Genomic DNA, 230686 nt, shown 5'->3' on the forward strand with positions numbered 1-230686 from the left:
TATTTGAAATCTTGTTTCTCAAATCCGTTAAGCGTTCACGAGCTTCAACTAATTTTCTCAATGGTTCTACTTGTTGTACCACTTGTTCTGGTCTGAAATCTTCCATCGATTTAAAGGTTAAGTCGACCGACATACGCCCACCCTCTTCAGTCAGCGTATTTTCAACTTGATATGCGGCACGTGGAGACAACGACTCCATCACTTCATCAATGTTTTCTAAGTCGACATTAATAAATTTTTTATCTTTTAATTTGGTTTTTTCTAACTCAGAAGCAGCAGAAAAGTCACCTAAAACACCTACAACAAAAGGTAACTCTTTAATTTCTTTACCATCACCAACTTCAACATCATAAGTCAGTTGAACACGTGGTGGTCGGATTCGCTGTAATTTCTTCTGTACACTTTCACGTTTTGACATTTTTGTTATCCATTAATTTGGGCAATAAATTATGTTGGGAAGTTCGGTCTTGGTGCTGATGACGTAGACTTCGGTTTCGCTGGCGTCGCAGTAGGCTTTGTAGCTGGTTTTGCAGCAGGCGTTGAGCGTGTTGGTGTAGTACGACTCTTTTGAGGGCGACTTACCTTCTGAGGGCGAGTACGCTCTACAACTGGGGCACTTTCCTGATTTTTTTCAACCAAAACTGCTGCTGGCATTGCTTGTCTAACTGCGTCAGTAAAACTTTTCGCAACAGGATAGGTTTTATCCTCAGTCAAATATCTCATTTCACGCGTGCGCATTTTATTCAATGCATCAGAAGCTAAGCCAATTCCTGCAAGGAATTTAACATCCGTTAATTCATTGCTTTGGATGTTTTGCATTTCTAAATAATTGACAATTTGGATGGCTTTATCATTTTTTCCAATTTGCTGAAACTTCTCTGCCGCTGAAACCAACAGTTTGTTTTTATTGTCTTTATTTTTCTTATCACACAATTGTGAATAGACCGCCAACAACTCAGGATTGGTTTCTCCCTCGACCATTGGGTAATCTTTTATACAGGATCTTTTTAGTTTGATTTCATCATCCGCGTAGACAAATGTAGTCGCCAATGATGCGCCAAGAACTAAAATATATGGAATAAAATTCTTCAAAATCCAACCTCAATATTTACTTGATTCAGTTATTCAATAGATTTACTTTTGATGTTTTATAAATATGTATAATTAAGCAATTTCGTTAAAGACTTAAAAATAAGACTAAAAAAACGTACCCTCGTCAAGTTAAATTTCGTATCAATATTTTAACCGTTTGATAAAAATGACTTTTTTAATTGGTTGCATAATATACATAATATCCTGTCTTCACAAAAGTTTTTTTTTATGTAAAATATTTCCAGTGATTTTTAAAAAATTATTAAATATTTGATTTCAATATACTAATTTTAATGCCAAATTTATAGGCTAGAAAATTTAGAATTTAATTGCCTAGAAATAAAGTTTTTTGAGAGAGACAGAAAATGACAGATCTAAAAGTTTTGATTAAAAAGTTATCAGCATCTTCACGTACATCTTTAGAACAATCCGCCAACTTATGTGTAAACCATCAAAATTTTGAAATCGAAATCGAACATTTTTTTGTCAAATTATTAGAACAACAATCCAATGATCTTGAACTTCTACTTAATAAATACAAAATTTCAAAAGATGCACTTTTAACGGATTTATTAGAGTGTATTTCTCAACTTCCTAAAGGCAATACCCGTACACCTATTTTTTCCAAATCAATTGTTAGACTTCTTGAACAAGCCTGGTTACTTGCTTCGGCTGAACCAGACCCAGTGATCCGGAGCGGTCATTTATTGATTGCACTTTTAACAGCATCTGATCTTTACCAAATTGCAATTCGAGCATCGAGTTTATTTGATCTGTTTCCAATTGATACGATGAAGCATAAATTCTTGGAAATTTGTGTAAACAGCGCCGAAAATATTCCAACAAACGCTCAAGAACAAGAAGCTGAACTTAAGAATCAGCCAACAGACAATTCTGCTTCAAGCAAAAAGACACCTGCATTAGATCAGTTCACCATTAATTTGACTGAAAAAGCCCAAAAAGGTGGGATTGATCCAGTCATTGGTCGTGAATATGAAATCCGTTTAATGCTTGATATCTTAATGCGTCGTCGTCAAAACAACCCTATTTTAACGGGTGAACCAGGTGTGGGTAAAACCGCAGTTGTAGAAGGTCTAGCATTAAAAATTTCACAGAACCAAGTGCCCGATGCGTTAAAAAATGTCCAATTACATTCTTTGGATATGGGTCTGTTACAAGCGGGTGCAAGTGTTAAAGGTGAGTTTGAAAACCGCTTAAAACAAGTGATTCAAGAAGTACAGCAATCTTCACATCCGATTATTCTGTTTATTGATGAAGCCCACACCATGATTGGTGCGGGCGGTCAAGCTGGGCAAAATGATGCCGCGAACTTATTAAAACCTGCACTTGCTCGCGGTGAATTACGCACAATTGCAGCAACAACTTGGGCTGAATACAAACAATATTTTGAAAAAGATGCTGCTTTAAGTCGTCGTTTCCAAGTGGTCAAAGTAGAAGAACCGACTGAAGAAGTCGCGATCGATATGCTACGCGCCATGATTCCAGTGATGGCCAATCACTTTAATTTACGCATTGATGATGAAGCGATTATCACCGCTGTTCATTCTTCACATCGTTATATTAGTGGCCGCCAACTCCCGGATAAAGCCATTAGTGTGCTTGACACCGCTGCGGCTCGTGTTGCGCTAACCCAAAATGCACAACCGGTCAAACTCGATCAACTCAAAGCACAACAACATAATTTAAATCTTGAATTCAATATTATTGAAAATGAACACCGTCATCAGCCAATTCATGAAGAACGTTTAGCTCAGTTAATATCATCATTGGAATTGCTTGATCAAGAAATTCAGCAAACAGAACAACAATGGCAAGCTGAATTGGCACTGATTCAAAAAATCCAAGCATTAGAAACTGCTGAACAGGCTGATTCGAACAAAGATGAGATTCTCAGTACACGTACGCAGCTATCTGAGCTACAAGGTCAGCAACCACTGGTCTTTGAACGTGTAAATGCCCAAATTATTAATGAAATTATTTCAGACTGGACGGGTATTCCTGTTGGCAAAATGGTCAATGATGAAATTAAGCAAATTCTCAGTCTGGAAGAAAAACTTGAAAAACGTGTGATGGGACAAGATTATGCCCTACATCAGTTGGTTCAAGGTATTAAAACATCAAAAGCACGTTTAGAAGACCCAAATAAACCACAGGGTGTTTTCATGCTTGTCGGTCCAAGTGGTGTGGGTAAAACAGAAACTGCCTTAGCACTTGCCAATGAACTTTATGGTGGTGAGTCACATTTAATCACCATCAATATGTCTGAATACCAAGAGGCGCATACGGTTTCTTCACTTAAAGGCGCGCCTCCAGGATATGTCGGGTATGGTCAAGGCGGTGTTTTGACTGAAGCCGTTCGACGTAATCCGTATAGCGTTGTGTTATTAGACGAGATTGAAAAAGCACACAGCGATGTCCAAGAACTGTTCTACCAAGTTTTTGACAAAGGTATGCTCGAAGATGGTGAAGGTCGTGTGATTGATTTTAAAAACACCACGATATTACTGACGTCAAACACGGGCTCAAATGCCATCATGCAGGCATGCTTAAATCAACCTGTCGAAGAATGGCCAAGTGCTGAAGAGCTGACTGAACAACTCAAACCAAGCTTATACAAACAATTTAAGCCAGCATTCTTAGGCCGTATGCGAATTGTCCCTTACTTCCCATTACATGATGATCTATTAGTCAGAATTATTGAGCATAAACTAGGAAAAATTACAGCACGACTCGAAAAGCAGTATGAAACCAAAGTGACATATAGCGATGATTTAATCGAATTAATTCTAAGTCGTTGTACTGAAGTTGATAGTGGCGCACGTAATGTTGATAACATTTTAAATGCCTCAGTGTTACCTGCTTTGGCCACTGAAATATTGGTGGCTTTGGCTGAACAAAAAATACCAAAAGTCATTCATATTGATACTAAAGATGATGAAATCATTTACCTCTTAGATCCACAAGCGAAGCCAGCAAAGAAAAAATCGAGCAAAAAGTCAAAAGTTGTGGAAGCTTAAATATATACGAGTATAGAAAATGGATATAAATTTAGACGTCTTATTAGAGCCTATTTCTGATGCTCATCCGTGTGGAGAAGATTTATCTTTTTCCAATGAGTTTCACGAAATCAAAAAAGCACGTACCCATGATGATCCTTTATTAGACCAAGGTGATTGGATTTCTGAGCCAAAGCAAGCCGACTGGTCATTTGTTGCAGAAAAATCAATCCAATTACTCACGCAAAAAACCAAAGATATTCGTTTATTAACCTGGCTTACAGAAGCTTGGACAAACCTCTATGGCTTTGAAGGCTTAATCAAAGGACTGGAACTGAGTCACCGTGTTTTAGAACAGTTCTGGTTAAAGATTCATCCTGAAATTGAAGATGACGACTTAGATCAACGCTTAGGCTTACTGCAAGGTTTTACCACCCAATTACCGAGCTTGGTAAAGAATGTTCCGCTCATCAACATTCAACCATTTTATTCACTTGCCCAATACGAAAAATTCTTACATTTACAGAATAATCGTCGTAAGCAAGCCGAAGATTCTGACAGTGTAGAAGCGTCCTTAGAATTAGATCAATTCAATCAAGCGCTATTCAATACCTCACGGACTTTTCAGTATCAAAATTATCAGCAATTTCAAGAAATTTTGCAGCATTGGAATATTATCAAACAAACATTAGATGCACTGATGGAGCTGGAAGCACCAAGCTTTGCAAGTATCGATTCACAGTTTGAAAATATTCAAATGAATCTGAAAAAAATCTATAAAGCAGACTCATTTGGAAACAACACCAATACAGCTGCAATTGAAGATACCCCAGCTCAAATGACAATGCCAGTAACAGAAACAACGCATTCAGCTCCAATTCCACAAGCGCAAACATTTCAACCTCAACCACAAAGCCATTTACAAAACCGTGAACAGGCAATGCGGGTTTTACAAGAGATTGCCGATTACTTTCAAACCAATGAGCCGCATAGTCCTGTGAGTTATATGCTGCAAAAAACAATTAAATGGAGCCAAATGCCTTTACATGAATGGTTAACTCAAGTCATTAAAAATGATAATCCCCTTGATTCTATTCAAGAATTATTGGGCGTAAACCAAAATAATGAATCTTCTGAATGGTAATCATCTATGTTTAAAGCAGAAAAAGTTCTTTGGGGTGAAGGTTTATTTTTAAGACCCCAACACTTCCAATTACAAGATACGTATCAAGAACAACGACTTAACCACACCATTCGTTCAACGATTCCTTATCCTTATGGAATTAAAAATCTTCGATTTGACGAAACACAGCTGGGCACACATGTGCTTGCTTTAGAGCAAATTGATATGATTTGGCAGGATGGTGAAATTTACCAAGCGCCGGCCAAAGATCTGTTACCACAACCGATTTTATTGGATGAACTGAACTTGCGTGGGGAAATGCTAATTTACTTAGCATTGCCTATTTTACAACCGAATAAGAAGAACATCTCTGATGAACAGGATAAACAACCTGCTCGCTACCATTCATATCTGAATGAAACTCACGATCTTTTTACAGACGCATCCCCTGCTGAAATTACATTTCTTCGACGCCGAACTGAATTTAAACTTTTTGATGTTCAAGCAGATCCAAATCAAGATTTAGATGGTTTTTTATATCTCGCCATCGGAAAAATTCGACGTCATAGTTCAGGGAATTTTGAGATTGATTCAAAATATATTCCACCAATTTTACATATTCAGTCAAATGAAACCTTATTGGCAAATTTGAAGCGAACATTGAACGTTGTTCGTGCCAAAATTAAAATGATTCAAACCAATAACCGTGAAAATGAACAAAAGCTCATTGAATTTAGATCAGGTGATATTGTTTCATTCTGGTTGGTCAATGCACTAAATACTGCTCATGCGACCTTGAATCATCTGTTACAAAATCCGCAGATTCACCCTGAAAAACTATTTTTTGAACTTCTGCGTTTAACGGGCTCATTGCTTACATTCTCTACCGCATATGAAGTTGAACATTTGCCACAATATCAACATCATAACTTGCAAGATAGCTTTAGTCAGCTTGATAAAATTTTACGCGAATTGCTCGATACGATTATTTCAAGTCGTTATATCAGTATTGCGCTAAAAGAAATTCGCCCATCTTATTGGGTCGGAAGCTTAGAAACAGATAAAATCACTAAAGAATCAAGACTTTATATCGCTGTTTCTAGTAGCATGATGCAAACCCATGAACTGATTCAAATTGTCCCACTGCGTTTCAAAGTCGGGAATACTGTCGATGTTGAACAACGTGTTGTTGCAGCACTTCCTGCAATCCCAATTCATCATTTAGTCCAAATTCCAACTGCTATCCCAGTACGTTCTGGTGTGAATTATTTTGAAATTGAACCACATCATGAAATGTATCAACGTATGCTTGATTCTGAGACCATCTGTATTTATGTCCCTGCAGGTTTCCAAGATATCAGTATTGAATTAATTGCAGTGATGAATGGTTAAGCGAGGAGTATGTCATGAGCCAGAATAATATTGCCCCCTCACTGTTTGATGATGGACAAATCGGTGGAGGTTCTTTACCTCAACAATCCAAAATCACACAAGCAACCAATTTAGTCGACCTTCTACATGACGGATTTTATATTGTTTTCTTATTGAAAAATCAGTATGTGCCAGAAAATGCAAACGGCTTTAAAGACAAAATTTTAGACTTGTTGAATCGTTTTGAACATCAAGCAAAAAAACTGCAGTTTTCTCCTGAAGATATTCATGATGCAAAATATGCATATTGTGCCTTAATTGATGAAACCATTGTTACTCAACAAGATCCATCATTCTTTAACCTGCAAAATCATTGGTTAATCAGTCCACTTCAATTAACTTTATTTGGTTCACAACTTGCAGGTTATCGATTCTTTGAATTTCTCGAACTGATTCGCGCTCGTGGTAAAGAAAGATTGGCTTCACTCGAAGTTTTTCATTATTGCTTATTGCTTGGTTTCCAAGGTAAGTATCGTATTGAATCGATTGAAAGTTTAAATCATCTTGTGGCACGAGTCGGTGATGAAATCGATTATTTGAAAGGCAAAAAGACTGCCTTTTCTCCTTTTGCGGCTTTACCAGATCAAATCAAAAATATTATTCATAAAGAATTACCCTTTGTTTGGATTTTAATTTTCCTGTTGTTATTTGCTGTACTGGCTTTCGCTGGCCTAAAATTCATGTTGAATAAGACGGAAAATGCTTCTATTGCGAAATTTAATAATGTGATTTCTGCACCTGCTGAACAAGCACATATCACTATTCAATTGCCTTGACAGGTTGAATTATGACACAAGAAAAACAAACATCTATTCGTATATTACAAAGTAAACCCGCTAAAAAAACATTGGGGAAATCATTTGTTTTTCTACTTGGTTTAATTGCTGGGATGGTTATTTCTGCTATTTTCTTTTTTGTTTTTATCAATATGAACCCAACAGAAAGTGCCAGTACCAATACAGATTCGGTTGCAACACAAGAACCTGAGCTACGTGACGTGCATGCTGAAGAAGCGGCAACCAATCATCATGATGAAAATGCTGGTGCATATAAGCAGCATATCAATGAAAAAGATTTCAATCAGATTTTTAAACATGAAAATAAGGTTGCTGCTCAGAAAAACCCAAATCCGAATGCCTCACCGTTTGAACAAATGCTAAAACCGGAGGCGAAACCAGCAGTGCCACCGCCAGCTGCAACCAGACCACAAGCTGCAATAACCGCAAAACCAATACCAAAAGCGAAAGTAGAAGCAAAGCCAGAAGCTGCTGCTAAACCTACTGAAAAAGAAGCCGCACCTAAAAAAGAGGAAGCGCAAGAAGCTTCCCCTGAAGGTACAGTGAAAATGACGATAGACCGTAAAGTCATAGAAAACAAACCATGATTTTGTTTGTTGTCATTTGCTTTATCTTTTTGGTGCTTGGTCTAACTTTTCTGATGTCTTATGAAATTAGACATAAAACCTTAGACTACCTTAAAGCACTTTTACCGCAAGGTAAGAGAAAGTTGGCTTCTGCAAAGCACTTTGCAGAACAAATGAATCAAGCAGCCTCAGCCAATCAGACCCAAACCCATTGGCATTTACAGCAATGGTGGATTTTGATTGCTGGTTTCTTTTTACTTTCCAGCATTCTTGTTTTTGCATTTACACGACCAATTGATCCGACAAAGGTTGAAGCAGAATATTTAAGAAAAACTGACCCACAAATTTATGCACTATTAAATGGTGAAGTTTTAACCCCTCCTCCTGCAGTGGATGAAAGCTTAATTGATGCTGCGATTGTTCAAGCACAAATATTAGAAAGAGACAACCCTGTTCCAAATCATCAATTCCCGAGTGTAAATCCATCAGCTATTGATAATGAAGGGGTTGGAGATCAACGTAGTAGCTTCGATACAGCAATGGTTGACCGTAAATGGGACAAAATGCATCCAAGTTATAAGCAGCGTTTACTGATGGTCTTTAAAATCATGAAAGAGCGCCATGGTTATGAAATGGTGCTTTTAGAAGGTTATCGTAGTCCAGAGCGTCAAACTCGTTTATCTGGCAATACAGCCACGACTTTAGCCAAAGCCTATCAAAGCTATCATCAGTTTGGTTTAGCTGCCGATGTTGCCTTTAAACGAGATGGTAAAGTTGTCATTTCTGAACGAGATCCTTGGGCATGGAAAGGCTATCAATTATATGGGGTTGTTGCTGAATCTGTAGGTTTAACGTGGGGTGGACGTTGGACACGAATCCACGACTATGGTCATACTGAGTTCCGTATGCCAGGACTGCGTAAAAACCGTGAATCTGCTGAACGGTTGATTGCTGAAGCACAAGGTAAAGGACTTATGGCAAATAATATTGATGTAAATTAATTGCCATGTTGTCTTTGTAGGAAAATGCTTACAGCAATCACAGCGATTGTCATCTATACGATCAAAGCCTAGTCTTATATTCTATAGTTATAGGGAACAGGAAGTTTCCCAGACATAAAACAACTATAAAGCGTCTGAGCATCAGGAACGTGAGATTCGACAGGAGTCAGATCTAACACACCAATACGAAGAAAACCCCATCAGGATGATGGGGTTTTCTTTTTATATCTATAGAATATCTGATTCACATCACATTGTTTGAGAATCTATAAACCATTTAAATACGCAATAATCTGTTGATTTTCAGCCATTTCTGCAAGCTCTAATGCGGTAAATTGGCTTTTATAGTCTTTGTTTGCGCCTTTAGAAATCAATAATTTAACGATATCTAAATGATCATTTTCCGCCGCAGCTTGTAGCGCACTATAGCCTTCATCATCAGTTTGATTAACGTCAATACCTTGTGATAACAGTTGTTCGACCTGTTCAAACTCTCCTAAAGATGCAGCATACACCAGTTCAGGAAGATGTAGTTCTTCATCATGATCAGGAAGTGGTGAGAAAGAGTTAAGTTTCATAAGAAATACCCAATTTTTGTTCAATTATTATTTAGCTAAAAATTTTAAAGGTCAACAGTTCATTATTCAATGAAGTCAGTGATCAATTAGCTTAATATAACGAGATCTGTTTCCTTTCGCTAATAAACACCACGCATAAAAAAACACCCCGCTCTCGTTAGAGACCGGGGTGTTTTAGATTTAAAAGCTGGCGATGACTTACTCTCACATGGGTAACCCCACACTACCATCAGCGCTAAGAGGTTTCACTTCTGAGTTCGGGAAGGGATCAGGTGGTTCACTCTTGCTATTGTCGCCAGCAAACTGTTATGGACTTGTTCGGGTCTTATTTAAATGCCTTACTTCGTACCAAATGAGTTTAACAGAACATTTGAGTTGGGTATTGTAACTAGCTTTACAACTAAATCAAGTATGTTTGATCTTTTATGAATCAAATGATGCTTCGTATACAACTGCTTGGGTGTTGTATAGTCAAGCCTCACGAGCAATTAGTATTGGTCAGCTTCATGCGTCACCGCACTTCCACATCCAACCTATCAACGTCGTAGTCTTCAACGGCTCTTTAGAGGACATAAAGTCCTAGGGAAATCTTATCTTGAGGTAGGCTTCCCGCTTAGATGCTTTCAGCGGTTATCCCTTCCGAACATAGCTACCCGGCGATGCGACTGGCGTCACAACCGGTACACCAGAGGTTCGTCCACTCTGGTCCTCTCGTACTAGGAGCAGATCCTCTCAAATTTCCAACGCCCACGGTAGATAGGGACCGAACTGTCTCACGACGTTCTAAACCCAGCTCGCGTACCTCTTTAAATGGCGAACAGCCATACCCTTGGGACCTGCTTCAGCCCCAGGATGAGATGAGCCGACATCGAGGTGCCAAACACCGCCGTCGATATGAACTCTTGGGCGGTATCAGCCTGTTATCCCCAGAGTACCTTTTATCCGTTGAGCGATGGCCCTTCCATACAGAACCACCGGATCACTAAGACCTACTTTCGTACCTGCTCGACTTGTGGGTCTCGCAGTTAAGCGCGCTTTTGCCTTTATACTCTACGCGTGATTTCCGACCACGCTGAGCGCACCTTCGTACTCCTCCGTTACTCTTTAGGAGGAGACCGCCCCAGTCAAACTACCCACCAGACATGGTCCTCGTCCCGGATAACGGGACAGAGTTAGAACCTCAATATTACCAGGGTGGTATTTCAAGGATGGCTCCATAGCAACTGGCGTCACTACTTCAAAGCCTCCCACCTATCCTACACAAGTAAGATCAAAGTTCAATGTCAAGCTGCAGTAAAGGTTCACGGGGTCTTTCCGTCTAGCCGCGGGTACACCGCATCTTCACGGCGATTTCGATTTCACTGAGCCTCTGCTGGAGACAGCGCCCCCATCATTATGCCATTCGTGCAGGTCGGAACTTACCCGACAAGGAATTTCGCTACCTTAGGACCGTTATAGTTACGGCCGCCGTTTACTGGGGCTTCGATCAAGAGCTTCGCTTACGCTAACCCCATCAATTAACCTTCCAGCACCGGGCAGGCATCACACCCTATACGTCCACTTTCGTGTTTGCAGAGTGCTATGTTTTTAATAAACAGTTGCAGGGGCCTGGTTTCTGTGGCTGCCAATAGCTCAAGGAGCAAGTCCTATCACCGTCAGCAGCGTACCTTCTCCCGAAGTTACGGTACCATTTTGCCTAGTTCCTTCAGCAGAGTTCTCTCAAGCGCTTTGGTCTACTCGACCTGACCACCTGTGTCGGTTTAGGGTACGATTCCTGTGTAACTGAAGCTTAGAGACTTTTCCTGGAAGCATAGTATCAGCCACTTCGCTAGTAAACTAGCTTGCTATCAGCTCTCAGCATAGAGCACCCCGGATTTGCCTAAGATGCATGCCTACTGCCTTTCACCTGGACAACCAACGCCAGGCTGACTTAACTTTCTCCGTCCTCTCATCGCATTACACAGAAGTATTGGAATATTAACCAATTTCCCATCGACTACGCCTCTCGGCCTCGCCTTAGGGGTCGACTCACCCAGCCCCGATTAACGTTGGACTGGAACCCTTGGTCTTTCAGCGAACGGGTTTTTCACCCGTTTTGTCGTTACTCACGTCAGCATTCGCACTTCTGATACCTCCAGCATACTTCTCAATACACCTTCATCGGCTTACAGAACGCTCCCCTACCACGTATACATAGTATACATCCGCAGCTTCGGCATATAGTTTTAGCCCCGTTACATCTTCCGCGCAGGCCGACTCGACTAGTGAGCTATTACGCTTTCTTTAAAGGGTGGCTGCTTCTAAGCCAACCTCCTAGCTGTCTATGCCTTCCCACATCGTTTCCCACTTAACTATAATTTGGGGGCCTTAGCTGGCGGTCTGGATTGTTTTCCTCTTGACTACGGACGTTAGCACCCGCAGTCTGTCTCCCGGATAGTACTCATAGGTATTCGGAGTTTGCATCGGTTTGGTAAGTCGGGATGACCCCCTAGCCGAAACAGTGCTCTACCCCCTATGGTATTCGTCCGAGGCGCTACCTAAATAGCTTTCGGGGAGAACCAGCTATCACCGAGTTTGATTAGCCTTTCACCCCTATCCACAAGTCATCCCCTGGCTTTTCAACGACAGTGGGTTCGGTCCTCCAGTTAGTGTTACCCAACCTTCAACCTGCTCATGGATAGATCACCCGGTTTCGGGTCTATACCCAGCAACTAAACGCCCTATTAAGACTCGATTTCTCTACGGCTCCCCTATACGGTTAACCTTGCTACTGAATATAAGTCGCTGACCCATTATACAAAAGGTACGCAGTCACCAAACAAGTTGGCTCCCACTGCTTGTATGCATGCGGTTTCAGGATCTATTTCACTCCCCTCACAGGGGTTCTTTTCGCCTTTCCCTCACGGTACTGGTTCACTATCGGTCAGTCAGGAGTATTTAGCCTTGGAGGATGGTCCCCCCATATTCAGACAAGGTTTCACGTGCCTCGCCCTACTCGTCATCATTATATGTGCCCTTTCGTGTACGGGACTATCACCCTCTACGGTAGCACTTCCCAGAGCTTTCCGCTAAAACACATATAACTTAATGGGCTGATCCCCGTTCGCTCGCCGCTACTGAGGGAATCTCAATTGATTTCTTTTCCTAAGGGTACTGAGATGTTTCACTTCCCCTCGTTCGCCTCGCATGACTATGTATTCATCATGCGATACCTACCTTATGGTAAGTGGGTTTCCCCATTCAGAAATCTCCGGATCACAGGATATTTGCCGCCTCCCCGAAGCTTATCGCAGGCTATTACGTCTTTCATCGCCTCTGACTGCCAAGGCATCCACCACATGCACTTAATTACTTGACTATACAACCCCAAACAGTCGTTAATCCCTACAAGGAGGATCAACAATGTGAACTTAATCACTTCTATTTGTTGCCTGTGAATTTAATCACTATACAGCTTCAATTTAATTCATATACCAAAACGCTTGATTCAGTTTTATCGCTAGTGCTCATTTCATTCAACATTAACAATTGCTTGCTAACATCAACTAAAACGAGTTTAAACAATTATTTCAACTCAAATATATTCTGTTAATGATTCACTACCGCCTCGTCAGCGAGTAGTTAACTGTGATAAATCACAGAACTTAATAAGCTATCTGCTTACTAAGTTCTGTAATCACTTAGTCTTTAATTAGTGGTGGAGACTAACGGAGTCGAACCGTTGACCTCCTGCGTGCAAAGCAGGCGCTCTACCAACTAAGCTAAGTCCCCAGCTTAAGATCTTAATATATCTGCTCTTCTGTGTTCAGTAGACTTGGTGGGTCTGACAAGACTTGAACTTGTGACCCCACGCTTATCAAGCGTGTGCTCTAACCAACTGAGCTACAGACCCTCAGATACATCAATGAAGAACAACTTGTTGTGGATTCTTACCAATCGTCAATCTTTCGTTAAGGAGGTGATCCAGCCGCAGGTTCCCCTACGGCTACCTTGTTACGACTTCACCCCAGTCATCGGCCACACCGTGGTAAGCGTCCTCCTTACGGTTAGACTACCTACTTCTGGTGCAACAAACTCCCATGGTGTGACGGGCGGTGTGTACAAGGCCCGGGAACGTATTCACCGCGGCATTCTGATCCGCGATTACTAGCGATTCCGACTTCATGGAGTCGAGTTGCAGACTCCAATCCGGACTACGATCGGCTTTTTGAGATTAGCATCCTATCGCTAGGTAGCAACCCTTTGTACCGACCATTGTAGCACGTGTGTAGCCCTGGTCGTAAGGGCCATGATGACTTGACGTCGTCCCCGCCTTCCTCCAGTTTGTCACTGGCAGTATCCTTAAAGTTCCCACCCGAAGTGCTGGCAAATAAGGAAAAGGGTTGCGCTCGTTGCGGGACTTAACCCAACATCTCACGACACGAGCTGACGACAGCCATGCAGCACCTGTATGTAAGTTCCCGAAGGCACCAATCCATCTCTGGAAAGTTCTTACTATGTCAAGACCAGGTAAGGTTCTTCGCGTTGCATCGAATTAAACCACATGCTCCACCGCTTGTGCGGGCCCCCGTCAATTCATTTGAGTTTTAGTCTTGCGACCGTACTCCCCAGGCGGTCTACTTATCGCGTTAGCTGCGCCACTAAAGCCTCAAAGGCCCCAACGGCTAGTAGACATCGTTTACGGCATGGACTACCAGGGTATCTAATCCTGTTTGCTCCCCATGCTTTCGTACCTCAGCGTCAGTATTAGGCCAGATGGCTGCCTTCGCCATCGGTATTCCTCCAGATCTCTACGCATTTCACCGCTACACCTGGAATTCTACCATCCTCTCCCATACTCTAGCTTCCCAGTATCGAATGCAATTCCCAAGTTAAGCTCGGGGATTTCACATCCGACTTAAAAAGCCGCCTACGCACGCTTTACGCCCAGTAAATCCGATTAACGCTCGCACCCTCTGTATTACCGCGGCTGCTGGCACAGAGTTAGCCGGTGCTTATTCTGCGAGTAACGTCCACTCATCTTGGGTATTAACCAAGAGAGCCTCCTCCTCGCTTAAAGTGCTTTACAACCATAAGGCCTTCTTCACACACGCGGCATGGCTGGATCAGGGTTCCCCCCATTGTCCAATATTCCCCACTGCTGCCTCCCGTAGGAGTCTGGGCCGTGTCTCAGTCCCAGTGTGGCGGATCATCCTCTCAGACCCGCTACAGATCGTCGCCTTGGTAGGCCTTTACCCCACCAACTAGCTAATCCGACTTAGGCTCATCTATTAACGCAAGGTCACAAGTGATCCCCTGCTTTCCCCCGTAGGGCGTATGCGGTATTAGCATCCCTTTCGAGATGTTGTCCCCCATTAATAGGCAGATTCCTAAGTATTACTCACCCGTCCGCCGCTAGGTCAGTTACCGAAGCAACCTCCCCCGCTCGACTTGCATGTGTTAAGCCTGCCGCCAGCGTTCAATCTGAGCCATGATCAAACTCTTCAGTTAAAAATCATTAGTGACTTAAGGTCACAATTCTGGCTCATCAATGTACTGACAAATTCTCTCAAATAAACTTCGAGTAATTTAAACCAATCAATCAATGATAATATTTCGATCAATCAATCAGTAAAAATCCACACAAGTTGTTCTTCATATTCTCTTAATGATTAATTTATCACTTCGTCAGTGATAAATAAGACGCAATAAACATTTAACAACTTAACCCTCTAAGCTAAGTTCGTTTGCTGTATCGCGTCGGGATGAGCTCATTATAGGGCAATTTCTTACACACGCAAGTGCTTTTAACTGATTGTTTTATTGAGTGTTGTATTTTTATGCACTGTTTTGGTTCATTTTTAGGCTTTTTGTCGCGTAAGCTTTTAATATTAAAGCAGAAATATGAACAAAATATTTCTGCTTTATTTTTTAACTATTTTTTCACATTTGTTTTTATTGTTTGAATACTGATGATTTTTACAGCTTGTTTAGGTACATCTTGGTGCATACCCACTGTTTGTGTTGGTGTCTGTACGATTTTATCGACGATATCCAGTCCTTGTGTCACCTTACCAAATACGGCGTACCCAGGGTTTCCAGCAGACTTATTTAAAAAGTCGTTATTTGCAACATTAATAAAGAATTGACTGGTTGCAGAGTTTGGCGCATTAGTCCGTGCCATAGCCAAAGTCCCACGAACGTTCTTTAAGCCATTGCTAGATTCATTCTGGATCGCTGGTTGAGTAGCCTTCTCTTTCATGTTGCTATCAAAGCCACCGCCTTGAATCATAAAACCAGGGATAACTCGATGGAAAATGGTGCCGTTGTAAAATTGACTATTTACATAGCTCTTAAAATTTTTTACTGATATCGGTGCTTGATCATCATAAAGCTCTATATTGATGTTGCCTAAATTGGTTTTAATTTGCATATCTGTATTGGCGAACGCTTGATTCACCAAAACCACTAAAGCAAGACCGATGCCTATTTTTTTGATCATTCTCTTTTCCTTAAACATTTTAAATTAATAAGCCTCTCATAGTAGTCTGCTTTTATTCTGTTGAAAAATGACATTTAAACACGTTTACCAATACTCAACAGTATTCACGACTATATCTATATAGCTGTCATAAGCCTTACTGGTTGTTGAATATGTTGATGATGCTTTATCAACAAAAGAGCTGTATGGATAAATCCGTGTGCTTAGCCCTTATAGAACAATTATTCTTATTTGATTATTTTTTAATCAATCACTTTTGTTCCACGTGAAACAAAAGTGACTTGTAAAAGATGATATTGTGTTATTGCTTATCCCAGAATTTACGGAACTCTTTACTCATCTCTATAACGTATTTTTTAGCTTTACGTGAAACAGGGGTTAAATTAATAAATCCGTGGGTTTGATCTTCATAATCCTGATAATGAACCTTTACGCCATTTTGACGTAACTTATAAGCATAAATTTTACCTTCATCGTGCAAAAGATCATGTCCAGCCGTTACTACAAATGCAGGGGCAAGTTTCTTTAGCTGGCCATTGGTCGGTGAAATGATTGGATCATCCAATGCCATATTAAAACGTGTCGCATAATAGTCGGTCACATAATCAATATCTGAGCCTGTCAACACCAAGCCATCTTTATAAGCAAAGAAAGATGGATGTCGACTCTTAAAATCAACGGCAGGATAAATCAAGAACTGGGCTTGAGGCGCAAACACTGTATTGACTGTGCGTTGTGCAACAACAGCGCTAATATTTCCGCCCGCACTATCTCCTGCAACCGCAATCCGGTTTTTGAGAATTTTAAATTGACGGCGATTTTGATACACCCAAGCCAAAGCATCTTCACAAGACTGAATTAGGTCACGTGGGCCAACTTCAGGTGCGAGTGGATATTCAATACTTAAAACCTGAACTTTTGCATGAGCAGCAATTAAGCGACACACTTCATCATGGGTGTCTACACTACCCACCACAAAACCACCACCATGATAAAATACAATCATTGGCAATTTTTTATTTGGTGCAGGATGGTAATGGCGTGCATAGACGCTGCCACTTTGTAGCGGAAGACGAATATCTTCAACAAATTGGATATGGGTCGGTTTGTTTATAATAGATTGCATTTGTGATTCAAATTGCTTTCTAGAGCGCTCTACATCTGCACCAATAAAACCCACTTTGCCCTGTTTAAGTTGAGCTGCCATCAAACATTTGGTGAAACTATCCAATTGAGGAAACTGGTACGGGTAACCCAATAACTTGGTTAATGACTCTTGAGCGAATGTAGGCAAACGATCTAAAGCCCTACCTGCCGAACCCTGCCCTTTTTCGACTAAATCATGAATACTACGTTGAAAAGCAACCATTACGATTCTTCCTTAAATGTTCAAATTCTTCATATTGTCTACATGATCAGGCATCGACTGACTATAATCTTATACAAGTCTCATCATCGATATACAAATATAATTTTTAAATACGCTAATCTGAGTTAAATGACTTGTCATTGACTATTTTGCTATATCTGAATTTTTTTTTGCTATTTTGCTTGTTAAATGGAGACAACTTATGGCTATAAAAGCATTAATTGTTTCATTCATAACATCTATTATTGCTGTTGGTTGTGTTGCATTTCCTGAAGATGGTTATGACTCTCGCGGCTATGGGCAACCCGTATATCGAGATTATGGCTATGGACAACGTTATGATCCAAGATATGACAGAAACAATGATCGCCAACGTTGGGAACGAGAACGAGCTTATCGTTTACAACAAATGCGCATTGAACAAGAACGGCGCCAAAAGAACTGGGATAAACAACGTTGGCAATATGAACAAGCCAAACGTGATCAAATGAAAAAACAGCAATGGGAACAACATAGAAAAGATTGGAACAATAAATCAAATCGTGACCACCGCTGGGACAACCGACCTGATCAAAAACAGTGGCAACAGCATGATCGTCAAAATCAACAACAGCAACGTGATAAAAGACGTGATGAGCGTAAAAACAGAGATCACAACAAAGATTAATCTTCAAGAATTTGGGGCGAACCCAGATTCTTTTGTCTTTTTAGCAAACAATTTATTCATTTATAAAAGCAAACGTAATGATTTTCCTCAGTAATTAATAGCTTCTAACATTTCTTCTTTGCTGAGGAAATTTTGTCATTTGGGTCATTGCGAACTGACTCATTTCAAGTAATGATTTCAATAACATCAATTCATCATTGAACTCGAACAATTGATTTGGAAAATCGATTGTTCAGAATAGATCATGTTGGGTTTAGCAATAAACGATTTTCTAAACTAAATACATTTTTGATGTCACAAAGTTCTATTGGTCGAGGCTCTTCGATTCAATTGAACATGAATAATATTGATCATGGAAAGGAAAAAAATAATGAAATGGTCTAACGCTCTCATTGCTGCTGCGGGTCTTTTGCTTGCAACATCTGCCACTCAAGCAAAACAAGTCATGTGTGTATTTGATTTAGTAGGCAAAAATGGTGATGTGTTTACCTTAATGAAAGATTATCAACTTGCAGCGAAAAACTGGGGTGCGGATCTGGAATTAAAAGTGAATTCAAATGAATCTGTTATTGCAGAAGATTTTAAAGCGGGTAAATGTGATGCTGTCAGTATCACAGGTATGCGTGGTCGCCAATTTAATAGTTTCACCGGTTCTTTAGATGCAATTGGTGCGATTCCAGATCTCAATCTCGCGGTAAAAGTCATGCAAGGCTTAGCAAATCCAAACTTTGCAAAATACATGACCAGCGGAAAATATGAAGTTGTTGGTGTTATTCCAGTAGGTGATGCTTTCCTGATGGTCAATGACCGCAATATCAATACCGTTGCAAAAGCAGCGGGTAAAAAAATTGCGGTACTCGACTATGATCAAGCACAAAAAATTATGGTTCAACAAATTGGTGCTCAAGCAGTTGCCGCGGATGTTACAAATTTTGGCAGTAAATTCAATAATGGTCAGGTTGATATTATTGGTGCACCTGCAGCGGTATTTAAACCTTTAGAGCTGCATAAGGGTTTAGGGACTAAAGGCGCTATTGTGAATTACCCACTGCTACAAGTCACAGGTAATATCATCATTCGTCCAGATAAATTCCCTGCTGGCTATGGTCAAAAATCTCGTGATTGGATTAAAACGCAATTGCCTCGTGCAAACACCATCATTGGAAAAATGAAAGCAGATATTCCAGCGAAATACTGGATGCAAGTTCCAGATGGTGATAAACCTGGTTATCAAAAACTCATGCGTGAATCTCGTATCAGCTTGACCAAACAAGGCGTTTATAACAAACAAATGATGAAAATCCTTTGGCAATTCCGTTGTAAAAACGATCCGAAAAACTTTGAATGTGCGCTACAAGATGAGAACTACAAATAATTCTAGATTAAATCCGATAAATTTAGTCTGAATTTACTTTAAAGTTCACTCACTGACCATATATTGAGTATGTTATACTGAATATATGGTCTTTTCATTTAAGCCATTTGAAATCTGAGGAACAATATCATGACCGCCCAAGCACTTGAGCTGACTGACAATGCTGCAAATAAAGTTCGCCAACTTCGTGATAGCGAAGGTAATCAAGATCTGATGTTACGTGTCTATGTAACGGGTGGCGGCTGTTCAGGATTTTCTTATGGTTTTAACTTTGCCGAAAGTATGAATGAAGATGATGCTGAATTCATAAATGGTGATGTAAAAATGTTGGTTGACTCGTTGAGTTATCAATATCTCGTCGGTTCTAAAGTTGACTATATTGAAGGCTTAGAAGGTTCACGTTTTATTGTAGAAAACCCGAATGCAACAACAACTTGTGGTTGTGGTTCATCATTCTCCATTTAATTCAAAGCATATTTTGAATCAAATCATGCCCTCTTCTTATGAGGGCATTTTTATGGTTAGGACATCAAGGTTAAATCGTTTCTAAAATATATTGGCTCAATTGTTTTGCATTCTGCACTGGTATCCAATGCGTCGCATCCATCACAATTTCTTTATAAGCTGCTTTTACATAATGATGATTTAAGGCGACGCTTTTAGAACCGATCGCTGAGTCATGTTTGCCCCAAATAAATAAAGTCGGCACACAAACTGGTTGGGTTAAATTTTTATTTGAACTAAATGGAAGTCCCCGATACCAATTTAATGCAGAACTTAGACGCTTTTCCACCACGATGTCTTGTTGGAAATCTTCGAGTTGTTTTGCGGTCATTCCTGAATCTTTTAATAAGCCCAGACCCAACTTTGGTAATTTCTCAAATAATAATTCTGGAATTTTGGGTAATTGGAATAAACCAATATAGTAAGATTTTAACAATTGATTACTGCTGAACATCGAACGCATAAATGCTGCTTTATGCGGTACAGAAATCGTAATCAAATGTTTTATTTTTTCAGGATAACGTTGTGCAACATCCCAAGCAACCACTGCCCCCCAATCATGTCCAACTAAATAAACCTGTTGTTGGATCATATCGATTAAAGCATTTACATCTTCAACCAAAGCAGAACTTCTATAATCACGGCGGTTTTGCGGTTGTGCACCTAAACTATAACCACGTTGATTGACAGCAAAAGTACGATAACCGTTTTGATTCAGAATCTCTGCAGTTTCTTGCCAGCTTTTATTGGTTTCAGGAAAACCATGTAACAAGACAAAAGGCTGCCCATCCAAAGGACCCGAATCTATCACATCAAAGCTAAAACCCTCTCTTTGAAATGATTCTATGCGCTGTTTCTGTATCGCTAAGTTCATTGTGATCTCAGTTTTAATTTTTATTGATAGTGGAAGCTTATGCGCTATTTTTTAACAGCAGTAAAGGACAATCTCAGCGCTAAACAGGTCGATCATTGTTCTACAAAATATCTCACACTGCTATACCGCACTTGTTCTTGTGTAAATATTGATTACTAAGGTGTATCACTCACCTTAGCAATCATTTTATTTTTAAACTGCTGTAATCGTGCCTAAGATACGATAGCCTTTTGCCCCCGTAACAGCAGGTAGGTTGCCACTTAACTGTTGGTCAAAGCGCATGGCGAGCCATGCAAATGCAGTTGCCTCTACCCATGTCGGTGCTAAGCCCAGTGCGGAAGTCGATTGTACAGACCAATTGTGCTTACGTAGACGCCAACGGAGTTGTTCAAGTAGATGTGAGTTATAAGCACCTCCACCGCAAACATAGACCTCACCCGTATCTAGAGGTGAACGATAAATAGCTTTCTTGATGGCACGTGTCGTGAGTTTCATCAACGTTGCCTGAATATTTTCAGGGGTATCTTCTAATTCATCATATTCTAAATCATTGCGCCAATCTAAAATCTGCTCATCTAACCATTCCAAGTTAAAGTCTTCACGCCCTGTACTTTTTGGCGGTTCTTTAGAGAAGTATTCATTTGCTTGAAGGCGATCTAACAATGAACGTATCGGTTGACCATAAGCTGCCCAATTGCCATTTTCGTCATAAGGTTGCCCAGTATAACGATGACACCACGCATCCATAAGAATATTGGCAGGACCTGTATCAAAACCATAAACATTCTGCTCATCACCAGCAGGCAGCATGCTGACATTGGCAATCCCCCCTAAATTGAGAATCACTCGATGAATGGTTGAATGTTGGAATAAAGCTTGATGAAACGCTGGAACTAGAGGAGCACCCTGCCCACCTGCCGCCATATCACGACGACGAAAATCTGAAATCACAGGAATTTGAGTAATTTCCGTAATAATATTTGGATCACCAATTTGTAAAGTAAACCCGTGTTCTGGGCGATGACGAATAGTTTGTCCATGACAACCAATCGCTTTAATTTGGCTTTTATCTAAATTATTTTCTTGTATGAGTTGGTTAATGCCATTGCCAATCATGGTTGCAAGAGCGACATCAGCCTTACCCATTCGATCGATTTCATTATCATCAGGTAAGGTCAATGCCATCAATTCATCGCGTAAATGAGGATCAAAAGCGACTGTAAGCGTGGCATGGATATGTAAAGGATCAAATGAAGCAGCAACAAAATCGACGCCATCCATGCTGGTTCCAGTCATTACGCCAATATAGATTGTTGTCATGAGATATTCTTCGCCTGCATTATGCTGAAAAAATGTTAGTATATCGCACAAATAGTCTAACTGAAGTATTTGGGTTTTTGTAATGTCAAATTTCCTGCCGGCTGAAGAACAACTTGCCCTCATTCGCCGAGGCACTCACGAAATTATTTCTGAAGAAGATCTTCTGAAGAAACTAAAAGAAAATCGTCCTTTAAAAATTAAAGCTGGATTTGATCCAACTGCCCCAGATTTACATTTGGGTCATACTGTTTTAATTAACAAATTAAAAGCGTTTCAAGATCTTGGTCATGATGTCACATTCTTGATTGGTGATTATACCGCCATGATTGGTGACCCAACAGGTAAGAGTGCGACTCGTCCACCACTATCGCGTGAACAAGTTTTAGAAAATGCCAAAACATATCAAGAACAAGTGTTTAAAATTCTTGATCCAAATAAAACCAAAGTTCGTTTTAACTCTGAGTGGTTTGCAACAAAAACCGCTGCGGATTTGATTCAATTGGCTTCGCAGCAAACTGTTGCGCGTATGCTAGAACGTGATGACTTCACTAAACGTTATAATAGCCATCAACCGATTGCAATCCATGAGTTTTTATATCCTTTGGTTCAAGGTTACGACTCTATCGCGCTTGAAGCCGATGTTGAGCTTGGCGGTACAGACCAGACCTTTAACTTACTCATGGGACGTACTCTTCAAGGTCGTTATGACCAAGAAGCTCAAGTATGTATTACCGTACCGATCCTAGAAGGATTGGATGGCGTTAATAAAATGTCGAAGTCTTTAGGCAACTATATTGGTGTATTTGATGCCCCTGGCGCAATGTACCAAAAAGTATTGTCTATGCCTGACAGCTTGATTGAGCGCTATTTTGAATTACTCAGCTTTAAATCTATGGACGAAATTGACATTCTTCTCAAAGAAATGGCTGAAGGTCGTAATCCGCAAGACATTAAGAAAATTCTTGCACTTGAGTTGGTTGAACGCTTCCATGGCGCAGAAGCTGCTGAACATGCACATAAAGGTGCGGGTAACTTAATCACAGAAGGCGAGCTACCTGAAGGTACGCCTGAAGTGACTATTTCTCGTGGTGAATACAATGGAGAAATCTCGATTGTATCTATTTTACGTGCCGCAGGCTTAACCAAGAATTCAGCACAATCTAAAGATGCTGTTTCACGTGGAGCCGTAAAAGTAGATTGGGAAGTTGTGGATGCAAACTTCACTGTGAAAGAAAATGTTACTTTGGTTATTCAGGCAAGTAAAAAAGCCATTGCAAAAGTGACCTTTACCGATTAATCCCGTCTAAGCCAATAAAACCAGAAAAGCCATCAACATTGATGGCTTTTTTATTGAATAAATTTATTCACCTGCAAGTGAACATTCAAAGTTGGTGCGATCTACTGTGCAGCGTGCTTTTTTCAGTACCGACATCATCACAGGATCGTACACCCCTCTTTTTGTTAACTCAATCCGCCCTTCTCGCAATAATTTTTGATAACGGAGTGCATCGTCCTTGGACACATTTAATTTATATTTTGCTGGGATCTCAGCTTCCATTTTTTCTATTTTCTTAAATGAACTTGGTAACTGCTTCACAGCCCACTCACGTGACTTAATACCAAAACCTTCTGGAAACTGCTCAGGTTTAATAATTAAATCGGCAGTCACATTCACTACGGGATAAGTAAACATTGCACCATTGCTACCTAAACCTTTATAAATTTCCAATGGTTTATAGGCATAGGCTGGCGAAGCAATCGCATCCACCTCACCATCATTAAATTTTTTCACAAAATTAAAAATATCAGAAGGAACCCCGATTGCCCCTACACGCTCAACGGCAACCTTTTGTGCAAGATCGTAATGCAGATAGGCAAACTTTTTACCTTTGCCCTTTTCCAAAGTATTCATTGCGCGATCTTTAACAAAGATATAAGCAATACCAATCGGGGTAATCATTGCCAATTCATATTTGACCCCATTTTTTTCAGAAACCAATCTTTTTGCATTGCGTTTATCCAAGGCATAATTGATCGCTCTTCTGGCAATTTCATTGTTGGGAATTCCTCCCAAAGCATCAATAGATCCACCAAATTTATTGTATTCACGTGAACGCATCGTGGTCATTGCAGCGGCATCACATTTATTGGTCTTAAAATTTTTATCCACGGCTTCTTCTGACTGATACACGGTTAAATTAATATCAGCGCCCCATGCTTTGGCTGCTAAAGCCCATTCTTCCATGAGTTTATAAGATTCACCCGCTTTACCCAGTAAATCAAACACACACACATTTTGTTTTGCCTGTAGCAGAGGTGAAAAAAAAACTGAAAAAACAATCGGTAAATATCCTATTTTATTCATCATCTGACGTCCATATTTTTATAAATAGATTTATCCTTGTAGATGTAAAAGCAATCCAAGTCTTTTACTTTAACTACACATTTTTAGGTGATACTGTGATTAATTCTACATAAATTGGATATTTTTTGTTAGTTTTTTAACCAACTTTTAGATAAGATAAAAAATTCAGGACAAATTTCTGATAAAAATAAGCGGCTGAGCTGATTTCATTGAGCGGTTTTTTATTGAGTGGTTTTAAAATTAAAATATTCTAATGATTGCTGTTGGTTTGGGAGATATACGCATTTTTTTATTGAAGCATTCACAATAAAGCATTGTTTGTTTTTTTGAATTGATCCTATTTACCCAATTTATTGTGCATTTCACTCAAGAAAAGACATTTTGTCACTTCTTTTATCAAATACATTTTTTGAACTCTACCATTTATCCTTTACTATACCGCATCCGATATTCAATAGTCAGTTTCCTATGATTCAGTTAGACCAACTTTCAATTCGCCGTGGTGGACGCATTTTATTCCAAAAAGCGTCTATGCAACTTCATCCTGGTTGGAAAATTGGTTTAACAGGTGTAAATGGTGCGGGTAAATCCACATTGTTCTCAGCACTTTTGGGTGGAATGGAGTCAGACAGCGGTAGCTTAACCCGTCCAAATATATGGACCGTTGCCCATATGGCTCAGGAAATCAAAGCCTTAGATATGAAAGCTATTGATTTTGTGTTATCTGGTGATGAAGAATATTGGCTCATCCAAGACAAACTAAACCATTCTGAAGATTTGAGTAATGATGAGTTAGCACATTTATATAGCCGTTTTGAAGAAATTCATGGCTATACAGCTGCATCTAAAGCATCTCAACTGATGGCCGGTTTAGGTTTTTTTGAGCATCAATCAGAACTCTTGGTTTCAAGTTTCTCTGGTGGGTGGCGGATGCGTTTAAATCTTGCTCGCACCCTGATGAGTCGCTCAGACTTACTATTACTCGATGAACCGACCAACCATTTAGATTTAGATGCAATTTTATGGTTAGAAGATTGGCTCAAGGCATATGAAGGCACGCTCATTTTAATTTCACATGACCGCGATTTCTTAGATGCAATCACAGATCATATTTTACATATCGAAAATCAAGTACTGACTTTATATACCGGCAACTACTCTACTTTTGAAACCACACGTGCTGAGCGATTAGCACAACAACAACAAGCGTTTGAAAAGCAACAAGAAGCTAAAGCACACTTACAAAAATTTATTGACCGTTTTAAAGCCAAAGCGACTAAAGCACGACAAGCGCAAAGCCGTATTAAACAACTTGAACGTATGCAAGAGCTTGCCCCTGCGCATGTCGATAATCCATTTACCTTTAGTTTCCGTGAACCAAGCAAAATGAGTTCACCGCTGCTCACACTCGAACATGCAGATATTGGCTATGGCGATAAATTAATTGTCACCAATGTAAATTTACAGATTACGCCAAGCAGTCGTATCGGCTTACTGGGAATGAATGGTGCAGGTAAATCGACTCTAATTAAATCTTTAGTCGGTGATTTACCGCTGATTCAAGGTTTACGTAAAGATTCTGAGTTACTCAATATTGGTTATTTTGCCCAGCACCAAATGGATGCTTTAGATGGCAATGCCAGCCCGATGTTACAACTTTCTCGCATTGCTGACCCAAAGATCAGTGAAGCAGCATTACGCTCCTTTTTAGGAAGTTTTGGCTTTAGTGGTGAACGTATGGACACTCCAAGCGAAAGCTTCTCTGGCGGTGAACGTGCGCGTTTGGCTTTGGCTTTAATCGTCTGGCTGCGTCCAAATGTTTTAATTCTCGACGAACCGACTAACCATTTAGATTTAGATATGCGCCATGCACTTACGATGGCTTTACAGGATTTTGAAGGTGCTGTGGTTTTAGTTTCCCATGAACGTCAGCTGATCGCTTCAGTCTGTGATGAACTTATTTTGGTTCATGCAGGTCAAAGCAAGGAATTTGACGGAGATTTACAAGATTATGCAACGTGGTTACGTCAAGCACGTATCGATATGATCAAGAATGGACAACAGCCTAGCGCACCTGTTCAATCTCAGGTGGTTGAAAAGCCGAGTATTTCAAAACTCGATAAAGAAGCACAACGTAAAGAAGCGGCTCGTCAACGTGAACTGAGCCGCCCTATTCGTAAAAATATCGAGAAAATTGAAAGTCAAATTGGAAAAATTCAACCTAGACTCGTAGAAATTGAAGCATTACTTGCAGACTCAGCCCTTTATGAGGCAAACCGTAAAGATGATTTACTCAAACTCATGAATGAACAGACAGAGTTAAAAGTAAAATTAGAACAAGCTGAAGAAAAAATGCTTGAACTGATGATGGAACTAGAAACATTAGAAAGCTCTTTCGATTAAAAGGCGCTTTTAATTAAAAAGTGCTTTTAAATACAGTAAGCCCCTCAAATTAGCTAGAAATAGGCAAATGCCTTTTCTAGTTTTTTAATAAAATATAATTAAAAATCAATAAGTTAATTTATAAAAATTATTTTATTTAAAGTTCTAAACGCAACTTCATTGCCTTAACAAAATTTAAAGCTCTATACCTCTTCTCATAAATCATCAGTAATTCAATACATAGCCACGCTATGCAAACACACTCAGGTGTTGTTTCTCATTACTCTAGATTCCCTCAGATCAAAAAGAAGGCTTTTTAGCACAATAATCCAATAAAAATCATAAGCTTATTTTATTTAACATCCAAACCACATCCAACCCCAAAAGCATCTTCAAATCGACAAAATACAATCATAACTTTTATTTATAATAGGTAATTTCCAGCGTGGAACATATTAGCTCAACTAAATAATAACCAAAAAGGCTTTAAAAAGACAATTCATTTGAATTTAAAAATGTTTTTTATCAATTACATGTGGATAAGTTAAAATTTTAAAACAGTTCTTTTGACTCATTCTTTGACAGCATTTTTTAACGATTTTGAAGTTTTATATGCAAATAAATCAGTCTGTATTGATCGAATTTAGTCTTGATTGAAAAGTTACCCACATACTTATCAACATTATTTTGGTTAATAATAGAACAAAATTCAAGTGCAAAATTTAACCGTTCGTCGCTTTTTATAATGAATATTCATCTAATTTTTTTTGATTTCAGCAAAATTATTTAAAATTACATAGATCATGAATTTCGAACAATTTGTAATGAAAAAGCATAACTCGGGCTTAAAAAACTGATTTATTTATAAAAAGATTGCCGATGAAATGAGAGTTAAGTCGCTAATTCACAATAATTGTCAAAAAAAAAATAATAAATGGAGTAAATGCTCTATTTTTTTCAAACAAAGCTGATTAATATTGCGCTTATGGAAAAGTTCCTAAAGATGGATAAATAGATAAGGACGAAAATATGAAAAAAATTGCATTCGCTATTGCTGCAACTTCAATCGTTGGATTTAGTTCAGCATCTCAAGCTGCGACAGATGTCTGCGTATTTGACTTATTAGGTAAGTCAGGTGAGTCATTTCAAATGGCGCAAGAATGGGCATTATCAGCAAAAAGTTGGGGCGCTGATATCAATCTCATTCCAAAACAAGATGAGGCTGTAGCAGATAACGACTTTAAAGCAGGCAAATGCGATGGCGTATTTATGACTGCAATGCGCGCGCGTCAATACAATAAATTTGTGGGTTCAATCGACTCTATTGGTGGTGTGCCAAGTAATGCGATTGCACAAAAAGCCATTACTTTTGCCTTAGATGCGCGTAATGCTGCAAAAATGACCACAACCTTGGGTGGTAAAAAATACGAAGTTGCTGGTATTGCACCACTTGGTTCAGCATTTATTTTTGTACGTGATAAAAATATCAACTCGATTGAAAAAGCCGCTGGTAAAAAGTTTGCTGTATTAAGCTATGACAGCGCTCAAAAAATTCTAGTACAACGTGTTGGTGCACAAGCAGTTCCTTCAGATATCACCAACTTTGTTGCAAAATTCAACAATGGTCAAGTTGATATGGTCGGTGCGCCTGCTTATGCCTACAAACCGCTTGAAATTCAAAAAGGTTTAGGTGCAAATGGGGCAATGTTTAACTTCCCTGTATTACAAGTAACTGCTGACTTTGTCATCCGTCCTGAAAAATTCCCTGCAGGTTTTGGTCAAAAATCTCGTGATTATTTTGTGAAAAACTTGCCAAAAAGCTTTGCTATGATTAATCGCCTAGAAGCGACTATTCCAGCAAAATACAAAATGAATTTAACCGCTGAAGATAAGCTGAAATATCAAAAGTTAATGCGTGATGGCCGTTTAGAACTGACTAAACAAGGTATTTATGATGCAGGCATGATGTCTGTGTTGAAAAAAGCACGTTGTTCAGTAGATAAAGCCAACTTTGAATGTACGCTAGGTGGTGAATAATACTTTAGATGAAATAAGCTAAAGTCTACAAAAAAACCAGCTTTGAGAAGCTGGTTTTTTTGTTTTAAATAGAAGCAGTAGCACTATCAAAATTAAAATAAGGGCTATAAAAAAGGGAATAAACCGAGGTTTATTCCCTTTTATTGATTAAAATAAGTTTAATTAAGCATCAATATCTGCATTTAATGCATTTTCTTCAATGAAAGCACGACGTGGTTCTACATCATCGCCCATTAAACATGCAAACATACGATCGGCTTCAATCGCATCATCAATGGTCACTTGCAGCATATTACGGTTTTCAGGATCCATTGTGGTTTCCCAAAGCTGTTCAGCATTCATCTCACCCAAACCTTTATAGCGTTGGATCATCATGCCGCGACGTGAATCTGTCAAAATGTGTTGCCAAACCTGATGGAAAGTCGAAACGTTGATTTTACGTTCGCCTTTTTGCAGATAAGCACCTTCTTCTAACAAGGTGAACCAGCTCTTCGAGTTTTGCAATAAACGTTTATATTCGCCCGATGCCAATAAACCCGCGTCTAATAAATAGCTATGCGGTAAATTGTGCACATAAATCGTTATACGCGGGAAATAAATCGTCGTTTTAAGCCCATCAGCAGTTTCTTTATCAAAGGGTTCCAAGCTCAACACTGGACGTAAACTCGGTTGCGTTGTTTCAATCGCAGTACGAAGTTTTTCACCCCATTGTTGTACATAATCTTGGTCATGATTTTGATCAAGTTTAAAATGCTCAAGACTCAATAAACCATCCAGCAAGGTCGCAGGATAACGCACAGTTAAACGCTGCAAACTCTTTTGAGAGGTTTGATAATCAGCAATCACTTTCTCTAATGCTACGCCACGAATTGCAGGCGCTTCAGCATTGACACGTAATTCAAGTTCATCAATCGCATTTGAAATCAAATAAGTTTCTAAAGCATCATTGTCTTTAATGTACTGCTCTTGCTTACCTTTTTTCAGTTTATACAGTGGTGGTTGTGCAATATAAATATAACCACGTTCCACAAGTTCTGGCATTTGACGGAAGAAGAAAGTCAAAAGCAGGGTACGAATGTGTGAACCATCCACGTCAGCATCGGTCATGATAATGATTTTATGATAACGCAACTTGTCTGGGTTATATTCTTCACGGCCAATACCACATCCTAATGCAGTAATCAGCGTACCCACTTCCTGTGATGAAATCATTTTATCGAAACGTGCACGTTCCACATTCAGGATTTTACCTTTGAGCGGAAGAATGGCTTGCATTTTACGGTTACGGCCTTGTTTTGCAGAACCGCCCGCAGAGTCACCCTCGACCAAGTATAATTCTGAAAGTGCTGGATCTTTTTCCTGACAGTCTGCCAACTTACCTGGAAGACCGGCAATATCAAGCGCACTCTTACGACGTGTCATTTCACGTGCTTTACGCGCAGCATCACGCGCACGTGCAGCATCAATGATTTTGCCTGCAATAGATTTTGCAGCCTGAGGATTTTCTAATAAATACTCAGAAAAGGCTTTGTTCATTGCCTGCTCGACAGCAGGTTTAACTTCACTCGACACCAATTTTTCTTTGGTTTGAGATGAGAATTTAGGATCAGGTACTTTAACTGAAACAATTGCTGTTAAGCCTTCACGCGCATCATCACCAGTAACTGCAACTTTCTCTTTTTTGAGTAAGTTTTCATTTTCCATGTAGCTGTTTAAGCCACGTGTCAACGCTGCACGGAAACCAGCTAAATGCGTTCCACCATCTTTTTGTGGAATATTGTTGGTAAAGCAACGAACATTCTCTTGATAGGTATCATTCCATTGCAAAGCAACTTCAACACCTATGCCATTTTCAGCTTGAGTGGTGAAATGGAAGATTTCATTGAGATGGGTTTTACCTTGGTTAATATATTTTACAAACTCAGATAAACCACCTTCGTAATCGAAGACATGTTCTAAGGCAACACGTTCATCACGTAGGACAATACGAACACCCGCATTCAAGAATGAAAGTTCACGTAAGCGACGTGCCAAAATATCGACATTAAAAATCGTTTGGCTAAACGTTTCAGTACTTGGCCAGAAACGAACAATGGTCCCTGTGGTTTCGACATCACCCACAATTTTTAACGGATAAACCGGATCACCATGTTTATATTCTTGTTGATGAATATGACCAGCACGATGAATCGTAAGTTCAAGTTTGCTTGAAAGTGCATTAACTACAGATACACCTACGCCGTGCAAACCGCCTGAAACTTTATAGCTATTATCATCAAACTTACCACCTGCGTGCAGAATAGTAAGAATTACTTCTGCAGCAGAGACACCTTCTTCTGGGTGAATATCAGTTGGAATACCACGTCCATTATCTGCAACGCTGACTGACTCATCTTCATGAATAGTCACTAAAATTTCATCACAATGACCAGCTAAAGCTTCATCAATCGCGTTATCCACGACCTCAAATACCATATGGTGTAAGCCTGAACCATCATCAGTATCACCAATATACATACCTGGGCGTTTACGAACTGCATCTAGACCACGTAATACTTTGATACTAGAGGAATCATAAGCCTTTTCAATGGTTGGTTCTGTTTGAGAAGCTATTTGATCTTCTGAACTCATGGTTTCTCCCTAGTGAAAAATAGGTCTTTCCAAAATTGGCTAAAATCTAAAATCATGTTGCAACAACACTTACCTGACCTTGGTCAACATTGAATAACTGGTAGGAAATAGACAAATCATGTAAATGTTTTTTTACTGATTCATGGTCTAGTGTGGTAATAAAAACTTGACTACCAAGTTGGCTCAATCGCTCAATTAAACGTTGTTGTGCGCTTAAATCTAATTCTGCTGTCACATCATCTAATAATACCACAGTTTCTTTATTACAGGCATGTAACATGGCAATTTGTGATAGTTTTAAAGCCATTATCAACAACTTTTTCTGCCCTCTAGACAGTACCACATCCGCTTCGCCTAAAGGGGTTTTTAATCGGATATCTGCACGATGCGGTCCATACTCGGTATAACGTCGATCAACATCTTTTTGGTGATATTGAATCAGGTCATTGGCCAAACCATGTTCCACATGGAACCCTGCACTGTATTCCATTTCAATCTTTAAATCGGGTAGCAACTGCGCCAAATCTTCTTGCAAATATAACTTCCATTGCTCAACAATCTCGACCCGTTGAGAATGTAACATTTCACCATAATCACTGAGCATTTTGTTCCACGGCTCTAAATCGAGCAAAGTCAGATTACGTTTGGTTTTAAGTAAGCTATTTCTTTGCTTTAAAGCGCGTGAATAATATTGCCATGCATGATAGAAATCTGGTTCCACGTGAAACATGAGCCAATCCAACAATTGGCGACGTGGTTTTGCCCCATGATCGATAATATCGGTACTTAATGGGTCAATCAGTTGCAATGGCAAGATTTTGGCAAGCTGCCCTTGGGTTGCAACAGTATCACCATTGACTTTAATTAACTGCTCACCACTTTGCAGCTTTTGCATACCAATCTTTTCAGTCAAAGATTGGGCAAAAACAATGGCGTCTGATTGATTATTTTGAATGTAATTTTTCGGGATATGTGTTCGAAAAGATCGACCTGTTGCCAATAAATGAATAGCTTCTAAAATCGATGTTTTACCTGAACCATTTTGTCCATAAAAAACATTAAACGGTTGCAACTCATGCAGAGCAACCGTCTTGAGGTTTCGAACACGTTGTATATTTAAACGCGTAATATGCATGGCTATGATTTAAAAATAAATCAATTAAACACGCATCGGCATCACAACATAAGTTTGATTAGATTGGGTTGGATCTTGTACCAATACCGACTGATTCGCTTCAGACATGGTCATTGCGACATCATCACCATCTAAAACGCTTAATACATCTAAAATATATTGCGCATTAAACGACATTTCCATCGGCGCATTGGCATATTGAATAGCTAAATCTTCAATCGCTTCATCTTGCTCAGGGTTATTGGCACGTAATTGCAAAGAATCAGCATTAAAGTTTAAGAATACACCACGTAATTTTTCATTACTTAAAATCGCAACACGTTGTAAGGATTGCTTAAATACATCATGTGGAATATTTACAACTTTATCACCGCCACGTGGAATCACACGACGATAATCAGGGAATTTCCCATCAATTAATTTTGTTGTGAAACGTACCGTAATATCGCCTTGTTCTTTGTCGCGGCTAGAGGTTTGAATGGTAACATTTAACAATTCACGACCAATTAACAAGGTCAGTTGCTCATCTTCAATACTTAAAAGACGTTGTAACTCACCGACTGCTTTACGTGGAACAATGGCTTGAACCAATTGTGCAGCGGTTGAAGACGCTAATGTTTCACACAATGCTAAACGGTGCCCATCGGTAGTGACTGCGCGTAATTGATTTTCATCAATTTCCAATAATGTACCTGTCAGGTAAAAACGTACATCTTGCACAGCCATGGCAAATGAAGTTTTTTCAAATAAACGTTTTAATTCACGCTCAGTGACTTGAACTTGAGTGCCTTGGCTATTTTCATTGGTTAACAATGGATAATCTTCAGCAGGTAAGGTTCCTAAAACAAAGCGACTGTTTCCAGATTTTAAAATACAGCGTTGATCTTCAGTGATCTGCAAATCAATCAAAGCTGCTGCTGGTAAAGATTTACAAATATCGACCAACTTACGTGCAGGAACTGTGGTTTCCCCTGCTTGTAAACATGCACCTTCAGCTAGAGTTGTACTTGCCACAAGCTCCACTTCCAAATCTGATCCTGTAATCGTAAGGGCTTGATTTGTAGCTTGAATTTTCACGTTTGAAAGAATGTTTAAAGTATGGCGACGTTCAACTGCTCCAACCACATGGGACAAAACATTAAGTAAGCTCTCTTTCGCGATTTTCAAACGCACGGTGGAATTCCTCTAACTAAATATGACAAAAATGTGGGTAATAAATTTTTTTTAATGACGTACTATGCGGCAGTTTATGCCGCATTGCAAGCGCATAATTTGTACAAATTTTAACTTTGTAACAGGCGCATGAGGTTTTTATAATCCTCATTAAAAATTGGATCTTCATCGCGTAAACTTTGCACTTTTTCACAGGCATGCATGACCGTACTGTGGTCACGACCGCCAAAAGCCATCCCAATTTCAGGGAAACTGTCTCCAGTAAGCTCACGCGCAAGACCCATCGCCAACTGACGTGGTCGTGCGTAAATACGTGTGCGTTTTGGTCCCACCAATTCTTTCAATGGAATACGGAAGTATTCACTCACTACGCGTTGAATGTTTTCAGTACTGATGGTACGGGCACGAATCGCCAAAACATCTTTCAATGATTCACGAACCACTTCTAGATCAATTGCAGACCCCTTAAAGCGTGAGATTGCCACAACTTTGTTTAAAGCGCCTTCAAGCTCTCGCACATTGGCAACAACCTGTTGTGCAATAAATAAAGCGCAATTTCGAGGCAGATCGATGCCACTGCTTTCGGCTTTTTTCAGCAAAATTTCGATACGTGTTTCAATATCTGGTGGTTCAACCCCAACCGATAATCCCCATGAAAAGCGCGAGACTAAACGCGGATCCAATTCGGTTAATTCTTTTGGATAACGGTCAGAGGTTAAAATAATTTGTTTAGATTCATCCAATAAAGCATTGAATGTATAGAAAAATTCAACAAGACTGGCTTCTTTACCCGCCAACAAATGAATATCATCAACCAACAATAAATCTAAAGAACGGCAATTCTTTTTAAATTCTTCAACCTTGCCTTTTTGCAGAGAGCTGACAAAGTCTTGGACAAAGCTTTCCGCAGTCATATACATCACACGCGCATTTGGCTTTGCTTGTAATAATGCATTACCAACGGCTTGCATTAAATGCGTTTTACCTAAGCCTGTAGGGCCGTATAAAAAGAGTGGATTATGTTGAGATTCACCCAGTTGTGTTAAAACTTTGCGGCAAGTTTCAGCCGCCATTTGGTTTGAACGACCTTCAACAAATAAAGCAAAGTTAAATAATGGGTTAAGTTGTCGTTTCTTCACATTTTTTGCAGAAACAACTTCATATTCTTTGTCTTTTTTGGCTTTGACATGCTGTGTAGGCATTGGAGAACTTTCAAGCGCTGCCGTTGTGGTAGCTGGCTGTTCAGCAGCAGAAAGAATTGCACCAGGACGCGAGTCGACTAAAATTTCGACTTTACGAATACGACCTTCAGATAATTGTTCTGCCAAAATAGAAATCAGTTCTAAATGATGTTCTTGAATGTAGCGAGTCCAATATGGATTGGGTGCATACAGTTTTAAAGTATCTTCGACTTCTTCTGCAACCAAAGGACGAATCCACATGGCAAAGACATTATCAGAGAGCTCTTGTCGCAAGCGAGTTAAGCAGTCCGTCCAAAGCATGTGAAACCCCTTCATTCAATTTTAAATTCAAAAAAGACTATTTACCCCTACCCTGTAGGTGAAGGGGTCGCCATTCTAACCAAGTTATCCACATCTGTCATGGTTAATTCAATCTAATTCGCTCAAAAAAGCAACCTTCTGTAAATAAATTCAAATTCAAAGCAGTTGTGGATAAGGTTTTCCACAAGCTGTGGATAAATTATCACAGAAAGTTATCCACAATCCATCAAATTAATAGAAACATGGATACTCACAGGGTAAGTTATTATTATTTATCTTAAAAAAGCGGTTTTCCACAGAAAAAATGCTCCCTAATAATAATAAATATAAATTTTAAATTTGAATTTATTTATAAGGATCAGGATTTCTGTGGATAAAGCTTCAGTTATGAATTTAAATTCAAAACAACACGATTTTTAAATTTAAAATTGAGAAATTAAATTTAAATTGTGAATCAGCCTATGGATAACTTTGAGGATATATCTGTGCGTAACTCTTATTTGCATTATAAAAGAATAAGTTATGCTGTGAATATATATTTTTGATAATTTATTCAATTTAATCTATATAAAGTTGTTGTCTGGGTAAAAATAAAGCGTCTATATAAAAGAAATGTGTATATTTATTGACAGAATAAAGAATGCACAATACAATCGCGAACCTTTAGAAAAGATCAATTTTGGAGTTTCGATATGAAACGTACATTCCAACCATCTGAATTAAAGCGCAAGCGTGTTCATGGTTTCCGTGCTCGTATGGCTACTAAGGCTGGTCGTCAAGTATTAGCTCGCCGTCGTGCAAAAGGCCGTCATAGTTTAACTGTTTAATTTTTTAGACAGTTGATAGACGACTTGGGTGTTATGTCTCTTTATAGTTTCAGTCCAGAGGTGAGAATCCACTGCGCTGCTGATTACAAAGATGTATTTGATGGTGCGCTTTTTAAAGTGCATCAACCCCATTTTATATTCTTAGCAAAAGTTACCGAACAGCCTAAAAGCCGTTTGGGTATTGTTGTTGCAAAGAAGAAAGTGCGCCGTGCGCATGAAAGAAATCGAATAAAACGTTTAACGCGTGAAAGTTTTCGCTTAAACCAGCAAAATATAGATTTATTGGATATTGTGGTGATGCCTAAAGTTGGTATAGAAGCAGTTCCAAATGCTGAGCTTTTTCAGCAATTACAATTTGCTTGGTTGAAATTGCAGCGCATCGTTAAAAAGCACCATAAAATAGCTCAATCTTCCCCTCAAAAATAGAGGATACCAATGATTCGTTTATTGCATTGGTTGATTCGTTTCTATCAAATTGCGATTAGTCCTCTCATTGGACCTCGTTGTCGTTATATTCCGACTTGTTCTCAATATTCGTTAGAAGCGATCCATACGCACGGCGCATTAAAAGGTAGCTGGTTAGCGACCAAACGCGTGTGTCGTTGTCATCCTTGGGGTGGGTATGGTTATGATCCTGTGCCAAAAAAAACAATTCGTTTTATTTCATTTCAGCAAATAGATTCTCAAACGCTTCATGTTCCTGTACCCTTGCGTGAACGTTTATTGAACCAAAATCACTCTAACCACTTGGGGTAATAGATATGCAACAATGGGCCAGGTTTGCAATCCTTGGGGCCATGTTAGTCACCGCATATTTGCTCATTTTGGCTTGGCAAAAAGACTATGGTCATGACAATACATCGAAGGCTGCGACACCGCAGGCTGTTGTAGCGCATGATGTGTCTGCCGATCTGCCAAAAGGTCAAGCAACTGCGGCCACTAGCGATGTTCCACAAGCAAATATAGCTGCTGCACAACAGAATACAGCTGCACCAGCCACAGCAAATCAACAATTGATTTCAGTACAAACTGACCTTTATCATCTTTGGATTAGTCCTAAAGGTGGTGATATTGTTCGTATTGAATTACTGAATCATGACAAGAGCAAAGACAGTGATCAGCCTTTTGTTATGCTTGAAAGTGATGCAAAACGTACCTATGTTGCGCAATCTGGGTTAATTGGATTGAATGGTCCGGACAGTAAGCCAGATCGTCCAAACTATGCGTTTGAAAAAACTGCTTATACCATTGCAGATGCCAAAGCAGCCAAAGACAAAGATGGAAAAACATCGCAAGTTTTAGCTGTACCAATGGTATTTAAAACAGCAGATGGCGTTGAAATCATCAAAACATTTACCTTTAAACAAGGTCAATATCCAATCGATGTGAGCTATCAGGTTGTCAACCGTAGTGCGCAAAATTGGCAAGGACAAATGTTTGGTCAAATTAAGCGTGATAACTCAGATGATCCAGGAAAAACCTCTCAAGGGATTTTTACACTTGGAACATATTTGGGTGGCGCTTGGGGTACACCTGATGAGCATTATAACAAGCTAAAATTTGCAAATTTTACTGATGAAAAACTCAACACTGAAGCAAAAGGCGGATGGGTTGCGATTGTTCAGCATTATTTTGTAAGTGCTTGGATGCCTGGTCATTTTGGCGGTCAAGAATACACAGCAAAATTGGAATCTCGTAAATCTGCAGATGGTATGAATATCATCGGATTTACTTCTCCAACCATCAATGTTCCAGCTGGAAAAGCAATGAGCATTGATGCAACGTTCTACTCAGGTCCAAAAATTCAATCTGAATTAAAAGACTTGGCTGTTGGTTTAAACCAAACTGTAGACTATGGTTGGTTATGGCCAATTGCAAAATTATTATTTGCTGGTTTACAGTTCTTCCATAATCTTGTAGGTAACTGGGGCTGGTCAATTATCTTATTGACTGTATTGGTTAAGCTTATTCTTTGGCCTTTGTCGTCTAAGAGCTATCGCTCTATGGCGAAAATGCGTGTGATTGCACCTGAAATGCAACGCATGAAAGAAGAGTTTGGTGAAGACCGCATGCGTTTCTCACAAGAAATGATGGCGCTTTACAAACGTGAGCAAGTCAATCCACTTGCGGGTTGTTTACCATTGTTGTTGCAAATGCCAATCTTCTTAGCATTGTATTGGGTATTGATGGAATCTGTAGAGCTTCGTCATGCACCATGGATGCTTTGGATTCAAGATTTATCTGCAATGGATCCTTGGTTTATACTGCCGTTGATCATGGGTGTAACGATGTTTGTTCAACAAATGTTGAACCCACAACCTACTGATCCAATGCAAGCTAAAGTCTTCAAAATCATGCCGATCATGTTTACAGTATTTATGCTGTTCTTCCCTTCTGGCTTGGTTTTATACTGGATTGTGAACAACTCGATCACGATTCTGCAACAATGGTTTATCAACAAAAATGTTGCTAAAGCCAAAGTCGCAAGCGAAGTGGTTTAATCTTCATAGATTAAGCAATAGCTGAAAAAATCCGCTTAAGATGGTAATCTTAGGCGGATTTTTTTATTGTCAAAGTTTGAGTAATTTAGATGAGTAACCCTGTAAGCCAAACCACAATTGCAGCAATTGCGACTCCACCTGGACGTGGTGGTGTAGGTGTGATTCGTCTATCTGGTCCTAAGGCTTATGCGATTGCACAAGCTTTAACTCAAAAAGCGCTTCCCCAAGCGCGCTTTGCTGGCTTTCGTCAGTTTTTTGATGAAAAAGGTGAAGTGATGGATGAGGGGCTAGCAATTTGCTTTCCAAATCCAAACTCGTTTACGGGTGAAGATGTGGTGGAATTGCAGGGACATGGTGGTCCTGTAATTCAAAATGCACTTCTTGCACGATTGTTCGAGCTGGGTGCTATTGCCGCCAAAGCAGGCGAGTTTTCCATGCGAGCCTTTGAAAATGGCAAAATGGACTTGGTTCAAGCTGAAGCGATTGCAGATTTAATTGATGCAACTTCACAAGCCGCTGCGCGTTCTGCAGTACGTTCTTTGCAAGGTGCATTTTCCAATAAAGTGAATACTGTATTGGAAAAACTGATTCATTTACGTTTGCATGTTGAAGCGGCGATTGATTTTCCTGAAGAGGAAATCGACTTTTTGGCAGATGGAAAAATTCTTCATCTACTTGAAGATGTGCAGGCTTCAGTCTCTGCTGTACAACACTCTGCGCGTCAGGGGCAGTTATTACGTGAAGGTCTGCAAGTGGTGATTGCAGGTAAGCCCAATGCGGGTAAATCTTCGTTATTGAATGCCTTGGCGGGAAATGACCGTGCCATTGTTACGGATATTGCAGGAACGACGCGTGATGTACTGCATGAGAAAATTACTTTAAATGGCTTGCCTATCACACTGACCGATACTGCGGGCTTACGTGAAACAGGTGATGTGGTCGAAAAAGAAGGCATTCGCCGAGCAATCAAAGAAATTGAGCAAGCGGATTTATTACTTTTGGTTTATGACCTGAGCCAAGGTGAAAATCCTTTAGCACTTGCTCAGCGCTATTTTGAAGATCATTTAGAAACTAAACGCTTGATGTTGATTGGTAATAAGTGTGATTTAACTGCGCAATCACCTGAATTAAGTGATTTTCAAGGTTTTCGCCATATTAGCGTGTCGGCCAAACAGGAAATGGGCGTACAAGCGCTTATAGATGCGATTACAGCACATGCTGGCTTCCATCCTGAAGAAGATACCTTTATTGCACGGACACGCCATTTAGACGCAATGAAGCGTACTCAGCACTATCTTGCAGAAGCACATGAGCAACTTGAGGTCTATCATGCGGGTGAACTGGTCGCTGAATCGTTACGTTTAGCACAGAATGCCTTAGCTGAGATCACAGGCGATTTTAGTGCAGATGATCTATTAGGGGTAATTTTTGGCTCGTTCTGTATTGGAAAGTAATTTGTATTGGAAAGTAATCCTTTACTCTAAAAGCTTAAAAGCGGACATAAGTCCGCTTTTTTTGATGAAAAGTTGTGCTTTTGTAAGCTGAATTTACATCAATCTTAGAATTGTTTACTGTAAGATCAATTACATATTCAACAAAGGCTTCTTTTCATGAAAAAAACTCCTTTATTGCTTGCGATTGCTGTTTTAGTGATGACGTCAAATGTTTGGGCGGGTAAAGATGATCATGTGATTATTCAAGAAGCTGCCAAAAACAAGATCACCATTGGACAAGCAATACGTGCCAATGATGAAACAGCTGTCACCTTGACGGGGACAATTGTTCGTCAAATAAAACATGAACATTATGAGCTAAAAGACAGCACGGGCACCATTGGGATCGAAGTGGATGATGATCTTATCGATTTAAAAAAATTAAAACCGGGTACCAAAGTTAAAGTTGTGGGGGAAGTCGATACTCACCGCTATAAACCCACTGATATAGAAGTGGTTAAAATTGAGATTATTCAATAATTGCTTTTAACCAATATCTAGGCGCTGTGCGCCTAGATATTTGATCAAGCTTTAATTTTTAAATGACTGATCAATAAATAAATACATAAGATACCGATTCCTGCACAAAAGCCTAAAACACCAACCATTAAACCAAAATGATCAGATAAAAAGCCTGCGCTAATGATCGGCACAATGGTGCCAAAATAGGCAATAAACAAATAAGTAGAAACCACAGCTGCCCGATTTTCAACATTGGTCATGTGGTGAATCAATGCAAAAGCACTCAGTAACGTTAAACCATGCCCCATTCCGACCAAAACCACACTCAAAAAGAATAAGAAACTCCAATGCATGGTCATACAGATCGATAAAATAATATAGCTGGAAATCAATAAGACTAAGCCTGTATTCAATGCTTTATGCATATCAAAAGACTTTGCTATAAATTGGACGATCGCAGAAACCATTAAGATACTGGCAATGGTTGCACCACTGACCAATGGTCCATGCCAAGGAATCACATCTCGAATAAAGGAAGGTGCTAATGAAGCAAATAAACTAAATGAGCCAAAAGCACAGAATGCGGTAAAACTGGCGATATAAAACAGTTTTTTAAATTGAGCTTCTGGCAGTTGTAAGTGGGGTGCAATAGAAAATGGCTGCCTTTCAAACCTCATGGTTTTAATCGTAAATAAACTCATCAAACTGATGATTGCTGCAACAATTACGGGTAAATAAGGTGTGACAAGTGGGCGATCAGAAAATTGTGCGATTGCGCCACCAATAAACGGGCCCAGTCCAAAGCCAATCACGGTAATAATTGAACTTAACTGTGCGGCATTCTGCTTATGTGAGTCAGGAATGGTATAAATCAAACCTAACATTGCAGAGGTGCTGATCAACCCAGAGGCAATGCCAATGATAAAGCGGCCAAATCCAAGCAAATAGGTGGTTGATGCAAACACCGACAGTGTTAGGCCAATCACAGCAAACAATAGCCCGATTTGTAAGGTACGAATAAAACCAAAACTATTACTGCTACGTCCTAAAAATAATAATGTGGTTAAACAACCAAACATATAGGCCACGAAAATATAGGTGATCTGGCTTGGGAGTAATTGCCAAAGTTGTTGATAAATTGGATATAAGGGACTAGCGAGCGCCGTACCAATCGTACCAATACATAAGGCTAGGCTGATCATTAAAAATGAACGCCATGATTGTTGATTCATAAATATAAGACTTCAAATGCAAATGTTTTGCAGATAAAAATGCCAAACCTGTTCAATACAAAGTTCGGCATGGAAGGAATTGAGTATGGAAAGATTAAAACTTAATCAGTAAAGGGTCAATGGAAACTTAAACATTCAAGCACAGATGACTGTGAATTGAGTTATGAATAGCGTTTGAGCAGCTTTAAAAATTCTTGTAATTCAGCTTCATCCACGGCTTGAGTGTCTTTAATCACATGCTCGGTTAAATGCTGCTCAATCAATTCATTCATTAAGCCATTCACGGCACCTTTAATTGCTGCAACTTGCTGTAAAACGCTGATACATGAGCTGCTCTGATCAACCAAAGCTTCTTCAATCGCATGAATTTGCCCTTTTAGTCGTTTCACTCGATTGAGGACTTTTTTATCTTGATGTAAATGACTCATAAATTAATCCGCTATTTAACATACTCCCTTATAGTATATTTTAAATTGAAATTATATACTCATGGGGAGTATATAGGATCACGCCTCATGCAATTCAAGACCATTCAGCGAAAGCATAGCCATCAATTTGATCAAGGTAATCCTTTAGCACAAAAGAAAATCTTATGGGCGACCATTTTGACTGGATTGATGATGATTTTTGAGATTGCGGGAGGCTGGATTTTTAATTCCATGGCCTTACTCGCAGATGGTTGGCATATGAGTTCGCATATGCTGGCATTAGGTTTGGCTTATGCTGCTTATCGAGCTGCTCGTTATTATGCGCAGGATTCTCGTTTTAGTTTTGGTACATGGAAAATTGAAATTCTTGCTGGCTATAGCAGTGCAATTCTATTGATGGTGGTGGCCTTATTTATGGCCTTCCAGTCGCTAGTGCGTTTATTCCATCCTGTGCAGATTCATTATAATGAAGCGATTTTGATTGCTATTTTAGGTTTATTGGTCAATTTGGTTTGTGCATGGCTATTACACGATCATGCTGACCATCACCATCACCATCACCATCACCATCATTCACATAGACATAATGACCATCATGGACATGATTTAAATCAAAAAGCTGCGTTTTTACATGTGGTTGCAGATGCACTGACCTCTGTCTTGGCGATTATTGCTCTTTTTGCTGCAAAGTATTTGGGTTGGGACTTTTTGGATGCTGTATTGGGTATTGTTGGGGCAATTTTAGTCGGACGTTGGTCATATGGTTTAATCAAAGAAACGGCGCAAACATTATTAGATGCGGAAATGGATCATCCTGTAGTCGATGAAGTACGTGAAGTGATTGAGCATCTAAATGCTGAAGCAAAAATAACCGATATTCATGTATGGAAAGTCGCTAAAGCCAAATTTTCAGTGATTTTAGCGCTTGAATCCAATGATAAAAATTTAAATGCTGATCAGGTACGCCACGCTTTATCTATTCATAAACAATTGGTGCATATTTCTGTTGAAATCAACAAAACCGCGATGTTTAGTTGGGTTTCACGTGAAACCTGAGCAAGAATAAAGTACAGTTTTTTTAACAGTTCAAGGTACTGTGATCGGTAGAGAACAATTGCGAACAGAGATAAGGATCAATCACAGTTTTTAAACAAGTCAGCTGATGAATTATGCTTTAATGCATCTCAATATTTATTTTGATTTTATCGATTTATGTTAAAGCAATTTATCGCATTGAGCTTAAGTCTGGCTTTTTGTACAGCTGGTTTTGCCAGTGTTGAGACTGTGAAAGCAAAATTAGCACAGCAGTATCCCAATGTAAAAATTAATAACCTGCAAACAACAGAAATGCAGGGTTTATATAGTGGGACCTTGGATAGTCAAATCGTTTATGTCAATGAGGATGCCCAGCATTTATTTATTGGTTCAATGATTCGTTTGAAAGATCAGCATAATTTAACCAAAGATTTAGCAGTTAAAGAAAATACGATAGATTTTAAAGCATTACCTTTGAATGATGCTGTAAAAACAGTTAGGGGGAATGGTAAGCGTCAGCTTGCAATCTTTTCTGACCCAAATTGCCCATATTGCAAGACGCTTGAAGGGAATTTAGCCAAGCTCAATGATGTGACAATTTATACATTTATCTATTCCATCAAAGCGCAATCAATTTTGCCATCTAAGCAAGTATGGTGTTCTGCAAATAAAGAATATGCATGGAAAAATTTGATTCAAAATGGGATTAAACCGACAGCACCAGCAAATTGTGCAACGCCAATCGAGCGTAATTTGGAATTGGGTAAAAAATTAGGTTTGCATGGAACACCAGCAATTATTTTCTCAAATGGTTATAAGGTGATGGGTGCCTACCCTGCCGAAGAAATTGAGAAAATATGGAAAAATTTTGGATTATAAACAGCGCTTAGAAGCTGATAGCGTAAAAAAGCACCCATCGAGGGTGCTTTTTATATTGAGGAGAAAATTTAAGTACGTTTGGCAATCATGTTATAGATAAAGAGTACCACTATTGCACCAATGACTGAGGCAATAAATCCAGCTGATGCACCTTTTGGATATAGGCCGAGTAATTGACCACCATAGGTTGCAACCAATGAACCTACAATACCGAGTGCTGTTGTTACAATGAAGCCAGCTTTATCATCACCTGGGTGAATTGCACGTGCAATCAAACCTGCAATAAAACCAATCACAATTGCACTAATCAGTGACATCATAATCTTTCTCCTTTTTCTTTATTTTGTCGTGAGTTACTGCATCGAATTAGTTTAATAATCAAATATTCTCTAGGGAAGTAAAAGCGCTTATTTGCTACAAGTTGTTGCATTTTTGTTCACTACAACAGCTAAAAAAATAAAAAAAGCGACCGAAGTCGCTTAACTCATTTTAGTTAAAATGATGTGATGAGGTCTCAATTAAAGACCAATTTCTCCAATAAATGGAATATGACGATATTTTTGATCATAGTCTAAGCCATAGCCCACAATGAATTTATCTTCAACTTCAAAGCCAAGAAATTTCACATCTAAATCGATTTCACGGCGAGACGGTTTGCTGACTAAAGTACACAGCTCGATCGAGTTGGGATGACGTGTACTTAAAATTTCCAATACTTTGCTTAAGGTATTGCCAGAGTCAATAATATCTTCCACGACTAAGATATCCTTACCGCGAATTTCGCCGTCTAAATCTTTGAGGATTCTGACATCACGAGAAGATGTTGTACTGCCACCATAGCTTGAAACGGTCATAAAATCGAGTTCATGAGTCTTACTGATTGCACGACATAAATCAGCCATAAAAATCACTGAACCACGCAATAAACCAATTAAGACAAGCTCTTTATCGCTATTGGCATAATGCGCATCAATTTTTTTACCAAGTTCCTGAACTTTTGCATGAATTTCTTCAGCAGAAATCATCACTTTCATTTCAATAGTCATGGGAAATACCTAAAAACCTAAACATCAAATTCTAAAATTAAAAAAGGTGTTGACTAGCAACACCCTAAAAGATGACATAATTTTAAAACATATCAGATCAAGATGCATCTTTTTTGACATTTGAAAATGTAAATGTCCTAATTTAAACCGAAATGATCAATGTGCATCACGTTTTAAAACGAATGCACAGATTACAAAAACTGTACCAATCAAAATCAGTTTTTTCTTTGATTTACGCGGTTTTTGTTGGGTTTTGCTCATAGGCTTTTTGTCCATAAATATAGGTGGCTTGAATATTGCGATCATCCCCCATGGTAAATAAGGCAAATAATGCATCGTCTATGTTTTTAGCACGTTCCTGACGCAGTTGTTGTAGCGCCGTTGCTTTTAAATCTAGAACAACAAAATCGGCTTCTTTACCGATATTGAAATTGCCCAATTGCGCATCCAAATGTAACGCTTTCGCTCCACCAAGCGTTGCATGATAAAGTGATTCCATCGCCGAAAGTTTATCACCTTGGAGTTGTTGCACTTTGTAGGCTTCATTGAGGGTTTGTAATTGGCAAAAGGCTGTTCCTGCACCAATATCTGTTCCTAAGCCGACTTTGACCTGTTTTTCCCAGGATTTTTTTAATGGGAATAAACCACTTCCCAAAAATAAGTTTGATGTCGGGCAAAATGCAATTGCTGAATCAGTTGCATGCATGCAATCCCATTCATGCTCTTCTAAATGAACACAATGTGCAAAAACAGAACGCTCTCCTGTTAAACCATAGTGGTGATAGACATCCAGATAACCTTTCTGCTCTGGGAATAAGTCTTTGACCCATGCAATTTCATTTTTATTTTCACTGAGATGGGTATGCACATATACCGTTGGATACTCTGCTTTTAACTGCCCTGCTTTTGCCAATTGCTCAGGTGTAGAGGTTGGAGCAAAACGCGGAGTAATGGCATATAGGTTACGACCTTTACCATGCCATTTTTCAATCAGTGCTTTAGAGTCAAGATATGCGCTTTCAGCAGTGTCTGTCAGTGCTTCAGGTGCATGACGATCCATCATGACTTTACCTGCAATTAAACGCATCTGATGCTGTTCTGCCACTTCAAATAAGGCATCGACTGATTGGGGATGTACCGTACAAAAAACCAGTGCTGTTGTGGTGCCATTTTTAAGTAATTCTTGGACAAAAAACTGTGCGATTTTGTCGGCATAGTTTTTATCTGCAAACTGAATTTCTGTTGGAAAAGTATAGGTATTTAACCATTCTAAAAGTTGTTCACCATATGCACCCACCATTTCTGTTTGTGGAAAATGAATATGGGTGTCAATAAAACCAGGCACAATCAGTTGTTCTGGGTAGTGATCAATTTGAATATCATCTGTCAGGTGAGACTGTGCATCTTCCCAAGGGCCAAACCATGTGATTTTGCCTTGCTCTGTGATCAGTAAACCATCTTCGATATAACGAACTTGATCTAATATTTGAGTTGCTTGAGAAACGGTATTTTTAATATCAAGAAAACGCCCACGAACCGCTGTTTTCTGTACAACACAAGACATGTAGAACCTGCAATTTATCCTTTTTTCGATTGATTGTACCTGAAATTTGTATCAGGTGCTGTATGCAGTTTTGCGCGAAAGCATTCTAAAAAATTGAATAACGTTATTTTTTATTGTTTTAGCGCAGGGAAATTTTTATCGAAATATAACTAAAATTAGTGGCTAAAGGCATATTCTATATTGTGAGTTTATCTTTATAGCAACAATCGCTACAGTCTTGGAAAATGGTGAAATAAGACAACAATGGACAATACTAAACAGTTAAAACAGATCATCTATTCATATCCTGAATTGATGCTTCGGTTACAGTATTTGCGAGATATTCATGCACATGCATACTTGAGTGCAGGTGTAATTCGTAACTTGGTATGGTCTATTTTACATCATCAGAGTTATGGATTTGATCAGATTGAAATCGATGTCATTTTCTATGATTTAAATGATCAACAAGGCCTTAAAGAACAACATTTGACTGAATTGTTAAAGCAAAAATTTCCTAATAATGAATGGGATGTGGTCAATCAAGCCTATGTGCATTTGTGGTATAAAACAGATGATGCAAACTCTATCCCTCAATACCAATCCTTATTCGATGCTTTATCCGTATGGGTTGAAACGGCAACCGCAATTGCAGTACGTTTACTTGAAAATGATGATATCGAAATTATTGCGCCGTTTGGGCTAAATGATTTGTTTGAATTAAAATTGAGATGGAATAAACGTTTGGTCAGTTATCCAGTTTTTTTAGCACGGATTCAGGCTAAAAAGTTTTTGACCAGATGGAAAAAGCTGGTTGTTGTGGATGATTAGGGGATCAGATTTAAATAAATCAAACCATAGTGAAGATCATACTCCAAGACAACAGATGGCTATTACAACAGATGACTAGGCTGATGGATAAAGATTTCATTTCAATACTGTCCATATAATTTAAATCGTTGAGTATTATTGAGCATAAAAAAGCCTTCCAATTGGAAGGCTTGATCTAGTGTTTATAAGGTTGTTTCATGGTGCTTTTTGCTATGGCGAATAGAGAGCCAAGCGGTAATTGCCAAGACAATCACAATGAAACCTAACGAAATCCAAATCGGCATATGGAAGACATCCAGCATTAACATTTTAAAGCCAATGAAGACTAAGATGATGCCTAGGCCATAAGGCAAGTAATGCATTTTAGACGCGGCACCCGACAATAAGAAAAACATTGCACGTAGACCTAAGATCGCCATTAAATTCGCAGTTAATACAATAAATGGATCACTGGTCACCGCAAAAATCGCTGGAATAGAATCGACCGCGAAAATTACATCTGAAGCTTCGACTAAAATTAAGACTAGGAATAACGGGGTTGCCCACAACACACCATTTTGACGAACAAAGAATTGAGCACCTTCTAATTTTGGGGTGATTCGCATATGTTTACGTAGCCACTTTAGAATAGCCATATCTTCGATATTGGTTTCTTCTTCATCCTGTCCTTTAAGGAATTTATAGCCTGTATAAACCAAGAAAGCACCAAAGAGATAAAGCACCCAAGAGAATTCTTGAACGAACCATGCGCCAATAAAAATAAAGATGGTACGTAAAATAATTGCACCTAATACACCATAGAGCAGAATTTTACGTTGTAAGCCTTGTGGAATCGCAAATGCAGCAAAGATCATCAACCAGACAAAGACATTGTCGATCGCTAATGATTTTTCAAGTAGATAACCTGCAAAGTATTCCATGACTTTGCTATTGGCAATTGAAACACCCGCGGTTTGTTGTAGATATAGCCATAAACCACCACCAAATAACGCTGCAACACTGACCCATGCAATGCTCCAGTAGGCAGCAGTTTTAATTTTGACTTCTTGCCCTTCTTTTTGTTTAAAGCCTAAAAAGTCGATCAGTAGCATGACAATAACAATAGCGAAGAACGCTAGATACAGCCATGGATTGCCAATAGTTTCCATAAAACTCTCCGAATCTGGCAATCAGGCATAAAAAAACCTTGACCTGTTGCCAGATGATTAAACATCTGTGTCAACATGATCAAGGTCTTGCCTACATTTGAGTTATGTACATCAATCTCAAATGCTCAGATACCGGCTTTTTTCAAAGCGTAATGACGATATTCTGATAAAGGAGGCTACTCCCCTTGTTCAATATACTGTGTAAGAAATCTTTCATTTCTTAATATCTAGTGAGAATCGCATATTTATTAAAAATGTGCAAATTTTGAATGTATTTTTATGTAGTTTATTTTATGTACAAAATTCAGCGCTGGTTTTTAGTGCAACAAAAGCTTGATTGAGCGTTGAATTATGATGCTGAATAATACGGTCAGCATTGAGAACCTTTGAATCTATTGTGCTGTGCGCATCTGAAATTAATGTCACTTTATAATTTAAGTCTTTTGCTGCACGGCTTGTGCTATCGATACAAAATTCAGTTTTTAAACCACAGATGATCACTTCTTCAACATTTAAAGATTCTAGTTGTTGTGATAAATCTGTTTGGAAAAAGCAATTTGGCCGTGTTTTTTCTAAGATGTAATCTGTATTGGGATCAATATTTAATTCAGCAATGAGTTGAGTCATTGGACTATTTGGTGCGAGTCCTGTGCCAGCTAAACCAACATGACGTATCGCAAAAATCGGAATGTGTTTAACACGCGCATATTCAATGAGCTGATTGACGTTTTTCAACAATTGATTAGCTTGAAATGGAGGATGCTGTGCATGAAATAGGCCATTTTGTAGATCAATAACGAGTAAGGCTTGTTTATTGTGATACTCAGACATGAGTTTCTCCGTAAATATTGACCAAATCGCGGAGCAAAAAATAACCCCGCTCATTGGCAGGGTTGGTTTCTACATTTTATTTTAATGTATACGTCCACACTGCCGATGCAGTGTGGTGGTTAATAATTTAAATAAAATGATTGGTTGCATTGATGATCATTGTTTTATCAAAGTAATTTAATTAAGTTAAAGTTTTTAACTCAGCATGTCACTTTAAAACTTGTAAAAAGATATTTAGGGTCTGTTGGCATTTCATAAATGGCTTGCGTTGTAGGTTAAAATTGAGCAGGCAAGGCATTAAACGAAGAGAATAGTGGGTCTATTTTCGAGTTTCATAACGAAGGCTGAGATAATTTTAACCACAACCCTGAGCAAGAACAAAGCACTGCTTTGTTTGCAGCGCAAGGCGCAGCGGGGGACTAGTGTGTTTTTTGCCGCTACGTGTTACCTTGCGAAACGATGTTTCTCATTATTTAGAATGACTAAATTTCGTATTTCGCGCCTAGTATCGCCTAAAAAACACACGTAGTCGCAAACGTAGACGAATTGTCAACAGACCCTATTTTTTTGAATAAAATCTTTACGTTGTACAAGCACTAAAGCTAACAGGGTCCCAAGAACAGCGATTATACCGCCAACGATGCCGATATGATTGAGCCCATAACTGGTGGTCACTAGGCCACCAAGCAAAGCGCCGCCACCAATACCCACATTATAGAGCCCTGAATAAATCGCCATTGCGACATCAGTGGCATCAGAAGCTAAAGCTAAGGTTTTGGCTTGTTGAGCTAAGCTAAAGCAAATAATCGCCATGCCCCAAAATAAACTCAGTAGACTAAAACTGGTAAAATCAGTACTCAGTGAAGTCAACAATAACATCGAAACAGCCAATATCGCACTACTTAACGGTATCGGAAGTTTTGGATATTTTTTGGCAAATTTACCGAATAAATAAGAGCCAAAGAAACCCGCTGCGCCATAGATTAATAATAAGGTTGTGGTCTGTGTCGAGCTAAAATGCGCAACATTCAAAGCAAAAGGTTCGATATAACTGTATGCGGTAAATTGCGCGGTAATCACAATAATGGTTAGAGCAAAAACAATCATCAGGCTTGGGCGTTTTAAAAATACCTTTAAACTACTCAGAGAGCCTGAATTGACGCTCGGTAAGCGTGGCAATGTATTGGCTAAGATGACGCAAACTATAGCCGCACCAATTGCAATTAAAGCGAAAGTATTACGCCAACCATAAGATTCACCAATCATTCGTCCAAATGGAATACCTAAAACCATCGCCAATGCTGTACCTGTGGCCAATAGCCCCAAAGCTTGAAACTCCTTACCTTTGGGTGCGACTCGTACTGCCAGTGATGCAGTGATTGACCAAAATAAAGCATGAGAAAATGCGATACCAATTCGACTGATCAGGAGTACATCGAAACTCCATGCAAAATAAGATAATGCATGACTGGCCACAAAAACCATAAATAGAATGATCAGTAAAAAGCGCCGTTCAATATTTTTGGTTAGTAACATGATCGGCAATGAAATGGGTGCAACAACCCATGCATATAGAGTAATCATGATACCAACATCAGTTGCAGGCATCGCAAAGCTTTTTCCAATGTCACTCAGTAAAGCCACAGGAACGAATTCTGTGGTATTGAAAATAAATGCTGCGAAAGCAAGGCTAATCACACTGATCCATTGCTGGGATTCGCTGGGGGCAGATTGTGGTGCTGGAGTTTGGGGAGATAAGGCAGACATGGTCAATATTAAAAGAGGTTAGCGCTAAATTTTAGGCTGAATTGTGGATAAAGTTAAGCTAAGTTTGTTGTATAAAAAATAGAACTGTCAGACAAAATTTAACAATAATTCAAATATAGTTATGGCATTTTGAATAGGCCTATAAATTTAAACGTATATAAGAGTAAATAAAATGTTAGAAATCAGACATAAAGATGATGGTAAAAAAGGTGAATTTTATATTGGTGAAGAAGGTCACCATTTGGCTGAAATGGCATACACATGGGCGGGTGAAAATATGTTGATTATTGACCATACAGTTGTAGAAGATGAATTGCGTGGTCAAAGTGTAGGTCGGAAATTATTAGATCAAGTTGTAGAGATGGCTCGCTCAAAGAATGTGAAAATTATTCCACTCTGCCCTTTTTCAAAATCAGTGTTTGATAAAGATCAATCGATTCATGATGTTTTGAAATCTTAAGTTTGCTTTGCTACAGTGGAATTGTGTTATAGAACATCCATGAGAAAGAATATATGCAATTCCAACATGTAGATAATCAACAAAAAGGTGAATTTTACTTCGATAATGAGCAAGGTAAGCGAATTGCTGAGATCAGTTATTTATGGCATGGTGAGCATCAGATCATTGCGAACCATACTTGGGTAGATGACTCCTTGCGTGGTCAAGGAATTGCGCGTCAGTTGTTAGATACTTTGGTTGAATTTGCACGTAAAAAACAGCTTAAAATTGTACCAACTTGTTCCTATGTCGAAGTCATGTTTAGACGGGATAAAAGTTTTGTTGATGTGAAAGCTTAGCTTTATTGTGTACCCAATGCTCATTGGGTCATTCAGATTCGGTTAGAAGATTAAATATGTTTAAAAAAATGATAATCACTGTATTGTTATTGAGCAGTTCATCGTTCAGTTTAGCAATGAGTTGTTTTGAATTAAATTTGCAAAGCTATAAAAAAGAGCAAGAAATACAGCCACGTTGGGAGTTGTTAGGCAAATCTAAACATCGTATTTATTTTTATTCAGCACCCAAAAACATCTGTAAGATGAATGATACTTTTGTGCTTCAAAATGATAATGTCACGGCTTATTCAATCTATAAAGACAGAAAAAAACAAGACTGGGTTTATGTGATATTTAATGATCCAAATCAAAATATAGAAGATGATCTAGTCGAAGGCTGGGTCAAGCTTAAGGATTTTAAATTTATTGAAAAGACACCCTCAGTAAATCAATAAAGAAAACCCACAAAATTTTGTGGGTTTTCTACACTTTATTTCGACTTATTTTGCTTTTAATGCTGCAATCAATTTTTGATGTAATCCACCAAAACCACCATTTGACATAATCACCACAGCATCTCCCTCACCTGCTTGTGTAACAACGGTACTGATAATGTCATCCAGTGTACGAGCCACAACGGCTTTATTGGTTGCAGCGTCAATGACAGGCTGTAAATCCCAGTCCAAACCTTCAGGTTGATACCACATCACTTCATCTGCAAGACGTGCAGAATGTGCCAAGCCATCTTTATGACTGCCCATACGCATGGTGTTTGAACGAGGTTCAATAATCGCCCAAAGCTTACGTTCACCTAAACGTTTACGTGCACCTTCAAGTGTTGTATCAATCGCAGTTGGGTGGTGGGCAAAGTCATCATATACTTCAATACCATTTACCGTATCAAGTAATTCCATTCGACGTTTCACCCCACCAAAATTCGATAAGGCTTCACATGCTATTTCAATTGAAACACCGACATGTTCAGCAGCTGCAATGGTTGCTAAAGCATTGGCAACACTGTGTTGCCCTGTCATATTCCACTTCACTTCACCTTTTATTATGCCGTGTTGAAGCACTTTAAAATGTGAACCATCCGTAGAAAGCTGTTCAGCATAAACTTCAGCGCTGTTATTGGCGTCAAGTGAAGTGCGTACGACAGGTGTCCAACAACCCATTTGCAACACTTCATCGATATTGGTTTCAGTGATTGGGGCAATAATACGACCTTCACTTGGAATAGTACGGACCAAATGATGGAATTGTTTTTGAATCGCTGCTAGATCATCAAAAATATCGGCATGGTCAAATTCAAGATTATTTAAAATCGCAGTTTTTGGATGATAATGTACGAACTTAGAACGTTTATCAAAAAAAGCAGAGTCATATTCATCTGCTTCTACACAGAAATATTTTCCACCACCTAAACGTGCGCTTTCACTAAAGCCTAAAGGTACACCACCAATTAAAAAGCCAGGATTTAAACCTGCTTGATCCAGTACCCAAGCCAGCATTGTTGTTGTGGTGGTTTTACCATGGGTACCTGCAACACCAAGCACATGTTTGCCTTGTAATACATGGTCAGCAAGGAATTGTGGTCCTGAAATATATGCTAAACCTTCATTGAGCATATATTCCACTGCATCTATACCTCGCTTCATTGCATTGCCTACAATGACAAGATCTGGATGTGGCTGTAAATGACTACGGTCATAGCCTTGCATTAAGGTAATGCCAGCATTTTCGAGTTGGGTCGACATCGGTGGATAAACGTTCGCATCTGAACCGGTGACCTTATGTCCTAAATCACGCGCCAATAGCGCCAATGAACCCATAAAGGTGCCGCAAATACCCAAAATATGCAGATGCATTCGTGTTAACTCCAGTGCTTTTATAGACACATCACTTTGTTGTTGTGGTGTAGCCGTTTCATTTGATTTGAAAGCAACGATAGCAAGGGTTAAGGCGAAAAGATAGTTTTTCTTGTTACGATTTTAAAGGTGGGTTTTTATTGAAAATAATGAACTCTCACTTGGTATTTTTATTCTTCTATCAATGCTAATATCGATTGAACACTCTGAATTATCTATTAAAAATGGATATACATGATTTTATCTTTCTGCTGATTAAAAATATCACTTATTTTATTTTTTTGATTATTGTTTCTGCTTTGATAGCAGGCATTGCAAAAATAATATCCATACCTTTAATGGTCGCAGCTGTAATTTTAATCTTCTTCCAATATTTTGCGTTCATTTGGATGGGATACCTCAATACAAAAGACTCAAAAGATCACAAATTAAAAAATGGATTAATTTTTCATCTCATTTGGGTTGCTTTAATTGGTATATTGAGTTCATTTTATGATGATCAATCGCTATTGAAACAAGTATTCGATACTGTATTGTTGTTTGGTACTTTGGAAATAGGCTCGCTCATTTATTATTTCAAAAAACGTAAAAAAATTGCCTTAGCGCTTTAATGTTCAGACATTGAATGTTCAAAAATATATCTTGATAATTTAATTGGTATCAATATGGCTTTATCTCTCCCCCTTTTATTACTAATTATCTCCAACTGTTTTATGACCTTGGCTTGGTATGGGCATTTAAAATTCTTACATGATGCACCACTGTGGCAAGCGATCTTGTTTGGTTGGATCATTGCCTTACTTGAATATAGCTTTATGATTCCCGCAACACGTTTATTGGCGCAACATGGTTGGTCGTTGGGGCAAATGAAAATCACCCAAGAAGTGGTGACACTGTTGGTGTTTGTTCCATTTATGATTTTCTTGTTTAAACAACCATTTAAATTAGATTATTTATGGGCGGGTTTATGTTTAATGGGCTGCGTGTTTTTTGTGTTTAGAAGCCAGTAAATGAGTTGCCATGGTGTGAATTAACAAGGATTTTACTCAGACAGCATATTCATCTCATGTCCCTATCTTCAGCAATTTTCCTGCTGTTTATGAGTTCGAGATCATAATTATTCTCAAGTTAAACGGCTTTTAGGCTGCTCCTTTAAAAAAAATTGACTTCCTACGTCTGTTAAATTTTCGTGAGATGAAAAATCAGTCTATAATAGCGAGCTTCTTGATATTCATTTAAACACTGATCACCAGTATTTAAACTTCCTTACATTCGTTTATGGAATATATGCAATGAATGCGGCCGCTGTACAAGACGCTCCTCTCGTTGGAATTATTATGGGTTCTCAATCAGACTGGGCAACTCTCGAAAACACTGCCAATATGCTGAAACAGCTTGGTGTTCCTTTTGAAGCCGAAGTAGTTTCTGCGCATCGTACGCCAGACCGCTTATTTGAATATGCTGAAACAGCACGTGAACGTGGTATTCAGGTGATTATTGCTGGTGCTGGTGGTGCAGCACATTTACCAGGAATGTGCGCAGCAAAAACAGATTTGCCTGTGCTGGGTGTTCCTGTGAAATCTTCAATTTTAAATGGCGTTGATTCTTTGTTGTCTATTGTACAAATGCCTGCAGGTATTGCAGTTGGCACTTTGGCAATTGGCCCTGCGGGTGCAACCAATGCTGCAATCATGGCTGCTCAAATTTTAGGTTTAACTCGCCCTGAAATTGCAAAAAATGTTGCAGATTTCCGTGCCGCTCAAACCGATAAAGTGGCAAGTAAAAATATTCCGGGTCAAGCTTAAAAACGGGACACAGGTTATGAATAAAACCATCGGTATCTTTGGTGGTGGTCAACTCGGCCGTATGATGGCGCAAGCTGCGCTCCCATTAAATATCCAATGCACATTTTTTGAAGCTGATGCTGATTGTCCATCTGCAATATTGGGACAAGTTTTTAGCACCAAAGCTGAAAATGGGTTACAAGATTTTATTGCCAGTGCAGATGTTTTTAGTCTGGAATTTGAAAATACGCCATTGATTGATGTTGATGTATTAACCAAGCAAAAAGATCTGTATCCGCCACGCCAAGCTTTAGCAATCGCACAACATCGCCTTTCTGAAAAAGCTTTATTTGATGAGCTGGAAATTCCTGTTGCGCCGTATAAAGCAGTCGATTCATTGGAGACGCTTAAGCTTGCAGTAAGCGAATTAGGCTTACCAATCGTACTTAAAACTGCGACAGGTGGTTATGATGGTAAAGGTCAATTTGTACTACGTTCAGTGGATCAAATTGATCAGGCATGGGCTGAGTTGGGGCCAGCAGGATCATTAATCGCTGAAAGTTTTGTGATTTTTTCTCGTGAAGTGTCAATTATTGCAGTGCGTGGTATTGATGGTGATGTAAAAACTTGGCCTTTGGCTGAAAATCATCATCACAATGGTATTCTCTCGCATTCAATAGTTCCTGCTCCAAACAGTGCTGATTTACAGCCCGTTGCGCAGGAATACATCACACGTTTGTTAAACCATTTGAACTATGTTGGTGTGTTAACACTTGAATTGTTTGTGACTGAAAAAGGCTTATATGCCAATGAGATGGCACCACGTGTGCATAACTCTGGGCATTGGTCAATTGAAGGCGCAGTATGTTCGCAATTTGAAAATCACATTCGCGCAGTGGCAGGTTTACCACTCGGTTCAACCGAAGTGGTTCGACCAACAGTGATGGTAAATATCATTGGGCAACACCCTAAATCCGAAGATGTTTTAGCGTTAAAAGGTGCACATTTACACCTTTACAATAAAACAGAACGTGAAGGTCGTAAAATTGGTCATATCACCCTGATGCCAAATGATGCTGCTGAATTAACGACTTTATGTCGTCAATTGGCGAAGATTTTACCGAATCCATTGTCATTAAGCGAAGATATGAACATTTAAGCTCGATTTTGTATGTAAAAAAAGCGGTCAAACTATTGCCCGCTTTTTTCTACTCTGCTGTTCTGTATCATGATGCTCCCCCTATTTTATCGCTAAGCAATGACCCAAAAATGGATCATTTTCTGGGGCTATAAAAACAAGAATGATGAAAAAACAGCTTCAATAAACAGAAAAACAAGCATCTATTTTTAAATTCAAAGTTCAAATTTAAAGGGTTTAGAACATTTGAATTCAAAAGTATTAACAGCAAAACCCAAAAAGTTATCCACTTTGAATTTAAATTAACTTGAGGGTGTTTTTTGAATTTAAAACTTTAAATTTAAACTTTTGATTGCTCGAAGTGAAAATAACGACTGTGGATAAGTTTTGACTCACCAATCCAAAATCCAAATTGTGGATAAAAATAAACACTTAAGCGAGTTTTGATGGGATTGAGTGGAATTTTAAATTTAAATCTAAGGTTGCTAAAATAATGATGTTTTTGAATTCAAATTTGTGTGAAAGTTTTGAATTTAAAAAATGATAAGTTTACTGGGGTGTGGATAACTATATTTAAATTCAAAACAGTGAACTGGGAATTATGAATTTAAAATCAAACAATGAATTCAAAATTTACGTTTTTACATCTGTCATTTTATTCACAGACTGCTATGGTATTCACATAATTTAAATTTAAAACCATTTTGTGGATATTATGCGTCATTTAACTTTGATTTGTGGATCTGTTTTGTTGGCAGCATCGCATGCCAATGCTGAATTAATCATTAACGGTCAGGCTGTATCTAGCTCACCAATCACAACAACACCGAATACAAGCTATACACCCAATTCTAATTTTCAAAGCTGTATTGCAAATTTACGTTCGCAAGCGATCAGTTCAGGTGTTAGTGGCACAACCTTTGATCGTTATACGCAAAATCTAACGCCTGATTATTCGGTCATCAGCAAACTGGATTATCAACCTGAGTTTTCAACACCGATTTGGGATTATCTTTCAGGTTTGGTCGATGAAGAGCGGGTAGAGAAAGGCCGTCAAATGCTGGCTCAGCATCGTGAAGTTTTAAACCGTGTCTCAGCAGCTTACGGCGTTCCAGCAGAAACGGTTGTTGCTGTTTGGGGCGTGGAAAGTAATTTTGGTGACATTTCAGGAAAATATCCTTTATTACAAGCGTTGGGAACTTTAAGTTGTGAAGGGCGTCGACAAGGTTATTTTCGAGGTGAATTCTTTGCCACAATGCGTATTTTACAACGAGGTGATTTACGCGAAGAACAGTTAAAAGGTTCATGGGCAGGGGCATTTGGTCATACTCAATTTATGCCTTCAACGTATGAAGAGTTGGCCGTAGATTTTGATGGTGATGGTCGACGTGACTTGGTTTCAAGTACTTCGGATGCTTTGGCATCAACAGCAAACTTTTTGAAAAAACGTGGCTGGCAAACGGGAATGCCGTGGGGCTTTGAAGTAAAAATCCCAACTGGTGCCTCTGTAGGTGGTGAAAGTCGTCGTAATAAAAAATCGTTGAGCACTTGGGTAAATCGTGGTTTTACTCGTGTTGACGGTACTCCAATCATTCAAGGCAATTTATCGGAAGGCGCTCAGGCTGGTTTAATGATGCCTGCGGGTGCAAATGGTCCAGTATTCTTGGTGTTTAAAAACTTTGATGCAATTTATTCGTACAATGCTGCGGAAAGTTATGCACTGGCAATTGCACATTTGTCTGATCGTTTACAAGGCAAGGGCGGTTTTCAAACCGCATGGCCAACTGACGATGCAGGAACATCTCGTACAGAACGCCGAGAAATTCAAAATTATTTATTGAAAAAAGGCTATGCGATTGGCGATGCAGATGGTTTGATTGGCGATAAAACGCGTCAGGCTATTCAGCAAGAGCAAGTGAAGTTAGGATTGAGTCCAACAGGGCGAGCAGGGCAACAGATTTTAAAAGCTTTTAGAAATGAAGCGGCAAAGAATATGATGCAATAAACGTTTGATCTCATTTAAAAGGTCTGCATAAGCAGACCTTTTTTATGTGGATTATTCAATTGCGAAAGGATCAATTTTGACCGCTTCTAGGACATCTAAAATGACTGCAGTAACATCCTGCGTATGATCACGATCATTAAAGATTTCATAGGCTGTAATGGTTACATCGGTATCGCTAGGTAACTGTTTTTGTTCTTCTTCAATTAAATGCTGAATCGGCAATAAGGTCTGTTTAATTTCAAGGTGTAGAACATCTTTAAACTCGACATTGTCGTCTTCTAGTTCAATGATTTGTTCGTTGAAATAAGGCAGCAGAATTGAATGGAGATAAGGTTGAAGTTCAGTAATATCAAAAATTTCAATATCACGAGTTTGCTCAATCGTGCTGATATGATCATTTACTTCTAAAATAATATGATAATAGCTCACAGTCATCTCCTCAATTTATTGCTTCAGGGATTCACAATAACATGATTTTGCATAAAACTGATTTAAATACATAAATAAATTATGGATTTAAAATTGATAATCATCGCTAAATTTTGCTTATCGTTGTCTTGAGTTTAGCATGGCTAAATCCGCTGTGGTTAATCTAAAATTTTTCAAATCTTGTTCTTTCATCATTGGGTACATGAGTGCTTTAGGATCATTATTGTGTGCTAAACCCAAAGCATGCCCAAGTTCATGTGCAATCGTGACACGCAAGTCTGCATCCGAAGCAAATTCATAGATATTAATGGTTTTACCATCGAATACGCCTTTATCAAATTGGCGTGGTTGGAAACGGCTATTAAAGTGATCCACAGATTGATTGTATTGTTGATTGACAGCGTTGAGCTGTCCAACTTGACGGTTTAATTCATAGACTTTTTGATTATAAATATCTAACTGTTGTTTGAGTTGGTTCTGCTCGATGATCAGTTGATTTTTCTGCTGATCTAACTGCAATCTCGCTGAGGCATCTAAATTTTGATGGGATTGATTAAGGGTGTTGATCAACTGATTATACTGGTCAACTTTACTTTGATAATTGGTTTTTTGCAGATCCAATTCATCATTGGTACGATCTAATTCAGCGTGAAGTTGCTGAATTTTTTGTTTTTCACTTTGTGTATATTGTTGAGTATTTTGCAAAATACGCAACTCTTGGTTTCTGGCGCTAGATTCCGCTTGGCGTTCATCATAAATTAAGTTAATCGTCAGTTTGGCATGATCATCATAAACAAAGAGACTTTTCATGGTTCCTAAATGCCAAATATCGGTAGCTTGTTGTGCCAAATTTTGTACTTGCTGTTTACTGACATGAAAACGCGGATCTATTTCGCCAATACGATAACGTAAACGGGTATCTAAAGGATGCGTGATACGATCAATGGCAGAATTATGATTCAATTGCGGATACATCATGCGTTGTATCGCAAAATAAGCAGTAAAGGCAATTACACAGAGTAGAATCCAAAAACGCATGATTGATTTAAAAATAATTGTTGTAGTGGATAATTTATCTGAAAATATAAGAATCGCAAATGCTTAAGCAAGTAAAGCTTGCGTGATCAATACAAATATTGATTTCAATTGATGATGTTTTTAGCAGTCAGCTTTAGGTGGAAAGCAGTAATATGAATGGAACGCTGATTTTAGGCTGGATTTCTCTAATCCTTGGTATCGCTTTTTTGATAAGGGCTTTCTACAGTCTATTTCTTATATTTCGATCACGTTTAGTGCTGGACTTAGCCTTAAATCAAAAAATTAAAAATTTTAAAATCAGCAAAAAGGGTGGCTATGCAATTTGGCAAGAGGGTCCATTATTTAAACTTGCACCTATGCTATTGATTCATCCACAAATCACCAACACAGATCTTCAGCAGATTGTGAAGCTATCACCAAGTATTGCAAGAGCAAGTAAAAATGGTTTTTCTCGTGCTTCAATGCTAATGTTTTATTGTGAGTTGGATGTTGGACACTATTATTTAGAGGTACTCGACGGTTCGTCATTAAATCCTATCGAAGATAAAATTTCTCAGGCGATCACCGATCATTTATCCATTCAAAAACAACCTGACAGTCTATACAATTTACAGATACGTGAAAGCCTGAGCAAAAAGCAAAGAATCATCATGATCATTTGCATATTTGCAGGATTATTTTTGTTGATGAAAGGATTATTTACCATCATAACGCTGAGTTTGGGCATCGCGATGGAAGGTTCATTCACATAATCAGTTGATTTAAACGTTAAACAGGACTTGGATATCAATAAATAAGAGAATAAAAGCAAAAACACTGAGTAATCGATTCATCCAAACAGATCTTTTTAAATATTCAGGGCTGATATATAAAGCTTTGAATTGTAAAGGATGCAACATGATATAGCTGATTTTCTGTTTAAATACCGGAGTGACAGATTGTTGTTGTTGCTTTAAAACCACTTGGCGCAGAATAAAAGCATTTAGCCACCAGAGTATAAACAGAATGAGTAAAATAATGCTGATACTCAATGTCAAACGAATCCAAACATTCTGTTCAAAATAGGCAATTTCAGTATAGAAATGGCTCATCAATACAATGCTGACCAGTAACATGGTGCGATAAAAAGTTTGCCGTGTAAATTCAAGGTGCAGAGGATGATTGAGCTTTTGTTTATCCGCTTTACTCACGATTTTCCCTGCAAAAAATGCAAAACCATGACATAGAATCTCTAAAAAGAGATATAAGCCAATGCTGATGGCAAGCGTTTTATACATGATTAATCATGTTCAAAAATAGGTCGATATAGTGATGGAGTCACTAAAATCATCAATAGAATTCCAGAACAAACAAAGGCCAGATCGTTAAAAATAGCTGCATAACTGGTCATGTAAATCCAGTGCATAAAGGGCATAAAATAAATCAGAAATATTGGGAAAAATGTATAGAGATAAGCTTTTCTTGCCCATTCTTTTTTTAAACATAAACCAAAAGTGATGATGAGGATGATTAAACCTGCAATCGACATCACTCCCAATTCCCAAGCTTGCGGGTCTTGGTAAAGTGTTTTATCCAGAAGTTCTAACTCGGGTTCAGTACTGTATATATCGATGACTGCTGCAATGATAGGCAATATAAATTGCGCTATGATCAAGCTGTAATACACAGTATTGGATACAGCAGGAGAGTTTTTCATCATTTGACTCATTATTATTGTGATAATTAAGATAAAAGATTTAGTGAAGATTGGCAATTGATCAATAAGAAAAACCACTCAATGACTTGAGTGATTTTTCGAGCTTTTTTATAGCACAATATCACTGACGAAATGTTGCACCACTTCGGTTAAATCTTTGGAAAGGTAGTGTTGTGTATAGGGCTGTTTAAAATGGGCATGGTAAGCCTGTTCCGAGTCGAAGCGTTCCCAAAGTAGTAAACGAGTTGGCTCTTGTTGGCATTGATGCATTTGAAATAAGCTACATCCCGGTTCTTGTTGAAGAGTGAGCTTACATAATGCTTGTAGGGCTTCACGGGTTTCTAAGATTCTGTCTTTATCTTTAATTTTTAATTCTGCGGTGATGTAAAAACCTGAACTTAACATTGCCTACTCCTAACTCAAATTGTGAGTCAAAAATATTAACTGCTCGAGTTCACTCTAGCTCAAGCATTTTTTGTGCATATACTTCAATTTTATAGTCCACAATACTTTGTTCTTGCTTGAGTCTTTGAATTTCTTGTTTTAATTGAACGGAATGGGCTATAAGAAGAGCTTGTCTTTGTTTTAAGGTTTGCTCTCCTTGTAGTCGAAATTGGGCAAAATCTTGCATTTTTTCTAGAGGCATGCCTGTTGATTTTAAGCGTTTTACCCATTCAAGCCATTCCAGATCAAGTTTGGTATATACACGTCGCCCAGATTGATTACGATGGATATTTTTCAGCAAGCCTATTTGTTCATAATAACGCAAGGTATGGATAGAGAGTCCAGTTTTTTTAGAGATATCAGAGATAAACAAAAGTGACTCCATAGCTTTACGGATAAAAATAGATCATATAAAAAAACCGCTCAATCTCTTGAGCGGTTTTTTAAGATTAAAGTGACAAATTATTTTTTGTCATCTTTAACTTCAGTGAATTCAGCATCTACAACGCCATCATCAGCTTTTTGCTGTTGTTGGCCTGCATCACCACCGAATTGGTTAGGATCGAAGCCTTCAGCGCCGCCTTGAGCTGCTTCATAAGCACGTTGAGTGATCGGCATAATGATGTTTTGTAAAGCTTCAGTTTTAGCTTTAATTGCATCAACATCATTTTCTTTTGCAGTCACTTCTAACTCAGAAACTGCTGCTTCAATTGCAGTTTTTTCATCAGCAGTGACTTGTTCGCCAAGATCTTTCACAGCTTTGTTTGCAGAAGCAACTAAAGCATCAGCTTCGTTACGTGCTTTTGCAAGCTCTTCAAACTTACGATCTTCTTCAGCATTTGCTTCAGCATCTTTGATCATTGCTTCGATTTCAGCATCAGACAAACCAGAGTTTGCTTTGATCTGGATCGATTGTTCTTTACCAGTGCTCTTGTCTTTTGCTGATACTTTTAAAATACCATCAGCATTGATGTCGAACGATACTTCAATTTGTGGCACACCACGTGGCGCAGGTGGAATGTCGCCTAATTGGAAGTTACCCAACAATTTGTTTTGTTGAGCCATTTTACGCTCACCTTGGTAAACTGAAATATCTACCGCTGGTTGGTTATCTGCTGCTGTAGAAAACACTTGAGATTTCTTCGCAGGAATCGTGGTGTTTTTCTCAATAATTGCAGTTAATACGCCACCCATGGTTTCGATACCAAGTGTTAATGGTGTTACGTCAAGTAAAAGTACGTCAGTTTTGTCACCAGACAATACCGCACCTTGAATTGCAGCACCAATTGCAACAGCTTCATCCGGGTTCACATCTTTACGAGGTTCTTTACCAAAGAACTCTTGTACTTTCTGTTGAACCATTGGCATACGTGATTGACCACCAACCAAGATCACGTCAGAGATGTCAGAAGTCGAAAGACCTGCATCTTTAAGTGCGATACGGCAAGGCTCAATTGTACGCGCAACTAAATCAGCAACTAAACCTTCTAGTTTGGCACGTGTTACATTCATCACTAAGTGTTTAGGACCAGTTGCATCCGCAGTGATGTATGGCAAGTTAATTTCAGTCGAATTAGATGAAGAAAGCTCAATTTTAGCTTTTTCAGCTGCTTCTTTTAAACGTTGTAATGCAAGTGGATCTTGTTTCAAGTTGAAGTTTTGCTCTTTCTTGAACTCTTCAACCAAATAGTCGATCAATGCATTATCAAAGTCTTCACCACCAAGGAATGTATCACCATTGGTTGACAATACTTCGATTTGTTGGTCGCCATCTAAGTCAGCGATTTCAATGATTGATACGTCAAATGTACCACCACCTAAGTCATATACAGCAACTTTACGGTCGCCTTCTTTTTTGTCCATACCGAACGCAAGTGCAGCAGCAGTTGGTTCGTTAATGATACGTTTAACTTCTAGACCAGCAATTCGACCAGCATCTTTTGTTGCTTGACGTTGTGCATCATTGAAGTAAGCAGGAACTGTAATAACAGCTTCTGTTACTGTTTCACCTAAATAATCTTCCGCAGTTTTTTTCATTTTTTTCAAAATTTCTGCAGAGATCTGTTGCGGCGCAAGTTTTTTGTCGTTTACTTCAACCCAAGCATCACCATTATCAGCTTTGATGATTTTGAATGGTGCAATACCGATATCTTTTTGTACTGCTTGGTCTTGATACTTACGACCAATTAAACGCTTGATTGCGAATAATGTATTCTTAGGGTTGGTCACTGCTTGACGTTTAGCAGATTGACCCACAAGAATTTCGCCATCTTTATATGCAACGATAGAAGGTGTTGTACGGGTACCTTCAGCATTTTCAATCACTTTAACTTTATCGCCTTCAAGTACAGCAACACATGAATTCGTTGTACCTAAGTCAATACCAATAATTTTAGCCATAAATCAAATTCCTCTAAATTCTTTTGAATCCCTGGTTTCCTCTTTTTGCAAAGGGGAGTTAAAAGGGATTTTCTTGTTATCCGATATGAGAGCCATTCAAAAATTTTCAAGTCATGATTTGTGAAAATTCATGAAAATATTTTTAAAAAGCTCCTATTTATTACGCTTATTGACCAACCATCACCATTGCAGGGCGAAGTAGTCGACCATTTAAGGTGTAGCCTTTTTGCAAAACTGTGCCAATTTGGTTGGCTTGTGCATTTGGGTCGATCCCTACAGCTTGATGTAAGTCAGCGTTAAAACCATTGGTTGTGTCTGCTTCAACAACACCGAATTTTTCTAAAGTGGTGAGAAGTGATTTCAAAGTCAGTTTTACGCCTTCGAGTACAGGTGTTTCTTCATCACCACCTGCAAGAATTGCACGTTCAAGGTTGTCGACAGAATTTAATAATTCTTTGGCAAACTTTTCTAACACAATGTCTTTATGCTTTTCAGCATCACGTTGAATACGTTCTACACTTTTTTGTGCTTCATAAACTGCATTTGCAGTACGTGCTTTTTCGAGTTTTAAGCTCTCTTCAAGATGACTGATTTGAGCCTGTAAAGCTTCAACGGTAACTTCAACCTGTTCATTTTCAGCCTGAGTTTGCTGTTCGGCTTGCTCGTTTTGAATATCTTGGGCTTCTTGATTCTGCTCAGTTGCCATTGATTTACTCCGTTTAAATGGGTTCTTAAACATGTACAGTCCTTATCGGCAGCAGTTTTGCACTGTGTTCATTTTTGAACTGCCATGATCGTTTAATTCATTAATGAATAAGAAATGTGGGCGAGCCGCTAAAATTCAAGCAGTTTTAGACATTATTTAATGAAATTCAGTGAAAAAAGCGGATCTAAGAGAGAAATCTTAAAATTTAAAGATATTTTTGTTGGAATAATCATCAAATCAATGATTATTTTTTTAGATTAAAAATTTAAATTTATGAGGAATTGATGCGGTTATTGGTTAAAAATGATGAGTAAATTCAAAAATTAAAATTGAATGAATAGATCAAAATACTTAACTCACATGTAAAACCGATTAAACTTATTGAAAATAAGGCTTTGCGAAAAAGCAATAATTTAATTATCATGCTTCATAGATTCTATGGCTGTAGTTTCTTTTTTTAGTTTGAACAATGTTTTCATCGCTTATCCAATCTTCTTGGGTAAGCTTTTTTTTGTCTTGTAAAAACCATTAACAATGTAAGTAATGCGAAACTTTTATGGTAAAAGTATATCTTTTATTAGATAGACTTTTGCCTAATCGCATTCAATCCCATCAAAAAATCCAGCGAAATGAAACAAGTATAATGAAAAATAAAATAGGTCAATCTAAATCATTGATTTAATAAACTTTGCATAACTTATACGGCAATACCTTAAAAGTCTAACCAAGCTTCAACGAAGTTTGCAGAAAAAATAGCAATCATAGTCAGCACGACAACGCAGTCCTGTGTTGCCGTTTTTTGATAGAGTGATAAAGGAATTTATGATGAAAAAATCAGGTCTTATTTTTATGCTATTGGCTGGTGTTGCGGTCATGAGTACGGCGTGTACATCAAGTGAAACAACACAAGCACCTGAAACGACCCAATCAGCACCAATGAGTTCTGCAGATCAACAACAATCGGCACAAACTTCGACGGTAGATCCGACTCAACAAGGTACTGCTGTTGAGGGCGATGCGACGATTCAGCAATCACAACCTGCTCAAGCAACCAATGACCCAAGTTTAGTTGAACAACCTTCAGCTCAATAAGTTTTAAAATAAAAAATCAGGCAATTTATGGATGCCTCCATTGCCTGATTTTTTATCAATAACTTTTGAAGAGATGTTATTCACCCGCCAAAGAACATTCAAAATTGGTTCGATCTACAGTACAACGTGCCCGTTTAAGCACTGACATCATGGTCGGATCGTAAATACCTTGTCGGGTTAAATCCATACGTCCATCTCGTAACAGCTTTTGATATTTTTCAGTATCTACTTTACTTAAATTCAAACGATATTTAGCAGGAATGCCTTCTTCTAAACGTTTGACCATACTGAATTGACGCGGAAGTTGCTTGATAAACCAGGTTCTAGAATCATTGCCAAAAGTAGCTGGGAATTTTTGAGATCTAAACACCAGATCAGCAGTAACATTAAGCACTGGAAAATTGATCAATGCACCTTTAGAGCCAAGCCCTTTTTCCATTTCTAAAGGTTTAAATGCATAGGCTGGTGCCCCCACCATTGGTACTTCACCTGTATTAAACTTCTTAATAAAATTGGAAATATCGGATGGAACAGGAATTGCTCCAACACGTTCAACCATTGCAATCTGTGCTTTGTCATACGCCAATACCGCAAATTTTTTACCTTTACCTTTTTCAATGGTATTGATGGCTCGATCATTCACAAAGATATAGGCAGGGCCAATTTGACCGATTCCACCAATTTCTATTTCTTCATTGTCTATCTTGGTTTTTAAGCGTTTTACATTACGTTTATCCAAGACAAAGGTAATCGCTTTGAGCGCAATGGCATTGGTTGGAACACCACCCAACGCATCAATAGATCCTGCGAATTTATTGTATTGGCGTGCACGCATTGTGGTGATATAGGCAGCATCACATTTGCCATTTTTAAAATCTTTATCAGCAAGCTCTTCATTTTGGTAAGCAATGAGCTGGACATCGGTATTCCATGTTTTTGCAGCGAGTGCCCACTCTTCCATCATTTTATAGGATTCACCAGCTTTCCCTAATAAATCAAAAACACAGATTTCTTGTTTTGCTTGAGAGGTACTTGATATTCCTAATAATACGATTGTAGTAAGGGCAAGAAATTCCTTTTTCATGTTATATCCTTATACTTAAAACGCGTTTTATTTATACTAAATATAGTAATTTTATTTGAATAAAAATAGAGTTTTTACTCTATTTCCGATGAATAAACCATTGAATAGCTTACTTAATGTGATTTATTTATCTTAATAAAATATTATTGTGATGTTGTTATGGTTGTTGGTGTGGGTTTAGTGGCTTAATTAAAATCTTGTTAATTTTGATCGATCTAGAAAAATAAAATAGATTTCAAGTTTTGTTAATCAATAAAACATATAAGTAAATCTAAAAAACGTATTTTTAATAATATACAAAAAAACCGTACCATGAGGCTGATTCCCATCTCTTTTTATTTATTCTAGTCCATACATTGATCATGAAATTTCAGCAACTGATTTTGCTTTGCTCAGCTATAAGCTTATATAGCTATAGTGGTTTGGCAAATGCTCGCCCTATCGTCATTGGTTATCAAACCAACATAGAACCTGCCAAAGTTGCACAGGCTGATGGTGTGTATGACAAAGTGATTGGGGAAAAACTGGATTGGCGCTTATTTAATAGTGGTGCAGAGGTTTTAACTGCATTGGCTTCTGGTTCTGTAGATATCGCACTGATTGGCTCAAGTCCGTTAGGGGCAGCTGTTGCCAATAATTTGCCCATAGAGGTGTTTTTAATTTCTACCGATCTGAAAAGTGCGGAAGCCTTAGTGGTGAGAAATGGCTCAGGAATTAATAGTCCTCAGGACTTGATTGGGAAAAAGGTGGCCACGCCATTTGCTTCGACTTCCCATTACAGTTTATTGGGGGCTTTGCAGCATTGGAATATTAAAACCAATCAAATACGGTTGTTGAACCTAAAACCAGCTGAAATTAATGCAGCATGGCGCAGAGGCGATATAGATGCAGCTTTTGTCTGGTCACCTGCACTTGCCAATATTAAGAAAACCGGCAAGGTCATCACAGATGCAGGGCAGGTTGGGCAATGGGGTTCGCCTACATTTGAAGTTTGGGTAGCACGTAAAGATTTTGTACAGAAGCATCCTGATGTCTTAGCAAAGTTTTCAACAGTAACACTGAACTATTACCAATCTTATAACCAGAATAAAAGTCGTTGGACTGCCAACTCGGCTGAAGTGCAAAAAATTGCCAAAATTACCGGCGTAGATGCTCAAGATGTGCCAGCGCTTCTTGCTGGCGCCGCCTATCCAGATCGTCAGGCGCAATTAAGCACTCAATACCTTGGTGGGCGGACCACACAAAATATTGTCAACTCAGTGAACTTTTTAAAAGCACAAGGTCTGGTGAGAAAGGTTTCTCCAAATTATCAACAGTTTATTAACACGCGTTTTATTCAAACATCGAAATAGAGATCGGAAGTATTCATCATGGCTGTATTGACTGTAGAACATGTACAAGCACAGTATCCGGGTGCTGAACAACCGGTACTGAAAGATGTTTCATTTCAGCTGGGCTCTGAGCAACTGATGGTTGCATTAGGTGCTTCAGGCAGTGGTAAAACAACCTTATTAAATCTGATTGCTGGATTTACTCAGCCACAAGCTGGCACTTTAAAACTGGATGGTGAAGCAATCGTTGCACCTAGCCGAGACCGTGGTGTGGTGTTCCAAGATGATGTTTTATTGCCTTGGCAAAATGTAGAAGACAATATTGCTTTTGGTTTAGAGCTTGCAGGGGTTGATAAAAAAACACGTCAAACCCGTGCACAAGCATTACTTAAATTGGTGAATTTAGAAGGCTTTGGTCAACGCCATATCTGGGAACTTTCAGGCGGGCAGCGTCAACGGGTCGGTTTAGCACGTGCTTTGGCTTCTGACCCTAAAATATTATTGATGGATGAGCCTTTTGGTGCTTTGGATGCGTTTATTCGTGAACAAATGCAGTGCTTATTATTAGATGTTTGGAAGAGTACGTCCAAACCTACTTTCTTAATTACCCATGACATTGAAGAAGCTGTTTTTCTGGCAACAGATCTGATTATTCTTGCACCAAATCCTGGGCGAATTGTGGAAAAGCTGGAGTTGGATTTTGCTAAACGCTATGCCAATGGCGAGCCAGCACGAAGTATTAAATCAGATCCCAAGTTTATTGAAATGCGAGAGCATGTGTTGAGTTGTGTATTCATTCAAAATAATCAGGATCAATACCATGTTGCTCAGAGCGACCAAGCTCAAGTGGAAAAGGTGGAGTAATGACAGCACAATTAGACCCTAAATTGATCCCTCGTACAGTTGAATCTCAGACTGTGGAGGTGAAGGTTCCACGTGAAGTCAATATTACTTTGATCAGTAGTATCACGATCATTACTTTGATTGCAATTTGGTGGCTGGTCACCACTTTAGGCTGGATTGATGCTTTATTCTTACCATCACCAACCGCCGTGTTGCAGCGTTTCAATGATTTGTTCAGCAATGGCTATATGAGTATTAGCTTGTGGAGTCATATTGGTGCAAGTTTGGGGCGTATTGGTACAGCGTTGATTGCTGCGGTTATCACTGCGATTCCAGTGGGGATAGCGATTGGTCGCAATAAAATTGTGCGGGGTATTTTAGATCCCATCATTGAGTTTTATCGTCCGATTCCGCCGTTGGCGTATTTACCCTTGATTGTAATTTGGTGTGGTATTGGTGAATTGTCCAAGGTGCTACTGATTTATCTGGCAATTTTTGCACCGATTGTTATCGCAACAGCAACTGGTGTCCGTTCAGTCGACCAAGCCAAAATTCGTGCTGCACAGTCTTTGGGTGCAAGCCCAATGCAAATTATTAAACATGTGGTTTTACCAAGTTCTTTACCGAGCATTTTAACCGGTATCCGTATTGGTCTTGGGGTGGGATGGTCGACTTTGGTGGCAGCAGAGTTGGTTGGCGCCTCAGAAGGTTTAGGCTTTATGGTGCAATCATCTTCACAGCTTTTGGCTACGGATGTTGTGATTGTCGGGATTTTAATTATCGCTGTGATTGCCTTTATTCTGGAAATTGGTTTACGTCGTTTGCAAAAGAAATTAGTCCCTTGGGATAAGCAATCTCAGTAAGTTATTTTTCGCTACATTTTTCGATAGCATATCGCCATATTTAGTTTTAACGTTTTAATGATGCATTGCCTTTAATACATCGTGAGATGATCGAGGAAGAAATGAACGCTGTTGTTTCAAATATTTTTAAAGTTACCCCATTAAATCCAACGATTGGTGCGCTGATTGAAGGTGTGAATTTCAATCAGCCTTTAACACCTGAACAAAAGGCTTTGATTGAAGCAGCTTTATTGAAACATCAGGTGATCTTTTTCAGAAATCAGCCGATGACTGCACAGCAACATGCAGCTTTGGCGCGTCAATTTGGTCAGTTACACATCCACCCAATTTACCCCAATATTCCAGAACAACCAGAAATCATGGTTTTAGATACGGAATTAAATGATTTACGGGATAATGCACTGTGGCATACCGATGTGACTTTTCTTGAAACACCAGCAATGGGCGCAATTTTAAGTGCAAAAAAAGTCCCTGCATGGGGTGGAGATACGCTTTGGTCAAGTGGAACAGCGGCGTTTGAAGCATTATCCAAACCGATGCAAGCGATGTTGTCTGGTTTAACTGCAACACATGATATTGCGCGTTCATTTCCAGTAGATCGTTTTGGTGGTGATCCTGCTGAATTAGAAAAGCTAGAACAGGCTAAGAAAAAACATCCTCCGATTAGCCATCCTGTGATTCGTACTCATCCTGTCACAGGTCGTAAAGCTTTATTTGTGAGTGAGGGTTTTACCACACGAATTAATGAACTCGAAGCCAAAGAAAGCGATGCTGTCTTGAAAATGTTGTTTGAACATATTCAGAAACCAGAGTTTGTAGTGCGTTGGTCATGGCAGGCCAATGATGTGGCATTTTGGGATAATCGTTGTACCTTCCACTATGCTGTTGATGATTACCGTCCTCAGCACCGTGTTATGAATCGAGCCACTTTGATGGGTGATAAACCTTTTTATCAAGCAGATTAAGGTTTAACTTGTTATAAAAACCAATCAAATTTGATTGGTTTTTTATTTTTTAAACAACTGAATTTGAATACAACTTTTTGAAACTTCAATATTTAAAAAATACATTAAAGAAAAAATCATAAAATGAGCTGTTGGTAAAAGTATCGGTATGCTGTGTTTGTCGGTGTTCACAAAACAATTTGAATATTCAAGCTCTGATGAAACCTTGTTGCTGAGCAATAATGTTTAATTATTCATCAAAATTAAACAAATGATCAACATACTAGGCCATAAATATTTATTGCTTGTTGGAAATATCATGTTGATTAATAATAAAAAGCAAATCATTTTGCTGAGTGTACTGTCTACGCTGTTGGTTGCTTGTAATGATGATAATGATCATTCAAATACTGAAAAACCAGTAGAGGCAAAAGCTTTAGAACTTAATATCTTGCATATTAATGACCATCATTCACATTTAGATGAAGAAAGCATTAAATTTAAAAGCAATGTGGGGACAGGAGATGAAGAGTTTAGTGTTGCAAGTGGTGGATTTGCACGTGTTGCAAGCTTAATTAACCAACTTGCAGTAGAAAAGAAAAATGCTTTAAAAATACATGCTGGTGATGCGATCACTGGCGATTTGTACTATAACTTAACGGATGGTAAAGCAGACGCAGATGCAATGAACACCGTTTGTTTTGATACATTTACGCCTGGTAACCATGAGTTTGATTCTAAAGATGATGGATTAAAGAAATTTATTGGTTTCTTGGATCAAAGTTCTTGTAAAGACAAAACCCAAATTTTAACGGCCAATGTCAGTTTTGGTGCATCTTCACCGTTGTATAAAACCAATCGCATTTTGAAGTCACAAGTGTTTGAAAAAGAGGGGGTTAAATTTGCAATCATTGGTTTAACGGTTGCTAAGAAAACCAAAAACTCTTCTCAACCAAATGCTGATACATTGTTTGCAGATGAAATTGAAACAGCACAAAAAGAAATAAATCAATATAAAGCACAAGGTATTAAAAATATTATTCTTCAAACCCATGTGGGATATGACTTAGACCAACAGCTGGCAAAATCACTTACCGATGTTGATGTGATTATTGGGGGTGATTCACATACCTTGTTGGGCCCTGACAGTCTTAAAAAATATGGCATGACACCTGAAGGTGCTTATCCAACACAGCTGAGAAACAAAGATGGTCAATTGGTCTGCGTCGCGCAAGCTTGGCAGTACAGTTATATCGTGGGCGATTTAAATGTGAAGTTTGACAAAAACGGGAATGTCGAAAGCTGTAGTGGAACACCACATGTACTCATTGGGAATAACTTTACCCGTACCGCCAAAGACGCAAAAGCAGTCACCGAAACTGAAAAACAAGCAATTCTGACGCAATTTAAAACAGATCAGGCCCCATTTACTGTTGTAATGCCACTACAAAAGACTTTGGATGTTTTAAAACCGTATCAGGAACAAAAGAAAAAATTTGCTCAGGAAATCGTAGGTCAAGCCACAGATAATCTCTGTTCACGTCGAGTCCCTGGTACACAACGGGATGTAAATCGTTCAACACTCGGCGATATCTGTAATAAGAATACCCATGTCGATCAACATGGTGGAGATATTCAACAAATTATTGCTGAAGCGTTTTTACAACAAGGAAAGACCTTCTTTGGCGCTGATATCTCATTCCAAAATGGTGGTGGTGTCCGTGAAGATGTTGCTTTAGGGGATGTGACGGTTGGTAAAATTTATAATGTCTTACCGTTCAAGAATACATTGTTGCGTTTAGACCTGACGGGTGCTGAAGTTAAAGCCACCTTAGAGGATGCAATAGATGGTGTGATTGCCCAGAATAATACGGGTAGCTATCCATATACTGGTGGTATGCGTTGGAATGTTGACTTTACCAAAGACAAAGGCCAGCGTCTTAACCAAATACAAGTACGTAATGCATCTGGGCAATATGAAAATCTAGATCTCAATAAGACTTACAAAGCGATCACGATTGATTTTCTTGCCAATGGTGGTGACTACTATACTACCCTGAAAACCATTACTGGTGAGCGCCGTGTGAATGTTGGCTTAGACTATGCGGAGGCTTTCCTCAAATATGCCCAAGGTTTGGCTGGTCAGACAGGTCAAAAGAAAATTAATAAATTAGCAACGGCTGAATACAGTACCCAGCTATTTATCGATAAAGCAAAATAAACTGAAACAGACAATCAAAATCCCGCTTCGGCGGGATTTTTTTCGTTGGGTCGTTGATGAAAACTGACAAAATCCTATGTTGGTGGTGAATAAATAATTGCAAAAATCCCTGCTTAACTTTAAAATGAGCCAAAATTTAGCCACGATGGCTTAAATAATCACAATGACAAACCCAATTTTCTTTTCACTTGCCTCAATTTGATCTTGTAACGTTGCCTTTTGACAAGATTGTTTACAACCACTGACTGGTTGCAGGATAACCATAATATCTTGATTGAACCCATCATTTTAAGCAGGGTGCTTAAAATGTGATTTGAATCAGCTGTTAAATTCAATATTCGGGAGAAAAATCATGTTGTTTAACGTATTTCTCATTTTGGGCTTTAAATAGACCCTATACATTTTTAATCGTTTAAATTAAACGAAAATAAACCTTATTTTAAAGAATATAGATGTTCTGAGGGATGACTTTGCTTGCAGAAAATGCAAATTGGAAAAAGTTTAGCCTTCGGCATGAAAAGAAAAAAGTGAATATATGAACGAATATATTAATCAACCTTTTGCACAAAATATGCATCAGGTTGACGTAGAGGATTTTGCTGAAATTTCTCCGATTGTAAAACTTTGGGCTTTTCGATTTTTGGTCGAGTTAGGTGGTGCAAAAGAATTTATTTCTGATCATTGCTTTAGTCATCAATGGATTGCAAAAAAGTTAGGTTTTTCTGAAGCATTACTTGCAGATAAGTTCGATGAGCAAGCTGCTTATCAGGAACTCAACCATTTGCATAAAAATAGCCAACAGCAAAATTTATTAGATAATTTTCAGTTCAATGCTGAGTTGCAATATAACCTAAAGTTAATACAGCAATTACTGGATTTAAATGCTGTTGAAAGCACGATTTTAGGCTTTATCGTGATGTTAAACAGTGAACAACTTTTAGATGATATTGCGGATACCATCGGTGAATTGACTGCGTCTAAAACCATACGTGCTTTGGCTGTAGTTTTAGATTTGCCTTATGAAGCAATTCGTCAGGCTTTGTCTGTACAAGGGCGTTTACATCGCAGTGGTTTAATCAGTGTTCAACAACACTATCGTAATTATTTACGTGGGAAATTGAATCTGGTGTCAAACCAATTGGCCGATAAGTTATTGGTGAAAACCAATGATGTGATGGATCTGTTTGTTGGAACCATTAATAAAAGTCAGCCTGCTGAATTAACCTTAGAGGATTATCCTCATTTACACACTGAATTGACTTTACTCCTAGCTTATTTAAAGCAAGTCAAAATGAGTAAGCAACAGGGTGTAAATATCTTCCTTTATGGCAGTTCAGGCACAGGAAAGACACAACTGTGTAAGAGCCTTGCAGATGAAATGGCGGTGCAACTTTTTGAAATCTCCTGTGAAGATGAAGATGGTGATGCAATTTCAGCCACAGGGCGTTTATGTGCGTATCGTGCAGCACAATGCATTTTCGACAGTCAATCTGCTTTATTGATGTTTGATGAAGTTGAGGATGTGTTTAATGACACCGAAAATGGCGTGGGGATGAAAAGCACTGCGCAAAGTCGTAAGGCTTGGGTCAATCGTATTTTAGAGCAAAATCGTACACCAACGATTTGGGTGTCTAATTCCGATCAGCTTGATCCTGCGTTTATACGCCGTTTTGATATGGTGCTTGAAATTAAAGTGCCACCTAAAAAGCAACGCAGAAGTTTTATCGAGCAACATTGTGGTCAAGAACTTAATCCTTTGTATCAGGAAGCCTTGGCCAATGTTGAACAATTATCTCCAGCAATTTTACGCCGTAGTTATCGTGTTGCCAAAGCGGCTCAAATGCACAATGAGCATTTAGTGATACAGGAAAGCATGACCAAATTGGTTTCCAATACATTAAAAGCACAGGGTCACCAAGGTATTAAATTGCAAGATAGTAATGCTTTGCCCAAGTTCTATGATTTGAACTATATCAACTGTAAGGTGAATCTTGCGGAGATCGCATCAGGTATCCAGCAACATGGTTTTGGCCGGTTATGTCTATACGGAGCATCAGGAACAGGTAAAACTGCATTTGCACGATGGTTATCTGAAACCATCAATCGACCTTTACTGATTAAGCGTGGTTCAGACTTAATTTCTGCTTGGGTCGGTGAAACAGAACAGAACCTTGCTAAAGCGTTTCATGAAGCCGAAGACTTACAGGCAATTTTATTGCTGGATGAAGTAGATGGTTTATTACAAGATCGCCGCCAAGCAACCCGCTCTTGGGAAGTTTCTCAGGTAAATGAGTTTTTGGTTCAAATGGAAAGCTTTAATGGCATCGTGGTGGCGACAACCAATCGCTTTGATGAACTTGATCAAGCTGCATTACGCCGTTTCGATTTTAAAATGCATTTTGATTTTCTAAATTATGCACAGCGTTTGGCTTTACTGGAAAATGTCTGCACACAACTCAAACTTGTTGTTCATGAAGCCGATATAAAAGTAAAACTGCAATCTTTAGATCGTTTAAGTGCTGGAGACTTTGCGGTGATTGTACGACAGTCCTGTTTTCATCCTTTTGAAAATGTGGATTCTATTCTGCAGCATTTAACAGATGAAATGACTGCAAAATATAAAAGTGCACAAAGTATAGGATTTACCGCATCAAATTGATGCGGTTTTTCTTTTTGAATCCTGATTCAGTTGAATAATGCTTAGATTTTGTGATTCGAGAGTGGAAAACAAAGCATAAAAATAACTTTAATATGAAAAAAATAATGAAAAATGCTTAAAAAATAGATAAAAAGCATAAAAAAACACTGATTTTGAGGAAAAAACGCACATCCGATAAGAAAGTTTAAAAAAAGGGGTTGTGTTGGATTGGGAATGCTGTAGAATGCACATCCATCGGCGGTGATGTTAAATAAAACTTCTGATAAATCAGGCACTTGATTAAGTTGTTAAGATTTCGAATTGAGATTTTAAGATGAGATTGGAGTTGGGTTTGTTAGAAAAAATAATTAACATTATTGATTGACTTTTTAGAGATAGAGAGTAGTATAGCCGACCTAGCTTGATGCTGACGAAGCATTGAGAAGATCATTAAGAGAATATGAAGAACAACTTGTGTGGATTTTTACTGATTGATTGATCGAAATATTATCATTGATTGATTGGTTTAAATTACTCGAAGTTTATTTGAGAGAATTTGTCAGTACATTGATGAGCCAGAATTGTGACCTTAAGTCACTAATGATTTTTAACTGAAGAGTTTGATCATGGCTCAGATTGAACGCTGGCGGCAGGCTTAACACATGCAAGTCGAGCGGGGGAGGTTGCTTCGGTAACTGACCTAGCGGCGGACGGGTGAGTAATACTTAGGAATCTGCCTATTAATGGGGGACAACATCTCGAAAGGGATGCTAATACCGCATACGCCCTACGGGGGAAAGCAGGGGATCACTTGTGACCTTGCGTTAATAGATGAGCCTAAGTCGGATTAGCTAGTTGGTGGGGTAAAGGCCTACCAAGGCGACGATCTGTAGCGGGTCTGAGAGGATGATCCGCCACACTGGGACTGAGACACGGCCCAGACTCCTACGGGAGGCAGCAGTGGGGAATATTGGACAATGGGGGGAACCCTGATCCAGCCATGCCGCGTGTGTGAAGAAGGCCTTATGGTTGTAAAGCACTTTAAGCGAGGAGGAGGCTCTCTTGGTTAATACCCAAGATGAGTGGACGTTACTCGCAGAATAAGCACCGGCTAACTCTGTGCCAGCAGCCGCGGTAATACAGAGGGTGCGAGCGTTAATCGGATTTACTGGGCGTAAAGCGTGCGTAGGCGGCTTTTTAAGTCGGATGTGAAATCCCCGAGCTTAACTTGGGAATTGCATTCGATACTGGGAAGCTAGAGTATGGGAGAGGATGGTAGAATTCCAGGTGTAGCGGTGAAATGCGTAGAGATCTGGAGGAATACCGATGGCGAAGGCAGCCATCTGGCCTAATACTGACGCTGAGGTACGAAAGCATGGGGAGCAAACAGGATTAGATACCCTGGTAGTCCATGCCGTAAACGATGTCTACTAGCCGTTGGGGCCTTTGAGGCTTTAGTGGCGCAGCTAACGCGATAAGTAGACCGCCTGGGGAGTACGGTCGCAAGACTAAAACTCAAATGAATTGACGGGGGCCCGCACAAGCGGTGGAGCATGTGGTTTAATTCGATGCAACGCGAAGAACCTTACCTGGTCTTGACATAGTAAGAACTTTCCAGAGATGGATTGGTGCCTTCGGGAACTTACATACAGGTGCTGCATGGCTGTCGTCAGCTCGTGTCGTGAGATGTTGGGTTAAGTCCCGCAACGAGCGCAACCCTTTTCCTTATTTGCCAGCACTTCGGGTGGGAACTTTAAGGATACTGCCAGTGACAAACTGGAGGAAGGCGGGGACGACGTCAAGTCATCATGGCCCTTACGACCAGGGCTACACACGTGCTACAATGGTCGGTACAAAGGGTTGCTACCTAGCGATAGGATGCTAATCTCAAAAAGCCGATCGTAGTCCGGATTGGAGTCTGCAACTCGACTCCATGAAGTCGGAATCGCTAGTAATCGCGGATCAGAATGCCGCGGTGAATACGTTCCCGGGCCTTGTACACACCGCCCGTCACACCATGGGAGTTTGTTGCACCAGAAGTAGGTAGTCTAACCGTAAGGAGGACGCTTACCACGGTGTGGCCGATGACTGGGGTGAAGTCGTAACAAGGTAGCCGTAGGGGAACCTGCGGCTGGATCACCTCCTTAACGAAAGATTGACGATTGGTAAGAATCCACAACAAGTTGTTCTTCATTGATGTATCTGAGGGTCTGTAGCTCAGTTGGTTAGAGCACACGCTTGATAAGCGTGGGGTCACAAGTTCAAGTCTTGTCAGACCCACCAAGTCTACTGAACACAGAAGAGCAGATATATTAAGATCTTAAGCTGGGGACTTAGCTTAGTTGGTAGAGCGCCTGCTTTGCACGCAGGAGGTCAACGGTTCGACTCCGTTAGTCTCCACCACTAATTAAAGACTAAGTGATTACAGAACTTAGTAAGCAGATAGCTTATTAAGTTCTGTGATTTATCACAGTTAACTACTCGCTGACGAGGCGGTAGTGAATCATTAACAGAATATATTTGAGTTGAAATAATTGTTTAAACTCGTTTTAGTTGATGTTAGCAAGCAATTGTTAATGTTGAATGAAATGAGCACTAGCGATAAAACTGAATCAAGCGTTTTGGTATATGAATTAAATTGAAGCTGTATAGTGATTAAATTCACAGGCAACAAATAGAAGTGATTAAGTTCACATTGTTGATCCTCCTTGTAGGGATTAACGACTGTTTGGGGTTGTATAGTCAAGTAATTAAGTGCATGTGGTGGATGCCTTGGCAGTCAGAGGCGATGAAAGACGTAATAGCCTGCGATAAGCTTCGGGGAGGCGGCAAATATCCTGTGATCCGGAGATTTCTGAATGGGGAAACCCACTTACCATAAGGTAGGTATCGCATGATGAATACATAGTCATGCGAGGCGAACGAGGGGAAGTGAAACATCTCAGTACCCTTAGGAAAAGAAATCAATTGAGATTCCCTCAGTAGCGGCGAGCGAACGGGGATCAGCCCATTAAGTTATATGTGTTTTAGCGGAAAGCTCTGGGAAGTGCTACCGTAGAGGGTGATAGTCCCGTACACGAAAGGGCACATATAATGATGACGAGTAGGGCGAGGCACGTGAAACCTTGTCTGAATATGGGGGGACCATCCTCCAAGGCTAAATACTCCTGACTGACCGATAGTGAACCAGTACCGTGAGGGAAAGGCGAAAAGAACCCCTGTGAGGGGAGTGAAATAGATCCTGAAACCGCATGCATACAAGCAGTGGGAGCCAACTTGTTTGGTGACTGCGTACCTTTTGTATAATGGGTCAGCGACTTATATTCAGTAGCAAGGTTAACCGTATAGGGGAGCCGTAGAGAAATCGAGTCTTAATAGGGCGTTTAGTTGCTGGGTATAGACCCGAAACCGGGTGATCTATCCATGAGCAGGTTGAAGGTTGGGTAACACTAACTGGAGGACCGAACCCACTGTCGTTGAAAAGCCAGGGGATGACTTGTGGATAGGGGTGAAAGGCTAATCAAACTCGGTGATAGCTGGTTCTCCCCGAAAGCTATTTAGGTAGCGCCTCGGACGAATACCATAGGGGGTAGAGCACTGTTTCGGCTAGGGGGTCATCCCGACTTACCAAACCGATGCAAACTCCGAATACCTATGAGTACTATCCGGGAGACAGACTGCGGGTGCTAACGTCCGTAGTCAAGAGGAAAACAATCCAGACCGCCAGCTAAGGCCCCCAAATTATAGTTAAGTGGGAAACGATGTGGGAAGGCATAGACAGCTAGGAGGTTGGCTTAGAAGCAGCCACCCTTTAAAGAAAGCGTAATAGCTCACTAGTCGAGTCGGCCTGCGCGGAAGATGTAACGGGGCTAAAACTATATGCCGAAGCTGCGGATGTATACTATGTATACGTGGTAGGGGAGCGTTCTGTAAGCCGATGAAGGTGTATTGAGAAGTATGCTGGAGGTATCAGAAGTGCGAATGCTGACGTGAGTAACGACAAAACGGGTGAAAAACCCGTTCGCTGAAAGACCAAGGGTTCCAGTCCAACGTTAATCGGGGCTGGGTGAGTCGACCCCTAAGGCGAGGCCGAGAGGCGTAGTCGATGGGAAATTGGTTAATATTCCAATACTTCTGTGTAATGCGATGAGAGGACGGAGAAAGTTAAGTCAGCCTGGCGTTGGTTGTCCAGGTGAAAGGCAGTAGGCATGCATCTTAGGCAAATCCGGGGTGCTCTATGCTGAGAGCTGATAGCAAGCTAGTTTACTAGCGAAGTGGCTGATACTATGCTTCCAGGAAAAGTCTCTAAGCTTCAGTTACACAGGAATCGTACCCTAAACCGACACAGGTGGTCAGGTCGAGTAGACCAAAGCGCTTGAGAGAACTCTGCTGAAGGAACTAGGCAAAATGGTACCGTAACTTCGGGAGAAGGTACGCTGCTGACGGTGATAGGACTTGCTCCTTGAGCTATTGGCAGCCACAGAAACCAGGCCCCTGCAACTGTTTATTAAAAACATAGCACTCTGCAAACACGAAAGTGGACGTATAGGGTGTGATGCCTGCCCGGTGCTGGAAGGTTAATTGATGGGGTTAGCGTAAGCGAAGCTCTTGATCGAAGCCCCAGTAAACGGCGGCCGTAACTATAACGGTCCTAAGGTAGCGAAATTCCTTGTCGGGTAAGTTCCGACCTGCACGAATGGCATAATGATGGGGGCGCTGTCTCCAGCAGAGGCTCAGTGAAATCGAAATCGCCGTGAAGATGCGGTGTACCCGCGGCTAGACGGAAAGACCCCGTGAACCTTTACTGCAGCTTGACATTGAACTTTGATCTTACTTGTGTAGGATAGGTGGGAGGCTTTGAAGTAGTGACGCCAGTTGCTATGGAGCCATCCTTGAAATACCACCCTGGTAATATTGAGGTTCTAACTCTGTCCCGTTATCCGGGACGAGGACCATGTCTGGTGGGTAGTTTGACTGGGGCGGTCTCCTCCTAAAGAGTAACGGAGGAGTACGAAGGTGCGCTCAGCGTGGTCGGAAATCACGCGTAGAGTATAAAGGCAAAAGCGCGCTTAACTGCGAGACCCACAAGTCGAGCAGGTACGAAAGTAGGTCTTAGTGATCCGGTGGTTCTGTATGGAAGGGCCATCGCTCAACGGATAAAAGGTACTCTGGGGATAACAGGCTGATACCGCCCAAGAGTTCATATCGACGGCGGTGTTTGGCACCTCGATGTCGGCTCATCTCATCCTGGGGCTGAAGCAGGTCCCAAGGGTATGGCTGTTCGCCATTTAAAGAGGTACGCGAGCTGGGTTTAGAACGTCGTGAGACAGTTCGGTCCCTATCTACCGTGGGCGTTGGAAATTTGAGAGGATCTGCTCCTAGTACGAGAGGACCAGAGTGGACGAACCTCTGGTGTACCGGTTGTGACGCCAGTCGCATCGCCGGGTAGCTATGTTCGGAAGGGATAACCGCTGAAAGCATCTAAGCGGGAAGCCTACCTCAAGATAAGATTTCCCTAGGACTTTATGTCCTCTAAAGAGCCGTTGAAGACTACGACGTTGATAGGTTGGATGTGGAAGTGCGGTGACGCATGAAGCTGACCAATACTAATTGCTCGTGAGGCTTGACTATACAACACCCAAGCAGTTGTATACGAAGCATCATTTGATTCATAAAAGATCAAACATACTTGATTTAGTTGTAAAGCTAGTTACAATACCCAACTCAAATGTTCTGTTAAACTCATTTGGTACGAAGTAAGGCATTTAAATAAGACCCGAACAAGTCCATAACAGTTTGCTGGCGACAATAGCAAGAGTGAACCACCTGATCCCTTCCCGAACTCAGAAGTGAAACCTCTTAGCGCTGATGGTAGTGTGGGGTTACCCATGTGAGAGTAAGTCATCGCCAGCTTTTAAATCTAAAACACCCCGGTCTCTAACGAGAGCGGGGTGTTTTTTTATGCGTGGTGTTTATTAGCGAAATGAAACAGATCTAGTTATATTAAGTTAATTGATCACTGATTAAGCTTATGCATTGATGAAACTGAACTTATTTTCTTTATTTCTCATCATGATCATCATTGAAGTGAAGATATAGAAAGAGTTGAGCTATTGAACCAGTCGTTTCTTTATGCTAAAAATTAAAGTATTACGATAAAAACAGTTAATAATATGTTGATTTTCCAATTTTTCTTTACAGATTATGATGGTGAAGAGGTTTTACCCACTCAAAATCAGTATGCATCTATCGATGAAATCATAGAAATAATGCAATCTGTGTTAATCAGACCAGAAAACTTTTTAGGGATCGTTGATAAAAATGATCGTACTTTACAGTTTATCGTCAATGATGATTATTCATTAGATGCAGATATTCCTGTTCCTGATCAAAAAGGCTCTTATACAAAAACAATAAGTTTGCATGAAGCGGTTAAACTAGTTCAAAAACAAACTGAACTGATTCAAATTGATGCTATTGAAGGAATGGCTTTTATGAAGTGGTAAGTTTTTTACTTTAATTGTTTTAGTCTATTCAAAATAAAAAAACCTCAGACATCCATGCCTGAGGTTTTTTGTATTGGTTCTGAGGTATAACTCCTGTCGTACCTTTCGCTATCCTGCGTTATCGTCCTATCTTATTCTTGTTTTTAATGGAAACTTCCTGTTTCCTAATGTGTTTATAATATTAAAATTTAGCTGTTCTGCCTATACGCATAAATCGGCAGACCATGTAAGAAAAAGCTTACATGATCATAAACGGATATTTTCTATTAAAAATGGGCATTTAAACCAATATAAGGCCCTTTAAAATCTAATTTATATTTGATGTCATCTTTATCAGCATCAATACTCATATAGCGATATCCTACTTTAGCACCAAGGTCTAAAAGTAAACTTTGCACAAAATTATATTGAAGTTCTGCTTGTACATCTGTCAGTGTTGCATCTCCATCACTACCAACGATAATTTCTCCTTTGGTACTTAAACCTGTAAATGGGAGCTTCCCACCGATAGAGGCATAAGCAATAGGTAAATTACCAGACATCGTATAATCCATAGATTGAATTGCATCATATTGTTTAAAATCACCATTAATATTTGCTAAGCCTAAACCAATGTCTGCACTAACAATATTATCGAGTATTTCATAGTATAAAATATAATCAGTATTAGTAAGGTCAATTGTATTTGAGCTAAATGCACCATCATTATTGTTAGTTGAGCTATCTAAATTGGTGTATTTAATTTTTACATTCGGTAAAAGAGGAACAGGATGTTCAAAAGCAATCGAAGCTTGAATGCCATTATCACGATCAATATCATTATTACCATTTAGTGGCTTAGTATTTTCAATTTTTCCATTGTAAGACCAGTAATTCACATCACCTTTTAAACCAATAAAATCAGCTTGAGCAAATGAACTTAGACCTAATGCAGCGATAAATAAGGGTAATTGAATAGATTTCATATGTCCTTCTTGATGAAATAATTTTTCATCCTATATTTTTGTTACTTAAATACATTTCAATACTGTATTAACAGAAGGCATGATATAGGGGTTTATCAAATTTTGCATTATTAAAAAGATTAAATCGAGGGTGTAGGATGAGTGATTCTATTGATCAAGCAGTGATTGAATTCCCACTTTATGTCGCCAATAAAGCGGTTAAATCAGTACAATGGCTTGAAGTTCATGATAAATTTTCGGGGAAAATTTATGCAAAAGTGGCTTTAGCGGATGCAAAAATTTTAGAAAAAGCCATCAGCGCAGCCGTGAAAGCTGAGAAAGAAATGGCTGCTTTAAAGCCATTTCAGAAGCAAAAAATACTGTTACATTGTGTTCAGCGCTTTAAAGAGCTTCGTGAAGAATTAACCCAAATTTTAATTATCGAAGGTGGAAAGCCTAAACTTGCAGCAGCAGCTGAGGTTGAAAGGCTGATTAATACTTTCCAGCTAGCGGCAGATGCAGTCTCCACAATCAATGATGGTCATTTAATACCCTTGGCTGTAACCGCTGCGGCTGCTGCATATCGGGGAATGGTACAACATGTACCGATTGGTGCAGTGTCTCTGATCAGTCCGTTTAATTTTCCTTTGAATTTAACAGCGCATAAAATTGCACCAGCAATAGCAGCGGGTTGTCCATTTGTATTGAAACCGGCAAGTTTGACGCCAATTTCCGCATTAAAAATCGCAGAAATTTTGGCTGAAACAGATTTACCAAAAGGCGCATTTTCAATTTTGCCTTGTCCACGAGAACATGCTGATGTGTTAGTGACGGATGATCGCTTTAAGCTGCTCAGCTTTACCGGTTCTGATCAAGTGGGTTGGGATATGAAAGCACGTGCTGGTCGTAAAAAAGTAACCCTCGAATTGGGTGGTAATGCAGCTGTTTTAATTGAACCTGATACAGAAATAAGTAATGCATTGATTGATCGAGTGATTGGTGGTGCATATGGGCATGCGGGGCAGGTGTGTATTAGTGTGCAACGAATTTTAGTCCATGCTGATATTTATATAGAATTTAGAAAAAAAATCTTAGCAAAATTGAAAAAAGTATCTGCTGCAGATCCACATGTAGAAACCACGATTGTGGGCCCAATGATTAAGGAGGCAGAAGCGATTCGTTTAAAAAAATGGGTAGATAAAGCGGAGAAAAAGGGTGCGAAAATCTTAATTGGTGGCACTTTAAAAGGCGTTTTATTCGAGCCAACTTTGCTTGAAAATGTCGATGAATCTCTTGAAATTTATCAAAATGAAGCATTTGGCCCTGTGGCAATTTTAGAAAAATATAAAACATTTGAGAAAGGTATCGAACTGATTAACCAAGGTCGCTTTGGTTTACAAGCTGGTGTATATACTCAAAATCTCAATAAGATGCTTTATGCATGGGATCATCTACATGTGGGAGGGGTAATTATCAATGATATACCCACCTTCAGAGTTGATAATATGCCATATGGTGGCGTGAAAGATTCGGGTTTAGGTCGTGAGGGGATCCAGTCTGCAATTGGTGATATGCAGGAAGAGCGCTTACTTGTGATCAAACAATAAGTTAATATTCTAAGGGGCTACGGCTCCTTATTTCTTTGAATTTTATATATAGAGTTAAAAAATGATAATAAAATTTTTCAATTCATTATTTTTAATAGTTTTGCTTTGCTTACAGAGTGTGCAAATTTGGGCATTTCAATCTGAAAAATTGGTAAATGATGCACGTTCTCAGATCTGGAAAACTCTTTATTATGATCCTGCTTATACTCAATTGTCCTATCCAATGGGTGATGTTCCATTGATCAAAGGCGTATGCACAGACGTGGTTATTCGCGCCTTACGCCATCAAGGTATAGATCTGCAACAACGTATTCATGAAGATATGAAAGCCAATTTTAAAAAATATCCACAAAAATGGGGTTTAAAAGCAACCGATCGAAATATTGATCATCGACGGGTTCCAAATATCATGACCTATTTTCAGCGTCAAGGTTATCAAGTGAATGATCAAAAGTATCAAGCAGGTGATATCGTGGCATGGGATTTAGGTAAAGGTTTAACCCACATTGGTATCATTTCAAATAAAACCACAATGTTATCAAAAACACCTTTGGTTATTCATAACATTGGTTCTGGAACACGTGAAAATGATATTTTGCATGAATATAAAATCATTGGGCATTATCGACTACCCAAGAGGGTCAATTAGAAATAGGCAATTCCAAGCAAAATAGCTAAAAATTAACCATGTGTGACGAAAAGTAAAAAAAACATGGGAAAATGGACACAAATTACAGAAAAAGCGCTGCAAAACGAGTATTGTTACAACATTAAACAGTAATTTTGTTGATGCACTTTAACCGAGAAGTTTGCAAAGTTACTGGTTTGGAATAATAACAAAGGACCCAAAAGGTGCTGTTTTATTCAAACAACAAAATTTAAAATTGGTACTTCTTTTGCTCGCAGATCACAATGAAAAAAAGCAGCATTTGAGGACATCTACAGAATTAGGTGTTTTATGACAGAATCTCGTGAAAACTGGACATCACGATCAGGTTTTATTATCGCAGCTGTTGGATCGGCTGTCGGTTTAGGTAATATTTGGCGCTTCCCTTACATTGCTTATGAAAACGGTGGTGGCGCTTTTTTAATTCCATATTTAATTGCACTTATCACTGCAGGTTTGCCACTGTTATTTTTAGACTATGCGACAGGGCATAAAAGTAATTCTTCACCTCCTAAAGCCTATCGTGCTTTATTTAAAGGGGGTGAAACTTTAGGTTGGTGGCAAGTCTGTGTCTGTATCATTATTGGTTTGTATTATGCCAGCGTACTGACATGGGCTGGCAGTTATGTTTATTTTTCTGTAGGTCAATTGTGGGGAAGTGATCCTGAAAACTTCTTCTTCAATACCTATTTACAAACTTCAAAATCAACAAGTTTTGATTTTCAGTTTGTTGGTCATTTATTTTGGCCAATTGTGGGAATTTGGGCATTAACACTGATCATCTTATTTGGTGGTGTGAAAAAAGGGGTTGAATTATCCAATAAAATTTTCATGCCTCTACTGTTTATTCTGTTTACTATTCTTGTTATTCAAGCTTTGCGTTTACCAGGAGCGGTCCAAGGTTTAAATGCTTTCTTTACACCGAACTGGGCAGCAATGTGGGATTATAAAGTATGGCTTGCAGCATTTGGTCATACGTTCTTTTCACTCTCTGTTGGCTTTGGGATCATGGTGACTTATGCCTCGTATCTTAAACCAAAAACCAATTTAACAGGCTCGGGCCTCATTGTTGGTTTTGCCAATGCGTCTACTGAAATCCTTGCGGGTATTGGTATCTTCGCGGCACTGGGCTTTATGGCATTTTCAGCAGGCAAGCCTGTAGATCAAGTGGTCAGTGGTGGTATCGGCTTGGCATTTATTGCTTTCCCTAAAATCATTTCAAGTTTAGGGACTGGTGCGGATTTATTCGGTTTACTGTTCTTCTCTTCTTTATTTGTTGCAGGGATTTCTTCAATGGTGAGTATCCTTGAAGTGCCGATTGCAGCGATGCAAGACAAGTTAAAATGGGGACGTAAAAAAGCCGTAAGCATCATTGGTGGTGGTAGTGCACTGGTTTCAATTTTCTTATTCTCTAGTGTGAACTCGATTAAACTGGTGGATATCGTCGATCACTTTATCAATAACATTGGGATTATTGGTGGTGCGTTATTGTCAATTATTTCGATAGCATGGTTTAAACGTTCGGCATTGATGGAGTTACGAGATCATGTGAATCGTATTTCAACTGTGCAACTTGGTAAAGGTTGGGATTTCACTTTAACTGTAATCACATCTTTAATTTTGCTGGTCACTTTAACTATGACAGTTTTTAGCTTGATTAAAAATGGATACGATACCTATAGTTCAAGTATGTTGATGTTCTTTGGTTGGGGCAGTGTGATTTTCTGTGCTGTTATTGCTTTAGTCCTTAGCAAAATGAAAGATCGATAGGAGCGTCAAAATGAATACTTCTGCAATCGTGATGATGATTATTTCAATGGTTTTTTTATGGGGTGGGTTGATTTTATCGATCCTACATTTGATGAAAAATCCTGAAGAACTGGATGAAGTTCTGGAAGAGGTCAAAGATCACCATACGCTTTAAACTTGAGTCAAAAAAAAGCAGGCGAATTAGCCTGCTTTTTTAATGCGTTTTTTAAGCTGCTTTCTGAATTCGGCAATAATAGAAACCATCACCATGATGCGCTTCAGGCAACAATTGACGACCGTGAATTTGTTCTATTCCCCAGTTTGCATCAATCTTGATTTCTTCCGCATCTGCATGCTCAGCAAAAAACTCGACCATCTGCTGTTCATTTTCAATTTTCAGAATTGAGCAGGTAATATAAAGTAGTGTTCCACCGACTTTAAGCTGCTGCCACATATGCTTTAAAATTTGCTTTTGCAGATCGACCACTTGTTGAATATCTGTAGATTGACGCAATAAGCGGATATCAGGATGACGACGCATAACACCAATAGCAGAACAAGGTGCATCTAATACGATGCAATCGACCAACTCTTTAGGCACCCATGTTGTAGCATCTGCTGTGATGATTTCAACTGTTGCATCAACATTTAATTCAAGGCGTTCCAAGTTTTCTGAAACACGCAATAATCGTTTAGCATCATGATCAAGCGCAATTAATTTTTTAGGATTGAAGCGCTCTAAGATATGAGCTGCTTTACCACCCGGTGCTGCACAAGCATCGATAATGACTTTGTCATCTAAGTTGGGTAACAGTGTTGCACACAATTGAGCATGTTCATCTTGAACAGAAAACCCGCCTTCTTCAAAGCCTGGTAAATGAGTAATATTACCTGTTTGTTCCAGAACAATACCAACATCTGAAAGTGTACAAGGACGAGCATCAATCTGTTCTTCATCTAAAATATCAAGATATTCATCACGACTAATTTGACGTTCATTGACACGCAGCGTTAGTGGAGCGACTTGTTTTAAGTTTTGACAGATTTCAGGGAGTCGATCAGCCCAATCTTTTTTAAGTCGTTTGAACAGCCAGCTTGGTAAACCATGGGTATTATTCAAAGCCGTTTGAAACTCAGTTGTTTCACGTGAAACACGACGAAGGATGGCATTGACCAAACCACTCATCGGTTCAAAACCTAATTGTTTCGCTGCATTGACAGTTTCTGAAATCGCCGCATGTGCAGGAATACGGGTGCATAAAATCTGGTATAAACCCAAATATAAGCAACTTTCTAATGCTTCATTGTCTAACGGTTTTGTGAGCAAGGGTAAGGTAATTGCTTTTAAAGAATACCACTGACGTAAACAGCCCAAAGTAAGCTCATGGTATAAACCACGATCACGTTCAGAAACAATATTGATATGTTGGTTTAAAACGGAAGCCAAAGACTGTCCATTTTGAACAGCTAAAAGTGTTTTAACCACTTGTGCACGCAAATTCAAATTTTTTGCAGATGATTGAATTTGGCTCATGCGAATATATTTCCTACTGAAAGTTTATGGCTTTGTATAATTTGTACAGGGTTAATGGCTTTACCACCTGGCCATTGTAGGCTAGTCAGACAAATCACACCATCTCCACACAGCACATGTACACCTTGTTTGTTCATTTCGATAATGGTTCCGGGTGCTTCGCCATTGGCTGTAAGGTCTGAAATTTGAGAATTCCATACACGTAAATTATTGCTTTCATCTATCGGTGTAAATGCGACTGGCCAAGGATTGAATGCCCGAATATTGCGATCAAGTTCAACTGCTGATTTAGTCCAATCAATTTGTGCTTCAGCTTTTGTGAGTTTATGTGCATATACCGTAAATTGTTCATCTTGCACTTCACGTGCATCTAAATATTGTTGTAATTTTTGTTCTGATTCTAATACCACGCAAATTGCTTCAGCGCCTTGAATCGCAAGTTTGTCATATAAAGTCGCTGAGGTTTCTTCTACTGTGATTGGGCACACTGTTTTAAAGATCATATCACCTGTATCTAGTCCAGCCGCCATTTTCATGATTGTTACTCCGGTTTCAGTGTCACCTGTTGCAATGGCACGCTGAATCGGAGCGGCACCACGCCAACGTGGTAGCAAAGAACCATGAATATTTAAACAACCATAGCGCGGTGTATCTAATACGGCTTGAGGCAAAATTAAACCATAAGCCGCAACCACCATTACATCTGCGCCCAAAGCTGCTAATTCTTGTTGAGCCGCTAAGCCTTCGTCTGTCGATGCTTTGAAATGAAGGGGTTGATAGACGGGTAAGTTGTTTGCGAGCGCAAGTTGTTTCACGGCTGAAGCTGTCATTTTTTGTCCTCGACCTGATTTGCGGTCGGGTTGAGTATACACAGCGACGATTTCGTGATCAGTTTCAATGAGTGCTGCTAAAGCAGAAGCTGCAAATTCGGGTGTACCTGCAAAAATGATCTTCAAAGGTTATGCTCAGATTAAATTTTAAATTGAATTATAGCAAACCTGATTATGCGGTGGCGTTTTCAAATGAAAATACGGGTTTTTCTATGTAAAAAATAAAATACGATCAATTGTATATTTTGTTCAGATCATCTATCTGCTTTGAAAACAGTCAGCAGATGCCTTTTACAGTACCCTTAAAATTCGCGTAAGTCTAAATTAACCAATATCCATTTTTAAAATAAATATCACTTTTTAAAATAAAATTTTTCACTTTAAATTGATAGAAATAGATCTTATTTTTAACTTAATCTAAATAAACAGATGGTTTAGAAATTGAAATTGGAGTTATTGTGACCTATTTCGCAATAAAAAATTGTTAACTGAATAAGCATAGGCAGTTAATCGAAATTTAACAATATGTCAAATGTAAACCAAGTCTCACATTATTTTGATAAATGTGACAAATTTTGTCACATGCTCAATTTAAGAACAATATGTATTTAATAAATCTTAATTTTTTTTTGTAATAAAATAAACTATTGATTTGTATAGTTAAAAATAAATAAATGTATAGATTTTTTTGTTTTTTTGTAAAAGTTTAGACTGGTTGTTTAAAAAAATAAAAAAAGTGAAATATATCTCATTTTTTCTATTGATTTAAATGTATGTAAATTGTTAAATAAAAAAAATTGTACATTTTATATGCATTGTCGGGGCGGGACCAGCTGCTGTAATGCATCCCCAAAAGGAAAAGTAATATGAATAAGATCTACAAAGTGATTTGGAATGCGACATTGTCTGCGTGGGTTGCAGTTTCTGAATTGGCAAAAGGGAAAACCAAGTCTTCAAAAGTAACTGGGATTATTGGTGCAGCAACAGTTAGTTTGATGATCACTTTTTCATCCGACGCATCTGCGAATTTTATAAATACGGATGGGAATTGTGTAACGGGTTCTAATAATACGGTCGGGACTATAAATCCAGGAACGACCGGTGGGCAGGCAACGGATGGCTCTGGTACGTACTCAACTGTTGCGGGTTGTAATGCTAAAGGTAATAATCTCATGGCTGTAACCGCATATGGTGCGTTTGCAGAAGTTACGGGTGTTGCTGGTACAGCTGTGGGTCATAATAGTCAAGCCAATGCTTTTGGTACGGCTTTAGGGGTTGAGAGTCGAGCGACTGGTGTTGGTAGTACTGCACTTGGTGAAGGCAGTCAGTCAACAGGACAAAATGCTGTAGCATTAGGTGGAACAGCTACTGGGTCTGCTTCTGGAAATGTTTTACCAATTGCAAATGCAGTTACGGCTTCTGGCAGTGGTTCGGTTGCTATTGGTGGTAATACGATTAGAGGCGCACAGTCGACCGGTACGGATAGTATTGCGATTGGTGGCCAATCTAGGGCAACTAATACTGGGACAATTGCGATTGGTAAAAATGCTTTTACAGGCGCTGTTGGTACTGAATCTCTGAATAATATTGCGATTGGTACAAATGCGAGTAATAGTAATATTGCTAGTAGCAATCCAGCAGGAACTGGAGGGCAGATTGCTTTAGGTAATGGTGCAAAAACAACTACATTCGCACAAATCGCAATTGGTGATAATTCTAATGCGGGTGGTAATAATTATGCAATTGCGATCGGTGGAGGAGCAACAGTAACTGCAAATAGTGGTGTTGCAGTTGGTGGTGTGGCTATGGGAAGAAATACCCAAGCAGGTTCTTTTGCTGTAGGTGTGGGTCCAGGTGCTCAAGCCACAGGAGCTAATTCGACCGCACTTGGTAATGCTGCAACTGCAAATAACACAAATAGTACAGCATTGGGGAATGGTGCTCAAGCCACAGGAGCTAACTCGACTGCACTCGGTACTTCTGCTATAGCTAGTATTGATAATAGTGTTGCTTTGGGTAATGGCTCTACAACGACAGCTATTACTGGAACAGGATTTTTAACATCACAAGCTGCTCCTACTGTTGGAGCGGTATCTGTTGGTAATGGAACTGTAACAGGCAACCGTCGTATTCAGAATGTGGCTGATGGTTCTGCTGCATCTGATGCAGTTACAGTCGCACAATTAGATAAAGCATATGATGATACACATACAAATCTGAAAAATGTTCTAGGTGGAAATGCTGCTTATGATCCTGTAACGAATACGTACACAGCACCTACTAATATTGGTGGAACGGGTAAAACGACTATTGATGATGCGATTAAAGCATCAAAAAGAACAGTAATAAGTGGTAGCAATATAGTCGTTACTCCTACAACAGCAGCGGATGGTTCAATAACTTATTCAGTTGCTACAAGTGCAACACCTACGTTTACAAGTGTTACAGTTAACAATGCACCAACAGTTGGCACAGATGCGACCAATAAAACCTATGTTGACTCTAAAGCTGCGGCATCAAAAACTGAAGTTGCTGGTGGAACCAATATAGCAGGTGTCGCAAAAACTACAGGTGCAAATGGCCAAGATGTTTATACCGTTAATGCTAATGGTACTACCGCATCAGCAGGCTCATCGGCAGTCACAGTAACTGCGGGAACTAAAGATGCAAATAATGTTACTGACTATAAAGTAGATCTTGCAGCAAGCACCAAAACCGATATTCAAAAAGGTGTAGATGCTAAAACGGCCGTTGATAATACTGGCTTAACCTTTAAAGGTGATACCGCAGCGACAAGTGCTACAAAGAAATTAGGTGATACGGTTTCCATCACTGGTGACACTAATATTAGTACAGTCGCGACAGCGAATGGCGTACAAGTTAAGTTAAATCCAAACTTAGACTTAGGTACAACAGGTAGCGTTAAAACGGGTAATACCACTATTAATAATGCAGGTGTAACAGCTGACCAAGTTACGGTTGGCGGCGTTGTTATCAATAAAACAACAGGTATTAATGCAGGTGGGTTAGCGATTACAAATGTTGCTGCGCCAACAAATAATACAGATGCAGCCAATAAAAAGTATGTAGATGATGCTGGTTCAACATTGACGAACTTGGGCTTTGGTTTAAAAGCGCAGGACGGCACTACTGTTAACAAGAAGTTAGGTGAAGCGGTTGAAGTTGTAGGTTCAAACAGCAATATCACGACTAAAGTAAATGCAGGTAAAGTGGAAGTTGCGTTATCGAATGCATTGGACTTAGGTACAACAGGCAGTGTTACTACAGGTGCAACTGTTATTAACAATGCAGGAATTACTGCAGCTCAAGTCACAGCAGATAAAGTAACAGTCAACAATGCACCAACAGCTGGTACAGATGCGACCAATAAAACCTATGTTGATTCTAAAGCTGCGGCATCAAAAACTGAAGTTGCAGGTGGAACCAATATAGCGGGAGTAGCAAAAACTACTGGTGCAAATGGTCAAGATGTTTATACTGTTAATGCCAATGGTACCACCGCATCAGCAGGTTCATCAGCTGTAACAGTAACTGCTGGAACTAAAGATGCGAACAATGTTACTGACTATAAAGTTGACCTTGCAGCAAGCACCAAAACAGATATTCAGAAAGGTGTAGATGCGAAGACAGCGGTTGATAATACCGGTTTAACCTTTAAAGGTGATACTGCAGCGACCAGCGCTACGAAGAAATTAGGTGATACGGTTTCTATCACTGGCGACACCAATATTAGTACAGTTGCGACTACAGATGGCGTCCAGGTTAAGTTAAATCCAAACCTAGACTTAGGTGCAGCTGGTAGTGTCACGACAGGCAATACAAAGTTAGATAATAGTGGATTGACGATTACAGGTGGTCCAAGCGTTACAAGCACTGGTATTAATGCAGCTAACACGAATATCAGTAATGTTGCTGATGCAACTACTGATGATCAAGCAGTGAACAAAGGTCAGTTAGATGCAGCGACGACAGCATCAAGCACAAAGACAGATACTTTGGGTACGAGCACAGCGACGAACTTGGGTGGTGGGTCAACTTATGACAACACAACAGGTGCGATCAGTGCGCCAAGCTATGTGACTACAAAAACAGATGGTACGACCACCACAGCGAACAATGTGGGTGATGCATTAACTAACCTCAATACTGAAGTGATCAAACCGGTAACGTTTACGGGTAACAGCGGTACAGTTGATCGTAAACTGGGTGAAACGCTGAACATTACTGGTGGCTTAACAGGCGCGGGTTCGAACAGCAACATCAAGACAGTGATCACTGGCAATACGCTAGATATCCAATTGGCAGATGCACCAGTATTTGCAGGCAAAGTGACTGCGAATGGTCTAGATGCCAATGGCAACAAAGTTGAAAACGTAGCAGATGCAACGACAGCAACAGATGCAGTGAACAAAGGTCAGTTAGATGCAGCGACGACAGCGTCAAGCACAAAGACAGATACTTTGGGTACGAGCACAGCGACGAACCTGGGTGGTGGGTCAACTTATGACAACACGACAGGTGCGATCAGTGCGCCAAGCTATGTGACTACAAAAACAGATGGTACGACCACCACAGCGAACAATGTGGGTGATGCATTAACTAACCTCAACACTGAAGTGATCAAACCGGTAACGTTTACGGGTAACAGCGGTACAGTTGATCGTAAACTGGGTGAAACGCTGAACATTACTGGTGGCTTAACAGGCGCGGGTTCGAACAGCAACATCAAGACAGTGATCACTGGCAATACGCTAGATATCCAATTGGCAGATGCACCAGTATTTGCAGGCAAAGTGACTGCGAATGGTTTAGATGCCAATGGCAATAAAGTTGAAAACGTAGCAGATGCAACGACAGCAACAGATGCAGTGAACAAAGGTCAGTTAGATGCAGCGACGACAGCATCAAGCACAAAGACAGATACTTTGGGTACGAGCACAGCGACGAACTTGGGTGGTGGGTCAACTTATGACAACACGACAGGTGCGATCAGTGCGCCAAGCTATGTGACTACAAAAACAGATGGTACGACCACCACAGCGAACAATGTGGGTGATGCATTAACTAACCTCAATACTGAAGTGATCAAACCGGTAACGTTTACGGGTAACAGCGGTACAGTTGATCGTAAACTGGGTGAAACGCTGAATATTACTGGTGGCTTAACAGGCGCGGGTTCGAACAGCAACATCAAGACAGTGATCACTGGCAATACGCTAGATATCCAATTGGCAGATGCACCAGTATTTGCAGGCAAAGTGACTGCGAATGGTTTAGATGCCAATGGCAATAAAGTTGAAAACGTAGCAGATGCAACGACAGCAACAGATGCAGTGAACAAAGGTCAGTTAGATGCAGCGACGACAGCGTCAAGCACAAAGACAGATACTTTGGGTACGAGCACAGCGACGAACTTGGGTGGTGGGTCAACTTATGACAACACAACAGGTGCGATCAGTGCGCCAAGCTATGTGACTACAAAAACAGATGGTACGACCACCACAGCGAACAATGTGGGTGATGCATTAACTAACCTCAATACTGAAGTGATCAAACCGGTAACGTTTACGGGTAACAGCGGTACAGTTGATCGTAAACTGGGTGAAACGCTGAACATTACTGGTGGCTTAACAGGCGCGGGTTCGAACAGCAACATCAAGACAGTGATCACTGGCAATACGCTAGATATCCAATTGGCAGATGCACCAGTATTTGCAGGCAAAGTGACTGCGAATGGTCTAGATGCCAATGGCAACAAAGTTGAAAACGTAGCAGATGCAACGACAGCAACAGATGCAGTGAACAAAGGTCAGTTAGATGCAGCGACGACAGCGTCAAGCACAAAGACAGATACTTTGGGTACGAGCACAGCGACGAACTTGGGTGGTGGGTCAACTTATGACAACACGACAGGTGCGATCAGTGCGCCAAGCTATGTGACTACAAAAACAGATGGTACGACCACCACAGCGAACAATGTGGGTGATGCATTAACTAACCTCAATACTGAAGTGATCAAACCGGTAACGTTTACGGGTAACAGCGGTACAGTTGATCGTAAACTGGGTGAAACGCTGAACATTACTGGTGGCTTAACAGGCGCGGGTTCGAACAGCAACATCAAGACAGTGATCACTGGCAATACGCTAGATATCCAATTGGCAGATGCACCAGTATTTGCAGGCAAAGTGACTGCGAATGGTCTAGATGCCAATGGCAACAAAGTTGAAAACGTAGCAGATGCAACGACAGCAACAGATGCAGTGAACAAAGGTCAGTTAGATGCAGCGACGACAGCGTCAAGCACAAAGACAGATACTTTGGGTACGAGCACAGCGACGAACTTGGGTGGTGGGTCAACTTATGACAACACGACAGGTGCGATCAGTGCGCCAAGCTATGTGACTACAAAAACAGATGGTACGACCACCACAGCGAACAATGTGGGTGATGCATTAACTAACCTCAATACTGAAGTGATCAAACCGGTAACGTTTACGGGTAACAGCGGTACAGTTGATCGTAAACTGGGTGAAACGCTGAACATTACTGGTGGCTTAACAGGCGCGGGTTCGAACAGCAACATCAAGACAGTGATCACTGGCAATACGCTAGATATCCAATTGGCAGATGCACCAGTATTTGCAGGCAAAGTGACTGCGAATGGTTTAGATGCCAATGGCAACAAAGTTGAAAACGTAGCAGATGCAACGACAGCAACAGATGCAGTGAACAAAGGTCAGTTAGATGCAGCGACGACAGCGTCAAGCACAAAGACAGATACTTTGGGTACGAGCACAGCGACGAACCTGGGTGGTGGGTCAACTTATGACAACACGACAGGTGCGATCAGTGCGCCAAGCTATGTGACTACAAAAACAGATGGTACGACCACCACAGCGAACAATGTGGGTGATGCATTAACTAACCTCAATACTGAAGTGATCAAACCGGTAACGTTTACGGGTAACAGCGGTACAGTTGATCGTAAACTGGGTGAAACGCTGAACATTACTGGTGGCTTAACAGGCGCGGGTTCGAACAGCAACATCAAGACAGTGATCACTGGCAATACGCTAGATATCCAATTGGCAGATGCACCAGTATTTGCAGGCAAAGTGACTGCGAATGGTTTAGATGCCAATGGCAATAAAGTTGAAAACGTAGCAGATGCAACGACAGCAACAGATGCAGTGAACAAAGGTCAGTTAGATGCAGCGACGACAGCATCAAGCACAAAGACAGATACTTTGGGTACGAGCACAGCGACGAACTTGGGTGGTGGGTCAACTTATGACAACACGACAGGTGCGATCAGTGCGCCAAGCTATGTGACTACAAAAACAGATGGTACGACCACCACAGCGAACAATGTGGGTGATGCATTAACTAACCTCAATACTGAAGTGATCAAACCGGTAACGTTTACGGGTAACAGCGGTACAGTTGATCGTAAACTGGGTGAAACGCTGAACATTACTGGTGGCTTAACAGGCGCGGGTTCGAACAGCAACATCAAGACAGTGATCACTGGCAATACGCTAGATATCCAATTGGCAGATGCACCAGTATTTGCAGGCAAAGTGACTGCGAATGGTTTAGATGCCAATGGCAATAAAGTTGAAAACGTAGCAGATGCAACGACAGCAACAGATGCAGTGAACAAAGGTCAGTTAGATGCAGCGACGACAGCGTCAAGCACAAAGACAGATACTTTGGGTACGAGCACAGCGACGAACTTGGGTGGTGGGTCAACTTATGACAACACGACAGGTGCGATCAGTGCGCCAAGCTATGTGACTACAAAAACAGATGGTACGACCACCACAGCGAACAATGTGGGTGATGCATTAACTAACCTCAATACTGAAGTGATCAAACCGGTAACGTTTACGGGTAACAGCGGTACAGTTGATCGTAAACTGGGTGAAACGCTGAACATTACTGGTGGCTTAACAGGCGCGGGTTCGAACAGCAACATCAAGACAGTGATCACTGGCAATACGCTAGATATCCAATTGGCAGATGCACCAGTATTTGCAGGCAAAGTGACTGCGAATGGTTTAGATGCCAATGGCAATAAAGTTGAAAACGTAGCAGATGCAACGACAGCAACAGATGCAGTGAACAAAGGTCAGTTAGATGCAGCGACGACAGCGTCAAGCACAAAGACAGATACTTTGGGTACGAGCACAGCGACGAACTTGGGTGGTGGGTCAACTTATGACAACACGACAGGTGCGATCAGTGCGCCAAGCTATGTGACTACAAAAACAGATGGTACGACCACCACAGCGAACAATGTGGGTGATGCATTAACTAACCTCAATACTGAAGTGATCAAACCGGTAACGTTTACGGGTAACAGCGGTACAGTTGATCGTAAACTGGGTGAAACGCTGAATATTACTGGTGGCTTAACAGGCGCGGGTTCGAACAGCAACATCAAGACAGTGATCACTGGCAATACGCTAGATATCCAATTGGCAGATGCACCAGTATTTGCAGGCAAAGTGACTGCGAATGGTCTAGATGCCAATGGCAACAAAGTTGAAAACGTAGCAGATGCAACGACAGCAACAGATGCAGTGAACAAAGGTCAGTTAGATGCAGCGACGACAGCGTCAAGCACAAAGACAGATACTTTGGGTACGAGCACAGCGACGAACCTGGGTGGTGGGTCAACTTATGACAACACGACAGGTGCGATCAGTGCGCCAAGCTATGTGACTACAAAAACAGATGGTACGACCACCACAGCGAACAATGTGGGTGATGCATTAACTAACCTCAACACTGAAGTGATCAAACCGGTAACGTTTACGGGTAACAGCGGTACAGTTGATCGTAAACTGGGTGAAACGCTGAACATTACTGGTGGCTTAACAGGCGCGGGTTCGAACAGCAACATCAAGACAGTGATCACTGGCAATACGCTAGATATCCAATTGGCAGATGCACCAGTATTTGCAGGCAAAGTGACTGTGAATGGTTTAGATGCCAATGGTAACAAAGTTGAAAACGTAGCAGATGCAACGACAGCAACAGATGCAGTGAACAAAGGTCAGTTGGATAGCTTAAGTACAGGTCTTACCAATACTGGCTTTGGCTTAAAAGCAGCAGATGGCAATACGATTAACAAAAAGTTAGGCGAAGCAGTTGAAGTAGTGGGTGCAGATAGCAACATCACTACGAAGGTTGCAAATGGTCAAGTTGCGATTGAGTTAAATAAAAACCTCAACAACTTAACTGGTATTACAGTGCACGATGGAACCGATGGTACAAATGGTTCTACAGTGATCGGTAAAGATGGCATCTCAGTTAAAGATGGTTCAGGCAATACTATTGCAGGTGTAGATAACACAGCATTAACCGTTAAAGATGGTAGTGGCAACACAGAAACCAGCATTAACAAAGCGATCAATAGTCTCAATGCATCGCAAGGTGAAACTGACAAGTTTGCAGTGAAGTACGACAAGAATGCTGATGGTAGTGCAAACTATGACAGCGTGACCCTTGCAGGTAGTGCTTCAAGTAGTACTAAAGATGCAACGACAGGCAAGATCACCACAATAGGTGGTACAAGCTTAAACAATGTTGCGAGTGCTGGTGATTACACTAAAGAGGCTAATGCGAGCAAAGCTGTTAACGCAGGTGATCTGAACAATGCAGTTGTTGATGCAACCAATGCAGCGACGAGCAAAGGCTTTGCATTACAAGCAGCAGATGGCGGTAAAGTACAGAAGAACTTAGGCGAAGCAGTTGAAGTAGTGGGTGCAGATAGCAACATCACTACGAAGGTTGCAAATGGTCAAGTTGCGATTGAGTTAAATAAAAACCTCAACAACTTAACTGGTATTACAGTGAACGATGGAATCAATGGTACAAATGGTTCTACTGTGATCGGTAAAGATGGCATCTCAGTTAAAGATGGTTCAGGCAATACCATTGCAGGTGTAGATAACACAGCATTAACCGTTAAAGATGGTAGTGGTAACACAGAAACCAGCATTAACAAAGCGATTAATAGTCTCAATGCATCACAAGGTGCTACAGACAATGCTGCAGTGAAATATGATGATTCATCGATTAAAGATCGTGTTACTTTAGCTGGAACAAATGGGACAGTTCTAACTAATTTAAAAGGTGGAGAAGTCAATGCAACATCGAAAGACGCTGTAAATGGAAGTCAGTTGTATGGGACTTATGCTGCAATGTTGAGTGCTCTAGGTGGAGGTTCAACTTTTAATTCTAATGGAACAGTAACAGGCCCTCTATATAATATAAACGGCCAAGACTATACAAATGTTGGTACAGCTTTAAGTGCATTAGATGCGGGTTGGATTTTAAATAGTAATGGTGCAGCTGGTGCTGCAATTAAAGCAGGTGATACTGTAGATATTGGTACTGCTAATACAGAAGCGAATCTAGCAGTTGTGAAAAATGGTAATACCATTGACTTTAGCTTAAACAAAGACCTTAAAGGTTTAACTTCAGTCCAAACTACAGATGGTGCAGGTAATACGTCATTAATGACATCTACTGGAACTAAAGTTGAAAATGCAGCAGGTGATACGAGCATTTATGGCGCAAATGGCACAGCAATTACGGGTTCAAATGGTAAAACAGTAACAGTCACATCAGATAAAGTCGATGTGGGCGGTAATACGATTAATAACGTCGGAAATGCAGTTACAAAGACAGACGCGACAAATCTTGGGCAAGTTGAGCAATTGATTGGTAATGCAACTGGAAGTGTGACTAACAAAGGTTTTGCATTAACTGCCCAAGATGGACAAACTGTTCAGAAAAAACTTGGAGAGTCTATTGATGTTGTCGGTGATGATAAAAATATTTCTACTGAAGTGAAAAATGGAAAAGTTGCAATCAAACTTGCTGATAACTTGAATGTCAATTCTCTTACTACTGGTGATACTGTTATTAATAATAGTGGTGTAGCAGTCGGATCAAATGTAGCTTTAGGCAATACTGGGCTTATTATTGCAGGTGGGCCAAGTGTAACGGTGGCAGGTATTAACGCGGGTAATAAAACAATTACCAACGTGGCAAATGCTGTAAATGCTACAGATGCAGTTAATAAAGGGCAGTTAGATAGCGCAATTGGCACTGTGAATAACAATGTCAATGAGCTAGCCAATAATGCTGTTAAATATGACGATGCATCAAAAGATAAGATCACACTTGGTGGTGGTGCAAATGGCACAACCATTAGCAATGTAAAAGATGGTGCAGTTAGCCAAGGTTCTAAAGATGCTGTAAATGGCGGTCAATTGTGGAATGTTCAGCAACAAGTTGATCAAAACTCAACGGATATCAGCAATATCAAAAATGATATTAACAATGGTAGTGTCGGCTTAGTTCAACAAGCAGGTAAGGATGCAACAGTTACAGTTGCGAAAGATACTGGTGGTACCAGTGTGAGTGTGGCGGGTAAAGATGGTAACCGTGTTGTGACAGGTGTTAAAGATGGTGCAGTGAATGCGACATCAAAAGATGCAGTCAACGGTAGCCAATTGAATACCACCAACCAAGCAGTTGTGAATTATCTTGGTGGCGGTGCAGGCTATGACAATATTACGGGTAGCTTCACTGCACCTACTTACAATGTAGGTGACTCTAAGTATAACAATGTCGGTGGTGCAATCGATGCATTGAACCAAGCGGATCAAGCATTGAATAGTAAAATTGACAATGTCAGCAACAAGTTAGACAACGCTTTCCGTATTACCAATAACCGGATTGATGATGTTGAGAAAAAAGCCAATGCGGGTATTGCAGCAGCAATGGCACTTGAATCAGCACCATATATTCCAGGTAAGTATACCTATGCTGCAGGTGCGGCATACCATGGTGGTGAGAATGCGGTAGGTGTGACCTTACGTAAAACTGCAGACAATGGACGTTGGTCGATTACAGGTGGTGTTGCGGCAGCATCTCAAGGCGACCCAAGTGTTCGTATTGGTATCAGTGGTGTAATTGACTAAATCACGAGACGAGGAAGATCGAACGGTCTTCCTTTTTCTTCGCAAATTTTTAAGAGAGAAAAAATGAAAGCATTTAACAAAAAAATTATGTTCAGTGTATTCAGTGGTCTTGTGATGTCATTGAGTCATGCTGCTGAAGTTGAAACATCAAATACCCAAGAAATTCATTTTCCTGAAGTGAAAGACAGTTATTTAAAGCAAGTGAATCGTTATGAATATGATGACGTGGCACGTTTAGATAAAGGTTTAAGCAAAGATCAGATTCGCCATGTTTTGGGGAATCCACAATTTTCTGAAGGCCTTTTTGCTGTTAAAACTTGGAACTACGTATTGGATGTTCGAGAGCCGAGCTCAAATCAATATAAACGTTGCCAGTTGCGCATAGACTTTGATAAGCACTACCGTTCAGAAAATCTATATTGGAAAGGTGAACAGTGCCAAGGTCTGATGGCTTGGGGCATCAATAACCAATCCGCGACAGAACAAACGGCTCTATCCTCTACAGGTCAATCAGCCAGTGTTTTATTCTATTTTGATCATTCAGATAAAAGTGGGGTAAAAAATCCTGAAGTGATTAGCAAAATTGCCGATCAGATTAAGCAAACTGATGGGAACAGTAAAATTTTTGTTGCAGGTTATACTGACCGTTTAGGTTCATTTCCGTATAACCAACGTTTATCAGCAGCGAGAGCCAATACCGTTGTAAATTTGTTGAAACAACAGGGAATTCCTGCTGATCAAATTCAATTTTCAGCAGAAAATAAAACTGACGTGTATCAGAAATGCAATGGAATGAACAAAAAAATTCAATTGGTCGAGTGTTTAGCGCCTAATCGCCGAGTAAACATCACTTGGTAAAACTGAATGCATAATTAAATACATTCAGCTTAAAAGAAGCTGCTTATACCTCAAATAGGTTGAGCCTTATTTGCAGGCAAAGGCCCGATGAACTTCATCGGGCCTTTTAAATTATTCATAGTTATTGCTTCTACAATGATGATTTGTTTTGAAATAAATCATAAACGATCAGGTGAGATCGATTGCCAAGTTGACTAATCAGGAGCATCAATAACACACTTTTTAAAGAAAGCCTTTAATCAAATTTTTTAATGAGATGCTTTAAAAAGAATTAAACTATTCACTTAACTTGGCTCTAAAATCTAATTTGAATGTATTGAGTATAAAAATGATGAAGAAGATAGTATTAGCGTTGCTTAGTTTTGGGTTTGCTATGCAAACACAGGCCTTTGATAAAACTCAGGTGAATTTGGTCAATGATTTTTGGGGAACTTGGACTGTGTACAATGCGAAGGCCCAATGTACCGAAAGCTATCAATTTACTCAACCAGACCAATTTACTTACACCACAAAGCAAAAACGGATGACAGGTGATTTTGCAATATTAAGAAATGAGAATGCTCAGGCTTTAGATGTTTTAGCCATGAAAGTTAAGCTAGACAACAAAAAAGCCGGTTGTGGTGGTGCGCCTGTGGATTATAGTAATACTGATATACGGTTAAGTTTAAAATGGATATCTGCCAAAACAGCGGAGCTTTGTACAGACCGTGAAGGCAAACAATGTACAGGCTTATATTTGATTAAACAGAAATAATCTGTGCAAAAATGAATGAACGGGCTTCTTTTTGAAGCCTTTTATAAAATAAAATTTAGTGAATTTTGTTAAATGATAAATATTTTTTATTAAAAAATAAAAAATTATTCATAGAAGTTTTGTATTTTATCCAACACGATAGCGTTATATTAAATTCTAATGTTTTATTTATCTACAAAGCTTGTTGGAATATCAATAGACACGTCTTGTTTAAAAAAAGATCATGCTCAAGATCATTGGTTATATGCTAAGTTATAGTATGATGTGTTCATATTTCGACTGATTTATTGCTATATCATCAGTTTTATTTAGCCAGAGTGAATTGATATTCATTTCAAGCTCAAACAATGTTGGAAATACAAATGCCTGACTATCGTTCAAAAACATCGACACATGGAAGAAATATGGCTGGCGCACGTGGCTTATGGCGTGCAACAGGAATGAAAGATGAAGATTTTGGTAAACCGATTATTGCGGTAGTCAACTCATTTACTCAATTTGTACCTGGTCATGTACATCTGAAAGACTTAGGTCAGCTGGTTGCTGAACAAATTCAAGCAGCGGGTGGCGTGGCAAAAGAATTCAATACGATTGCGGTCGATGATGGTATTGCAATGGGGCATGATGGCATGCTGTATTCATTGCCTTCGCGTGATTTGATTGCAGATTCTGTTGAATACATGGTCAATGCGCATTGTGCAGATGCCATGGTGTGTATTTCTAACTGTGACAAAATCACACCAGGAATGTTAATGGCGGCAATGCGTCTGAACATTCCTGTGGTATTTGTGTCTGGCGGCCCAATGGAAGCGGGTAAAGTTAAAATCCGTGGTACAGAACATGCGATTGATCTCGTTGATGCAATGGTGGTTGCTGCTGATGATAGTTTTACCGATGAAGAAGTAAAACAATACGAGCGTTCAGCTTGTCCAACTTGTGGTTCATGTTCAGGTATGTTTACAGCCAACTCAATGAACTGTTTGACAGAAGCCCTTGGTTTATCTTTACCAGGTAATGGTTCAACTTTAGCAACCCATGCAAATCGTCAAAAATTATTTGAAAAAGCCGGTCAATTGATTGTTAAGTTGGCAAAGCGCCATTATGAACAAGATGACTACACCATATTACCGCGTTCAATTGCGACCAAAGCATCTTATGAAAATGCGATGACGCTAGATATTGCAATGGGTGGTTCAACCAATACCGTATTGCATTTATTGGCTGCGGCACATGAAGCAGGTGTTGATTTTACCATGGACGATATTGATCGTTTATCGCGTAAAGTGCCTGTGTTGTGTAAAGTTGCGCCTGCAAAACAAGATGTCCATATGGAAGATGTCCATCGTGCAGGCGGTATCATGTCAATTCTAGGTGAATTGGATCGTGCTGGCCTATTGGATACAACAGTCTATACCGTACATGAAAATACGTTGAAAGATGCCTTAGATAAATGGGATATTATTCGTACCGAAGATCCAGAGGTTTACGAGTTTTTCCGTTCAGCACCAGGTGGTGTTCCAACTCAAACAGCATTTTCGCAAAACCGTTATTATCAAACTTTAGATGGTAACCGTGAAAAAGGTGTGATCCGTAATGCTGAACACGCATTCTCTAAAGACGGTGGTTTGGCTGTACTGTACGGAAACATCGCTGTGGACGGTTGTATTGTAAAAACTGCGGGTGTAGATGATTCGATCCTGAAATTTAATGGTACGGCTCGTGTCTTTGAAAGCCAAGATGCTGCTGTAGATTCAATTCTTGGTCATGAAATCAAAGCTGGTGATGTGGTTGTCATCCGTTATGAAGGTCCACGTGGTGGTCCGGGTATGCAAGAAATGCTTTACCCAACCAGCTATCTAAAATCGAAAGGTTTAGGTAAAGAATGTGCTTTACTTACAGATGGTCGTTTCTCTGGTGGTTCTTCAGGTCTTTCCATTGGTCACGTATCGCCAGAAGCTGCAGAGGGTGGTGTTATTGGATTGGTTGAAGATGGTGATTTGATTGAAATCGATATTCCAAATCGTACAATTCATCTCGCTGTTGATGATGCAACCTTGGCTGCACGCCGTAAAGTTCAAGACGAAAAAGGTTGGCAGCCAGCTGAAGAACGTCCACGTAAGGTTTCAAAAGCATTAAAAGCTTATGCTATGCATACCACCAGTGCGTCGAAAGGTGCGGTGCGTGAAATATAAGCGTTAAAATAAGATTCCCAAACAAAACAAAAGCACTCATGAATTGGGTGCTTTTTATTGCATTGACCTAACGATTTAAATTTTATCGAGTTTTGGGATATTGATCATTCAGATTCAAATTGTTATAAGTTTTGTTATGACTGGTTAGAATTAATTTTCTCAGCATCACCCGTGAATGAATGGTATGCTTGAGCGAGTTTCAATCAGATTTTCTTTTATTTTTCAGTGCTTATTTCGAGGCTCTACGCATGTCACTGTTACGCCGTTGGTTTGATCCAATCCGATCGAGTTGGTTTTACCAAAAGCCGATTCGTCAAGAGGTGTTATCTACGGAACAGGGACTGAGTATTTATCTGCGTTTAGATGATGTTTATAGTTATCTTGCTGTACAGCAACTGACCCAATTGGAAGATCTTTTAAGTGATGATTTAAAGCCACTTAAGGTGATTATTTCCAATACCGCAGCAGAACCCCCCAATGGCATGACTATAGAGGAATGGCGCAATTATAGTTTAGAAGACGCCAAAATCTTAGCCAATCAACATCGCTTTAGTTATGATGATGAAAAACCAGAACAACCAACTCAAGAAGCATTACAACAAGCGGAAACAATCCTTAGAAATACACCGCTGACCGGTCAAAATTTTCTTTATTTACTCGAAGATGTATTCCATATGCTGTGGCAACAGCAGTATGGCAAATTGCGCACTTTATTCGTGATGGCTAGTCAGCATCAAAAACCACAAAATTTTCCAGAACGTGTTTTTGGTCAAAGCCCAATTTTAGAAAGCTATTTTGAATTTGGTGGACGTAAATATCATGCAGTGGATGATTTATTACGGTTGACTCGTCGTTTAAAACAACAAAAATTATTGATTGATAACCCTATTTTTCTGATCAATCACATTGAATGGCGTGAGCATTTGATGAGTGATGCGGAAGAGCTGGCGGAAATTCAGGCCATGCATCCTGAACTTGATTTATATATTGCCTTAGAAGACCCAATCAGTTGGTTATTATTGGCATATATCAAAGAAGAACTCGCAAATTATTATAATATTCAATTGAACCTATTCCCACTGAGTTATCACGGTCGGGACTTTTTTGATTGGAGTTTGGCGACCCGTCTTTCCAAGCGTTCAGAAGTGAAATTTACCCCGTTCTGTCGTCCGACTGCTGAAAGTACCTTAAATATGGCAAAGCTTTATTACAGCGTACCAGAAGAGCAACGTGTAGATGTGATGTATGACATTTTACAAGCGGTTTGGACCAAAGGGCGTGATTTATCATTCAAGCCGCATTTACAGCAAATGCAACATGATTTAGGGATTGAAAATCTAACCGATACTGATGTTGAAGCTTTATTAGCAGCCAATGATCAGCAATGTGCAGAGAAGCATCAGCCTGATTTTCCTGTTTTAGAATTGCGTATTGAAGGAAAGCGTTACGTTTTTAATAGCCTATATCGGGTTTGGATGATTGAAAGTATTTTTAGTAATGTGTTAGAACAGAAGTATAAAGCCGAGAATGAGTTGGAACGCGCTCAACATCATATAGAAGCACAGGATGCAGAAAAAACAGATGATTAAAAAAGAGAAATGTGAATCATTAGAACAAGTACGTGATCGAATCGATCAGTTGGATCAGGAACTGATTGAGCTGATTGCAACCCGCCAATTTTATGTTGATCAAGCTGTCCGATTTAAACGTAATGTAGACGACGTACAATCTCCAGAGCGTGTACAACAAGTAATTAATAAAGTACGTCAGAAAGCCATAGATGTTGGTACCAACCCTGATTTGGTGGAAATGCTTTATCGGGAAATGATTCAGCACTTTATCCAAAGAGAATTAAAAGAAATCCGTCCATAACGGTGATGTGATTTCAATTTCACCCATAAAAATATTTATTTTAGAGAACGGTATGAAAAAAATTATTTTAATCTGCATTACAACAATGTTGAGTCAGTATGCACTTGCAGAAAATTGGAAATTTATTGTCAAAGATGAGGATGGTAGTTTTTATCTAGACACCGATCGTATTGTGAAAAAAGACAAAACGGTAAATTATTGGGCTAAGTTTGTTGCTGATGCAGACAGTGAAGAACTGGATATGAAAAAAGGTGACTATACACTTTCTCATAATTTAGACCAATGTGCTGATCGTACGACAAATATCACTTTGGTTGAAGATTATAAAAAAAATGGTCAATTGATCAATAGCGATCCGCAAGATTCAGATCCAAGTGATATTGATGATGATGAAATTAATCTGGCATTTTTTAAAGTCGTGTGTAAATAGTTTCTAAATTGTTATTTATTTCAATGCTTAAAGCATAATTAGCTTTAAGGCAATTCAGTCTAAGCTGCTTAAAATCCCTTTTATATAAAAGGGATTTTTTTATTGATCACTGTTAATTTATGGCCATCATACTATTTTGATTTAAGGCATTAGAATTTTTAAATCAGCCCTTTATATGCCCCATTCCAATTCTGCATTTGTGATTTTATTGATGACAGATTGATATTCAAATTTTTTACATGCACACCATAATTGGATAAAATCTGAACCAAAATATTGTTTAAAGACTGTATGTTTTTCAAATAATTGCAGTGCTTCAAGCTGATGAGAGGGTAAGAAATGCTGTGAGTTGATCACTTTTACTTGTTGGATTGATTGAGGTAAATCCAGTGCTGCATGTAAGCCATGCAGTACACCTGTCAGAATGGTTGCAACACACAAATAAGGGTTGACGTCTGCACCCGCAACACGATATTCCAAGCGTTGATTGTCCTGATCTGAACAAGGGATGCGAATCGCAACATTACGATTATTGAAGCCCCAATTGGCTTCTAGTGGAACATGATTGCCAAGTTGGAATCTGCGAAATGCGTTAATATTGGGTGCTAAAATAGCCATGGATGCGGGCATTAAGTCAAGTAAACCTGCAATCACTTTGTGCATGATGGGGTTTGGATTTTTTAACTGATCTATTTTAAAAAGATTGTCTTGCCATTGGTTGCGTATGCTCATATGAAAGTGCATGCCACTGCCTGCTTTCGCCATATTTGGTTTCGCCATAAAACTGGCTTTTAAACCATGTTGCATCGCAATTTGACGAATCATTCGTTTAATACACATGATGTCATCACACAGTTTTAAAATGTTGTCACTGTGCTGAATATTCAATTCAAATTGTCCAGAAGCACTTTCAGCTACAACACCTGTTAAATCAATATCTTGTCGCTTTGCTTCTAATTCAATTTGTTGAATAACGGTTTGAAAATTATGTGGGGTATCAACATCGAAACATTGGGTTGAAAGCGGATCAGATTGGGGAGAAAACGAGGCATCTTGGATATTTTTAGACAAATAAAACTCGATTTCACTGGCCATCATTGGAAAATAATGCATCTGATGCAGTGTCAATAAAATTCTTTTTAATATATTGCGAGGCTCAATCACACAATCTGAACCATCATCGGATTTCATGGTTAATAGCAGCTGGGCATGCTGATGGGGTTGATCTGCACAAGGCTTTAGACTGCCCAAGACGGGCATACATAAGCGATCGGGTTCCCCAATATATTTTCCCAGCCCACTTTCTTCAACCACTTGACCATCCAAGCTCATCGCATAAATAGACAACGGAAAATAACAGCCTTTCTGCAATTGATGGAGGGCATTTACTTCAATACGCTTACCGCGAAGATGACCATTGAGATCATGTAAGCAGATATCAATAAACTGGGTCTCTGGATAATCTTCTAAATATTGTTGAATTTCTTTGTTGAAATCATGCATGTCCTGATTTTCTAAGATCAGTGCTGTGGGGAATATTTTTGTAGAATTGGCAAGTGACATATTCATTGTGAATAAATCCAAATGGGGTAAAAAAATTATAGAAAGCTTGTTTGCTCTAGTAACGTAAAATGATCGTAAATTCTTTTCTTAGATACTTAGCCAAAACACTCAACATCAAGCCTCAATCATTGCTTGAGGCTCTATCCTAAAAACAGTGATATTTCAAAACAAAGCTTTGGCGTAGCATTGCCTCAGAATATTGAGGTAAAACGACATGATGGGATTTGTAATTGGTGTATTTGCAATTGCAGGCATGATTAAAGGCACAATTGGTCTCGGCTTACCTGCCGTTTCAATGGGACTTTTAAGCCTTGTGATTAGCCCATTCCAAGCCGCAACTTTATTGATCATTCCATCTATGGTGACCAACTTTTGGCAATTGTTTGCTGAAGGTCATGTATGGCGGTTAGTTCGCCGTTTTTATCCCTTACTGTTGGGGATTATGATCGGTTCAATTTGGAGTGTTTTCCCAACTTTAGGGCACTCTAGTGGTGGTTTTCATAGTGAAGCATTACTGGGTGGAATGCTGGCATTGTATGGACTCTATGGTTTATTTTCCAAACGTATGCCAAATCTTGCACCGCATGAAAAATGGCTTTCCCCAATCATTGGATATTTAGGCGGTGCTTTAACTGTTGCCACGGGAGTGGTGGTGATTCCTGTGGTCCCTTATTTACAATCTTTGCAGTTAAAGCGTGATGATTTGGTTCAATCTCTAGGTTTAGCTTTTACCGTTTCAACATTGTGTCTTGCTGTTTTCTTACATCAAAATCCTGTTGAAGATACGCCAATTGATTATCAGTTATCTCTTATTGCCTTAGTACCTGCGTTAATAGGAATGTGGGTGGGAACAAAAATTCGTTACCGTATTCCAGAGCAAAAATTTCGTAAAGTTTTCTTCTGTGGCTTGGTGATTTTTGGCTTATATTCGGTATTGCATCAATTTGGTGTGATCTAGTCTGAGGACAAATGGTCGTGTAATGGCTCTGTCCGCACATGTGAAGCTATGACCATATTGGGTAAACTGAAAAAATCAAAGCAGATAATAGCGATTTAGTTAGTTTTAAAAATGAATATCAGCGTGGTGCTTAAGTCTTTAAGCTAAAATCAGTTTCGATTTTTGTGAAATTAAGAATTGGGCAAAGTGTTGATACGCTGTTGGAAGTTCATCAAAATTTTGAGCAGCCAATTGTAGTTGGCGTTTTGCCCATTCTCCAACCAGCTCAATCTGATCAAATGCATAGAGTTGATTGAGTCGCATTGCTGCCCGTTTGGGCATAATGGCAATGCCGACACCACTTGCAACCACTTGAGCGATCGCAGCAAAATTTGGCAATCTTAAACGATACTGAATTGCACAATTGAGCAATTTGGCTTGGTTTTCAATCGACTGCTGTAGAGAGTGATATTGCATTAAACCCACAAAGGCATAGTTCAGAGTATCGACCAGTCTGAGCTCTGTTCGCTCGCTTAATTCATGATTTGATGGACAAATCAGCACTAACGGATCATCTGAAAAGGCTAAAGTTTGTAATTGATGTGCATTAAAAAAGCTCGAAATTAAGCCGATTTTTGCATTGCCTTTTTCAAGGGTCTGAATAATTTCATTACTTTCAGCTTCCTGTAGATCAATCTGAATATGGGGGTTTTCAACTAAATACTGAGGAAGTAATAAGGGCAGATATTCACTTTGTGCAGATGAATTACACCACAAAGTCATCTGTGTGCTTAGACCTTTAGCGAAGGGTGACATCGCTTGTTCAAGCTGTTTACTTTGTTGTATTAGACGTAAAGCCTGTTCTGCAAAAGTTTGACCTGCAATTGTGAGTTTGACCCCAGAGGCATGCCGGGTAAAAAGGCTTGTGGCATATTGTTGTTCGAGTTTTTTAATACGTTCACTGGCTGCCTGTAGTGAAATCGACGAGCGTTCTGCGCCTTTGGTGAGGCTTCCTGTGTCCACGATATTGATAAACAGTTGCAAATCGAAGAAGTCTAGGCGCATACGAATCATAAAGAGCTGAAATGAGATCAAAGTATAGCTGAATAATCATACAAATATGCGATATCGTGTAGATTGTTTCAACGATGAGTAAGACGAGATTTAAATTGAAACAATGAAGGCTTGATCACGACGATATCGTACGATAGTCACTGGATATTTAAAGTGCTTGTATTGGAAAATATATAGGTTTGAAACAAAAGTAACTTGATTGATATTGATCATATGCCTGACTTGCTCAATTTGAGTCTACAACGCAAACCATTTATGAAATATCAAAATACCCTAGAAAAGATGAAAATTCTAAGCGAGCAAAAAAGTGAAAACGATTGGTTTATTAGGTGGAATGAGTTGGGAGTCTACAGACTTGTACTATCAACAGCTGAATAAAAGCGTTCAACAAAAATTAGGAAAATTACACTCTGCAAAAATTGTTTTAATCAGTGTTGATTTCGCTGAGATAGAAATATTACAGCGTCAAGGCTTATGGGACGATGCAGCACTGTATTTAACAGAGAAGGCAATTCAGTTGGAGAAAGCAGGGGCAGAAGGGATCTTACTGTGTACCAATACCATGCATAAAGTTGCTTCTGCTATTGAAAGCTCGGTCTCAGTTCCATTTATTCATATCGCTGATGCAACAGCAAAAGAAGTTTTAAATCAGAATATTGGCAAAGTCGGTTTGTTAGGTACTCAATTTACCATGGAACAAGGCTTCTATAAGCATCGGTTAGAAGAACAAGGCATCAATGTACTGGTGCCTAACCAAGATCATCGACAGATGGTTCACAATATTATTTATGATGAATTGTGTTTAGGTGTGATCAAGGAAGAGTCTCTTCAGAAATACATCCATATTGTTGAGCAGCTAATATTAGAGGGTGCTGAAGGCATTATTTTGGGATGTACAGAAATTTGTATGCTCATTGGAGATACTCAGTTTTCTATTCCACTGTTTGATACAACGTCGATCCATGTGCAAGCTGCTGTGGATTTTGCTTTGTCTTGACCTTTTTGAAGCGGGTATTTGTATCAACAAAAAAAGCTCCCGAAGGAGCTTTAAATATTATATAAGCAAAGGCTTACATAATTTTCACACCTTGTTGACCCGCAGGGGTAACTTTGAAGATTTCTACTTCAAAAGTGATATTTTTACCTGCGAGAGGATGGTTGAAATCCACTTCAGTGATGTCTTCACCTACAGTTTTAACCACGCCAAATAGACTTTGTTTGGCTTTGTCTTCAAACTCAATCATGTGGCCTTCAACAGGACGTTGTTCGAATTTTACTGTATCGAATTTTTGCACATTTTCAGAATTCCACGGACCGAAAGCATCTTCTGGTGGAAGGCTAACAGTACGACGGTCACCTGCACGAAGACCAAATAAGGCTTTTTCAAAACCTGGCAATAAACTGCCATCCCCGATCACTAAGCTTACAGGCTCTTCACGGCTACGTGTGTTATCAATTTCAACACCACTTTCGATAGCAACAGAAAAATGCAGTTCTACTTTTGAGCCATCCGCAACACGCGTTTCGTCATTGGGGTTAATCATTTGTTCAGTCATTTTGCGCTTCCGCACGTTGAATACGATGCTTTTCTAAAAAGAAGGTATCAATTAACAATAAAATCGTACCGAGAGTGATCGCACTATCGGCAATGTTGAATGCAGGGAAACTACTGCCTTGGTAATGCAAATGAATAAAATCGACCACATAACCTAATGTCACACGATCAATTAAATTCCCCAATGCGCCGCCAAGAATCAATGCGATTGCAGCAGGTAAGATCAGCGTGGTTTTTGGCATACGCATAAGCCAAAAAATAAAGATGATCGATACAACGCCTGCAAGGCCTGTGAATAAATAATGCTGCCAACCACCCGCATCAGACAAGAAGCTAAATGCTGCGCCGTAATTATGCAGTAATGTCCAATTTAAGAAGGGCAGTACAGGTACAGGTTGAGCATAAGTCAGCTCTGCACTTGCAATATTTTTTGTCCATTGGTCAATGATAATGGCAAGGACAGAAAGTCCAAGCCACATCAAATTATGCGGATAAAACTGTAATAAGCCCTTTTTATTTTGCGGATTAGGCATATTTTCTCTCTTCACCTTGACCTGTAGGAAGGTTAATAATACAACGAGAACAAAGCCCTGGATGTGCATGATGTGTATTCACATCTGGAAGGACATGCCAGCAACGTGCACATTTTTCGCCTTCAGCAGCAGAAACTTTAACACGTAGGCCTTCAAGCTCTGTTGCTTCACCTTGCTCAGCGTAGTCATAAACAATTGCTTGAGAGGTGATCAAGACAAAACGAAGCTCATCGCCCAATTGCTTCAAGACGTTTTGTAGGTCTGTATTTGCCCAAAGTTCAACTTTAGCAGACAGGTTACTACCGACCAATTTCGCATTACGCGCTGTCTCAATCTGTTTATTAACCGCAGATTTGACTTCAATTAAGGTTTGCCAATCTGCTTCAGAGATCAAGTTGGTGCTTGATGCCACTGGAATATCGTACCAATGCGCAGTAAATACATATTTTTCAGTTTGTTCTGGAATCAATGGCCACGCTTCTTGTGCTGTAAAGCTTAAGATAGGGCTCATCCAACGAACAAAGGCTTGAACCAAATGATACAACGCAGTTTGAGCAGAATGACGTGCTGTTGAATCTGCTTTAGTGGTGTATTGGCGGTCTTTGATGATGTCTAAATAGAAACCACCCAAATCATTGATACAGAAACTGGTCAAAGCATTGGTGACGACATGGAAGTTCATATCTTCATAAGCTTGTTGAATGGTTTTCTGTACGTCTGCTGCACGTTGTAAGATGTATTGATCCAATGCAATCAATTGGTCTACAGGTAACGCATCTGTTGATGGTTTAAAGCCGTTCAAGTTTGCCAATAAGAAACGTAAAGTATTACGAATACGACGATAGCTGTCACTTACACGGCTAAAGATTTCGTTACTTGCGGCAATTTCATAACGATAATCGCTTGATGCAACATATAAACGTAAACCATCAGCACCTAACTGCTTGATGATGTCTTCAAGTGGGATAAAGTTACCCAATGATTTTGATAATTTACGACCTTTTTCATCCACGGTAAAACCATGCGTAAGCAGGGCTTTATAAGGTGCGCGTTTATGGATCGCAATCGACGTGAGCAATGAAGACTGGAACCAACCACGATGTTGGTCAGAACCTTCAAGATATAAATCAGCAGGATCTTGCAGTTCTGCACGTTCACGCAATACTGCATAGTGCGTTGTACCTGAGTCAAACCATACATCGAGTGTGTCACGAACAGCATTGTACTGTTCAGCATCATCACCGATAAATGCTTTGGCTTCACGGTTATACCAACCATCAATGCCTTCTTTTTCGATGAGCTTCGCCACATCTTCAATGAGCTCTGCGGTACGAGGATGCAATTCATTGGTGTCTTTATGTACAAAGAATGGAATCGGCACACCCCAAGTCCGTTGACGAGAGATACACCAGTCTGGGCGGCCTTCAATCATTGACTTGATACGGTTTTTACCCCAATCAGGGACAAAGTCGATGTCATTTTCAATCGCATTTAAAGCATCTTGGCGTAACCCATTCGCATCCATGCTGATAAACCACTGTGGGGTTGCGCGGAAGATGATTGGTGTTTTATGACGCCAGCAATGTGGGTAACTGTGCTTAATTGGCAGATGCGCCCAGAGTTTGCCAGCATCTGTTAATGCTTCAATAATTTTTGGATTGGCTTTATAAATGTGCTCGCCTGCAAAAAGAGGCGCAGTCGGTAAATATACACCATTACCACTTACAGGGTTTTCTACTTTTAAGTTATAGATTAAGCCAACTTTATAATCGTCCACACCATGTCCAGGTGCAGTATGCACAGCACCTGTACCACTGGTTGCGATGACATGTTCACCTAAAATTACAGGTACTTGACGATCTACAATCAATGGATGTTGTAATTGTAAGTTTTCGAGCGTCGCACCAACAAAGTCAGCCAATACTTTTGGTTGTTCAAGTTTGTAACGTTCACATGCAGATTCAACTAAATCTTTGGCTAAGATTAAGTTTTGTGTGCCACGCTCAGACTGAACTTCCACCAATTGATAGGCAATATCTGCATGTAAGGCAACTGCTTGGTTCGCGGGTAATGTCCACGGTGTCGTTGTCCAAATCACGATATCTGTTGGATTACTAACGCTGACACCAACTTTTGCAGACAAATCAGCAAGATCTACAACACCGAAACCCACATCAATTGCATCAGATTTTTTATCTTCATATTCCACTTCTGCTTCAGCAAGTGATGATCCACAATCCATACACCAGTTCACTGGTTTTAGACCAGGTTCGATATGGCCTGCTTTGGCAATTTCACCGAGCGCGCGAACAATATCTGCTTCTTGTTTGAAGTTCATGGTGAGATATGGATTATCCCAATCTCCAAACACGCCCATACGAACAAAGTCTTTTTTCTGTAATTCGACTTGGGTATATGCATATTCACGGCAGGCTTTACGGAAAGTCGATGCGTCAACTTTTACGCCAACTTTACCGATTTTTTCTTCGACTTTGAGCTCGATTGGTAGACCATGACAGTCCCAACCAGGAACATAAGGTGCGTCAAAATCATCTAAAGTGCGACTTTTAACAATAATGTCTTTTAAAACTTTATTGACGACATGACCTAAATGCAATGAACCATTTGCATATGGAGGACCGTCATGCAGAATATATTTTTTCTTGCCAATACGCGAAGCACGAATCTGCTGATAAATGTTGTCGGCATACCACTCTTCTAACCATTTTGCTTCACGTACTGCGAGATTTGCTTTCATTGCAAATTCAGTACCTGGTAGGTTTAGCGTGGCTTTATAATCCACTGCATTTTCAGAAGTTTGCTTATCGCTCATGCAAGTTGTCATCCAATATTATCAGCACCATTGCTGACGCGTTTTACAATAAAAGTTTAAGTTAAAAAGGAAATTTGGGGGTGTTTTTGCGAAACTCAAGCAAACGCTCGACATCATCATCAATTCCCGCCTGAAGCGCTTCAAGTGATGGGTAATTTAATTCACCATGTAAATAGTCGAGGAAAGTGACCCGCATTAACAGACCATACAGATTAGCAGAAACATTTGGAAAATGTACTTCTAATCGCCATTCTGGATGTTCTTGTTTGATTGCAGGGCGTGTTCCCACATGGCCCGCACCAAATAACGCATCTGTTTGATAACCAGCAACACCGATTTTATCGGGGTTCTCAGCTTTGACTTTCTGTGTCAATGAGGTGCTTTCGCAAATAACATCGACGGCATAAATACCACTTAAACAGGGTTTATGACGGCCAAGTCGAACATTGATGGTTGGAAAATTCAAAGTACGACCAATTTGATCACCATATTGCACACGACCAATCATGCTGTATGGACGACCCAATAATTTTGCTGCAAGTGATAAGTCACCCGCTTGGAGAACTTGGCGAATACGGGTTGAACTGACACGTTCGCCATTAAATTCAATGGTATTGAGATTGGTGACATCAAAACCATATTGTTTTAAAAATTCACTATTGCCTTGACGGTCTTTGCCGAAGTGAAAATCATCACCTAAGATCAAACTTTGCGCTTTGAGTTTGTTTTTTAACAGGCTTGCAAAGTTTTCTGCACTTAAGCTACGGAATTGATTATCAAATTTAGCGATAGCAATATAATCGACACCCAATTCAGATAAATATTCTACTTTTTCTCTGAGTGATGAAATCCGTGGTGGTGCTTCATAACCTTTGAAAAACTCTAAAGGTTGCGGCTCAAAAATCATCACCAAGGTTTTTAAATTTTGGGCTTTAGCCACTTCTTTGAGTTGAGAAACCATCGCCTGATGTCCCAAATGGACACCATCAAAATTGCCAATCGTCACAGCGGTTTGGGGCAATTGAAAATTTGGTGCTAAGGCATTTAGACGTAACAGCTGCATGGTTTCAAAATAAGCTTAAAATTTGAAAGGACTATATATTGCCATAATCTCACAGTTTCGTCTTTGTTGTTGTGTTTTTATCCAGAAAAAAATGACTGAGAATACTTTTATATCATTAAAATTGATTCATTTTATGAAATTAAATCAATTTTATTTATTAAAAGATGCTTTTATAATCAATTTATCTGCTGAAATGAGGATGAAGCGATGAAAAAGCCATTTTACCAACTTGAACAAACAGGTGATGTGATTCGACAGTTTACGCCAAACTGGTTCACCATGACCATGGGAACAGGGGTTGTTGCACTGATCTTGTCTGAGTTTCCGTTTGCATCTGATTTTTTATGGCAGCTGGCAACTATTTTATGGCAGTTCAACACACTACTGTTTACTGTATTTATCATACTGTATGTTCTACGCTGGCTCATCTATCCTCAAGAAGCGAAGCAGATTTTTTCCCATCCAGCAATGGCACTCTTTTTAGGTGCAATTCCAATGGGGTTGGCAACGGTATTAAATGGCTTTTTAAAATATGGCATAGCCATTTATGGTGATGTTGCGTTCCAAATTGCGCAGTTGTTGTGGTATGTCGATGTGGTTTTAGCAGTGGGTATCGGGGTGCTGGTACCGTTTTGTATGTTCCATAAACAAGATCATCAATTGCATACAATGACTGCAATGTGGTTATTGCCAATTGTGGCCTGTGAAGTTGCAGCAACATCAGGCGGCTTACTTTTAGCGCATATGCATGCTAGTCAACAGGCAGTGGCTATTTTATTCGCCAGTTATATGCTGTGGGGGATGTCTGTATTGCCTGCTTTTGGGATTCTCACCATTCTGATGTTACGTTTGGCTGTACATCAATTGCCGAGCAAAGAGTTGGCAATTACGAGTTGGTTAGCTTTAGGGCCAATTGGTACAGGTGCATTGGCACTCTTGGTTCTAGGTGCTCAGGCTCCTCAAGTTTTGGCATTGATTCAGTTAGAAAATTTGGGTATGTTCTTTCAAAATGCGGGGATTGTGGCAAGTTTTATTTTGCTTGGCTTTGGTGTGTGGTGGGTTGCAATCGCAGTTCTAACCACACTCAAACATGCGGCAACCGAGCTACCATTTAATCTCGGTTGGTGGGGGCTAACTTTCCCACTGGGTGTATTTACCTTGGCAATATTGAGTTTAGGTCACCAATTACATCTCAGTTTTATTGTAGATACAGGCTTAGCATTTGCTACAATTTTAATGATGTTATGGGTGATGGTGATGAGCAAAACTTTGCGGGGAATGTATCAAGGGAATCTGTTTTTTTCTCCTTGTTTAAAGACTTTTTTAGAACGTGAATAAACAGAAAACCTTGTTGGTCAGTCTATAAAATAATCATTAAGAACCAATGATAAAATCGCCCAAGCCCAATTGTCTATTGATTACAGTTGGGCTTTTTTAATATTGAAATACAAAATAAATGCTATATAAGCAGTATGATGTTGGTTTGAGAAAATTTAAAAATGGATGAATGTTGCAATCAATGAGGATTCAAAAAGCATTTCAGCCCGTGCTAGAAGAGGTGATTAACGCTTTTAGTCGCAGCTTTGCCGAAGATTTACATAGTATCTATGTTTATGGCAGTGTCGCTCAAGGCATTGCAATTATCGGTCAGTCAGATTTAGACCTTTGTGTTATTTTTAAAAATAAACCTAAAAATTTAAATGAAAAGATTGCTGAAATAAGCACAAATCTTAAGGTTTTACACCCATTTCTACCTAAAGTTGATGTCGATATTGGTTTTCTAGACGAGGTTTTAAATAAGCATTCCCTACAAAGTTGGGGAGCATGGATCAAATTCTTTTGTCAGCATATTTATGGAGAAGATTTATCTGCGCTCTTTAACGATGTTCAGATTGATCGAGATGTAATTAAGGCGATAAATAGTGGTTATGATGCAGATATACAAGGGTATTTACGCATATTAGAGGCATCTGATCAAACAGCAAAAGAATTAATCAACCTTAAAAAATCTTTAATTAAACGGATAATACGACTGCTCCCTTTGACATTGAACAATATAGAAGGATGGCCAGGCAATTTAAACGATACTGTGGCACAAGCGATAGATGTATATCCTGAACAAAAAGCAGCGTTTCAATACTTGTTAAAAGAACTTGATCATCCAAATGTAGCGAGTAAGACCTCGCTCCAAGAAATAAAAAACGTTTATTTGTGGGTAGATGCTCACATTATATAAAATAAAAAAAAGCAGCCTTTTGGCTGCTTAAAATAGGTTCAATTTATAATTATGATTTATCTTTTAAGCTAAAGAACCAGTTGAGAATCAATGCTGCAAACGTTGCAGTACCAATACCACCCAAGTTGAAATCACCAAATTGAAGGGCAAAGTCACCTGTTCCTAAAATGATTGTTACTGCGGCAACCATCAAGTTTTTATTTTGAGAAAAATCGACTTTATTTTCAATCCAAATCTTCGCACCTGCAATGGTAATTAAACCAAAGACCACGATTGAAGCACCTGTTAAAATCGCCGTTGGAATGGTATGAATAACTGCGCCAAATTTAGGTGAAAACCCTAAGAAAATTGCAAAAATACCCGCAATAACAAAAACAATCGTAGAATAAACACGGGTAACGGCCATTACACCAATATTTTCACCATAGGTGGTCATACCAGGTGCGCCGACACCACCAGAAAGCGTGGTTGCAATACCATCTGCAACAAAAGCTTTACCAATTTGTGGATCTAGGTTTTCGCCAGTCATGGCACTGACTGCTTTGATATGACCCAAGTTTTCTGCCACTAAAATTAAAGCAATCGGGGCAATAATTAAAATTGCATTGAGATCAAAAACAGGTGAATGGAAAGTGGGTGTACCAAACCATGCGGCTTGTTGAATAGGCGTGAAATTAATCGGTGTTCCATTTCCCATTACATTTGCAACAATGAAATAGATCAAATAAGCCAATAACAACCCAACCAAGAGCAATAAGCGTTGTAATAGCCCTTTTGTGAATACAGCAATTGAACCCATACACAGTACAGTGACCAAGGCCATCCACATATTAAAGTCATTGCCAGCGACACCTTTCACCGTAACAGGCGCAAGGTTTAAACCAATGATCATGACCACTGCACCAGTCACCACTGGTGGCATGAGTTTTTCAATCCATTTGGTCCCCGTTGCCATGACGAGCAAGCCGAACATTGCATACAACACACCACATGCCATGATCCCGCCAGCTGCAACAGCTAAATTTGCATTTGGTGTACCTGTACCTGATGCAGCATAGCCAGTAGCGGCAATTACGACCCCAATAAAGGCAAAGCTTGAACCTAGGTAACTTGGAACACGACCACCCGTAACAATAAAGAATAATATGGTACAAATCCCTGACATTAAAATGGCAAGGTTTGGGTCAAAGCCCATTAAAAAGGGTGCGAGTACAGTTGCACCAAACATGGCAAATGCGTGTTGAATCCCTAAAACGACACTTTGCGCAGGAGGTAAATACTCATTGGTACCGACAGGTCTTGCATCAATGCTGCCAGAATAAGGACGCCATTTGGGAAACCAGTTGGACATAAATTGAGCACTCAAAAAACAAATTGGACACATCATACGCTTTCTTTTCGAGAGTTTTAATCATTTTAGTCAAACTAAGCACTTGCATTTATTAGGGAAAATTGATGTTTTGTACCATTTGGTCAAATAATTAAATAATGTTAGTGCGTAAAATCAAAGTATTAAAAAAAATAGATATAAAAAAGAAGAATAATTCAGGATTTTGTAACTGCTTAAATTTTTTCCATTCAAATTGAGATTTTTTTGCAATTGTCGATGAATTAGGCATTTTATTTGTGTGAAGTTGCTTCTAAATTAACATTAGTCAGTGTCAGCATAATTAAATAATATTATTAATAGTTTGATCTTAATCATCCTTAACATTGATTTAATGTGTTTTTATTCATTTTTTTCCGATATAAAATGAAATCTTCTTTTAGGCCTTGTTGTACCTCTTTACCATTTAAATAATCGCTATATTCGATTTTTTTAGATTTTATCTTTGCATCATCATCTAAAAAAATGGAAAAAAAACTTTGTTTTGAACTACGCAACATTATTCTTTTTTTAAAATATATTACATCCTCGTACCCACCAAAGTTAGATTCATTATCTAATCTAGAAACAATAATACATTCTCCACCATCTGCTTTATAAAAATTAGCATATTTAGTAAGTACCACTCCATTTTCATATATAGCGGGTATTGTGATTGACTGTAATAATTTATAAGTTTTTGCTATTTCTTCACCAGTATAGAGTTTTTGTTTTGCCTCAACATTTGTGCTTATAAGAAAGAAAACTATAGTTAAAAGTCTAAAAAATATATGCAAGAGTGTCTCCTTTTAAAAAATTAATTTCTTATAATTATTCACACCCAGTTTTAACAGCTGTGGTTTCAAGTTACGCCATGTTTTTCCATTGGGATGTAATTCAAAATGTGGGTAATCTGGCCCGTTTTTTGTTTTAAATCGACCTCCCCATACTAGAGCAACAAGCAGATGGGTTTAATTATTATCTTCATCCTATTGCAGAAATTTTCTATAAACAAAGTCAAGTCGATACTTGGATGAGTAGCAGTTTTAATATTTGCTTCCAAACAAGAAACCAATGCTTTTCTGCCTATATCCATAATCAAAGAAATGACTTTATCGAGGGTCACTAAGTTGAAGGGGTACCTATGTACCCCCTGCAAAGAAACTTGAACTTAACCCGTATTACGTAAACCTGCTGCAATACCAGCAATACTGACCATCAGCGCATGATCTACAGGGGTATGCTCCGCCTGACATTCAGCCAAGTATGCACGACGACGTTTCATCAATTCGGCTTGTAATAAATGCAAGGGTAATAAATACGGCTTACGTACTTTCATGGCTTGATCAAGCACATCATTGGAACTTAACAGCTGCGATTCACCTTTCATCGCCAACAGGGTTTGTACTGCATCATGCAAGCGTTGACGTAATTCAGCACCAAGTACTTTTAAGTCTTCATCATCGGTAAGATGAGATTCATAATACAGTGCAATATTTGAGTCGGCTTTAGAAAGGACCATTTCCAACATATCAATTAATGTTTGGAAATAAGGCCATTCCTTTAACATTTCATCCAATACAGCTTTTTGACCTTGATCAATCACTTGGTTGATCGCTGCGCCAGTACCCAGCCAAGCAGGCAGCATTAAACGAATTTGGGTCCAGGCAAAAACCCAAGGAATGGCACGTAAAGATTCGATCCCACCACTGACTTTACGCTTCGCAGGGCGTGAACCAAGCGGCAGCATTTGTAACTCAAGCTCAGGGGTGACGGTGCGTAAATATTTAACAAAATGAGGGTTTTCACGCACAGTCTGACGATACACCTGAACAGATAAATCCGTCATGCTGTGCATCAAATCTCGCCATGCTTGTTTTGGCACAGGTGGTGGTAATAATGTCGCTTCTAAGGTTGCAGCAGCATAAATTTCCAAATTTTGTAAGGCAATTTCTTCTAGACCAAATTTAAAGCGAATCATTTCACCTTGTTCAGTTACACGAATTGCGCCTGAAATTGAGCCCGGAGGTTGAGAAAATAATGCTTGTTGGGTTGGTGCACCACCACGACTGATTGAACCACCACGACCATGAAACAAGGTCAGTTGAACACCATGTTGTTTGGCAATTGCCGTCAGTTCTTCTTGCGCACGATACTGGGCCCAGTTTGCGGACATAAAGCCAGCATCTTTGGCAGAATCCGAATAGCCAATCATGACTTCGTGCTTAGCTTGGATATGCTGTTTATACCAGTGCATATTGAACAGGGTACTCATGGTACTTGCAGCACCATCCAAGTCTTTCAAGGTTTCAAATAAAGGAACAACGCGTAATGGATGTTCAATTCCCGCTTCTTTTTGCAGTAACAATACCGCCAAAACATCACTTGGATATTCCGCCATTGAAATGATATAAGCACCTAAGCTTTCTTTGGGTTGTTCAGCCAAAGTACGCATGGTTGCAAAGACTTCTTGAACATCAGGGTTTTCAATCAGACTACCTGAAGGCTCATTTAAATGTTTAGGTAATAATGGGCGTTTGCTTTGTAATTCTTGCAATAAGAAATTTTGACGCGCTTGTTCTGTCCATGTCTCAAAATTACCCAAACCGAGATATTCGGTAATTGCTGAGATTGCTTGGCGATGGCGACCTGACTCTTGGCGAATATCCAGTTTAAGCAATTCAATACCAAAACAATTTACTCGATAGATAAAGTCGAGCAATTTACCATTGGCAATCTCAGGTAAATTACATGCCATCAGTGAACGATAGCAAAGTAATAACGGTTGTAATAATTCATCTTTATGGCGAATGATTAAACTGCGATCTACATCTGAATGCTGACCACGTAATTTATCTGCCAACCATTGACGGGTTGCTTTGAGGCGTTCACGGGTCGCACGCAAATATTCGCGGTAAGGTTCAGGATGGCTATAACCCAAAGCTTGAAGTAGCTCATTGGAATAGGCTTCAATCGAGAGTTCCCAACGAAGATCTTCAATATCACGCACATAAAGGTCAGCCGCTTTCCAGCGTGACAACCACAAAACTTCTTGAGTAATGTTATGGGTGACGTTCGGGTTACCATCACGGTCACCCCCCATCCAAGATGCAAAACGAATTGGAGAAATATCCAAAGGCAAAACCTTTGCACAATTGTCCTGAACGAGGTCATCCAATTCACGGATGAATTTTGGAACCGCATTCCACAAAGTCTGTTCAATCGTGGTAAAGCCCCATTTTGCTTCATCTATCGGGGTTGGGCGATGCTGACGGATTTCGTCAGTTTGCCATGCAGAACAGATCAGTTGTTTTAAATCGGTTAACACATCTGCACGTTGCTTAGGTGTCAGTTTTTGCTGATCAAAAGTAGACAGGCAATGATTAATGCCATCATATTTTTGGATTAAAGTACGACGACTGACTTCGGTTGGATGCGCTGTGAGAACCAATTCAATTTTTAATTCACAAATTTGTTTATAGAGCGTTTCTGCTGAAATTTGCTGATCTTTGAATTTGCTAAATAAATGATCCAGCACATTGGGTGATGGTGAGTTTTCATCGCACTCACTTTGTCGACGACTACGCACAACGTGATATTGTTCAGCAATATTGGCAAAATTTAGAAAGTGTGAAAAGGCGCGGGTGAGTGGCAGAATTTCATCATCTTTTAAATTTAAAAATAATTTTTCAAGTTGTTTTTCTGCTTCAATTTGACCATCTCGAGCGCCTTTACCTAAAGCCCGAATTTGTTCAATTTGATTAAACAAATCTTGTCCTGCATGTTCCTTTAGCGTTTCGCCTAAAAGGTTTCCGAGTAAGCGTACATCTTCACGCAGCGGAGCATCAATTTGTTGAACCATTTGTTACTCTCCAGTTCTTGTTATCTCGAATATAACGTGATTCCACCACAATCCAAGAGACTCCCTACAAAAGTATGTAAATGACTGTGCAAGAAGTCGACTTTGGCTTAATTTTAATTTGGATATTTAGCTTTAGTTTTTGCCCTTTTGATATCAACAAGCCTATGCGATATGCATTGAGTATGCCTTAAACAACAATTGGACATTATTTTGTTTTTAAATAATTTCAGTTGGCTTTATATTTCATCATAAATAAATCAATACTTTCGGTGATGATTTGCTGTTTTTCATCTTCCGTAGGAATCGGGCGAATCCCCAATAAGACCTCGTGGTGTCGAACACCCAATAATAATGACAAAATTAAATTAATTTGTTTTTCAATATCATCCGTTTGAATAAATTTAAGTGTGACCGCTTGTTGGAAAAAATCTTGCCAAACTGCACACATTCTTTGATGGGAAGAATTATAAAACTGTAAAGCCAAAGGATTTTTTTCTGCGGCAAGTTCTAACAATAGATGCTCAAGTTTAATGGCTTCAGGTAAGCTAATGACAGTGAGTGCCAACTCACACGCCTGAAAAAAATGTGCATAAAAATCACTTTGAAGATTGAGTCGTAATGGTCGAGCATCGATAGACGCTTCACAGGTTGCTTCAATGGCACAACTAAATAAAGTTTCTTTATCTTGAAAATGGTTATATACCGTCAGCTTTGTGACGCCTGCTTCTTTGGCGATTTGATTCATGCTTGAACCGTGATAACCCAATTTTAGAAATAGCTTTTTGGCGGCTTCCAAAATGTGTTTCCGTTTTTCTAAGTCCTTTGGACGTCCAGCTGTTATTTGCACAATAAGTTCCAAAAAAAGAAAAATAGGTCAATTACTCTATACATGATTCACAATTACTGTACCATGCAGTATATTAATTAAAAAATGAGCAAATAAATATACTCATTCTATTTTGCCCGAAAAAATGCATTTGATTAAGAGCCTTGCCTATGCGTAGTTTAAATTTAATGATCACGAGCCTATTGGTATTGTGTAGTGTAACAATAGTGGGGTGTAGCAAACCAGCACCTGAAGCGGAACAAATTCCCTTGGTGATGGTGACCCAACCTACAACATCACATGAAGACCAAAAAAGTTATGCAGGGGATGTTCAAGCTCGACAGCAAACAGCATTGGCATTCCGTGTCGGGGGACAAATTACAGAACGCTATGTCGATGTTGGGGCTCGTGTCAAAGTTGGGCAAGTCTTAGCAAAACTTGATGTGAAAGATGCCCAATTACAATTGAACTCAGCCAAAGCACAACTTGAAAGTGCGCAATCTGCGGCCAAGGCTGCAGCAGATGAATTTAAACGCTTTCAGCAGCTCTTACCGATCAATGCTGTGAGTCGCTCACAATATGATTCAGTCAAAAATCAATATGATGCTGCTCAGGCAAGTTTAAAACAAGCCCAATCTAATTATGATGTGAGCGCCAATCAAACCGGTTATAACCAATTGATTGCCAATAAAAATGGGGTGATTACCCAACGTAATATTGAAACTGGGCAAGTGATTTCAGCAGGGCAGGCGGCGTACCAACTGGCGATTGATGGTGATCGTGAAGTGGTGATAGGTGTACCTGAACAAGCCATTGCAGAGATTAAAGTCGGTCAAAATGCATGGGTGACTTTATGGTCTAAACCTCAAGATCGATTTGCTGCCTATGTTCGAGAAATTTCTCCAGCAGCCGATCAATCACGTACATTTATGGTTAAAGTGGCTTTAAAAGAAGGGCAGTCTGCAATTCAACTTGGGCAAAGTGCGCGGGTATTCTTTAATCAAAATATTCAAAATGTATTGAGTGTGCCTTTATCTAGCGTCTCAGCAAATAACAATCAAGCCTATATCTGGGTGGTGAATCCAGACCAAACGATTCGTAAAGTTTCAGTGACTTTGGGCAGCTATGGTCGTGACAGCGTTACTGTCGTGAAAGGCTTAAATCCTGGACAATGGGTGGTTGTAGGAGGGGTACATTTACTTCGTGAAAAGCAAAAAATAAAACCGGTAGACCGTGAAAATCGTGCTGTAACTGTTCAAAAAGGAGCATGATCATGAGTCCATTTAATTCCTTTAACTTGTCAGAATGGGCACTCAAAAATAAAGGATTAGTACTTTATTTTATGATCCTATTGGGTATTGTTGGGCTATTTTCCTATTCAAAACTCTCTCAGAGTGAAGATCCACCCTTTACTTTTAAAGTCATGGTGGTACAAACCTATTGGCCTGGTGCAACAGCTCAAGAGGTTTCTTTACAAGTTACCGATAAAATTGAAAAAGAACTGATGAGCACAGGGCTCTATGACAAGATTATGGCTTACTCGCGTCCAGGTGAGTCTATGGTCATGTTTATGGCAAAAGACTCATTAAAATCTAACCAAATTCCAGATGTTTGGTATCAAGTGCGTAAAAAAGTAGGCGATATCAAAACACAATTACCTTCTGGTGTTCAGGGGCCGTTCTTTAATGATGAGTTTGGGGATACCTTTGGGAATATCTATGTCTTAACAGGCAAAGATTTTGATTATGCAACGTTAAAAGAATATGCAGACCGTTTACAGCTTCGCTTACAACGGGTAAAAGATGTCAGTAAAGTCAATCTGGTGGGCTTACAAGATCAAAAAATCTGGATTGAGCTTTCCAACACTAAAGCCGTACAAATGGGCGTACCAGTTACTGCAATCCAAGAGGCTTTGGCAAAGCAAAACAGTGTGACCAGTGCTGGCTTTTTTGAAACAGGCACTGACCGTATTCAAGTACGAGTCAGTGGTGCTTTAAAAAGTGTCGATGATTTGAAAAAAATGCCCTTGTTGGTGGGAAATAGAACCATTCAACTGGGCGATGTTGCTGACGTTTATCGTGGATTTAGTGAGCCTGCACAACCTCGCATGCGTTTTATGGGCGAAAATGGAATTGGTTTAGCGGTTTCTATGCGTAAAGGTGGTGACATCATCGCACTGGGTAAAAACCTAGAAACGGAATTTAAGACCTTACAAAAATCACTGCCTTTAGGTATGGAACTGAAAAAAGTTTCAGATCAACCAGTGGCTGTTCAACGCAGTATTCATGAATTTGTCAAAGTTCTTGCAGAAGCGGTCATTATTGTTTTATTGGTGAGCTTTTTTTCGCTTGGTTTTCGTACAGGCTTGGTGGTGGCATTTTCGATTCCACTGGTGCTTGCGATGACTTTTGCAGGCATGAATTTATTTGATGTTGGCTTACATAAGATTTCTCTAGGAGCCTTGATTCTGGCCTTAGGGTTATTGGTTGATGATGCCATCATTGCCGTCGAAATGATGACCATCAAAATGGAACAGGGCTATAGCCGGATGAAGGCAGCTGGTTTTGCATGGACCAGTACCGCATTTCCGATGCTGACCGGAACATTAATTACCGCAGCAGGTTTTTTACCTATTGCTACAGCCGCATCAAGCACAGGGGAATATACCCGTTCAATTTTCCAAGTGGTGACCATTGCCTTAATTGTCTCATGGATTGCCGCTGTGGTTTTTGTTCCTTATCTAGGGGATAAGTTACTTCCAGATTTTAACAAAGTGCCACAAAAAGCACCGTGGTATCAGCGTCTTCTTGCAAGATTACGTAAGCAACCAGAACCTCAGCCCGTGATTCATCATACTGGTGAGCATTTTGATCCATATCAATCTAAATTTTATCAAAGCTTTAGAAAGTTGGTGAATTGGTGCGTGACCTATAGAAAAACCGTCATTTCAATTACGGTTGGGGTTTTTGTCCTGTCTGTGGTGATGTTTAAGTTTGTACCCCAACAATTTTTCCCGTCTTCAAACCGTGCCGAAATTTTGGTTGATTTAAAACTGGAAGAAGGCGCATCACTGACTGCAACTGAAGATGCCGTCAAGAAAGTCGAGGCATTTTTATCCAAGCAAAAGGGTATTGATAATTATGTTGCTTATGTAGGAACAGGTACACCACGTTTCTATCTGCCTTTAGATCAACAGATGCCACAAGCCAGTTTTGCACAATTTGTGGTTTTAGCATCCTCACTGGATGATCGTGATGAAATTCGTAAATCCTTAGATACGCAAATTCGCCAATTATTGCCACAGGTGCGTATTCGTGTCTCTTTATTAGAAAATGGTCCTCCTGTTGGCTATCCATTGCAATTTCGTGTATCGGGTGAAGACATTGCAATTGTTCGTCAGGAAGCGCAAAAAGTTGCTCAACTGGTGGGTGAAAATCCAAATACCGCAAATGTTCATTTGGACTGGGGTGAGCAAAGTAAAATCATTTCGTTGGTGATTGATCAAGATCGTGCCCGTCAAATGGGTGTAACCTCAGAAGATTTGGCGAATTTTTTAAACAGTTCGATATCGGGTGCAATTATCAATCAATATCGTGAAAAACGTGAGCTGATTGATGTTCGTATCCGCGGTGATCAGGCTGAGCGTGTCAATGTTGAAGCATTATCCAGTCTTGCTGTTCCAACAAGTAAAGGTACCACCGTACCTTTGGCGCAGATCGCTACGCTTCAATATAAATTTGAAGATGGTTTAATTTGGCACCGCAATCGATTACCGACCATTACTGTACGTGCAGATATTCGGACCAAGTTACAGCCTGCAACGGTGGTCAATGAGCTGGCTGAAAAAATGGATCAGCTCCGTACAACCTTACCAAGTGGTTATTTGTTAGAAGTTGGTGGCGCGGTAGAGGAGTCGGCAAAAGGGCAAACCTCTGTGAATGCAGGGATGCCATTATTCCTTGCGGTGGTATTTACTTTGCTGATGCTGCAGTTAAAGAGTATTTCTCGCTCATTCATTGTATTTTTGACAGCGCCGTTAGGTTTAATTGGGGTGGTCTTATTCCTGCTCTTATTCAATAAGCCTTTTGGTTTTGTGGCGATGCTGGGTACCATTGCATTATCTGGAATGATTATGCGTAACTCACTGATTCTGATTGATCAGATCGAACAGGATATTCGATCAGGGCAGAATCAATGGGATGCGATTTTGGATGCTACAGTTCGTCGATTCCGTCCAATTATTCTCACCGCGTTGGCAGCAGTATTGGCCATGATTCCGCTTTCTCGGAGTATTTTCTTTGGACCAATGGCAGTGGCCATTATGGGTGGCTTAATTATTGCGACACTTTTAACGTTATTTTTCTTACCAGCGCTGTATGCGACTTGGTTTAAGATTAAAAAAACTACAGAAAATACATAAATTGTTGAGAATATTAGGTGCGAAAAATTGAAAACTTCAATATAGTAGCACTTAATCTTTAACAGAAAATAACATAGGAAATTTTATTGCATAATAAGTAAATCGGTATGCAATAAATTTGAGGTCAAAAACACCCATGGGGCAAACAAATCCAGAACAGCATCGTAAATTTATTACGAGCTCTTATTTGTTTATGTTTCTTGCATTGTTTACGGTGATTACAGCCGTGTTGGCGTATTGGTTAGCACGTAAAGTAGCAGTGGCAGATAATGCAGAGGTATGGATACATGCGCAAGCGTTGTGGATTATGCGCAATGCTCTCATTTTTTTGATTTTGGCAGCCTTTGCTGCGCTATGGTTTATTCCGTTAATCTTTTTCTATTGGGACAGTTTCATTTGGGTAAAAGCGTGCACTGTGGCTGGTGTGGTATTTAGTGCCATTGCGTGGTTATATTTACTCAATACATGGCTCAAAGGTTTTACTAAATATTTACAGAAAAAAGCTGTTTTTTAAAAAAAACCACATTTCACGCTTGTAAAAAATAACATCGCCCCCAATTTACTCTGCATAGAAGTATTATCAAATTTTGTGGAGCATCGCCAATCATGGCTAAACGTGATTATTATGAGGTTTTAGGTGTTGCTAAAACCGCTAGTGATGATGAAATTAAAAAAGCCTACCGTAAGTTGGCGATGAAGTATCATCCAGATCGTAATCCTGACAACTCAGAAGCTGAAGAAAAGTTTAAAGAATGTGCGGAAGCATATGAAATTCTTTCTGACGGTGAAAAACGTAGCATGTACGACCGTATGGGTCATAACGCCTTTGAAGGTGGTATGGGCGGCGGTGGCTTTGGTGGTGGTTTCAGCGCCGAAGACATTTTCAGTCAGTTTGGTGACATCTTTGGTGGCGCTTTTGGCGGAGGTGGCCGTGGTCAGCAACGTGCGCGTCGTGGTTCCGACCTGCGTTATGTCATGGAATTAACACTCGAAGAAGCGGTGAGAGGCGTTAAGAAAACCATTACCTTTACTGCACCAGCACCTTGTGATGTGTGTGATGGTAAAGGTTCAAAAAATCCAAATGATGTAGAAACCTGTAAGACTTGCCATGGTGCAGGTCAAGTGCGTATGCAACAGGGCTTCTTCTCTGTTCAGCAGACATGTAGTACCTGTCGTGGACAAGGTAAAATTATTAAAAATCCATGCAGCAAATGTCATGGTTCAGGTGTATCAGATCGTCAGCAAACTCTTGAAGTTACTATTCCTGCAGGTGTTGATAATGGTGATCGCGTTCGCTTAACGGGTAAAGGTGAAGCGATTCGTGATGGTCAATCTGGTGATTTATACGTTGAAGTCGTAGTACGTGAGCACGATATCTTCCAACGTGATGGTGCAGACTTATATATGGATGTACCTGTTAGTATCGCAGATGCTGCTTTAGGTAAAGAACTTGAAATTCCAACATTGGATGGCCGAGTCAGTTTGAAAGTGCCTGAAGGTACACAAACCGGTAAAATGTTCCGACTACGTGGTAAAGGGGTAAAACCTGTACGTAGCAGTATGCAAGGTGACTTACTTTGCCGTATTGTGGTGGAAACACCTGTACATTTGACCAGCCGTCAACGTGAGCTATTGAAAGAACTTCAAGCCACGATGGAAAGTGATGACAATAAATCGTCACCGAAGAAAAAATCTTTCTTCGATCGTTTATTTGACTAATTGAGTTTAGATCTTTTCATTTAGCAAGCTAAACATTGAATATGTAAAAACGGAGCAACAGATCTTGTTGCTCCGTTTTTTTATTTTGATGCTTGATTCGATGGTGATAAATCGAATTCGTTGTCATCCGGGGCAGCATCTATTGAATTATCATCTTGGGGGAGTATCACCGCGGGATGTGTTGCTGGTGTCGATGATTCTGATGATGGAGCGGTAGGCGGTGTGGTGTCTTCGGCCCAAACTAGTGAAACGGTTGTTGTCATCATCAATCCTAAAATGATTTTTTTGAGTTGCATGGTATTTCCTTTGATATATGCTTTTTATGATTGCGTCCAAGCGCTTTTAGTGTAGCGTATTTTTGCTACTACATCGTTATCTTGCAAAACGATGTTTGTCATTATTTAGAAAGACTAGATTTGGTATTTTGTGCCTAGTATCAGTTAAAAAAACGCAAAATCGCAAACATAGACGAATTATTAACAGACCTTACAGATCTGAAAAATTTAAATTTTGTTTTTTAGTTATTTTTAGCTGTAATTTAATACACATTTCAAGCAGTTTTTAGATAATTTAAAAATAATATAAGTGTTGATGTTTGGCTGTAGTGCCTAATTTTTATGATGATAATTACAATTGAATTGAGTTATTTTTAAAATGAGAGGTTGAAGGTATTGGAGATACCCTCAACCGCTGAAAAATAGGTACTTATTATTCGATGATTGGTGCATCAATATCTTCGACACGAACTTCTGTTTGAGGTTCAGATGCTGTGTTGCTATTGGGTTGAGCAAGCGTTTTTTCTTCAGTTGTCGTTGATGTTGTTGCAGGCGCTGATTCAGCCCAAACATTTGTCATCATCATGCCGAGTACCAGAGCGAAAGCCACTTTATTCGAATGCATATTGATCTCCTTATAAGCCATATTATTTTCATTCGTGGCATGTAGTCTGCTGTGGGATTCTTGCATTTTGATGAAATGGATTTGAAAAGTTGTAAATTTTTCAAAGTTTTACCGATATATTTTATAAAATTAATCTATTTATTCGTTCAGGCTATTCTGTACCAATGAGCGCAACAGATCCCAAAGCAAGTAAAAAGATCACAGTATTTTTTTATATTGAAACGTCGTCTTGGAACCGAGTTTTGTTATAGTAGAGCCAAATTTTCAAATTCAGATTTAGGAAGATCGTATGTCAGCAGCTCCACGCATTGGTATTGTAGGTGCAGGTGGCCGTATGGGCCGTACATTGATTCAAGCTGTACAACAAGCAGGCTTTCAGCTTGCTGCTGCAGTAGAGCGTCCAGAAAGCACATTAATTGGTGCAGATGCAGGAGAGCTTGCAGGAATTGGTGCTGTGGGAATCAAAGTGGTTGGCAACTTGGAAGAGATCCTCAAAGATGTGGATGTGGTGATTGATTTTACTGCGCCTGTTGCCACTGAACATAATTTAAAACTATGCAGTGCTGCTGGTGTTGCGATGGTGATTGGTACAACGGGTTTTTCGGATCAACAAAAAGAGCTATTAAATCAATCTGCCACTCAGACACCGATTGTTTATGCTGCAAATTATTCAGTGGGTGTGAATGTTTCGATTAAATTACTTGAGTTGGCAGCTAAAGTATTTGGCGATACTGTGGATATTGAAATTATTGAAGCACATCACCGTCATAAAGTAGATGCACCATCAGGTACTGCACTGATGATGGGTGAAGCTGTTGCTGACACACTGGGTCGTGATTTAAAGAAAGTTGCTGTCTATGGTCGTGAGGGGCATACAGGTCCACGTGAACGTGAAACCATTGGCTTTGAAACGATTCGTGGTGGTGATATTGTGGGCGAACATACAGTGATGTTTATTGGCGAAGGTGAGCGTGTGGAAGTGACACATAAAGCCACGAATCGTATGAATTTTGCTGCCGGTGCTGTACGTGCAGCTGCTTGGGTTGTCGGCAAAGATGCAAAAAAATACGATATGAAAGACGTTTTAGGCTTAAATGATATTTAAGCTTAAAATCTGATGCGATAGAATTAAAACAATTAGTCAAATTTTGAACATTCAAAAATGAAAAAAACAGTGATGTTATTTGCTTGTGTAATCAGTGCTTTTGGCCTGACTACACAAGCTGCTTTACCAAGCAATGCCAAATTGAGTTTAAATAAAAATAACATTCAGGTATGGACATACAAGGATGCCAGTAATTCTGTGTTGTCTTATAAAGCTGAAACAACATTAGACGTGCCGATTGATCGTGCTGTTGCTTTGGTATTGGATGTTAAAAACTCACCGAAATGGGTCCCCAATGTTGCCAAAGCTGAAGTGTTATCTCGCGATGATAAAAAAGGTGAATTCAGCATTTATATGGTTTTAGATTTTCCCTTTCCGTTAAAAGATCGCGATATGGTGGTCAAAGGAACCATGTCTAAAGATGCAAATGGCAGTATTTTTATTAAAAATTCTGCGATTCAGCAAGGTAAAGCACTGAATCCTGACTATGTGCGTTTAAAAGATTATTCAGGTGATTGGACCTTTCAAAAACTGGGTGCCAATAAAGTCAAAGTCATTACCTCTGGACACGCCAATCCCGAAGGCTCTATTCCTGCCAGCTTAACCAATATTTTGGTCGAACAGCAGCCTTATCAGATGTTGCAGAAAATGAAAACAGAATTGGCAAAGAATAAACCCTTTGCAGCTTTGCCTGATATTTTAAAATAGGCATTGTTTGATCAATAATCCTGAAGCAGACCCTATTGACGAAACAACTTTATATTCGAAAAAATAATGCTTAGCAGATCTTTCCATTTAACTATTGAAAGTAACCTTTCTTAAGGTATTGATGTAGAAAGAAAGGTTACTTGCAGTCTTTGTCACGATTGTTAATCGCTAGGCTGAATGGCTATATTGTTGTACAGGTGCTTTATTCATTTTCATTTGAATAAAAACCAGCACTAGCCCTAAAGCTGTGAGTACCGCACCTGCAATAGACACCGCAGCATAACTCATGCCCATACTCAATACTGCGCCACCAGCTGTTGCACCTAAAGCATTGCCTAAATTAAATGCCCCAATATTCACAGAGGATGCCAATCCAGGTGCTTCATGAGCAACAGACATGACACGCATCTGTAAAGGTGGGACCACTGCAAAGGCTGCTGCTCCCCAGACAATCAGTGCCAATGCTGCACCAATTTGAGTTTGAGCCAGTATAGGGAACAGCAACATGCTCACCATCAGTAACAGCAAGAAACTGGTCAATGTTTTGGTCAGTGACAAGTCTGCAAATTTCCCACCTAAGTGATTACCAATTGAAAAACCAATTCCAATCAGTACCAGCATCAAGGTAATAAACATCGGGCTGGCATGGGTGATGTTTTGTAGGCTAGGCGCAATATAGGTATAGAGGGTAAACATTGCACCTGCACTCATCACCGTGGTGAGCAATGCAAGAACCACAGGCAGCCGAGTCAGCACTTTTAATTCTGCTTTGACATCAGGACGTTGGCTTGCTTTATCTTCAGGCAAGGCTTTCCATAGTGACAGCATAGTAATCACGCCGAGTAAGGCGATTGCTGCAAATGACATACGCCAGCCAATATTCTGCCCAACCCATGTGGCTAAAGGCACACCACCGATGTTGGCAATGGTGAGGCCCATAAACATGGTGGCAACTGCACTGGCTTGTTTGTCTTTAGGTACGACGCTTGTTGCAACAATGGAACCAATCCCGAAAAATACCCCGTGATTGAGACTGGTCAGGATTCGAGCGGCCATTAAGCCCCAATAATTGGGGGCAATTGCAGCAAGAATATTACCAATGGTAAAAATAATCATGGCTAAAATAAGCGCTTTACGTCGTGGAAACCGTCCAAACCATAAGGTCATAAACGGTGCACCAATCATGACACCGAGTGCATATGCGGTGATCAGCATACCTGCGGTTGGGATTGAAATATTCAAATTTTCTGCAATTTGGGGAAGAAAGCCCATAGGAGAAAATTCTGTTGTTCCTATTGCAAAAGCACCAATCGCTAATGCGAGTAAGGGAAAATTTAATTTCATGAGGAATCTCAAATATACAGCATATTGAAAATGATGGGGTGTAACAGCGTTTGGTCAATCACTGGGATGGTCATTTACTTTTCAGCCGCTATTTTGATGAAGTGACAAAATAAAGCTTCGCAAGAAAATAATCTTGCGAAGCAATCTAAGTCATGATCAAAAGGCGGTAAAGCCTGTTTCGAAGCCTAGTAAGCAAAAACCTAGCAACCAAACTTTACTCATCAAAGCCTGAGCCAAGATTTGCGCTGCTTTAAATCACTTTTACTCAATTAGTGAATTAAACATCCCACTGAGGTGCTAAGTTTTCAGGATCAACCTCACGGCCATTACGTTCCAATTGTGCGATTAATTGCATTTCTTCAGCAGATAACTGAATCTCTTGTGCTTTTAAGTTGGCGATTAAGTTTTCACGTTTAGTCGATGACGGAATGACAGCAAAGCCTTTCTGCAATGCCCATGCCAATGCAATTTGAGCGCTAGAAGCCTGATGCTGTTTGGCAATTTCAGTTAATGTTGGGTCATTTAAAACTTTGCCATACGCCAAGGTCATATAAGAGGTCACATCAATATTTTGTGACTGTAAAAAATTCACCAACTTATCATTTTGCAAATAAGGGCTAAGTTCAATTTGGTTGGTGGCAATATTTTCAAGTCCTACAGCAGCGATGGCTTGTTGCGATAAGTCGATATTGAAGTTTGAAATTCCAATATGTTCAGTTAGACCCAGCTTTTTCGCTTCTAATAGGTTATGCATCATTTCTGCAACAGAAATTCCGAGACTTGGCGCTGGCCAGTGAATCAAGGTTAAGTTGACTGCATCAGTACCCAGTTTCTGTAAGCTGTCTTTAAGACTTGGAATAAGTTTGTCGGCTTGATAATGATCTGTCCATATCTTTGTTGTGATAAATAAATCATCACGATGGATATGGCTTTCAGCAATGGCCTGACCGACTTCTGCTTCGTTGCCATAGATTTGAGCAGTGTCTACAGCACGATAACCAACGTCTAAGGCTGTTTTGACCGAGTCAATCACAGTTTGTCCTGTTAAACGGAAAGTACCGACACCAAATTGAGGAACGATGTTTGTCATGCTGGATTTCACTTTATTTTCTGAGATTGAGTGTATTTTGCTACTTTAATTGTTGCGGAAAAATACAGGAATATGCAAAATATTATTGACTAGAAATCAACAATAAGCAGAGCGCTGACAGCAATGAAATCTACACTCGAAGAATTACAGGCTTTTATTAATATTGTTGATAGTGGTTCGATTGTTGCAGCAGCAACGCATCTTGAACAAACCACTTCAGGTGTAAGTCGAGCCTTGCAACGACTTGAATCTAAACTGAATGTCACCTTATTAGAGCGGACAACACGTAAACTTAAGTTGACCCAAGAGGGGCAATTATTTTTAGCAAAAGCCCGAAAAATTGTGCATGACCTCAATGAAGCAGAAGATGCTTTATTAAAATCTGACAGTGATACATCTGGGCTGATTCGCGTGGATTCCGCGACACCTTTTGTATTACATGTGATTGCACCGTTGATGCAAGAGTTTTCTCAGTTGTATCCTGAAATAGAAATAGAGTTAAACAGTAACGATCAGATCATCGATTTATTAGAACATAAGACAGATGTTGCAATACGTTTTGGTGATCTTAATGATTCGAGCTTACATGCGCGTTTGTTGTGTAAAAGCCGATTATATATCGTTGCCAGTCCTGAGTATTTAGCTACACATGGTTATCCAGCAACACCGCAAGATATTTTAAATCATACCCAAATTGGCTTTAGCAAAGTCAGCCGTTTAAATACTTGGCCGATTCGAGTCAATGGAGAAAGGCTTACTGTCAAACCAAAAATCAAAGCATCCAGTGGTGAAACTGTCCGTCAACTGTGTTTACGCGGGCATGGAATTGCGAGATTGTCTGAGTTTGAGATTTTAAAAGATATAAAGCAAGGACGCTTGATTGCTCTATTTGAAGATCAAATAGAGCTTTATGAGCAACACATCCATGCAGTGTATTATCAACAGGAACATTTACCAAAGCGTGTCCGTTTATTTATTGAGTTTTTAACGCAAAAGCTGTCAAAGTTTCGATAGTCTTTTGTGGTGGTAAATCCAGACTCAGTAAAGTTTGGCTACTGGGTTTTTGTGGATTGACCAATTGGATTTCAAAATGATCAGTTGCTGTCTGAAGACATTTAAACGCCAAGTCTTTTTGCACCGGGATATTAATCTTCATCCGTTGATCACTACTGGCATGGTAGCGGTAGTTTCGCACAGCTGCAGTCTGGTGTAAGGTGGGTTCTAGATGATCAAGCTGATACTCAGCTAAATTTTGTGTTTTTAAAAAGCCTTCAATCAAAGATTTACATACAAAATGTTGTTTCTGAGCAGCTTGATTGACCTGCTGAGGCTGGCAAGCAGTTAATCCAAAGACAATACTGATTAAAGCGATCGTTCTCATTTTTTTCTCCTTTCAAATCAATTTGTTTGTAAAAATTGGCTGTGAATGAAGCATAAATCTGTTAACTTTATAGATACAGATACAACAAATATTAAAATTTGAGTACAGATATGGCTTTTCAATATCAAACATTAGCACAACAAATTGCACAGAAAATTTATTGTGGAGAGTTGGCCGTTGGGCAACGTCTGAGCTCTTTGCGAAAATTTGCAGCATTGCAAAATATTAGTCTCAATACAGCAAAGAGTTGTTATGAATTGCTTGAAGCGCAAGGCTTGATTTACGTCAAAGAAAAGTCTGGCTATTTTGTTCAATCGCAGCAAAAAGCCCCACAGATTGCTGTACCTGACCATCCTGATTTTAAGTCGAGAGCGCGTGAGGTTTCAAATCTAGACTTACAAATTCAAATTCATGAAGCAGCAATCAATAATAAACTGATCCATTTAGGTTCGATTCAGTTATCGCCTAATTTAGTTCCTGTAGAGGCCTTACGCCGTTCAATACAACGTGCTTTAAAGCACAGTAAGCCAGAAGACTTTTTATATAATGACCGCCAAGGGCACCTTCAGTTAAGAGAGGCATTGTCAGCACATTGGGCTGAAGATGGTTTTTATATTGCCAAAGAAGATATTTATATCAGCAATGGTTGTATGCCGGCATTGTCTGTGATGATTCAAAGCCTGAGCCAAATCGGTGACAGTGTGATTGTACCCACGCCAAACTATAATGGTCAGTTGCAATTATTGGCGTTGCTCAAACGAAAAATTATTGAAATCCCTGCCAATACCGAAGGTTTTGATCTGGAGCGTTTAGAACAAGAGATGCAAAACTCAGCTGCAAAAGTCTGTTTATTAACCGCCAACTTTCAAAACCCTTTAGGCTTCTGTTTGACTAATGCCGAGAAAGAAAAAATCGCACAGCTGGCAGCGAAGTATCAGTGTTACGTGATTGAAGATGATATTTATGCTGAATGTAGCTTTAATGCCAAACGCCCTTTACCGATTAAATATTGGGATCAACAGGGCTATGTAGTTTATTGCGGATCGGTTTCCAAGTCGTTGTCGACCTCTTATCGAGTCGGTTGGTTCTGTTTGCCACAACGTTTACAGCACTTACATGCCAAGTTGATTTTACAAAATGTTTCGGTCAATACACCATTGCAATTGGGTCTTGCTGATTTGATTTATAGCCGAGCCTATCGTCAGCATTTGAGTGAGTTACGCCCTAAGTTGATGGCTCAAGTTGCGCAATATTTACAGTTTATTCAACATGCTTTTTATGGGGTTGAGATCCGTTTAAATCAACCGCAGGGAAGTTATGCCTTGTGGTTACAGTTCCCAGAACAGATTGATAGCTTGGCGTTGTATTATTATGCACAGCAATACAGTATCAATATTGTGCCAGGGATTATTTTTGGTGAGGATCACCGTTATAACAATTGTATTCGCTTAAATGCAGGCCATGAATTGTCTCAGGAAATTCAGGATGCAATTATGTTATTGGCAGATTGGGTAAGGGGGGAATTGTCAGCCAAGAGTGTGGCTTAAACTGATTTGTGAGTAAATGCATAGCCCGACAGCCTTATTCCATTCACGGTTCTTGATAAACCGTGATGGATGGTCAGACTTAAATTAGAAATCCGCTTTTAATACGATACGATAACGAGCTTTTCCAGAGTGAAGTCGCTCCAAAGCCTCATTAATTTTTGACATTGGATAAACTTCAATTTGTGGTGCAATATTTTTGCGTGCGGCAAATTGTAATAATTGACGCAATGCAAAAGGGGAGCCTGTTGGTGAACCAGTCACTGATTTTGCACCGCCAATCAGTGCACCCGCTGGAATCGGCATCGGTTCGAGGACTAAACCTAGCATATGAATTGTGCCATTTGGCGCCAGTGTATTGAGATATGCTTTCCAGTCCAAACTCACATTTACCGTACAGAGCAATAAATCAAATTTGCCACGTTGTGCTTTTAAAGCATTGGCATCGCGACTATTGACCACATGGTCTGCACCCATCGCTTTAAGTTCATCTGTTTTATCCAAACTCGATGTAAAGGCAGTGATCTCACAACCCCACGCTTTGAGTATTTTAATGGCCATATGACCTAAGCCACCAATCCCAATCACACCAACATGGTGAACTGCTTGAATTTGATGTTTTAAGATTGGGTCAAAAACAGTGATACCACCACACAATAAAGGGCCAGCACTTTCAGGGTTTAAATCTTCAGGAAAAGGAATAATCCACTGCCAACCTGCACGGACCTTATCTGCAAACCCGCCTGCATGACCAACGATAGTTGCAACTGAACCCCCTGTGCAAAGCACTTGTTGACCACTAACACATGGATCACAGTGCTGACAACTTTCCGCAGTCCAACCGATACCGACACGTTGACCGACTTTTAATCCTTTCGCTTCTGAACCCAGCTGAGTGATGGTACCGATAATTTCATGACCGCCAACCACTGGGAAAACTGAATTTCCCCATTCATTGTTAATCACTGAAACATCGGAATGGCATAAACCGCAATATTCAACTTTGACTTCGACCTGATGAGGCTGTAATTCACCTGCATCAAATTGATAGGGCACAAGTGCTGCACCTGCCTCTAAGGCAGCATAAGCATGAAACGTATTATTTGACATGTGAATCCTTCCTGTTTGCTCAGTTAAACTTTTAGCGGGATATACAATCATTTTCATGGTCATTGACCATACCCACTGCTTGCATAAAGGCATAGCAAGTGGTTGGACCAACAAATTTAAAACCATTCTTTTTTAACGCTTTGGAAAGCTTTTGACTGGTTTCGGTTTGTGCCGGTGCTAATTTATAATCAGGGACATCATTGAGTTGTACTTGCTGGTCGACGAAATCCCATAACCAGTTCACCATATCGATGTCTTGAGCTTTCATGTTTTGCCATGCAATGGCATTGTCACGAATTGCCGTTAATTTCCCGATATGGCGAATCAGCCCAGCATCCTGACATTTTAGTGCAAGCTCTTGTTCAGTAAAATTGGCGATGGTTTGAATCGGGTGGTTAAAAAATTGGGCGCGGTAGCTTTCACGCTTTTTTAAAACAGTAATCCAAGATAAACCTGCTTGTTGCCCCTCTAGGCAAAGCATTTCAAATAAATGCTGTTCATCTCGATTGGATTTACCCCACTCTTGATCATGATATTCAATATAAATAGGATCATCTGAACACCAACCACAGCGTTTATTTGTCATAAAAGATCTACCATTGTTCTGATTGATTTAAGTTTTAATTGTCTAAAGTTTAAATTCGACCCATTGATCTTGTTTGTTGTCCCAATAGGAAAGTTGCGCATGTTGTAAATCTTTAAAATTTACCCAAATATCTTTACCCGCTTTGTCTGCAAAGCCAGTACTGATCATTAATGCTTCATCGGTGATTTCCATAATCCAGCCTTGATGATTTTGTCCATTGAGGGCAATTTTTTGTTGATTGCCTGATTCTGCAAATTCAACTAAACGCTCAAGCAATGCTTCTGACATGGAATATTCCTAAATTGATTCAATCTAAAATTAACGTAAATAAGGGTAGGGGTTGACTGCACCTTGGCCTTTACCTCTTAAGTATAGTCCATAGTGCAAATGCGGTGCAGTATGTCGTGCATTTCCAGTATTGCCCACATAGCCGATTAACTGACCTTTTTTAACGTAATCGCCTTCTTGTAGACCACGTTTGTGATCGTTTAGATGAGCATAATAGTGATAAACACCACCTGGTCCGATGAGCCAAATCACTTTACCCCCCAGATTATTGCTCTTTAAGCTGGCAATCACACCTTCAGTACTACTATAAACTTTGGTTCCACGTGAAGCCATGATGTCAATTCCTTCATGTGCTCGCCCAGCACTGCGAGATGCACCCCAAGTATCTGTGAGGTTTTGTGGTTTTACTCCATCTACAGGAATTGCCAATCGGGTTGGCATTGACATTGCTTTTAGGCGGTTAATTTGAGCTTGTGGAAGCTGTGGCTTAGATGAGCTTGGCTTTTTAGGTGCAGTAGTACATGCAGTTAAAATAATGGCAAGCAAGGCCATCAAGCAATATTGGATGCTACGTGACACGAGAAATCCTTTTTTTCAAGTTTCAAAAGGGCAAATTAAAATTGAAATATGCTTAGAATACCCGTGTCTGACTATGTCATATTTTTACTGCTGAGATCAATTTTTTCATGGCTGTAGGGATGCCCATTTGTGTAGCTTTTTGTGGTGTTAACCATTCGCCCCCAAGTTCAGCCTGAAGATATTCTTTTTGGTCTGATTCAACTCGAACAATATGCGCATTTAAAATCCATGTGAAATGGGTAAAGCTATGCGAGATTTGGACAGGTTCAACAGTTGAAATAAGTTTTAGACTTTGACAAAGCTGTTGAAACGCGAGCTCATTTTCAAAAATCGGTAAACTCCATAAGCCTCCCCATAAACCACTGTTAGGACGCTGCTCCCATAACCATTGTTGATCTGACTCAATTAATAACACTGTGGCTGTTCTAACGGGAACAGGCTTTTTAGCTTTCTTATAAGGCAGTTCAGTTTCTAGCCCTTGTTGATGGGCTTGGCAATGTTTTTGCATAGGGCAGTATAAGCAGAGTGGCTTTTTGGGCGTGCAAATGGTTGCACCCAAATCCATAATTGCTTGGGTATAGTCATGGTTGCGTTCAGTTGGGCATAAACTTTCCGCCAGTTGCCACATGGCTCGTTCATGGATGGGTTTACTCAGGTCATCTTCAATGGCAAAGAAACGGGCCAAAACACGTTTTACATTGCCATCCATAATGACGCCATATTGGCGTAAGCCAAGCGACATCAGTGCGCCACCAGTAGAGCGACCAATACCTGAAAGTTCCACCCATTGTTCTAAGCTTTGTGGGAAATGCCCTTGCTGGCTGACCACGCCTGCTGCTTTATGCAAATTGCGTGCACGGGCGTAGTAGCCTAATCCTGCCCAATAGGGGGCAACATCATCCCATGAGGCTTTACCCAAATCATCGACAGTCGGAAAGCGTTGGATAAATTTATCAAAATATTGCAGTACAGTTTTGACTTGTGTTTGTTGCAACATAATCTCAGACACCCAAACTTTGTATGGATCATCAGCCACTTGCCACGGTAAATCATGGCGCCCGTGTTGATCAAACCAAGTCAATAGCGCATCTGAAAATGAAAATTGCGACATAACAATCTAGCGTAAAAATTGGATGCTCAGTATAACCAAGATAAATTTATTGCGGAAAATTATCTTAAACTTGAGCAGTAATCTGCATAAAAAAAGACGCCAAAGCGTCTTTTCAAAAGAATTTATAGTCACAACTTAGTTTTCGTTGATGATACCCCAACGCTTATCCAATTTAAGCGGTTCGTTTTTATAACGTGGGATAATGTGAATATGGAAATGTTCACTTTGGTCTTCACCAAACACATGACCATCATTAAAAGCGATATGGAATCCTTCAGGTTGATGGCGAATCTTAAGCTCGTTACGTGCCAGTTCCAATAAAGAGGAAAGGCTTTTACGTTCTTTCTCTGAAACCTCAAAAAAAGAAGCAATATGGCGCAAAGGAATAATCACTGAATGACCTTTAGACAAAGGGTTATGTTCAGGCAAAATTGCACCAAATTCATTTTTATCAATGATATCAAATTCTTCAAAGTCACAATAAGGACATACTTTTTCAGTCATTTCTAATCCCTCGTTTTGTTGTCTTAATCAACTTAGAACATATTTTAATTAAGCCAGAGTAGGTTAAGCCAAGGTGCGATCTAATAAATCATACATTGCTGCTAATCCAGCTTTTTCTGCTTCGGCGTTATAACCTAGATCTACGCCATTGGCTTTTGCTTTTTCATCTGCTTGTGGGTTACTAAAGCCATGTTTAGCATCTTTCAGGATGATCACTTCAGATTTTACCTGAGCATGCTGCATTTCTTGTTTAAACGATTCGACATCTGCCAAAGACACCATGCTGTCTTTTTCACCATGTAGCACTAAAACTTGCGCTTTAAATTTTTCTGCTTCCGCTGGATTTTGTGCAGATAAATTTGCATGGAAAGTAATCGCAGCTTTTAAGTCAGCACCTGAACGAGCCAAATCTAATATCACTTTACCGCCATAACAGAATCCAATCGCAGCCAAACGCGTTGCATCGACTTCTGGTTGTGCTGCTAAAGCTGCCAGAGCAGCAGCAGAACGCTCAACAATGGTCTGCTCATGTTGGAAGGTTTGCATCATCCACTCATGGGCTTGAGTCGCAGCAGCGGTGGTTTTTTTATCACCATACATATCAATTGCCAGCGCAGCAAAACCATGCTGTGCCAACTCTCGAGCACGTTGTTCAGAATACTCATTTCGACCCCACCATTCTGGACCAACAATCACACCTGCAACTGGTTGTGCGGATTCAGGTGCAGCAAAATAACCGATTAAAGTTGTTCCATCTTTTGCTTGATATTGAATTTCACGAGTTTTGATTGCAAGAGCCATCTGTTAATCCTTGTGTATCGGCGAGAATGAGATTGATTAAAGCATAAATATATAAGATTCAAATGACTAAATTTCGAATATTTACAATAGAAATGTGAAAATTTATGAATGAAAAAGGTCGTTTTCAAATGAAAAAGAGAAGAACCAAGGTTCTTCTCTTTTATGAAAATTGATCAGGAAAAGCTAAACTTTTCCTCTCGAAATAAAACCAACAATCGCGAGGATTACCGCGACAACGAGAAGAATGACTGCGAAGTCTTTAGACATTCCCGCAACACCACCAAAACCAAATAAACTTGCGATTAAGGCGATCACAGCGAAAATAATTGCCCAACGAAACATAAGATTCATCTCCATATTTTTGTTATGTATTTTCAGTATAGGCAGAAAAATCTAAGGGACTTGTGAAGTTGTGTTTAAAAAGTGTGATTAATAAAGCAATATGTAAAGGTTTGTTCTGTTTTAAATTTTCTAATTTCTGCTTATATACTGATATAATTATTTCGCCTTAAATGACTTTAATGTTATGCCATGACCTTTGAGATCCGCCCCCAGTTTTGGAAGAATTATACACTGTCTGAGTTAAATCCGACCGAGTGGGAAGCGTTGTGCGATGGTTGTGGGCTGTGCTGTTTGGTGAAATTAGAAGATGATGACACACATGAAATAGCCTATACCAAAGTGTCTTGTAAACTCCTCGATTGTGAAACAGCACAATGTTCTGACTATCCTAATCGTTTAGATTATGTACCTGACTGTATTCAATTAAGCCCTGAAAAATTAGCCAATATTCATTGGTTGCCTTCAAGTTGTGCTTATCGTCGGGTGAATGAAGGTAAAAATTTACCGGCATGGCACTATCTGATCACAGGCTCAAGAAGCAATGTGATTAAGGCCAGAAAATCTGCTGCTGGGCGTTGTATCTCCGAAACAGAAGTCAATGAAGAAGACATTGATGAATACATTGTAAGATGGGTGCGTTAAATCATTTGAATCAATTATGAATTGATAATCATTATCAAATAGTAATATGATAGGCAAACTCTTCAGTTTGATGTGTTTTAAAATGTTTGCTTTATCTTGGTTATTCAAAAAAAGTGCATTCTGTTTATGTGCAATCAGCCTGAGTTTCGGTATTCACTGCAATGTTTATGCAAAACCAGATTTGCAAGCTTTAGGGCCAAATATTGCGGAGCAAGGCTCCAGTTACTATCAATTTCAAGTAAAAAATTTTCAATCCGCAGATCAACAACGGCATTATAAAGTTTGGGTCGGTATCCCTAAACACATCAATAAAAATAAGATCTTACCTGCTGTTTATATGTTAGATGGCAACTCTGCTATGGCGCGTTTAGATGAGTCACTGTTAAAAAAACTATCCGAACAAGACAGCCCCGTGTTGGTGGCTATAGGCTATCAAACCCAGTTACCGTTTGAGTCCGCTTCACGGTCTGTAGACTACACACCTGCCGATGAATCTGGGAAAGTGGCGGCTGACCCACGCAATCCTGAACGTATGGCAGGCGGTAGTGCACAATTTAGACAGGTGCTGTTTGAAAAAATTATGCCGTGGGTCAATACGCAAGTAAAACTGGATAAGCAACGTACCGCATTATGGGGACATTCTTATGCTGGTTTATTTGTTTTAGATACCCTTTTAAATAGTCAAAGCACAGATAATAAGTTTTCACACTATTTTTCAGCCAGTCCATCTCTCACATGGGCAGATTCTCGATTACTCAAAGCCGTTGAAAAAGCCCCACCTGAGCAATTAAAAAATAAAAAATTATGGGTGATGGAAGGTGACATTATTCAGTCTACAACTGGACCAATCAGCCCAAATGCAGATCGGGACATGATTCAAAATAACCGTCAATTGGTTTTAGATTTGGCCAGTAAAGGCGTAGATGCAAAATTAATGCTTTATCCACACCTCAGTCATGGTCAAGTATTTCAGGCCTCATTAATGGATGTTTTGCAGAATCGATTATTTTAAAGCTGAAAGTGCAATATTGATGATTTTCCATAGTAGACTAAGGACAGCATTCATCAATTAAAAAAGCAGTATGTCAGACACTCAAATTCCGCTTCCAGAACGTTTACGTCCACGTGATTTGTCTGAAATTATTGGGCAAGATCATTTACTCGGTGTCGCAGCACCACTCCGTCAAATGATTGATCAAGGGCATTTACCCTCGATTATTTTTTGGGGGCCGCCTGGTGTTGGAAAAACCACCATCGCATTGTTATTGGCTCAAGCAGTCGATCGTACATTTATTAGCTTATCTGCCTTAAATACAGGGGTAAAAGAGCTCCGTGAGGTGATTGCTGACAGCGGTGATTTATTAACACCGGTGGTGTTTATTGATGAAATTCATCGTTTTAATAAGTCGCAACAAGATGCCTTATTGAATGCGGTTGAAAAAGGCAAAATTACCCTGATCGGTGCGACCACTGAAAACCCTTCATTTGAAGTCAACAGTGCTTTGCTGTCTCGTTGTCAGGTGTATACCTTAAATGGATTAAGTAATGAGGCGATTCAAGAACTCATTTTACGCGCGATTCAACAAGATAAATTTTTAAAAGACCGCCATATCCAGATTGAAGAATTTGATGCATTGGTTCAATTTGCTGCGGGTGATGCACGTAAGGCACTTAATTTAATCGATTTAATTGCCAGTACCTTTGAGTCCGATATTGAAAATATTGTGACCAATGCGATCGTGGTCAAAGTTGCGCAACAGAACATTGCACGCTATGACAAATCAGGTGAGCAGCATTATGATCTTGTGTCTGCGTTTATTAAATCTATTCGAGGTAGTGATCCTGATGCAACGTTGTATTGGATGGCACGTATGCTTAAAGGCGGTGAAGATCCGGTTTTTATCGCTCGTCGTATGTTGATCGCTGCTTCAGAAGATATTGGTAACTCAAATCCAAATGCCTTGCTTTTAGCGGGCGAATGTTTCCGCTCGGTTCAAGCGATAGGCATGCCTGAGTGTCGAATTATTTTAGGCCAATGCGCAGTTTATCTGGCAACCAGTGCAAAGAGTAACAGCACTTATTTGGCGATCAATAAAGCCTTAGAACTTGCAGAAAAAACGTCCAACCTACCTGTGCCACTCCATTTACGTAATGCACCGACCAAGCTTATGAAACAACAAGGCTATGGTGTGGATTATCTTTATCCTCATAACTACCCTGAAAATTTTGTGCTACAGGAATATTTACCACCTGAATTGAAAGGCACAAAATTATATGAGTCTGCTCGTAATAAGCGTGAAGTTGAAGGTGAGCGTTTACAGCAACGTCGTTGGCAACAAGAACAGCAGCAACAATAGTTGTGAAGTTTATTTGCTTAGGCATCTTTTAAATAGATGTTCTATTTTATATAAAGGTTTAAAATATCGGCAAAATTTAAATTAGGCTGACACCATTTTAGAAATACGCTTGAGCAAAGTGCTTCTAAATGGTTTAGAAATTTTATGAAATTATCCGTTTTATCTTTTGCTGTTTTAATTTCTTTGCCGATGTTGAGCCATGCTGAGCTTGCAAGTAAAATTTCGACCCAAAATCAGCCTAAACTTGCTTCGCAACAGCTTAAAACACTTTATCAACAAAGTTTTGTTCAGCAAAAAACAATTCCTCAAGGCTGGCGTATTCCTGGCAACAATGCCGGCAATGTCTATGTTGAGAATGGGATGCTTCATATTGATGGTCGAGCAAATTCAGTCAGTCCGACCTCAATTTTATTACCGCAAAATCTTGAAAAACAGCAAAATTATCGCATTGATCTCGAATTTACTTTAGACCAAGCTGTCAATAACTCGCGTTGGGGCAGTGTGATTTATGATGTCACAGAAACTCAGGGGGTGATTCCAAGCAGTTATTATCAATTTACCCTCAGAACAGATACCACTGCAAAAAATGGTACGGAGTTTGGTCGTCATAAAAGTAACGGGCAGTGGGAGGTCTCTGAAACGAAAGCATTTTCGGAGAACATCAAAGCAAATCAATGGTATAAAGCCAGCATTGTGGTCTCTGGACAACGGGTACAACACTATTTAAACCACCAGTTAATGCAAGATGTAGAACTTGACCAAGGATCTGCCAAAGGCGGCATCGGGCTTTCAGCAACAGGCCTAGTCTTAAAAGTTAAAAATATTCAAGTCTCTGAACAAACCAGTGCATTGCCAGACTTAGCCAATAAAGTCACTCAAGTACAAGAAATTCAAACTAATGTCGCTTTGGCACCGACGCTAATTCAAAAAGTTAAAAATACCAGCAGTCCATTAAATTCAACTAATCAGTTATATTATCAATTAGATGCCAATTTAAACTTGCTTGATCAGACAGGGCAGGTGGTTGAAACATTACAACAATATTTGGTGAATCCACAGCGCAATACCATTCCTGTTTTAGAAATCAAAGATCCCAAAAGCATTGAAGCCTTAAAATTACTCTCTAAATCTCACGATATGAGCGATATTACTGTATTGTCGAAAAGTGATGATTTACTCAAGTCTGCGCATCAAATTGTACCTACGCTTCGAACAGCATTAGATTTAAGTCGCGAAAATTTAAAGGAGAGTCATGCAAGTCTTTCTGAAATTATGCGTCGTACTAATCAGGCCTATGCACGCATCGTGGTTCTTCCGCATAGTCTTGCCAACAAATCGAGTGTCAGCTTTATTCAACGTCATTTAATGACAGTGTGGGTTGATACCCCAGCACATGATCCGCAGGATGTCGCCAGTATTTTGACTTCAGGTGTGAATGGGATTATTACAACGCAAAGTACGCTATTTGCCAGTGTCTTAAAACAATTTCCAAAAAATACTTTATTGCGTAAACCCTTTATTATTGGGCATCGTGGTGTACCCAGTTTAGAAGATGAAAATACTTTAGAAAGTGCAAAACATGCAGTTGCTTTGGGTGCAGATATTGTTGAAAACGATATTTATTTAACCAAAGACCAGCATCTTGTGGTGATGCATGATGCAACAGTGGATCGTACTACGCGTTCAACAGGTAAAATTGAAGAAATGAGCCTTGCGCAGGTTCAGCAATTAAAATCTAAAAACAAAGCTTATCCAATACCGACCCTTGCAGAATATTTCACTACATTTAAGCACAATCCAAACTTTGTACTAATGATCGAAATGAAAAGTGCCAATCCAGCATTGGTTGCAAAAATGCAGGATGAAATTAAAAAGTACCAAGTTGAAAATCAAGTCGTCACGACCTCATTTAATTCAGATCAAGTTGCGCGTGCGCAGTCACAATTGTCTGAGATACCACGAGGGTTATTGGTTGGAAGTATGCCCAATAGCCGCAATACTTTAATTGCCGCCAAACAAATCAATGCCGATGTTCAGAAATATAATTCAACGTATAACCCTGCTTATCGTGCTGATTTGATCAATCTTTTAGAAACGACCAAGCACCGTGGAATCAGTTTTTGGCCTTGGGCATTGAATGATGAAACATTTAAAAAATTATATATTGCAGGGACCTACGGGATAACCACCAATTCTGCGCAACTTTATGCAAAATACATCGTTGATATTCAAGCACCCAAAAATGTCAAAGTAAAAGCTGAACAGCCGGTATTACTCAATGCGCAATTGGTTCAGCAAGATGGCGTGAAACTCAATCAACAACTCAGTAATTTTGTCGTTTTATCTGGTTCTGCAAAACATGAGATTAAAAATGGTCAGTTGAGTTTCTCTGAAAAGGGCACTGCATATGTTTTGGCAGGTTATAAATATCAGATTGATGCACAAAACTACTATCAAATCTTTTCAGCCCCTATAAAGGTCATCATCCAGTAGCTTATTTTATGGCATCTGTTTGAAATGGGAGTTTTACATCTTTGGGGAAATTTGGAAAAAGTGTAAACAACATTTGAGGATTATTCTTTAGTCCTGCACCGTCCAGATAGGTCCATTGATGTGATTGTAGTGAACGAATGGCGACCATAAATGAGGGCGATGCTGCTTGAATTTGACCCGCAACTTTCATGGTGATGGTTTTGGGTACAAAGCAAATTTCTTCACGATCTACGATATAGCTATAAAGTGGCGGCTTTGATTGTACATTGACAATTTCTACCTGTGATTTGGTAAGCAGATTTTGAGCGTATTGAAGCAGCTGTTGATAAACTTCTGCACCACCAACATAATTGATCAGAGATGGATGGGTTTTTTGTTGCATAAATGAATAATCATTTTTCTTTAAATCTTGTCCTAATTGATCTAAGTCAGGCGCAATAATTTTAGGATAATCTTGCTGACAGCTTAACTCTTCCGCCTGTGCAGGATTTAAAATGATCAAGAATAAAATGACAGCATAAATTGTTTTTATCATGTTGGATTAAATCTGAATATCGTTTGTTTTGAGTATATAAGTTTCTTAAAAAAAGTTCATCAGCAATCCAAGCTTACCGATACTCGCTGATCCAACAGGAGATTTTGTAACGTGTCTCTGTTCATCTCTGAAAAGTTAGGTAGCACCTACACAAATTGATTTAAACTTTCAAAGCAAAGTGTGCAATGAATGTTTTTAAAATCAAACAACTTATTTGCCCATAGAATTGATTTAATTAAAATTATGAATGAAGAAAATTATATTCTAGTCTATGCGTTTCTAAACCGGTTGAGGATATACCCAATAACGACACACATAAAAAACCGAGCCATTCAACTCGGTTTTAAGCCCTTGGTTAACTTTAACCCCTACCACTTATAATTAATTTTGCCGTAATAGAACGCACCATTAAAACCAAACGGTGAGAACTGGCTGTATTGCAAACTTCCGCCAGTAGGTTTGTTGATGTCATAAACATCTTTATCAGGATAAACATTGGTAATGTTGTCTCCCCCAACAGTAAATTTCCAATTGTTTAATTGGTATGTCAGTGCTAAATCCAACAGCCATTTTGCAGAAAATTTCTGATCACTGGCAGCACCTGAGTTACTGTAAGTTTCGAAGCTACCATAACGCGTGATATTGGTATTGATACCAAAATTTCCAATTTTATAATCATTGGCTAAACTGAACTTATGTTCAGGCGTGCTTCCTGCCAATAGACCATATTGTTCACGACGGTCTAAACGGGTGAGGTTGACACCCAAGGCATTTAAAATCTCAGGGTTTTTATCGACATCGGTGACTTTATTGCGATTAAAATTATATGCCAAAGATGTGGTTAACTCGCCATAAGGCAGGTTTTTCCATTGGTAATTGGCAACTAAATCTACACCACGAGTGCGGGTATTACTGGCATTATTAAAGAAACGAACCGTGCTGAAATTGGTATCGGTAATCCCTTTAGACACCAAATAAGCGCGAACAGCGGGGCTGCTGGCATTGATATTTGAAGATAAGCTAATGCGGTCATCAATATCAATTTGGTAGGCATCCAAAGTTACATATAGGTTTTTAGTTGGGGTAAGTACCAAGCCAAGGCTATAATTCTTTGATTTTTCAGCTTTTAAGTCTTCTGCGCCGAGCAATTGTGCAACTTGTGAAGAACTTGGAAATGTTCCAGCCTCAACAAACTGTCCATTGACCAATTGCGAAGAGGTTTGGGTGAAATATTGTTGTGCTAGACTCGGTGCGCGAAAGCCTGTAGAAACTGAGCCACGTACCGCAACTTGAGGTAAAAGCTTATAACGTAACGAAAGAGATGCATTATTGGTGTCCCCAAAGTCATCATATTTCTCATAACGATAGGCTGTAGATGCTGAAAGTTTTTGGGTAATATCTGTTTCTAAATCGAGATATCCTGCATAACTGTCACGTGTCCATTTCCCGGCATCTGCTTGGCGAAAGCCTGATAAACCTGAAGAACCACTTTTATAATAAGAGGCAGGATTGCCTGCTTTGATTTGATATTGTTGGTTTAAATATTGGGCACCAAACGCGACATTTAATGGACTTGCAAAAGCAGAGATCTCAAATTCTTTTGACAAATCAATATTATAAACAGCTTGGGTATTCTTTAACTGTCCATTATGGAATGAATTTGGTGTTGAACCTGTATCTTTGTATAGATCGACATTGATGGTTTTTGTATTTACATCATATTGGTTTAAGCCATAATTGGCTGAAACATCATAGCGCCAATCTGCGACTTCCCCACGTAAGCCTGCAACGGCACTAAAGTCATCCAATTGACCGCGAATCAGCGGTAAATAACCATTTGGAAATAATGCAGGTACATTGTTCGAGGCATTACTCAAACGATAGAACCCAGCAGTTTCTGCATTACGATGGCTATAGGTTGAAAAACCATATAATTCAACAGTATCACTAAGGTCAAAACCAGCATTAACAGAAGCTTTTACCTCATCAGATTTTGGATCACCAAAACGAAAAGTTCTTTGTCCGTATGTAGTGGCGTTTGGATCACGAAGGTCTAAACCTGCGCGATTGGTTGCTTCATTGTCCTGCCATTCACCAGAAAAAATGGCATAACCATAATTGCCCAGTTGAGTACCGCCCGAAACATAGGATTGTTTTTGTTCACCATCACCTTTGTCATAAATACCGTAGCGAATACCTGCATCACCTGTTTTAGGATCAGACTTTAAGATAATGTTGACGACACCAGCAATTGCATCTGAACCATAGCGAGCAGACGCACCTTCTCTAAGTACTTCAATACGGCTGATAGCAGAAATCGGAATGGCATTTAAATCGGTCGGTGCCGAACCGCGTCCAATGGTGCCCCCAAGGTTAATAAATGCCCCTGTATGGCGACGTTTGCCATTCACTAAAACCAAAACTTGATCAGGAGAAAGCCCTTTTAGTTGCACTGGGCGAACGAGTTCTGTTCCATCAACAACGGTTGGACGAGGAAAGTTAATCGAGGGGATAATTTTAGCCAGCGCCGTACCTAACTCACTTGAACCTGTACGTTCTGTCAATTCCGCTGCACTAATCACATCAATCGGTTGTAAGGAATCTGTTTTAGAACGTTTTAGCGAACGTGTACCTGTGACAACAATGGTATCAAGTGTTTTAACTTCTTGGGTGGCTGGAATCTGTTCCGCAGCGTATGCATGTGGATACAGAAATGTAAAAACTAAGCTGGCGGTCAGGCTTAATGAATATCGTTTTGATAATGTACGCATAACTCTATTTTGTAGCTCTTTTTGTAACGGTTTGTTGTGATCATAGTGAGCTTGAGGTTATTTAGAAAACAACTTTTAAAAATATAAATAGAATAAAATCTGCAAAGTGTATGGTTATTTAAAGTGTTCTCAGTTTAGAAATCTAGATTTTATCATGCGATGTTTTATGGGAAGTTTGATACACAATCTTTTGAAATTATTGATAAAGCGTATGATTTTGAATGGCTCAGTGATGAGGTGATGATATTGAATCAAGTTGATGAAATATAGTGATGATCAACAATTTACATCAGCAAAAGCTGGGTTTGATCAGTTTATATTTGCTTTAATGCAAAAGGGCTACCTTAAATTGATAGCCCTTTTCATCTTATCCAATCAGTTTAGCGTGGAGGAAAGCCCGCTTCTGATAAAGCATCAACCACTTGTTGCTGTGTTGCTGTTGTTTCAACTTTAACACTGTGACTTGGTGGATCGGCAATCACCTTAGCATTTTCATCTACAGATTGAATTGCTTTGGTTACACCACGTGCACAACCACCACAGGTCATATTTTCAATATAAAATTCCATATCTCACCCTGCTCTAAGAAGACTTAAACTTAAGATAAACCTTACCATAATTGTAAGGTCAAGTTTTAATGTTTAAAGTTTCATCGCAACGCTTTTTCAAAAATAATTTACAGTATTTTTAAGCCATCGATTGCTGAATTTTTTACGAATGCTAAATGCCAACATAGGCGAATGGTTTATATACAGAACTTATGCTTTGATAGTAAACTCTGCATTGAAATTGTGAATGATAAGAACATGATGATGAACAAAGACCATTTATATTCAGTGATTTACCAAGACATTCAAGATGCTTTCGCTGAGATTCAGCAGCTTACACAAGATCAGCATTTATGTGCTATTGGTTTGGGAATGGTTGAAGATTTCTGTGGTTTCTTTTATGTAGGATGCACATTAGAACAATTAAAAACCTTTGAAGACGTCTATGAAGCATGGTGGATTTCAGAATGGAGTTGTTCAAGTACTGCCAATAATCGTGTTCACGATGCAATCACGGCTTTGTATCAGGACTTGGGAGAGGATTATACAGATGAGCAATATAGCGAATTGCAAGCGCACTATCAAAAGACCATTATTCAAGCATTACAAGATTTAAGAACACAAGGAAAATTAAAAAACCAACAGGGTGAAGAAATTATTGTCATTATTCAATATGCAGACTCATCCGATGAAGATTTTGAGGACATTAGTTTCCCACAAATTAATCCTGAGTTTTTAGTGCCTTTATTTGAAAACCGCTTTCAGAAAAAAGCTGGTGAAAATTTATATGATTACCTATTAGAAAAATCAACATCTTAAAATAACAAACCGAGCTAAAAAGCTCGGTTTCTGAAGAATCAGTATCTAAAATTAGATATCTGAAAGATCTACACCAATGCGTGTAGCAACTTCTTCATAAGCCTCAACAACACCACCTAAACCTTGACGGAAACGGTCTTTGTCGAGTTTTTTCTTGGTGTCTTTATCCCATAGACGGCAACCGTCTGGAGAGAATTCGTCACCCAAAACGATATGGTCATGGAACACGCCAAATTCAAGTTTAAAATCAACAAGAAGCATGTTACCTTGAGCGAATAAGTCTTTCAGCACAACATTGACTTTTTGAGTCAATTCTTTCATTTGCGCCAATTGTTCAGCATTTGCCCAACCCAATGCAATTGCTTGAGACTCGTTCACCATAGGATCGCCTAAAGCGTCATCTTTGAAGAACAATTCAAATGTTGGTGGAACAAGCTCTAAACCTTCTTCAACACCCAAACGACGGCATAATGAACCTGCAGCATAATTACGCATTACACATTCAACAGGGATCATTTGCAATTTTTTCACTAAAACTTCAGTTGGAGAAAGAAGTTTTTCGAAGTGTGTTTCAATACCAGCTGCAGCCAGTTTTTCCATGATAAAGGCATTAAAACGGTTGTTCACCTTACCTTTACGGTCTAGTTGCTCTATTTTTTCGCCATTAAATGCAGAAGCATCGTCACGGAAAACTAGAATTAGATGATCCGCGCTATCTGTTTCATAAACAGATTTCGCTTTACCAGTATAGAGCAAGGTTTGTTTTAACATGGGGGAACCTTTTGCAAAAAAAAATTGCCTAGAACGACTAGGCTGGCCAGTTTTGGTAAATCTGGGTTAATAGTTCTGCAGCTTTTTCTTTGTCTGCAAAGCTATTATCGGCGTTAAACACAGCAAGTGTGTTACTTGAACCTACAGAATTAAGTTTCAATACATAAGTTGAATTATCGATTTTTACAGTTGCCTCATTGGCATTTTTGCTTTGGCCGATAACTTTATGATTTAAGCTACTGAGGGTCGCAAGTGCGTACTGCCAAATTGTAGCAGAATTTCCATCAATTTTGATCAGTGGATTGCCATTTCCATCAGTTAAAATTTGAGGACGACCAACACTTTCAGTTGATGCAGAAACTTCATCAGCAGGTGCACTGATTTGAGCAACATCTGGACGAGGAACCTCGTAACGGTTGCCTCGTTTATTTTCAAATTTTGGTGCATGCTGAAGTGCAAGAGGGTCAACAATAGGAGCTGGATACATTGGCGTTGCAGGTCTAACTGTTGAACCTTCAGGGTAGCTAAGTGGCTCTACAGTGGTCGTGTTTTTATAATCTAAAGAACCATTACTGATTCCAAGGGAACTACAACCCGCCAAGCTTAAAGCTGAAATGGCAAGAGTTAAACCTAAACGTAATTGCATAATACTAAGCTCTTATTAAATGAGACCCACTGCTTTGAGTTCTTCACGCAGTGGTGCACGGTATTGTTCTGCTAGGGGAGTTAATGGTAAGCGAATGCCAGTACCAATTAATTCCATTTCATGAAGTGCCCATTTCACTGGAATTGGGTTCGATTCGCAAAATAGAATATTGTTTAATTTTGCAACTTGGTCATCTTTGCTTTTCGCTGTTGCAGCATCACCTGCAATTGCAGCGGCACAAAGTTCGCTCATGATTTTTGGTGCAATATTTGCTGTCACTGAAATATTGCCGTGGGCGCCTAACTGAATCAATTCACTCGCAGTCGCATCATCACCTGAATACACCACCATGTTTTTGCCTTTTAAGCCATCAATCAGCTCTTTACCACGGGGAACATCGCCAGTCGCATCTTTAATTCCTACGATTTGAGGAATATCTGCTAAACGAATCGCGGTGTCGTTGTGCAGATCTACACCAGTACGACCAGGTACGTTGTAAAGAATGATAGGTAAATCAACAGCTTCAGCAATTGCCTTATAGTGTTGGAATAAACCTTCTTGCGTTGGTTTGTTATAATAAGGGGTAACTAAAAGTGCGGCATCTGCGCCGAGTTGTTTGGCTTCTTTGGTGAGTTCAATCGCTTCGTGTGTCGAGTTTGCACCAGTACCGGCAATAATTGGAATACGTTTATTGGCAACACGGATAATTTCTTTAATTACTTCTGTGTGTTCTGCCATGCTAAGAGTAGATGCTTCGCCAGTTGTACCGACAGCAACAATACTATTAGTGCCTTGTTCTATGTGCCACTCAACGAGCTTCTCGAGACCCTTCCAATCTACGCTGCCATCTTCAAACATAGGGGTGACGATTGCGACAATTGAGCCTTGAATGGTCTGTGCTTGCTGAGTCATTTTAAAAAAATATCCTATTTTTCCATCCACATGCGTTTGAGTAAACAAGGATTGGGATGGTTGCAGTATTTTGATTTGAGCGAGAAACAATCATCTTAAAGATTGCCTAATGCTTATGCAAATTATGACTGATTCAGCGTGTCAGAACAATATGCTTTAGTCAAAGCTTGGAAATTCTTTAACAAAAGCAACAAATCACTCACATTTCCAAGCAATTTTTTTAATTTTCAGTTTTTTATCAAACATGACCGGCATGCAGTTTTAATCCAAATGCAGGGTAAAATCTATCTTCGCTAGAAAACAATTTTCTATTGGGCGGCTGAGTCTCACCGTTTAGAATCTAGCGAACCGTTCTAGATGATTTCACGATTGATTTTGATAAGATGCTCGCAAATGTAGGCTTTTTTATTGTATGTTGAGTCATCGAGTATTTAAATTTTTACGATTAAAATAATAGTCATTTGGCCAATATAAGGGTAGTGAAATGTTGCAATCTGAGCGTAGTGCCTTGATCGTTGTTGATGTACAAAATGGTTTCACTTCAGGGGGAAATTTGGAAGTTGCCCATGCTGAGCAAATCATTCCAACCATCAATCAATTGGCACTACATTTTGACAATATTGTACTGACCCAAGATTGGCATCCTGAAAACCATATTTCATTTGTTGAGAATCATCCCAACCGTAAAGCTTATGAGCTGATTCAATTAGATTACGGTCCGCAAGTATTGTGGCCATCACACTGTGTACAAGGGACGCAAGATGCTAAATTCCATCCTGATCTAAACATACCAACCGCACAACTGATCATTCGTAAAGGCTTTCGTTCCCAAATTGACAGCTATTCAGCCTTTATGGAAGCTGATCATAAAACCACTACAGGCTTGGCGGGCTATCTTAAAGAACGCGGTATAGATACGGTGTATATCGTCGGGATTGCAACAGACTTCTGTGTCGCATGGACGGCCATGGATGCCGCCAAGTTAGGCTTTAAAGTCTTTGTGATTTCGGACGCCACCAAAGCGATTGATTTACATGGTTCTTTACAACATGCATGGCAGGAAATGCTGGCTGTCGGTGTAAAACGCATGATCTCAAAAGAGATTTTCAACGCAGCATAAGCATCAAGACTTGCATCATTTGAGAAATATTACTGCTTTAGAACATCTTGTTTTAAGATAAGCCGAAATCCTCAATCTGCTTGGGTAAGGACAATGTCAGCAATTTTACGTTTTAGTCAGTTTGTACAAAAAACTTTTGCTCTATGGGTTGTGGTCTTTGCCTTTATTGCCTTATGTTTTCCAGCAGCATTTGTCTGGATGAAAGCATATATTCCATGGGTTTTAGGGATTATCATGCTGGGGATGGGCATGACCATGACCGTAGATGAGTTTAAAAATGTCTTGTCAAATCCCAAAGCAGTTGTGATCGGTGTCGTTGCACATTTTGTGGTGATGCCCAGTGTGGCATTCTTTCTCTGTAAAGTTTTTAATTTACCACCCGAAATTGCGGTAGGGGTAATCCTTGTCGGCTGTTGCCCCGGAGGGACAGCATCCAATGTCATCACCTATATGGCCAAAGGAAATACTGCTTTATCCGTCACATGTACATCTGTTTCAACGTTTTTAGCGCCTATTTTGACACCTGCAATATTCTATGTGTTAGCCAGCCAGTGGATTCCGATTGATGCGGGTTCAATGTTTATCGACATTCTTAAAGTGGTAATTTTTCCAATTATTTTGGGCGTGATTTTAAGAAGCTTATTTAAACAAAAGACTGAGCAATATATTCAAGTGATGCCTTTGATCTCTGTGATTGCCATTGTGGTGATCGTGGCAGCAATTATTGCAGCCAGTAAGGCTTCAATTTTGCAATCGGGCTTGCTGATTTTGGGTGTGGTGATTTTACATAATGGTTTAGGCTTTTTATTAGGCTATTGGGCAAGTCGTGTATTCAACCTATCTTATCCTGACTCTAAAGCTGTTGCGATTGAAGTGGGGATGCAAAATTCTGGTTTAGGTGTGACCTTAGCGGCAATACATTTTGCAGCATCTCCAATAACCGCAGTGCCAAGTGCTATTTTTAGTTTATGGCATAATATTTCAGGGCCTGTTTTAGCCACCTATTGGGCAGCGAAAGCAGATAAAATGGCTGAAAATAAACAATAGGGTCTGTAGACATTTCATAAATGGCTTGCGTTGTAGGTTAAAATTGAGCAGGCAAGGCATGAAACGAAGAGAATAGCGAGACTATTTTCGAGTTTCATAACGAATGCTGAGATAATTTTAGCCACAACCCTTCGGGACTAGCGTGTTTTTTGCCGCTACGTCGTTACGAACCACTCATTTAGAATAACTAAATTTCGTATTTCGCGCCTAGTATCGCCTAAAAAACACACGTAGTCGCAAACATAGACGAATTGTCAACAGACCCTAATACTATTTTAAAATTTACCTTTCATTTAGAGAGCCTTGGCTCTCTTTTTATTTATAGTGCTTATTCATGCGCTAACTGTTTTAAAAACTCATCTTCAGTGAGTACGCTAAAGCCATGTTGTTCAAGTAGGGCTGCTGTAACCCCTTTGCCTGATATTTTATGCCCTGAAAATGATCCATCATAAATCATCTGTGAACCACAAGAAGGACTGTTGGCTTTTAAAATAATATGTGTAACTTGATGGTATTGGGCGAGTTTTAGGGTTTTTTCTGCACCTAGAATAAATTCAGCTGAAACATCATCACCATTGGCGTCTTTTACTTTGGCTTGTCCCCTTAAAACCTCATAACCATCACCACCTACGATTTCAGCAGGTTGCCGAGGTGTACTTAAGCCGCCTGAAACTTCAGGACAAATCACCACGGCTTGTTGAGTGTCTAGCAGTTGTTTAAGCTTGTGTTGTAGGCAGTTCTTGGCATCGTAGCGAACATTTTCACCTACAAGACATGCACTAATCAGATATTTTTTCATTATCTTGAGGTTAATTCGAGTTGCATTAAATCCATACCAATATCATATAAATCGGTTTTAAAGTCGATGTTTAATTTCTCTGTAAAAGCAAAATTTTGATAGAATTTTTTTGCACGCGTATTAGTTTTCAATACTTCTAAAAATACAGAAGCTTGTTGATGTTCACGTGCAATATCAATCGCATTTTGCATGAGTGCAGATGCAAAACTTTTTCCAACAGCATTTTCAAGCAAGTAAATTTTCTGTAATTCTGCACCAATAATATCTAGATGGGGCTCATATTGATTGAGATTTAGCTTGGCATATCCAATAATTTGCGCTTGTTCATTTTCAAGCAATAACCAAATTTGATCAGGATCTCGCAGAGATTCAGACAAATTTTCTAAACTAAAATTTTGATTGAGAAAGCTTTGTAGGCCTTGTTCTGACCAAAGATCAGCAAAATGTTGGCGATATGTGGTGCAAGCAAGCTGATTGAGTTGCTTGAGATGGATTGGTGTGGCTGGATAAATTTTCATTATATTTTGTCATCAAATGACGCTTTGCTATACCTTGAATTTGTATTCAATCATGGATGAATTTCATGGGATAATCAATCCGAAATAGGGAAAATGAATCTTGTTATGAGTGTGTATGTTGATCGTGCTAAAGTTCCGTTTAAAGGCCAAGAATGGTGTCATTTGATGGCAGATACACTGGAGGAATTACATCACTTTGCGCAAATGCTGGAAATCGATGCCCGTTTATTTCATCGCTCAGCTTCTTATCCGCATTATGATATTACCCTGCAAATGCGTGTGATGGCGATTGCTTATGGCGCAATTGATGCCGATCGAAAAACCATTATTGCTTGTGGAAAGAAGCTGAAGTTACAACTTAACCAATCTTTATAAAGAATTGGTTTTTTTATTCAAGCTTGATAAAACCGCACCTCCAGAAAAATACTTTATCGCGATTAAGTCTTGTCCTTATGAGAAGCACAAGAGTAGAATCTTTTATGATGAAAAATTATGAACAACGATTGTGATTAATATATGACTTTTAAAGACGGCTCAACAGAAATATCGCAAGACGAGATTATCATTCTGGCTGAAACTTTTCGGCTTTTAGGAGATGCCTCACGTCTCAGAATTCTTATGTTCTGTATGCGTGGACCTAGTCCAGTTGGCGATATCTGTGAAGCACTCGATTTATCGCAATCTTTGGTTAGTCATCATTTACGTTTATTACGCTCAGCACGTTTGGTTAAAAGTGAGCGTCAGGCCAAACAAGTCTTATATGAAATCGCTGATACGCATGTCAGCCATGTTTTGTCTGATATGGCAAAACATATTGCAGAAGAGCAGTGTGGTTAAATTTTCTATTTTTTAAATCGATTATTAAAAGCAAAGTGAATTTCAAAATGTGGATGCCACAAGGCAACAATCAATGACCTTGTGGCGCTTTGTGCTTGATCCATATTGATCTTAATGACTATGTCCAGCATGAGGATCAATTTTTGTCGGTTTTTCAAGGCTACAGCTGCTATCACCTTGCCAATCAATCGCGACAGTTGGATGTTCAATATCAAATTTGGTTTTTAATTCATGTTCAATTTGTTCGGTGAGTGTCTTGATATCAACACCTGCTTCAGGTTGGACATGTAATGTTGCCATTGCTCTTCCTGAAGTAATCATCCATACATGAATATGGCTAATTTTCTGAATGCCTTGAACGGATTTTAATAAGTGAGTGGTGATATCTGTTGTATTCGCATTGGCTGGCGCACCTTCTAATAAAATATGAATGGTTTGTTTAAACAAAGACCATGCACTGCGCAATACAAGTAATGACACAAGCACAGACAAAATCGGATCAATCGGTGTCCAGCCAGAGTACCAGATGACGATTGCAGCGATAATTGCAGCAACAGAACCCAATAAGTCACCCATCACGTGCAGAATTGCACCTTTGATATTTACATGATCCGTATCATCTCGTGTGAGATACCATAAAATAAAGATATTCACCAACATACCAACAATTGCGACGATAAACATCGGTCCTGCAAGTACGGGTTGAGGTGATTGAAAGCGTACAATCGCTTCATAGACGATCCATCCAACAATCCCAAACAGGGTTAGAGAATTGATCAGACCTGCAATTACTTCAAAGCGCATATAGCCGAAAGTACGTGATTTATCCGCAGTACGACGCCCAAAGCGAAACGCTGCATATGCTAATCCTAATGCAAGTGCATCCGTCATCATATGGCCTGCATCAGCTAACAGTGCCAGTGAACCAGATATGATTCCCCCAGCAGCTTCAACAAGCATAAAACTGAAAATAATGAAGAAAGAAATCAGAATTTTTCTTTCATTTCCTGTAGTTGCTTCAGGTACATGTGCGTGGTTGTGATCACTATGGCTATTATGGGGGTGATTATGATTGTGTCCCATAAGGACCTCTGAATTGGATTATTTACATATGAATATATGTTCATATGTTTGTTTTGTCAAATAACTTCATGTTAATTTTTTATTGTATTGTGAATCAAAAAATTCAAAAAACTGATGCCATAAGGCACTTAGGTTTAATAAAACAGAATAGAAATAAAGTTTTTAAAACGAACTAATTCACTTTCGAGCTTATTTACTTTGATAAGAAGTAAAAAGGAGGCTATTTTTCGCTCAGGGATTTTGTTGGTTCAAGTTTAAGAAGATGGTTTCTGTTTAGGTTATTTTTAAATTGATGGATCTATAAAAATTAGGCATAAAAAATCCACACATTCATGCAATTTTAATGCATGGTTTGTGTGGATTACTTGAGCTATTGATATGTGTATGAAACTTAATTTATTTCATACACTCAATGAGTAACTAATTGATTATTCAACCGTAACTGATTTTGCTAGGTTTCTTGGTTGGTCTACGTCAGTACCACGTAATACCGCAACATGATAAGACAACAACTGCACAGGTACACTATAAACAATTGGCGCTAACCAAGTATTGACCGTTGGAACATAGACAACATGTTGGCGTTCTTTAGCAACGATACCGCTATTTTCATCTGCAAAAACAAACAGTTCACCACCACGTGCTTGGACTTCTTCCATATTGGATTTAAGTTTATCCAGCATGTCATCATTCGGTGCAAGAATCACCACAGGCATATCATTGTCGACCAAAGCCAGTGGGCCATGTTTCAATTCACCCGCAGCATAACCTTCGGCATGAATATATGAAATTTCTTTAAGTTTTAATGCACCTTCAAGCGCAATTGGGAATTCTGTACCGCGACCCAAGAACAAGCAATGCTGTTTCTCTTTGAACAGAACAGACAAACGTAAAATTTCTGCATCATTTTGTAAGGTATCTAAAATGACTTTAGGGATATGCCACAATGCAGAAGTGATTTCATCAATACGTTCAGCTGAAATGGTTTGCTTAACTTGACCAAGTTTAAGGGTCAATAACATCAAAGCCGCAAGCTGTGTGGTAAATGCTTTGGTTGATGCGACCCCAATTTCAGGACCAGCTAGGGTTAATAAATGATGATTTGTTTCACGAACCATAGATGAGGTAGCGACATTACAAATCGTCATGGTATAGATATTTACCCCTTTTGCTTTAGCACGCTTTTGGGTATCACGTAATGCAGCCAAGGTATCTGCAGTTTCACCTGATTGGGAAATACAAACATACAAGGTGTTATCTACAATCACAGGCGAGCGATAACGGAACTCACTGGCAATTTCAACTTGGCAAGGCAGATCAATCAGTTGTTCAAACCAATATTTTGCAATCATTCCCGCATGGTAGCTGGTACCACAAGCAAGCACCTGAACTTGCTGAACATTTTTAAAATCTATTTCAGCATTTTGTAAAAAGTCTTCTCGTAATGTATTGCCATTTAAAGCTTGAGAGATCGTTTGTTGAATTGCTTCAGGTTGCTCAAAAATTTCTTTGAGCATGTAGTGTTTATATTCACCTTTAGAGGCATTACTCACGGTTGCATCCAGCTCTTTCACCGGACGATCAACCAATTGATCATTAACAAAAACTTCAATCGTTTCACGAGTTAAACGCGCAATATCACCTTCTTCAAGATAGATAAAACGGTTGGTCACAGGTAATAGTGCCAATTGGTCTGAACTAATAAAGTTCTCACCAATACCGACACCAATGACTAAAGGTGAGCCTTCACGAACAGCAATTAATTCATCTGGGTAATCGGTATGCACAATCCCCAGTGCATAAGCGCCTTTCAGTTGAGGTACGATTTCTTCAACGGCTTTTAATAAATTTGGCGATGATTTTAGTGCTTCAGTAATTAAGTGAGCAACGACTTCAGTATCGGTTTGAGATGTAAACACATAACCCAAAGCTTCAAGATCATCTTTAAGCTCTTGGTAATTTTCAATAATACCGTTATGTACCACTGCAACATGCCCAGAAATATGCGGATGGGCATTGTTTTCAGTTGGTTTACCATGGGTTGCCCAACGTGTGTGTGCAATACCCACAGAACCTAAAATATTCGACTCTGCAACCGCGCCTTCTAAATTTGCAACTTTACCAACACGACGTTCACGTAAGATTTGCCCCTGATCAACTAGAGCAACACCCGCAGAGTCATAACCACGATATTCAAGACGTTTTAGGCCTTCAATTAAAATATTTGTAATGCTTCGTTCAGCAACGCCACCAACAATACCGCACATAATAATATCCTCTTATTTCTTGACCTTTTGGGGACGTTGATAATTTTCTTTCGAAATTTGTTTTGCACGTTCAAATGCAAGACTGTTGTCTGCTACATCATGGGTAATCACTGAACCCGCACCTGTGGTTGCGCCATGCCCAATTTTAATCGGTGCAACCAGTGAGTTGTTGGTTCCAATAAAGGCATTATCACCAATGATGGTTTTGTGTTTATTGGCGCCATCATAATTACAGGTAATTGTACCTGCACCGATGTTTGAACCCGCACCAATTTCTGCATCGCCTAAATAGGTGAAATGATTGGCTTTTGAACCGAGACCAACAGAAGTGTTTTTCACTTCAACAAAGTTACCGATATGAACTTCATCTGCCAATTTCGCACCTGGACGTAGTCGTGCAAAAGGACCAATGTGTACATCTGCACCAATCACTGCATCTTCAAAAACACTATACGGTTGAACTTTGGTTCCTGCCGCAATTTGAGTATTTTTGATAATACATCCTGCGCCAATTTCAACGCCATTTCCGAAAGTACATTGACCTTCAATAATCACATTAATATCAATACGAACGTCAGTACCCGCAGTGAGTTGACCACGTAAATCAAAACGTGAAGGGTCAATCAAATGCACGCCTTGTTGCATCAATAATTTGGCTTGATAATTTTGAAATTCACGCTCTAATGCTGCAAGTTGAATACGATCATTTACGCCTTCAACCTCAAAAGCCAATTCTGGTTGAATGGATGCGATTTCCATACCATCCGCTAAAGCCATTGCCACGATATCAGTGAGGTAGTACTCGCCTTGAGCATTGTCATTGCTGAGTTTAGGTAACCATTCATGTAATTTGGCATTGCTCACACAGTAAATACCTGTGTTGATTTCTTTAATTTGACGTTGTTCATCAGAAGCATCTTTATGTTCAACAATCGCTTGGATTTTTCCATCCTTACGTACGATGCGACCGTAGCCAGTAGAATCATCAAGCGTTAATGTGACTAAACCGATGCCTGTTTGACTGGATACATCAACCAAGCGTTGTAGGGTACTTTGTTGTACGCAAGGCACATCACCAGAAAGGATCAAAGAAATGCCATCTTGGGGCAAAACAGGTAAAGTCACTTTAACGGCATGACCCGTACCGAGTTGTTCGGTTTGCTCTACCCATTGAATATTTTCATGTGCAAATGCATTTTGAACTAGATCACCACCGTGACCAAAGATTGTAATGATATTTTTTGCTTGTAATTGTTTTGCTGTTTCAATCACATGACCGAGTAGTGGGCGTCCTGCTAAAGGTTGGAGTACCTTGGGTAAACTAGAACGCATACGTGTTCCTTTACCTGCAGCAAGAATGATCACAGTTGTAGACATATCACACCTAACAGATCTGGCTTAAGCCATTTTAAAATATAAATAAATCACGATACATATTGCTGCCCAGAGGCCTGCAATAATATCGTCAAGCATGATCCCAAAGCCACCATCGACTTTTTGGTCAATGACACGAATAGGCCATGGTTTCCAGACATCAAATAAACGGAACAGTGCAAATCCAACCAGTGCCCAAATCCAATTCATTTGTCCTAAATAAATTAAAGGCAGGAACGTGATTGATTGCCCAGCAAACTCATCCCAAACAATGCGCCCATCATCATGCACATGGATAATCTCTGCGGTTTTCCCACAAATCCAAATACCGACCAATGACATGATTATGATGGCCAATATAGAGCCATAAAAACCAATTGCAAGCCAAATCGGAATAAACAAAAGCGCAAATGCTGAGCCAAATGTACCTGGTGCTTTAGGCGCTAAGCCTGAACCAAAGCCCACACCGCAGAACACAATAAAGCGTTCAGCCCATGTCATACTTTTAAAGACAATCGGAGGTTTATGCAAAGTGTTGGTACCCTTGAAGTTGAAGTGGATGGTCTAAGCCATCTTTCTCAAATACAATCCCAGATTTTTGTGTAACTTGGCCGATGATTGTAGTGGTTACATTTGGTTTTAATTGCAAAAGTTTAGCATAATTTTGCATAGTTATTGTAAAGCATAACTCATAATCATCTCCGCCCGCTAAAGCATATTTCCATTGCTCATTGTTGCTGAGCTGCCTTAAAGCTGGATGAATTGGGAGTTGATTTAAATCTATTTTTGCACCGACACCCGAGGCATCTAAGATATGCCCGAGATCTTGAGCAAGTCCATCTGAAACATCAATCATACTGGACGCCAAGTCTTTTAACAGAGCGCCTAATTCGCAGCGCGGTGTTGGGTAATCTAGACGTTGTTGTAGTGGATGTCCTAAATGTTTTAGCCCAAAAGCGGCATCACCAATCGAGCCACTGACTACAATTAAATCATCGACTTGTGCGCCAGAACGGGTAATGGCTTTGCCTGTTTCAATCCAGCCCAGTGCGGTGACGGTAATGGTGAGATGTGGACTTTGTGTGGTATCACCACCAATTAAACGTACGCCAAATTGATCGCAACAATCATATAAACCCTGACTAAATTGTTTTAGCCAGTCATGATCAATTTGGGATAGGCTCAATGCGAGTAAAATACTGTGGGGTTTTGCACCCATTGCAGCAATATCTGACAGATTGACAGCAACAGATTTCCAGCCAATGGCATGTGGAGAAGTTTCTAACGGAAAATGTCGACCAGCGACAAGGGTATCCGTACAAATCACCAATTGATGATTCAAAGGCGGGGAGAGCAGAGCTGAGTCGTCACCGACGCCTAGATCAACATCAGTTTGCTGCTGACGATTGAAATAGGTCTCAATAATTGAAAACTCAGCCATGTAAAAACAACTTATTTACTTTGTTGCTTTTCTGCTTCACGCAGGCTTGTTGCTAAACGATCTAATACACCATTGATGTATTTATGACTGTCAGCACCACCAAAGTGTTTTGCCAGCTCAATGGCTTCATCGAGTACAACTCGATAAGGGACTTCAAGATGGTCTTTGAGTTCGTATGCACCTAAACGTAATGTAGCAAGTTCTACACCGTCCAATGCACTCAGTTCACGATCCAGAACAGGAACAAGTAAAGCATCCAATGCTTCATGGTTTGCGATCACGGCTGTGAGCAACTCATGATAATAGCCGAGATCCACTTTATGCATTGCGTTTTCAACACGGGTACGTGCTTCAATTTCATGCACTGGGTTGTGGCTCATTTGCCATTCATAAATCCCTTGTACAGCAAAGCGACGTGCTTTACGTTTTGCTGCATAAGTAGCTTGGAGTGTTTGCGACATGCTTTAAATTGCCTTTAACAGGTTAACCATTTCAATAGCAGTAAGGGCAGCTTCACCACCTTTATTACCTGCTTTTGTACCAGAGCGTTCAATCGCCTGTTCAATACTATCCGTAGTCAATACACCATTGATTACAGGTAGGCCAGTATCTAAACCAACTACACCTAAACCTTTGGCACATTCACCTGCAACGAAGTCGAAATGTGGCGTACTACCACGAATCACTGCGCCAAGTGCGATCACTGCATCGAATTTACCAGAAGCTGCTAATTTTTTAGCCACAACTGGAAGTTCCCATGCGCCCGGTGCATGAACGACAGTGATATTATCGTCGCTTACACCATGACGATGCAATGTATCAATTGCACCTTCTAATAAATGTTCAACAACAAAGCTGTTAAAACGACCAACTAAAATCGCGTAACGGTCTTCGCTCGCGAGATGTAATAAACCTTCAATTCGGCGAATCGCCATGGCAACCTCGATAATTTAACAGATAAGTGGTTGTACCGACTGCTTTTATTTCCCGACTAAAAACCTAATTGAGTAATAAATGCAGTCTGATTAAAAATTATTGACCCGTTTTTTGGTCAGCAGTGATGTATTCCACCACTTCTAAATTAAAGCCTGATAATGCATTGAAACGTAATGGTGAGCTAAGAAGTTTCATCTTTTCAACACCGAGATCACGTAAAATTTGTGCACCAACACCAATCGTTTGGTATTGCTGTGAAAGTGCAGCATTTGATTTTGTTGGTTTTGGCTTACCAAGTTCTGCCAAAGCAGGGCCTAAGTCAGATAAATGACGTTGACCAATCCAGACCAAAACCCCTCGATCACTGTCGGCAATCGTTTTGAGTGCTTTATCAAGGTTCCAAGCAGGCTCACCATCTTTTTTATTGAGTTTCAATAAATCACGTACAGGGTTGAAACCATGTACACGGACAGTTGTCACCCCTTGTTTCGGTTCACCTTTGACCAAAGCCAAATGAATGTCTGGATTACCAATTTCACGGTAACGGTATAAATCAAAGGTACCGTATTCAGTATCTATACTTTGTTGATCCAAACGTTCTACGGTTTGTTCATTGGTCATACGATAATGAATCAGATCAGCAATTGTACCAATTTTTAAGCCATGTTTCTCAGCAAATACTTCAAGATCTGGACGACGTGCCATCGTGCCATCTTCATTGATAATTTCACAAATCACCGACGCAGGCTCTAAACCCGCTAAACGAGATAAGTCACAGCCAGCTTCAGTATGTCCAGCACGGTGTAATACACCACCTGGTTGTGCCATCAATGGGAAGATATGCCCAGGTTGTACAATATCAGCAGGTTTGGCATGTGCTGCAACTGCAGTTTGAATGGTATGGGCACGTTCTGCGGCAGAAATACCAGTGGTAATACCATTTGCCGCTTCAATAGAAAGCGTGAAGTTTGTACTGTGTTGTGCGCCATTATGGTCGACCATTAATGGTAGATCGAGTTGCTTACAGCGGTCACGACTCAGTGTTAGGCATACAAGACCACGAGCATGGGTGATCATAAAGTTGATGTCTTCAGGGCGTACGTGTGTTGCAGCAATGACTAAATCGCCTTCATTTTCACGATCTTCGTCATCCATGAGGATAACCATTTTACCTGCACGGATATCTGCTACAAGCTCTTCAACAGTATTGAGCGGCATCAACCTTCACCTTTTTGTTCTGTCGTATGACATTTTCATTGAGTACATTCGGAGCATAGTCTAACGTGTTTTTACGTATTTTGCCTATGCTTATCATCTTCCTTTGAGATAGATAGTTATACACAAGCTTGTAGGGCAATGAAAAGAGAAGAAAATTGAAACATTGCGATTTAGTATAAAGATCAGACACTCATTTCGAAAAAAATAAGATTAACTTATCGGAAATTGAGCGTAATAAAAGAAAAACCCTCGCACTTTAAAAAAGAGGAGGGCTTGATAGATGGTAAATATTTAATTCTCTGAGATTGCTTCAGAATTTGGTGTATTTTTCTTACCTTTTAAAATCTCAGTACGAATATTTTGTGCAATTTCAGCGCAGTCATTATTCATACCATTGATCATAAATGAATGACGGGTCAACACATTGGTTGGATTTGGTAAGGCAACCAATTGATAACAATCACCAATATGCTTGAGTTGATCATTGCTTAAATACAATGCCATTTCTTTGGCAATTAAATGATTCACCAAGCGCTCAGCCGCTTGAGACGCATCAAGTTGCATCGCTTCTACTGAGGTGGTGACCGCACAACGTGTCTGTAACACAAAGCGCTTGTCTTCACGGTAACGTTTATACAGAACTTCTGACAATAATTGAAATACCGAACCAACCATTAATATAGATTGTGCTGCATTGGGTTTTTCAGCATCAATACTCAGGATTGCACCATTCTGATTAAATTCTTGATGAATGGTGAAATCTTTTGCATTCAATTTGAAATGCTGTGCGCAAAGTTCAATACTTTTATTCAGAAAAATCTGACATAAATTAAAATAAGGCAGTGAAACCGACTGGTTGACCGTATTCATCAGTTGTTTTGGATCATAGTACTGAATATTCAGCGCCAAAATCTCTTGGTCATTTTCCAGTGTCGTGGTTACAGGAGTTTTGGGTTCAGGTTTTGCTTTGGCTTGCGCTTGTTGTTGAGCTTGGGCAATCGCAATGGTGCGGTTGGCTTTCTCAGCTTCAAGTGCTTCTGTCAGTTGTTGAATCTCATGTTTTAAACGGGCTTCATTGTTGATACGAGCCAAATATTCACTACGTGTTGGACGAGCGATGGCACGGTAGGCCAACCATAAGAAGGTATGAATCAATAAGGACACTAAAATAGCCAGCCATTGGGTCCGTAAAATTTCACCAATACTTGGCTTGATCAAGGTAATTTCAATAGTGCCGACTTTTTTCTCGTTCTGTAATGCATCACGAACAAAAACTTCACCTTGACGCGTTTTTGCCATACCACTGGTTGCCAGTACTTGTTTTTTAGCATCAAGTATTCGAATCGAAGCCACACTTGGATTGGTCGCATAGCGATTTGCCAACAGCGCCAATGACACCGTATTTGCGGGTTCGAGTTCAGATAGGCTGTCCGTGACCAATTGGCTGGTCATGAGTTGGCCTTGGCTGGCACGGTTTTCATTCAACTGATGTGTTGTTGCAACTACCAATAAAAAGGTATGAAATGCAAAACTTACAATAAGTAGGCTAGCAAATAGCCCTTGTCTTGGCGCATTCAACGTAAACTTCCAAAGCAAAAAATTTCGATTTCGATTATGATTCTTCCAATTGTTGTAGCTCAGACCCGAGTCAATTCATGCGAGAAATCATTCTTATTTCATTTTTAGGACCTGACCAACCCAATCAGTTTACTCGATTAATGCAAGTGTTGTCCGTACATTCTTTGCAAATATTAGATGTAGGACAGGCGGTCATCCATAATCAATTGACTTTAGGTATTGTAGTGTCGTCAAACGATCAAACTGCAACAGCTTTAGCCATGAAAGACATCCTTATTTTAGCACATGATATTGGTTTAACTGTTCGTTTTAAGCCGATTTCAGGCGCAGAATATGACCAATGGGTGAGTGAAGGTGGGCGCACACGTTATATCGTGACCGCTTTAGCACCAGAGCTCACAGCCGAACATCTGCAAGCGGTGACCAATATTGTTTCAAGTCAAGGTTTTAACATTGAAACAGTGACGCGCTTGTCGGGGCGTCCCGAGCGTAATGGACACCAAGATGGGCTGAAACGTTCATGTGTTCAATTCGGTTTGAGTGGGCAAATGCTGGATGCACAGGCGATGCGTGCCGCATGTTTACGGCTTTCTGCTGAATTAAATATTGATGTCGCGGTGCAGGAAGACAATGCCTATCGCCGTAATCGTCGCTTAGTCTGCTTCGACATGGACTCGACTTTGATTGAGCAAGAAGTGATTGACGAACTTGCTAAAGAAGCAGGGGTGGGCGATAAAGTCGCTGAAATCACTGAACGTGCAATGCAAGGGGAGTTAGATTTTCAACAAAGTTTCCGTGCACGCGTTGCGTTACTTAAAGGCCTTGATGCCACAGTATTGCCTCAAATTGCTGAACGACTAACCGTGACAGAAGGTGCCGAGCGGTTAATCTCGACACTAAAATCACTGGGTTATAAAACTGCGATTTTATCTGGTGGTTTTCAGTACTTTGCTGAATATCTACAAGAAAAATTGGGCATTGATGAAGTGCATGCCAATATCCTCGATGTTGAAAATGGTGTTGTGACAGGTGAGGTTAAAGGCCATATCGTTGATGGTGCGCGCAAGGCGTATCTCTTGACTGAATTGGCTGGAAAAATGGGGATTTCACCTGAGCAAGCGATTGCGGTTGGAGATGGCGCAAACGATTTACCGATGCTTTCAATTGCAGGGCTTGGAGTCGCATTCCGTGCGAAACCTGTGGTTCGCCAAAATGCCAATCAAGCTATTTCAAGTGTAGGTCTAGATGGTGTGCTTTATCTTTTAGGCGTGCATGATAAAGATTTGTCCCGTGCTTAAATGACATGGGTTATATTGCAGAATCATGACAAATAGCGACTTTAAGTCGCTATTTTTTATTTGAAAATGAATCACTTTGCTGCCATTCGCGCGCAATAAAACAGCTTGATAAAAATATTCGTTTTAGAACTTAAAAAAAGTTTTTTAGGGATTAAAAGCTGTGTGTATTTTTTTGTAATGACACTGCATGATTGATGGTAATTAGATTGTGAGAAAAACAGGATTCTTAAAAAATGTAATGACAAATGAATGTTGCGACAAAGTGTGTCGTTTAAGCAGAAAACAGCGCTTTCCTTCTCTTAAAAACTATACATAATGCAAAGCATAAGCTTCTATAAGGTGATTTAAGAAAAATTATAAAGCTTGAAATTGTTGTGAAACACCTATTTAAACGGTTTTTTTATAAGGCATCATTTTGACGGAGGTTGTTATGGTATCAACAACATTTGCAACATTGATTGGATTCGGTCTAATTGCTGCAGCGTTGGCTACCGTTTTCTTTTCCCCTTATCGTCATTGGTTAGGGTTTATGTTTGCAGGCATGATCTTCTGGGGCACCTTGGAAGCAATGCGTTATAGTGTACAGAACATCTTTGATATTTCGGTCGCATATAGCTATTTAACTGCGATTATGTTGGCGATGTCTGCATTGATTGCTCTCTTATTGCGTGAAGACAGTCGTGCACAAAAAGCATTGGCAAATCGCCAATATATTGAACATACCCCAGTCTATGAAGATGAATAAGTTTTGAGTGAAAACTTCAGTCAATATGAACGCTAAGATAACAATAGTGACTTTAATTACACGAAAAAAATCAATTTAGACATTCCAAGGTATATCATAATGGTATACCTTTTTTTCAGTTTATACTTTGCTCTGAAAGCCATGTCTACGCAATGACAAGTTATGCTAGGATGAGCAAATTCGAATCTAATTTAAAAAACAACAGGCTTAAATGTCATGAAACTTTCTGCAATTCCAGTTGTGAAGTTACCAATCGTTGATGCAAGTACAGATCCACTGGATTTGCTTGTATTGGGTTTAGCACTTCGTATGAAACAATTGGCTCGTACCAGTCCAAAATTTATTGAATTGACCCATGACCGTCAGTTCCGTATTCAGATTGGTACTGACTTGGGCGTGGCACGCCAAATTATTGTGAACAATGGTCAAATTGATACAGTTTCAGGTGCTGAACAAAAAGCTGATTTTGTTTTACAGTTTGCTGACAGTGAGCAAGGTGTAAAAACTTTGGTAAAAGGCGATCCAACAGCTTTTATGACGGGTATGCAAAACGGCAGCATCAAAATGGAAGGCGATTTCAGTTTGTTGGTCTGGTTTAACCAAGTGGCTAAACTGATTCCACCAAAAGTTCCAAAACCAGTAAAAGATAAAATTAAATTGGCACGTCAATTCTTAAAAGAGAAGATTGGACGCTAAGCGAATCGAAAATCTTAAAAAGCCCGATCTGATCGGGCTTTTTAAGATTTAAACATTGGTATTAAGATCAAGCTTTTAATTATTCAACTTCCAAGTTAAAGGTCACAGGCCCATCATTGACCAAATGCACTTTCATATCCGCTGCGAAAATACCCGTCTCAACATTTTTAAATTGTGATCGAGCATAATCAACCAATTGTTGATACAGTGCCTGGGCTTCAGCGGGCGGCATGGCTAGCCCAAAGTCTGGACGCAAGCCTTTTTGCGTTTGTGCCATTAAGGTGAATTGAGAGACCAATAAAATCCCGCCATTGGCTTGGCTGACGTTCCAGCCCATTTTGCCTTGTTCGTCATCAAAGAAACGATATTTCAAAATTTTATCAATTAATTTTTGACCTTTTTCAAAATTATCTTCCTTCGCTAAGCCTAGAAAAACCAAAATTCCTTTTTGAATTTCTCCCGTGGTTTCACCATCAACAACGACTTTGGCTTCTAACACTCTTTGTAATAATGCGCGCATATAAACAATAAGACTAAAATACGATAGCGCTATTCTAACAGGGAAAACCCTGTAAGTTGATGCGAGTAGGCCATTGCTGAAAAGTTGAAGCTGTTAATAAGCTTTTGAATAAGAATAGAATTTATAAAATTATCATATGAGCAGATAAATTGAAAAAATAATTCTGCTGAGATTTATGTTGAGCTTAACTGAAAATATAGTTCATCACTTATAAATGATTACGTTATCTCAGTGAAAAATATGCTTTAATAAAAACAGCATAGCGAAATTAAAATAGATATGGCGCCAATCATCCAATCCTTGCTCGATACAGATTTATATAAATTTACCATGTTACAAGTGGTGCTACATAAATTTCCTCAAACGCACAGTGTGTATCACTTTCGCTGTCGTAATCTAGATGCTACGGTTTATCCCCTGACGGATATTCTGGATGATTTGAACGAGCAGCTCGATCATCTCTGCTTACTCAAATTCCAAGAAGATGAATTGCAATATTTACGCAGTATGCGTTTTATCAAAAGTGATTTTGTTGACTATTTAGAATTATTCCAACTCAAACGCCGTTTTATTAAAGCGGGTATTGATGAACAAGGTCGTTTAGACATTTGGGTTGAAGGCCCAATGGTTCAGGCGATGATGTTTGAAATTTTTGTTCTGGCGATTGTCAATGAACTCTATTTTAGCCGGATTCGTAATGATGACATTTATGTTGAAGGTGAACGTCGTCTACAAGCCAAAGTTGAATTATTAAAGAAATTTGAACAACAACAAGGCACTCAAGCTCCTCCATTTTTAGTCTCAGATTTTGGTACTCGTCGTCGTTATAGCCTAGATTGGCAAAGACATGTGATCCAGACCTTCCATGCAGCTGTACCCAATGTGTTTAGAGGTACCAGTAATGTCCTTTTGGCAAAGGAATTAAATATTCATCCAATTGGAACCATGGCGCATGAGTTTCTACAAGCATTCCAAGCGCTAGATGTCCGCTTAAGAGATTTTCAAAAAGCGGCTTTAGAAACCTGGGTACAAGAATATCGTGGTGATTTGGGCATTGCCTTGACCGATGTGGTCGGTATGGATGCATTCTTACAAGATTTTGATTTGTATTTTGCCAAGTTATTCGATGGCTTACGTCATGACAGTGGTGACCCATTTGAATGGGGCGATAAAGCTTATCAGCACTACCGAAAACTAAAAATTGATACTAAAACCAAGATGCTAACCTTTAGTGATGGATTAGATATTGAACGTGCATGGGCGTTGTATCAATACTTTAAAGATCGCTTTCAAGTTAGTTTTGGTATTGGTACCAATTTGACCAATGATATGGGGCAAACACCACTCAATATTGTGTTAAAACTGGTGGAGTGTAATGGTCAATCGGTGGCGAAAATTTCAGATAGTCCCGGAAAAACCATGACGGATAACGATACTTTCTTGGCTTACTTACGACAGGTCTTTGAAATACCTGAAGTTGTCGAAGCAGTGAAAATTGATATCTGAATTTTTGCTAAAAGAATGTGAAAAATCAGCATATTGGTAAAAAACACTGTGCTAAGATCATTTGTGCTCAAGGTCTTAAAATAGAAAAACGTATGACTACATCAGCCTTTAACTTCGAATTACTCATAGAAGCGGAACAACTTGTGCCATTTTTAGGGCATGACAAAATTCGTATTGTCGATCTAAGTCGTAGCTCTGTGTATGATCAATTACATATTCCACATGCCTTACATGTTAAACCACAACTGTTGGTTCGACAGGAAGAACAAGCTTCAGGGTTATTGCCTGATGAGGACGGTTTAAAAGCGCTGATTGAGTATTTAAACATCTCTCCCGAACATCATGTTGTGGTCTACGATGATGAAGGTGGTGCTTGGGCTGGACGTTTGATCTGGAACTTACATTGCCTTGGCTTTTATAATACCAGCCTACTCAATGGCGGAATTCATGCATGGTTGGCAGCAGGCTATCCGACTTCGGCTGAAGCGGAAAGTTTTAGCAAAGTTGAACCCTTAGTTACCGTCAATTTACAATATCTTGATCAACACCGAATTGAATATGCCAAACTGTTGCAAAAGGTTGAACAGCAAGCGATTCAAGTTTGGGATTGTCGAACTTCAGAAGAATATACAGGACAGCGTTTAGCAGCGCGACGCGGCGGTCACATTCCAAGTGCACAACATTTTGAATGGAGTACTGCAATTAATCGTCAAAATCATTTAAAATTGCATCCTCTAGAACGCACGCAACAACGTCTAGAACAATTAGGCTTTCAATTTGACCAGCCTGTGGTGGTGTATTGTCAGTCACATCATCGTTCTGGTCTGGCTTATATCTTGGGTCGGTTATTGGATTGGAATATTCAAGCCTATGATGGTGCGTGGAGCGAGTGGGGCAATCGCCTCGATAGTCCAATTATTACTGGAGAATCACCTGCGTGAGTCTTACATCAGCGTTAAAAAAACAAATTTTTATCCAAGCACAAAAAGTCATTCCGCAACAGCAACTCAGCCGTGTTGTTGGTAAAGTTGCAGCCAGTGAAAATCCAATTGTTAAAAATTTAGCGATTCAAGCATTTAAAGCACAGTACGGGATAGACCTTTCTATTGCTGAGCAAAGTGATGCTTTAAAATATAAATCATTCAATGAATTTTTTACCCGTGCCTTAAAAGACGGTGTTCGAGAAATTGACGCAGATCAGACCAGTATTGTTTCTCCAGCAGATGGTGCAATTTCTCAGTTGGGTAAAATTAAAGATGGTGATGTCTTTCAGGCCAAAGGCCAAAGTTTTTCTGTAGACAAACTGATTGGCGATCCGCAATTGGCTGCACCATTTATCAATGGTGAATTTGCCACGGTTTATTTGTCACCACGTGATTATCACCGTGTCCATATGCCATTTGCAGGAACGTTGACCGAAACCTTGTATATCCCTGGTGAGTTATTTTCTGTAAACCAAACGACAGCAGAGAATATCCCAGGTTTATTTGCACGTAATGAGCGTATGGTATGTTTGTTTGATACCGAATTAGGACGTATGGCGGTTGTTCTCGTGGGTGCAATGATCGTTGCAGGAATTGAAACTGTGGCGACTGGCAAAGTAAAACCAACAGGGCGTTTAGAGTTAAACCAGCATGATTTAGCCTTAGAAAAGGGTGCTGAGCTTGGACGTTTTTATTTAGGTTCAACCGCAGTTGTATTGTTTGAACAGAATAAAATCACTTGGGATGAACAGCTTAAAGCCAATTCTATTGTGGTGATGGGTGAAGCTTTAGGGCATCAAATATAATAGAGATTAATAGATTATTATATTTTACAAATGGCTGATTGAGTTTGACTCTGTATCACTTTGAGTAACAGAGTCAAGCTCACAAAGCCGAATGGGATTTGATGTAAACCTGTTATAAGCGGTTCTTTTCCGCCTTAAAAGAAACTATTTTCCATTCAGAAACTCGTCCGTCTTGTCCAAATTTAATCTTCCATTCCTTCCACCAGACATTGGAATAGCTACACATATATTGAATTACGACACCCGGATTCATGTCTTGTCCACATTGTTCGGTTGTTATTCCCATATCGGAACGTATCCAATAAAAAAATAATTGACCTCCATCCTTGTCAACGCCAATCGTATAAGGCTTTCCCCATACTGGTCCGTATTTTCCTTCACGAGTGGTATTCATCATCTCATTTGCGGTTTTCCCTGTTAGATCGTTATAAGAGAGTTTTGCCATGGTCGTAGAGCACCCACTCAGTAATAATCCTAAAACAGCTGCAATAGAAAATTTATATTTATTCATTGTAATGTCCATTTTTTAGTGTGTTGATATTTATGAATAGATTTTTATAAAAATAGCTGATAATAAAATAATGCTTAAAATCAGATATATTTCTCAATATATTTCACTAGTGTGACTTGGTCAACATTAATATAACTAAGCTTTATTTTTATAATCTAAAGTCATTTATTCAACTTGATCTCGAATTTTATTATGAAGATATACAGCACACGTCTAAGTATGAATTCTCGTTATGGCATAAGTGCTTTTTAAGGAAAACGATTTTAAAAGTTGGACATCGATTTTTTAGTATTAATTTCCAAATATGCTTTTGTCGAGTCAAAGCATCTTTCCAATGGTAAATACACAAGCAGTGTGAGCTATTTGGTGGTTCTTTCTATGTAATAGCAACCTGATAAAAATGTGTGGCTAAATCTGAAATAGATTCTAAATCAATTCAATCCCGATGCATTGAAATAAGACAGCTTTAAAGCCTGTGCATCTGCTAAGGCATTGTGTGGGTTTTCAGAGGGGACATGGGTTTCGATTGGATCCTGCATCCATAACTGCATGGTCAGCGGAGGTGTTCGGATACATTTTCCTGCAGAAAGTACCAGACTACGGGTAAACAAGGCAAAGTCTTCTGGCCAATCTGCCACAATTTCAAGACTTGTATATTGAGATAAATAAATCTGTAAGCGACTTTGAAATTGCGCTAAGGAAATCGGTTTTTGATTTAGACGAGGCATGACATGGTCTTTAACCCAAGTAATTGGGTCTGCGCATTCTAAAACTTCATAAAAATGTTGATTATTCTCGTCAACCAATGCCAGCGAAATTAATTCACCACCAAAGCCATTAAATTCACAATCTAGAAATAGTTTCATTCGAATTAATCAAAAAATCAAATATTAACCTGCAAAATCAAGGCGCTCTTTGGGGAAAACCACTCTAAAAATAGACCCCCGATTTTCTTTAGAATCAATTTCTAAATACGCATTATGTTGCATTAAAACATGCTTCACAATGGCAAGCCCTAAACCTGTTCCACCTGTTTGGCGGCTTCGTGCGCTGTCTACACGATAAAAGCGTTCGGTTAAACGTGGAATATGTTTTGGATCAATCCCGATCCCGGTATCTTCAACAGTGAAATAACCATGTTCACTGTCATCATGCCAGCCGATTGTAACTGTGCCACCTTTAGGGGTGTATTTAATCGCATTGGTGATTAAATTACTAAACGCACTGGCAAGCTCTGCATCAGAACCAATTAAGTCACAATGACTGTCGATATCTAAATTTAAAGTATGGCCATAATCGACATTGTAGGCTTGTGCATCATCGAAAAGCTGATTCATCAAATTCGGCATATCGATGATTTGATTTTTTGCGACTTGTTTATTGCCTTCCAAACGTGAAAGCAAGAGTAAGTCATTGACCAAGGCATTCATTCGACGTGTTTGCGATTGCATCTGTTCAAATGCACGTTTCCAGCGCGGATTTAAATCTTCTTGGTCGGTAAAGGTTTCGATATAACCACTGAGTACAGTCAGCGGGGTACGAAGTTCATGTGAAATATTGTCAACAAAGTCTTTGCGCATTTGTTCCAGATTATGTACACGTGTGACATCGTAAGCGACGAGCAAACGGCTTTCACTGCCAAAACGTGTCAGTTTAATCTGTACATAATGCTCTTCATAAACCGAAGATTTTATTTTAATGCCATCTGGAGATTGGTCGATATTATTAAAATATTCAATAAAGCTCGGCTGGCGGATAATGGTCAAGATATTACGACCACGATCTAGCGGTTGAATGCCTAACAGTCTTTCCGCAGCAGGATTCCACCATTCAATTTGATGTAATTCATCCGTTAAAACAACAGCTTCTGCTAAAGCTATCAGTGAGGATTGCGCCCGATCAATCAATCCGACCATTTCAGCTTGAACAACCCGTTCTTGGCGTTGTGCACGATAAACATTAAAAAGCAGCGCACCCCAGATACCTTCTAGATTGGGTGGAGAGTCGTAAGGACGATTCGAAATCCACTCATTGACCAAGTATAAAGAGCGTAATTGAAACAGAAAAAAAACAGCAAAACCGATGGAAATACAAATCCAAAAATACCCTATCCCTAAACCAATAAATCCGCCAATGATGAGTAAAAAACCAAGTAGGCGTAAATCTTGTTTTGCAAATTCCCACAAGCTACTGTAACGGAATTTTTTATGTTCTCGTGCAAGATCTGGGACGGGGTAGGGTTCATACATAGAAATTTATTTACCTTGAAAATGCTTAACCTAAAGCAACATCTGCACGGGTAGAGAAGCGATAACCCGTACCACGTACAGTTTGTACGTAGCGATCAGCACCATAAGGTTCAAGCACTTTACGTAAGCGGCGGATGTGTACGTCTATGGTACGGTCTTCAATATACACGTTACCACCCCAGACCTGATCAAGTAACTGGGCGCGTGTATAAGCACGTTCAGGATGTGTCATAAAGAATGCCAATAGGCGGTATTCTGTTGGACCCATTTCTAAAATATTATCACTAAAACTGACACGTTGGCTCACTGGATCAAGTATTAATCCATTGGCATCAATGGTTTTTTCGCCACTGAGTGCATTGGCACGACGAAGGACAGCTTTGATACGCGAAACCAATTCACGGGTAGAGAATGGTTTGGTCATATAGTCGTCTGCACCAGCATCAAGACCTTGAACTTTATGGTCTTCTTCGCCACGTGCTGTCAACATGATGACTGGAATTTCTGCCAAGTTTTCATCACGTTTTAAGCGACGACATAAGTCTACACCGCTCACACCGCCAGGCATCATCCAATCGAGTAAAATCAAAGACGGTCGTTGGTCAACAATCATTTGATGGGCTTGTTTTGCATCTTCAGCTTGCAGGCATTGAAAACCTGCCATATCCAATGAGGTATGAATCATTTCTCGAATCGGAAGTTCGTCATCGACGATTAATATATAGTCATCTTTCACAACGCAATATCCTATGTATGAACGGTGTACCGTCTTTTATTTATGACAGGCTTATTACAAAGATTAATTATGACAGTATCATTGCAAAAAGAAGATGTTGACGAATTTTTGCAAAAAATGTGACAAATAATCGTCGATATGATGAATAATCCATGACATTTTTAAATAAATGTTCCATTTTGAGAAAAGAAATTTATTTAAACTGAACGTAAAAATCTGCTATTTGACAGTTTTGTGACGATTTTATGACAAGATTGTTCAGGCTAAAAAGCTTATTTAGATGAAAATGAATCAATCAGCGATATAAATACAATTTCACATGCTGAGACAATTTCTTCAAGGGATTGTTTGAATCCACCCATGACCCAGCGAACCGCAATTTGAGTCACATAGCCATTTAAACCTGTGGCAACCAAGGAAATTTCTTGTTCACTGCGTTCAATATGCGGCATCATCAGGGTGACAAAGGAGTGAATTAATCGGTCAAAACGGCCCATCGTTTCATGGATCGTGGCATGATTATGCAGTTCCTGAACCAGCATGGCATCGATATAAATAATACGCGCCACACGTGGATCATTTTTTAACATAGTAAAGATTGCAGTTAAGCCACCACGAATCATATTTTTAGGATCAGGTGCTGCTTGCATGACCCCTTGCATTACGGTTTGCTGTAATTGTTCAATCAGTTGTAGAAAGATGACTTGGAACAGTTCTTCACTTTTTTTGAAGGACTCATAAAAATAACGTTCAGTTAGCTTGGCTTCATTACAAATATCTTTGACGGTGACAGAAAAAAAGCCATGCGTACCATAAGCTTCAATCCCTGCTTCGATCAACTTTTCTCGACGTGCAAGTTTCCGCTCAGATAAGGACATGCCTTTAAATTGACGCTCTTTGGCAGCTTTATTTATAGTTTTCTTTTCAGTGGAAAGTGGTTCATTCATTGTAAAAAATTACTCGTGTCATATTTGATTGTCACAAAGAAGCGCTTATTTTAGCAATAAAAGCCATTGAAACCTATTCTAGAATTTTTGTATAAAAAAACATCGGCTAAATCATAATATAATATTGACAATAATGATTGTCAAAATTATATTGAGCAAGTGAGCTGCACATCACTCTGAATGCTTTGTGCGGGTTTAAAAAAGGATAGACAATGAAAAATTTTAAAAACAAAGTCGCTGCAATTACTGGTGCTGGCTCTGGTATGGGACAACAACTTGCTATTTTATTGGCAAAAGCAGGTTGTCATTTATCCATTAGTGATGTGAATGAAAAAGGTTTAGCTGAAACCGTTGAACTGGTCAAACCGTATAATGTTCGTGTGACCTCAAAGAAAGTGAATGTTGCCAAAGTTGAAGAAATGCGAGCTTGGGCTGCGGACACAGTGCAAAATCATGGTTCTGTAAACATGATTTTTAACAATGCTGGTGTGGCTTTAGGTTCTACCGTAGAAGGCGCATCTTATGACGAACTAGAATGGATCATAGATATCAATTTCTGGGGCGTTGTATACGGAACAAAAGAATTTTTACCTTATATCAAGAAAACAGGTGATGGGCATATCATCAACATTTCGAGCTTGTTTGGTTTAACCGCGCAACCGACCCAGTCTGCATATAATGCATCTAAATTTGCGGTACGTGGTTTTACTGAATCATTACGTCAAGAATTAGATATCGAAAAGTGTGGTGTATCGGCACTATGTGTCCATCCAGGAGGCATTCGTACCAATATTGCAAATGATGCGCGTATGAATGACAGCTTACGTTCTTTAGGAATGAACCCTGACAAATCAGCAAAAGCATTCAATAAACTATTACGTATGCCACCAGAAGATGCTGCTCAACAAATGTTGGATGCTGTACTAAAAGACAAACGTCGTTTACTTATTGGGAATGATGCAAAAACTTTGGATTTAATTCAGCGTATTTTACCGACTGGATATCAAAAAATTACAGGTTTTGCGACCAAGTTTAGTAAGAAATTAGAACCAAAATAATTGATTTATAAAATGAAAAACCGCCAAGCTGGCGGTTTTTTCATTTTAGACATCGCGAATTAGACATTGCGAAATAATCTGTTGAATTAGAACTCAATATCCATTCATTTAAATTAAGATCTCAATAGTTTTCTTTTTCCAAACAAATTGATAATACAGACCTTGCATGAGACATAGACTGAAAAAGGTCAGTGCAAGCGCATACCAAATGCCTTGTAAACCAAACCACTGACTAAATAAATAGGCGCATGGAACTTCAATGAGCAGGATGGATAAAATGTTAAAAATCATAGGAACAGTTACGGTTCCGCTGGCCCGCATGATCGAGGCAAAAATTGCACTTGCACCAAAAAATATAATCGACCACAGCACGATAAATAGTAATTGTTGACCCAATTCAATCACTGATGGATCTGTAATAAACAACGCCATCAAATATTTTGAACAAATATAGGCCAAGAGTACCAATGAACCTGTAATCACAATATTACTCAGCAGCGCCGTTCGCGTCACTTTTGCCAACAGCTCAGATTTCCCAGCACCAATCGCTTGAGCAGCAAAGATGGAACCCGCAATGGCAATTGACAATGCAGGGAATTGGATATAGTTGAGCACTTGGTTGACTGCACCATAGGCCGCTGTTGCATGTGCACCATGTTGGTTAACCAACCCAATCACCACCAGACCTGCGACCGAGTTGGTCACCATTTGAATACCTGTCGGCACACCCAAGCGCAAAATACTGCGACTAAATTGTGGGTGATAGCGGATATGTTGGATTAATGCTGAATCTGGTCTTAAAGCATGATCTTTTTTATTCAAATAGATATAGAGAAAAGCTAAGGTCGAAATAAAGCCTAAGCCACTGGCAATCGCTGGAGCAATAATGCCAAGCTTAGGTAGACCAAAATAACCGCCAATCAAGGCTGGCGTTACAATCACACCCACAATGATCGTCAGACTTGATGCCATTAAGGGTGTAGTACTGTCGCCCACACCACGTAAAATAGAGGTGTAGGTGATGTAGATGAATAGAAAAGGACTACTCATTAGCATCCATTGAACATAGGGCAGTGCAAGATGCATGATTTTGGGATCTATACCCAAAAGCAATAGAATTTCTTTGGCAAAAAACACCCCTAAAAAGGCAATGATTGATCCACCAATCAGGGTCATAAATAACAATGCGCCAACAATGGTACGCACTTTTTCGATATCTTTGGCGCCCCACGCTTGCCCAACCAGCACAGTTGCACCTGTAGATAGACCAATCACAAAAGCCAGCAATAAAAATAAAATCGGGAAAAATACCGAAATTGCGGCAATCGCTTCTACACCGAGCATCTGCCCAACAAAAATGGTATTAATTGTTCCAGACAGATTTTGCAGAATATTGGTTAGAATCAGTGGGCCAAGGAAGATTAAAAAAACCTTCCAGAATTTGGGTTGGTGAAGCATATCGGGACGAGCTGGCATCTTTTATTCTACTGTCTATTTCGAGTGTCTTTATCTTATTGATAATATAACAAACGCTGAGTAAAAAGCCTGAGTATTTGAGTAACTCAGGCTTTAATTTTATAGAGATGATCTGTATGGATCGGGATTAAATTTGATTTAAAATTTCACAGGCCTGAATCAAAGTTTGTTCCTTTTTAGCAAAACAAAAACGCACTAAACGTAAGTTTTTAGGGGCTTGCTTATAAAAAACAGAAACTGGAATCGCCACAATTTTATGTTCTTCCGCTAAGAATTTACACATCTCTACATCATTTAAATCTGGGCGAATTTGGCTGTAGTCAACATTTTGAAAGAATGTGCCTTGAGAGGGGATTAAACTGAATTTTGAATCCGCAATACCTGAAATAAACAGGTCACGCTTTTGCTGATAAAAGCTTGATAGCCCGTCAATATGTTCAGGATGCTGTTGCATAAAATTGGCCAGCGCCATTTGCACGGGGGTTACCCCACAGAAGTTAGCAAATTGATAAATTTGACGAAATACTTTCATGAGCTCGGGTGTTGCAATGCAATAACCTGTTTTCCAACCTGTCACATGAAAGGTCTTACCAAAAGAACCCACCACAAAACTACGATCTCTGAGTTCGGGAAATGACAATGCTGAATAATGTTTTTCACCGTCATAAATCAGATGCCCATAGACTTCGTCTGAAAGCACAACAATATTTTTATCTTGAATCAGTTCAATTAAATTTAGCCAGTCTTGTTTAGACCAAATCGCCCCAGTTGGATTGTGTGGGGTATTTACAATCACCATACGGGTTTTATCTGTAATCGCAGATTTGACTTGATTCCAATCTACAGAAAACTCAGGCGCATTGAGTGGGATATGAATGGCTTTACCACCGACCAATTGCACGCTTGGAGCATAACTGTCATAGCTTGGATCAAAAATAATCACTTCATCACCATGATGAATGATGGCTTGAATTACACTAAAAATCCCAATCGTTGCCCCAGGAGTGATGGTGATTTCTGTGACTGGATCAAGTTGTAATTGATCACGTTTTAAAAAAAGTTGCGCCAGTTGTTCTCTCAGCGCTAATAAACCATCACCAGCAGCGTATTGGTTAAAACCGTCTAATGTGGCTTGGCTCAGTGCTTGTAGCAACGCTGGTGGTGCATCAAAGTCCGGAAAACCTTGTGACAAGTTAAGAGCGTTAAGACGATGTGCCATTGTGGTCATGATGCTAAAAATGGTGACGCCTTGAGCAGGGAGTTTGGAGTGGATTTCGATCATGACCAGACTGATTTTATAAATGCATTGGTGGCAGTTTAGCAGGTCGTTTTAAGGAGCTGAATAGGATTAAGTAATCTCTTGGTTAGGGGCGATGGAAATGGGAGATAGATGAAGTTGTACTTAATATAGGGAGTAATGTTTTATTACAAAGTATATTTGAAGGAGTTTAGTTAGCATTTGAGCTTTATCGTTCGTATGTTATCTATTATAGTTAAAGGTAAATATAGACTTTGTATAAGAAATTTTATGTTAAATTAATGATCAAAAGGCCCAATTCATGAGCCTTTCGCATAAGCTGTATTATGTTAATTTTAGGTAAACTTAACTTAATTTATCGGGAACTTCCTCAACTACATCATTTTTAGAAAACCTACTCGCCCATAGTGGTAGAGGGAAAAATGAGTTTAATGGATATGGCGGTGCATTCTCATCATTCCCCAACTCTTTTTGCTTATTTATAAAATAGCCTATTTCCTTATAGTCCTTATGTTGTGGATCTAGGTAAGCTGGCATTCTCTTAAAACGATCTAACATTTTTCGGTGCTGTTTTTCATCTTCAAACGTTGCCCATGCTTCCATCATTTGATTGCTATGAAATAAGACATCTGAGAAATCTCGTTTTACTAAATGATCAATCAACCATCCATTTAAACTATTTCTTTCAGGTCTTTGATCATCGTAATACAGATAATTACGGATATAAGCTGATACAAATAAGTAAATTTCTTTGGCCTGTAAGGGGCCATAAGAGTTCTTATGATTTTTAGATAGAAGTGATCGATCAAAACCAAATTCTGGGTCAAACATTCCTTTAAAGTAACGAATATCAAATTCTAAAATTGAAGCAATAAGTTTAGGTACTTGATCTACCCTATTGAACAACCCCGTCTGTGCTCTGATATACCATTCGCTAATTTTTTCTAAAGCTGAAGCTTGGTCTACTTTAGTTTCTATACCTACTTTTCTAGTTCTATGATTTTTATTCAGAACAGCTTTTTTAATTTCAGACTTCATAACAGAAGCCAATTCATCTAATTGATTTAAGTTCATTAAATTTGTTAATGCCTTACGATCCAAAGAAATATTGAAGGCATCTGAGTCAGGCGTGATTGTAAAAACAGAGGTAAAAAGCTTGTCCTGTGGATTTTCTTCATCATAGAAAGGATCTGATAAAAGGCTAAAAACATTAGCAACATCTTTACCAATAAAATCAGCAATTTGCCCTTTTATTAATTCCTTAATGTCATCTTTACCTTCAAGAATGGATAGATTTTCTAAAATAATCTGTTCTTTATCTTCAACTGATTTTGACAATATTGCTATAGGATTTTCATTTCTAGAAAGTAAAAAACCTCTATTCTTAGTAAGATAGTCATAAGTTGTCTTTACAACTGTTGCATGTATTACTTGTTTATCTGGAACAGGTATAGACATGATTTTCGATATATAAAAAATAGGATCATGCAAAACTTCATATAAAGAGTAATAAGAATAGTCTCGTTTGTAATCACGTTGATTAGGAGAAAATGCAATTTTAGCTTCTTCCATTTTACTCAAAATGCGTTTTTTACTCGTTTGGAGTTGGCTAACTTCATCATCTAATAAAAATTCAATGATTTTAGTACTGCCACATTCTTCTTCAATTAAAGCTAGAACTTTCTGAAATATCTCAGGAATATCCTTATCGAATGAAAGGTTACTCTGCTTTCTAGAAAGATATTCTCTTTTGATTAAATGAATCATCTTCATTCTTTGATGAAAATTATCAGCATTAGATTGATTTGATTGCATATATTGCTGTCTCGCATATATAGCAATCATCAATAACTGCTCCCACATCATTTTCCAGGCATTTAAAGTCTGGTCAAAAATTTCGCGTTGATTTAAGCCAAACGCACTATAAATATTTTTTTTCATAAATTTACATTCCGTTACATTTTGGTTGATTTCAAAAATTTCTATGAAATTTCCTTTAACCAGTGTCAGATTGGATCAAAATTAAAATAATAAAAACAAAAACCACCAAAAATACAAAACACCAGTAAATTATAAATACTAATTTTTAAAAAAACAAATAAAAGTGATTCATTTTTTAAAAAATATTCAAAACAACCACCTTTTATTGGCATTTTACAAGAAAAAATAAAGCATTTATATTTAAATTAATCACCATTATGTGATTATAAATATGGTTTGAAATTAAGTAAAATTATCTAGCATAGAAGGTATTTAAATGACACCGACAAATCACTTTTCTCAACGCATGAATCAACGTGGACACACTAAAGCAATGATTGAACTGGCTTTACTTTGTGGTGAATTGTCGGGTGATAAATGCATAGCCAACAAGAAGCAAACTCAAAAGTTTATTGATTCAACAGATAGGAGAATTAAAAAACTCAACACACTGAAACAGAAAAATTTTCAACTACCTGATGCACACCAAATCGAGCTGGAATTAGAAGAGCTTCAGGAGCAGCGTCGTACTGCCATGAAGTTATTAGACAAGGGCGGAATCACCATTGTGTATGAAGGTGATTATTTAATCACGGCATACAATACAAACAGCTTTAAGCGCTGTTAATTTCAATCAAAGAGAGTTATTTATGCAAAACTTACATTCAGGATCTCACCTCAGTGTTTCAAGAAGCCTCTATACCCATCACGGTATTTACATCGGCAATAACCAAGTTATTCATTATTCTGGTTTTGCGGAAGCCTTTAAAAAAGGTTCGATAGAGCAGACAACCTTAGAAAATTTTCTAGGTGGAAGAGATCAATTTACAGTCGTGAATTATCCTAGTACTGCTGCTATATATACAAGTGAAGAAATTGTCGAGCGGGCATACAAATGCTTGGGAGAAGATAACTACAACTTTCTGTTCAATAACTGTGAGCATTTTGCATGCTGGTGCGTTACTGGGGAAAAGCGTAGTGAGCAAGTTAGGGCTGTAATGCATCAAACCTCAAATGCAGCACTGTCTTATTACATTATGCAAAGATATGGTTTACTCGCTACGACTTCAGCACCCATAGCAACTACCTTGATGACATCAACAGGAACTTCCCTTTTAACGCATGCAGCTGCGGGCGGAGCGATTGGAGCTAGCACTGCAGCAATTTTAGGTACAGGAGCAACCACTAGTGCAACAGTAGGAGTACTTGGTACAACAGCTCTTGGTGTAACTTCAGTGGCGGCTGCACCGCTTGTAATTACTGCTGGCATTGGTGTCGCAGTCATTGGTGGATTATTTTCATTATTTGATGATTAAAACTTAAAACCTAGCGGTTTCAAACCGCTAGTTATTAAATAATTTTAAAAATTATAGGTATACCTAATACATGAAATTAGTAATTAATTGGCATATAACAGAAGCTTGTAACTACAAATGCTTTTATTGCTTTGCTAAATGGAAAAATAAAAATCAAAAAGAGCTTTTACATTCGAAAGAAAAAGTTAGTAAATTAATGCATGAAATTTCATTATTGCCTGATATTTTAAATGCAAAGAATGGCACCATTTTTACAGGAATTCGTCTTAATTTAGTTGGAGGGGAAACCTTTCTTTATAAACAACAAGTATTAAATATTATCCAAGAAGCTTGTAACTACGATTTTGAATTATCGGCTATTACTAATGGTAGCTCTATTGATCAGGATCTGATCAGAGTAATTGCTACTCAATTTTCAACAATTGGATTTAGCATAGATTCTCTTAATGATGAATCTAATCTTAAAATGGGTAGATCTTTTAGAGGGCAGCCTGTTCAAAAAGAAGAAATACTAAAAAATATCAATAAAATACGATCAATCAATCCAAATATTGATATAAAAATCAACAGTGTTATTAATCAAATTAATAAACATGAAGACTTAACGAATTTCATTAAAGAAGTCTCGCCATCAAAATGGAAAGTATTCAAGATGCTTCCAGTGATTACAAATCAACATACGATTAATGACGATGAATTTTATAATTTTTTGAAAAAGCACGATGAGCTACAACATATAATTAGCTCTGAAAATAACGATGAGATGACTCATTCATACTTAATGATTGACCCATTAGGGAGATTTTTCCAAAACTCATCAACCTCTTGTGGCTACGAATATAGCTCGGAGATTTTAACTGTAGGGGTTTCAGATGCTCTAAAGGAAATCTTTTTTGATGTCAGTAAATTTTTAAAGAGATCTAAACTCATACCAAATTTCAATATCCTCAACAAAACCCCTTACGCTGAAATTGCGTAGTGGTTTATTGATCTTTATCTATAGAAAATAGCCCTCAGTAAAGTGTTATTTAACATAATGGGCGTTATGCGAAATCAAAAGTATAAATACATTATTTTTCAATAACCTAATCATTTTACATAATTCAAAAATACCGCAAAAATCCGCTTTGGAAACAAAACGGATCTTTTTTGACCAAGTTTGATATCTTTTGCCAATAAATTTGGTTGTTTGTTGATCAAAATTTCAATTTCCCCTGATTTCTCAACGGTCATATTTCTGAAACTATCCGCATTTTCTGCGGACAACTCTTGGGATAAATTCAGCTTCATGTACGCCTAGGCGTACATGAATTTAGGGACTTTGCCCATATACGGATCTCATTCAGTTTCTTATCATGGACACATAGAGAGCAGGATGCTCCAGATAAGAATAACAAGATAAGATACAAGGAATGTAAAGGTATGACAGGAGTCAAACCAAAGCATCAAATATGTAAAAAAGCCCAACAGGATGTTGGGCTTTTTTATTGTTTATATTTTTTAGAAAAAACTTAGAATCGATTGTTTCCAACTTCATAAGGTTCGCTTTGAAATCCCAAGAATATTGGCAAACTGCTCCTATGTTAATTCTAATTTTCTACGAGCAATGACACTCTGTCTCAGTAATCACATATTTTTTGCGAATATATCGCTTATATGTAATCAATTAATGTACTGCCAATAAGTGTATAGGTAATCCATGAGATTGATCCAAATGAGGTACTGGCATCAATGTACCACGTGTATCAATTGTAAATTCTTGGATTTTATCTAAAGCTGTAATAAATGCTGATTTTCCATTAGGATTGATGGAAAGAGTTGGGTAAGTTTGAGTGCTTGGGGAGCTAGTATCATTAAAATTGTCCCAAGATGTAGCTATCGAATAAGATCGGAAAGTTCCATCATCTTTTAAATCGAATTGCATAATTTGGGTTACATCAGCAACATAAATTTTATTACGAGTTTCATCAATCGCAAAAGCATTTAGATTGAGACCAAAGTTCTTACTAGCTGGTACTAACTCAAATTTACCTGTTGAATCTTGCTGCAAAAGTAATACTCGATCATTCATTGCAAAATAAACGCGACCTTGCTTACTGACCTGTAAATTATGGCTATACGGCTTTAAGTATTCTGGAAGTGGGTATGTGTATGAACTTATCTTCTGAATAATACCCACCTTCAAATTTCGAGAATCGTATTGATACAAGTAGCCTGCATCATCTATCGCATATAAATAATTATTTACAGTATCATTTTTAATTTCAATAATATTTTTATTGAGTTCAGGGAAATCTGAAGTTTTATAGATAGACTGCCACTTGAGCTGACCATCAGCTAAAATTTTATATATGGTTAATTCTTTATTTGCGAAGGTTGTGAGTGTTTGGCTTGTTTGATCGATACTTAATGTTGAAGTCGTACTGTTGAGGCTTACTGGTATAGATGGTAACTTACTGATAACACTATTTTGATTGATCTTATAGCCATAAAGATAACCATCACCATGGTTAACATAAGCATAAACCGTCCCATTTTCAGCATCAAATAGACTTAATGCATTTACTTTTGCACTAGGTAATGTATCAATGATTTGTGTGTTGGCAAGATTTAGACTGCCATTTGAATCCAACGGTATTCTTTGTAATAGCGTCGGTTGTGCTACTTCACCTGCTTTATAATTTGTATTGGTGAAATAACTATATGCGTAACGAATTACATCGGTATTCGAAGTAGGGGGAGGCGTCGTTGAGGTATCAGTCTTTGGAGTCGTTGTATTTGAAGACTGATCTGATGATCCACCACCACAAGCAATCAGCATAGTAGATAACATACATAGAGCTGTTAATTTTAAATTTAGTCTCATAAAAGTGTTTCCAGATAATATTTTTTCAATTTTAAAGTAAAGTTAACGTGAGTTCGAAATAAGATGAATTACAAATATTAAGATACGCAGGAATTTCAGTCGTATTGTTTGAGTGCAGGACTTTATAAGCAATGTACTGTTTTTGCAATACATTATATAGTTTTCGGTATTCGTCGAGTTTGCTACTGACAAATGGTTTTGCCTACTTTTTCTGAAAGCCTTGTGGGAAAAGATACAGGATTCTAGAATGATTTAAGATTTTCTAAAATTAACATAATACGCCTTATATTGAGTACATAAGAATATGTGCGCAAGACATAAAATTGAGTTTGTTGACTTAAAACCCTTAATTTCGCATAAGAAATTTTATGTTAAATAAAAGACACCTTTTCAGGTGCCTTTTATTCATTATTTAGTCTTCAGCAAGAAGTAATTTGTAGAATTTGCCAACTTCAGTTCTAGAAACTAAACGAGATAGACCTTCAATTAAACTCTCTTTATCAGAATATGCTGATGTATCATCTTTGATTTTTATTCTTATAGGATACCCATCTTCATTTTCTATAATCTCAGCAATTTCATATGATTTAGATCCATTAGATAAAAGAAGAGCCATATAAGATTCGACTGACAGATTATTCATCATAGCGATAGTAGCTACCACAAATGGATTTGAAGTGTTATTTCGAATGGTACGTGTTTGTTTTACTATTTTTGAAAAAACTTTACTGTTTGATGCTCTTTGAAAGGATTGAGAAAAATCTTCAAAAATTTCTGCTATTTCGTTTTTATTAACTTCAGCAACGTCTGCCCGTTCAATACCTACAGAGATACTTTCTTCAAAATTAAAATGGCTCATTGGTTATGATCTCCAAGTAAGGTTAAATTGTATTGGTAAGTGATCCGACCAACGCTCTTTCTGGTTTGTAAGATCAAAAATATTTAATATTTTTAGTGAATTCTCAGCATACTTCCATCCTGATTCTCCTTCTATTAAATTTTTAGCAAACATAACTTGGTCGAAGTTAAACCAATGCTGATGGTTTTTTTTCTTGTAAAAGTAAGTACCAAGTGTTGGATGGGGTAGTTGAATGCTTAAAGGAGGGGGAACATTCAATAAATTCCAAGATGGATTATAAAGAAGTTCAAATCCATTTTTGCTTCGACTTGGAGATTTCGGTTCTCTAAAGCTGCACAAATCTTCTGTTAGGCTAGTGCAATATGGTTCAGTATTAAAATCTCCAGTAATAATGATATTACTATTTTTGGATAGCCAGTTATCTAGATGAAACCTTAAGTTTTGAGCAACTTTCTCTCTTACTTTATGAATTTCAGGTGTTAGTATGCTTGGCCAATGTACTAATACGAAGCTTAACATTTCTTGATTCTTAAGATCCCAAAAGTCATATTTTTGACCACTTTTAGAAAACTCTCCTTTATAGCTTGAATCTGTATTTTCACAGTCTTGGTTATTAGGGGTAGGAATTAGCGCAAATTTATCTGAACGATAGATGATGCAGGTATCAAATCGAGTATTTCCTCTTTTTTGAGTACCATTTGCGACTCTATATGAGAGATTAAAACGAGTGAAAATACTATTTAAATATGCTACTGAGTTTTCATCTATTTCTACTATTCCAATGAAATCAATTTCTTGAAAAATCATACTAGAAATAAAACGCTTGCTGATTCTCCAATTTCGCTGATCTACCGCTGACCTAGCTGAACTTATTTGGGCATTCCATATAATTATTTTTAGATTAGAATTACTCACTACTAAATGTGAGTCAGTTAATGGCATTTCCATAAATCTGATTGATCCCAGTCAGTTGTGAATCCCATTTTATCTAAAGTCACAATTGATGGAGCTGAACTGAAAAGATGTTGTAGCCTTTCTGTCATTCCATTCGAAATAGAAATATTGTTAGAAATATATCTTAGTGGGACTAAGCGACTGTATAAAGTAAATTTTTTAGTTAAATGAGATGAGATAGTGTCTAAGGTACTTGGAGCAAAGACTCCAAAATTTCTGTTCCAGATTCTATTATGGTGGGCACATAGATTTCTTAGATGTGAAAGTGTATGAAACCAAGATTCCATTATATCGGCACTAGGAATATTAAAAGCTCTAGCTATTTCTTTTTTATCTTCTGTTAGCAAGTCTTTATAAGCCTTTGACCATGTCCCAAATGATAAAGTTTCAGTGATCATCCACGTTGGTGGGTATTTTGGAGAGTCATATTTATCTTGATAATGTTTAATAAATTGTTCTTTTGAATCCTGTATTTTTTGAAAAAAACCTTCATGCTTAAAGTTACTAGATACAATACTCATATCCATAAACCAATGAGCATTGGTATATTTATTAGACATATATTCTGATAAACAAGTACGAAGCGCTACTTCAACTTTTTGTATTTCTTCTAAAACTATCAGTCTAAGTTTTCTATCAAATTCATAAAGATCAAGAATATTTTCAAGTTTTACGTTAGGTACAAAATTCTTAGGTTCTATAGGTATAGCTTTTCTCTGCGAGGTATCCATTTTATAAAATGGATAAAAATATCCTCGTAATCTGTATATCCAATGTACTTTAACGATTGTTCGGTCAAAGCATGATTTGAGCAGTCTAATCCTCTACTAGCCATTTTTGTTATTAAGTCATTAATGCTATTTGGTTTTTTTGAATATCTGACTTTATTCATAATTAATAACTTAATTCAATAGGCATAAAAAAACCTGTCATTTATGCTTATTTGTTAATCGTAAGATAACAAATAGTCGCCGACAGGTGTGGTTAGGTTTACTATAGTAAATATGCACATATATGTCAAATTTATTGTTTTTATTAAGGTTATCTAAAATTAACATAATACAGCTTATGCGAAATGCTCGAATTTTTCCTTTTCACATCAATATCTTAGTTGAAGCCGTTCTAGAGTTTAGCGCACTAGAACGGCTTTTGATTGATTTTTCACGTTCCACGATTTTTAAATCAAATTTTTACATAATTGAAAATCATATAGACTTTTTTGATCAAATATTTTGAACATACTAGATTGAATCGCTTTTTTACTGGTTTGATTAAAAGTCTCTACTTTCTAATAGTTCATTCTGTGTATTTGGAACGTGACCAAAGATATATTTTTCTTTGCTTTGAAAGAATATATCAAAGCTTTGGCCCATTAAGGGATCATACTGGCTTTGATTCTGATAAATCGGTGCTATTCGAATGATGTAGTAATTTACACAAACCGATATATCCAATGGTTTAATGGCAACTAGTTCGTTTTTATAGCTAAATATCTATGAATCAAGCAGTCATTTACTTCAAGATCCATCTAAAGGTTTTTTGTGCGTCATATATTGCTTTGTGTTATATTTGAATTCAAATGTAACACATTGGAGCTGAAACTATGACAGAAGCGACTTTCACATTCCGAGTGGATGAGTCTTTAAAGAAAGAGTTTTCTAGTTTTGCGAAAGATATGGATCGTAGCGGAGCACAATTATTACGTGATTTCATGCGCGATTTTGTAAAGCAACAACAAGAAGCAGCATCTTATGATGTCTGGTTTCAAAAGCAAGTACAAATTGGCTTAGATCAGGCGAATGCGGGAAATCTGATTTCTCATGAGGACGTAGAAGCTAAATTTGTTGCAAAACGAGCTGCAACATTGGCACGATTGACTACTAAAAAGTAATGAATATTCTTTGGACCGTAGATGCACAATTAGATCGTGAGAGAATTTATGATTATCTTGATGAAAGGAATCCACTCGCTGCAATTGAATTAGATGAGTTAATTCGAGAGAAAGTAAGTTTACTTGCCCATAATAATCTCATGGGACGAATTGGACAAAAGAAAGAAACAAGAGAATTGGTTGTTCATCCACATTATGTTGTGGTGTATGACATTGTAGATACAGTCCGTATTTTAAGAGTCTTACATACATCGCAACAGTGGGATGCTAATTAGAAATAATTTAATTTGATAGAAAAATGTTATCAAAATTTAGGAAATTATTATTTGAGACATGGTTTAGAATTTATTTTAAACAATAAATTATTTTATATCCAAGGAGCCACTATTAAAAGAAGGCCCTTATAGAACCTTTCTTTAATTAAAAATTGATCAAGATTGAGTTCGCCTTCACAACTAAAAATAGCAAATCCTCACTTATTCTCCTTCAACCTCCAATTCTGCTGTCACATCAATATTTGTTGGTTCGACAGTGGAACGTACAGTGGGTGCTGAATAGATTACGTTGGGTTTATGTTGAGTATTAAAGACCAGCTGAAAAACATCTGGACGAGAATAATGCCCAACAGGATCTGCAGCATTTTTGGCAAAAATAATATGATTAAGATCAATGTCAGCGATTAACAGACCTTCTTCATCTTCGGCAAGTGGAGTGGCGAGATCACCGCCATCAGGGCCATAAATTCGTGATGCACCACCACCAGTTTTTAATAACTGTTTCTTTGTTTCATCGGTACATAGAGCGTCAATCATTTCCTGAGAAACCATCGCACAAGATGCAAGCACAAAACATTGTCCTTCAGCTGCATACAAACGTGAAGCCGCATTGTTGACTTCTGCACCGAGTGCGGCAGTCATATCCGTATATAAGCTAAAACTAGGCCATGCTGCGATATGGATTTGTTCGTGCTGCGAATACATTGCATAACGGTTTAAGGGCTGTAAATGTTCCCAGCAGCACAGCGCCCCAATGCGACCAAGTGCAGTGTCATAGACTTGCAGAGAACTACCATCACCTTCACCAAATAAAGTCCGCTCTACATGGGTGGCTTTTAATTTTCGACGAACAGCGATGGTTTCCCCATGATGATCAATAATCCATTGGGAAATATACAGACTGCCATGATCACGCTCACTCAAGCCTAAAACCACATGCATATTATATTTTTTTGCAGCATCCGCAATTTGTTTGGCTTGGTCACTATTAAGCTCAAGTGAGTTGAGATGGTATTGATATACCCATGGCATATTTGCAGCGGGAGAATCTAACCATAAAAACCATGGGTAGCCAGGAATCCAAGTCTCTGGAAAGGCGATAAGTTCAACCCCTTTTTCTGCTGCTTCGGCAATAATTTTGATGGTTTTGTCTACGCTTCCTTGTAAGTCGAGAAATGCAGGAATCGCTTGTACACAAGCGACTTTAATTGAAGTTTTCATGAGTGATCCTTTCTCAGTAACTAAGCAATATTGCACTTTTGGTTATAAAGCCAAAGATTGATCAGGGGGTATGCTGAGCAGGAACAAAAAATAGATCTATACGGAACTAAAAATTCAAAAAATGATTTCAAATTTAAAAGAGATATTTTTGCTTGATCTTAAAGTTAGGAGGCGCTGAGTTGAAGGTTTACAAATTATGCTAAACGGATTAGCTTTATTGTATAAGCGTCTAAGAATAAGAGAGACAATGATGTTTAACTATGACACAAGGCGTGTCAAAAATAAGCTGCAACGTGACTACTGGCAGGATGCGATTAGTCAAGTATTTGTACCATTGACCTGTAATGTTTCAGTACAGGATGGCTTTTTTGGTGCTTTGTCTGCAAAACATATAGGCAATATTCAACTGGTTGAAATCAAAGGCTATGGTCAACATGTTGAACGGCATGCTTCCAATATTAGACATAGTCATCATGATGAGATTTTATTTATCTTCCTGATAGAAGGTCAAATGGGTGTTCAGTATCATGGTCGTGAACAATGCCTCAGCAAAGGGCAATTTATTTTTCATGATACCCAGCAGCCGTATGATTTGTATTTGAATGGACAATTCAATCAACTGGTTCTCATGTTCCCTCGTGAACAATTTCAACAGTATTTTGGGCGACCTGACCAGTTGTGCAGTCATGCTTTTGGTGATGGGCATCCACTGAAAATTTTATTACTAAATTACGCACATGATTTATTTTGGTTTCCTGAGCAGGCTTCAACTGAACTTCAGCAGGTGGTACTGCATAAATTTTTTGATTTACTGCGTTATGTGGTTCTCGATCAGGTCAAAGACAAAACGCCTCGATCAAGTAGCCACAGCATGCTCGTACAGGTCAAGCATTTAATTCTGGAGCACTTAGACAATAGTGGGCTGAGTATTCATGATATTGCCCAAGATCTTCGTATTAGTTCGCGATATATCAGCAAACTTTTTCAACAGAATGAAACCACATTTGGCCGTTATGTGATGCAAAGTCGTCTGCAATTAGCCAAGAAGATGTTGATACAGACCAATGAACATACGCATAAGATTAATCAGATCGCCTATCAATGTGGATTTGATGATATGTCAAAATTCTCACGTGAGTTTAGAAAACATTATGGTATATCACCAAGCATGATGCGTAAGATTAACTAGATAGAACTATAAAATAGTGAGAGATAAAATTGCCGATAAGATGATTGCTAAATTTCTCATTTTTAAGCCCACAAGTTTAAGGCCATAAGGTCAAAACTGAAATTTCATTCGTTTCAGAGCAATTTTAGATGGCTTAAATACACTTTTAGCAGCGCATTTTAAGTACTGCATCAGATCATGTAGATTTCATATAATGATTGGATTAATTATTTTGATTTTTATAAGGCGTTATTAATCTTTATCAGCAATGCAAACCATAAAGCAATATTGTTTATAGGGGCAAAGTGGGTTGACTTGTTGTAGGATCCTTACTATAACTTATTTATAATAATTTTAGCGATACTACAATAATGGAAAATAAATCAATCACATATAAAACTTTATGGGTCTTTGCACTCATTCTAAGTTTAGGATTCATTATTTCGGCAAGTGTCATGGGCTATGCACTTAAGCAGTTTAATGGTGAAAAAAATTCAATAGTGGTCAAAGGGTTGGCTGAAAAACCTATACAAGCGGATCTAGCGCGCTGGGAGATTCATCTGCAAACTAGTCGTGCTTCAGACAGTGTTTCAGCCGCCTATCAATTGTTAGATCAAGAAATAAAAGCACTACAAGATTTCTTTATTGAGCATGGATTTAAAGCAACAGAAATGAAACTGGGTAATAAAAGCTCTCAACCCTATTATGAAGAAGTGAATCAAGGCGAGGGAAAATTTACCCGCGAGTTTAGAGGCTATACTGCGATGCAATCACTAGTGATAAATAGTCGTGATATTCAAAAGATTGAGAAAGCCGCAAAAGATGCGTATTTATTAGATGAAAAAGGCATCGCCATCGAGCAAAAACCGCAGTATTTGGTGTCGAATCTAGAAGAAATAAAAATGTCATTGATCGCCAATGCAACTAAAAATGCGCATAGCCGTGCCAATGAGTTTGCAAAAGTCGGTGGGGTAAAAGTCGGTGCGATGCGTTCTGCAAGTCAGGGTGCGTTTTATATTTTACCTGAAAGTGGTTCTGATGATGATAGCGATTATGGCGGTGCTTATGACAAAGCCACCATTAATAAAATTGCGCGGGTTGTCGTGACCATCAATTATGCGATTGATTGATACAGCATTTAAATTGATAAAAGTGCAGTGTTAAAAAATGGGAGCTAGACTCCCATTTTTTATATTCTTAAATCGCAAAATCAATCACAGCACGAATCACACCTAAACTTAGACCAATAAATGCACCGACCACAACACCATTAACACGGATCATATGTAAATCACCGCCTACCTCATTTTCAATCTTGGCGATCATTTCGGTAGAGTCCCATTCATGGATACGTTGACTAATAAACTTAATCACTTTCTCACTATATTGGTCACTTAAATTGATGGCAATTCCGCTGATTCGATCATTCAGCAATTCACGTACAGACCGATTTTGCATCAAGTTTTCACCAAGCTGTTGAATGGCGATACGTAAATTCATGGCAATACCCGAGTCTGCTTTAAGCAAGTCAGATTTAACCGCATCACATAAAATCACCACAGCACCAGTAATAAAGTTGAGTACCGGTTCGCTGTCTAAAAGGGCATTCTTGGTTTCATTTAAGCTTATGCTAGCATGACTATTGTTATCCGCCAATTGCAACATAAGCTCATGTGCAGCTTCTTCAATTTTTTGACGAATAGGATGCTCCTGATCAGCAAGCATGGATTCCACTTTTTCAATCACTGAATCAATGGTCCGTTGCTCAACATCAATCCCAATCCAGCTGGCACCTTTGGCAAGGCGGGAAACACCAAGCTCTTTAAACATGGTTTGAGTGATTTCACGGGTTTTTTCAGGATGGGTCATCATCCATTCATGGGCAATATCCAGTCCACGTTGTAATACATCTTGATGGAAATCATTTTCTAAAACCGCACGCAGCATTTCACTTGCCAATTGGTTCATTCGAGTATTTCGAACCCATTGCACACTGTTGTTTTGAATAAAGCGTCCAATTTGATCCTGCCCGACAAATTCGAAAATTTTCGGAACCGTTTGCTGAATCACATCCACCACTTGACCGTTATTTTTAGGATTGGCCAGCCATTGACCCACAGCAAAACTAAGATCAATACTTTTTAAACTACGTTCAACAATTTGTGGAGAGAGAAAATTCTCTTGGACAAATTTACCCATTGATTCCGCAATACGTGCTTTATTACGTGGAATGATTTCGGTGTGATCTTTGAGGAATTTAGGAATGGGAATTTTCCCAAAGGGATTACGAAACAACACGGTAATCGCATACCAATCGGCTAAGCCACCGACCACGCCAGCTTCAGCACCCAGCATGAGAATATGAATAAACCAAGCATACTCAGGCATCAGTTTGGCGGAAATGATCAAAGCAAACCATGCGACAACAGCCACCACCAAGGCGATGGTCGCAAAGCGTTTGCTTCGATCTAAGTTTGGAATTTCATTGAGAACTTCACTTTGTTCAATTCCGCTCATTCATTTTCCTAAATAGATTTCTGCATTTTTATTTCGTTGATGTTACCGCATCAGGCTGTGGTTGCAGTACTTGTCCTGTCGGACTAACACCATATTTTTGTCCTAAAGATTGCAAAATCAGACGAGCGTCAAATGCATCATTCGGTGATGATTTTTTATCTTTATAACATTCTATCGTATAGGAAATTTGCACAGGGTCAATGGTCACCACTTGTGGCATATCATAAAATGGGTCATTCCAGAACACAGGATGACGACGATAGCCCCAGCCATATGGATAGTAGTTTGATGATGGGTAAACTACCGCTTTACGAGGCGGTTGCTGAGTGCGATTACTTGGGTCATCTAAAACCTTGAAGTAAGTAAACCCATTTAAAAGCGTGGTTTGTGCGGCTTTAACAAGGTTAATTTCTTCAGCTGTTCCAAAACTCATATTGCTATTGCCTTGGAAGCTGATGCGATAGCTATGATCGTTAAGTGGAACCGTAGTGTATTGCCCAAGCTGGTCAAAGGTACGTGGTTTGCTTGGTGTCGTCGCACAACCTGTGATGGTGAGCGCCGCTGCAATAGTTAGACCAATGAGTACTTTGTTCATGTGTCTCTCCTTTCCATTCTTTTGGATGGAATTTAATGAATTTATAATCCTCAGTATATTGTTCTAAATTGATGGACTGACAATGAATTTCAAGAAGAATTTTGTTAATTCAGGATGATACTCAACAAGATAAATGACTGTTCACGTAAAATCTAAAAAATAAGCACGGTATTATGCGTATTTGATCCATGATAAAAAATAAAGACTGTTGAGAGTGAAGGCTGTTGAGAGAGGGTTAAATGAGTATTCAAATTAAAGGTTATATTGCAACAAGTGCAGATGGCTATATCGCAACACCAGATGGTTCTGTAGCGTTTTTAGCGCCATTTCAAAGTATTGACTGTGGATATGATGATTTTATCCAAGATATCGATATTGTGATTATGGGGCGTAAAACCTATGAAGTGATTTGTTCTTTTGCTGAGGCGTGGCCCTATCCAAACCAGAAAGGATTTATCGTCACTTCTAATCCTGATTTAGCTTTAACTCATGCCTCGCTTTCGCGGTGGAACTTAGGTGTGGATGAACTTGTTGAGCACCTTAAACAGAATTATAACGGCAATGTCTGGATTGTCGGTGGAACACAATTGCAGAATACTTTTATTGAACAGAAGCTGCTCAATACCTTAGAGGTTTTTATCATGCCTGTTCTTCTTGGAAAGGGCATACCGCTCTTTCCAAGTTTTGACTCGCATGAACAGCAGTTAAAGTCCATACATGCAGAAATGATTGAAAATACCATTATTAAACACAGCTATGTTTTCTAACGCTTGTTGTTTCTGATGGATCAGCATGCTTTGATGCGCTGGTCAAACAGCTTATGCAAAATATTTCTGCATAAGCTGTTTAGATAAAAATAAATAGGATTAAAAATGACTATTCGGCTGTTTTAAAAATTCAATTTCTTCTGCCGTTGAGCTTCGCCCTAAAATTTGATTACGGTGAGGATAACGCCCAAAACGATCAATAATCACTTTATGCTTTTTCTCAAAATCTAAATTGAGAGGATTGCCCAACTCTTCAAAAAGCTGTAAAGCTTGGATATGGATAATTTTTGATTCACTATGCATAAATGGCATATACAGGAATGAACGCTGTTCGGGGCTTAATTGTTGATCTAAATTTAGCTGAATTGCTTCTTGTGCTAGCGCAAGTGCTAAGGCATCTTGTGCAAAAGATTCAGCATGATCTCGATACAAATTACGCGAGAATTGATCTAAAACAATAATTTCAGCCAAGCGACCTTCTGCTGTGGCACGCCAAGTCCATAGCTCACAATGTTTGGCTTGATCCAAGGTATGTGCAAATCTTTGGTGCAAAGTTTGATCGAATGCGTCACTTTTTGCGAACCAAAATGGCTGAGTTTCTTCACTAAACCAAAAATCGATAATTTCTTGATAATTCATAGTAGTTACAATTCTTTAGTGGTAATTTTTCTATAAAATCACAAATTTTAGATGTCTTGTAGAGGTAGTTTGTGTTAAAAACTTTTCCGAAATAAAGTGAATAATTCATTTAAAACAACGATGCTTATACGTGTATATCGATAAATAACGTTATACTGCGCGCATCAAAACATTTTATTTTAAAAAATTCTTTAAGATAAGCGAGTAAGTATGAGTCAACCCGAAACGATTTCCCAATCTTTAGTACCAAATTGGGTGGATTCTACCTTATTCAGAGGCATGTTACGTGGCATCGAACGTGAAAGCCTGCGTATGCAAAGTAATGGCTTTTTATCACAGGCTGATCATCCTCAGTCTTTAGGCTCAGCCCTAACACATCCGCATATCACCACAGATTATTCAGAAGCTTTGATGGAGTTTATTACACCTCCCAAAGAAAGCATTCCTGAAGCGTTAAGCTTTTTAACCGATGTGCATGCTGTTGTGCATCGCCATTTAGAAAATGATGAAAAGCTATGGACTTTGTCCATGCCATGTATGCTGGATGACAAAGAAGAAAATATCCGTTTGGCGCAATATGGCACATCCAATATTGGTCAATTCAAAACCTTATATCGTCATGGTCTCGGCATTCGTTATGGGCGCCGTATGCAGACGATTTCGGGTGTGCATTATAATGTGTCTTTCCCAGATGCGTTATTTGAACAATTACAACAACACGAAAGCAATGAAGCGCTTAAAGCATTAAGCCTGCAAGATTATCGCAGTCATCGTTATCTTGGATTAATCCGTAACTTTATTCGTTTAACTCCTCTCGTGATGTATTTGGTAGGTGCCAGCCCTTCAGTCTGTAAATGCTTTATGACAGGGCGTGAGCATCAATTGTTGCCTTTAATCAAAGGCACATTATTTCTACCTTATGCCACAGCATTGCGTATGGGGCGTTTTGGTTATCAGAATTCTGCACAAAAACAATTGGGTATTCATTACAACAATTTAGAAAGTTACGTGGCTGAATTACAAAAAGCAGTCAATTCACCTTATGCACAGTTTAGTCATTTAGGTTTAAACGATGCCAATGGTCAGCCGATTCAAATTAATGATCACGTCTTACAAATTGAAAATGAATACTACAGCTTAGTCCGTCCAAAACAAGTGCCACAAGCAGGGGAAACGCCATCTCAGGCCTTGTCAAATCGTGGGATTGGCTATGTTGAGTTACGCGCGGTAGATGTAAATCCATACAGTGCGATTGGCATCGATGAGGATACAGCAGGCTTCTTGGAAGTGGTTGCGTTGTATTGCTTGCTTAAAGAAAGCCCAGATTTATGGGATGAAGAACAAGATATTATTGAGCAAAATCAGGCTGAAGTGGTCAATCGTGGTCGTGCGCCAAATGCGAAAATCATTGAAGCGGGTGTTGAATATCCATTACTTGAGTGGATTCAACAGCATGTCACCGCCATGCAACCACTTGCAGATCTACTCAACCAATCCTATGCAACAGATTTATATCGTCAAGCATTGACGGTGATGCAAACACGTATTGATGATGTGGATGAAACACTATCAGCGCATGTGATTGCCGATACTGTAGAGCAAGGTGGTACATGGAATTTTGGTGGCTATATGGCCAATCAACATATCCAAAGTTACGAACAACATGTATTAAGTCCGGAAATTTTAGCGTATTTTGAGGGGCTTACTCGAACATCTCTCGCAGAACAACAGCAACTTGAACAAAATACAAGTATAAGTTTCGAGGATTATCTGAGTAAATTTAGATAAAGCATTAATTAGATAATGAGGAAGTTCCATGCAATGGCGTAGTTATCGCTTCGTAAGTGGTCTTTTATTTTTGGCAAGTGTGATTGGTATGTCATTTGCGCTCTATTTAGAGCATGTACAAGGCCTTGAGCCATGTCCACTATGCGTATTTCAACGTATTGGATTGATTGGTCTAGGGCTAATTTCACTGATTGCCTTTTTGCATAACCCAAAAACAAATGTATTTAAACGCATTTATAGCTTTTTGGGTTTAGCTGCGATTTCTTGGTCAGTTGGTGTTGCCGCTCGTCATGTGTGGCTACAGAATCTACCCAAAGATCAGGTCCCAAGTTGTGGTCCCGGTCTGGACTATTGGGTCAACACTTTGCCTTTAAAGGCTGTGTTTGAAAATGTGCTTAAGGGTTCTGGCGAATGTGCCATGGTTGATTGGACTTTCTTAGGACAGTCTTTACCTGTTTGGTCATTACTGTTTTTCAGTGTATTGGCATTGATCAGTCTGTGGCAGTTGTTTAGAAAGTACTAATTTAAAAACATTAAGAGCCAGTCTAAACTGGCTCTTTTTTTATATAAACTTCAATTATTTATAAATCAAGCAAAATCATGAAGCATATAATAAATTTAGCCGGGATCAGCATACTGGTCTGTTTGGCTACAGCACAAGTCTCTGCAAAACCAGCCAGCAAAGTGGTCAGTAAAGATCTGTCTTGTCAGTTTAAATCTGAATTTGATGACACCATTCCAGCCGATGTTTCCTATATCAAATTGGGTGCTCAGCCATTTAAAAAATTTATTGTCAATCCAGATTATTTTTCAAGTCGAATTGAAGACTGTCAGTTACATGGCGGCAGATACTACGTATTGTCTGTGTCGCAGAGCCATCCTGCTAGAACGCTTGCCCAGTCGCTGATTGAGGTGACGCAATTTGATTTAACAGGCAAAAAGCTCAGCCAAAAATTTTATAATAAAGCTTGGACTTGTGAATTAAAACAAGGCTTTATTGTAAAAAATCAACGCTTATTGATTGATACCCAATGTGCAGAAAAATCAAACTTTGATGAATATGGTGACATGATTGATCCTCAGCAGAACAAGTCTTATCAAATTGAAGTGAAATAGCAGAAAAAAGTGGATTGAAGATCAGCTTTTTTGCAATTAAGTTTCAACAATCCCTTGCATACTTTCTAATTTAATCAAATATTTGCGAATTTGTTCTTCTGCCAATTCATCATGGTGCGGATAAAACCATTTGGCAATCTGTTCCGAAACCAAAGGATGATATTGAATCTCAAGATGGTTTAAGCCATAAAACACAGCTTTATGCGATTCAGGTAATTTCAACTGGAAACGTGGGTTCGGGTGTTCACCCAAGGCACTTTTAACACTGACCAGATAGTCGCCAATCACTTTTAAGGTGCGGTTTTTGCGGTTTTCAAACTCCAAGGTACCTGCAATTAAAAAGGTATTGATATGAGATGGTAGCGGAGCTGGTTTACGGTTGTCATCCATCAAACCAATACGGGCATTGTTATGCTCCCAGTCATCATCTCGAACACTTCCATAACGCAAGTCTAAGATGCCATTACTGCGGATATTGACGATATGGCTGATCATTTTAACAATCGGGAAATTACCCACTTTCTCTTGCATGGCAAATCCGAAACGTTCTAATAGCGCACCATGATGCGGAGAACCAATACAAACCAGATTCTCAACCATGTGGAACCACTGATGCATGTTTTGTTTGCCATAGAACAGCGCACTGCGAGAAACCAAGCCGCCCATACTGTGCCCAATTAAATCAATGCTGGTAATGCGAGGGTTACGTTTGATTAAATCTTCTAAAAGATTTGCCAATGAACGTCCATTGGCTGAAATTCTACGTCCAGTATTGTAGTGAAAATACAACATGGTGTTGTGATCACGTTGCGCCAAGAGTTTCTCACCAATACCGCCATTGTTACGATTGGTCCAGTCTTGATAATTCATACATAAACCGTGAGAGAAAATCACCACACGGCCAGCCAAGTCGCCTTGTTGTAATGAACCATAATGATCATAGAGCACAGGTGACAGTGCGAGCGGATTATGGGTTGCCAACAAATAATCGCCCAACACCCCATTTAAAACACTGACCAGAAAAGTCATATGAGAGGTCAATGGCTTATCATGTAAATTTGGAAAACGTTCAATGGTTTTACGTAAAATTGGGGCAATCAGGTGGCTACCATAATTTTGCAATGCGTGATAACCAAATTGATAGAATTTATCGACAATTGGACGGGATTGGAATCGTTTGGCTTTTTGTTTACTTAAGCCAAAAATACTCAGCAACATTTCACGTTGAATCGACTGGATAAAGTCTTGAACCATGCCACTGAGTGGTGTACTCACTAACTGCGCTAAACCTTCTAATACATCGGCCTGACTTGGAGGCGAACGATCCCACTTACAATAGGTTTCGTGTAAAGGGGTTAAGCTTGGCATTGTTATTTCCTCATCCATATTGATCTGGAACAAAGACTTTATTTTTGCTGTAGATCAATGTATAAATCCCTAGGCAATCATCTTATCTTGTTCATCCTGAACGCTATTTAAAATACCGATAATTGCGATTAAGTTTTAGTTTTTTGTCGGACAATATCCTGACATATACAAATTAAAACAATAATGTGATTTGAATCACATTAAAAATTAAAACATTGGTGGTAAAAAAGCAAACTATTTTCAATGAATATTATTTATTTACATGGTTTTAAAAGTAGTCCTTTATCAATAAAAGGGCAACAACTAGATGATTATTGTCGATGCTATTCATCGCATAGTGTGCATTTGCCTGATTTAAACCAGCATCCGCAACTGGTTTTAGATCAAATTTCAGCGCTCATTGAAAAATTGCCTGATGTTGCACTGGTGGGGAGTAGCTTTGGTGGCTTTTATGCGACACAATTGGTCGCAAAATATGGTGTGCCTGCTGTTTTAATTAATCCAGCTATGCGACCATGGCAATTGTTCAGTAACTTATTTGGGATTGAACAAATTCCCTATAAGATCAATGAACAATGGACTTTAGATCGTTTACAACTTAACTACTTGGAAGCGATTGCCGTGCCGTTTGTACAAGATGCAGACAAAATACTGGTCTTATTGCAACAAGGTGATGAAGTTTTAGATTATCGTGACGCTGAACGGTATTATAGTGCAGCTCCACACACATCATTGATCATGACAGAAATGCATGGTAATCATGCGATGGAAGATTTTGCAGATAAAATACCCATGATTCTGGAATTTTTATCATACTCCGTAAAATAAAAGGAAAAAACTCAACGTGTCTCAATATACGGCCCAATCACTTGAAGTATTATCTGGTCTAGATCCTGTACGTCGCCGTCCAGGTATGTATACCGATACCACTCGTCCAAACCATTTGGCGCAAGAAGTAATTGATAATGCTGTCGATGAGGCACTTGCAGGACATGCCAATAAAATTACTGTCACGGTATATAAAGATGGTTCGTTGTCGGTCGAAGACAATGGCCGTGGTATGCCAGTCGATATTCACCCTGAATACGGACAAAGCGGGATTGAAATTATCCTGACGAAACTGCATGCAGGCGGTAAATTTAGCACCGATAACTATCAGTTTTCCGGCGGTTTGCATGGTGTGGGGATTTCAGTGGTCAATGCCTTGTCTGATCGTGTTGAGGTTGAAGTTCAACGCCACGGCAATCTTTATAAAATGGCGTTTGAACATGGTGAACCTGTTGCACCTTTAGAGGTTTTAGAAGGCAAAGCGCCAAAACGTGCTACGGGGACAACAGTACATTTTTGGCCAGAAGCGAAATATTTTGACTCACCTAAATTTGCTTTAAAAGCGTTAAAACATAATCTCAAAGCCAAAGCTGTATTGGCTGCTGGTCTACAAATTAATTATATTGACCAGATTAATGACGAAAAAATTGAATGGCAGTTTGAAAATGGTCTCGTCGACTATTTGATGGATGAATTACAAGATCGTGAAATCATTCCAGATCCTGCCTTTGTTGCAACGGGTGAAGCTGAACGCGCCAGCGCTGAGTTTGCAATTTGTTGGAATGCTGAGGGTGGCGAACAAATTCAGGAAAGTTATGTGAATTTGATCCCAACGGCACAAGGGGGAACCCATGTAAACGGGTTACGCTCAGGTGTTACCGATGCGATGCGTGAGTTTTGTGAGTTACGTAACTTGTTGCCACGTAATCTCAAATTGTCTGCTGAAGATGTTTGGGACGGGGTCAATTATATCCTGTCGCTTAAATTCCAAGAACCACAATTCTCAGGACAAACCAAAGAACGTCTTTCAAGCCGAGAAGCGTCTAACATTGTTTTAAATATTGCCAAAGATGCTTTTGCACTCTGGTTAAATCAAAACTCTGAAGTGGCCATGCAATTGGCTGAGATTGTGATTGCGAAAGCGGGTCGCCGTTTAAAAGCAGCCAAAAAAGTTGAACGTAAAAAGATTGTTGCCGGTCCAACCTTGCCCGGAAAACTGTCAGATTGCGTCGGTCATACCCTTGAAGAATCAGAACTGTTTATTGTCGAAGGTGACTCTGCCGGTGGTTCTGCAAAACAAGCCCGTGATAAAAACTTCCAAGCGATCATGCCGATTCGTGGGAAAATTTTAAATACTTGGGAAGTGTCTTCTGACGAGGTGTTGGCCTCTCAAGAAGTGCATAATATTGCGATTGCAATCGGTGTAGATCCGGGCAGTGATGATCTTTCCGAATTACGTTATGGCAAAATTTGTATCCTTGCCGATGCCGATTCAGATGGTTTACATATCGCGACCTTGCTTTGTGCACTCTTCGTCAAGCATTTCCCTGCAATGGTCGATGCTGGGCACCTATATGTTGCAATGCCACCATTGTTCCGTATCGATGATGCCAAAGATGTTTATTACGCGCTTGATAACGAAGAGTTAGAAGCTATCTTAAAGAGAGTTAAATCTAAAAACCCGCAAATTACTCGATTTAAAGGTTTGGGTGAAATGAACGCCAGTCAATTACGTGAAACCACCTTAGATCCAAATACACGCCGTTTGGTGCAGTTGGATTTGGACGACACGCATCACACAACAGGCTTACTGGATAAATTACTTGCCAAAAAAAGGTCAGGTGATCGTAAAGACTGGTTAGAGCAAAAAGGTAATTTAGCTGATTTGAGTGTTTGATTGCTGAACTTATGCATATTTAAAAAATGATGCCTCAGTGCATCATTTTTTTTGGTACCTCTTAAATATCACATTGATGTAAACAGAATTATATTCTTCGTCGTACAAATTATTTCTGCATTATCTTCCTATTTTTCTCCTATTCTTTTACCTCTACTCCATCCATCTTAGGGATTGGATTATCCCGTCAAAATCGTTTGGTGCTGTAAAGCAAAATTTATCCCGAAATCCCTAAAAATTTAATTTTGGGTAAATTTTTTGCACTCTCATCGCTCATTTTAAACAAAAAAAATCGCACTTAATTTGACCAGTGTGGCTTTTAATCTCGCATTTTTACTTGCTAAGTGCTGGCTATATCCAGTGATTGAAAGGCATTTGATGCCTATCAATGTGTCTTCACCTTATATAAAAATAACAGTGTCTAATATTTTGATTTTATTATTTTTTATCAGGAAAACTACTCAACGATAAAATTACAAATTCTCCACTTGGCATAAAAATTGAATTAAGCCTGTCAGGTAAAAGCAAAATCGCGCATTCAAAAATGCACCAAAAGGTTTGGAGAGAAAAAGATGATGTTCCAACAAAAAATGTTTTCAAAAACACTTCTCGGTGTGGCAATGATGGGGAGCATTGCGTTGACAGCTTGCTCAAAGCCCGCAGATAAAACGGAAGCGAAACCTGCAGCAGAAAATAAATCGGCAACTGCCACAAGTGGTGACACAATTAAAGTGGGCATTTTGCATTCATTGTCTGGAACCATGGCAATCTCTGAAACATCGCTTAAAGATACGGCACTGATGGCAATCAATGAAATTAATGCCAAAGGTGGCGTGATGGGGAAAAAGCTTGAGCCTGTTGTCGTCGATCCTGCATCAGACTGGCCATTATTTGCTGAAAAAGCCCGCCAGTTAATAACTCAGGATAAAGTCGCTGTCATTTTTGGCTGCTGGACTTCGGTTTCTCGTAAATCAGTGTTACCGGTTGTAGAGGAGCTCAATGGTCTGTTGTTCTATCCAGTGCAATACGAAGGCCAAGAACAGTCTAAGAATATTTTCTATACAGGCGCAGCACCTAACCAACAAGCGATTCCTGCTGTTGAATACTTAATGGGGGAAGAGGGAGGTAAGGCACAACGTTTTGTCCTATTAGGTACTGACTACGTCTACCCGCGAACCACCAACAAAATTTTACGTGCATTCTTAAAGTCTAAAGGTGTTGCTGATGCAGACATCATGGAAGAATACACACCATTTGGACACAGTAATTATCAAACCATTGTCGGCAATATTAAGAAATTCGCTGCAGGTAAAAAGACCGCGGTTATTTCCACCATCAATGGCGATTCTAACGTACCGTTCTATCGTGAATTGGGTAATCAAGGCATAAAAGCTTCGGATATTCCTGTGATGGCTTTTTCAGTCGGTGAAGAAGAATTACGCGGGATCGACACCAAACCACTGGTCGGGCATTTGGCATCTTGGAACTACTTCATGTCTGTGAAAAATCCAGTGAATACCGAATTCGTCAATAAGATGAAGCAATATGCAGTGGAATATAAGCTACCCAATGCCAGTAAATTGGTGACCAATGACCCAATGGAAGCCACTTACGTTGGCATCAATATGTGGAAACAAGCCGTTGAAAAAGCGGGAACAACGGATGTGGACAAAGTCCGTGAAGCGATGGCAGGTCAAAGCTTTAAAGCACCGTCAGGCTATACCTTAAGTATGGATGCTACTAATCATCACTTACATAAGCCAGTGATGATTGGACAAATTCGTGGTGATGGGCAATTTGATGTGGTTTACAAGAGCCCGCAACCGATCAAAGCGGAACCATGGAGCCCGTACATTCCTAAATAAAGACTTTACGACCCCAAAAGCCCGCTATATGCATAGTGGGCTTAACTGATGACTCAACTTTAAAGGTCATTGTATTTAAACAAAAATAGGGGGAGTTGCACATGTCACTTAGACTGAAACTCGCAGCACTTTTTTTTACGATCTCTCAATTATTTCTTATTCAACAGATTTTTGCTGAATCTGTGCATAGCGCGCAATCGTCATCCGCTCAGCCAGCGGCAAGTCATGATGATGCCATTCAAAAATTTGTACGTGCAGATTTTGCAAAGCGTCGAGCGATGCTGAATCAATGGCCAGCAAGTATAGACGAGCTTGATAAGCTGGTGGCCTATGTCGAAAACGACGAGCTTTATACCGACAGTTCGGGCAATACCTACATCATGAAAGCTGGCGATAAACTGTTCAGTTATCCAGATGAACAGGCAATTACTGATTGGCCAGGTGATTTAAATCAAGTGACGCTGGTCAATACCTTGCACAAAGCCTTAAGCTTTGGTCAGGCGAAGATCAAGTTACAGTCCATAGACGCATCACAGCGATTGGCTGCAATTGATATCTTGGAGAATAATTTAGATGAACTGGATATCAAGGTCATCAACCAACTTTATCTCAATGAAAAAAATAATAAGGTGAAGGCACGTTTAGCCCAGTTAAAAGCACGAATTGATTTTAATAGTCCAGATACGCTCACCAAAATTCAGGCGGTTAAAACGCTAAAAGATTCTAGTCGTCCTGATGTTCTAGCGATCATCGAACAAGCGTTAACACAGCCAAACTTAAATCCAGAATTAAAGGCTGCATTGGTCAGTGCGCAAAGTAGTATTAAAACCCGCATTCAAGCCAGTGAATGGACAGGACATGTTTTTTCAGGCCTCAGTACCGCAAGTATTTTATTGCTCGCAGCATTAGGACTGGCAATTACTTATGGCTTACTCGGTGTGATCAATATGGCACATGGCGAGTTGATCATGATCGGTGCTTATACCACTTATGTGGTGCAAAGTTTTTTTAAAACCCATTTGGGTGCTTATGTGGATTGGTACCTGATTGCAGCAATTCCAGCAGCGTTTTTAGTCAGTGCTTTGATTGGCATGTTGATAGAACGAACCGTGATTCGCCCATTGTATGGCCGTCAGTTAGAAACCTTGTTGGCGACCTTTGGTGTCAGCCTTATTTTGATGCAATTGGTACGGATGATTTTTGGTGCGCAGAATGTGGAAGTATCAAATATTTCATGGCTTTCAGGCGGGATTTCGCTTACACCTAGTTTGATGCTGCCCTATAACCGTATCGCGATTATCGTCTTCACCATCGCTGTATTACTTTTACTGGTTTACTTGCTCAATAAAACCCGATTTGGTCTATTCGTCCGTGCAGTCACGCAAAACCGTCAGATGGCACGTGCTGTCGGTATCCGTTCTGCCCGAATCGATATGATGGCCTTTGGTCTGGGTTCAGGACTTGCAGGCTTAGCAGGCTGTGCCTTGGCACAAGTTGGCAATGTCGGGCCTGACCTAGGGCAAAACTATATTATTGATGCTTTCCTTGTGGTTGTAGTCGGTGGTGTTGGTCAGGTTTGGGGTGCTGTGCTTGCCGCATTAGGTTTAGGCGTGAGTGGAACAATTCTCGAAATTGGTATGGGCGCAGTGCTCGCCAAAATTATTCTCTTGGTTCTTGTGATTCTGTTTATTCAAAAACGCCCACAAGGTTTATTCGCTATCAAAGGTCGTTTTGTGGAGTAAGCCTATGAAAATCACATCATTACTTTCAGATAAACCCTATAGTGCAATCGCCATAGCTGTATGTTTCGCTGTGATGCTGATTTTGCCGTGGTTTCATGTGTTGCCACAAGATTCCGCTTTACACCTCTCAGCATACTGGGTGACTTTGATTGGCAAAATCATGTGTCTCGCCTTGGTTGCACTGGCTTTGGATCTGGTCTGGGGTTATGCCGGCATCCTGAGCTTAGGGCATGGATTATATTTTGCTTTGGGTGGTTATGCTTTTGGTATGTACCTGATGCGAGAGTCAGCAGGCGAGCAATTGCCTGACTTTATGCGTTTTCTCAGTTGGACTGAGCTGCCTTGGTATTGGGTCGGAACCCAGCATTTCTTATGGGCTTTGGCTTTGGTGATTTTGGTACCAGGCGTGATTGCCTTTATCTTTGGATTCTTTGCATTTCGTTCCAAAATTAAAGGTGTGTATTTTTCGATTATCACCCAAGCTATGACTTTTGCTGCTGCACTGTTGTTCTTCCGCAATGAAACAGGTTTTGGCGGGAACAATGGCTTTACTGGATTTAAAACCATTCTTGGGATGGATATTACCTCTGCTTCTATGCGAGCAACATTATGTTTCCTTACTGCCTTAGTGTTGTTACTGAGCTTTATTGGCTTACGTAGTTTAATGAATAAGCCTTATGGTCGAGTGTTGGGGGCAATCCGTGATAGCGAAAACCGGTTGCAATATTTAGGCTATCGTACCCTGTGGTACAAACTGTCGGCATGGGTCCTTTCAGCGGTGATTGCCGGAATTGCAGGTGCATTGTATGTCCCACAAGCAGGCATCATTAATCCAAGCGAAATGAATCCTGTGAATTCGATTGAAATGGCGGTTTGGGTTGCAGCAGGTGGTCGTGGCACATTAATTGGCCCAATTCTAGGTGCAGGTCTGATCAATGGAGTTAAAACCTATTTTACCGTTGCATATCCTGAAATATGGTTATTGATCCTTGGTGCATTATTTATCGTTGTAACCATCTTCCTCCCTAAAGGGGTGATTGGATTGCTTGAGCGCTTTAAAAAGGAGGATCACTAATGTCAGAGCTATTGTCAGATTTGGGCTTAAATTCGCAACATGGTGGTCAAATCGGTGAGGGCTATGGTCGTCCTAAAGCTGAAGGTGCCGATTTCAGCCATGGTATTGCACTTTACTTAGAAAAAGTCAGTGTATGGTTTGATTCTTTCCGGGCTTTAAATGATTTGTCTCTTTACATTGAAGAAGGGGAGTTGCGCTGCATTATTGGACCAAATGGTGCGGGAAAAACCACATTGATGGATGTCATCACCGGTAAAACACGTCCTACCGAAGGTTCTGCCTTTTTTGGTCAAAACTATGATCTTGCCAAAATGAGTACAGAGCAAATTGCAGAAGCGGGTATTGGTCGTAAGTTTCAGAAACCAACTGTATTTGAAAATTTTACCGTGATGGAAAATCTGCTCCTTGCTGCACCAAAAGACAAAACTGTGAAAAAAAGTTTTTTTAGCAAGTTAAGTCCCGATGCACAGTTGGCTTTGGATGAGTCGTTGCAACAGATTCGTTTACAAGAGTTTATTCAAAAGCCTGCGGGATTGTTATCACATGGACAAAAGCAGTGGCTTGAAATTGGCATGCTGTTGATGCAACGACCTAAACTGATCTTGTTGGATGAGCCTGTAGCGGGAATGACTGATGCTGAAACTGAACGGACAGCAGAGTTATGTTTGGAGTTAAAAAAGAATCATACTTTGGTTGTGGTCGAGCATGATATGAGCTTTATCGACACCATTAGTGAGAAAGTTACGGTTCTGGCACAAGGTGCCATTCTAGCCGAAGGAACCTTGGCGGAAGTACAAGCCAATGAAGATGTGATTGAAAAGTATTTAGGACGTTAAGGGGAGCAATATGCTAGAAATAAAAGACGTCAATCAATTTTATGGGGGCAGTCACATTCTCCGTGATGTGACTTTAACTGCGCCGATTGGTGAGTGTTCTGTGGTTTTAGGACGGAATGGTGTGGGTAAAACCACCTTATTAAAATGTTTGATGGGAATTTTACCGATTAAGTCTGGGCAAATCTTATTGGATGGTAAAGACATTGCTAAAATGAGCCCTGAACAGCGTGTACGCGCGGGTTTGGCCTATGTTCCTCAAGGGCGTGATATTTTCTCAACCCTGACTGTAGAGGAAAATATTTTGATCGGCATGGCGAAGTTTTCAGGCGCAAAAACCCGTAAAGTTCCTGAGCATTTATATGAAATTTTTCCTGTCTTAGACGAAATGAAACATCGTCGTGGCGGTGATTTATCGGGTGGGCAGCAACAGCAATTAGCCATTGCACGTGCTTTAGCCTCCGAACCGAAAGTTTTGATTTTAGATGAGCCGACCGAAGGAATTCAGCCTTCGATTATTAAAGATATTGGTCGAGTGATTCGAAAATTGGCAGATGGTGGCGAAATGGCGATTGTACTTGTAGAGCAATTCTATGATTTTGCCGAGGAGCTGGCCGATAACTATACCGTGATGGCACGTGGTCAAGTGGTTGCACAAGGCATCGGTGAAGAAATGCCTGAAAAGGGGATTCGTGATTTAGTTGCGATTTAACAGAATCGTAAAAACATTTTGTTTACCTCCCTGAGTCGAGGGAGGTGTGGTTAAACCCTATATTATTGAGGCTCAACTTTCTGATAATAGCCTGTTGATGAAACATTCATACCAAAGCCACAATCGGCTTGTTCATTTAATTCTTTCACTTTAATAAAATTGCCTAAAGAGGAGTTATAGGTGAAATTGATGTCAATTTGACAATTTTCAAAACGATAGCTTGCTTTCTTGGCATGAAGTGGCATTTCTGTTTCAAATTCGCCAATATTTGGACCATAAATTAGGCTTCGAGCACCCATCCATAGACCAGTGAACTGAATGAGATATTTCTGATCACGTTTTTTAATGGTGATATTGTTCCATTCGCCAAAACCTGCATAACTGGCATATTCTCCTGTTAAGTCATTGTTTGGTTTTGGTGTTACTAACTTTTTTAAATTAAATTGGCTGGTTTTTGTGGGTTTAATTTGAAACCACGCTCTTGCCCATAATGGTTGATTGAGTTTGCTATACGTTAAACCCACATTATTATTGGCAATGTCGATGTCATTATCTGAAACCCGAATATCAGCTTCTTCTTCACCCACAGACTGACAAAAAGCACTCCAAGATGCTTGTCTTTGAAACTGATCAAGCGCTTTTTTATAGTTTTTCTGGTCGTAAAATTTTTGTCCCAATTTACGATATTGACTGAGTTTGGCACAACCCTGTTTTATATTTTGTTCATCGTAGTCAGCAGCATGGCTTGCTGTATTAAGTATCAATGCAAATGGTGCCAATAGACTAATTATCATTTTATTCATCGATATTCGCTCTGAAGTTCAGCAATATTGTTTATGGTTATACAACAGATTTTGAAAAAACGACAAAAAAATTTACGACGGATGCTGTATAAATACTGCTCTATTTTAATCAAAATTTAATTGCATCAACACCAAATCACGCCACTGCCCAAATTTTTGTCCGACTTGTGGCATATAACCTGTTTGTTTAAATCCGAGTTGTTGGTGTAGATAAATCGAACCAGTATTTTCGTGGTCAATTGCAGCAACCATAACGTGGATATTGTGCTGTTGAGCATGTTCAATCAATTTCAGCATTAAGCGTTTGCCGAGCCCTTGTCGAGTAAATTCTGGGTCGATATAAACAGAGTGCTCAACTGTATATAGATAACCGTTGATTGCTCTAAAGCTTGCATAATCGGCATAGCCTGCAATGGCATGAGTCGTTGTTTCTTCAGCAACAAAAAGCGGAAATTGCTGTTGTTGTAATTCTATAAACCACTGTTGGTAATCTGCGAAAGTCTTTAATTGGCTGTTCCATGTTGCTAAACCTGTTGCAATTTCATGATTATAAATACGCATAATCTCAGTTAGGTCAGAAGCTTGAGCAGGGCGGATCTGAAAATTCATGGATACAGGTCAATGGAAAATTGATAGGGGTATTCTAAAAAGAATTATTTTTAAGGGCAATAAAAAAAGCAAAACCAAAGTTTTGCTTTTTGATTAATAGGTTTAGCTCAGTCTTAGAAATGGTACTTGATTAAAGCGCTGACATTATTTTCGTCTTTGCCTGGAACACCGTATTTGTTGTGCCATACAGAGTGTTCAACACCAAGATATAGACGCGTATCTGGAGAAATGTGTTTACCTGCATTCCATTTCCATTGTGTCGTCCAGTTCAACTCGCTTGAGTGAGCAACTTGATCTTTTTCTGCAGTTGACCAATCTAGGAAACCATCTACAAGGAATTCTTCAGATGCAATTTTAAATGGAATTCCGTAAGTAAACGTCAATTGATAGTCATCTTCTTGGATTTCATTATTGGCACGGTAGAAATTTAATTGCGCATATTGAAAATAAGGAATGGCTAAATCAACACCAACACCATATAGGTAGTTGTTCATATCTTTACCACCTTCCCAAGTGGTCGCAATTAATACGTCTTTAATTGGGCCTAATTCAAGTTTTTTCCCAGAAACAGCACCTAGGCTAAGACGTGGAGAAACCTCAAAATAAGTATCCGACTGACCATCACTGTTGGTACGGTCAGCAAAGGCAAAGAAATCACCGTATTTAAGTTTGGCAGCATACTCAAAAGTAATGGTAGATTGTTTCTCATCTGGTGTTAGTTCATAGTTTTCACCATAAAGACCAGTAATACTAAAATCTTGCCAAACAGGCGCAGCTTGAGCCAAAGTTGCAGTTGAAGCGATTGCGCAGATAGCCGCAATTTGTGTAAGTTTCATGAATTCTTCCTTTCCCCCAAGAAAAGCGCTTCAAGAATACAGATTCTTAAATAAAAATAAAGCGAAAATTAGATGGAACGTAAATAAATATGTAAACATCAAGAGGTGAAATGTTTTAAAACGTGAGTCGCATATTTAAAGCAAAGATTTAAAATTTATATCCATTAAAAGCTTAAGAATTAAACATAGCTGATGTTTTTAGTCAGGATTAGTCATTAAAAAATCAATTAAATCATTTAATTATAAAGTAACGTAACAAGATGTCATTTTTCATATTCTTTTCATAAAAAAGTTAAAAATCTACTTGCATATTTTCCAATATGGCCTGATATTGAATGTATAAGAACACCTATCTGCAGATCGTTAAAAGTGTTCATCTTTGCAATAGAGGAGTTACGGTTCCAATTTATTGTAGGTGAAAAGCTGTCTTATACAGCAGGCGCAAAGTGTGCCGAAAATATAAGTTTTGCACTCGTTTTTTGATTAGAAAGAGGATGTTTTTTATGAATATAGAAATCCGTACAGATAAAAATATTAGAAATAGTGATCGTTTAATTACTTACGTACGCGATGAGCTAAATCAAGAATTCCAACGTCATAGCGAACGTATTACCCAGTTTTCAGTTCATATCAGTGATGAGAACGGTGACAAAGGTGGGGCGGATGATATCCAGTGTATGATTGAGGTCAAAGCAGCGGGTTTGAAGCCAGTCGTGGTAAAACATCGAGCGAAAAACATTGATCTTTCATTACACGGTGCGATAGATCGCGTAAAGCGTAGCCTAGAGCACGTATTAGAAAAAATTGAAAATCCACGAGGTGGAAAACTAGAACTTGCTGATGCAGATGAAGCATGATCTGATAAAAAGCCCTTCGGGGCTTTTTTATGGTCTTCAATTTTATGGTTTTAAAACAGTCCTTGATTGTCTTCTTTGTTATAAATGAACAATAAATGCCATTTATAAAATAAAAGCGACACGATTAAAATTTTTCAAAGCTATTTTAAAAATATTCGTCATAATGTTGTATAGGAATAGAATAGTGAGATCAAAATGTTATCAGCACAACAACAAGTCTTTATACAGGCTTTAGAAGATTTAGACCTTGCTCAAATCAAACGTTTGCTTGCAGATGGATTTGATCCTAACTTTATGGAACCTGAAAAAGGACCAGCTGTTTCAATTTGGTCAGATGGATTGTTTAAATGGTGGGAAAAAATTTGTGATGCCTATGAAGCAGGTCATCCTTTAACGGCAGAACAAAAAGCACAAGATTTACAACCGCATTTAGATATTTTGGATGCTTTAATTAGTGCCAAAGCAAACTTTTATTTGTGGGACACTGAAGAGTGCTATGGTCCACTGTGGGATGCAGCAAGCGCAGCCTGTGTACCTGCAATTCATAAGCTTTTAGATCATAAGGTTGACCCGAACACCAAAGATGAAGAAGGTAAGACCATTTTATCTTCAATCAGTGATTTGTTCTTTGATTGTGAATTTGATCAAATAGATTGGTCTCAGGCTTTACCTGAAGAGAAAGAATCTTTAGAGTTACTACGTAGTCGCGGTGCGAAAATGTCCAAAGAATTATCGTAAATTTTGAGTCTTCATATGGCAATTTTAAATAGAATCACATTAGCCCTTGCTTCGAGTCTAAGTATAAGCGCAATGGCAGCAGAATTTTCTTTTGATCGTCCTGGAACTGGTTTTGGAACAGGAATCACGCCAGTGGGTCAATTGGCTTGGGAGCAAGGTCTACCAAGTGCAACCTATACAGAAACTAAAGTAGATGGCGCAAAAGCAAAAACTGTAACCCTCAATGGTGATATGCTGCTCCGTACTGGTTTAACCTCTAGTATGGAGTTACAGTTAGGCTGGCAGGGTCCAGCTTGGACTCAAACCAAATATAGAGGCATTAAAGAGGATGACTCTGGTTTAGGTGATGTTTCTATTGGGATTAAAAAAGCCATCGACTTAAAAGATGATAAATTATCCATGGCGATTTTGGCTCAAGCCTTGATTGCAACGGGCAATGATGGTTTTAGTGAAGAAGATGATATTTATAGCATCGGCACATCATTAGATTATCAGTATAATGATTTGGTCAATACTGGAATCACCATGAACTATGCTGTGCAAGATGGGCATTGGTCAGTGACCGCTGTACCTACTGTCGGTTATAAAATTGCTGGTAATCTTTCAGGGTTCTCTGAGTTTGTCTATTCAAAAACAGAAAGCCAAAACTATAAGTATGGTCTAGGCTCTGGTTTGATCTATGCGGTTAATGAGCGTACCCAACTTGATGGAAGTGTGGGTGTCGATTTGGAAGGGCGAGACCGTAGTTATAAAGCTGGTTTAGGTGTGGCATTCTTATTCTAATCAATTCAGTCTGATACATCGTCAAGGAGTAGTTGATCTACTCCTTGATTTGTTTTCAAAGCGAGCAATTTTCGAAATGCTTTTAGAATAGTCTTATCTTGTGTATGCTGAGTTCAAAATAAGCAATAAACACAGGAGTATTAAAATGTTAGAACTGTTTATTGGTGATAAAAATTACTCGACTTGGTCGATGCGTCCATGGTTAGTGATTCAGCATTTTAATATTTCATTTACAGAGCACCTAATCCCTTTTGATCACTTTGACCTCGATAGCCAATTTAAACAAAGTATTTTAAAAATAAACCCAACTGGCAAAGTCCCAGCTTTAGTAGACGATGGCTTTTTAGTTTGGGATTCTTTGGCGATTTGTGAATATCTGGCAGAAAAGTTTCCTGAAAAACAATTGTGGCCTCAAGATGTAAAACAACGTGCACGCGCAAGATCGATGTCCGCTGAAATGCACAGTAGTTTTATGGCTTTGCGTAGTTGTTGTGATATGAATTTAGATGCTGATTTAAAGCATATTGGTGCACAGCTTTGGCAGGAAAATTTAAAACTACAGCAAGATGTAAAACGGATTGAACAATTATGGTCGGAGCGACCAGACTCTGACAGTTTTTTATGTGGTGATGAGTTTACTATTGTCGATGCTTTTTATGCGCCAGTTGTGATGCGGTTTATGGGTTATGGCATTGCAGTATCAGCAAACAGTCAACGTTATATCGACAAGATATTAGCCGTCCCTGCTGTACAGCAATGGATAGCAGAAGCGCAAGCAGAATTTCGATTTGTAGCATGTGAAGAGCAATATCGCAGTCAGGTTTAATCTATTGAATACTGCTAAGCTATTTCATTGATTTGAGCGCGGTAGAGCTGTACTTGATTGCGCCCAGACTGTTTGGCCCGATATAGCGCTTTGTCTGCCAGATGAATAATTTTACTAATATTGTCATCGTCACTGGAGGTGGCAATACCAAAACTGGCGGTCAGCTGAACATAATGATGATCAAGGGATTCAAGCACTTGGTTTTGAATCGCCAATCGACAGCGTTCAGCAAGTGCTTGAGCAATGTTTAAAGAGGTTTTAGGTAAGGCAATAATAAATTCTTCACCGCCATAACGAGCCACAATATCCGACTGACGAATGTGAGATGATAATAATTTGGCAACTTGACACAATGCTTCATCACCAAAATGATGTCCATATAAGTCATTGATTTCTTTGAAATGATCAATATCAATCAAGATAATGGCATATTCGGTTTGCTTATTTTGGATATCATCAAGCTTTTCATTAAAAAAACGACGATTATATAAATTGGTCAGTGGGTCAATTTCACTGAGTTTTTTGATTAATGACTCTCTATGTCGCCACTGAGACAGTAAAATCTCACATAAAATCAAACATACAATTAAAATAGGAATAATAAAATATAGCATTGTTCCTACCCAGAACGGGTTATCATGCCGATTATTTTCTAATATATGTGTATTAAAAATTGGGGCATACGGAATGATGCGCCAATAAGTACAAAGCATCATTGAAATATAGAACAGTAGTGCAGTGCTAATTTGCAGATAAATAATTTTTCTATTGAATAAGATTAAACCCACACCAGAAATACAAACAAATGCAAAAACAGTAGCTGGACTATAGATACCAACGAGGAAACCATCAGCAAGCATTAAAAGAATAAAAATACTGATGACAATATGGGGGAGGATAGTGTTCGCCCATTTTTTATTTTGAAAGAAATAACAAAATGCAATCAGAAAAAAAAGCAGTAGGGTTGAGCCAGCATTGACCACAAGTTGTGAACGAATCAAGGAGATATTGACCCATTGCCAAGTTTCTGGATTTAACAGGATAAAAATTTTCCATACGATCCATGATAAATGAAGGGCAACAGTCAGGAACAGAATCAAGATACATTTATGTAAACTGCTCCAATTCATAATGATATTTGAATCTAATTGTTGTTTCAGCTTTTGCCAGTAATGATTAAGTCTTATATTCGATACCTTCATTCATAATTATTCCAGGGTTTTTCAAGCTGTAATTCATTAAGTACTGATTAATAATTTTTTAAATTATAGTGATTAAAATTTATTAAAACAAAGAATTGTTATCATTTATTTGTTAATAAACAGGTATTTTATTATTAATATAAAGTAAATAGTGGTGTAATTAATTTTTAAATATACAGATGTTTTAAGACAAAACACCTGTGCCCGAATAACAAGGTTTACGATTGGTTTTCGCAATATATAATGCTTGATCTGCTTGTTGTAACACTGCATTACTCATGCTGTCATGTTTAGAAACAGATGCACCACAACTTGTTTGAAGTGGGATGACTTTGTTGTTGATCTTTAAATCATAATGATTAATTAAACGTGATAGACGATCTGCGATATGACGTGCTTGATCCTGAGTAACATCACTGAGAATTAAAATAAATTCAGATTCGCTATAGCGGCCAACAAGGTCAGTTTCACGGATATTTTGTAATAACTCTTGGGCTATAGCCGCTAAAGCTTTATGTGCAATTTTTAGATTGTATTTGTTCTTGATTTCACACAAGTTATCAACACTAAGCAAAATGATACCAAAGTTAGAATCAGTCTGAGGATGTAATTCTTTTAAATAGGTATTAATTGCAAACTGATTATAAATACCTGTATGTGGGTCGATTTCCAAACTGTTACTCAGTTGGTTTTTATATATTAATTTGGCAATAAATGAGTGTTTCAATACTTGATTGAATAATGAATGAATTTTACGTCGTTTTTCGGAATAAATTTTATTACGCATAATCTAATCCATCCACACTTGGATTTTTATTGTTGATGCCTAGAATGTAGCAATTTATTGACTTAAACTCAAACTAAAGTTTAAGTAAATACTTGAAGGATATATACATAATTTAAAAAAATGTGATTAATTTTGTAGTATAGATTAAGAGTCTGTTGAAATTTGAAAAAGCACTAAACATAAATCTGACAAGCAATATAGTTTCAATGAATTGTATGGTTATTATTCTAGTGAATGCTCATTTTTTAAATTGATTATTTTATTTTTAAAGATGAACAACAGTTTGGTTTTTAAAATCATCTGTTGTTCATTATTTGGTCAATATTGGGATCAATCTTTGTCAATTTTATGAGCAAATTCAGCAATATCTGCTAAAGATTGTTTTGCTTCATCAAACCATGGGCTAAACATTTGGAAATTATGCCACATTCCCGTATATAGCTTGTAATTGACTTGGACACCAGCAGCTTTGGCTTTTTCTTCGAAACGTTGCGCATCTGACAAAAGAATTTCTTTAGAACCAATTTGAACCAAGGTTGGAGGCAACCCTGCAAAATCTCCGAAAATAGGCGAAAGTGGGGGTAAAGAACGATCCATGTTTTTCGGTACGTAAAAATCAATACCAGATTCAAGTGCTTCGATTGACAGTAAAGCATCATGCTTCTGATTATAGCGTAAAGACTCGCCTGTTAAGGTCAGGTCTAAGAAGGGTGACATTAGGATTAAAGCGCTAGGGAGTTGTTGCTTATTTTCTTCTTTGATTCGTAATGCGAGTGCCAAAGCCAGATTCGCTCCACAAGAATCACCTGACACAATAATGTCTTTCGCTAGCACGCCTTGATCTAAAAGTTGCTGATAAATATCATAAATCGCATCACTTGCTTCAGGGAATTTACTTTCAGGTGCGAGCGGGTAATCGACATGTAAAACTTGCATTTGTGTACGTGCAGCAACTTCAGATAAAAAAGCCCGATGGGTTTTGATAGAACCGACAAAAAACGCTCCACCATGAATATGAAAAATCATTTGAGTCGCATGCGCTTGCGGTTTAATTTCTTCTGCCCGAATCCCCGCAATGCGCAAAGAACGGATCTGTACATCTTTACGTTGTGGAAAAACACGTGCAAGTTGTTCTATTCCAAAACGTGCAGTTGCCGGGGGAAGATTGAAACGACTTGGAAATTTGAAGCTAGATTTAAGAATAGATTCTGTAAGATATTGTTTCAGAGCTGGGTTAATCTTCATGTTCCTTCCATATTGTTAAACTTTTGACTTTATTTTTGTTGATTTATCAACATTTGTTACAAGGGTACACTATATAGTCACATTCAAGAATTGCTAAATCGACGTAAATTTTTGATACTATAAAGTGTCAATTAGACTAGGGAAAACAAAACAATGAAAAAAATTGTACTTGCATTAGGCTTATTATCAGCAACAGTTCTTGCAAATGCTGCGGATCCACTCAATGGAACAGTTTGGAAAACAATTGATGACACAACGAAACAGCCAAAAGCAATTGTGAAATTCACTGAACAAAAAAATGGAACATTGACGGCAACAATTCAAAGTATTTTAACACCAGGTGAGGAAAATACTTGTACCAAATGTGAAGGCCCTTACCACAATAAATCATTGAAAGGCGTGACGATTGTCAATGGTTTAAAAAATGTCGGTGGTAAAAACTATGACAATGGTACGATTCTAGATCCTAAAAATGGCAAGACCTATAAACTCAAAGGTGAACTTGCTGGTAATCAGTTAAAGTTACGTGGTTATATGGGTATTTCTGCTTTAGGTCGCAACCAAACTTGGGTGCGTGCAAACTAAGCAGATTGATTCACTGCAACAAAAAGCCTGATCTATTGATCAGGCTTTTTGTTGCTCGATTATTTTTATGTTGTAAGTTTTAAAGCTTTAATTTTATCTTCATCAAAACCAATTACATATTGGCCATTTTGATCAATCACAGGGCGTTTGATTAAACTGGTGTGTGTGGTAAGCGCTTGAATCAGTGCTTGTTCACTCGACAAAGCTAGTTGCTGTTCTTGTTCACTGAGTTTTTTCCACGTTGTGCCTTTTTTATTGAGCACAAGATCTTGCCCAATATGATCGAGCCATTGTTTAACCGTCTCTGCATCTATGCCTTGTTTTTTATAATCATGAAACTCATAACTCAAGCCAAGTTCAGTCAGTAAATCAAAAGCTTTTTTCATGGAGTTACAATTTTTGATTCCATAAATTTTCAACATGTCTTAACCTAATATTCAATTGTTTGATTTGACAGAAAGAGTAGCAAAATTGCCAATATGTACAGTATAAGAATAGATAAAATATTTTAAAAGGCATGATTGCTGTCATCAGAATTTAACAATTTGCGCTTAATATTTTATTGAAGCGAGCAGCAGACTGGCTGACTAAATGATTTAAATTTTAAAAATAAAAAATGAAACTAAAAAAAATTGAAATTAAAAAAAGAGAAAACCCGCATCTAATCATCCTGATTATGCGGGTCTCATTACAACGTCCAATGTCACATCCTTGAAAAATAAATATTCAAAATACTTATTTCCTTTTCTTCCTACGGCGTCCTATCCTTTTGCTGTCATCCTGACAATGTCCCTGTGCCGTGCGTGTATAATGCGCTTGTTGATATGAAGAAAATATAAGATAACACGACAAAATTTGTAAGTTATTACCCTGTAATCAGTGAACACTTGTTCACAAAATTGCTCAATTTTTAGATAAAAATTGAGCAATGGTCTGTTTAAATTTGATAATCAATAATCACAGGGGCATGGTCGCTATACCATTCATCTTTATAGACCCAGGCATTGACTGTGCGATCTTTCCAGTCAGGTGAGCATGCTTGATAATCAATTCGCCAACCGACATTTTTAGCACGCGCTTGTCCACGATTGGACCACCAAGAATATACTTCAGCTTCTTTACGTACTTCACGAAATGTATCGACATAGCCCAGTTCGTCATAAATATGGTCTAACCAAGCACGTTCATGCGGTAAACAACCTGAAGATTTTTGGTTGCCTGACCAGTTTTTAATATCGATTCGTTTATGCACAATATTGTAATCGCCACATACAATGATCGACTTATCTTCATCGCGCCATTGTTTTAAAATTTTTCGATATTCTTCTAAGAAGTGATCTTTACGGGCTTGTGCTTCATCACCTGATGAACCTGAAGGTAAATACAGTGAACAGATATGCACAGGCTTGGCTAAACCGACATCAAATTCTGCGCTAATAAAACGACCTTGGCTATCGGCAAGTTCAAAACCCAAACCATTCTGGATCGATTTAAATGGCAAGCGACTGTAAATTGCTGTACCTGCATAGCCTGATTTTTCCGCAGGAAACAGATGGGTAAACCAACCTTCGGGTTTGAATTTATCGGTCCATTGTTCATGTGTAATACGGCTTTCTTGGATACAGATCACGTCTGCATCTGACTTTTCCATCCATTCAAGTAGGCCTTTAGTGACGGATGAACGTAAGCCATTTACGTTAATTGAGACAACTCTTAAAATTTTTTGATCACTTGGATAGCTACTCTTTGGTATCATGCGCAGTCATAACCTCAATGTATGAATTTTGGAGCACCTCATGTCAACGCCAGCTCAGTTTAACCCGCAAGCTTTTATCGAACTCGCATTATCACGTGGTGTGCTTAAATTTGGTGAGTTTACTTTAAAATCAGGCCGTGTGAGCCCTTATTTTTTTAATGCAGGTTTACTCAACGATGGTGAAGCATTATCGCTTTTAGCTCAAGGTTATGCAGATAAATTAACACAATGTAACAACGTTGAAGTGATCTTTGGACCTGCATATAAAGGAATTCCTTTTGTTGCAGCAACAGCTGTGGCTTTGTCACAAGTACATGGTGTAAGTGTGCCTTGGGGCTTTAACCGTAAAGAAGCCAAAGACCATGGTGAAGGCGGTGTATTGGTCGGTGCTTCAGTAGAAGGTAAAAAAGTCTGGATTATTGATGACGTGATTACAGCGGGTACCGCAATTCGTGAAGTTGTCACAATTCTTAAAAATGCAGGTGCGACAATTGCAGGCGTATTGGTTGCGCTAGATCGTCAAGAAAAAGGGCAAGGCCAACTGTCTGCCATCCAAGAAGTTCAACAAGAACTTGAGATTCCAGTGCATGCTTTAATTAGCATGAAAGACTTAATGGATTATCTAGATGCTAAAGGCGAGCAAGATGCTTTAGCAAAAATGGAAGCTTACCGTGTGAAATATGGTATATAAGTTAAAAAAAAGGATAAGATAAGGAGCATAAGCTCCTTATTTTTATGGACTATAAAGGATTAGGTGCCATTTTAAATGTTCATTCTATTGATAATCGTCGTGGTTGCTGTACTTGGCATTATGCTGGTCAAACATATCGATCAACGACGTTGGCAACGTTACCAATTTGAGCGGGATATGTTTTTTCGGCAATATCCATTTCAATGGAAAGGTTTAGAACAGTTTGAGCTGGTTTTAAATATCAACGTGCACGCCCAGAAAAAATTAATCAATGAATTGATGTTAAGAGCATCTGAGAACAGTTATATCAAGAAATCACGTATTCAACGTGAACCTGAATGTTCGAGACAACAATACTCAATTAAAGTCATGATTCAAGATTTAACTATTGGGCACTTAGAAAAGAAATATGCAGACTTATTGGGAGAAAGTTTAGATCAAACTGATTTTGAAATTGGTCGCCCGATCGAGCTAGATGCTGAAATCATTGTGTTTGAAAAAGATGATATCGAGTTGGGCTGTCGTGTCAAACTGGCCTTACCGCGTGATCCACGGACTGCACATCAATACCTGATAGAAAATAGCCAACAACAATTTCAAGAAAAATAAGCTTAATCAGTATGCGAATTGAGCAAGTAGATACTTTGCTCAATCTGTTTTTGGTCTTGTAAGGTGCGTACAATCCGATGGGTTTTAGAATCTTCAACAATAAATTTGAGTGTATATTCCTTTAAATGCTGTTGAGCGACCAACTTGGCCACCAGTTGGTCATGCTGTCTGAAAATTTGAATTTGTAGTGCCTGATCTAAACAATTTTGAAACTGTAAGTCCTTATAGCCATACACCACAGTTGCATCACTGCCTAAAGGGGTAAAGCGCTCATGTTCCTGATAAATATCAATCGAATGTGAATGTCGTTCTGTGATGGTTAAACCCGCTTTTAACGCATTGATATAGAGCAAGCAAGAAATTTGACAGATCCCACCACCCAGATCTTCTGAAATTTTTCCATTGACCAGATTACGCCCTGTTTTAAAGCCATTGTTTAACGTCGGGGCTGTTACCAAATGCCAAAATGAAAAGATTTGATTTGGCTCAATGA

203 protein-coding genes, 4 tRNA genes and 6 rRNA genes (2 of these 213 running past the window's edge) are annotated in these 230686 nt (G+C 39.2%); 107 read left to right on the forward strand and 106 right to left on the reverse strand.

Translation table 11 applies throughout. From position 1 onward, the window contains the following. On the reverse strand, positions 1-418 hold the 5' portion of the coding sequence (gene tssB, locus FHR28_RS13550; RefSeq protein ID WP_004723560.1) for a type VI secretion system contractile sheath small subunit. The gene continues 92 nt to the left of window position 1, outside the view; the window shows 418 of its 510 coding nt (coding positions 1-418); its start codon is at positions 416-418; the stop codon falls past the left edge of the window. A 29-nt stretch (positions 419-447) separates the two neighbouring features. Beyond that, the gene (locus FHR28_RS13555; protein ID WP_166782875.1) at positions 448-1092 is read right to left on the reverse strand and encodes a hypothetical protein; all 645 of its coding nucleotides are present in this window, start codon (positions 1090-1092) and stop codon (positions 448-450) included. 365 nt (positions 1093-1457) lie between these two features. On the opposite strand from FHR28_RS13555, the gene tssH reads away from it, so the two are divergent. From tssH to FHR28_RS13585, 6 genes are read left to right on the forward strand one after another with little or no spacing between them, the layout of a single operon-like run. After that, positions 1458-4130 (forward strand): type VI secretion system ATPase TssH, encoded by a 2673-nt coding sequence (tssH, locus tag FHR28_RS13560; RefSeq protein WP_166782876.1) that lies wholly within the window; start codon positions 1458-1460, stop codon positions 4128-4130. Positions 4131-4149: 19 nt separating this feature from the next. Further along, positions 4150-5253, forward strand: a complete 1104-nt coding sequence (gene tssA / locus FHR28_RS13565; RefSeq protein WP_166782877.1) for a type VI secretion system protein TssA — start codon at positions 4150-4152, stop codon at positions 5251-5253. Positions 5254-5259: 6 nt separating this feature from the next. Beyond that, the gene (tssK, locus tag FHR28_RS13570) at positions 5260-6624 is read left to right on the forward strand and encodes a type VI secretion system baseplate subunit TssK (protein ID WP_004823587.1); all 1365 of its coding nucleotides are present in this window, start codon (positions 5260-5262) and stop codon (positions 6622-6624) included. 14 nt (positions 6625-6638) lie between these two features. Then, on the forward strand, positions 6639-7439 hold the full coding sequence (gene icmH / locus FHR28_RS13575) for a type IVB secretion system protein IcmH/DotU (RefSeq protein ID WP_004723567.1): 801 nt from the start codon (positions 6639-6641) through the stop codon (positions 7437-7439). 11 nt (positions 7440-7450) lie between these two features. Beyond that, complete coding sequence (locus FHR28_RS13580) at positions 7451-8047, forward strand: hypothetical protein (protein WP_166782878.1); 597 nt, start codon at positions 7451-7453, stop codon at positions 8045-8047. Beyond that, positions 8044-9027: a M15 family metallopeptidase gene (locus tag FHR28_RS13585; RefSeq protein WP_004723569.1), complete on the forward strand. Its 984-nt coding sequence runs from the start codon at positions 8044-8046 to the stop codon at positions 9025-9027. The genes FHR28_RS13580 and FHR28_RS13585 overlap by 4 nt, the downstream gene beginning before the upstream one ends. Before the next feature lie 266 nt (positions 9028-9293). Here the strand turns inward: FHR28_RS13585 and FHR28_RS13590 are convergent, their stop codons facing one another. From FHR28_RS13590 to FHR28_RS13625, 8 genes are all read right to left on the reverse strand, one after another. After that, complete coding sequence (locus FHR28_RS13590; protein ID WP_056518221.1) at positions 9294-9605, reverse strand: ankyrin repeat domain-containing protein; 312 nt, start codon at positions 9603-9605, stop codon at positions 9294-9296. Between the two features lie 185 nt (positions 9606-9790). Next, positions 9791-9905 (reverse strand): 5S ribosomal RNA (gene rrf / locus FHR28_RS13595). Between the two features lie 167 nt (positions 9906-10072). Beyond that, positions 10073-12963, reverse strand: a 23S ribosomal RNA gene (locus tag FHR28_RS13600). Between the two features lie 337 nt (positions 12964-13300). Then, positions 13301-13376: transfer RNA gene (locus tag FHR28_RS13605), tRNA-Ala, on the reverse strand. Positions 13377-13420: 44 nt separating this feature from the next. Beyond that, positions 13421-13497, reverse strand: a tRNA-Ile gene (locus FHR28_RS13610). A 59-nt stretch (positions 13498-13556) separates the two neighbouring features. Next, positions 13557-15095, reverse strand: a 16S ribosomal RNA gene (locus FHR28_RS13615). Between the two features lie 424 nt (positions 15096-15519). Next, the gene (locus FHR28_RS13620; protein ID WP_004718908.1) at positions 15520-16086 is read right to left on the reverse strand and encodes a peptidylprolyl isomerase; all 567 of its coding nucleotides are present in this window, start codon (positions 16084-16086) and stop codon (positions 15520-15522) included. A gap of 301 nt (positions 16087-16387) precedes the next feature. Next, positions 16388-17455: an alpha/beta hydrolase gene (locus FHR28_RS13625; protein WP_004718910.1), complete on the reverse strand. Its 1068-nt coding sequence runs from the start codon at positions 17453-17455 to the stop codon at positions 16388-16390. Between the two features lie 202 nt (positions 17456-17657). On the opposite strand from FHR28_RS13625, the gene FHR28_RS13630 reads away from it, so the two are divergent. From FHR28_RS13630 to erpA, 3 genes are all read left to right on the forward strand, one after another. Then, positions 17658-18122, forward strand: coding sequence for a hypothetical protein (locus FHR28_RS13630; RefSeq protein WP_166782879.1), 465 nt, complete (start codon positions 17658-17660; stop codon positions 18120-18122). 370 nt (positions 18123-18492) lie between these two features. Beyond that, positions 18493-19497: a putative solute-binding protein gene (locus tag FHR28_RS13635; RefSeq protein ID WP_004818193.1), complete on the forward strand. Its 1005-nt coding sequence runs from the start codon at positions 18493-18495 to the stop codon at positions 19495-19497. A gap of 129 nt (positions 19498-19626) precedes the next feature. Continuing rightward, positions 19627-19962, forward strand: coding sequence for an iron-sulfur cluster insertion protein ErpA (gene erpA, locus FHR28_RS13640; RefSeq protein WP_004718915.1), 336 nt, complete (start codon positions 19627-19629; stop codon positions 19960-19962). Between the two features lie 70 nt (positions 19963-20032). Here the strand turns inward: erpA and FHR28_RS13645 are convergent, their stop codons facing one another. After that, positions 20033-20875 (reverse strand): alpha/beta fold hydrolase, encoded by an 843-nt coding sequence (locus FHR28_RS13645; protein ID WP_056515544.1) that lies wholly within the window; start codon positions 20873-20875, stop codon positions 20033-20035. A gap of 192 nt (positions 20876-21067) precedes the next feature. Further along, positions 21068-22195: an anhydro-N-acetylmuramic acid kinase gene (locus tag FHR28_RS13650; RefSeq protein ID WP_035370790.1), complete on the reverse strand. Its 1128-nt coding sequence runs from the start codon at positions 22193-22195 to the stop codon at positions 21068-21070. A gap of 82 nt (positions 22196-22277) precedes the next feature. Between FHR28_RS13650 and tyrS the strand changes: the two genes are divergently transcribed. Then, the gene (tyrS, locus tag FHR28_RS13655; protein ID WP_166782880.1) at positions 22278-23492 is read left to right on the forward strand and encodes a tyrosine--tRNA ligase; all 1215 of its coding nucleotides are present in this window, start codon (positions 22278-22280) and stop codon (positions 23490-23492) included. A gap of 63 nt (positions 23493-23555) precedes the next feature. Here the strand turns inward: tyrS and FHR28_RS13660 are convergent, their stop codons facing one another. Further along, the gene (locus FHR28_RS13660) at positions 23556-24560 is read right to left on the reverse strand and encodes a putative solute-binding protein (RefSeq protein WP_004718922.1); all 1005 of its coding nucleotides are present in this window, start codon (positions 24558-24560) and stop codon (positions 23556-23558) included. A gap of 468 nt (positions 24561-25028) precedes the next feature. Between FHR28_RS13660 and FHR28_RS13665 the strand changes: the two genes are divergently transcribed. Together FHR28_RS13665 and FHR28_RS13670 are read left to right on the forward strand one after the other, a co-directional pair. Further along, entirely contained in the window at positions 25029-26963 is a 1935-nt protein-coding gene (locus FHR28_RS13665) for an ATP-binding cassette domain-containing protein (protein WP_166782881.1), read from the forward strand. 1008 nt (positions 26964-27971) lie between these two features. Next, entirely contained in the window at positions 27972-28979 is a 1008-nt protein-coding gene (locus tag FHR28_RS13670; RefSeq protein WP_004718925.1) for a putative solute-binding protein, read from the forward strand. A gap of 162 nt (positions 28980-29141) precedes the next feature. Here FHR28_RS13670 and gyrB read toward each other — a convergent pair whose 3' ends face one another. The 4 genes from gyrB to dnaA all read right to left on the reverse strand — a co-directional run bounded on the left by gyrB (position 29142) and on the right by dnaA (position 35420). Continuing rightward, positions 29142-31610 (reverse strand): DNA topoisomerase (ATP-hydrolyzing) subunit B, encoded by a 2469-nt coding sequence (gene gyrB, locus FHR28_RS13675; protein ID WP_004818189.1) that lies wholly within the window; start codon positions 31608-31610, stop codon positions 29142-29144. Between the two features lie 52 nt (positions 31611-31662). Beyond that, a complete protein-coding gene (recF, locus tag FHR28_RS13680; RefSeq protein ID WP_004718931.1) occupies positions 31663-32745 on the reverse strand; it encodes a DNA replication/repair protein RecF in 1083 nt (360 codons plus the stop codon). 24 nt (positions 32746-32769) lie between these two features. Beyond that, positions 32770-33918 (reverse strand): DNA polymerase III subunit beta, encoded by a 1149-nt coding sequence (gene dnaN / locus FHR28_RS13685; RefSeq protein ID WP_004718933.1) that lies wholly within the window; start codon positions 33916-33918, stop codon positions 32770-32772. A 110-nt stretch (positions 33919-34028) separates the two neighbouring features. Beyond that, a complete protein-coding gene (dnaA, locus tag FHR28_RS13690; protein WP_004818188.1) occupies positions 34029-35420 on the reverse strand; it encodes a chromosomal replication initiator protein DnaA in 1392 nt (463 codons plus the stop codon). A gap of 692 nt (positions 35421-36112) precedes the next feature. On the opposite strand from dnaA, the gene rpmH reads away from it, so the two are divergent. The 6 genes from rpmH (at position 36113) to FHR28_RS13720 (ending at position 40721) form a co-directional block, all read left to right on the forward strand. After that, positions 36113-36247: a 50S ribosomal protein L34 gene (rpmH, locus tag FHR28_RS13695; RefSeq protein ID WP_000831329.1), complete on the forward strand. Its 135-nt coding sequence runs from the start codon at positions 36113-36115 to the stop codon at positions 36245-36247. Between the two features lie 33 nt (positions 36248-36280). Beyond that, positions 36281-36673, forward strand: a complete 393-nt coding sequence (gene rnpA / locus FHR28_RS13700) for a ribonuclease P protein component (protein WP_004718937.1) — start codon at positions 36281-36283, stop codon at positions 36671-36673. Between the two features lie 9 nt (positions 36674-36682). Then, on the forward strand, positions 36683-37003 hold the full coding sequence (yidD, locus tag FHR28_RS13705; protein ID WP_004718939.1) for a membrane protein insertion efficiency factor YidD: 321 nt from the start codon (positions 36683-36685) through the stop codon (positions 37001-37003). Positions 37004-37008: 5 nt separating this feature from the next. Continuing rightward, positions 37009-38748, forward strand: coding sequence for a membrane protein insertase YidC (gene yidC / locus FHR28_RS13710; protein WP_004718941.1), 1740 nt, complete (start codon positions 37009-37011; stop codon positions 38746-38748). An 89-nt stretch (positions 38749-38837) separates the two neighbouring features. Continuing rightward, positions 38838-40202: a tRNA uridine-5-carboxymethylaminomethyl(34) synthesis GTPase MnmE gene (gene mnmE, locus FHR28_RS13715; protein ID WP_034613331.1), complete on the forward strand. Its 1365-nt coding sequence runs from the start codon at positions 38838-38840 to the stop codon at positions 40200-40202. Positions 40203-40358: 156 nt separating this feature from the next. Continuing rightward, positions 40359-40721, forward strand: coding sequence for a NirD/YgiW/YdeI family stress tolerance protein (locus FHR28_RS13720; protein ID WP_004818181.1), 363 nt, complete (start codon positions 40359-40361; stop codon positions 40719-40721). Between the two features lie 44 nt (positions 40722-40765). Here FHR28_RS13720 and FHR28_RS13725 read toward each other — a convergent pair whose 3' ends face one another. Continuing rightward, positions 40766-41935, reverse strand: a complete 1170-nt coding sequence (locus FHR28_RS13725) for an MFS transporter (protein ID WP_166782882.1) — start codon at positions 41933-41935, stop codon at positions 40766-40768. 161 nt (positions 41936-42096) lie between these two features. Further along, positions 42097-42363 carry a metal/formaldehyde-sensitive transcriptional repressor gene (locus FHR28_RS13730; RefSeq protein ID WP_004718949.1) on the reverse strand — a complete coding sequence of 89 codons (267 nt, stop codon included), beginning with the start codon at positions 42361-42363 and terminating at the stop codon, positions 42097-42099. Between the two features lie 87 nt (positions 42364-42450). Between FHR28_RS13730 and dmeF the strand changes: the two genes are divergently transcribed. Next, on the forward strand, positions 42451-43419 hold the full coding sequence (gene dmeF / locus FHR28_RS13735) for a CDF family Co(II)/Ni(II) efflux transporter DmeF (RefSeq protein ID WP_171527366.1): 969 nt from the start codon (positions 42451-42453) through the stop codon (positions 43417-43419). Positions 43420-43575: 156 nt separating this feature from the next. Next, complete coding sequence (locus FHR28_RS13740; RefSeq protein ID WP_004718953.1) at positions 43576-44277, forward strand: DsbC family protein; 702 nt, start codon at positions 43576-43578, stop codon at positions 44275-44277. A 68-nt stretch (positions 44278-44345) separates the two neighbouring features. On the opposite strand, the gene FHR28_RS13745 is transcribed toward FHR28_RS13740, so the two are convergent. From FHR28_RS13745 to guaD, 3 genes are all read right to left on the reverse strand, one after another. Then, positions 44346-44597 carry a GlsB/YeaQ/YmgE family stress response membrane protein gene (locus tag FHR28_RS13745; protein ID WP_004718955.1) on the reverse strand — a complete coding sequence of 84 codons (252 nt, stop codon included), beginning with the start codon at positions 44595-44597 and terminating at the stop codon, positions 44346-44348. Positions 44598-44795: 198 nt separating this feature from the next. After that, on the reverse strand, positions 44796-45323 hold the full coding sequence (hpt, locus tag FHR28_RS13750) for a hypoxanthine phosphoribosyltransferase (protein ID WP_004718958.1): 528 nt from the start codon (positions 45321-45323) through the stop codon (positions 44796-44798). Positions 45324-45555: 232 nt separating this feature from the next. Further along, positions 45556-46887 carry a guanine deaminase gene (gene guaD, locus FHR28_RS13755; protein WP_166782883.1) on the reverse strand — a complete coding sequence of 444 codons (1332 nt, stop codon included), beginning with the start codon at positions 46885-46887 and terminating at the stop codon, positions 45556-45558. Positions 46888-47130: 243 nt separating this feature from the next. Here guaD and FHR28_RS13760 point away from each other — a divergent pair, with 243 nt between their 5' ends. Next, positions 47131-47697 (forward strand): nucleotidyltransferase family protein, encoded by a 567-nt coding sequence (locus FHR28_RS13760; RefSeq protein WP_166782884.1) that lies wholly within the window; start codon positions 47131-47133, stop codon positions 47695-47697. Between the two features lie 182 nt (positions 47698-47879). Here the strand turns inward: FHR28_RS13760 and FHR28_RS13765 are convergent, their stop codons facing one another. The 3 genes from FHR28_RS13765 to FHR28_RS13775 form a co-directional block, all read right to left on the reverse strand. Next, positions 47880-48845 carry a TerC family protein gene (locus FHR28_RS13765; protein ID WP_004718969.1) on the reverse strand — a complete coding sequence of 322 codons (966 nt, stop codon included), beginning with the start codon at positions 48843-48845 and terminating at the stop codon, positions 47880-47882. Positions 48846-49136: 291 nt separating this feature from the next. Beyond that, positions 49137-49676, reverse strand: a complete 540-nt coding sequence (locus tag FHR28_RS13770; protein ID WP_166782885.1) for a cysteine hydrolase family protein — start codon at positions 49674-49676, stop codon at positions 49137-49139. 549 nt (positions 49677-50225) lie between these two features. After that, a complete protein-coding gene (locus tag FHR28_RS13775) occupies positions 50226-51443 on the reverse strand; it encodes a sugar transporter (protein ID WP_166782886.1) in 1218 nt (405 codons plus the stop codon). Positions 51444-51615: 172 nt separating this feature from the next. On the opposite strand from FHR28_RS13775, the gene FHR28_RS13780 reads away from it, so the two are divergent. From FHR28_RS13780 to FHR28_RS13790, 3 genes are read left to right on the forward strand one after another with little or no spacing between them, the layout of a single operon-like run. After that, the gene (locus FHR28_RS13780) at positions 51616-51903 is read left to right on the forward strand and encodes a GNAT family N-acetyltransferase (RefSeq protein WP_004718974.1); all 288 of its coding nucleotides are present in this window, start codon (positions 51616-51618) and stop codon (positions 51901-51903) included. A 53-nt stretch (positions 51904-51956) separates the two neighbouring features. Then, complete coding sequence (locus FHR28_RS13785) at positions 51957-52241, forward strand: GNAT family N-acetyltransferase (protein ID WP_166782887.1); 285 nt, start codon at positions 51957-51959, stop codon at positions 52239-52241. A 56-nt stretch (positions 52242-52297) separates the two neighbouring features. After that, positions 52298-52675 carry a hypothetical protein gene (locus FHR28_RS13790; protein ID WP_166782888.1) on the forward strand — a complete coding sequence of 126 codons (378 nt, stop codon included), beginning with the start codon at positions 52298-52300 and terminating at the stop codon, positions 52673-52675. Between the two features lie 45 nt (positions 52676-52720). On the opposite strand, the gene mpl is transcribed toward FHR28_RS13790, so the two are convergent. Continuing rightward, on the reverse strand, positions 52721-54088 hold the full coding sequence (gene mpl, locus FHR28_RS13795; protein ID WP_166782889.1) for a UDP-N-acetylmuramate:L-alanyl-gamma-D-glutamyl-meso-diaminopimelate ligase: 1368 nt from the start codon (positions 54086-54088) through the stop codon (positions 52721-52723). 224 nt (positions 54089-54312) lie between these two features. Between mpl and FHR28_RS13800 the strand changes: the two genes are divergently transcribed. From FHR28_RS13800 to FHR28_RS13820, 5 genes are all read left to right on the forward strand, one after another. Then, on the forward strand, positions 54313-54699 hold the full coding sequence (locus FHR28_RS13800) for a hypothetical protein (RefSeq protein ID WP_166782890.1): 387 nt from the start codon (positions 54313-54315) through the stop codon (positions 54697-54699). Between the two features lie 54 nt (positions 54700-54753). Further along, on the forward strand, positions 54754-55098 hold the full coding sequence (locus tag FHR28_RS13805) for a DMT family protein (protein ID WP_034613299.1): 345 nt from the start codon (positions 54754-54756) through the stop codon (positions 55096-55098). Positions 55099-55380: 282 nt separating this feature from the next. Continuing rightward, positions 55381-55893 carry a 5-(carboxyamino)imidazole ribonucleotide mutase gene (gene purE / locus FHR28_RS13810; protein WP_004718991.1) on the forward strand — a complete coding sequence of 171 codons (513 nt, stop codon included), beginning with the start codon at positions 55381-55383 and terminating at the stop codon, positions 55891-55893. A 16-nt stretch (positions 55894-55909) separates the two neighbouring features. After that, a complete protein-coding gene (locus FHR28_RS13815; RefSeq protein ID WP_034613296.1) occupies positions 55910-57031 on the forward strand; it encodes a 5-(carboxyamino)imidazole ribonucleotide synthase in 1122 nt (373 codons plus the stop codon). Positions 57032-57725: 694 nt separating this feature from the next. Next, the gene (locus FHR28_RS13820; RefSeq protein ID WP_166782891.1) at positions 57726-59015 is read left to right on the forward strand and encodes a lytic murein transglycosylase; all 1290 of its coding nucleotides are present in this window, start codon (positions 57726-57728) and stop codon (positions 59013-59015) included. Positions 59016-59066: 51 nt separating this feature from the next. Here FHR28_RS13820 and FHR28_RS13825 read toward each other — a convergent pair whose 3' ends face one another. Next, the gene (locus tag FHR28_RS13825; protein WP_154130490.1) at positions 59067-59450 is read right to left on the reverse strand and encodes a hypothetical protein; all 384 of its coding nucleotides are present in this window, start codon (positions 59448-59450) and stop codon (positions 59067-59069) included. Positions 59451-59561: 111 nt separating this feature from the next. Beyond that, the gene (locus tag FHR28_RS13830; RefSeq protein WP_154130491.1) at positions 59562-60482 is read right to left on the reverse strand and encodes a matrixin family metalloprotease; all 921 of its coding nucleotides are present in this window, start codon (positions 60480-60482) and stop codon (positions 59562-59564) included. A gap of 152 nt (positions 60483-60634) precedes the next feature. Here FHR28_RS13830 and FHR28_RS13835 point away from each other — a divergent pair, with 152 nt between their 5' ends. Further along, entirely contained in the window at positions 60635-61234 is a 600-nt protein-coding gene (locus tag FHR28_RS13835) for a hypothetical protein (protein WP_166782892.1), read from the forward strand. Positions 61235-61243: 9 nt separating this feature from the next. Here the strand turns inward: FHR28_RS13835 and FHR28_RS13840 are convergent, their stop codons facing one another. The 6 genes from FHR28_RS13840 to grpE form a co-directional block, all read right to left on the reverse strand. Continuing rightward, complete coding sequence (locus FHR28_RS13840) at positions 61244-61759, reverse strand: hypothetical protein (protein ID WP_056515474.1); 516 nt, start codon at positions 61757-61759, stop codon at positions 61244-61246. 2 nt (positions 61760-61761) lie between these two features. After that, positions 61762-62178, reverse strand: a complete 417-nt coding sequence (locus FHR28_RS13845) for a hypothetical protein (protein ID WP_004719005.1) — start codon at positions 62176-62178, stop codon at positions 61762-61764. A 108-nt stretch (positions 62179-62286) separates the two neighbouring features. Beyond that, positions 62287-62583, reverse strand: a complete 297-nt coding sequence (locus FHR28_RS13850) for a putative quinol monooxygenase (protein ID WP_004719007.1) — start codon at positions 62581-62583, stop codon at positions 62287-62289. A gap of 49 nt (positions 62584-62632) precedes the next feature. Next, positions 62633-62995 (reverse strand): MerR family transcriptional regulator, encoded by a 363-nt coding sequence (locus FHR28_RS13855; protein WP_004719010.1) that lies wholly within the window; start codon positions 62993-62995, stop codon positions 62633-62635. 89 nt (positions 62996-63084) lie between these two features. Continuing rightward, on the reverse strand, positions 63085-65022 hold the full coding sequence (dnaK, locus tag FHR28_RS13860) for a molecular chaperone DnaK (RefSeq protein ID WP_166782893.1): 1938 nt from the start codon (positions 65020-65022) through the stop codon (positions 63085-63087). 166 nt (positions 65023-65188) lie between these two features. Continuing rightward, the gene (gene grpE / locus FHR28_RS13865; RefSeq protein WP_004719014.1) at positions 65189-65728 is read right to left on the reverse strand and encodes a nucleotide exchange factor GrpE; all 540 of its coding nucleotides are present in this window, start codon (positions 65726-65728) and stop codon (positions 65189-65191) included. A gap of 825 nt (positions 65729-66553) precedes the next feature. Between grpE and FHR28_RS13870 the strand changes: the two genes are divergently transcribed. Then, positions 66554-66820 (forward strand): hypothetical protein, encoded by a 267-nt coding sequence (locus FHR28_RS13870; protein ID WP_004719017.1) that lies wholly within the window; start codon positions 66554-66556, stop codon positions 66818-66820. Positions 66821-66896: 76 nt separating this feature from the next. On the opposite strand, the gene FHR28_RS13875 is transcribed toward FHR28_RS13870, so the two are convergent. Continuing rightward, positions 66897-67904, reverse strand: a complete 1008-nt coding sequence (locus tag FHR28_RS13875; RefSeq protein WP_004719019.1) for a putative solute-binding protein — start codon at positions 67902-67904, stop codon at positions 66897-66899. Positions 67905-68266: 362 nt separating this feature from the next. Here FHR28_RS13875 and tauA point away from each other — a divergent pair, with 362 nt between their 5' ends. The 12 genes from tauA (at position 68267) to FHR28_RS13935 (ending at position 83250) form a co-directional block, all read left to right on the forward strand. Further along, positions 68267-69256, forward strand: coding sequence for a taurine ABC transporter substrate-binding protein (tauA, locus tag FHR28_RS13880; protein WP_166782894.1), 990 nt, complete (start codon positions 68267-68269; stop codon positions 69254-69256). Between the two features lie 18 nt (positions 69257-69274). Further along, entirely contained in the window at positions 69275-70099 is an 825-nt protein-coding gene (gene tauB, locus FHR28_RS13885; protein ID WP_166782895.1) for a taurine ABC transporter ATP-binding subunit, read from the forward strand. Continuing rightward, positions 70099-70941, forward strand: a complete 843-nt coding sequence (tauC, locus tag FHR28_RS13890; RefSeq protein WP_056515459.1) for a taurine ABC transporter permease TauC — start codon at positions 70099-70101, stop codon at positions 70939-70941. The genes tauB and tauC overlap by 1 nt, the downstream gene beginning before the upstream one ends. Positions 70942-71042: 101 nt before the next feature. Beyond that, complete coding sequence (gene tauD, locus FHR28_RS13895; protein ID WP_056515455.1) at positions 71043-71906, forward strand: taurine dioxygenase; 864 nt, start codon at positions 71043-71045, stop codon at positions 71904-71906. Between the two features lie 298 nt (positions 71907-72204). Continuing rightward, a complete protein-coding gene (locus FHR28_RS13900; RefSeq protein ID WP_166782896.1) occupies positions 72205-74106 on the forward strand; it encodes a 5'-nucleotidase C-terminal domain-containing protein in 1902 nt (633 codons plus the stop codon). A 535-nt stretch (positions 74107-74641) separates the two neighbouring features. Continuing rightward, complete coding sequence (locus tag FHR28_RS13905; RefSeq protein ID WP_166782897.1) at positions 74642-76765, forward strand: AAA family ATPase; 2124 nt, start codon at positions 74642-74644, stop codon at positions 76763-76765. 587 nt (positions 76766-77352) lie between these two features. After that, positions 77353-78891: ribosomal RNA gene (locus FHR28_RS13910) — 16S ribosomal RNA — on the forward strand. A gap of 59 nt (positions 78892-78950) precedes the next feature. Beyond that, a tRNA-Ile gene (locus FHR28_RS13915) sits at positions 78951-79027 on the forward strand. 44 nt (positions 79028-79071) lie between these two features. Then, positions 79072-79147, forward strand: a tRNA-Ala gene (locus FHR28_RS13920). A gap of 337 nt (positions 79148-79484) precedes the next feature. Then, positions 79485-82375, forward strand: a 23S ribosomal RNA gene (locus FHR28_RS13925). 167 nt (positions 82376-82542) lie between these two features. Then, positions 82543-82657, forward strand: a 5S ribosomal RNA gene (rrf, locus tag FHR28_RS13930). A 260-nt stretch (positions 82658-82917) separates the two neighbouring features. After that, the gene (locus FHR28_RS13935; RefSeq protein ID WP_034618067.1) at positions 82918-83250 is read left to right on the forward strand and encodes a hypothetical protein; all 333 of its coding nucleotides are present in this window, start codon (positions 82918-82920) and stop codon (positions 83248-83250) included. A gap of 266 nt (positions 83251-83516) precedes the next feature. On the opposite strand, the gene FHR28_RS13940 is transcribed toward FHR28_RS13935, so the two are convergent. After that, positions 83517-84215, reverse strand: coding sequence for a TIGR04219 family outer membrane beta-barrel protein (locus tag FHR28_RS13940; protein ID WP_105714791.1), 699 nt, complete (start codon positions 84213-84215; stop codon positions 83517-83519). A 137-nt stretch (positions 84216-84352) separates the two neighbouring features. Here FHR28_RS13940 and FHR28_RS13945 point away from each other — a divergent pair, with 137 nt between their 5' ends. From FHR28_RS13945 to FHR28_RS13960, 4 genes are all read left to right on the forward strand, one after another. Further along, on the forward strand, positions 84353-85801 hold the full coding sequence (locus tag FHR28_RS13945) for an aldehyde dehydrogenase family protein (RefSeq protein ID WP_166782898.1): 1449 nt from the start codon (positions 84353-84355) through the stop codon (positions 85799-85801). Positions 85802-85862: 61 nt separating this feature from the next. Beyond that, positions 85863-86450: a DUF1287 domain-containing protein gene (locus FHR28_RS13950; RefSeq protein ID WP_105714789.1), complete on the forward strand. Its 588-nt coding sequence runs from the start codon at positions 85863-85865 to the stop codon at positions 86448-86450. A 309-nt stretch (positions 86451-86759) separates the two neighbouring features. Next, positions 86760-88238, forward strand: coding sequence for a sodium-dependent transporter (locus FHR28_RS13955; protein ID WP_004718898.1), 1479 nt, complete (start codon positions 86760-86762; stop codon positions 88236-88238). A gap of 10 nt (positions 88239-88248) precedes the next feature. Continuing rightward, positions 88249-88392, forward strand: a complete 144-nt coding sequence (locus tag FHR28_RS13960; RefSeq protein ID WP_004718897.1) for a methionine/alanine import family NSS transporter small subunit — start codon at positions 88249-88251, stop codon at positions 88390-88392. 51 nt (positions 88393-88443) lie between these two features. Here FHR28_RS13960 and rsmB read toward each other — a convergent pair whose 3' ends face one another. Both rsmB and fmt read right to left on the reverse strand, forming a co-directional pair. Then, positions 88444-89751 (reverse strand): 16S rRNA (cytosine(967)-C(5))-methyltransferase RsmB, encoded by a 1308-nt coding sequence (rsmB, locus tag FHR28_RS13965; protein WP_166782899.1) that lies wholly within the window; start codon positions 89749-89751, stop codon positions 88444-88446. Continuing rightward, complete coding sequence (gene fmt / locus FHR28_RS13970) at positions 89748-90707, reverse strand: methionyl-tRNA formyltransferase (RefSeq protein WP_105714786.1); 960 nt, start codon at positions 90705-90707, stop codon at positions 89748-89750. Before fmt ends, rsmB begins: the two co-directional genes overlap by 4 nt. Before the next feature lie 740 nt (positions 90708-91447). Between fmt and FHR28_RS13975 the strand changes: the two genes are divergently transcribed. The 7 genes from FHR28_RS13975 (at position 91448) to FHR28_RS14005 (ending at position 108713) form a co-directional block, all read left to right on the forward strand. Then, the gene (locus tag FHR28_RS13975) at positions 91448-102607 is read left to right on the forward strand and encodes an ESPR-type extended signal peptide-containing protein (protein WP_166782900.1); all 11160 of its coding nucleotides are present in this window, start codon (positions 91448-91450) and stop codon (positions 102605-102607) included. Positions 102608-102670: 63 nt separating this feature from the next. Then, on the forward strand, positions 102671-103465 hold the full coding sequence (gene tpgA / locus FHR28_RS13980) for a trimeric autotransporter adhesin/peptidogylcan-associated protein TpgA (RefSeq protein ID WP_105713947.1): 795 nt from the start codon (positions 102671-102673) through the stop codon (positions 103463-103465). A 328-nt stretch (positions 103466-103793) separates the two neighbouring features. Then, the gene (locus FHR28_RS13985; RefSeq protein WP_166782901.1) at positions 103794-104219 is read left to right on the forward strand and encodes a hypothetical protein; all 426 of its coding nucleotides are present in this window, start codon (positions 103794-103796) and stop codon (positions 104217-104219) included. A 362-nt stretch (positions 104220-104581) separates the two neighbouring features. Continuing rightward, complete coding sequence (ilvD, locus tag FHR28_RS13990) at positions 104582-106411, forward strand: dihydroxy-acid dehydratase (protein WP_056517335.1); 1830 nt, start codon at positions 104582-104584, stop codon at positions 106409-106411. A 248-nt stretch (positions 106412-106659) separates the two neighbouring features. Then, a complete protein-coding gene (locus tag FHR28_RS13995; protein WP_105713944.1) occupies positions 106660-108000 on the forward strand; it encodes a hypothetical protein in 1341 nt (446 codons plus the stop codon). Further along, positions 107993-108283, forward strand: a complete 291-nt coding sequence (locus tag FHR28_RS14000) for a chorismate mutase (protein WP_016539541.1) — start codon at positions 107993-107995, stop codon at positions 108281-108283. The genes FHR28_RS13995 and FHR28_RS14000 overlap by 8 nt, the downstream gene beginning before the upstream one ends. Before the next feature lie 52 nt (positions 108284-108335). Then, the gene (locus FHR28_RS14005; protein ID WP_004718881.1) at positions 108336-108713 is read left to right on the forward strand and encodes a surface-adhesin E family protein; all 378 of its coding nucleotides are present in this window, start codon (positions 108336-108338) and stop codon (positions 108711-108713) included. 171 nt (positions 108714-108884) lie between these two features. Here the strand turns inward: FHR28_RS14005 and FHR28_RS14010 are convergent, their stop codons facing one another. Then, complete coding sequence (locus FHR28_RS14010; protein WP_166782902.1) at positions 108885-110282, reverse strand: glutamine synthetase family protein; 1398 nt, start codon at positions 110280-110282, stop codon at positions 108885-108887. Positions 110283-110490: 208 nt separating this feature from the next. Here FHR28_RS14010 and FHR28_RS14015 point away from each other — a divergent pair, with 208 nt between their 5' ends. Next, positions 110491-111234, forward strand: coding sequence for a sulfite exporter TauE/SafE family protein (locus FHR28_RS14015; protein WP_004718879.1), 744 nt, complete (start codon positions 110491-110493; stop codon positions 111232-111234). Between the two features lie 138 nt (positions 111235-111372). Here FHR28_RS14015 and FHR28_RS14020 read toward each other — a convergent pair whose 3' ends face one another. Further along, entirely contained in the window at positions 111373-112278 is a 906-nt protein-coding gene (locus FHR28_RS14020; protein WP_016539542.1) for a LysR family transcriptional regulator, read from the reverse strand. A gap of 316 nt (positions 112279-112594) precedes the next feature. On the opposite strand from FHR28_RS14020, the gene FHR28_RS14025 reads away from it, so the two are divergent. Then, positions 112595-113284 (forward strand): aspartate/glutamate racemase family protein, encoded by a 690-nt coding sequence (locus FHR28_RS14025; protein ID WP_166782903.1) that lies wholly within the window; start codon positions 112595-112597, stop codon positions 113282-113284. Between the two features lie 73 nt (positions 113285-113357). Here the strand turns inward: FHR28_RS14025 and FHR28_RS14030 are convergent, their stop codons facing one another. The 4 genes from FHR28_RS14030 to ribF form a co-directional block, all read right to left on the reverse strand. Further along, entirely contained in the window at positions 113358-113843 is a 486-nt protein-coding gene (locus FHR28_RS14030) for an FKBP-type peptidyl-prolyl cis-trans isomerase (RefSeq protein WP_004818226.1), read from the reverse strand. Next, positions 113836-114375 carry a signal peptidase II gene (gene lspA, locus FHR28_RS14035; protein WP_004718873.1) on the reverse strand — a complete coding sequence of 180 codons (540 nt, stop codon included), beginning with the start codon at positions 114373-114375 and terminating at the stop codon, positions 113836-113838. The genes FHR28_RS14030 and lspA overlap by 8 nt, the downstream gene beginning before the upstream one ends. Next, a complete protein-coding gene (gene ileS, locus FHR28_RS14040) occupies positions 114368-117208 on the reverse strand; it encodes an isoleucine--tRNA ligase (RefSeq protein WP_004718871.1) in 2841 nt (946 codons plus the stop codon). Before ileS ends, lspA begins: the two co-directional genes overlap by 8 nt. Before the next feature lie 61 nt (positions 117209-117269). Then, on the reverse strand, positions 117270-118271 hold the full coding sequence (gene ribF, locus FHR28_RS14045; RefSeq protein WP_166782904.1) for a riboflavin biosynthesis protein RibF: 1002 nt from the start codon (positions 118269-118271) through the stop codon (positions 117270-117272). A 207-nt stretch (positions 118272-118478) separates the two neighbouring features. Here ribF and FHR28_RS14050 point away from each other — a divergent pair, with 207 nt between their 5' ends. Beyond that, positions 118479-119609, forward strand: coding sequence for a TDT family transporter (locus FHR28_RS14050; protein WP_166782905.1), 1131 nt, complete (start codon positions 118479-118481; stop codon positions 119607-119609). Positions 119610-119790: 181 nt separating this feature from the next. Further along, positions 119791-120507 (forward strand): nucleotidyltransferase domain-containing protein, encoded by a 717-nt coding sequence (locus tag FHR28_RS14055; RefSeq protein ID WP_004718864.1) that lies wholly within the window; start codon positions 119791-119793, stop codon positions 120505-120507. Between the two features lie 49 nt (positions 120508-120556). Here FHR28_RS14055 and FHR28_RS14060 read toward each other — a convergent pair whose 3' ends face one another. From FHR28_RS14060 to FHR28_RS14075, 4 genes are all read right to left on the reverse strand, one after another. Then, on the reverse strand, positions 120557-121858 hold the full coding sequence (locus tag FHR28_RS14060) for a solute carrier family 23 protein (RefSeq protein ID WP_166782906.1): 1302 nt from the start codon (positions 121856-121858) through the stop codon (positions 120557-120559). Positions 121859-122214: 356 nt separating this feature from the next. After that, complete coding sequence (locus FHR28_RS14065; RefSeq protein ID WP_166782907.1) at positions 122215-122670, reverse strand: hypothetical protein; 456 nt, start codon at positions 122668-122670, stop codon at positions 122215-122217. 374 nt (positions 122671-123044) lie between these two features. After that, positions 123045-125735 (reverse strand): phosphoenolpyruvate carboxylase, encoded by a 2691-nt coding sequence (gene ppc, locus FHR28_RS14070; RefSeq protein WP_166782908.1) that lies wholly within the window; start codon positions 125733-125735, stop codon positions 123045-123047. A gap of 226 nt (positions 125736-125961) precedes the next feature. Further along, entirely contained in the window at positions 125962-126582 is a 621-nt protein-coding gene (locus FHR28_RS14075; protein ID WP_004718853.1) for a TetR/AcrR family transcriptional regulator, read from the reverse strand. Positions 126583-126731: 149 nt separating this feature from the next. Between FHR28_RS14075 and FHR28_RS14080 the strand changes: the two genes are divergently transcribed. The 4 genes from FHR28_RS14080 to dnaJ all read left to right on the forward strand — a co-directional run bounded on the left by FHR28_RS14080 (position 126732) and on the right by dnaJ (position 132700). Then, positions 126732-127832: an efflux RND transporter periplasmic adaptor subunit gene (locus tag FHR28_RS14080; protein ID WP_004718850.1), complete on the forward strand. Its 1101-nt coding sequence runs from the start codon at positions 126732-126734 to the stop codon at positions 127830-127832. A 2-nt stretch (positions 127833-127834) separates the two neighbouring features. Beyond that, on the forward strand, positions 127835-130981 hold the full coding sequence (locus FHR28_RS14085; RefSeq protein ID WP_004718847.1) for an efflux RND transporter permease subunit: 3147 nt from the start codon (positions 127835-127837) through the stop codon (positions 130979-130981). 136 nt (positions 130982-131117) lie between these two features. Further along, positions 131118-131495, forward strand: coding sequence for a hypothetical protein (locus FHR28_RS14090; RefSeq protein ID WP_004718846.1), 378 nt, complete (start codon positions 131118-131120; stop codon positions 131493-131495). A 92-nt stretch (positions 131496-131587) separates the two neighbouring features. Then, positions 131588-132700, forward strand: a complete 1113-nt coding sequence (gene dnaJ, locus FHR28_RS14095; protein ID WP_004718844.1) for a molecular chaperone DnaJ — start codon at positions 131588-131590, stop codon at positions 132698-132700. Positions 132701-132780: 80 nt separating this feature from the next. On the opposite strand, the gene FHR28_RS14100 is transcribed toward dnaJ, so the two are convergent. Both FHR28_RS14100 and FHR28_RS14105 read right to left on the reverse strand, forming a co-directional pair. Beyond that, complete coding sequence (locus FHR28_RS14100; RefSeq protein WP_105713935.1) at positions 132781-132996, reverse strand: hypothetical protein; 216 nt, start codon at positions 132994-132996, stop codon at positions 132781-132783. Positions 132997-133408: 412 nt separating this feature from the next. Next, on the reverse strand, positions 133409-133600 hold the full coding sequence (locus FHR28_RS14105) for a hypothetical protein (protein ID WP_105713934.1): 192 nt from the start codon (positions 133598-133600) through the stop codon (positions 133409-133411). Between the two features lie 289 nt (positions 133601-133889). Between FHR28_RS14105 and dapB the strand changes: the two genes are divergently transcribed. After that, positions 133890-134705 (forward strand): 4-hydroxy-tetrahydrodipicolinate reductase, encoded by an 816-nt coding sequence (gene dapB, locus FHR28_RS14110; protein ID WP_004718838.1) that lies wholly within the window; start codon positions 133890-133892, stop codon positions 134703-134705. Between the two features lie 57 nt (positions 134706-134762). Continuing rightward, positions 134763-135413, forward strand: coding sequence for an START domain-containing protein (locus FHR28_RS14115; RefSeq protein ID WP_096732468.1), 651 nt, complete (start codon positions 134763-134765; stop codon positions 135411-135413). Positions 135414-135581: 168 nt separating this feature from the next. Here FHR28_RS14115 and FHR28_RS14120 read toward each other — a convergent pair whose 3' ends face one another. After that, on the reverse strand, positions 135582-136757 hold the full coding sequence (locus FHR28_RS14120; RefSeq protein ID WP_004818249.1) for an MFS transporter: 1176 nt from the start codon (positions 136755-136757) through the stop codon (positions 135582-135584). A gap of 277 nt (positions 136758-137034) precedes the next feature. Continuing rightward, positions 137035-137847 (reverse strand): 2,5-didehydrogluconate reductase DkgB, encoded by an 813-nt coding sequence (dkgB, locus tag FHR28_RS14125; protein WP_154130161.1) that lies wholly within the window; start codon positions 137845-137847, stop codon positions 137035-137037. Between the two features lie 123 nt (positions 137848-137970). On the opposite strand from dkgB, the gene FHR28_RS14130 reads away from it, so the two are divergent. Continuing rightward, a complete protein-coding gene (locus FHR28_RS14130) occupies positions 137971-138861 on the forward strand; it encodes a LysR family transcriptional regulator (protein ID WP_004718832.1) in 891 nt (296 codons plus the stop codon). Here FHR28_RS14130 and FHR28_RS14135 read toward each other — a convergent pair. Beyond that, positions 138821-139228 carry a hypothetical protein gene (locus tag FHR28_RS14135; protein ID WP_056517032.1) on the reverse strand — a complete coding sequence of 136 codons (408 nt, stop codon included), beginning with the start codon at positions 139226-139228 and terminating at the stop codon, positions 138821-138823. The genes FHR28_RS14130 and FHR28_RS14135 overlap by 41 nt on opposite strands. Before the next feature lie 110 nt (positions 139229-139338). On the opposite strand from FHR28_RS14135, the gene FHR28_RS14140 reads away from it, so the two are divergent. Continuing rightward, entirely contained in the window at positions 139339-140775 is a 1437-nt protein-coding gene (locus tag FHR28_RS14140) for a PLP-dependent aminotransferase family protein (protein WP_154130162.1), read from the forward strand. Positions 140776-140859: 84 nt separating this feature from the next. Here the strand turns inward: FHR28_RS14140 and ahr are convergent, their stop codons facing one another. The 8 genes from ahr to FHR28_RS14180 all read right to left on the reverse strand — a co-directional run bounded on the left by ahr (position 140860) and on the right by FHR28_RS14180 (position 146093). Beyond that, positions 140860-141882, reverse strand: coding sequence for an NADPH-dependent aldehyde reductase Ahr (gene ahr / locus FHR28_RS14145; RefSeq protein ID WP_034614740.1), 1023 nt, complete (start codon positions 141880-141882; stop codon positions 140860-140862). 31 nt (positions 141883-141913) lie between these two features. Further along, on the reverse strand, positions 141914-142468 hold the full coding sequence (locus tag FHR28_RS14150) for a DNA-3-methyladenine glycosylase I (protein ID WP_151801874.1): 555 nt from the start codon (positions 142466-142468) through the stop codon (positions 141914-141916). 42 nt (positions 142469-142510) lie between these two features. Continuing rightward, a complete protein-coding gene (locus FHR28_RS14155; RefSeq protein ID WP_056517037.1) occupies positions 142511-142756 on the reverse strand; it encodes a hypothetical protein in 246 nt (81 codons plus the stop codon). Between the two features lie 30 nt (positions 142757-142786). After that, complete coding sequence (locus FHR28_RS14160) at positions 142787-143335, reverse strand: M23 family metallopeptidase (protein WP_004718822.1); 549 nt, start codon at positions 143333-143335, stop codon at positions 142787-142789. 76 nt (positions 143336-143411) lie between these two features. Beyond that, on the reverse strand, positions 143412-144446 hold the full coding sequence (gene mutY / locus FHR28_RS14165; RefSeq protein WP_151956671.1) for an A/G-specific adenine glycosylase: 1035 nt from the start codon (positions 144444-144446) through the stop codon (positions 143412-143414). Between the two features lie 135 nt (positions 144447-144581). Beyond that, entirely contained in the window at positions 144582-144950 is a 369-nt protein-coding gene (locus FHR28_RS14170) for an HIT family protein (RefSeq protein ID WP_004718818.1), read from the reverse strand. Positions 144951-145013: 63 nt separating this feature from the next. After that, complete coding sequence (locus tag FHR28_RS14175; RefSeq protein WP_166782909.1) at positions 145014-145751, reverse strand: dienelactone hydrolase family protein; 738 nt, start codon at positions 145749-145751, stop codon at positions 145014-145016. A gap of 183 nt (positions 145752-145934) precedes the next feature. Then, positions 145935-146093: a DUF1328 domain-containing protein gene (locus tag FHR28_RS14180; RefSeq protein WP_004718815.1), complete on the reverse strand. Its 159-nt coding sequence runs from the start codon at positions 146091-146093 to the stop codon at positions 145935-145937. Between the two features lie 189 nt (positions 146094-146282). Between FHR28_RS14180 and FHR28_RS14185 the strand changes: the two genes are divergently transcribed. The 4 genes from FHR28_RS14185 (at position 146283) to FHR28_RS14200 (ending at position 151585) form a co-directional block, all read left to right on the forward strand. Further along, positions 146283-146735: a YcgN family cysteine cluster protein gene (locus FHR28_RS14185; protein WP_034614705.1), complete on the forward strand. Its 453-nt coding sequence runs from the start codon at positions 146283-146285 to the stop codon at positions 146733-146735. Positions 146736-146817: 82 nt separating this feature from the next. Further along, positions 146818-147747 carry an alpha/beta hydrolase gene (locus FHR28_RS14190; protein ID WP_166782910.1) on the forward strand — a complete coding sequence of 310 codons (930 nt, stop codon included), beginning with the start codon at positions 146818-146820 and terminating at the stop codon, positions 147745-147747. Between the two features lie 70 nt (positions 147748-147817). Continuing rightward, positions 147818-149092 carry a replication-associated recombination protein A gene (locus FHR28_RS14195; protein WP_004718810.1) on the forward strand — a complete coding sequence of 425 codons (1275 nt, stop codon included), beginning with the start codon at positions 147818-147820 and terminating at the stop codon, positions 149090-149092. Positions 149093-149236: 144 nt separating this feature from the next. Further along, complete coding sequence (locus tag FHR28_RS14200; RefSeq protein WP_166782911.1) at positions 149237-151585, forward strand: glycerophosphodiester phosphodiesterase family protein; 2349 nt, start codon at positions 149237-149239, stop codon at positions 151583-151585. A gap of 1 nt (position 151586) precedes the next feature. Here the strand turns inward: FHR28_RS14200 and FHR28_RS14205 are convergent, their stop codons facing one another. From FHR28_RS14205 to FHR28_RS14215, 3 genes are all read right to left on the reverse strand, one after another. Then, entirely contained in the window at positions 151587-152120 is a 534-nt protein-coding gene (locus tag FHR28_RS14205; RefSeq protein ID WP_166782912.1) for a hypothetical protein, read from the reverse strand. Between the two features lie 368 nt (positions 152121-152488). Further along, positions 152489-154891, reverse strand: coding sequence for a TonB-dependent receptor plug domain-containing protein (locus FHR28_RS14210; protein ID WP_166782913.1), 2403 nt, complete (start codon positions 154889-154891; stop codon positions 152489-152491). Between the two features lie 380 nt (positions 154892-155271). Continuing rightward, complete coding sequence (locus FHR28_RS14215) at positions 155272-155460, reverse strand: heavy-metal-associated domain-containing protein (RefSeq protein ID WP_004818287.1); 189 nt, start codon at positions 155458-155460, stop codon at positions 155272-155274. A 237-nt stretch (positions 155461-155697) separates the two neighbouring features. On the opposite strand from FHR28_RS14215, the gene FHR28_RS14220 reads away from it, so the two are divergent. Further along, a complete protein-coding gene (locus FHR28_RS14220) occupies positions 155698-156258 on the forward strand; it encodes a DUF4303 domain-containing protein (protein WP_228722089.1) in 561 nt (186 codons plus the stop codon). A gap of 51 nt (positions 156259-156309) precedes the next feature. Here the strand turns inward: FHR28_RS14220 and purC are convergent, their stop codons facing one another. Genes purC through dapA form a run of 3 tightly spaced genes read right to left on the reverse strand, consistent with a single transcriptional unit; the run spans position 156310 to position 158587 of the window. Next, positions 156310-157029, reverse strand: coding sequence for a phosphoribosylaminoimidazolesuccinocarboxamide synthase (gene purC, locus FHR28_RS14225; RefSeq protein WP_166782914.1), 720 nt, complete (start codon positions 157027-157029; stop codon positions 156310-156312). Positions 157030-157066: 37 nt separating this feature from the next. After that, positions 157067-157675 (reverse strand): hypothetical protein, encoded by a 609-nt coding sequence (locus tag FHR28_RS14230; protein ID WP_004718797.1) that lies wholly within the window; start codon positions 157673-157675, stop codon positions 157067-157069. 15 nt (positions 157676-157690) lie between these two features. Continuing rightward, complete coding sequence (gene dapA, locus FHR28_RS14235; RefSeq protein ID WP_151956677.1) at positions 157691-158587, reverse strand: 4-hydroxy-tetrahydrodipicolinate synthase; 897 nt, start codon at positions 158585-158587, stop codon at positions 157691-157693. 484 nt (positions 158588-159071) lie between these two features. Between dapA and pncA the strand changes: the two genes are divergently transcribed. Together pncA and FHR28_RS14245 are read left to right on the forward strand one after the other, a co-directional pair. Continuing rightward, positions 159072-159707 carry a bifunctional nicotinamidase/pyrazinamidase gene (gene pncA / locus FHR28_RS14240; RefSeq protein ID WP_166782915.1) on the forward strand — a complete coding sequence of 212 codons (636 nt, stop codon included), beginning with the start codon at positions 159072-159074 and terminating at the stop codon, positions 159705-159707. 93 nt (positions 159708-159800) lie between these two features. Next, positions 159801-160754 (forward strand): bile acid:sodium symporter family protein, encoded by a 954-nt coding sequence (locus FHR28_RS14245; RefSeq protein ID WP_105713924.1) that lies wholly within the window; start codon positions 159801-159803, stop codon positions 160752-160754. A 328-nt stretch (positions 160755-161082) separates the two neighbouring features. Here FHR28_RS14245 and FHR28_RS14250 read toward each other — a convergent pair whose 3' ends face one another. Both FHR28_RS14250 and FHR28_RS14255 read right to left on the reverse strand, forming a co-directional pair. Then, positions 161083-161553, reverse strand: coding sequence for a DUF523 domain-containing protein (locus FHR28_RS14250; protein ID WP_171527367.1), 471 nt, complete (start codon positions 161551-161553; stop codon positions 161083-161085). Beyond that, positions 161553-162071, reverse strand: a complete 519-nt coding sequence (locus FHR28_RS14255; protein ID WP_166782916.1) for a GNAT family N-acetyltransferase — start codon at positions 162069-162071, stop codon at positions 161553-161555. Before FHR28_RS14255 ends, FHR28_RS14250 begins: the two co-directional genes overlap by 1 nt. Before the next feature lie 105 nt (positions 162072-162176). On the opposite strand from FHR28_RS14255, the gene FHR28_RS14260 reads away from it, so the two are divergent. Next, positions 162177-162446, forward strand: coding sequence for a DUF4031 domain-containing protein (locus FHR28_RS14260; RefSeq protein WP_004718783.1), 270 nt, complete (start codon positions 162177-162179; stop codon positions 162444-162446). A 141-nt stretch (positions 162447-162587) separates the two neighbouring features. Beyond that, a complete protein-coding gene (locus FHR28_RS14265; protein WP_166782917.1) occupies positions 162588-162908 on the forward strand; it encodes an ArsR/SmtB family transcription factor in 321 nt (106 codons plus the stop codon). A 111-nt stretch (positions 162909-163019) separates the two neighbouring features. Here FHR28_RS14265 and FHR28_RS14270 read toward each other — a convergent pair whose 3' ends face one another. The 9 genes from FHR28_RS14270 to FHR28_RS14310 form a co-directional block, all read right to left on the reverse strand. Then, the gene (locus FHR28_RS14270; protein ID WP_166782918.1) at positions 163020-163991 is read right to left on the reverse strand and encodes a cation diffusion facilitator family transporter; all 972 of its coding nucleotides are present in this window, start codon (positions 163989-163991) and stop codon (positions 163020-163022) included. A gap of 428 nt (positions 163992-164419) precedes the next feature. Then, positions 164420-166258, reverse strand: coding sequence for a glutamine--fructose-6-phosphate transaminase (isomerizing) (glmS, locus tag FHR28_RS14275; RefSeq protein WP_166782919.1), 1839 nt, complete (start codon positions 166256-166258; stop codon positions 164420-164422). A 12-nt stretch (positions 166259-166270) separates the two neighbouring features. Continuing rightward, positions 166271-167635: a bifunctional UDP-N-acetylglucosamine diphosphorylase/glucosamine-1-phosphate N-acetyltransferase GlmU gene (gene glmU / locus FHR28_RS14280; RefSeq protein ID WP_105713920.1), complete on the reverse strand. Its 1365-nt coding sequence runs from the start codon at positions 167633-167635 to the stop codon at positions 166271-166273. A 21-nt stretch (positions 167636-167656) separates the two neighbouring features. Beyond that, positions 167657-168133, reverse strand: coding sequence for a phosphatidylglycerophosphatase A (locus tag FHR28_RS14285; protein ID WP_016539097.1), 477 nt, complete (start codon positions 168131-168133; stop codon positions 167657-167659). 22 nt (positions 168134-168155) lie between these two features. Beyond that, a complete protein-coding gene (gene thiL / locus FHR28_RS14290) occupies positions 168156-169073 on the reverse strand; it encodes a thiamine-phosphate kinase (RefSeq protein ID WP_056517071.1) in 918 nt (305 codons plus the stop codon). 11 nt (positions 169074-169084) lie between these two features. Next, the gene (gene nusB, locus FHR28_RS14295) at positions 169085-169534 is read right to left on the reverse strand and encodes a transcription antitermination factor NusB (protein WP_004718751.1); all 450 of its coding nucleotides are present in this window, start codon (positions 169532-169534) and stop codon (positions 169085-169087) included. A 3-nt stretch (positions 169535-169537) separates the two neighbouring features. Beyond that, a complete protein-coding gene (gene ribE / locus FHR28_RS14300) occupies positions 169538-170008 on the reverse strand; it encodes a 6,7-dimethyl-8-ribityllumazine synthase (RefSeq protein ID WP_004718750.1) in 471 nt (156 codons plus the stop codon). A 97-nt stretch (positions 170009-170105) separates the two neighbouring features. After that, on the reverse strand, positions 170106-171227 hold the full coding sequence (ribBA, locus tag FHR28_RS14305) for a bifunctional 3,4-dihydroxy-2-butanone-4-phosphate synthase/GTP cyclohydrolase II (protein ID WP_004818315.1): 1122 nt from the start codon (positions 171225-171227) through the stop codon (positions 170106-170108). Positions 171228-171518: 291 nt separating this feature from the next. Then, complete coding sequence (locus tag FHR28_RS14310; protein ID WP_166782920.1) at positions 171519-172805, reverse strand: hypothetical protein; 1287 nt, start codon at positions 172803-172805, stop codon at positions 171519-171521. A 77-nt stretch (positions 172806-172882) separates the two neighbouring features. Between FHR28_RS14310 and serB the strand changes: the two genes are divergently transcribed. The 3 genes from serB to FHR28_RS14325 all read left to right on the forward strand — a co-directional run bounded on the left by serB (position 172883) and on the right by FHR28_RS14325 (position 175544). Continuing rightward, on the forward strand, positions 172883-174103 hold the full coding sequence (gene serB, locus FHR28_RS14315; protein ID WP_004718743.1) for a phosphoserine phosphatase SerB: 1221 nt from the start codon (positions 172883-172885) through the stop codon (positions 174101-174103). Positions 174104-174533: 430 nt separating this feature from the next. Beyond that, complete coding sequence (gene aciT / locus FHR28_RS14320; protein ID WP_004818318.1) at positions 174534-174848, forward strand: ciprofloxacin tolerance protein AciT; 315 nt, start codon at positions 174534-174536, stop codon at positions 174846-174848. Positions 174849-175064: 216 nt separating this feature from the next. After that, the gene (locus FHR28_RS14325; protein WP_004718739.1) at positions 175065-175544 is read left to right on the forward strand and encodes an SCP2 sterol-binding domain-containing protein; all 480 of its coding nucleotides are present in this window, start codon (positions 175065-175067) and stop codon (positions 175542-175544) included. Positions 175545-175623: 79 nt separating this feature from the next. Here FHR28_RS14325 and dtd read toward each other — a convergent pair whose 3' ends face one another. After that, positions 175624-176064, reverse strand: coding sequence for a D-aminoacyl-tRNA deacylase (dtd, locus tag FHR28_RS14330; protein ID WP_151956681.1), 441 nt, complete (start codon positions 176062-176064; stop codon positions 175624-175626). A 279-nt stretch (positions 176065-176343) separates the two neighbouring features. Between dtd and pncB the strand changes: the two genes are divergently transcribed. The 3 genes from pncB (at position 176344) to asd (ending at position 179359) form a co-directional block, all read left to right on the forward strand. Continuing rightward, positions 176344-177570: a nicotinate phosphoribosyltransferase gene (pncB, locus tag FHR28_RS14335; protein ID WP_004718736.1), complete on the forward strand. Its 1227-nt coding sequence runs from the start codon at positions 176344-176346 to the stop codon at positions 177568-177570. 92 nt (positions 177571-177662) lie between these two features. Further along, complete coding sequence (locus FHR28_RS14340) at positions 177663-178511, forward strand: sulfurtransferase (protein WP_166782921.1); 849 nt, start codon at positions 177663-177665, stop codon at positions 178509-178511. Then, positions 178508-179359 (forward strand): archaetidylserine decarboxylase, encoded by an 852-nt coding sequence (asd, locus tag FHR28_RS14345; RefSeq protein WP_166782922.1) that lies wholly within the window; start codon positions 178508-178510, stop codon positions 179357-179359. Before FHR28_RS14340 ends, asd begins: the two co-directional genes overlap by 4 nt. Positions 179360-179471: 112 nt before the next feature. Here asd and FHR28_RS14350 read toward each other — a convergent pair whose 3' ends face one another. From FHR28_RS14350 to FHR28_RS14370, 5 genes are all read right to left on the reverse strand, one after another. Beyond that, on the reverse strand, positions 179472-179870 hold the full coding sequence (locus FHR28_RS14350) for a hypothetical protein (RefSeq protein WP_166782923.1): 399 nt from the start codon (positions 179868-179870) through the stop codon (positions 179472-179474). A 431-nt stretch (positions 179871-180301) separates the two neighbouring features. Further along, positions 180302-180736: a hypothetical protein gene (locus FHR28_RS14355; RefSeq protein WP_166782924.1), complete on the reverse strand. Its 435-nt coding sequence runs from the start codon at positions 180734-180736 to the stop codon at positions 180302-180304. 24 nt (positions 180737-180760) lie between these two features. Continuing rightward, complete coding sequence (phoR, locus tag FHR28_RS14360; protein ID WP_004718725.1) at positions 180761-182119, reverse strand: phosphate regulon sensor histidine kinase PhoR; 1359 nt, start codon at positions 182117-182119, stop codon at positions 180761-180763. Positions 182120-182144: 25 nt separating this feature from the next. Then, a complete protein-coding gene (phoB, locus tag FHR28_RS14365; protein WP_004718724.1) occupies positions 182145-182855 on the reverse strand; it encodes a phosphate regulon transcriptional regulator PhoB in 711 nt (236 codons plus the stop codon). 272 nt (positions 182856-183127) lie between these two features. After that, positions 183128-183802: a TetR/AcrR family transcriptional regulator gene (locus FHR28_RS14370; RefSeq protein ID WP_004718721.1), complete on the reverse strand. Its 675-nt coding sequence runs from the start codon at positions 183800-183802 to the stop codon at positions 183128-183130. Between the two features lie 212 nt (positions 183803-184014). On the opposite strand from FHR28_RS14370, the gene FHR28_RS14375 reads away from it, so the two are divergent. Further along, on the forward strand, positions 184015-184860 hold the full coding sequence (locus FHR28_RS14375; protein ID WP_166782925.1) for an SDR family NAD(P)-dependent oxidoreductase: 846 nt from the start codon (positions 184015-184017) through the stop codon (positions 184858-184860). A gap of 108 nt (positions 184861-184968) precedes the next feature. On the opposite strand, the gene FHR28_RS14380 is transcribed toward FHR28_RS14375, so the two are convergent. The 3 genes from FHR28_RS14380 to FHR28_RS14390 all read right to left on the reverse strand — a co-directional run bounded on the left by FHR28_RS14380 (position 184969) and on the right by FHR28_RS14390 (position 189535). After that, a complete protein-coding gene (locus tag FHR28_RS14380; RefSeq protein ID WP_004718718.1) occupies positions 184969-186336 on the reverse strand; it encodes an MATE family efflux transporter in 1368 nt (455 codons plus the stop codon). A 127-nt stretch (positions 186337-186463) separates the two neighbouring features. Next, positions 186464-187618: a methionine aminotransferase gene (locus FHR28_RS14385; RefSeq protein ID WP_166782926.1), complete on the reverse strand. Its 1155-nt coding sequence runs from the start codon at positions 187616-187618 to the stop codon at positions 186464-186466. A 321-nt stretch (positions 187619-187939) separates the two neighbouring features. Continuing rightward, complete coding sequence (locus FHR28_RS14390; protein WP_166782927.1) at positions 187940-189535, reverse strand: hypothetical protein; 1596 nt, start codon at positions 189533-189535, stop codon at positions 187940-187942. A gap of 316 nt (positions 189536-189851) precedes the next feature. On the opposite strand from FHR28_RS14390, the gene FHR28_RS14395 reads away from it, so the two are divergent. From FHR28_RS14395 to FHR28_RS14405, 3 genes are all read left to right on the forward strand, one after another. Then, complete coding sequence (locus FHR28_RS14395; RefSeq protein WP_166782928.1) at positions 189852-190202, forward strand: hypothetical protein; 351 nt, start codon at positions 189852-189854, stop codon at positions 190200-190202. 22 nt (positions 190203-190224) lie between these two features. Further along, on the forward strand, positions 190225-190890 hold the full coding sequence (locus FHR28_RS14400) for a lecithin retinol acyltransferase family protein (RefSeq protein WP_166782929.1): 666 nt from the start codon (positions 190225-190227) through the stop codon (positions 190888-190890). Between the two features lie 70 nt (positions 190891-190960). Beyond that, positions 190961-191869 (forward strand): viperin family antiviral radical SAM protein, encoded by a 909-nt coding sequence (locus FHR28_RS14405; protein WP_166782930.1) that lies wholly within the window; start codon positions 190961-190963, stop codon positions 191867-191869. 110 nt (positions 191870-191979) lie between these two features. On the opposite strand, the gene FHR28_RS14410 is transcribed toward FHR28_RS14405, so the two are convergent. From FHR28_RS14410 to FHR28_RS14430, 5 genes are all read right to left on the reverse strand, one after another. Beyond that, on the reverse strand, positions 191980-192180 hold the full coding sequence (locus FHR28_RS14410; protein WP_166782931.1) for a hypothetical protein: 201 nt from the start codon (positions 192178-192180) through the stop codon (positions 191980-191982). Between the two features lie 376 nt (positions 192181-192556). Next, positions 192557-193756, reverse strand: a complete 1200-nt coding sequence (locus FHR28_RS14415) for a hypothetical protein (RefSeq protein ID WP_166782932.1) — start codon at positions 193754-193756, stop codon at positions 192557-192559. A 412-nt stretch (positions 193757-194168) separates the two neighbouring features. Next, positions 194169-194615, reverse strand: a complete 447-nt coding sequence (locus tag FHR28_RS14420; protein WP_166782933.1) for a hypothetical protein — start codon at positions 194613-194615, stop codon at positions 194169-194171. A gap of 3 nt (positions 194616-194618) precedes the next feature. Next, entirely contained in the window at positions 194619-195563 is a 945-nt protein-coding gene (locus tag FHR28_RS14425) for an endonuclease/exonuclease/phosphatase family protein (RefSeq protein WP_228722090.1), read from the reverse strand. Further along, positions 195548-196390, reverse strand: coding sequence for an Abi family protein (locus FHR28_RS14430; RefSeq protein ID WP_310504124.1), 843 nt, complete (start codon positions 196388-196390; stop codon positions 195548-195550). The genes FHR28_RS14425 and FHR28_RS14430 overlap by 16 nt, the downstream gene beginning before the upstream one ends. Positions 196391-197172: 782 nt before the next feature. On the opposite strand from FHR28_RS14430, the gene FHR28_RS14435 reads away from it, so the two are divergent. Next, positions 197173-197460 (forward strand): CopG family ribbon-helix-helix protein, encoded by a 288-nt coding sequence (locus tag FHR28_RS14435; RefSeq protein WP_166782934.1) that lies wholly within the window; start codon positions 197173-197175, stop codon positions 197458-197460. Next, positions 197460-197735 carry a type II toxin-antitoxin system mRNA interferase toxin, RelE/StbE family gene (locus FHR28_RS14440; protein ID WP_056517109.1) on the forward strand — a complete coding sequence of 92 codons (276 nt, stop codon included), beginning with the start codon at positions 197460-197462 and terminating at the stop codon, positions 197733-197735. The genes FHR28_RS14435 and FHR28_RS14440 overlap by 1 nt, the downstream gene beginning before the upstream one ends. 201 nt (positions 197736-197936) lie before the next feature. On the opposite strand, the gene FHR28_RS14445 is transcribed toward FHR28_RS14440, so the two are convergent. Next, entirely contained in the window at positions 197937-198956 is a 1020-nt protein-coding gene (locus FHR28_RS14445) for a carbon-nitrogen hydrolase family protein (RefSeq protein WP_166782935.1), read from the reverse strand. Positions 198957-199203: 247 nt separating this feature from the next. Between FHR28_RS14445 and FHR28_RS14450 the strand changes: the two genes are divergently transcribed. Both FHR28_RS14450 and FHR28_RS14455 read left to right on the forward strand, forming a co-directional pair. After that, positions 199204-200145, forward strand: coding sequence for a helix-turn-helix domain-containing protein (locus tag FHR28_RS14450; protein ID WP_166782936.1), 942 nt, complete (start codon positions 199204-199206; stop codon positions 200143-200145). Positions 200146-200495: 350 nt separating this feature from the next. Continuing rightward, on the forward strand, positions 200496-201254 hold the full coding sequence (locus FHR28_RS14455; RefSeq protein ID WP_105713914.1) for an SIMPL domain-containing protein: 759 nt from the start codon (positions 200496-200498) through the stop codon (positions 201252-201254). 67 nt (positions 201255-201321) lie between these two features. On the opposite strand, the gene FHR28_RS14460 is transcribed toward FHR28_RS14455, so the two are convergent. Together FHR28_RS14460 and FHR28_RS14465 are read right to left on the reverse strand one after the other, a co-directional pair. Further along, positions 201322-202641, reverse strand: a complete 1320-nt coding sequence (locus FHR28_RS14460) for a DUF445 domain-containing protein (RefSeq protein ID WP_166782937.1) — start codon at positions 202639-202641, stop codon at positions 201322-201324. Between the two features lie 28 nt (positions 202642-202669). Then, positions 202670-203236 carry a CC0125/CC1285 family lipoprotein gene (locus tag FHR28_RS14465; protein ID WP_004718687.1) on the reverse strand — a complete coding sequence of 189 codons (567 nt, stop codon included), beginning with the start codon at positions 203234-203236 and terminating at the stop codon, positions 202670-202672. Positions 203237-203475: 239 nt separating this feature from the next. On the opposite strand from FHR28_RS14465, the gene FHR28_RS14470 reads away from it, so the two are divergent. After that, on the forward strand, positions 203476-204003 hold the full coding sequence (locus FHR28_RS14470; RefSeq protein WP_105713911.1) for a dihydrofolate reductase family protein: 528 nt from the start codon (positions 203476-203478) through the stop codon (positions 204001-204003). 99 nt (positions 204004-204102) lie between these two features. On the opposite strand, the gene FHR28_RS14475 is transcribed toward FHR28_RS14470, so the two are convergent. Then, positions 204103-204642 (reverse strand): DUF924 family protein, encoded by a 540-nt coding sequence (locus FHR28_RS14475; protein ID WP_004718682.1) that lies wholly within the window; start codon positions 204640-204642, stop codon positions 204103-204105. 210 nt (positions 204643-204852) lie between these two features. Here FHR28_RS14475 and gshA point away from each other — a divergent pair, with 210 nt between their 5' ends. From gshA to FHR28_RS14490, 3 genes are all read left to right on the forward strand, one after another. Then, positions 204853-206430: a glutamate--cysteine ligase gene (gshA, locus tag FHR28_RS14480; RefSeq protein WP_166782938.1), complete on the forward strand. Its 1578-nt coding sequence runs from the start codon at positions 204853-204855 to the stop codon at positions 206428-206430. 28 nt (positions 206431-206458) lie between these two features. After that, positions 206459-206953 carry a disulfide bond formation protein B gene (locus FHR28_RS14485; protein WP_004718679.1) on the forward strand — a complete coding sequence of 165 codons (495 nt, stop codon included), beginning with the start codon at positions 206459-206461 and terminating at the stop codon, positions 206951-206953. Between the two features lie 77 nt (positions 206954-207030). Beyond that, on the forward strand, positions 207031-207546 hold the full coding sequence (locus FHR28_RS14490; RefSeq protein WP_166782939.1) for a hypothetical protein: 516 nt from the start codon (positions 207031-207033) through the stop codon (positions 207544-207546). Positions 207547-207582: 36 nt separating this feature from the next. Here the strand turns inward: FHR28_RS14490 and FHR28_RS14495 are convergent, their stop codons facing one another. After that, positions 207583-208914, reverse strand: a complete 1332-nt coding sequence (locus FHR28_RS14495) for an alpha/beta hydrolase (RefSeq protein WP_004818342.1) — start codon at positions 208912-208914, stop codon at positions 207583-207585. 243 nt (positions 208915-209157) lie between these two features. On the opposite strand from FHR28_RS14495, the gene FHR28_RS14500 reads away from it, so the two are divergent. The 7 genes from FHR28_RS14500 (at position 209158) to urtE (ending at position 217866) form a co-directional block, all read left to right on the forward strand. After that, positions 209158-209742, forward strand: a complete 585-nt coding sequence (locus FHR28_RS14500) for a YqiA/YcfP family alpha/beta fold hydrolase (protein WP_004718672.1) — start codon at positions 209158-209160, stop codon at positions 209740-209742. Between the two features lie 16 nt (positions 209743-209758). Further along, on the forward strand, positions 209759-211639 hold the full coding sequence (gene parE / locus FHR28_RS14505) for a DNA topoisomerase IV subunit B (protein ID WP_004718669.1): 1881 nt from the start codon (positions 209759-209761) through the stop codon (positions 211637-211639). Between the two features lie 575 nt (positions 211640-212214). Beyond that, positions 212215-213504, forward strand: a complete 1290-nt coding sequence (gene urtA / locus FHR28_RS14510) for an urea ABC transporter substrate-binding protein (RefSeq protein WP_166783569.1) — start codon at positions 212215-212217, stop codon at positions 213502-213504. A gap of 101 nt (positions 213505-213605) precedes the next feature. Beyond that, positions 213606-215246 carry an urea ABC transporter permease subunit UrtB gene (urtB, locus tag FHR28_RS14515; protein ID WP_166782940.1) on the forward strand — a complete coding sequence of 547 codons (1641 nt, stop codon included), beginning with the start codon at positions 213606-213608 and terminating at the stop codon, positions 215244-215246. Positions 215247-215250: 4 nt separating this feature from the next. Beyond that, complete coding sequence (gene urtC, locus FHR28_RS14520; protein ID WP_004718664.1) at positions 215251-216321, forward strand: urea ABC transporter permease subunit UrtC; 1071 nt, start codon at positions 215251-215253, stop codon at positions 216319-216321. Next, on the forward strand, positions 216321-217157 hold the full coding sequence (gene urtD, locus FHR28_RS14525) for an urea ABC transporter ATP-binding protein UrtD (RefSeq protein WP_004718659.1): 837 nt from the start codon (positions 216321-216323) through the stop codon (positions 217155-217157). Before urtC ends, urtD begins: the two co-directional genes overlap by 1 nt. A gap of 10 nt (positions 217158-217167) precedes the next feature. Then, positions 217168-217866, forward strand: coding sequence for an urea ABC transporter ATP-binding subunit UrtE (gene urtE, locus FHR28_RS14530; RefSeq protein ID WP_056517139.1), 699 nt, complete (start codon positions 217168-217170; stop codon positions 217864-217866). Positions 217867-217928: 62 nt separating this feature from the next. Here urtE and FHR28_RS14535 read toward each other — a convergent pair whose 3' ends face one another. The 3 genes from FHR28_RS14535 to FHR28_RS14545 form a co-directional block, all read right to left on the reverse strand. Further along, positions 217929-218669 carry a hypothetical protein gene (locus FHR28_RS14535; protein WP_004718656.1) on the reverse strand — a complete coding sequence of 247 codons (741 nt, stop codon included), beginning with the start codon at positions 218667-218669 and terminating at the stop codon, positions 217929-217931. A 105-nt stretch (positions 218670-218774) separates the two neighbouring features. Continuing rightward, the gene (locus FHR28_RS14540) at positions 218775-219278 is read right to left on the reverse strand and encodes a GNAT family N-acetyltransferase (RefSeq protein ID WP_105713905.1); all 504 of its coding nucleotides are present in this window, start codon (positions 219276-219278) and stop codon (positions 218775-218777) included. 113 nt (positions 219279-219391) lie between these two features. Next, complete coding sequence (locus FHR28_RS14545; protein ID WP_004718652.1) at positions 219392-220114, reverse strand: outer membrane protein OmpK; 723 nt, start codon at positions 220112-220114, stop codon at positions 219392-219394. A 503-nt stretch (positions 220115-220617) separates the two neighbouring features. Between FHR28_RS14545 and FHR28_RS14550 the strand changes: the two genes are divergently transcribed. From FHR28_RS14550 to FHR28_RS14565, 4 genes are all read left to right on the forward strand, one after another. After that, positions 220618-220971 carry an HPF/RaiA family ribosome-associated protein gene (locus FHR28_RS14550; RefSeq protein WP_004718651.1) on the forward strand — a complete coding sequence of 118 codons (354 nt, stop codon included), beginning with the start codon at positions 220618-220620 and terminating at the stop codon, positions 220969-220971. Positions 220972-221166: 195 nt separating this feature from the next. Beyond that, positions 221167-221709, forward strand: coding sequence for an ankyrin repeat domain-containing protein (locus FHR28_RS14555; protein WP_166782941.1), 543 nt, complete (start codon positions 221167-221169; stop codon positions 221707-221709). A 15-nt stretch (positions 221710-221724) separates the two neighbouring features. Then, complete coding sequence (locus FHR28_RS14560; protein WP_004718649.1) at positions 221725-222492, forward strand: transporter; 768 nt, start codon at positions 221725-221727, stop codon at positions 222490-222492. 145 nt (positions 222493-222637) lie between these two features. Then, positions 222638-223318 (forward strand): glutathione S-transferase family protein, encoded by a 681-nt coding sequence (locus FHR28_RS14565; protein ID WP_004718648.1) that lies wholly within the window; start codon positions 222638-222640, stop codon positions 223316-223318. 14 nt (positions 223319-223332) lie between these two features. Here FHR28_RS14565 and FHR28_RS14570 read toward each other — a convergent pair whose 3' ends face one another. The 3 genes from FHR28_RS14570 to FHR28_RS14580 form a co-directional block, all read right to left on the reverse strand. Continuing rightward, positions 223333-224520 (reverse strand): GGDEF domain-containing protein, encoded by a 1188-nt coding sequence (locus tag FHR28_RS14570; protein WP_166782942.1) that lies wholly within the window; start codon positions 224518-224520, stop codon positions 223333-223335. A gap of 184 nt (positions 224521-224704) precedes the next feature. Beyond that, entirely contained in the window at positions 224705-225307 is a 603-nt protein-coding gene (locus FHR28_RS14575) for a GGDEF domain-containing protein (protein WP_004718646.1), read from the reverse strand. Between the two features lie 330 nt (positions 225308-225637). Continuing rightward, positions 225638-226552, reverse strand: a complete 915-nt coding sequence (locus tag FHR28_RS14580; protein WP_056517147.1) for an alpha/beta hydrolase — start codon at positions 226550-226552, stop codon at positions 225638-225640. Positions 226553-226705: 153 nt separating this feature from the next. Between FHR28_RS14580 and FHR28_RS14585 the strand changes: the two genes are divergently transcribed. Next, complete coding sequence (locus FHR28_RS14585) at positions 226706-227137, forward strand: DUF2147 domain-containing protein (RefSeq protein ID WP_004718644.1); 432 nt, start codon at positions 226706-226708, stop codon at positions 227135-227137. 65 nt (positions 227138-227202) lie between these two features. On the opposite strand, the gene FHR28_RS14590 is transcribed toward FHR28_RS14585, so the two are convergent. Continuing rightward, positions 227203-227559 carry a Spx/MgsR family RNA polymerase-binding regulatory protein gene (locus FHR28_RS14590; RefSeq protein ID WP_004718643.1) on the reverse strand — a complete coding sequence of 119 codons (357 nt, stop codon included), beginning with the start codon at positions 227557-227559 and terminating at the stop codon, positions 227203-227205. 515 nt (positions 227560-228074) lie between these two features. After that, positions 228075-228893 (reverse strand): exodeoxyribonuclease III, encoded by an 819-nt coding sequence (locus FHR28_RS14595; protein WP_004718642.1) that lies wholly within the window; start codon positions 228891-228893, stop codon positions 228075-228077. A gap of 40 nt (positions 228894-228933) precedes the next feature. Between FHR28_RS14595 and pyrE the strand changes: the two genes are divergently transcribed. Continuing rightward, positions 228934-229584, forward strand: a complete 651-nt coding sequence (pyrE, locus tag FHR28_RS14600; RefSeq protein ID WP_004718641.1) for an orotate phosphoribosyltransferase — start codon at positions 228934-228936, stop codon at positions 229582-229584. Positions 229585-229659: 75 nt separating this feature from the next. Beyond that, entirely contained in the window at positions 229660-230193 is a 534-nt protein-coding gene (locus tag FHR28_RS14605) for a hypothetical protein (protein ID WP_004718640.1), read from the forward strand. 2 nt (positions 230194-230195) lie between these two features. Here the strand turns inward: FHR28_RS14605 and FHR28_RS14610 are convergent, their stop codons facing one another. Then, positions 230196-230686, reverse strand: partial view of a VanW family protein gene (locus FHR28_RS14610; protein ID WP_166782943.1) — the 3' portion only. 220 nt of this gene lie beyond the right edge of the window; 491 of the gene's 711 nt are visible here — the last part of the coding sequence; the start codon falls outside the window, past its right edge; the stop codon is at positions 230196-230198.

This window comes from Acinetobacter sp. BIGb0196, from assembly GCF_011759595.1.
Lineage (GTDB): Bacteria > Pseudomonadota > Gammaproteobacteria > Pseudomonadales > Moraxellaceae > Acinetobacter > Acinetobacter guillouiae.

Excerpts from the sequence above, each read along its gene's own strand:
- dmeF (WP_171527366.1), top strand. The coding sequence starts at position 42,451 with ATGCAATTCAAGACCATTCAGCGAAAGCATAGCCATCAATTTGATCAA.
- FHR28_RS14390 (WP_166782927.1), bottom strand. The coding sequence starts at position 189,535 with ATGAAAAAAAATATTTATAGTGCGTTTGGCTTAAATCAACGCGAAATT.
- FHR28_RS14555 (WP_166782941.1), top strand. The coding sequence starts at position 221,167 with ATGTTATCAGCACAACAACAAGTCTTTATACAGGCTTTAGAAGATTTA.
- FHR28_RS13665 (WP_166782881.1), top strand. The coding sequence starts at position 25,029 with ATGATTCAGTTAGACCAACTTTCAATTCGCCGTGGTGGACGCATTTTA.
- tauA (WP_166782894.1), top strand. The coding sequence starts at position 68,267 with ATGAAATTTCAGCAACTGATTTTGCTTTGCTCAGCTATAAGCTTATAT.
- FHR28_RS14100 (WP_105713935.1), bottom strand. The coding sequence starts at position 132,996 with ATGCAACTCAAAAAAATCATTTTAGGATTGATGATGACAACAACCGTT.
- FHR28_RS14495 (WP_004818342.1), bottom strand. The coding sequence starts at position 208,914 with ATGCCAAGCTTAACCCCTTTACACGAAACCTATTGTAAGTGGGATCGT.
- FHR28_RS14230 (WP_004718797.1), bottom strand. The coding sequence starts at position 157,675 with ATGCAATTACGTTTAGGTTTAACTCTTGCCATTTCAGCTTTAAGCTTG.
- FHR28_RS13630 (WP_166782879.1), top strand. The coding sequence starts at position 17,658 with ATGGCTATAAAAGCATTAATTGTTTCATTCATAACATCTATTATTGCT.
- FHR28_RS14005 (WP_004718881.1), top strand. The coding sequence starts at position 108,336 with ATGAAAAAAATTATTTTAATCTGCATTACAACAATGTTGAGTCAGTAT.
- FHR28_RS14140 (WP_154130162.1), top strand. The coding sequence starts at position 139,339 with ATGGCTTTTCAATATCAAACATTAGCACAACAAATTGCACAGAAAATT.
- FHR28_RS14470 (WP_105713911.1), top strand. The coding sequence starts at position 203,476 with ATGAGTATTCAAATTAAAGGTTATATTGCAACAAGTGCAGATGGCTAT.
- glmS (WP_166782919.1), bottom strand. The coding sequence starts at position 166,258 with ATGTGCGGTATTGTTGGTGGCGTTGCTGAACGAAGCATTACAAATATT.
- FHR28_RS14370 (WP_004718721.1), bottom strand. The coding sequence starts at position 183,802 with ATGAATGAACCACTTTCCACTGAAAAGAAAACTATAAATAAAGCTGCC.
- tauD (WP_056515455.1), top strand. The coding sequence starts at position 71,043 with ATGAACGCTGTTGTTTCAAATATTTTTAAAGTTACCCCATTAAATCCA.
- grpE (WP_004719014.1), bottom strand. The coding sequence starts at position 65,728 with ATGGCAACTGAGCAGAATCAAGAAGCCCAAGATATTCAAAACGAGCAA.
- FHR28_RS13815 (WP_034613296.1), top strand. The coding sequence starts at position 55,910 with ATGAATAAAACCATCGGTATCTTTGGTGGTGGTCAACTCGGCCGTATG.
- FHR28_RS14060 (WP_166782906.1), bottom strand. The coding sequence starts at position 121,858 with ATGTCCAACTGGTTTCCCAAATGGCGTCCTTATTCTGGCAGCATTGAT.
- FHR28_RS13820 (WP_166782891.1), top strand. The coding sequence starts at position 57,726 with ATGCGTCATTTAACTTTGATTTGTGGATCTGTTTTGTTGGCAGCATCG.
- ribE (WP_004718750.1), bottom strand. The coding sequence starts at position 170,008 with ATGGCGATTCGCCGAATTGAAGGTTTATTACATCTCGCGAGCGAAGAC.
- FHR28_RS14595 (WP_004718642.1), bottom strand. The coding sequence starts at position 228,893 with ATGATACCAAAGAGTAGCTATCCAAGTGATCAAAAAATTTTAAGAGTT.
- FHR28_RS14245 (WP_105713924.1), top strand. The coding sequence starts at position 159,801 with ATGTCAGCAATTTTACGTTTTAGTCAGTTTGTACAAAAAACTTTTGCT.
- FHR28_RS13650 (WP_035370790.1), bottom strand. The coding sequence starts at position 22,195 with ATGACAACAATCTATATTGGCGTAATGACTGGAACCAGCATGGATGGC.
- FHR28_RS14435 (WP_166782934.1), top strand. The coding sequence starts at position 197,173 with ATGACAGAAGCGACTTTCACATTCCGAGTGGATGAGTCTTTAAAGAAA.
- FHR28_RS14015 (WP_004718879.1), top strand. The coding sequence starts at position 110,491 with ATGATGGGATTTGTAATTGGTGTATTTGCAATTGCAGGCATGATTAAA.
- urtE (WP_056517139.1), top strand. The coding sequence starts at position 217,168 with ATGCTAGAAATAAAAGACGTCAATCAATTTTATGGGGGCAGTCACATT.
- yidC (WP_004718941.1), top strand. The coding sequence starts at position 37,009 with ATGCAACAATGGGCCAGGTTTGCAATCCTTGGGGCCATGTTAGTCACC.
- FHR28_RS13985 (WP_166782901.1), top strand. The coding sequence starts at position 103,794 with ATGATGAAGAAGATAGTATTAGCGTTGCTTAGTTTTGGGTTTGCTATG.
- FHR28_RS13960 (WP_004718897.1), top strand. The coding sequence starts at position 88,249 with ATGAATACTTCTGCAATCGTGATGATGATTATTTCAATGGTTTTTTTA.
- FHR28_RS14540 (WP_105713905.1), bottom strand. The coding sequence starts at position 219,278 with ATGAATTTTCAGATCCGCCCTGCTCAAGCTTCTGACCTAACTGAGATT.
- FHR28_RS14105 (WP_105713934.1), bottom strand. The coding sequence starts at position 133,600 with ATGCATTCGAATAAAGTGGCTTTCGCTCTGGTACTCGGCATGATGATG.
- FHR28_RS14325 (WP_004718739.1), top strand. The coding sequence starts at position 175,065 with ATGAAACTTTCTGCAATTCCAGTTGTGAAGTTACCAATCGTTGATGCA.
- FHR28_RS14450 (WP_166782936.1), top strand. The coding sequence starts at position 199,204 with ATGATGTTTAACTATGACACAAGGCGTGTCAAAAATAAGCTGCAACGT.
- FHR28_RS14460 (WP_166782937.1), bottom strand. The coding sequence starts at position 202,641 with ATGAGCGGAATTGAACAAAGTGAAGTTCTCAATGAAATTCCAAACTTA.
- FHR28_RS14085 (WP_004718847.1), top strand. The coding sequence starts at position 127,835 with ATGAGTCCATTTAATTCCTTTAACTTGTCAGAATGGGCACTCAAAAAT.
- FHR28_RS13825 (WP_154130490.1), bottom strand. The coding sequence starts at position 59,450 with ATGACTGTGAGCTATTATCATATTATTTTAGAAGTAAATGATCATATC.
- erpA (WP_004718915.1), top strand. The coding sequence starts at position 19,627 with ATGACCGCCCAAGCACTTGAGCTGACTGACAATGCTGCAAATAAAGTT.
- FHR28_RS13580 (WP_166782878.1), top strand. The coding sequence starts at position 7,451 with ATGACACAAGAAAAACAAACATCTATTCGTATATTACAAAGTAAACCC.
- FHR28_RS13900 (WP_166782896.1), top strand. The coding sequence starts at position 72,205 with ATGTTGATTAATAATAAAAAGCAAATCATTTTGCTGAGTGTACTGTCT.
- FHR28_RS14350 (WP_166782923.1), bottom strand. The coding sequence starts at position 179,870 with ATGAATAAATATAAATTTTCTATTGCAGCTGTTTTAGGATTATTACTG.
- FHR28_RS14485 (WP_004718679.1), top strand. The coding sequence starts at position 206,459 with ATGCAATGGCGTAGTTATCGCTTCGTAAGTGGTCTTTTATTTTTGGCA.
- FHR28_RS14030 (WP_004818226.1), bottom strand. The coding sequence starts at position 113,843 with ATGACTGAACAAATGATTAACCCCAATGACGAAACGCGTGTTGCGGAT.
- FHR28_RS13830 (WP_154130491.1), bottom strand. The coding sequence starts at position 60,482 with ATGCGTTTTTGGATTCTACTCTGTGTAATTGCCTTTACTGCTTATTTT.
- FHR28_RS14050 (WP_166782905.1), top strand. The coding sequence starts at position 118,479 with ATGAAAAAGCCATTTTACCAACTTGAACAAACAGGTGATGTGATTCGA.
- FHR28_RS14575 (WP_004718646.1), bottom strand. The coding sequence starts at position 225,307 with ATGCGTAATAAAATTTATTCCGAAAAACGACGTAAAATTCATTCATTA.
- FHR28_RS14020 (WP_016539542.1), bottom strand. The coding sequence starts at position 112,278 with ATGCGCCTAGACTTCTTCGATTTGCAACTGTTTATCAATATCGTGGAC.
- tauC (WP_056515459.1), top strand. The coding sequence starts at position 70,099 with ATGACAGCACAATTAGACCCTAAATTGATCCCTCGTACAGTTGAATCT.
- FHR28_RS13625 (WP_004718910.1), bottom strand. The coding sequence starts at position 17,455 with ATGGTTGCTTTTCAACGTAGTATTCATGATTTAGTCGAAAAAGGGCAG.
- FHR28_RS14465 (WP_004718687.1), bottom strand. The coding sequence starts at position 203,236 with ATGAACAAAGTACTCATTGGTCTAACTATTGCAGCGGCGCTCACCATC.
- purE (WP_004718991.1), top strand. The coding sequence starts at position 55,381 with ATGAATGCGGCCGCTGTACAAGACGCTCCTCTCGTTGGAATTATTATG.
- FHR28_RS13590 (WP_056518221.1), bottom strand. The coding sequence starts at position 9,605 with ATGAAACTTAACTCTTTCTCACCACTTCCTGATCATGATGAAGAACTA.
- FHR28_RS14185 (WP_034614705.1), top strand. The coding sequence starts at position 146,283 with ATGACCTTTGAGATCCGCCCCCAGTTTTGGAAGAATTATACACTGTCT.
- FHR28_RS13840 (WP_056515474.1), bottom strand. The coding sequence starts at position 61,759 with ATGTATAAAACGCTTGCCATCAGCATTGGCTTATATCTCTTTTTAGAG.
- FHR28_RS14570 (WP_166782942.1), bottom strand. The coding sequence starts at position 224,520 with ATGAAGGTATCGAATATAAGACTTAATCATTACTGGCAAAAGCTGAAA.
- FHR28_RS14130 (WP_004718832.1), top strand. The coding sequence starts at position 137,971 with ATGAAATCTACACTCGAAGAATTACAGGCTTTTATTAATATTGTTGAT.
- FHR28_RS14490 (WP_166782939.1), top strand. The coding sequence starts at position 207,031 with ATGAAGCATATAATAAATTTAGCCGGGATCAGCATACTGGTCTGTTTG.
- FHR28_RS14445 (WP_166782935.1), bottom strand. The coding sequence starts at position 198,956 with ATGAAAACTTCAATTAAAGTCGCTTGTGTACAAGCGATTCCTGCATTT.
- FHR28_RS14120 (WP_004818249.1), bottom strand. The coding sequence starts at position 136,757 with ATGAAATTAAATTTTCCCTTACTCGCATTAGCGATTGGTGCTTTTGCA.
- yidD (WP_004718939.1), top strand. The coding sequence starts at position 36,683 with ATGATTCGTTTATTGCATTGGTTGATTCGTTTCTATCAAATTGCGATT.
- FHR28_RS14400 (WP_166782929.1), top strand. The coding sequence starts at position 190,225 with ATGCAAAACTTACATTCAGGATCTCACCTCAGTGTTTCAAGAAGCCTC.
- ahr (WP_034614740.1), bottom strand. The coding sequence starts at position 141,882 with ATGTCAAATAATACGTTTCATGCTTATGCTGCCTTAGAGGCAGGTGCA.
- FHR28_RS13730 (WP_004718949.1), bottom strand. The coding sequence starts at position 42,363 with ATGAGTCATTTACATCAAGATAAAAAAGTCCTCAATCGAGTGAAACGA.
- FHR28_RS13800 (WP_166782890.1), top strand. The coding sequence starts at position 54,313 with ATGGATATACATGATTTTATCTTTCTGCTGATTAAAAATATCACTTAT.
- FHR28_RS14195 (WP_004718810.1), top strand. The coding sequence starts at position 147,818 with ATGTCAGACACTCAAATTCCGCTTCCAGAACGTTTACGTCCACGTGAT.
- tssA (WP_166782877.1), top strand. The coding sequence starts at position 4,150 with ATGGATATAAATTTAGACGTCTTATTAGAGCCTATTTCTGATGCTCAT.
- FHR28_RS14090 (WP_004718846.1), top strand. The coding sequence starts at position 131,118 with ATGGGGCAAACAAATCCAGAACAGCATCGTAAATTTATTACGAGCTCT.
- FHR28_RS14535 (WP_004718656.1), bottom strand. The coding sequence starts at position 218,669 with ATGAATAAAATGATAATTAGTCTATTGGCACCATTTGCATTGATACTT.
- mpl (WP_166782889.1), bottom strand. The coding sequence starts at position 54,088 with ATGCATCTGCATATTTTGGGTATTTGCGGCACCTTTATGGGTTCATTG.
- dkgB (WP_154130161.1), bottom strand. The coding sequence starts at position 137,847 with ATGACAAACATCGTTCCTCAATTTGGTGTCGGTACTTTCCGTTTAACA.
- FHR28_RS13785 (WP_166782887.1), top strand. The coding sequence starts at position 51,957 with ATGCAATTCCAACATGTAGATAATCAACAAAAAGGTGAATTTTACTTC.
- FHR28_RS13905 (WP_166782897.1), top strand. The coding sequence starts at position 74,642 with ATGAACGAATATATTAATCAACCTTTTGCACAAAATATGCATCAGGTT.
- mnmE (WP_034613331.1), top strand. The coding sequence starts at position 38,838 with ATGAGTAACCCTGTAAGCCAAACCACAATTGCAGCAATTGCGACTCCA.
- tpgA (WP_105713947.1), top strand. The coding sequence starts at position 102,671 with ATGAAAGCATTTAACAAAAAAATTATGTTCAGTGTATTCAGTGGTCTT.
- FHR28_RS13670 (WP_004718925.1), top strand. The coding sequence starts at position 27,972 with ATGAAAAAAATTGCATTCGCTATTGCTGCAACTTCAATCGTTGGATTT.
- recF (WP_004718931.1), bottom strand. The coding sequence starts at position 32,745 with ATGCATATTACGCGTTTAAATATACAACGTGTTCGAAACCTCAAGACG.
- FHR28_RS13585 (WP_004723569.1), top strand. The coding sequence starts at position 8,044 with ATGATTTTGTTTGTTGTCATTTGCTTTATCTTTTTGGTGCTTGGTCTA.
- urtB (WP_166782940.1), top strand. The coding sequence starts at position 213,606 with ATGTCACTTAGACTGAAACTCGCAGCACTTTTTTTTACGATCTCTCAA.
- FHR28_RS13975 (WP_166782900.1), top strand. The coding sequence starts at position 91,448 with ATGAATAAGATCTACAAAGTGATTTGGAATGCGACATTGTCTGCGTGG.
- ilvD (WP_056517335.1), top strand. The coding sequence starts at position 104,582 with ATGCCTGACTATCGTTCAAAAACATCGACACATGGAAGAAATATGGCT.
- purC (WP_166782914.1), bottom strand. The coding sequence starts at position 157,029 with ATGTTAAAACAAACCTTGCTCTATACTGGTAAAGCGAAATCTGTTTAT.
- FHR28_RS14265 (WP_166782917.1), top strand. The coding sequence starts at position 162,588 with ATGACTTTTAAAGACGGCTCAACAGAAATATCGCAAGACGAGATTATC.
- FHR28_RS14180 (WP_004718815.1), bottom strand. The coding sequence starts at position 146,093 with ATGTTTCGTTGGGCAATTATTTTCGCTGTGATCGCCTTAATCGCAAGT.
- FHR28_RS14500 (WP_004718672.1), top strand. The coding sequence starts at position 209,158 with ATGAATATTATTTATTTACATGGTTTTAAAAGTAGTCCTTTATCAATA.
- ileS (WP_004718871.1), bottom strand. The coding sequence starts at position 117,208 with ATGAGCGATAAGCAAACTTCTGAAAATGCAGTGGATTATAAAGCCACG.
- FHR28_RS14150 (WP_151801874.1), bottom strand. The coding sequence starts at position 142,468 with ATGACAAATAAACGCTGTGGTTGGTGTTCAGATGATCCTATTTATATT.
- FHR28_RS14200 (WP_166782911.1), top strand. The coding sequence starts at position 149,237 with ATGAAATTATCCGTTTTATCTTTTGCTGTTTTAATTTCTTTGCCGATG.
- FHR28_RS14385 (WP_166782926.1), bottom strand. The coding sequence starts at position 187,618 with ATGATCGAAATCCACTCCAAACTCCCTGCTCAAGGCGTCACCATTTTT.
- FHR28_RS13645 (WP_056515544.1), bottom strand. The coding sequence starts at position 20,875 with ATGAACTTAGCGATACAGAAACAGCGCATAGAATCATTTCAAAGAGAG.
- dnaK (WP_166782893.1), bottom strand. The coding sequence starts at position 65,022 with ATGGCTAAAATTATTGGTATTGACTTAGGTACAACGAATTCATGTGTT.
- serB (WP_004718743.1), top strand. The coding sequence starts at position 172,883 with ATGCGAGAAATCATTCTTATTTCATTTTTAGGACCTGACCAACCCAAT.
- FHR28_RS14285 (WP_016539097.1), bottom strand. The coding sequence starts at position 168,133 with ATGACATGGGCTGAACGCTTTATTGTGTTCTGCGGTGTGGGCTTTGGT.
- tssK (WP_004823587.1), top strand. The coding sequence starts at position 5,260 with ATGTTTAAAGCAGAAAAAGTTCTTTGGGGTGAAGGTTTATTTTTAAGA.
- phoR (WP_004718725.1), bottom strand. The coding sequence starts at position 182,119 with ATGTATGAACCCTACCCCGTCCCAGATCTTGCACGAGAACATAAAAAA.
- pyrE (WP_004718641.1), top strand. The coding sequence starts at position 228,934 with ATGTCAACGCCAGCTCAGTTTAACCCGCAAGCTTTTATCGAACTCGCA.
- hpt (WP_004718958.1), bottom strand. The coding sequence starts at position 45,323 with ATGACTATTGAAATGAAAGTGATGATTTCTGCTGAAGAAATTCATGCA.
- FHR28_RS13790 (WP_166782888.1), top strand. The coding sequence starts at position 52,298 with ATGTTTAAAAAAATGATAATCACTGTATTGTTATTGAGCAGTTCATCG.
- FHR28_RS14605 (WP_004718640.1), top strand. The coding sequence starts at position 229,660 with ATGTTCATTCTATTGATAATCGTCGTGGTTGCTGTACTTGGCATTATG.
- dapA (WP_151956677.1), bottom strand. The coding sequence starts at position 158,587 with ATGACTCAGCAAGCACAGACCATTCAAGGCTCAATTGTCGCAATCGTC.
- FHR28_RS14395 (WP_166782928.1), top strand. The coding sequence starts at position 189,852 with ATGACACCGACAAATCACTTTTCTCAACGCATGAATCAACGTGGACAC.
- FHR28_RS13740 (WP_004718953.1), top strand. The coding sequence starts at position 43,576 with ATGTTAAAGCAATTTATCGCATTGAGCTTAAGTCTGGCTTTTTGTACA.
- FHR28_RS14475 (WP_004718682.1), bottom strand. The coding sequence starts at position 204,642 with ATGAATTATCAAGAAATTATCGATTTTTGGTTTAGTGAAGAAACTCAG.
- FHR28_RS14205 (WP_166782912.1), bottom strand. The coding sequence starts at position 152,120 with ATGATAAAAACAATTTATGCTGTCATTTTATTCTTGATCATTTTAAAT.
- urtC (WP_004718664.1), top strand. The coding sequence starts at position 215,251 with ATGAAAATCACATCATTACTTTCAGATAAACCCTATAGTGCAATCGCC.
- FHR28_RS14550 (WP_004718651.1), top strand. The coding sequence starts at position 220,618 with ATGAATATAGAAATCCGTACAGATAAAAATATTAGAAATAGTGATCGT.
- ribF (WP_166782904.1), bottom strand. The coding sequence starts at position 118,271 with ATGCAGCTGTTACGTCTAAATGCCTTAGCACCAAATTTTCAATTGCCC.
- FHR28_RS13765 (WP_004718969.1), bottom strand. The coding sequence starts at position 48,845 with ATGGAAACTATTGGCAATCCATGGCTGTATCTAGCGTTCTTCGCTATT.
- tyrS (WP_166782880.1), top strand. The coding sequence starts at position 22,278 with ATGTCAAATTTCCTGCCGGCTGAAGAACAACTTGCCCTCATTCGCCGA.
- FHR28_RS14420 (WP_166782933.1), bottom strand. The coding sequence starts at position 194,615 with ATGAGCCATTTTAATTTTGAAGAAAGTATCTCTGTAGGTATTGAACGG.
- aciT (WP_004818318.1), top strand. The coding sequence starts at position 174,534 with ATGGTATCAACAACATTTGCAACATTGATTGGATTCGGTCTAATTGCT.
- FHR28_RS14380 (WP_004718718.1), bottom strand. The coding sequence starts at position 186,336 with ATGCCAGCTCGTCCCGATATGCTTCACCAACCCAAATTCTGGAAGGTT.
- FHR28_RS14115 (WP_096732468.1), top strand. The coding sequence starts at position 134,763 with ATGAAAAAAACAGTGATGTTATTTGCTTGTGTAATCAGTGCTTTTGGC.
- FHR28_RS13780 (WP_004718974.1), top strand. The coding sequence starts at position 51,616 with ATGTTAGAAATCAGACATAAAGATGATGGTAAAAAAGGTGAATTTTAT.
- lspA (WP_004718873.1), bottom strand. The coding sequence starts at position 114,375 with ATGCCTAATCCGCAAAATAAAAAGGGCTTATTACAGTTTTATCCGCAT.
- FHR28_RS14010 (WP_166782902.1), bottom strand. The coding sequence starts at position 110,282 with ATGAATATGTCACTTGCCAATTCTACAAAAATATTCCCCACAGCACTG.
- FHR28_RS14455 (WP_105713914.1), top strand. The coding sequence starts at position 200,496 with ATGGAAAATAAATCAATCACATATAAAACTTTATGGGTCTTTGCACTC.
- FHR28_RS14355 (WP_166782924.1), bottom strand. The coding sequence starts at position 180,736 with ATGAAACTATTTCTAGATTGTGAATTTAATGGCTTTGGTGGTGAATTA.
- FHR28_RS14410 (WP_166782931.1), bottom strand. The coding sequence starts at position 192,180 with ATGAAGCTGAATTTATCCCAAGAGTTGTCCGCAGAAAATGCGGATAGT.
- dapB (WP_004718838.1), top strand. The coding sequence starts at position 133,890 with ATGTCAGCAGCTCCACGCATTGGTATTGTAGGTGCAGGTGGCCGTATG.
- FHR28_RS13745 (WP_004718955.1), bottom strand. The coding sequence starts at position 44,597 with ATGATGTCACTGATTAGTGCAATTGTGATTGGTTTTATTGCAGGTTTG.
- rnpA (WP_004718937.1), top strand. The coding sequence starts at position 36,281 with ATGTCTCTTTATAGTTTCAGTCCAGAGGTGAGAATCCACTGCGCTGCT.
- FHR28_RS14405 (WP_166782930.1), top strand. The coding sequence starts at position 190,961 with ATGAAATTAGTAATTAATTGGCATATAACAGAAGCTTGTAACTACAAA.
- FHR28_RS14250 (WP_171527367.1), bottom strand. The coding sequence starts at position 161,553 with ATGAAAAAATATCTGATTAGTGCATGTCTTGTAGGTGAAAATGTTCGC.
- FHR28_RS14000 (WP_016539541.1), top strand. The coding sequence starts at position 107,993 with ATGATTAAAAAAGAGAAATGTGAATCATTAGAACAAGTACGTGATCGA.
- FHR28_RS14135 (WP_056517032.1), bottom strand. The coding sequence starts at position 139,228 with ATGAGAACGATCGCTTTAATCAGTATTGTCTTTGGATTAACTGCTTGC.
- tauB (WP_166782895.1), top strand. The coding sequence starts at position 69,275 with ATGGCTGTATTGACTGTAGAACATGTACAAGCACAGTATCCGGGTGCT.
- ppc (WP_166782908.1), bottom strand. The coding sequence starts at position 125,735 with ATGGTTCAACAAATTGATGCTCCGCTGCGTGAAGATGTACGCTTACTC.
- FHR28_RS13945 (WP_166782898.1), top strand. The coding sequence starts at position 84,353 with ATGAGTGATTCTATTGATCAAGCAGTGATTGAATTCCCACTTTATGTC.
- FHR28_RS13950 (WP_105714789.1), top strand. The coding sequence starts at position 85,863 with ATGATAATAAAATTTTTCAATTCATTATTTTTAATAGTTTTGCTTTGC.
- FHR28_RS14255 (WP_166782916.1), bottom strand. The coding sequence starts at position 162,071 with ATGAAAATTTATCCAGCCACACCAATCCATCTCAAGCAACTCAATCAG.
- FHR28_RS14590 (WP_004718643.1), bottom strand. The coding sequence starts at position 227,559 with ATGTTGAAAATTTATGGAATCAAAAATTGTAACTCCATGAAAAAAGCT.
- FHR28_RS13835 (WP_166782892.1), top strand. The coding sequence starts at position 60,635 with ATGAATGGAACGCTGATTTTAGGCTGGATTTCTCTAATCCTTGGTATC.
- FHR28_RS14260 (WP_004718783.1), top strand. The coding sequence starts at position 162,177 with ATGAGTGTGTATGTTGATCGTGCTAAAGTTCCGTTTAAAGGCCAAGAA.
- dtd (WP_151956681.1), bottom strand. The coding sequence starts at position 176,064 with ATGCGCGCATTATTACAAAGAGTGTTAGAAGCCAAAGTCGTTGTTGAT.
- FHR28_RS13845 (WP_004719005.1), bottom strand. The coding sequence starts at position 62,178 with ATGAAAAACTCTCCTGCTGTATCCAATACTGTGTATTACAGCTTGATC.
- FHR28_RS14055 (WP_004718864.1), top strand. The coding sequence starts at position 119,791 with ATGAGGATTCAAAAAGCATTTCAGCCCGTGCTAGAAGAGGTGATTAAC.
- pncA (WP_166782915.1), top strand. The coding sequence starts at position 159,072 with ATGTTGCAATCTGAGCGTAGTGCCTTGATCGTTGTTGATGTACAAAAT.
- FHR28_RS13760 (WP_166782884.1), top strand. The coding sequence starts at position 47,131 with ATGGACAATACTAAACAGTTAAAACAGATCATCTATTCATATCCTGAA.
- FHR28_RS13660 (WP_004718922.1), bottom strand. The coding sequence starts at position 24,560 with ATGAATAAAATAGGATATTTACCGATTGTTTTTTCAGTTTTTTTTTCA.
- FHR28_RS14270 (WP_166782918.1), bottom strand. The coding sequence starts at position 163,991 with ATGGGACACAATCATAATCACCCCCATAATAGCCATAGTGATCACAAC.
- FHR28_RS13955 (WP_004718898.1), top strand. The coding sequence starts at position 86,760 with ATGACAGAATCTCGTGAAAACTGGACATCACGATCAGGTTTTATTATC.
- glmU (WP_105713920.1), bottom strand. The coding sequence starts at position 167,635 with ATGTCTACAACTGTGATCATTCTTGCTGCAGGTAAAGGAACACGTATG.
- FHR28_RS13935 (WP_034618067.1), top strand. The coding sequence starts at position 82,918 with ATGTTGATTTTCCAATTTTTCTTTACAGATTATGATGGTGAAGAGGTT.
- FHR28_RS14215 (WP_004818287.1), bottom strand. The coding sequence starts at position 155,460 with ATGGAATTTTATATTGAAAATATGACCTGTGGTGGTTGTGCACGTGGT.
- FHR28_RS14425 (WP_228722090.1), bottom strand. The coding sequence starts at position 195,563 with ATGGAAATGCCATTAACTGACTCACATTTAGTAGTGAGTAATTCTAAT.
- FHR28_RS14170 (WP_004718818.1), bottom strand. The coding sequence starts at position 144,950 with ATGACTGAAAAAGTATGTCCTTATTGTGACTTTGAAGAATTTGATATC.
- FHR28_RS13775 (WP_166782886.1), bottom strand. The coding sequence starts at position 51,443 with ATGTCTGCCTTATCTCCCCAAACTCCAGCACCACAATCTGCCCCCAGC.
- FHR28_RS13770 (WP_166782885.1), bottom strand. The coding sequence starts at position 49,676 with ATGTCTGAGTATCACAATAAACAAGCCTTACTCGTTATTGATCTACAA.
- FHR28_RS14580 (WP_056517147.1), bottom strand. The coding sequence starts at position 226,552 with ATGAAGATTAACCCAGCTCTGAAACAATATCTTACAGAATCTATTCTT.
- FHR28_RS14080 (WP_004718850.1), top strand. The coding sequence starts at position 126,732 with ATGCGTAGTTTAAATTTAATGATCACGAGCCTATTGGTATTGTGTAGT.
- urtD (WP_004718659.1), top strand. The coding sequence starts at position 216,321 with ATGTCAGAGCTATTGTCAGATTTGGGCTTAAATTCGCAACATGGTGGT.
- FHR28_RS13850 (WP_004719007.1), bottom strand. The coding sequence starts at position 62,583 with ATGTTAAGTTCAGGTTTTTACATCACCGCAGAATTAAAAATTAAAGAT.
- pncB (WP_004718736.1), top strand. The coding sequence starts at position 176,344 with ATGGCGCCAATCATCCAATCCTTGCTCGATACAGATTTATATAAATTT.
- FHR28_RS13635 (WP_004818193.1), top strand. The coding sequence starts at position 18,493 with ATGAAATGGTCTAACGCTCTCATTGCTGCTGCGGGTCTTTTGCTTGCA.
- FHR28_RS14440 (WP_056517109.1), top strand. The coding sequence starts at position 197,460 with ATGAATATTCTTTGGACCGTAGATGCACAATTAGATCGTGAGAGAATT.
- FHR28_RS13940 (WP_105714791.1), bottom strand. The coding sequence starts at position 84,215 with ATGAAATCTATTCAATTACCCTTATTTATCGCTGCATTAGGTCTAAGT.
- rpmH (WP_000831329.1), top strand. The coding sequence starts at position 36,113 with ATGAAACGTACATTCCAACCATCTGAATTAAAGCGCAAGCGTGTTCAT.
- FHR28_RS14585 (WP_004718644.1), top strand. The coding sequence starts at position 226,706 with ATGAAAAAAATTGTACTTGCATTAGGCTTATTATCAGCAACAGTTCTT.
- FHR28_RS13725 (WP_166782882.1), bottom strand. The coding sequence starts at position 41,935 with ATGAATCAACAATCATGGCGTTCATTTTTAATGATCAGCCTAGCCTTA.
- FHR28_RS14340 (WP_166782921.1), top strand. The coding sequence starts at position 177,663 with ATGACTACATCAGCCTTTAACTTCGAATTACTCATAGAAGCGGAACAA.
- FHR28_RS13720 (WP_004818181.1), top strand. The coding sequence starts at position 40,359 with ATGAAAAAAACTCCTTTATTGCTTGCGATTGCTGTTTTAGTGATGACG.
- icmH (WP_004723567.1), top strand. The coding sequence starts at position 6,639 with ATGAGCCAGAATAATATTGCCCCCTCACTGTTTGATGATGGACAAATC.
- dnaJ (WP_004718844.1), top strand. The coding sequence starts at position 131,588 with ATGGCTAAACGTGATTATTATGAGGTTTTAGGTGTTGCTAAAACCGCT.
- FHR28_RS14375 (WP_166782925.1), top strand. The coding sequence starts at position 184,015 with ATGAAAAATTTTAAAAACAAAGTCGCTGCAATTACTGGTGCTGGCTCT.
- FHR28_RS14415 (WP_166782932.1), bottom strand. The coding sequence starts at position 193,756 with ATGAGACTAAATTTAAAATTAACAGCTCTATGTATGTTATCTACTATG.
- mutY (WP_151956671.1), bottom strand. The coding sequence starts at position 144,446 with ATGTCGCAATTTTCATTTTCAGATGCGCTATTGACTTGGTTTGATCAA.
- FHR28_RS14565 (WP_004718648.1), top strand. The coding sequence starts at position 222,638 with ATGTTAGAACTGTTTATTGGTGATAAAAATTACTCGACTTGGTCGATG.
- urtA (WP_166783569.1), top strand. The coding sequence starts at position 212,215 with ATGTTCCAACAAAAAATGTTTTCAAAAACACTTCTCGGTGTGGCAATG.
- FHR28_RS14220 (WP_228722089.1), top strand. The coding sequence starts at position 155,698 with ATGATGATGAACAAAGACCATTTATATTCAGTGATTTACCAAGACATT.
- FHR28_RS14190 (WP_166782910.1), top strand. The coding sequence starts at position 146,818 with ATGTTTGCTTTATCTTGGTTATTCAAAAAAAGTGCATTCTGTTTATGT.
- FHR28_RS14560 (WP_004718649.1), top strand. The coding sequence starts at position 221,725 with ATGGCAATTTTAAATAGAATCACATTAGCCCTTGCTTCGAGTCTAAGT.
- gyrB (WP_004818189.1), bottom strand. The coding sequence starts at position 31,610 with ATGAGTTCAGAAGATCAAATAGCTTCTCAAACAGAACCAACCATTGAA.
- FHR28_RS13995 (WP_105713944.1), top strand. The coding sequence starts at position 106,660 with ATGTCACTGTTACGCCGTTGGTTTGATCCAATCCGATCGAGTTGGTTT.
- tssH (WP_166782876.1), top strand. The coding sequence starts at position 1,458 with ATGACAGATCTAAAAGTTTTGATTAAAAAGTTATCAGCATCTTCACGT.
- dnaA (WP_004818188.1), bottom strand. The coding sequence starts at position 35,420 with ATGCTTTGGACGGACTGCTTAACTCGCTTGCGACAAGAGCTCTCTGAT.
- FHR28_RS13805 (WP_034613299.1), top strand. The coding sequence starts at position 54,754 with ATGGCTTTATCTCTCCCCCTTTTATTACTAATTATCTCCAACTGTTTT.
- FHR28_RS14545 (WP_004718652.1), bottom strand. The coding sequence starts at position 220,114 with ATGAAACTTACACAAATTGCGGCTATCTGCGCAATCGCTTCAACTGCA.
- nusB (WP_004718751.1), bottom strand. The coding sequence starts at position 169,534 with ATGTCGCAAACACTCCAAGCTACTTATGCAGCAAAACGTAAAGCACGT.
- FHR28_RS13620 (WP_004718908.1), bottom strand. The coding sequence starts at position 16,086 with ATGATCAAAAAAATAGGCATCGGTCTTGCTTTAGTGGTTTTGGTGAAT.
- ribBA (WP_004818315.1), bottom strand. The coding sequence starts at position 171,227 with ATGCCGCTCAATACTGTTGAAGAGCTTGTAGCAGATATCCGTGCAGGT.
- guaD (WP_166782883.1), bottom strand. The coding sequence starts at position 46,887 with ATGTCTTGTGTTGTACAGAAAACAGCGGTTCGTGGGCGTTTTCTTGAT.
- FHR28_RS13875 (WP_004719019.1), bottom strand. The coding sequence starts at position 67,904 with ATGAAAAAGGAATTTCTTGCCCTTACTACAATCGTATTATTAGGAATA.
- FHR28_RS14210 (WP_166782913.1), bottom strand. The coding sequence starts at position 154,891 with ATGCGTACATTATCAAAACGATATTCATTAAGCCTGACCGCCAGCTTA.
- FHR28_RS14155 (WP_056517037.1), bottom strand. The coding sequence starts at position 142,756 with ATGTCAGAAGCATTGCTTGAGCGTTTAGTTGAATTTGCAGAATCAGGC.
- FHR28_RS13870 (WP_004719017.1), top strand. The coding sequence starts at position 66,554 with ATGAAAAAATCAGGTCTTATTTTTATGCTATTGGCTGGTGTTGCGGTC.
- gshA (WP_166782938.1), top strand. The coding sequence starts at position 204,853 with ATGAGTCAACCCGAAACGATTTCCCAATCTTTAGTACCAAATTGGGTG.
- FHR28_RS14175 (WP_166782909.1), bottom strand. The coding sequence starts at position 145,751 with ATGGCTCTTGCAATCAAAACTCGTGAAATTCAATATCAAGCAAAAGAT.
- thiL (WP_056517071.1), bottom strand. The coding sequence starts at position 169,073 with ATGGCTGAGTTTTCAATTATTGAGACCTATTTCAATCGTCAGCAGCAA.
- rsmB (WP_166782899.1), bottom strand. The coding sequence starts at position 89,751 with ATGAGCCAAATTCAATCATCTGCAAAAAATTTGAATTTGCGTGCACAA.